The organism is Brevundimonas sp. GW456-12-10-14-LB3 (assembly GCF_059424365.1).
The window spans coordinates 1-171,762 of record NZ_JBWKZJ010000004.1 but is presented as its reverse complement, the minus strand read 5'-3'; the positions used below and the strand labels follow the sequence as shown (position 1 = coordinate 171,762).

Sequence of the window (171,762 nt, the reverse complement as noted above, 5' to 3'; positions counted from 1 at the left end):
GGTCAGGGGGTAGAGGCGGCCGGGGACGGGCGGGGCGGCGTCCGGCGTCGGGATCAGGATCGGATAATGGGTCAGGCCGGTCCCGGCCGTGACCTGGGGGTCGTCGGCTGGGATGTGCGACAGGCGAAAACCGCTCAGTCGGTCCGGGGCGCCGGGCGCCAGGTCGCGGCCGAAGACGGCCGTCTGGACCGCCGGGTCCTGCAGCGTGCCATAGGCGAACAGCAGGCTCCCGGCGGTCATGGAGGCGGCGGCGGCGGCGGCCAAGCCGTCTGGATCAGGCCGCCTGTTTCTTGCGGCTGGGGGCGACCATCAGCTTCTTGGTTTCGGCGATGGCCTTGGCCGGGTTCAGCCCCTTGGGGCAGACCTGGGCGCAGTTCATGATGGTGTGGCAGCGGTACAGTTTGAACGGGTCTTCCAGGTCGTCCAGACGTTTCTGGGTGGCGTCGTCGCGGCTGTCGGCGATCCAGCGATAGGACTGCAGCAGGGCCGCCGGGCCCAGATATTCCTCCTGGTTCCACCAGTAGCTGGGGCAGGAGGTGGAGCAGCAGGCGCACAGGATGCACTCGTACAGGCCGTCCAGTTTTTCGCGCTCGGCCGGGGTCTGGAGCCGTTCCTTCTCCGGGTCGGGCTCGTCCGACTGGAGATAGGGCTGGATGGAGTCGTACTGGGCGTAGAACAGGCTCAGGTCCGTCACCAGATCCTTGACCACCGGCTGGTGCGGCAGGGGGGAGATGGTGATGTTGTGCGACTGGCACTCGTCCCAGCCCTTGGTGCAGGCCAGGGCGTTGCGCCCGTCGATGTTCATCGAGCAGGAGCCGCAGATCCCCTCGCGGCACGAGCGCCGGAACGACAGGGTCGGGTCGATGGTGTTCTTGATGTGGATCAGGGCGTCCAGCAGCATCGGCCCGTGATCGTCGGACGAGACCTCATAGACGTCCCAGCGCGGGTCGGCGTCGACCTCGGGGTCATAGCGATAGACCTTGTAGGTCTTGACGTTCTTGGCGCCGGCCGGGGCCTTGTGGACCTTGCCCTTGGCAGGCTTGGAGCCGCGGGGGAGGGAGAGTTGAACCATCTGCGTTCGACCTCAGTAAACCCGAGCCTTGGGCTCGATGTACGCGATGTCGTCGGACATCGTGTAATTGTGCACGGGGCGGTAGTCGATCTGGACCTGTTCGCCCGGGCGCTTCCACGCCAGGGTGTGTTTCATCCAGTTCGCGTCGTCCCGGTCCGGATAGTCCTCGCGGGCGTGGGCGCCGCGCGATTCCGTGCGGTTCAGGGCGCTCTCGATGGTGACGACGGCCTGGGCGATCAGATTGTCGTACTCCAGCGTTTCCATCAGATCCGTGTTCCAGATCAGGCCGCGGTCCGTGGTCTTGATGTCGGAACCGGCGGCGTCGATGGCGCGCAGCTTGTCCGTGCCCTGTTGCAGGGTGTCGCCGGTGCGGAACACCGCCGCATCGGCCTGCATCGCCTTCTGCATCGCCAGCCGCAGCTCAGCCGTCGGGGTGGAGCCGTCAGCGTTGCGGAAGCGGTCCAGTCGGGCCAGGTGGGCGTCGGTCTGGGCCTTGGAGGCGCTGGGCACGGCCGATGCCTTGTCCACCACCTCGCCGCAGCGCAGGCCGACGGCGCGGCCGAACACCACCAGGTCGGTCAGGGAGTTGGAGCCCAGGCGGTTGGCGCCGTGCACCGAGACGCAGGCCGCCTCGCCAACGGCCATCAGGCCGGGCACGACGCTGTCGGGGTTTCCATCACGAAGGGTCAGCACCTCGCCGTGATAGTTCGTGGGAATGCCGCCCATATTGTAGTGGACCGTCGGCAGGACCGGGATCGGCGCCTTGGTCACGTCCACGCCGGCGAAGATCTTGGCGCTTTCGGAAATGCCCGGCAGGCGCTGATGCAGGATCTTCGGATCCAGGTGGTCCAGGTGCAGGAAGATGTGGTCCTTGTTCGGGCCCACGCCGCGGCCTTCGCGAATCTCGATGGTCATGGAGCGGCTGACCATGTCGCGCGGAGCCAGGTCCTTCACGGTCGGCGCATAGCGCTCCATGAAGCGCTCGCCTTCCGAGTTGGTCAGGTATCCGCCCTCGCCGCGCGCGCCCTCGGTGATCAGGCAGCCCGCGCCGTAGATGCCGGTCGGGTGGAACTGGACGAACTCCATGTCCTGCAGCGGCAGGCCGGCGCGCAGCACCATGGCGTTGCCGTCGCCGGTGCAGGTGTGGGCGGAGGTGGCCGAGAAATAGGCCCGGCCGTAGCCGCCGGTCGCCAGCACCACCATCTTGGCCCGGAACTGGTGAAGCTGCCCATTGTCCAGCTGAAGCGCCGTCACGCCGGTGCAGGCGCCGTCCTGCATGATCAGGTCCAGCGCGAAATATTCGATGAAGAACTTCACCTCGCGGCGCACCGACTGGCCGTACAGGGTGTGCAGGATGGCGTGGCCGGTCCGGTCGGCGGCGGCGCAGGTGCGCTGCACCGGGCCTTCGCCGAAGTTGCGGGTCATGCCGCCGAAGGCGCGCTGATAGATCTTGCCTTCCTCGGTGCGCGAGAAGGGCACGCCCCAGTGTTCCAGCTCATAGACGGCCTTGGGCGCGTTGCGGACCAGATATTCGATCGAGTCCTGGTCGCCCAGCCAGTCCGACCCCTTGACGGTGTCGTACATGTGCCACTGCCAGCTGTCCTCGCCCATATTGCCCAGCGAGGCGGAGATGCCGCCCTGGGCCGCCACGGTGTGGGAGCGGGTCGGGAAGACCTTGGTGACGCAGGCGACCTTCAGCCCCTGCTGGGCGGCGCCGAGCGCGGCGCGAAGGCCGGAGCCCCCGGCGCCGACGACGACGACGTCATATTCGTGATCGATCAGTTCGTAAGCGGCCATCTGGGGATCAGGCTCCGAAACCGGCGGGCAGGGGCGCAGAACCCAGCGCCAGCCGCACGATGAAGAAGACGCTGGCGGCCGCCAGCACGAGAAGGACCAGGTTCAGCAGGCCCGTCAGGGCCTTGCGGGTGCCGACCTGGGGCACATAGTCCTCGAGGATGACCTTCCAGGCCAGGCTGAGGTAGCCGAACAGCAGCACCGCCGTGACCGCCGTCAGGCCGGCGTTCAGCGGCCTGGCGAACCAGGTCATGACGGCGTCATAAGAGGCGCCCGCCAGGGTGAAGCCGGTCGAGGCGACCCAGACGCCCAGCGGCAGCAGCGCCGTCAGCAGCACCCGCTCGGTCAGCCATTCGCCGCCGCCGTGGCGCTCGGAAATCTTGACCTTGTTCTTGAACTTGGCGGCGCCGCTCACAGCGAGACCCTCCCGGCAGCGAACAGGACGACCCAGAACAGGATCGCCAGGGGAACGGGCGCCCAGACCGCGATGTTCGACAGTGCAGTCGCCGACTTGATGGTCAGGCCGTTGCCCGTGTCGTTGATCGTGTGGCGGGCGCCGTTCAGGATGAAGGAGAACAGGACCACCGTCAGGCCGAAGCCGACGAACAGGCCCAGCGGCGAGCCCGCCAAGGCCAAGGCCGTCTCATAGGCCTCGGGCCCGAAGGCCAAGGCGCCCAGCCAGGCGACGACGAAGACCAGGCCGACGGTGCCGGCGATCAGGGTCGCGCGGAACAGGATCGAGGCGGCCATGGTCACGTGCCAGCGCCAGATTCCCATATGGGGCGAGAGCGGGGTCAGATGGCCGTTGGGCTGGATGACGAAACGACCGGTTCGGTCGCCCGATGCAACCCCCGGGTTCGGCTTGGGCTGAGTCATGCGAATGCTTCTCAAAAGCGAATGAATTCAATCGCCGTGTGCGGTTGCGAAGGCTTTTGTGACCCTAGAGGGACGGTGTCAACGGACCGTTGATCACTTAGCGGATTCTAGCGTCGCTCAGGCCGATGCGTGTCGAAATCGCGATATTCAAGGCATGATCGATCCACGCTCCGCCTGAGATGCAGGTTTTACGCGGCGCCCTGGGTTTTGGATCGCTGCGCGCCGCCAAGCTCGCCAAAGCCGCGCCTGCCCCTATATGGACCCCATGACCGAGACCACGCCCCGCCCCGTCCTTCGGCTGCATCCGGCCCACCGGGATGACATCGGCGACCTGATCACGCGTCGGCCGGTGCCCGGTCCGGGCTTGGATCAGGTCGATCCCTTCCTGTTCCTGAACCATCACGGCCCCCAGACCTATCCGCCGAACAACGCCGGCCTGCCCTTCGGCCCCCACCCGCACCGGGGGTTCGAGACCGTCACCTTCATTCTGGACGGCGAGCTGGCCCACAACGACTCCGGCGGCGGCGAGAGCATCATCAAGGCGGGCGGGATCCAGTGGATGACCGCCGGCTCGGGCCTGATCCACGCCGAACTGTCGCCGGCCGACTTCAAGCGCGACGGCGGGCCGATGGAGATCCTGCAGCTGTGGGTGAACCTGCCGTCCCGGCTGAAGATGACCCGGCCCGCCTATGTGGGGCTTCAGGCCGCCGACATCCCCACCTTCACCACCGAGGGCGGCGTGGTGGTCGAGCCGGTCTCCGGCGAATGGCTGGGGGTCAAGGCGCCGATCCAGTCGCTGATCGACATCCATCTGGCCGTCGTCCGCATGCCCGCCGGCGCTCGGTTCGAAGTCCCGGTCGCGCCCGGCCGCACTGTCTTCTTCTATGCGATCAAGGGCCAGGTGTCGGTCGCCGGAACCCCCGTGCCCGAATGGAACCTGGCCGCCCTGGGCGACGGCGACGCGGTCGAGATCACGGCCCAAAGCACAGACAAGACCGGGGCCGTCGTCCTGCTCGGCCACGCCGAACCGATCAAGGAGCCGGTCTTCAGCCACGGCCCCTTCGTCATGACCACCCGCGAGGAAATCATCCAGGCCATTCAGGACTACCAGTCCGGCAAGTTCGGCCCGCCGCCGCGGGTGTGAGGCTGGCCTTTGGCTTTTAGGCCTCGTCGGCTGTGCAGAACGCAGACATTCCGAAGGGCTGTTCGGGGTGGTTGGAGGACCTTCCGATCAGTCCCAGTCGCCGTTGTTGATCTTGGAAACCCAATCCTCGTCAAGGTTCATGACCGCCTCCGCGAGCGCATGGTGACTTTTCGAGACAGCCATGGCGGCCATAGCGGCGACAGTCATGTCTCGACTCCAACTCTCGCCTCGATGAGCGAGCACACAGTCCGGCAGGCGAGAGATGGCTAAGTCGTAGGCGGGCAGGAGAAAGTCCGGCACCTCTGGCCCTCGACCATTTGTCCGAGCCACATCAACCGACGCCGGAAAGAGCAAAAAGCCGAAATCAATCGGGTTCGCTTGTGATAGCGCGATTTCCACGACATGCGGGATCGCTGCGTATGACGCGGTGTAGACGTCGCCTTGATGGCAAAGGCTCGACCAAAGCGTAAGCCACGGCTCGTCGTTTGGACCCTGCTGCTCTGGCCGTTTCGCCAATGCGTGGAGAAGATCGGGAATGTCCGATGCCGCCCCGTAAGCGTGAGTGAGTTCAGACCAGCGGTTATCGTCGAGTTCAAGCATGGCTACTAACCTTCCACGGGAAAGCACTCATGCCAATGTCCGCAACGGGTCGTGAGGCGTCTTATCTAATCGTAGCCACAGCAGACGCTGACTTTCGCTGATGCTATGTATGGCAGTGCGGTGGGGGGAGGACACCCCGCTAGGGGCACCAGAGGGTAATGCTGACCGCGCCCAGGGTCTTGGGCACCGTCTGCGTAATAGTCAGGCGCAGATCTAGCCCCACCGCACATTGATGCCGAAATGGGTCGAACCCAGGAAATCGCCCCGCCTCGCCCCCACCTCGCCCAGATGATGCGTTCCCCGACAAAACCCTATATGACGCCGGTTCCTTAGCGACCGCCGAGCCGAAGACACGCCCAAATGCCCAGCCTGAACGAGATCCGCGCCACCTATCTGAACTTCTTCGCGGCCGACGGTCACGAGAAGGTTCACTCGGCGCCGCTGGTGCCGCAGAACGATCCGTCCCTGCTGTTCGTCAATGCGGGCATGGTGCCGTTCAAGGACTATTTCACCGGCGCGTCCAAGCCGCCCTATCCGCGCGCCACCAGTTCGCAGAAATGCGTCCGCGCCGGGGGCAAGCACAATGACCTGGACAATGTCGGCTACACCGCCCGCCACCTGACCTTCTTCGAGATGCTGGGTAACTTCTCCTTCGGCGACTATTTCAAGGAACACGCCATTGACCGGGCGTGGAAACTGGTGACCCAGGACTTCGATCTGGATCCCAAGCGCCTGCTGGTCACCGTCTATATCGATGACGACGAGGCCGCCGCCATCTGGAAGAAGGTCACCGGCTTCTCCGACGACAAGATCATCCGCATCGCCGGCTCGGACAATTTCTGGGCCATGGGCGACTCAGGCCCCTGCGGCCCCTGCACCGAGATCTTCTGGGACCACGGCGATAAGATCGCCGGCGGCCCTCCCGGCTCGCCGGACGAGGACGGCGACCGCTTCGTGGAGATCTGGAACAACGTCTTCATGCAGTTCGAGAAGGAGAACGACCAGATCGTTCGCAACCTTCCCAAGCCCAGCGTCGACACCGGCATGGGTCTGGAGCGGATGACCACCGTGCTCCAGGGCGTGCATTCGGTGTTCGAGACCGACCTGTTCAAGACCCTGATCGCCGCCTCGGAAGACGCCACCTCGACCAAGGCCGCCGGCGACCAGGCCGCCAGCCATCGGGTCATCGCCGACCACCTGCGCTCCTCCTCCTTCCTGATCGCCGACGGCGTGACCCCGTCGAACGAAGGCCGGGGCTATGTGCTGCGCCGGATCATGCGCCGCGCCATGCGCCACGCCCATCTGCTGGGCGCGGCCGACCCGCTGATGCACCGTCTGGTCCCCACCTTGGTCGATCAGATGGGCGACGCCTATCCTGAACTGGCCCGCGCCCAGGCCTTCATCGAGGACACGCTGAAACAGGAAGAGGTGCGGTTCCGCACCACCCTCGGCCGGGGCATGGCCCTGTTCGACACGGCGGTTCAGGGCTTCAAGCCGGGCGACATGCTGGACGGCCAGACGGCCTTCACCCTGTCCGACACCTACGGCTTCCCGCTGGACCTGACCCAGGACGAGGCGCGTCGTCGCGGCTTTTCGGTCAATGTCGACGGGTTCGAGGCCGCCATGGCCGAACAGCGCCAGCGCTCGCGCGAGAACTGGAAGGGCTCGGGCCAGTCGGCCAACGCCGGCGAATGGCTGGCCGTGCGCGACCGCATGGGGCCGACCGTCTTCACCGGCTATGACTCCATCGACGGCTCGGGCGAAGTCCTGGCCCTCATGAACGGCGGCGCGCCGGTCGAGGCGGCCGAGGCGGGCGAGATCGTCGAGGTCTTGTTCGACACGACCCCCTTCTACGCCGAAAGCGGGGGTCAGACCGGCGACCAGGGCACGCTGGAATGGCCGGGCGGGGAGGCCGAGGTGCTGGACGTCAAGAAGCACGCCGGCGACCTGCACGTCCTGTCGGTCCAGATCACGGCCGGCCGGCTGGAGATGGGCGCTCGCGTCGCCCAACAGGTGGACGCCGACAAGCGTATGACCACCCGCGCCAACCACTCGGCCGCCCACCTGCTGCACACGGCCCTGAAGAATGTGCTGGGCGCGGCCGTGGCCCAGAAGGGCCAGCTGGTCGATTCCGAGCGCGCCCGCTTCGACTTCAGCCACGGCGCCCCCGTGACCGAGGACGAGCTGGCCGCCATCGAGGCCGAGGTCAACGCCGTCATCCGCCAGAACGTCCCGGCGGAGACGAAGCTGATGGCCCCCGCCGACGCCATCGCCGCCGGCGCCATCGCCCTGTTCGGCGAAAAATACGGCGACGAAGTCCGGGTGCTGACGCTGGGCCGGTCGCTGACCAGCGACAATGCTCCCTACTCAGTCGAACTGTGCGGCGGCACCCACGTCGCCCGCACCGGCGACATCGGCCTGTTCAAGATCGTTCAGGAGACCGGCGTCGCCGCCGGCGTCCGCCGTATCGAGGCCCTGACCGGCGAGGCGGCCCGCCTCTATCTGGAAGCCCAGGCCGGCGTGACCCGCAAGCTGGCCCGCGACTTCAAGATCCAGACCCCCGACGTGCTCCCTCGGGTCGAGGCCCTGCAAGGCTCGGTCAAGGCGCTGGAGAAACAGGTCGCCGAGCTGAAGAAGCAGCTGGCCCTGGGCGGCGGCTCGGGTGCGTCCTCCGCGCCGGAAGAGATCGGCGGGATCAAGCTGATGGCCCGCGTCCTGGACGGAGTGGACGGCAAGGGTCTGCGCGGCGTGGCCGAGGACTTCCGCAAACAGGTCGGAACCGGCGTCGTCGCCTTGATCGGCGTCACTGAGGGCAAGGCCGCCGTCACCGTCGCCGTCACCTCTGATTTGACCGACCGCGTCAACGCCGCCGACCTGGCCCGCGCCGCCGTGATCGCCATGGGCGGACAAGGCGCCGGCGGCAAGCCCGACTTCGCCCAAGGCGGCGCTCCCGACGGCTCCAAGGCCGAAGAGGGCCTGGCCGCCGTCCGCGAGGCGCTGAAGGGTTGAGCACACCCCGACCCTCTCCCGCCTGCGGGAGAGGTGTTGCGTCGATCGCGAAGCGATCCAGCGACGGAGAGGGAAGTTCTCAGGAAATGAGACTTCCCCCATCGTCAGCCGTCTTGCTCCGCGCGAGCGATCGCCGCGCCTAGCCCATCGGGTCCGGCGTCAGATCCACCCCCGCCAGTTTCCAGCTCAACGGCCCCCGCCGCTCCATGATCAGCACCAGGGGGTCGTCGGGTCGGTCGTCGCGGGTCAGGGTGACGGCGAACCGGTTGACGCCGCGATAGGCCCAGGATTGGTGAATCCGCTCCTTCGGCGTCGCCGGCGTGTCGGCCGACGGGACCGGCTTCTCGGGTCGGGGCTTGTCGCCCGACCGGACCATGGCGGCTACGCCCTCCGGCGTGACCAGGCCGTCCACGGCGCCCTCGACCAGGGACGGCGCCAGCATCATGCCCAGGGCGGCCAGAGCCCGGTTCTCGCCGGTCCGATCGCGGATCTCCATCGCCGCCCGGGCGTTCAGCTCGGCCTTCAGGCTGGCGCGGAAGGCGGGGAAGTCCACCGTCTGCTCCAGGCCGGCCACATCCCCCGTCCGCGCCGCTCGGATCAGCCTCTTGGCGGCCACGAAGGGCGAGATGAAACAGGCGACCAGGGCCAGTCCCAGAATGGCCGCGACCAGACCAATGGCGATCTTCTTCATGGGTGCTCCTTCAGTCGAAACGTCGAGACGGGCGGGATGTTGCGTCTAGGGTTTCGACGAGGGCTTGGCCGGTGCGGGCGCGGCGGGCGCCGCCCCATCGGGCAGGCCGATCTGGACCAACACCCATTCGAACGGCCCCCGCCGTTCAAAGGTGAAGACGGTGCGCGATCCGCCCTGGTCCTGAACCGCCATCCGCGCCCGGTTCACGCTCCAGAACACCGGCCGAGGCCAGGGCTTGGGTGTTTCCGCCCCCGCCTGGGGCGCAACCGCGCCGGACCAGTGGCTGGCGTAGCGCCCCTCGCCCCGCGTCAGGGCCGAGATGGCCGCCGGGGTCAGATAGGCGTCCACGTCTGGGGCGTTCAGCACCGGGGTCCGTTCCATCTGGCGCCTTACCGCCCCGATCGGGTCTTCGAGGAAGGAGGGCGCCGGCGCCTGAACCCCGCCGCTCAGCTGCGGCCGCAACGAGTGGCGAACGGCCTGGAAGTCGATCAGCCGGGTCAGGCCCTGGACGTCGCCCGCCTCCGCCGCCGACCGGATGGCGAAAAAGCCCACCGCCGGCGCCGCAAAAAAGGCCGCGACCGCCGTCACGAGCGCCAGAACCACCAGATTGCCGAACAACCGTTTCACGTCGCTTCCCCCACAGTGGGCCCGATCATGCACGGCCCATCGGAGGACGCAACGAAAAGCCCCGCCGGACGGATCCGGCGGGGCTGTCTCTCTCTCTCTCTCTCTCTTGGTGTCCTACCGCGCTTCGCTCTGCTTGAGGACGGCTGTTGTCCTGCCGCGCTTTGCGCGGCTTCAGGATGCTCGCTGTCCTGCCGCGCTGACGGCTTGAGGACGGGCTCAGCCGACGTCCGGCAGGGCGGCCTTCAGGTTTTCGGCGACCTTGTCGAGGAAGCCCTCGGTGGTCAGCCAGCCCTGTTGATCGCCGACCAGCAGGGCCAGGTCCTTGGTCATGTCGCCCGACTCCACGGTCTCGACGACCACCTTCTCCAGGGTGTCGGCGAAGACGCCCAGGGCCTCGTTGCCGTCCAGCTTGGCGCGGTGTTTGAAGCCGCGGGTCCAGGCGAAGATCGAAGCGATCGAGTTGGTCGAGGTGGCCTCGCCCTTCTGGTGCTGGCGATAGTGACGGGTCACGGTGCCGTGGGCGGCTTCCGTCTCCAGCACCTTGCCGTCCGGCGTCATCAGGACCGAGGTCATCAGGCCCAGCGAGCCGAAGCCCTGGGCCACGACGTCCGATTGGACGTCGCCGTCGTAGTTCTTGCACGCCCAGACGAAGCCGCCCGACCACTTGATCGCGGCCGCGACCATGTCGTCGATCAGGCGGTGCTCATAGGTCAGGCCGCGCTTCTTGAACTCCTCGGCGTATTCGGCGTCGAACACCTCCTGGAAGATGTCCTTGAAGCGGCCGTCATAGGCTTTCAGGATCGTGTTCTTGGTCGACAGATAGACCGGATAGTTGCGCGCCAGGCCGTAGGCGAAGGAGGCGTGGGCGAAGTCGCGGATCGAGGCGTCCAGGTTGTACATGCCCATGGCGACGCCGGCGCCCGGCGACTTGAACACCTCATGCTCGATCACCTGGCCGTCGTCGCCGACGAACTTGATCGACAGGGTGCCGGCGCCCGGCATCAGGAAGTCGGTGGCCTTGTACTGGTCGCCGAAGGCGTGACGGCCGACGACGATCGGCTGGGTCCAGCCCGGCACCAGGCGCGGCACGTTCGAGCAGATGATCGGCTCGCGGAAGACCACGCCGCCCAGGATGTTGCGGATGGTGCCGTTCGGCGACTTCCACATCTTCTTCAGGCCGAACTCCTTCACCCGGGCCTCGTCCGGGGTGATGGTGGCGCACTTCACGCCGACGCCGTGCTTCTGGATGGCGTGGGCCGCGTCGATCGTCACCTGATCGTCGGTGGCGTCGCGGTTCTCCATGCCCAGGTCGTAATAGTCCAGCTCGAGATCCAGGAACGGGAAGACCAGCTTGTCCTTGATCATCTGCCAGATGATGCGGGTCATTTCGTCGCCGTCGATGTCGACGATGGGGTTTTCGACCTTGATCTTGGCCATGCGTGCGGTCCGCCTGTGACTGTGGGGAAGGGAATGTCGTGGCGGCGGTATAGCGAGGCCAAGCGCCCGCGCAAACCCCGCCGCCCATCGTCGCCGCGCGGAATAACGCAGATCCCGCCTGAACCCTTTGGCGCGCCCGGACTTCTCTTTGGCTCAGCAACAGACACGGACGTCGGGATGACGGAGGAAGAGCGCCGACTGGTGGATCAGTGGATCGTCACCTTCTGCGAGGCGCCGCCGGTGGTCGATGCGGAACTGATGCGCAGGCTGATCGCTGAGCAGGAAACGACGCAGCAGGAAGCGAAACCATGTCGGACAAGACATTCAAGGCCGGCGACAAGGTGAAGTGGGACCACAGCCAGGGCGTGACGACCGGCAAGGTGGTCAAGAAGGTGACCTCCGAAACAAGGGTCAAGGGCCACAAGGTTGCGGCCTCCGAGGACAATCCGGAGTATATCGTCGAAAGCGCCAAGACCGGCGCACGCGCGGCGCACAGGCCGTCGGAGTTGAAGAAGGCATGAAGCTGAACGCACTGTCGCGCGGCGTCCCCCTGTCCTCTCTTGTTCTGGCTGCGTTCGCTGTCGCCGGATGCGGCGATAAGGATGCGGCCGAGACCCCTGCTGCGCCTAAGGCCGCCAGTACGGCGGCGCCCTCCGTCGCCGCGCCGGTGCTGCAAATTCGCCCCGAGACCAAGACCTTCCGCGACTGGCGCGCCACCTGCGGCAATGACGGAACCTGCTGGGCCTTCGGCTTCGCGCCCGACTTCGCCGCCGGCTGGGTCCGTATCGCCCTGGCGCCCGGACCGGACGCCCAGCCGCAAATCCTGTTTGGCTACTGGCCCGACGGCGACGCCAAGGGCGCCAACCCCCTCGGCTTGACCATCGACGGCCGCGCTTATCCGGCCGCGCTCAGCGAGGCGAGCAACGCCGACGCGCCCATCGGCGAAATCCGCACTGGGGTCCGCGGCGCCCTTGACGCCCTTGCCCAGGGAAAGGTCATGACCATTCGCGGGGCTTCCACCCAGGAAGTCTCGCTGCACGGCGCCGCCGCCGCCCTGTTGTGGATCGACGAGAAACAGGGCCGTCTGGACACGCCCACCGCCCTGATCCGACGCGGCTCCCGTCCGGCCGCCCTCGTCCCGGTCGCGCCGCCGCTGCCGACCGTCACCCCCGCTCCGGCCGTGGACCAGTCGGGGTTCGGTGATCAGAACCAGCGCGTGCCCGCCGCGCTGCGCGCCCGCACCGAGGTCGGAAACTGCCTGAAAGAGTCCGCCATGCCCGCCGTCAGCGACATGGTCATGTCCGCCCGACTTGACGCTCGGACCGAGCTGTGGGGCGTGCCCTGCGGCGCAGGCGCCTATAACGTCACTCACAACTGGTATCTGACGGGGCCGAGCGGCCGCGATCCTCGTCCTGCGATCCTCGCCGGAACGGAAGGCCCAGGCTCCGATCCGGTCATGCCCGACAATGCGACCGTCAACGGCGCCTATGATCCGAAGACCCGCACGCTGTCGGCCTTCGCCAAGGGGCGCGGCATCGGCGACTGCGGCGCGGCCCAGACCTGGGCCTGGACCGGGCAGGGCTTCACCCTGACGCAGGAAAGCGTCATGGGCGAATGCGCCGGCGTGCCGTCCGATCTGTGGCCCGTCGCCTGGCGCACGCGGTGAACGACCCGGAGGTTCTGATCATCGGCGCCGGTCCGGCCGGCCTGACGGCGGCGACCTATCTGGGCCGGTTTCGTCGGCGCACCCTGGTGGCGGACGGCGGCGCGCCTCGCGCCAGCTGGATTCCGCTCAGCCACAATATGCCGGGCTTTCCGGCGGGCGTCACTGGCGCGGGTATTCTGAAGCGGATGCGCGAACAGGCTGAAGAATACGGCGCCGTCATCACGCCGGGTCTTATCGATCGCCTGACCCTCGACGGCGAGCGTTTCATCGCAGAGAGGGATGGCCGATCTGTTCGCGCCCGCGCCGTTCTTCTGGCGACGGGAGTCGTCGATCATCATCCTGACTTGCCGGGCGTCGAAGCGGCGGTGCGCAGGGCGCTGGTCCGCATCTGTCCGATCTGCGACGGCTATGAGGCCGTCGGCAAGGCCGTCGCGATCATCGGCCAAAGCGACAAGGGCGCCCGTGAAGCCGCCTTCATGCGCACCTATTCCGATCGGGTGACACTGATCCACATCGGGCCGCCTCACGCGCTCAGCCGTCCTGACGAGCTGGAACGGCTCGGCGTCGAACTGATCCTGGCGCCGTTGGACTCGATCGACATCGAAAACGACCGGGTGACGGCCCTGAGCTATGGCGGCCAGAGCCGCGCCTTCGACCTCGTCTACTCCGCCTTGGGCGCGTCGCCCAACGCCGATCTGGCGAGGGGGCTCGGCGCCCGGCTGGCCGCCGACGGCCGGCTGGAAGTCGATCTGCATCAGGCCGCCAGCGTGCCCGGCCTCTACGCCGCCGGCGACGTGGTGCGCGGCCTCAACCAGATCGCCGTCGCCACCGCCGAGGCGGCCGTGGCCGCCACTGACATCCACAATCGCCTGCGCCGGATCGACGGGCTGACGGTCGCCGACTAGGGTCCCCTACTAAGCCTGGGTCGCGATCCAGCCGTCCACGATCCGCTCCAGCACCGACAGGGGCACGCCCCCGGCGGCCAGGGCCGTGTCGTGGAAACCCTTCAGGTCGAACTTGGCCCCCAGGCTGGTCTTGGCCTTCTCGCGCAGGCGGACCCATTCATTGTGGCCGACCTTGTAGGCGCAGGCCTGGCCGGGCCAGCCGCAGTAACGTTCGACCTCGGACACAGCGGCCCCTTCCTGATCGCCATAGGCCTCCATCATGTACTGGATGCCCTGTTCGCGGCTCCAGCCCTTCGAGTGGATGCCGGTGTCCACCACCAGGCGCGCCGCGCGGAACATCAGGGACTGGACATAGCCGATCTGGCCGATCGGATCGTTTTCATAGGCGCCCAGTTCGTCGGCCAGCTGTTCGGCGTACAGACCCCAGCCTTCCACATAGCTGGAGAAGCCCAGCAGGTTCATATATTTGGGCGCCGCCTCGCTCTCCTGCTGCAGACTGATCTGCAGATGGTGGCCCGGCGCGGCCTCGTGATAGGTCAGGGTCGGCAGGGTCCAGGACGGCCATTCCGCCGTGTCCTTCAGATTGATCCAGTAGATGCCCGGCCGCGACCCATCCAGACTCGGCGAGTTGTAGTAGCCCATGGGCGCGCCAGCCTCGACCGCAGGCGGGACGCGCTTGATCTGGACCGAAGCCTTGGGCAGGCGGCCGAAGGCGCCGGGCAGACGGACCTGCATGTCGGCCATCTGGGCGTTCAGCTTCTCGATCAGCTCGGCCTTGCCGGCGTCGGTGTTCGGATAGACGTATTTCGAATCCTGGCCGAGCGCGCGGATCCGTTCCGCCACAGTGCCCTGGGTCAGCCCCTGGGCCTTCAGCAGGGTGTCGGCGCGGGCGGTCAGCTCGGCCATCTGGGCGCGGCCGGTGCGGTGGATCTCGTCCGCCGTCAGCCGGGTGGTGGTGATGTAGCGCAGGCTGTTGGCGTAATATTGCTGGCCCTGCGGCAGGCGGCGAACCGAGGCCTCATGTCCGGCGCGCGGCAGGGCGGCCTTCAGCAGGGCGTTCTGGGCCGACAGGGCGGGATAGACCTTTTGGGTCAGCAGGGCCTCGACCTGGGCGCCCCAGTCGCCCGACAGGCCCTTGGCCTGCGTCCTGTCCACCACCGAGGCGACCATGGGCGAGGCGGCGGCGGCGGTGCTCAGAATCCCGTCCTGCTGGGCGATGGCCTTGGCCAGGATGAAGTCCGGCGGGATCACCCCCAGGGCGTAGTCCTCGCGCAGACGTTCGGTCTCGGCGGTCAGGACGTCGGCGAAGGCGGAGATGCGGGCCACATAGGCGTCGGCGTCCTCGGCCGTCTGGATCGTATGCTGGTTGGCCAGGAAGTCCGGCGTCGACTGATAGGCCCCGCCCTGCTGGCTGACGCGGTAGGGGTTGGGCCAGCCGCCCTGGCCGTAGGGGATGGCGAAGGTGGCGATCACCCCGTCCAGATTGTCGGCGATGGTGTCGTAATAGATGCCGTCCTGGGCGTCCATGGACGACCGATCCAAAGCGCCGAGCGCGGTCCGCTGGGCTCTGGTGAAGGCGCGGAACTTCTCCTCGTTCTCGGCAGTCGGAACGGTCAACTGCGACTTGGCGGCCGCGCGCGCGCCGGCGTCCAGGCCGAAGGCGGTCACGGTTTCGGGACTGAGGTCCAGGGTCTTTTCGAACGCCTGGTCCATGAAGGCGGCCAGGGCGGCCTTGGACTGGGCGGCGTCGCCGGCCGGGGCGTTCAGCGCAAACGCCTGGCCGTGGGCGGCGGCGAGACCCGCGCCCGCAGCGGCGGACAGAAGAAGGCGGCGACGGTCGATCATGGAAGGCCCCAGCGAGTATGTCTGACCCCAATGGAGCGCCGGTCGTCTCGACCCGCAAGTGAAATCGCGGACAGGCGCAGACCACCTTCCCCCGCTTGCGGGGGAAGTGTCAGCTCGTAGAGAGCAGCGAGACGGTTGACGATGGGGGAAGTTCCGCTTCTGCAAGAAAGAAGACTTCCCCCTCCGACCCTGGTTCGCTTCGCGAACGCCGGGGATGGTCTCCCCCGCAAGCGGGAGAGGGTCTTGAAAGTCACCCCGCCGCCTTCACCGCCGCCGAAACCTCCGACACCACCCGCTTCACCAGGGCCGCGTCGTCGCCTTCCGCCATGACCCGGATCAGCTTCTCCGTGCCCGAGGGCCGCACCAGCAGCCGCCCCGAGCCGTTCAGCGCCGCCTCGGCCTCAGCGATCGCCGCCTTGACCTTCTCGTTCTCCAGCGGCTTTGCGGCGGTGAAGCGCACATTCTCCAGCTTCTGCGGCACCGGGTCGAACTGGCGGGCCAGTTCGCTCATCGGCTTGCCGGACTCGACCAGAACCGCCAGCACCTGCAGCGCCGCCATCAGGCCGTCGCCGGTAGTGGCGTGGTCGTGCAGGATGATGTGGCCCGACTGTTCGCCGCCGATGTTGAACCCGCCCTCGCGCATCCGCTCCATCACATAGCGGTCGCCGACCTTGGTCCGCTCCAGCGTCAGGCCCTCGGCCTTCAGCCGCCGCTCCAGTCCCAGGTTGGACATGACGGTGGCCACCACCCCGCCGCCCGCCAGCCGGCCGCGCCGGGCCCAGTCCAGGCCGACCAGGGCCATGATCTGGTCGCCGTCCACCACCTGGCCCTTCTCGTCGCAGATGATGACCCGGTCGGCGTCCCCGTCCAGGGCGATGCCGATATCGGCTCGGTATCGCTTGACCGCCTCGACCAGGGTTTGCGGATGGGTGGAGCCGCATTCGGCATTGATATTGGTCCCGTTCGGAGCCACCCCCACGGGGAAGACCTCGGCCCCCAGTTCGAACAGTGTGGTGGGGGCGACCTTGTAGCCGGCGCCGTTGGCGCAATCGACGGCGATCCGCAGGCCCTGTAGCGACAGCCGTTTCGGGAAGGCCTGTTTGGCGATCTCGATATAGCGGGCCTGGGCGTCATCGATCCGCTTGACCCGACCCAGCTTGTTCGACGGCGCCAGCCCATGGTCCAGGCCGTCGTCCATCAGGGCCTCGATCTTCAGCTCGATCTCGTCCGACAGCTTGTAGCCGTCCGGGCCGAACAGCTTGATCCCGTTGTCGGCATAGTCGTTGTGCGAGGCCGAGATCATCACCCCCAGGTCCGCGCGCATCGACCGGGTCAGCATGGCCACCCCCGGCGTCGGCACCGGGCCGAAGGTGCGCACGTCCATGCCCACTGAGGCGAAACCGGCGACCAGGGCCGGCTCGATCGTATAGCCCGACAGGCGCGTGTCCTTGCCGATCACCACCAGATGGCGGCGGTCGTCGCCGGTGCGGAACAGTTTCCCTGCGGCCAGACCCACGCGCAGCGCGACCTCGGCCGTCATCGGATAGGTGTTGGCGCGCCCGCGAATGCCGTCGGTGCCGAAATATTTCCTGTCGCCCAAGGCGTCGTCCTTCGTTTCGGGTAACGTTCCGAAACCCCATTTTTGATGCAGTCCGCCTTAAGATTGCCTAGACGGCGGGTGGGGTCTGATGCGTGGCTTAGCCCCGGATCGCCGCCAGTGCAAAGCGGCGCCCTTCTGTTTCCTTCCTCTTCGGAGTTCCCAGCGCATGTGCGGCATCATCGGCGTCACCGGCAATGGACCCGTCGTTCCCCGGCTGATCGACAGCCTGAAACGGCTGGAATACCGAGGCTATGACTCCGCCGGAGTCGCCGCCGTTGTGGACGGCGCGGTCGAGCGCCGGCGCGCCCAGGGCAAGATCCGCAATCTGGAAGCCGTCCTGGCCGAAGCGCCGCTGAAGGCCACGGTCGGCATCGGCCACACCCGCTGGGCCACCCACGGCGCGCCCACCACCGCCAACGCCCACCCGCACAAGGCCGGCCGCGTCACCCTGGTCCACAACGGCATCATCGAGAACTTCGCCGAGCTGAAGGCGGAACTGGCCGCAGAGGGCCATGTCTTCGAAAGCCAGACCGACACCGAGGTCATCGCCCACCTGCTGGACGCCGAGCTCAACACTGGTCGTAGCCCCCTGGAGGCGTTCAAGATCACTCTGGACCGTCTGACCGGCGCCTACGCCCTCGCGGTGCTGATCGACGGCGAGGACGATCTGATCCTGGGCGCCCGCCGCGGCAGCCCCCTGGTCGTCGGCTGGGGCGAGGATGAAATGTATCTGGGCTCTGACGCCCTGGCCGTGGGGCCCTTCACCCAGAAGATCTCCTACCTGGAAGAGGGCGACTATGTCGCCGTCACCCGAACCGGCGCCCAGATGTTCGACGTCGCCGGCAAGCCGGTCGAACGCGCCGTCGTCCAGGTCTCGGCCTCCTCGGCCATGGTCGAGAAGGGCGAATACCGCCACTTCATGGAGAAGGAAATCCATGAACAGCCCGACAGCGTCCAGCACACCCTGTCGGAATACCTCGATCTGGTGACCGGAAAGGCCAAGACGAACGCCATCGACTTCGCCGCCGTCGAGCGGATTCAGATCGTGGCCTGCGGCACCGCCTTCTACGCCGGCCAGATCGGTCGCTATGCCTTTGAAAGGCTGGCGGGCCTGCCCTGCGACGTCGAGATCGCCTCCGAGTTCCGCTACCGCTCGCCGGCGGTGTCGCCCAAGACCTTGGCCGTCGCCGTCAGCCAGTCGGGGGAGACCGCCGACACCCTGGCCAGCCTGACCTGGTGCAAGGCCCAGGGGCTGAAGACGGCCGCGGTGGTCAACGTCCACTCCTCCTCCATGGCGCGTGAGGCCGAGGTGCTGTGGCCCACCCATGCCGGGCCGGAGATCGGCGTCGCCTCGACCAAGGCCTTCACCGCCCAGGTCGCGGCCCTGCTGGCCCTGGCCGTCGCGGCCGGCGTGGCGCGTGGTCGGATCGACGCGGCCCAGGAGGCGGAACTGGTCAAGGCCCTGTTCGAAAGCCCTCGCCTGATCGCCGAAGCCCTGCGCATGGACGCCAGCATCCGCGCCGTGGTCCAGGATTTGGCCAAGGCCGACGACATCCTGTTCCTGGGCCGGGGCGCCATGTTCCCCCTGGCCATGGAGGGCGCTCTGAAGCTGAAGGAGATCAGCTATATCCACGCTGAGGGTTACGCCGCCGGCGAGCTGAAGCACGGCCCGATCGCCCTGATCGACGAGGAAACCCCGACCATCGCCCTGGCCCCCCTGGACGATGTGTTCGAAAAGACCGCCTCAAACCTGCAGGAAGTCGCCGCGCGCGGCGGCCCCGTAATCATGATCGCCCCGGAAAACGCCCCCGACCCGCACGGCGCCGGCATTCGCCGTATCCACGCCCCGGACTGCCACCCCCTGATCGCGCCCTTGGTTTACGCCGTGCCGATGCAGCTTCTGGCCTACTACACGGCCGTTCAGAAAGGCACGGACGTCGATCAGCCCCGCAATCTGGCCAAGTCCGTCACGGTGGAGTGACGCGCGGGTGATCAAAAAGCATACTTAGAATTACACTATAGGTCGCGATTCAGCCTGAAATATCGTCAAGGGCTCGGCGGCAATCGGGATTGCATCCTTATTGATGAGTGCCCATCCGGCAAATTTATTGCATGGGCAGCTCGTTAAATTTCGCGGCTCAGGGCTAGTTTTCTATTTGATCGACAGCGGCGTTAGCTCGCCACGCAAAGTGTGACCGAGGTAAGCGCTGCCTCCTTTACCACGAAACAAGGCGCTCTGTGAAACGTCCTCAGCTCGCCAGTAATGAACGACCAAGCTATTACGGGTTCGGGCGAAGTCTTTGATCGGCGATCCGCCGTGGATTAGTTGACCGTGCCAGATTAGAACATCTCCCGGCTGCCCCTTGTAAAGCGTAACTTCGAGATTTCGCTTTTCGATTTCTCCTCGAATGTAATCGTGGCAGGCTGCCATCTCTGCTTCGATCGCGTTCAGTCGTCCATCCGAAAAACGGTATGGTGGAATTTGATGGCTTCCCGGGTAGAAGAAGATCGGGCCGTTTTGGTCGTCAACTGGATCTAAGGTGATGCTTGCCGCCACCATGCCTTCGTCTTTCGGAGGGGGCATGTACCAGCTGTCTATGTGTGCATCCTGTTGGCTGCCCCGTTCGAAATTGAGAGAGTTGCATATCATGGGTTCGCCATTGAGCAGCTCAGCTAGGACAGGCTTAAGTCTCCTTGACAGCGCAACATTGCGGATTTGTTCGCTGTAAAGGAATAGATTGTTCAGCTTGTAGGCTTCGGATCTCACTGACGGCGGGGCCTCATTCATCGAAAAGCAGCGACCCGCGTGCGGTCCAGTGATGACATCTACTTGGTGTGGGTTGCCCATGGGGTTCGCCCACTGCCAATCAACAGCCTTTCTTACGGCCGCCATCTCCGTCGGGCTTATGGCCTTCTTGAGATGCAGATAACCCTGATCTTTCCATATTTTCTGCTGTGCTGCAGAAAGCGATCGAAACGCGTTGAACATTGAGTGGCTCCCGAGAAGGCATATTAACGAGCGCGGGATTTCCGTTCAACCGTATCTGCAGCAGTTGTCTCATGCCGCAAGGCATCTAAAAGGGATGAGCAATGACAGGGACCCGTAGACAGGTGTTGAGTTACAAAATCGCTGGCGGGTGGGCCAAGGCACTGGAGAGGCTCAGGAAGTCCAACAATACCGTTCATCGTGACGAGGGGGTGGCTGCTTTGAGGGCGGGGCGTCCTCTGGAAGCTATAGATGCGCTTCGCAGGCATCTCGCTGTGCGCCCTCATGATGGTCACAGTTGGGTGCGCTTGGGAAATGCGCTGAAGGACGCCGGCCGCTACGACGAGGCGGAGGCAGCCTATGAAAGAGGCTGCAAGCTCAAGCCGCGCTCGTCCAATGCTTGGCTGAGGCGCGCTTATCTCGCAAAATTTTCCGGCCACAATGAACGAGCTGCGGCTTTCTTCCGTCGGAGCTTCGAGCTTGACGGCAATTCGGAAGCTGGGCGGGAGCTTCTTAGAATGGGTGAGCACGGCGCGTCAGTCCGAGATGCGCCGGATATCGTCGGGTGCATCGACGGTCTCGTCGCGAATTCGATTTTCGGCTGGTGTGTGGACCCCGATGGGCCCGAAGGTCCGGCCGAGTTGGAATTTCTCCAAAACGGCTTGGTTGTCGGGGAGGGCAGGACATCGTTGCCGCGGCCAGACGTGGTGGCCGCCGGCTTTAGCAACACTCATGCTGGGTTTAGGATCGCGCTCAGCTCTGACTACCGAGCGGAGGCCGGCGCGGTGGTGGCTAGGTTGGCGCGCAGCAAACGGACCTTGGTAAACTCGCCGTACCAGCCTTCTGCAGACGATCATGTAGCCATATGGCTCAAGCGGTGGGACGGCTTGGCCAGCCATGAGCTAGAAGAGCTTTGCGATTCAATGGATCGTGAAACAGCTGGAAGTTTATTGTCCATTGTAATGCCCGTCTACAATACGCCCGTTGATTGGCTCAGACGGGCAATAAACAGCGTAATTTCACAGTTCTGTAGCAGGTGGGAGCTGCTGTGTGTAGATGATGCCTCCACAGAACCTCTGGTGCAACAAGTGTTAACTGAGTTTTCTGCTGTTGATTCCAGGATTAAGGTGATAAGAAGAGAGAAGAATGGCGGTGTGTCTGCGGCTGTGAATGATGGCATTCGACATGCGCGAGGAAAATATGTCGCCTTTCTCGACCATGATGATGCCCTAGAGCCGGAGGCTGTGTATAGGGTTCTGAAAGAATCACTGTCAGGTCACGATATTATATATACTGACGAAGTCATATGTGGTGAGGACATAGATGTTATATCTCAAGTTGTAGCTCGCCCCAGTTTTTCCTACGATTACTACATATCGCATCCATATTTTGTTCACTTTGTTTCTGTAAAAAGATCATTAGCTAAGAAGGTGGGTGGGTATGATCTAAAAATGAACATCTCTATGGACGTTGATTTTGTCCTGCGCATCTTGGAAAATTCGAAATCCGTGTCGCACATTCCTGTTCCGCTTTATCGGTGGAGGACGCACGATGGCAGTGCTGGTCATGAGAAAATCGACGCCGTAATGGACGCAACGCGACGTTCTTTAGAGCGACATCATGCCCGAACAAATAGTAGGGCTGAAGTGTCGAATGGACTAACGTTCAATACATTCCGCCATGATTTTCCTTCTTGCGCCAAATCTCTGATCATAATTCCGACAAAGAATCGCGTTGACCTGCTGAAGCCCTGCGTAGATTCTTTGTTGCTAACGACAGAATCTGACGTATTGATCGTCGATCATGATTCGAACGATCAGGCGACTTTGGATTACATGTCTCAACTTCCGAATCGTGTAAAAGTAATAAGGTATTCCGGACCGTTCAATTTTTCTGCAATGAATAACAGGGCAGTCGAAGAGGCGGGGAGTGGTTATGATCTCTACTTGTTTGCCAATAATGACGTCGAAGCGATCGAAGCTGGTTGGATTGAGCACATGCAGGGGCTTTGCCTTCGTGAGGATGTTGGGGCTGTAGGAGCGCTTCTCCTCTATTCTGATGGATCCGTTCAGCACGGCGGCGTTGTGCTGAATGTGGGTGGGCCTGCAGAGCACGTGTACAAGAATGCGCCCTCGAACCTTGGTGAGGGAAGGAACCCAGGGTATATAAGCGGCTTGGTTTCCGTGCGTGATTTTTCGGCTGTTACCGGTGCCTGTATGATGGTGCGCGCCGACATATTTAAGACGGTGGGCGGTTTTGATCCTCTCCTCGCAGTTGGATTTAATGACATAGATTTATGTCTGAGGATAAGAGAGGCGGGGTATAAGGTTCTCTTTGATGGTCATGCCGTGCTATACCATCATGAGTCTGCAACACGTATGACATCCAAGCAGCTGAGTCATCCTAAAGACACCAGCTTAATGAGCGCGAGGTGGTCAGATCTAATGGGTAGGCATGATCCGTACTTTAGTCCGCTGTTTAGTGACGAGGCTCCAGCACTCCACGAAGTCAGGAAGACTATAGACCCGTTTCGCCCTGCGCATGTGAGCTACCTGCGTAGGAAGCCCTCGGTCAGGCGGGGCAGCAGCAAGATTCCGCCCTCTATAGTAGTGAATTGAGTGCTATGCGGGTCACACCGGTTCTCGCTGCAGACGCAGATAGGCGGGATCGAATTCCGCGATCGCGGCCAGCCGCGGCCAATCCAGGATTTCGACTTGGCCGCCGGTCCAGTTGACCAGGCCCTGGGCGCGCAACTCGGCGACCAGACGATTGATATGGACCGTCGACAGGCCCAGCATATCGCCTAGTACGGATTGCGTCAGTGGAAGCCTGAAGCTTCGGTCTTCCGCCTGTCCCACGACCTCAAGGCGCAAATAGAGTTCGCACAACAGATGGGCCAGGCCGCCGAGGCCGCTGCGGCGGCCGATGACGGCCAGCCACTGCCGGTGGATCGCCGCGTCGATCAAGGTGTCCAGCCACAGCAGTCGGGCCAGATGCGGGTGATTTTCCGTAAGGGCGATAAGTTCCGCGTGCGGCGCCTGGGCGATGACGCAGTCCGTCAGGGCCTGCACGCCGTGATCCATCTGCTTCATCAGCAGGCTGTGCAGATCGACGAAGTCGCCATCGACATTGATCTCGGTGATCTGCCGGCCGCCGTCGGCGAGGGACACATGGCGCGCTGCGAAGCCGCTGATCAGAAGGGTGCTGTGGGTCGGATGGCCGTGGCGCTGGACGAAGTCCGCCCCGCTGCGGACCTCCCTCGGCGGACCGAGCACCTTGTCCAGGGCGGCGATCTCCTCGGGCGACAGCCGGTCGCGAAGCGCCAGCTTATCGACCAGGGTTCTTATGGTCGGATCGGTTGGGACGGCGTTCATTCGTCGGCGTCCGCCAAGGCCCAACCCTGGGGGGCCTCTTGGGACGCCTTGGCCGTAACGCTGACCACCGTCACGCCCTCTGCATCGGTGACGATGACGCTGAAGACGCCCGTGTCCCAAAATCCGGCGCTGCGATAGCGCAGAATTTCCCCCAGGATCGTGACCGCCTCCTCTCGTGCGGCGTCGACGTTCGGCAGGTCCTCGCCCTGGTCGTCGCGAATGCGGTCCCCGTTCTGGGTATGAAAGAAATAGCGCGGCAACCCCACCTCCAGCAGCAGACCTGCAAGAAGCGACGATCGGCCGGATTGGTTCAGCCTTTTTAGATTTCCTGATTAAAGGCGCCGATCTCGGAATAGGCGGCCAGGCGCGGCTTGATCTCCTTGCGGAACAGGTCGCGCATGTCGTCTTCTGAGCGCATGCTCTCGACCACCACGACCAGCTCCGGCTTGTTGGACGAGGCGCGGACCAGGACCCAGGAGCCGTCCTCCAGGTGCACCCGCACCCCGTTGACGGTGATGGCCTCGACGATCTTGCGCCCCAGGATCTCGCCGCCCGCTGCAGCCAGATCGGCGTATTCCTTCACGATCCGCTCCAGCACCCCGTACTTCAGCTCGTCGTCGCAATGGGGCGACATGGTCAGGCTGGTCCAGGCGTCGGGCAGGGCGGCCTTCAGCTCGCTGAGCTTCTTGCCGGGATTGCGGTCCAGCATGGCCAGGACTGCGCCTGCCGCCACCAGGCCGTCGTCATAGCCGTAGCCCAGGTCGCCGGCCATGAAGAAGTGGCCTGACTTCTCGAACCCGGCCAGGGCGCCCAGTTCGGCCGTCTTGCGCTTGATGTAGGAATGGCCGGTCTTCCAATAGACCACCTCGGCGCCGTTGGCCTTGAGGATCTCGTCGGTCTTGTAGAGGCCGGTCGACTTCACATCGACGACGAAGGTGCTGTTCGGGTGGACCTTGGACAGGTCGCGCGCCAGCATCAGGCCGATCTTGTCGGCGAAGATCTCCTCGCCCGTGTCATCGACCACGCCGCAGCGATCCCCGTCGCCGTCGAAGCCCAGGGCCAGGTCGGCGCCGGTCTCCTTCACCCGCTCAGCCATCTGCACCAGCATGGCGTGGTCTTCCGGGTTCGGATTGTATTTGGGGAAGGTGTAGTCGAGGTCTGTGTCCATCTCGATCACCTCGACGCCCATCCGGCGCAGGGCGTCGGGCGCGAAGGCGCCGGCCGTGCCGTTGCCGCAGGCGCACACCACCTTCAGCGGCCGCTTGATCTGAACCTTGGAGGCCACGTCGGCGACATAGGTCTCCCGGAAGTCCTCGACCCGGACCAGTCTGCCGTGAGACCGGGCCACGCCCTCGCCGTTCAGCACGATCTCCTTCAGCCGGCCCATCTCCTCGGGGCCGAAGGTCAGAGGCTTGTTCGCCCCCATCTTGACCCCGGTCCAGCCGTTCTCGTTGTGGCTGGCGGTGACCATGGCCACGCAGGGCGCGTCCAGTTCGAACTGACCGAAATAGGCCATGGGCGACAGGGCCAGGCCGACGTCCAGCACCTCCATCCCGCCTTCCAGAAGGCCCAGGATCAGAGCCTGTTTGACGCTGAGGCTGTAGCCGCGAAAGTCGTGGCCGACGACGATCTTCGGCGCCACGCCGATCTCATGGACATAGGTCGCCAGCCCCAGCCCCAGGGCCTGAACGCCCAGGAGGTTGATTTCTTTTTCCAAGATCCAGCGCGCGTCATATTCGCGAAACCCCGTCGGCTTGACCAGGGGCTCTGTCTCATAGGCGGCCGTGTTCGGCTTCAGGTCCTGGCGGGGCTTGAGCATGGTGGGTCCTTGAAGGCGGTCGGCGGTGGGCGGGAGAGGAACCGGCAGCGGCGACGGCGCTAGGCGGCCGCGCGTTTGCGGATGCGGGCGATGCGACGCAGGCGCCGCCAGAAGCGGCCCCGTTCAGGCTCGGGATAGGGCTGCAGATTCTCCACGAACTGCTCGGCCGACGCCCGCCAGCTGAACTTTTCCGCATAGGCCCGGACCGTCCCCCGATCCAGATCGAGGCATTTCAGGCAGGCGGTCTTCAGATCGTCGTCTATCACCCCGGCGCCGGATCCCGGGATGATGTCGATCGGTCCGTGGGCGGGATAGGCGGCCACCGGCGTGCCCGCCGCCATGGCCTCCAGGATCACCAGGCCGAAGGTGTCGGTCCAGCTGGGGAAGACGAAGACGTCGGCGTCCCGGAAGCACCGAGCCAGTTCGCCGCCGAAGCGCGCGCCCAGGAATTTGGCCTCGGGGTATTTTTCCTGAAGTTCCGCGCGCGCGGGGCCGTCGCCGACGATGATCTTGGTGCCGGGCAGATCCAGCTCCAGGAAGGCCTCGATATTTTTCTCCACCGCGACCCGGCCGACGTTCAGAAAGAAGGGACGGGGCCAGTCCTTGGCGCCCATCTGGTCATAGATGGGCTCGAGATCGGGCCGGAACACCTCGGTGTCCACGCCGCGCGACCAGGGGGAGACGTTCTTGAAGCCGTGTTCGACCAGTTCGTCCCGCAGGGTCGGGGTCGCCACCATCAGCCGGCCGGACGGCTTGTGGAACCACTTCATATAGGCGTAGCCGACCTGGACCGGAATCGGGAAACGCGCCGACACATATTCCGGGAATTTGGTGTGATAGCTGGTGGTGAAGGGCAGTTTCCATTCCACGCATATGCGGCGGGTGGCGATGCCGATCGGCCCCTCGGTGGCGATGTGGACGGCCTCCGGCTCGAAGGCCCGCAGCATTTCGCGGATTTCTTCCTCGGCCCCGAGCGCCAGCCGAATCTCCGGATAGGTGGGGCAGGGGATGGTCTTGAACAGGCTGGGCTCGATGACCTCCACCTCATGGCCCATGTCGCGGCATTCCGCGACCGTGCGGGTCAGGGTGCGGACGACGCCATTGACCTGAGGTTCCCAGGCGTCGGTGGCCAGAACGATGCGCATGGAGGCGGGCGGACCCTGAGCCGTTGAGTAAGAGCGGAACTTCTAGACGCTTCGAATGACGATGGCGAGATGGATATGGAGGAACCTCATGCCAGCTCCAGAGCCCAGCTGATGTCGGGCCGAAGCGCGCCGAGGGTGGCCCTCGTCTGAACGAAAGCCGCCATGATATGGTAAAAGGAACTGGCGGGCGCCGGCTCGTCAATAAAGTCCCCGCTTTCCAGCATCTGGTCTCGCCAGAGACCGACAGGGATGAGGTATCGCCACAAGGCTCTTTGCGCTCTCGCGGCCTGCATCAGGCAAAGATCGCGCCGTCCGTCGTCGGTCAGAGACGCCAGAAGCAGCGCCGCCTTCAACCATTCCGTCTGGGGCCACAAACGCGCGCGGGCGCTGCGGATCGAGCCGTCCAAATTCATTGCGTCGATCGCCACGCCCCGCCCTCGATCGACCCCTTTTAACCCGGCTTCGAAAAGATTCCAGGCGACCTCCACCCCCTCGGCGTCGGCACGACGCTTCGCATGATGAGCGAGAAGCCATGCCCATTCGAACTGATGCCCAGGTTCCACAAGCGTCCCATCCGGCCCCTCGGCCGGGGACCAGTCGGGCGAAAAGAACTCTCTGAGCATTCCTGTCTTGGGGTCGATGAAGCGGCTGCGTGCCAGGGCGACGATCCGATCCGCTAATTCCGCCCAAGATGGGTCGCCCTCAGCCTCCTCCCAAGCCAGGGCGGCCTCAAGCAGATGCATATGCGCATTGGCCTGATATGGATGCGCCCCAGCCTCCACCAAACCGCCGCCCTTGTCCATCGCAGTCATCAACTGATCCCGCAGGTTGGCGGCCTGGAACTGATGTGCAGCTTCAGGATCCAAACGCGAGACGGAGGCAAGGGCGAACAGAAGGAAGGCTTGGTCGTAAAGGGTGGTCGTATCGTCTTCAGGCGCGCCGCCTGTGGTTATGCGTGTCCGCAGACGTCCGCCGCCCGTCATCAAGCGCTGATTCATCCAGTCCAAACCGGCCGCGACCGCTGGGCGCCAAGGGCCGGGCCATCCAAGGTGTCCGGCCTGGGCGTAAACTTGAATCTGGCGCGCTTGGACGACGGCGCGGCGAGACGCATGAAGTCTGCGACCGTCCTGGGTCAGTAATTCTTCAAAGCCGCCCTGGGCGTTCTGTCCCAGGGTGCACCAGGTCGGCAGGGCCGACTGGCGCATCCAGGCCGCAAACCGTACAGCGCCTTCATCCAGTGTTTCCTGCACGGGCTGCGGGAAATCCAGATGACGCGGCGACAGGCTCTGTAGCCGTTTGACGATTTTCCGCACGTCCTGGCTCTTCGCCAAATCTGCGACCAGAACGGCGTCCTGCTCCACCACGATGGCGAGATTGGATACCCCCACAGCGGCGACCATCACGCCGTCGCAGGCTCGCACCAGACAGTTTTCCGCATCTTCCAAGATGTGCAGACCGACGTCGCCCTCACCGGACTTCTGGACGGCGTCCCACGCGCCCAGATCGGACCAGTCGAAAGCGACAGGAAGCACTGAGGCCCGCTCCGTCTTCTCCAGCACAGCATAGTCGATTGATATGCGAGGCGCATCGCTGAAGCGGCGCCCCAACAGGATCACGCCGCCATCGACGACGGCGGCCTCCATGGAGTCCGTCACCGCCTCGACCAGACCTGCGGTGACTTGACCTAGCTCGGCCTTCAGTATGTCGGCGCGCACGACGAAGTTGCCGCTGTTCCACAGATAACCGTCGGCGATGTAGCGTTCGGCCGTGGCCAGGTCCGGCTTTTCGACGAACGCCCGAACCTCGGCTAAGCCTTCGCCGCGCGGCGCTATGTAGCCATAGGCCGACGACGGGCCGGAGGGTATGACGCCGAACGTCACGATTCGGCCTGCCAAGGCGGCGTCGCTGGCCGATGCCACGGCCTTGCGGAACGCCGCGCCATCCGGAATGTGGTGGTCGGACGCGACGAACAGATTCACGGCGTCCGGGTTCTGCCGTTCGGTCCAGATCGCCGCTGCGGCCATGGCGGCCGCCGAATCCCGCGCTGTTGGTTCAAGTAGGACGACGGCGTCCCGCTCCAACTCCTTCAGTTGGTCGCAGATCGCTTGCCGGTGCGCCACGCCGCCTATGATGATCAATCGACCGTGCTCCCCTGCAAGGTCGGCGACACGCTCAACCGTATCCTGAAACAGGGACCGATTGCCGGCTAGCGGAATGAACTGCTTAGGCCGAGAGGGGCGGGACGCAGGCCAAAGCCGCGTGCCCGAGCCGCCGCACATGATGACAGGAAAGATGACCGGCATCGGCGCGGCGTTGACCCTCATTGTTTGGGCTTCAGGCTTAGGCGAATTGGGAGCGCGCGTCATCCCATGCCGTAACCAAGGGGCGACGGCGGCGAGACCAGAAGCTGCACCGATCCGATCAAATCGGCAGTACGGTTGTCGACTTCACCTCTTCCAGCACCGCATAGGTCCGGGTTTCGCGGACCCCCGGCATGCGCACCAGCACGTCTCCCAGAAAGGCGCGATAGGCGTCCATGTCGCCGACGCGGGCCTTGATCAGATAGTCGAAGCCGCCGGCGACCATATGGCATTCCAGCACCTCGGGCTGTGTGCGCACCGCAGCGGCGAAGGCTTCGAAGACGTCGCCGGTGGTTCGGTCCAACAGGACCTCGACGAAGATCAAGAGGTCGCGGCCGACCTGGGCGGGATCGACCATGGCGGCGTAGCCGGTGATGACCTGCCGGTCGCGCAACCGCTTGACCCGCTCGAAACAGGCGGCGGGCGAGAGGTGGCATCGGCGCGCCAGTTCGGCGTTGGAGATGCGACCGTCGGCCTGCAGCACACGCAGGATGCGTCGGTCTACCGGATCCAAATCCGTCATCGGAAATCACGCCCTTTCACGAACGATCTTCGGCTTTGGCGTATATCATACGAAGCACCTTCAACGAACTCCGGCATATACGGCTAAAATCCACAGGATTTGTCGCCGATGACCCCGCCCGCCTTCTCACCCTCGTCCCTGGCCCTCTGGGACGAGCTGGACCATCACAAGTTCCGCGATGAAAAGGCAGTGGTCGCCGACAATCTGGCCCGCGTTCCGCTGGACGCCGCCGAACGCGCCGCGGTTGTCGCCGAAGCCGTGGCCTTGGTCGAACAGGCCCGCCGCAGCCAGAAGAAGCAGGGGGTGGTCGAAAGCTTCCTGCAGCAATTCAGCCTGGGCACCCGCGAAGGCCTGGCCCTGATGTGTCTGGCCGAGGCCTTGCTGCGCGTGCCGGACGAGGAGACGCGCGATCGGCTGATCGCCGAAAAGATCGGTTCGGCCGACTGGGCCTCGCACCTGGGCCAGTCGGACAGCCTCTTCGTCAACGCCTCCACCTGGGGGCTGATGCTGACGGGCAAGCTGGTGGATGTGGACGACGAGGCGCGCAGCGACCTGCCGGGCTTCCTGAAGCGGATCGCCGGTCGTCTGGGCGAGCCGGTGATCCGTCAGGCGGTGGCCACCGCCGTCAAGATCATGGGCGAGCAGTTCGTCGTCGGCCGCACCATCCAGGCGGCGCTGAAACGCTCGAACAGGGAAGGCTGGCTGTGCAGCTTCGACATGCTGGGCGAAGGCGCCCGGACCCTGGCCGACGCCGACCGCTATGAACGCATCTACGCCGACGCCATCGAGGCGGTGGGCAGGACGGCCAAGGGCCAGGGGCCGGAGCACGGCCATGGCGTGTCGGTCAAATTGTCGGCCCTCTCGCCCCGCTACGAGGCCACGCATGAGGACGAGGTCTGGACGAGCCTCTACCCCCGCATTCTCCACCTGGCACAGATCGCGGCGAAGTACGACATCAACTTCACCATGGACGCCGAGGAGGCGGACCGTCTGGCCCTGTCGCTGAAACTGCTCGATCGGCTGGCGCACGAGCCGTCGCTCGGCGGCTGGACGGGGCTGGGCCTGGCGGTTCAGGCCTATCAGAAGCGCGGGCTGGAGACGATTGAGCGGGTCGCCGACCTGGCCCGCCGCTCTGGTCGCCGGCTGATGGTGCGCCTCGTCAAGGGCGCCTATTGGGACACGGAGATCAAGCGGGCCCAGGTCTTCGGCCGCACCGACTATCCGGTCTTCACCACCAAGGCGGCGACCGATCTGAACTATCTGGTCTGCGCCCGGGCCATGATCGAGGCGGCGCCGGCCCTCTATTCCCAGTTCGCCAGCCACAACGCCCATACCCTAGCCGCCGTCCGCCGCATGGCGCGGGATCGCGGCGTCGCCGTCGAGCATCAACGGCTGCACGGCATGGGCGAGGCTCTTTACGACGCGGCGCAGGAGGCGTGGAAGGACGAGACCGTCATCGTTCGCGCCTATGCTCCGGTCGGCGGACATGAGGAGCTTCTACCCTATCTGGTGCGGCGCCTGCTGGAAAACGGCGCCAACTCCTCCTTCGTCCACGCCCTGCTCGACGAGCGGGTGCCCGCCTCGGCCGTCGCGGCCGATCCCATCTCCCTGGTCGAGCAGGCGCCCGACCGCCACCCCAAGATTCCGGTTCCCAAAGACATGTACGGCGATCGTCAGAACTCCCTCGGCCGCGACTTTTCCCAGGCCGCAGACCGCGAAGCCCATGCCAAGGCGTTGGAGACGGTCGATCGCGAGAAGCTGACCTCAGGCCCCATCATCGGCGGCAAGCTGCGGGCCGGGATCGACGCCCAGGCCGTGACCAATCCGTTCGACCGGTCGCAGGTTCTGGGTCATGTTTCTGAAGCGACGGCCGCCGACATCGACGCCGCAGTCGAGGCGGCCGCCCGCGCACAGATCGCTTGGGACCGCCAGGGCGGAGCCCAGCGTGCCTTGACGCTGCGCGCCATGGCCGACGCCTTGGAGGCCGATCTGGACCGATTGGTCGCCCTGCTCAGCCGCGAAGCCGGCAAGACCCTGAACGACGGCGTCGCCGAGGTGCGTGAGGCCGCCGACTTCTGCCGATACTACGCCCTGCTGGCCGAGCGCGACTTCGCCGCGCCCCAGACCCTGAAGGGACCGACCGGCGAGACCAACCAGCTGATCCTGCACGGGCGCGGCGTCTTCGCCTGTATCAGCCCGTGGAACTTCCCCCTGGCCATCTTCACCGGCCAGATCGCCGCCGCCCTGGCCGCCGGCAACGCCGTCCTAGCCAAGCCGGCCGAACAGACGCCCCTGATCGCGGCGGAGGCGGTGCGCCTGTATCACAAGGCCGGCCTGAACCCCGATCTTCTGGCCCTGGTTCCCGGACGCGGCGAGACGGTCGGCGCGGCCCTGGTCGCCCATCCGGGCGTCGACGGCGTCGCCTTCACCGGCGGCACCGACACGGCCGGCGCCATCAACCGGTCGATCGCCGCCCGCCCCGGCGCCATCATTCCCTTCATCGCCGAGACCGGCGGACTGAACGGCATGTTCATCGACACCACGGCCCTAAAGGAGCAGGTGATCGACGACGTGATCCAGTCCGCCTTCGGCTCGGCCGGCCAGCGTTGCTCGGCCCTGCGCATCCTCTATGCGCCCAAGGAGTCGGCCGACGCCCTGATCGAGGGGCTGAAGGGCGCCTTGGCGGTCCAGACCGTCGGCGACCCCGCCGATCCCAAGACCGACATCGGCCCCGTCATCGACTCCGAATCGCGCCGCGCCCTGGAGGCCCACGTCGAACGTCTGGCCCGCGAAGCCAAGGTGATCGCCCGCGCCGCCCTGCCGCTGGGTTCGGAAAAGGGCGATCTCTTCGCCCCCACCATCGCCGAAATCCCCACGCCTGACTTCCTGGAGCGCGAGGTGTTCGGGCCCATCCTGCACATCTACCGCTACGAGCCGTCCGAGCTGCAATCGGTCGCCTCGCGCCTAGCCGCGCGCGGCTATGGCCTGACCCTGGGCGTCCACAGCCGTATCGAAGCCTTCGCCGCCGAGGTGACGGCCCTGGTCCCCGCCGGCAACGTCTACGTCAACCGCTCCATCACCGGCGCCGTCGTCGGCGTCCAGCCCTTCGGCGGCGAGGGGCTGTCCGGAACGGGCCCCAAGGCCGGCGGACCGAACAGCCTGATCCGCTATGCGGCGGAAAAGGCGATCAGCGTGAACATCGCCGCCCAGGGGGGCGATCCGGCGCTGTTGAATTTGTAGGGGCGGGTTCCGGTGCTTTTCACCTTTAACCGTTCGGTTGAGCTTGTTATGGGCTGAAGCTGCTTACGCCAAAAGGATTTGGAATGTTCGGATTTTCCAAAAAGAAAGCCAGAGCCTCGGCCGGTTTGAAAAATAAAGAACATGCGGACTTAATAGCGGAAGTTAATCGGCTGAAGGCCGAGTTGGCTTTGCGTGAGCAGCAGCCTCACTTCGTTTCAGATTATACGGCCTATGTTCGCGACCTCATTCAGAAGCATCCGCTGGATGAGGCGATGTCCTATGCCGTTGGAGGCTCCTATGATGTGACCGGTTCGCTCCTGGTTGAGGTGATGGAACGGTGCGGCCTGAAGGATGGCATGTCCATCATCGACCTTGGCTGCGGTAGCGGGCGTCTCGCCAAGCACCTTGGAATAAGGTGCCCAAATATTCAGTATTTGGGCATTGATATCGTGCAAGAGCTGTTGGATTATGCGGAACGGCAGTCACCAGATCATTTTCGTTTTATTCTCAATCAAACCTTGAAGCTCCCGGTCGAGGATTCGTCGGTTGATATGGTGGCGATTTTTAGCGTCATAACTCACTTGCTTCACCAAGAGAGTTTCATTTATCTCAAAGAAGCGCGTCGATCCTTGAAGCCTGGTGGGCGGATTGTTTTTTCCTTTTTGGAAAGCGATTTTAACTGGCCTATCTTCCAAGGAATGGTGGATCGTGCTGAGGCGGGGGTTCGGGACGATCAACTCAATATGATTACCGAACGCTCCCAAATCGAATCCTGGGCGCGCCATCTCCAGATGGACGTGATCAGCTACGATCTCGGCCTGCCGCATCAGGGGGACGGCCAGACGGTTGCCGTGCTCGCTGACAGGCGAGATTTCTGACCCTCGTCGAGGCTCTTGCTCTCTCCAATCGCAAGCCTATGGTGCGCCCCGCGGCGTAGTCCACGTCGTCGCATCAGCGCAGGGTCATGAGCGTTTCCAGTTTCACACGCCGTCAAGGCCGGATCATTGGCGCATTGATGATGCGCGAAATCGTGACCCGCTTTGGGCGGGAGGGGTTCGGCTTCCTGTGGCTTATTGGCGAACCTTTGCTGTTCTGCATGGGCGTGATTGTGATGTGGTCGATCATCAAGCCAGAATACGAGCACGGCATTCGCATTGCCCCATTCGTGATGACTGGGTATATGTGCCTGCTCTTGCTGCGGCATCAGATTTCGTACTCTCAGGGTGCAGTTCAAGGAAACGTAGGACTTCTTTTTCACAAGCAAATAGCAGTAATACATCTTTTTATAGCGCGTAATTTTTTGGAGTTTCTTGGTTCTACCGCCGCCTTTATTGTCGTTTACTTTGTGCTGGTGTGCCTTGGCCAGGTTTCTCCCCCGCAGAACGTTCTCTTGCTATATGCCGGGTGGGTAGTGCTCACACTCAACAGTGTCGGCCTCGCCACCGTGATGGCGGCTTTGGCGATCAGGTGGGACGTGATGGAGAGGATTGTGCCCTTGGTCACATATCTCCTAATCCCGCTGTCCGGAGCATTCTTCATGGTGTCTTGGCTGCCGAAGCAGTTCCAAGAACTCTATCTGCTGGTGCCCATACCTCATGGCATCGAGATGGTCCGTGCCGGCATATTCGGACCTTTTGTCGAGACGCATTACCATGCGCCCTATGCTTTGATATGGGCTGGGGTGCTGAATTTTATCGGCCTAACTTTGCTTGCTGACGCCCGTGATCGGGTTGATGTGGAGTAGCGTCGCTTCCTGGCCTGGAACAAGATATGACTGAGCCGAAACTCAATTACGTGGGCCCGCCGCCCGAAGCTCTGACCTACGAGCGTAGAACACCCCTGTGGAAACGCATACCATTGGCGTTCTTGCTCGTGGTCGTTGCGCCGACGGCCTTGGCGGCGGTGTATTTTCTGTTGATTGCGTCGCCTCTGTATGTATCGGAGGCACGTTTTGTTGTTCGTTCGGCCGGTCAGACGCCCAGTTCTCTAGGGCTGGCGCTTCAAGGTGTCGGATTGGGGCAGACGCATAGCGACGCATTCGCAGTTCACGAGTACATGACTTCCGCCGATGGATTGAAGGACCTCCAGAAGCGAATAGATGTGTCGTCCGTGTTGAGTCGCCCAGGTGCCGACCTGTTTTCGCGCTACCCAAGAATAGGGGAGGTTCCAAGCGAAGAAGGGCTGCTCAAGGCTTTGAACCGCTTTGTCGTAGTCGGTTACGATTCTTCGACGGGGATCAGCACTCTCGAAGTCAAGGCGTTTCGTCCCAAAGACGCTCAAAACATCGCCACTATACTGCTGGATGGCGGTGAAGGGCTGGTCAATCGGCTGAACGAGCGATCAGTAAATGATGCTGTTCGCCAAGCGCGACTGACGCGGGAGAACGCTATAAATAACCTGGCGCGCGCTCAGGCCGAGTTGACCGGCTTTCGTAACCGCCAAGCGTTCGTTGATCCGCAAACTCTTGTCACCGAGAACGCCGAACTGGTGGGTCAACTGAACGCGCGTATTGCGGAGCTCCAGGCCGAACGCAGTCAGGTAGCGTCTCAAACCCCTGAAAGTCCGCAACTTCCGGCCATTGACGCACGCATCGCCGCTTATCGCAGACAGGCGGACGCAGAGCGTTCTAAGGTGACCGGGGGGGCTGCTTCCTTGGCTCCTCAGGTCGGTGTCTATGAGGAGTTGTCATTCAACAGGGAACTCGCTACGCGCGAGGTGGCTACCGCGACCACAGCGTTGCTGGCTGCTGAACAGGAGGCGCGGCGGCAACAGGCATACCTTGAACGCGTCGTGTCGCCGAACCTGCCGCAAACCGCCCAAGAGCCCCGTCGATGGCTTTCGCTGCTGGCGGTATTCTCCACCGCAATGCTCCTCTATGGATTGGGCTGGCTGATCTGGGCTGGTGTGCGTGAACATAGGCAGGGCTGATGAGGGACTTGACCTCTTCTGTCGGTTTGTCGGTCCAAAACCTGAGCTTGACGTACCGGACTGCGATCAGTCCCGTGTTCAGTGACTTGAACTTCACCCTAGGTCGCCAAGATAGGTTGGCCATCCTGGGGCGGAATGGTCAGGGCAAATCCACCTTGATCAAACTCCTCGGCGGCGTCATGTCCCCGACGGGTGGGCGGGTCGATTGGCATATGAGCCAGTCGTGGCCTATTGGCTTCCACGGTGGTTTCCAAGGAAGCTTGTCGGGCCTCGACAACATCCGCTTCCTCGCGCGCATCTATGGGCGCCCCTTTAGGGAAGTGCGGGATAGGGTAGATGATTTTGCGGAGTTGGGCCGCTCATTGCGTCAGCCCGTGAAGCACTACTCCTCCGGTATGAGGGCGCGCTTAGCCTTCGGTTTATCTCTAGCGATCGAATTTGAATGTTATCTTATCGATGAACTGGTCGCGGTTGGCGATGCCCGCTTCCAACGCAAATGTCAGCACGAGCTTTTTGAGCGACGTGCAGAAAGAGCCTTTCTGCTTGCCTCCCACAATACAGATCTGATCTCCGGCTATTGTGATCGAGCGCTTCTGGTCGAAAGCGGCAAAACTAAGATATTTGAAGATATCGGTGAAGCTGTCGAAATCTATAAGTGGCTGAGGACTGCGTGATGCCTGAAGAGGACACTGCAGGCTGGATGCGGCGTTGTATACTGATCGGCGCTGCACGGCAGTCGGACAGATGGATATCGACACTGCAAGCTGCTGCGCTGAAAAGTGGACAAGATGTTGTTTTGCTCGATGATATACCAACCCGATCTGATTTCGGAGATGATTCGCGCATCTATCTATCTCGAGAACATCGACATTTCGCTCCGACAGAGAATGCTGATCGTGTAGTTGTGTTGGACGGCATAGACCGTTTCTCCGGAATGGGGGATATTCCTGAAGATCACGCTCGTATTCACTTGATCGAAGTTTCGCGCCAAGCAGTTGAAGCTTTATTGTGGGCGAAAACTGACGCTATTATAACCACTGCAACGGCCGATGCCGCCCGCAACGGTGAGCCGCTTGTCTTGCTAGGGTTATCGGTTGTTCCTCCGAGGTTGGAGGAATTTGGCGACGACCCGCGAGATCGCCGAGCTATTGCGGCTATAGCCTACCTTACCGGCGAGGCCCGAGAGGCTTATTGGTGTCCTGTTCATTTCATCTATGATCGCCAGCCCTTGAAGGCTAGCGAAGTCGCCGTCACTCTAGACATGACTGGGCCGCCTCGCGCTCTGTTGCGCGGGCCGTATCTTTGGGCCCCTATTGGACGCTGGAAAATTGTCGCTCGGTTTTCCATCGATGTCGATGGAGCCCGCCAAGAACTGCAGTTTCGCTGGGGGCCGCCGTTGAAACCGACCACCTTGAAAACGAGCGCAGAAAAACCTGGCATATACGAGGTAGAACTCGAAGCCGAGTGGGATGAGATTGACGGCATGGAGTTTACGATTGCTCTCGTCCACGGTTGCGTTTCTGGCGAATTAGTTTTTCTGGGGGCAACAGTATCAAGCGTATAGGACTCGACGTCGCAAGGTTAGATGCGTCTCGCGCCTAGATTAATTTGGCTGTACGGCCTGTATTATTTTCACCTCCGCAGTCGTTGTGTGTCTTAGGGATTTTTGAGAACTCGCCGACTCGTCGCCTTGCAGCTGCTGTTTGGATTATCTTTCGCCATGTTCTCATCGCCGATCGTTCCTCTCCAGGCGCGCCGCTTCGGCGATGCGCGAGGATGGTTCATGGAGACATACTCGGAGGCTGCCGCGTTGGCGGCAGGGATCGAGGTACGTTTCGTTCAGGACAATCAATCGTTTTCAGCCGCCGTTGGCACAATCCGCGGCTTGCACTTCCAGCGACCGCCACGCGCTCAAGCTAAGTTGGTGCGCTGCGTGCGGGGGTCGATCATGGACTATGCGGTGGATATCCGCCGAGGATCGCCGACCTATGGCCGGCATGTAGCGGCCAAGCTGACCGCCGAGGGCGGGGAGCAGTTGTTCGTGCCGGTGGGCTTCGCACACGCCTTTGTCACCCTCGAGCCGGATGTGGAGGTCGCCTACAAGGTGAGTGACGTCTATGCGCCCGATTGCGATGGCGGTATCGTCTGGAACGATCCGACCATCGGCATCGACTGGCCCCTCCCAGAAACTGGTGCGGTCCTGTCCGACAAGGACAGGCTTTTGCCGAACCTGGTCGATTTCGACAGTCCCTTTGAGTATGACGGCAGGCCGCTCGAACCCCTGCCCACGCGCTAACCTGAACACTGACTGAGAGACAATCGATGCGTATCCTGGTCACCGGCGGCGCCGGTTTCATCGGCTCGGCCCTCGTGCGGCGGCTGATCGCGCATACGGACCATGAGGTCCTGGTCTATGACAAGCTGACCTATGCCGGCGTGCTCAGTTCTCTGGAGCCGGTGGCGTCCAGCAACCGCTATTCCTTCGTCCAAGCCGACATCTGCGACGCCGAGGCCGTGGCCAAGGCCATGCGGGACTTCAAGCCTGACGTCGTCGCCCACCTGGCGGCCGAGAGCCATGTGGATCGCTCGATCGACGGGCCGGGCGCCTTCATTCAGACCAATATGGTCGGAACCTTCGTCATGCTGAACCAGGCCCTGGGATATTGGCGCGGCCTGGACGAAGCCGCCAAGGCGCGCTTCCGCTTCCATCATATCTCGACCGACGAGGTGTTCGGCTCGCTGGGCGACGAGGGCTTCTTCACCGAGACCAACCCCTATGACCCCCGCTCGCCCTATTCGGCGTCCAAGGCCGGGTCGGACCATCTGGTGCGGGCCTGGGGCCACACCTACGGCCTGCCGGTGCTGGTGACCAACTGCTCCAACAACTACGGCCCCTATCACTTCCCCGAGAAGCTCATCCCGCTGATCATCATCCGGGCCCTGAACGGCGAGCCCCTGCCGGTCTATGGCGACGGCTCGAACGTGCGCGACTGGCTGTTCGTCGACGACCACGCCCGCGCGCTCCAGGCCGTGTTCGAGACCGGCACGCCCGGCGAGACCTATAATGTCGGCGGCAACGCCGAGCGGAAGAATATTGAGGTGGTCACCGCCATCTGTTCGATCCTGGACCGGCTGCGGCCCAAGGCCGAGGGGAAGTACGCCGACCAGATCACCTATGTGACCGACCGGCCCGGCCATGATCACCGCTACGCCATCGACGCCTCGAAGATCCGCGCCGACCTGGGCTGGACCCCGTCGGTGACCTTCGAGGAGGGGATCGAGCGGACCGTGGTCTGGTATCTGGAGAACCAGGCCTGGTGGCAGGCCATTCTGGACGCTCGCTATGCGACCCAGCGACTCGGGGTCGTCCATGGCTGATCCGGTCCATATCCTGATCACGGGCGGGGCCGGTCAGGTGGGACTGGAGCTCCAGGCCGCCGCCTGGCCGGAAGGCGTCGTGCTGCACGCCCCGACGCGGGCCGAGCTGGACCTGGGCGACGCCGCCTCGGTGCGGGCCGCCTTCGCCGCCACGCCTTTCGCCGCCGTAATCAACTCCGGCGCCCACACCGCCGTGGACAAGGCCGAGACCGAGGTCGCCGCCGCCTTCGCCGCCAACGCAATGGGACCGGCGGTTCTGGCCGACGCCACGCGCGAGGCGGGGATCCCGCTGATCCAGGTCTCGACCGACTATGTGTTCGACGGGTCCAAGGACGGCCTCTATGTCGAGACCGATCCGGTCGGGCCTCTGGGCGTCTATGGCGCCTCCAAGCTGGCGGGCGAACTGGCGGTGCGGGCGGGCAATCCGCGCTCGGTTGTGCTGCGCACGGCCTGGGTGCTCAGCGTCCACCGCGCCAACTTCCTCAAGACCATGCTGCGGCTCGCCGCCGATCGGCCGACCCTGCGGGTGGTGGGCGACCAGCACGGCTGCCCGACCTCGGCGCGCGACATCGCCGACACCCTGATGACCATCGCCCTGAAGATGATCGCCGACGTGGATGCCCCGACCGGCGTCTATCAGTTCGTCAACGCCGGCGAGACCACCTGGGCCGGATTGGCCAGCGAAATCTTCGCCCTCACCGCCGCGACCGGCGGTCCGTCCGCCACGGTCGAGGCCATTCCTTCGTACGAATACCCGACCCCGGCCCGGCGCCCGTCGAACTCCCGCCTGTCCACCGAGAAGCTGACCCGAGATTACGGCATTGCGCCCCGCCCCTGGCAGGTCGCCGTCGCCGAGATCGTCCACGAACTGCACGCCGAAAGGACCGCGCCATGAAGGGCATCATCCTGGCCGGAGGATCCGGCACCCGCCTGCATCCGATGACTCTGGTCACCTCCAAGCAGCTGATGCCGGTCTACGACAAGCCGATGATCTATTATCCGCTGTCGACCCTGATGCTGGCCGGCATTCGCGAGGTGCTGATCATCTCCACCCCGCGCGACACGCCCAGTTTCCAGGCCCTGCTGGGCGACGGCTCGCAGTGGGGCATGGAAATTCAGTATGCGGTCCAGCCCAGCCCCGACGGCCTGGCCCAAGCCTATGTCATCGGCGCGGACTTCGTCGGCGACAGCCCCTCGGCCCTGATCTTGGGCGACAACATCTACTACGGCCACGGCATCACCGATCTGTTCACCAGCGCCATGGCCCGGCCCGACGGGGCGACCGTCTTCGCCTATCATGTCAACGATCCGGAGCGGTACGGCGTGGTCGAGTTCGACGACCGCATGCGCGCCCTGTCGATTGAGGAAAAGCCAGCTGAACCCAAGTCGAACTGGGCGGTCACCGGCCTCTATTTCTACGACAAGGACGTGGTCGAGATCGCCCGCAGCCTGACGCCCTCAACGCGGGGCGAGCTGGAGATCACCGACGTCAACCGCATCTATCTGGAGCGCGGCAGGCTTTCGGTCGAGATCATGGGGCGGGGCTACGCCTGGCTGGATACGGGCACCCCGGACAGCTTGCTGGAGGCGGCCGAGTTCGTACGTGTCCTCGAAAAGCGCCAGGGTTTCAAGATCGCCTGTCCCGAAGAGGTGGCCTTCCAGAAGGGCTTCATCGATGCCGCCAAGCTCGAAGAAATCGCAGCGAAACTAGGAAAAAGCTCATATGGCGCGTATCTAAAAAGCCTCGCTCTTCGGGCTTGAATAGATTCATGCAGCGTGGGACTACCTCGGCGTCTTGGGAATCTTCGGACAAGATATCGCCCGGCAGCTGCGGGTTTTGTATTCATTCTGAACGTATATTTATCTGCGGGCGGTCAATTTCATGGCGTTGTATGTCGTAACGGGCGGATACGGATTTATAGGTCGCGCCTTGGTGTCTCGCCTCAAAAAAGACGGTCACAGTGTCGTTATAGCATCTCGAGCGCACCATCGCGGCGATTCAAATGATGACTGGGTGGAATTTAACTTCAACGACCGCTCTACGGCCAATAACGTAACCAATGTCCGCCCAGACGGCGTTTTCCATCTTGCTTGGTCGACGACGCCGGGCACGGCGGAATCGGATCCGGTCGCCGACATCACCATCAATCTTGCCGGAACAATCGCATTGCTAGAAAGCCTTAGTGGTTTTTCAAGCATACCCATCGTTCTGATCTCTTCCGGCGGAGCAGTCTACGGTCGAACTGATGTAGAACGAATCCCAGAAGTACACCCGCTGAATCCGATTAGCATCTACGGAACAACCAAGCTCGCCATGGAGCGCTACGCACTCTCGTGCCAGAGAATGCAAGCGCTCGACATTCGCATAGCACGTATTAGCAATCCTTTTGGCCCAGGGCAGGCCCACGCCCGGCAGCAGGGAGCTGCGACTATATTCGCGCGCAAGATCCTACGCGGAGAGAAAATCGAGATCTGGGGCGACGGGAGCGTAGTTCGAGATTACATCGACGTCGACGATGTCGCTTCTGGCCTATCGGCGATCATGGCGTTGAAGGCAGAAAATCTGGATCCATACCCGGTCTTCAATGTCGGGGCGGGGCAGGGTTTGTCCTTAATGGGCTTGATTGGGCGCCTCGAGCTCGCTGCAGGCGTCAAAGCGAACCTGGCGTTTTCTGATCGTAGAGATTTTGATATTCCGAACAACGTCTTGAACGTCGAAAAGCTTCAGCTTAACGCCAAATGGAGACCTCGTGACGTGCAAGAGCGACTCGTTGCGCTTGTTAACTCGTTGCGCGATACTGACCAGCCCGAGCGCCCCACGGGCCGCTAGTGACATGGTAATTCGCCCTTCGTTTTTATGACAGTTGAATGGGAAAGCAATGAGAACTCTATTCGGTCGCGTTGCAGCTGAAGATCAAGGCGTAGATTACACGTGGTTTCGAAATAACGATTACGATCCGCCTTTTCTTCACGTGATCGACCAGGCGGATCATGAGGTCTTGGTGGCTTGGCGCGAACAGACCGCTGCTGAATGGCCTAACTCGGGATCGTCCGGCGTCGAGATGATGTCGATGCTGTCTGGCTTAATCATGTCGGCTGGGCTTTCCCGCATAGTTCAATGTGGACATTACGTCGGGTTCTCGACGCTGGTGCTGGGCTTTATCTGCCGGAAAATGAATAGGAAAAAATTCCTTTACACGGTGGATTTGGATCCGAAACCTTCTGCCTACACACAGGAATGGGTAAATAGGGCGTCGTTAAACGACGACATCAAGATCGCAGTTCGCGATTCTGCGGACCCACAAAACGTCATCGAGGCGATCGAGCATTTGGGAGGACCACCCCAGCTGGTCTACATCGACTCGTCTCATCAATACGAACATACGATGCAGGAGTTGAATTTGTGGTGGGGCGCCCTGCCACCTGGAGGCCTGATCGTCATGGACGACATCTCTCAATGGGCGGCGGAGTATGACCGAACGGGATTGGGTGGATCTCATCGTGCGGCTCTGGAATTTTGCCAGACCACGGCCGCTAACAGCGTCCTCATCAACGGGAATTTTGGGAGGGCGACCACCAACCCTATGATTTATACGGACGTTTGTGGGTTTGGATTGCTGCAGAAGCCTTATTGACCCATCATCGTATATGAACGCATGGCGAACATGCGTTAGGCAAGAGATGGCAGAGGCCGTAGTTGCCGCGCATAGAATTAAACATCGAGCAAATTTATGAGAAAAGTTGCGTTCTATGCGCCCGGTCCGATGAGAGGTTCCGGAGGGGTTGGTCGAATATACAATTTCGCCAAAGCGCTGAGTAAATCAAATTATGAATGCCATGTGTTCGTAACGAACAGCAATGGCAGGGACGCTGCGCAACTCGCACGGGAAGCAAACGACTTTTACGGAGCAACCGGATTCATCTGCCACCCGAGCACGGACGTCCCTTCCGGGGTGTTCGATCTTGCGATCGCCACGCAATGGGAAACTGCCATTTTGGTCCAGCGTATGGTCAGCCATGCAAAGGCTTACCTGATCCAAGACTTCGAAGCCTATTTCAATCCAGTTGGCGACGGCAGCGTTTTTGCGGAAAACTCATATATTCACGGTTTGAGGCCACTTACCTACGGTCGCTGGCTTGCACACAAACTGGAGACCGAGTTTGGTAGCGAGCCGTTCTTCTTCGAGTTCGCCTCCAATAACCAGGTCTTTCGATGCCAACGTCCTATGAAAGAGCGTCTGGAAGGGCCTGCTAGGATCGCCTTCGTCTTTCAAGGTGACAAGGCGCGCCGTTGTCCGCGCCTTGGCATCGAGGCGCTGGGTATCGTGAAGCATTACCGGCCCGATGCGGAAATCCTTTTTGTCGGGTCGGCCGAGCCCCCTCACCTTTGGTACGATTTCCAAAACTTGGGCAATCTGACGATTCAGGAACTGAACAGAGTTTATAATGAATGCTGCGTCGGCCTGAGTCTAAGTTCTACCAATCCCTCATGCAATCCATTCGATATGATGGCTGCGGGGCTGCCGTCGGTCGATCTCTATCGCCAGAATAATCTGTTCGACACGCCCTCGAAAGGCGTTCTGTTGGCGCTCCAGACTCCGGAATCTGTCGCGGAAGCAATACTGCATCTCCTCAATAATCCAAAAGAACTTCTCAAAAGATCAGAGTTCGGCATCAAATTTATGAAATCCAGGCCGCAAGAGCGGGAGGTCAAAAGCTTCCTCGCGGCGGTTGACGCCATTATGCGTGGTCAAGGCCACGGCGGTTCAAGGGCGGTCATCACCTCCTTGTTCTACGACAACCCTCCCGTTGTCGCGAAAGTAGACCGCAATGCATATTCGGCTAGCTTCCTTCAGAGGCAAGCGAGCGCCGGTGGCGGGTCTCGCGTGAAATCGCTGGCGCATTTCCAGTATTATCCTACTGACGAGCTAAGGTTCGAGGCGCCCGCACCGCTTGAAACGGAACAACATCTTGCACGCCAAGCTGCAATAGAGGTGGCGCCTGGAGTGCGCAGACGTCATGTGCGGATCCTGAATGCGCTAGTCCGAAAATACAATCTCGACAAACGACTTACGCTCGACCTGTTTGACCGTGCCTACTATCTGGATGTGAACCATGATGTGATGGAGGCGGGTATGGACCCGTTCATCCATTTCGTGCGCTATGGTCATGCCGAGGGTCGTTCGCCATCGCCGTACTTCGATTCGAAGTGGTACGAAGACACTTACGCAGCGGCCTTGGCGCCCAAACTATCTGCCGTTGACCACTATCTGACAGAGGGCTCCGCGCTCAACCGTTCACCGAACGCGTTGTTCGACGCAACCTGGTATCTTGCCCGAAATCGTGACGTGGCCGAGGCTGGGCTGCATCCGCTGTTCCATTTCATACGGTATGGAGAAGCCGAGAATCGCGACCCGTCCGAGAAGTTCTCAACGGCGTGGTATCGTACGAACAATCTGGATGTCGTCGCTGCTAAACACCCGCTTTTGCTTCACTACATGCACCATGGAGAGCGGGAAGGCAGGCTACCCGTTCCTCGGACGGAGGTGCGGGGGGCGCTGCAGCGAAGCGCGCGTGAGGCGGCCCTAACGTTCGAAAACCTGTTCGATGCTGAAGTGTCGCCTAGAGATTTAGAGCCATCGACCGACCGCTCTTACGTTAATCTCTTTGAGAAAGGACCACCTTCCGGGCAGGTGTCCTTCGATATCTGGAGCACGATATTGCATCGTCGTTGCCATCCGGATGAGATCAAGCTCCGCTCCGCACGTTTTCTGCTGCTCCAGGCTTGGACCGACATCATTCCCGGGATGCGTGATGTCGTGACGCTGATGAATGCGAGGATGCGAGCCGAGAATGCGTCAGCGCCCAATGGGGATTACGAATACTCGTTCAACGTAGCTGTCCACTCTTGGCTTCAAAACGTTCTGAATACCTCATGCTCGCCGGAACGGCGCGCGCGATTAGCCAAATCCATAATCGCACACGAATTCGACGCCGAACGGGACGCTATTGAAGTCGATCCCAACACTGAGCGCACAATTCGCTCTTTGGAACAGCCAGCAATATTTATTTCCGACTTCTATATGTCGGCGCCCTTTTTAGAGAACCTTCTGCACAGCGTACAGTTGGGATCGGCTTTCTTCAGAGGCTACGTTTCCTGCGACGGCTATCAGAATAAGCGATCGGGCGCCCTTTTTGGCAAGGTGTTGAAGGACCTCAACCTTGCGCCGCATGAATTGACGCACGTAGGGGATAACCCGTTCTCGGACAAGGAACGCCCCGCATCGCTCGGCATCAACACCATCAGCTATGTGTCTTCCTCTGATGAGGAGCGCCTCAAGTGGTATGAGCAGGCCTTCCATGCCCTCTGTCTGGGCGATGTTTCCCAACACGAGCGACGCCTCCTGGCCTTGGCTAAAAGGCAATCCGCAGAGGCGTCTGGAGAGATGGAGGGGGAGGCTTTTGATCTCTACGCCGCCGGTTGTCACATCGGCCTCCTTGCATTCGGCTATTGCCTTAATGTCATGCAGGACGCGATAGTTCGACAGTCCAAGGAGGTGGTTTTCTTCACTCGAGAAGGCATTCTCTTTAAAAAGATCTATGATCTCATTGCAGAGCACAATCCATTCACGACCCCTCCGCCTCCCTCAAAGTTGCTGAGCGTAAGCCGCAGAGCCACTTTCGCGGCCTCGCTTCGATCCTTCGATACCGAAGAGCTCATGCGTCTTTGGACCATGTATTGGAAGCAGTCGCCGCTGACGTTTTCCGCCTCGCTCAACCTCGATCCAGCGATAACAGCGGCGGCGGCTAAGCGGGCGGGTCTGGATCCCCATCAGGTGGTGAAGGCGCCTTGGACAGACGCACGATTCAATAATTTGCTTTCGGACGAGAGCTTCCGCCGCCACGCCGAAGCTGAACTGGCCGCTCAGCGTGACCTGCTTCAACGCTATTTGGCGCAAGAGTTGGCTCCCGATCAGGATGAACTCCTGATCTGCGACATCGGCTGGCGCGGCACGATCCAAGACAATCTCGCGCACACGATCGGCAAGCCCGTCCGTGGCCACTACTTGGCCTTGCTCGGCTACCTCAACGAGCAGCCTGCATTTTCTAGCAAGGTCGGGTGGCTGAGCGACCTGAACAGAGGAACCGACTATCAAATCCCCGACCAGCTCGCTGTGATCGAGATGATCTTCAATGGGCTGGGCGGATCCACGGTCGGTTATGACGTGGACTCTGAAGGACAGGTCTTCCCGGTCAAGGAGATATTCGATGGTGAAGAGGCGGTGGTTCGAGCTCTAGAACCGTGCCGCGCCGGAATGACGGCGGTCGTGCGTGAACTTGCTCGCTACGTCAATCTTCACGGTCTTGTCGCCGAGAACCTCCAGAATCTCGGTCGCAAGATAGTCGATGACCTGATCGCCAGCCCTCCCTCGGCCATCGCCAACATGTTCGCGAAGCTGGAACACAACGAAACATTCGGCGCCGGCACTCTGGACGTCATGCAGAAATCGAGCTTCGAAGCGGCGATTGCGGAGCAACCAGGCGGCAGGATGCACGCTGCTTTGACGTCTTGGTTGGGGGGGCGTTGGCCAGAGGGTCTCAGTCGACAGGACATAGTGCAACAATGGTGGAAAGGCGCAACGCCTCAGGAGCGCGCGTCGGCGCCGCTTGCGATCACCAAGAGCGCGGCGCCGGCGATCATCCGATCGACCGGTTCCCGGCTTGCACTCTACCTTTCAGAAGACGGCCTTGCCCCTGAACGGCTGGACTCTGTTCTACGAACCACGCAGGGATTAGTTGATGCTGGTTTCCAAGCGGAAATCTATTGGCAAGGCGATGACGACATTACGGCCCGCCTAGACGCCAGTCTGGGGGACATGCCTGCCAGTGTAATCACCTCGTGGAGCAGCCATCGAAACGCCGGTTTGGCGTTAGCCACAGACGCTAGTTCTGCATCCTACGTCCATTCAAACGTGATTGCACAATCTCGCGGTTATCTTGTTCAAGATCACGACGGCTTGGCTGGCACGGTCGATGGATTGGTCCTTACCGAAAACAGCTACATCTACGGCCTCAGTCATTTCACCCTGGGAAATTGGCTGACCCACATGATCAGCAGCCGCTATTTCTCGCGCGCGTTTCCCGCAGGCCACGGCGTGGACACAGCAGTCTATAAATGTCGGTCGGACGTGAAGCGTGAATTGGCCGTCTGCATGCATTATCCGGCAGGACAGTCCGGCCCATTGGCCCGGTTGGCTTTGGACGCCTTGGCTTTGCTTAAGAAAAGTCGCCCGGACGTGAGAATCATTCTTTTCGGAGCCGAAACGGGACCTCGGTTGAGTTTTGAATATGAGAATTTGGGGATGCTGCGCGACCCGAAGTTAATCAGTGATTTGTTCAACCAATGCGCAGCGGGACTGGCATTGGGGATGTCCAATCCCTCACGTATGGCTTTCGAGATGGCGGCTGCCGGATGCACTCCAGTGAGTCTTTATCGCTATAATAACGTTATGGATCTCGGTGATCGTTTCAGTGTACTAGCTTTCCAGAGCTCCCGTTCTATTGCTCAGGCGTTGTCTGATGTTCTTGAAAAGTCTCACGATGATCAAAGCTATGCGTCTTCGGTCGCAAGTCAGCTTAATGACAGAACGCTGATTTGGGAGAGGGATGCGGCGGTGGCCAACATCATTGGTGTGCTTGACGGAAAGCTCTGCGCAAGCTGGAATCCGCCAATTCTATATAAAGCAGAGCCAGTTATCGCTCCGGCAGATGACAACGCGGCCGTTCGTGCGTTTTGCCGTCAACAGCTTCCTTCTGAGGATAGGAACCTCTGGTGACGCCGAAGGCGCTTCAGCTCATTTTCGTCAGATGCAGCGCGTTTGACAAATTGCTGAATAAACTTCCGATCGCATCGTGAACATCTGAAACGCAAAATATATCCAGGCCACTGCTCGGGTGGTCTGGATTAGACAGCACAAAAGAAACAAACCGTTCCTCGGAGTGTGAATCAAGGAAAAGTAACTTCATGCCGAGTTGATTGGCTATCCATCCAATATTAGATTCTGAATGGAGGAATCTGTGTTCGGGGAATATGTAATTTTTGTCCAGCAAAGGTCCCTGTGCAATGATTATACCATCAGGCTTCATCAGGGCCTTTAATGATTCTAGGAGTGCGATTGGATCTTCTAGATGTTCTATTACATGCCACAGGAATATAGCTCCAACTTGGTGCGCGAGGGATGGTCTGTAGCTTTCAACAAAGCTGGCAATATCTTGGTTGACATAGACGTGATCTGGAAGGTCAAGGTGGGATCGGCCGATCTGAACGAGCTCGGCGCTTGCATCACATCCCATGGCTTCGTATCCGCAATCCAAAAGTGCTTTGGTGAGCAGGCCTCTACCACCTCCCAGATCAAGAACTGGCGATTCAACCCCGAAATAATCCAAATAATTTTTATAGAAATTCACCGTATTATTCATCGCCAAAGATTCACGTATTACATCTGTCTTTGTCGAGTTAGACCAATAATTGGCGTGAAAATCAGCTTGATGGCTGATTATCCCACCCTGACCTGGGGCGTAGTCGGGAACGAGCGCGCAGCAATTGGAACAATGAAATATGGTTACAACCTTGTCCTGCTGATCCTGCGTTCGTAGGGCGACGACGAGCCCCGTAAGGCCGCAGCACGGGCAGTTGTTCACTTCGGGCATTCTGAAATCACGCGCTCGGGTTTATCTGCACCGTCTAGCATCAACCTGAAAACGTTCATCTTGTCCACTTGACGTCGAAGGCGGGTTTCGCAGTCTGCAGCAATCGCACGTCAGTGGCGATATCGGGAAGCATACCAGATGATGGTCGCTTCCTTAAACGTCCTCGTCCCAGCGGTGCTTGTAGAAGCTATATTTCGCTCGTGCATTTGAAGTGGAGTAATTCGTTTCGCTCGAATAGCGTCGTCGGCCGAATCCGCCGCTTGCCCTCGGTTATATTAGAGATGCCTCGTTATCGCAGATAGACGCCCACCTTGCTGTACAGCGCTCTGAGGCGAGCATCGTAAGCATCATCGTTGAACTGCGCCGCCTGGGCTCGTCCGCGTAACGAGGCTTCCGCGCGCCAGCCGGCGTCCGCGTCGATCATCCTTATCGCTGTCGATAGGGCCTGCACGTCATAGGGATCGACCTGAATGGCGGCGTCGCCGGCGACCTCGGGCAGGGCCCCCTCGGTGGAAGTCAGCACGGGGGTGCCAAGGCTCATCGCTTCGAGAACGGGCAGGCCGAAACCCTCGTAGAGCGAGGGAAACAGTACGGCCCTGGCTCCTCGGATCAGACTGATCAGGGTGGCGAAGGACATGTATTCGTAGACGTGGATCCGATCTGAGCTTGGGCCTCCAATCGCCTTAACGTGGCTAAGCAGAGCGGTTTCAGGTTCGCTCAGCCAGCCTCGGCCGCCGACAATCACGAGAGGTGTTTTCACGCCGGACGCCAGATAGGCCTCGACCACACGTCCGAGGTTCTTTTTCGGCTCCACAGCGCCGAAATGCAGGAAATAGTCTCCCCATCCCAGCCGGAAGGTGGCCTCCAGTTCGATGACGACGTCGCGCTCCGATCGTTCGATCAGTGCCTTGGGCAGGCTAACGGCCTGATAGGTGTTGCTAACGCGATCTTCTGGAACGCCGAGCATCCGGATGACGTCCCGGCGAGTCGCTTCCGATACGACCGCGATATGATCGGCGCGCCGGGCGACCTCGCGACATAGGGCCATGAAGACCGGCTTGTTGTGCAGCGTCGTATGAGGAAGGCGCAACGGGATCAGATCGTGGATGGTGTAGATGTTCGGAACGTTTAGGGCCCTGAGCGGCAGCAGGGTGGTCCAGTGCATCACGCTAGGCGCCGGGGCGTCGCGAGTGGAGAAAAAACGCACCGGGGTGCTGCGGCCGTGCTTCTTGAAGGCGCGGTTGGCGTAGAAATAGAGTCGGTCGCCCGCCCAGAAACGGCTTGCGTTCGGTCGAGCCGCTTCGCCGCCGGGCCAGATGACGTCGGTGGACGGGCGCACGGGGAAGGCGGTTCGACCCGTCGGGCCGAGAAGTGTCCGAACGTCACGCTCGATCTTCTGCATAAAGCGGAGCGGTTCAGCGGGACGCTCTGGATCCAGGATGGCGACGTCGCCGAACGGCTTGACCGAGCCTATCGGGAGCGTCGGCCCGAATAGAGCCTCGGTTCTGAAGCCCAAGCGGCTCGCAGCGTCGAGCAGGTTGCGGCTGTAGGTCGCGATTCCTGTGCCTTGGGCGGCCGCCAGGTTGAAGCCGTCAATACAGATCGAGGGGCGGTCCGATCGATCAGGCGGGATTTGGGGCATTCAGTCGGGTCTCGAGCGGCGTGAGCTTGACGATCATCCCGCCTATCATGGGGCAAGACTGACTGACCAGCGATGCCTCTCCGTCTGAACGCCCACGGCGGGACCGCTCCCTTTCCCAGTGACACCGCCGCCATCCCCCGCTATCTCGCGCCGGTGATGAACGAAACCGAGCGCCAATCCGAGGAACGCAGCTGGGAAACGGCGAAGACGCTCGCCGAGGCCCTGCCGTATATTCAGGTGTATGACCGCGAGACCGTGGTCATCAAATACGGCGGTCACGCCATGGGCGAGAGCGCCGTGGCGAAACAGTTCGCGGCCGATGTGGTGCTGCTGAAGCTGATGGGGGTGAACCCGGTCGTGGTGCACGGCGGCGGGCCGCAGATCAGCGCCATGCTGGACAAGGCGGGGGTCAAGTCGGCCTTTGTCGATGGTCTTCGCGTCACCGATCCGGCGACGATGGAGGTGGCCGAAATGGTCCTGTCCGGGGCGGTCAATAAGGAGATCGCCCACTGGATCACCATGGCGGGCAAGGAGGCGGACGTGCGCGGCGTCGGCCTGTCGGGCAAGGACGCCGGCCTGCTGACGGTCGAGAAGACCCGCCGGACCAAGCGCGATCCCGACAGTATGATCGAGCATGAGGTCGATCTGGGCTTCGTCGGCGAACCGACCAAGGTGGACCCCAAGCTGATCAAGGGGCTGATCGCCTCGGAGACCGAAGACTGGGTGCCGGTCATCGCCCCGATCGGGGTGGCCGAGGACGGCCAGACCTATAACGTCAACGCCGATACGGTGGCGGGCGCCGTGGCCGGTTCGCTGAACGCCAAGCGGATGCTGCTGCTGACCGACGTGCCGGGGGTCAAGGGGGCGGACGGCGAGATCATTCGCCAGATGACCCTGGAGGAGGCGCAAGGCCTGATCGACACCGGCGTGGCCTCGGGCGGCATGATCCCCAAGCTGGAGACGGCCATGGCGGCCGTGCGGGCCGGGGTGGAAGCCGTGGTGATTCTGGACGGCCGCCGGCCCCATGCGATGCTGGTGGAGCTGTTCACCGAATTCGGCGCCGGCACCCTGGTGAAGGCGTCTTGATCGACCTGTCGCACGTCAACGCCTGGGTGTTCGACATGGACGACACCCTGTATCCACGCGAACAGGGGCTGATGTCCCTGGTTCAGGCGCGGATCAACGCCTATGTGGTCGAGGCCGTCGGCCTGGCGCCCCAGGAGGCGCGGCTGTTGCAGCGCCAGTTCCTGGACGAGCACGGCACCACCCTGGCCGGGCTGATGGCCAACTACACCATCGATCCCGAGGACTTTCTGAGGGTGGTGCATGAGGTGCCCCTGGACGGGGTGGAGCGAAATCCCCGTCTGGCCGAGCGGCTGAAGATTCTGCCCGGGCGCCGGTTCGTCTTCACCAATGGGGCCAGGGACTACGCCCACCGCGTTCTGGACCGGATCGGGATCGCCGACTGTTTCGACGGGGTCTTCGCCATCGAGGACGGCGATCTGACGCCCAAGCCGGCCCCGTCGGCCTTTCGTCGCATGATCGAGCGGTTCGACTTCGAGCCGCGCTGCGCCGCCTTCTTCGAGGACACGCCTAGGAATTTGGAGCCGGCCAAGGCCCTGGGGATGGCGACCGTCCTGATCGGCGACGGCCATGGAAAGCCCCTGGGCGATCATATCGACCATATCGCCCCCGATCTTCTCGACTTTCTCAACGCCCTGACCTTCAAGGACGCCGCATGACCGACCTGTCGCATCTCGAATCCGTCGTCGAGGCCGCCTGGGACAACCGGGCCGAGGTGTCGCCCGCCACAGGAGGCGAGGTCCGGGACGCGGTCGAGACCGCGCTCAACCTGCTCGATTCCGGCCAGGCCCGTGTGGCGTCGCGGGGGGCGGACGGCGCCTGGACCACGCACCAGTGGCTGAAGAAGGCGGTGCTGCTGTCCTTCCGCCTGAACGACAACCAGATCATGCGGGCCGGCCACGCCTCCACCATCCCTCTGTCGGCCGATCATCCGGCCGCCCTCGGCCCGTTCTGGGACAAGGTTGCGAACAAGTTCGGCGACTGGAGCGCGGGCGACTATCAGGCGGCCGGCTTCCGCTCGGTTCCCGGCGCCGTCGTCCGGCGGGGCGCGCACATCGCCAGGAACGTCGTCCTGATGCCGTCCTTCGTGAACATCGGCGCCTTCGTTGACGAGGGGTCGATGGTCGACGCCTGGGCCACGGTCGGCTCCTGCGCCCAGATCGGCAAGAACGTGCACCTGTCGGGCGGCGCCGGCATCGGCGGGGTTCTTGAACCGCTCCAGGCCAATCCGACCATCATCGAGGACGGCTGTTTCATCGGCGCCCGAGCCGAGGTGGCCGAGGGCGTGATCGTGCGCGAAGGCGCGGTGCTGGCCATGGGGGTCTATCTGTCTGCCTCGACCAAGATCGTCGATCGGGCGACCGGTGAGGTCTTCCGGGGCGAGGTGCCCGCCTATTCGGTGGTGGTGCCCGGCGCCCTGCCGGACGCCGACGGCGGGCCTTCGCTCTATTGCGCCGTCATCGTCAAACGGGTGGACGCCCAGACCCGCGCCAAGACCGGCGTCAATGAGCTGCTGCGCGACTGATCGTCCGCCGCCCGCCCTGGCTTTGACGCCGCGGCGTCCGAGGGCGCACACTGCGTCGCGCCCGCCGTTCTGACCCCGCCTTCCGTTGAGACCTGCAATGACCGATCGGACTTCGCCGCTGGACCGTTTCACCAGTTTCGAGGGCGTGACGGTTGTGGTGATCGGCGACGTGATGCTCGACGCCTATCTCCAGGGCCACGTCAGCCGCATCTCGCCCGAGGCGCCGGTGCCGGTGGTGAAACATGCGCGGGACCGGTTCACGGCCGGCGGCGCGGCCAATGTGGCCTTGAACGCCGTGGCGCTCGGCGCTTCGGCGCGTTTGATCGGGGTGGTGGGCGATGACCAGGCCGCCGATCAGCTGCGCGCGATCGCCGAACAGGCGGGCGTCTCCTGCCGGCTGCTGGGACTGAAGGGCGGAGAGACCACGACCAAGACCCGGGTCCTGGCGGGCGCCCACCAGGTGGTCCGGATCGACCGCGAAGGCTCAAACGCCCTGTCGGCCGAGGATGAGGCCGCCCTGATCGCCCTGTTCGAACAGGCGCTGGATCAGGCGGATGCGGTGATCGTGTCGGATTACGCCAAGGGATGTCTGACCGATGCGGTTCTGGCGGCCGTGTTCGACCGGGCGCGCAAGGTCGGGGTTCCCGTCTTCGTCGATCCCAAACGTCCCGATTTTTCCGCCTATCGCGGCGCGGCCTATATCAAGCCGAACCGGTCGGAGCTGGCGGGCGCGACCGGTCGGCGCTGCGACGACGACGCGGCCGTGGGCGAGGCGGCCCGGCAGGTGGTGGACCAGACCGGCGCCAATCTGTTGGTGACCCGCTCCGAACAGGGCATGGCCTTCTATGGCGTGGACGGGGAGGCGATCCTGCTGGAGACGGAGGCGGCGGAGGTGTTCGACGTCTCGGGCGCCGGCGACACCGTCATGGCCGCCTTCGCCCTGGGCGTGGCTTCGGGCCTGCCGGTCGTGCGGGCGATGCGCCTGGCCAATACGGCGGCCAGCATCGTGGTGTCCAAGGCTGGGACGGCGGTGGTGTCCGCCGCGGAGCTGCGCACCGTGCTGAATCACCAGGATCAGCGCGACGACCATCGCGACGGACTGATCCTGTCGCGCGCAGACGCCCGGGCCGTCCGCGGCGCCTGGCGGGATCAGGGGCTTTCGGTCGGCTTCACCAACGGCTGTTTCGACCTGCTGCATCCTGGCCATGTGGCCCTGCTGCGTGAGGCCGCGAGCCATTGCGACCGGCTGATCGTCGGGCTGAACAGCGACGCCTCGGTGCGGCGGTTGAAGGGCGAGACTCGGCCGATCCAAAGCGAGGGGGCGCGCGCCGAGGTGATGGCCGCCATCCGACATGTGGACGCGGTGGTCCTGTTCGAAGAGGACACCCCCTATGAACTCATCGCCGCCCTGGAGCCCGACGTCCTGGTCAAGGGCGCGGACTATCAGGAGCATCAGATCGTCGGCGCCGATCTGGTCAGGGCCAAGGGCGGGATCATCGTCCGGGTCGAGCTGAGGGCCGGCCATTCCACCACCGGCCTGGTGGACCGCAGCCGTACGCCCTCGGCCTAGATATGAGCCCCGATCCCAGCACCGAGCTGAAGGCCGCGTCGCGCCAGGCGACAGCTTGGCTTTACGAGACGGCCCTGCCGCTGTGGCTGGAACACGGCGTCGATCGTCGGCGTGGCGGCTTCTATGAGGCCCTGTCTCACCACGACCTCAGCCCGGTCCACGACTATAAGCGGCTGCGGGTGTTGAGCCGCCAGATCTATGTCTTTTCCCAGGGGGCGCAGCGCGGCGTCTCGGACGCCGGCGCGGCGGTTGAGCATGGTCTGGATTTTTTGCTGAACCGCGCCCGCCATCCGGACGGCGGCTTCATCAGTCGACTGGACTTGGACGGGGAGGGCCTGGATCAGACGCGCGATCTGTACGACCTGGCCTTTGTCCTCTTCGCCCTGGCCCATGCCTATAGGCTGACGAGGGACGGTCGGTTGAAGGCGGAGGCCCTGGCGCTCTTAGACTTCATCCAAACGTCCATGCGCCATCCAGCAGGCGGCTATGTCGAGGCCCTGCCGCCGCGCGCCCCGCGTCGGCAGAATCCGCACATGCATCTGCTGGAGGCGGCCCTGGCCTGTGTCGAACATATGCCGGACCCTGCCTTCTCGGCCCTGGCGGCGGAACTGGTCGGCCTGTGTCGGCGACGGTTCATGGACGGGGCGCGGGGGCTTCTGTTTGAGTATTTTCAGGACGATCTGACGGCCCCGCTGCGGCCGAAAGGGCGGGCCGTGGTCGAGCCGGGTCATCAGATGGAATGGGCCTGGCTGTTGCGGGAGGCGCAGCGGCTGGGCATGGACACGAGCGCAGGCGCCGACGGCGAGGCCGAGCGGCTGGGGCGGTTCGCCCTTGCGCACGGCCTGGACCCGGCGTCGGGCCTGTTGCGGGGCGAGGTGTTCGAGGACGGCGCGGTCGCCGTCGCGGGCGTCCGGCTTTGGCCGCACGGTGAATGGCTGAAGGCGGCTCTGCGCGTCCCGGCCTTGGCGCCAAGCTGGCCTGACGCCTGGGGGGCGCTGAGCCGGTTCCTGAACACCCCGACGCCCGGTCTCTGGTTCGAACAATGGGATCCGGGGGCGGGCGGCTTTTTGGACACCCCGGTCCCGGCCAGTTCGCTCTATCACATCGCCACGGCCGTGGCCGAGCTGGAGCGGGCGGACCTTTAGGACGAAGGGCGGGAGGGGGCGCAGCCCCGCCTCCCGCCTCGCTTCAAGGGTCTCAGGCGGCGCTCTTCATCGCGTCCTTGTTGACGGCGGCGTCGGCGATGCCGGTCAGGTCTTCGTCGGTTTGGGATTCTTCCTGCAGGGTCTCGTCCAGCAGGGCGACGGCGTGCTTCAGACCCAGGACATTGGCCCAGCGCTTCAGCGTGCCGTAGCGGGTGATCTCATAGTGCTCCACCGCCTGGGCGGCGGCCAGGAGGCCGGCGTCGAGGGCCGGGTTGTCCTTGTATTCTTCCATGATCTCGTCGCCCTCGGCCAGAATGCCTTCGATGGCGTCGCAGGTCTTGCCGCGGGGGGCCTTGCCGATGATTTCGAACACCTGCTGCAGGCGTTCGATCTGACCTTCAGTCTGGTCCTTGTGCTTTTCAAAGGCCGCCTTCAGCTCGGGCGACTGGGCGGCGCGGGCCATCTTGGGCAGGGACTTCAGGATCTTGCGCTCAGCGTAATAGATGTCCTTGAGCGTGTCGTGGAACAGGGTGTCGAGGGTTTTCTCGGCCATGGATCGTCTCTCGCAATGGTGATGGGGCGCGGGGGCGCACCCCATCACAAGCGATCAGGCCGGCTTATGTTCCTGTGTCGGAATCCGGGCTTAGGCGGTCGTCGCCCGCTTCAGATCCGGCGGCGTGGCCTCGTCGGTCAGAAGGCGAATGGCCTCCTCGACCGTCACCACCGTCTGCTCCTGGGAGCCCAGGCGGCGGATGGCGACCTTGCCCTCTTCGGCCTCCTTGCGGCCGACGACGGCGATGACCGGGACCTTGCCGACCGAGTGTTCGCGGACCTTGTAGCCGACCTTCTCGTTACGCAGGTCGATCTCGGTGCGCAGGCCCGCCGCCTTGAACCGGTCCATGACCTCGCGGGCGTAGTCGTCGGCGTCCGAGGTGATGGTGGCGACCACCGCCTGGACCGGGGCCAGCCACAGGGGGAAGGCGCCGGCGTAGTTCTCGATCATGATGCCGATGAACCGCTCGAACGATCCCAGGATCGCCCGGTGCAGCATGACCGGCCGGTGCTTCTGGCCGTCCTCGGCGATATAGGTCGCATCCAGGCGTTCCGGCAGGACGTAGTCCAGCTGGATCGTGCCGCAGGTCCATTCGCGGCCGATGGCGTCCTTGACGATGAAGTCCAGCTTGGGCGCGTAGAAGGCGCCGTCGCCCGGGGTGACGACCGGCTCGGAGCCGGCGGCGCGGGCGGCCTCCAGCATCTGGGCCTCGGCCTTGTCCCAGAATTCGTCGGTGCCGGCGCGTTGCTCGGGCCGCGTGCCCAGGCTGATGTAGGCCGTCTCCATGCCCAGATCCGCATGGACGCTGCGGCACAGTTTGATGAACTCGGCCGTCTCCTCGACGATCTGGTCCTCGCGGCAGAAGATGTGGGCGTCGTCCTGGGTGAAGCCGCGCACCCGCATCAGGCCGTGCAGCGAGCCCGACGGCTCATAGCGGTGGCAGGCGCCGAACTCGGCCATGCGCAGCGGCAGTTCGCGATAGGAGCGCTGGCCCTGGTCGAAGATCTGGACGTGGCCGGGGCAGTTCATCGGCTTCAGGCTCAGGGTCTCGCCCTCGACCGTTTCGCAGACGAACATATTGGGCCGGTACTTGTCCCAGTGGCCTGAGGCCTCCCAGAATTTGCGGTCCAGAACCTGAGGGGTCTTGACCTCGACATAGCCGGCGGCGTCCAGGCGGCGGCGCATATAGGCCTCGAGCACCCGCCACAGCACCCAGCCCTTGGGATGCCAGAAGACCATGCCCCGGCCCTCTTCCTGCATGTGGAAGAGCTCCATGGCCTTGCCGACCTTGCGGTGGTCGCGCTTTTCGGCCTCTTCGAGCCGTTGCAGATAGGCGTCCAGGTCCTCCTTGGTCGCCCAGGCGGTGCCGTAGATGCGCTGCAGCTGTTCGCGCTTGGAGTCGCCGCGCCAATAGGCGCCGGCCAGCTTGGTCAATTTGAAGGCCTTGCCGACGTGGCGGGTCGAGGGGAAGTGCGGCCCGCGGCACAGGTCGATCCAGTCGCCCTGCTTGTACAGGGTGATGGTCTCGTTCTCGGGCAGGTCGCGGATCAGCTCGGCCTTGAACTTCTCGCCCCGCGCCTCGAAGAAGACGATGGCCTCGTCGCGGTCCCAGACCTCGCGCTCGAACTTGGCGTCGCGATCGACGATCCGGGCCATCTCCTTCTCGATGGCGGCGAAGTCGTCGGTCGAGAAGGGCTCTTCGCGGTAGAAGTCATAATAGAAGCCGTCCTCGATGGCCGGGCCGATGGTGACCTGGGCGCCGGGGAACAGGGTCTGGACCGCCTCGGCCAGGACGTGGGCCGTGTCGTGGCGGATGGTGTAGAGGGCCTCGGGATCGTCGCGCATGATCAGGCGGAAGTCGCCGCCCGTCTCCAGCACCCGGCCCATGTCGCGCTGCTCGCCGTTCAGCTCGGCCAGCACGGCCTTCTTTGCCAGGGACGGCGAGATCGAAGTCGCCACGTCCCGCGCCGTCGAACCGGCCGGATACTGACGCACCGCGCCGTCGGGGAATTTCAGATCGATCATGACTGTTCTTTTTCGTCGGTCTTCAGGGGCGGGACCGGGTCATAACCCGAACCGCCGAAGGGATGGCATTTACAGAGGCGACGCACGGTGAGCCATCCCCCCTTGAGCGGCCCGTGCCGGATCAGGGCGTCGCGCCCATAGTCCGAACAGGTCGGCAGGAACCGGCACTGCTGGCCGATCAGGGGAGACAGCGTCAACTTGTAGCCTCGATGGGCCGCGCGGACGCCGCGTTCATAGAGAGACATTTGTCCCTTCGCCGGGGGCTGGATGGGTTCGCCGCGCTTATCCCCTGTCACAGCAGGGGGATCAACCGGTCAGAGCCCGTCAGGCCGCGCCGGCGAGACGAGTTCGCCCCGCCAGGGCCTGATCGACCGCCTCAAGCGTCGCCTCGATCGCCACCAGGGTCGAGGCGTGACGGGCGGGATAGTCGGCGACCTGTTTCAGGACGCGGAGCCCTTCGAAACGGCCGTCGGGGCCTTCGCCGCCGGACTTCAGCATGGCGGTCATGGCGTCGCGGGCCTCCCTGATCTCATCCGCCGAGGCGCCGAGGACGGACTGGCCCAGCACGCCGGCGGCCGCCTGGCCCAGGGCGCAGGCCTTGACGTCCTGGGCGAAGTCCATGACCCGCCCCTGGTCGTCCAGGCTCACATCGACGATCGCGCGCGAGCCGCACAGTTTGGCGACCCGCTCGCCGGTCCCTTCCGGCGACGCCAGCCGACCCGCATGGGGCAGGTTCGCCGCCAGGGTCAGGATGCGCGCGCTGTAGAGGTCGTCGATCATGGCCGAAAGATAGGGGGCTCAAGGGGCGAGTGGAAGGCGTGAAACGTCCGCTAGACGCTCAGCGTCAGACCGCCGTCCGCCTCGACCACCAGGGTCGCGGTTCCATAGTCGGACAGCTGCGGATGGGGCGTCTCCAGCGGGTGGGACCAGGCCGCGGTCACCACCAGAACCTCCGCCCCGGCCGCCTCGCCGGCCGCAATACCGGCCGGGGCGTCCTCGAACACCAGACAGTCGGCGACGTCCACGCCCAGCCTCTGCGCCGCCAGCCGATAGCCGGCGGGATCGGGCTTGCCGCGTTCCACGTCCTCGGCCGTGATCAGGACGGCGGGCGGTTCGACCCCTGCGGCCTTGAGCCGGGCCTGGGCCAGGGGCGCCGTGGCCGAGGTGACCACGGCCCAGCGGTCGGGCGGCAGGCGTTTGACGAAGTCGATCGCGCCGGGAATGGGGGCGACGCCCTCGACATCCTCGATCTCGCCCCGTTCCACCCAGGCGACCTCGGCCGCCAGGTCGACGCCCGGCAGGTTCTGGCGGCGGATGGTGTCGGCGGTGCGCACCCCGTGGATCGTGGGGATGAAGGCGACCGGGTCGATCCCGTGCCGTTCGGCCCAGCGGGTCCAGACGCGCTCGGCCGCTGCGGTGGAGGTGATCAGGGTGCCGTCCATGTCGAACAGGAAGGCGCGATAGGCGCGGGGGGCGGACCCGGGGGAGACGGTCATGCCCCTATCCAGCACGGCGCCGGCCGGGCGGCAAGCCGACGTTCCTGCCGATCAGCCGCCTTTCAAGGAGGACCAGGTGCGGGCGGTTTCGCTGGTCGATGGGGCGGAGGCGACCTCCGGCTGGGGCGCGGCCGGCGTATTGCGCGCCGCCAGCCAAGCCAGGTTCTGATCGGCCAGCTCGGGGGGCAGTTCGCGGCGCAGGATCTGTTCGGCCTCGCCCATCTTGCCTTGCAGGCCCAGGGTCATGGCCAGGGTCTGGCGCACCTTGCTGGAGGCCGTCGGCTGGGCCGCAGCCCGTCGCAGCAGGGCCTCGGCGCCGGGGGCGTCGCCGTGGGTCAGGGCCGCCGTTGCGGCGTTGGTCAGGACGTCGGGATTGTCGGGCGACAGGACCAGGGCCTGGTTCCAGGCCGCGCGCGCGTCGTCGAACCGGCGCACCTGCTCATAGGCCACGCCCAGCAGCGAATAGGGCCGCCAGTCGCGGGGCGCCAGGTCGCGGGCCTTTTCCAGCGGGGCGATGCCGTAGAAGGCCTGGCCCCGGCCGATGTGGGCGCGGCCCAGCTCCAGCAGGGCGTCCAGATTGGCGGGCTGGAGGGCCAGCAGGGCCTCGGCCGTCTGGGCGGCCTGATCATAGCGGCCCAGTTCGCGCAGGGCCTGGGCCAGTTTGATCGCCGCCACGGGATCGGCCGGGTTCAGGTCGTGCTCGCCCGACCAGAAGACCGAACGCGCCAGGGCGTCCATCCGATCATAGGCGGCGCGGACCTCGGCCGAGGCGGGCGCGCGGGTCGCGCTCTGACCGCCGCTCTGGACGGCGTTCTGGGGCGCGCCCTGGCTCTGGACCGGGGCGGCCGCGACGGCGGGGGCCGCCGACAGGCTGAGAAGGGCGACGGTTGCGAGAAGGGCGGGCATGGGCGACATGGGGGGAGTCCTGACGGTTCCTCGGTCCGCCTCAGAATCGCCGGTTCGCGTCAACTCTTGGTTAAGAAGGTTCGCCATGCTCGCCTCCCATCCCCTGCTGGTCGCCGCGAACGCCGGAGAGCGGGCCGTTCCGATCCGCCTGTCGGCGCCGGGCGCGGTTCTGGACGGGGCGGCGAAGTCCTGGGGCGAACGGCACGGCTTCACCGGCAAGGCCGGGGAACTGCTGATCGTGCCGGAGGGCGAAGGGATCGGTCAGGTGCTCCTGGGCAGCGGCGCGGCCTTCGATCCGGCCCTGGCGCGCGGCCTGTCGGCGCGGCTGCCCGGCGGCTTGTACCGGCTGGAGGCCGAGCCCGAGACGGCGCGGGCGGCGGCCCTGGCCTTCCTCCTGGGGGCCTATGTCTTTGACCGCTACAAGGCCCGGCCGGAGCGGGCGCCGGTTCGGCTGGTCGCGCCCGAGGGGCTGGACCTGGATGAGACGACGCGGATCGTCGCCGCCTGCGCCCTGGCCCGCGAGATGGTCGACACCCCCGCCGCCGACATGGGGCCGCTGCAGATCGAGACCATCGCCCGCGAGATCGCCGAGAGCGCGGGGGCTGCCGTGACCGTGACCACCGGCGAGGCCCTGCTGGAGGCGAACTATCCGGCGGTCCACGCGGTCGGTCGTGCGGCCGCTCCGCACCGCGCTCCGCGGCTGATCGAGATCGGCTGGAAGCTGGACCGGACCGACCTGCCTCTGGTGGCCCTGGTCGGCAAGGGGGTGGTGTTCGACACCGGGGGGCTGGACCTGAAACCGGCCGCCGGAATGCGCAATATGAAGAAGGACATGGGCGGGGCCGCCCACGCCCTGGCCCTGGGGCGGCTGGTCATGCAGGCCGATCTGCCGGTGCGGCTGGCGGTCATCGTGGCGGCGGTGGAGAATGCGGTTTCGGGCGACGCCTTCCGGCCGGGCGACATACTGAACAGCCGAAAAGGGCTGACGATCGAGATCGGCAATACGGACGCGGAGGGGCGGCTGATCCTGGCCGACGCCCTGACGCGGGCGGGGGAGCATTCCCCCGACCTGACCCTGGACTTCGCCACCCTGACGGGGGCGGCGCGGATCGCCCTGGGGCCGGAGCTGCCGCCCCTCTATACGGATGACGAGGCCCTGGCCGCCGATCTGCTGGCCGCAGGGCGGGCGGTGGGCGACCCCCTGTGGCGCATGCCCCTGTGGCCCAGCTATCGCGCCGCCCTGGACACCGAGATCGCCGACATCAAGAACGACGCCTCGGCCTGGGCGCAAGCCGGGTCGGTCACGGCCGCCCTGTTCCTGCAAAGGTTCGCCCCCGCCAGCGGCGCCTGGGCCCATATGGACATCTTCGCCTGGAATCCCCGCGCCCGGCCCGGCTTCCCCGAAGGGGGAGAGGCCCAGGCCATAAGGGCCTGCTACGCCGTGCTGAAGGCGCGCTACGGCGGTTGAGGTCAGGCCGGGCTCAGCCCGAAGGTCCACGCCCCCTGAGGCGCATCGTCGGGCGAGCCGGGGCGTAGACTGGGGGAAACGACGGGGCGCAGACAAGAATTCCACAGGAAGGCGACGCCCATTAACGGCCGATTCGGCTTCCGGGGATAAGACTGCCGCTTCAGCCAATGCGAGCCCAGGTTTGACCGACCGCCTCGATCTTCTCCCGCCCGGCGATCGTCTCGCCCGCCCGGACCTGGCCGAACAGGCGCTGGAGGGCCTTGTGCGGGCGGCCGCCTATCGGGCGACCGAAGCCATGTCCTGTCGCGTAGCCGTCGCCGACGTCTGGTCGGACGGGGGCGAGCGGATCGACCAGCTTCTGCATGGCGAGATCTTCGACGTTCTGGATCGGGCGGACGGCCGGGCCTGGGGTCGGGCGCGCCGCGACGGCGTGGTCGGCTGGGTGGTTCTGGACAGTCTGTCAGCCGGCGCGGCCTTGCCGACGCGAAGGGTGGCCGCCGTCGATGCGGCCCTGCCGCTGAACGCCCTGGTGGTCGAGACGGCGGAGGGCGTTGCGGACGCCGACCTGGCGCCGATCGGAACCTTTGAGCGGGATCCTGTCTCCGTGGCCGAACGCCTGCTGGGCCGGCCGCATGAACTGGGCGCCCGGTCCTCGGTCTCGACCGACTGTTCGGGTCTGGTGCAGCAGGCCCTGCTGGCCTGCGGCCTGCCGGGGCCGCGCCGGTCCGACGCCCAGGCAGAGCTGGGCCGGGCCGTGTCGGCCGAGGCCCCGGCGCGCGGCGACCTGGTGATCTGGCTGGCGCCCGGCGGCGACCATGACTGGACCGGCCATTCGGCCCTGATGATCGACGCCGAACGGATCATCCACGCCACGGGCGGCAAGGGGGTTCTGATCGAACCCCTCGCCGAGGTCGAGGCCCGGCTGACCGCCGAAGGCTTTGCGACGGCGATCTTCCGCCGCCTCTGAGACCGGGCGGGACCGTCGGGGTTGTGACGCCCCTAAAAAGACTGTCCGATGTGTCCGATGTGTCCGATGTGTCCGATGTGTCCGATGTGTCCGATGTGTCCGATGTGTCCGATGTGTCCGATGTGTCCGATGTGTCCGATGTGTCCGGTTCAGGCTGCGGCGGGCGGTTTCATTTTTGAAATTCGGCATTGAATCTAGCGAGGGGAGGACGGTCGGCGTCCTCTCAGTCGGTTCGCCATGTCAAAGACCGGATCGCCAGCCTAGCCCCGGCCGCGCCCCGGTCGCGTCGAACCGCCGGCCTGTTTCGCAACCGATTGAATCGACGAGGGACTCCTTGCGAAACTAGGGGCGTTCGTCGCGGAAGGTCCGCAGGGCGCCCAGACGGGCGAAGGCCAGGGTCAGGGCCTTGCGTCGGGCCGGCGCCAGGGGGGTGGCCGGCGCCTCGCGCACCACCGCCCCGCCGAAGCCGTCGGCGACGATCAGCCCCGGCGCCTCGGGCAGAATGTCCTGGGGAAACTCGGGCGCCACGGCGAAATAGAAGGCGTCGCAGAAGGGGCCGTACGCCTGCCATTTGCGATCGACGCGATAGTCGTCGACGCCGGACTTCACCTCGCAGATGACGACGTCGCCGCGCGGCCCCAGGGCCATGACGTCGGCGCGTCGCCCATTGGGCAGGCCGACCTCCAGCAAGGGCGCATAGCCCAGGTCCAGCATCAGCCGCGCCGCCCCGCGCGTGACCGAAAGCGTGGTTTCCGGCCGGCTGAAGACCAGTTCGAGATGAAGGGCGGCGGCGGCCATGCCGACTTTATGTTCCGGCTATGTTCCGAACGCAAGCGGCAGATCATTCATGCCGCGCGCAGGGCGTCGCGGGCCTGGGACGGCAGTCGGGCGATGACCGACAGATAGGCGCTGGCGGTCGCATCCGGCTGACGGCGGCCCTGTTCCCAGCCCTTCAACGTCGCCAAGGGAATGCGATAGGCGGTCGCGAACGCCTGTTGCGACAGGCCCAGCCCCTCGCGGATCGCGCGCACGTTGGGAACGTCGATCGTGTGGAGGCCGGCCGGCTCGCCGGCGCCGCGCGCATGGTCGGCGGCCTCCTGCATCGCTGCGATCAGATCCTGTCCAAAGGTGCTCATTGCCTGTCTCCTTCTCTGTCCGCAGCGGCCTTGATGGCGCCGGCCAATGCGGACACCGTCCTTTTCTCATCCGACGTCAGATCGGTCGCCTGCGCCTTGGCGTAGGCCAGCAACAGGTACAGCGGGCAGTCGGGGCGATAATAGAAATAGATCACCCTGGCGCCGCCGCGCTTGCCGCTGCCCGATCGTCCCCAGCGCAGCTTGCGCACGCCGCCCGTGCCGGGGATCAGGTCGCCTGTTTCCGGATTGCGCGCCACGTAATCAATGAGCGCAGCCCGTTCCTCATCGCTCCATATCGTTCCGGCCGAGCGCACGAAGGCCTGCGTCTCGGCGACGGTGATCGGGCGCGTCTGCATCGACCGAGATATACGTCAATGACGCCCACACTTCAATCCGGCGGCGACACTGAATTGGGCCGAGAAGGACGGGGTGCGAGATTGCGCCCCGTCTTAGGCGATCTCCGCCTTACGCGATCTCTTCGACATGGCCGTCCAGGCCCATCAGGGCCAGTTCGACCTCCAGATGGGGGTGGCGCTGTTTGATGGCGTCGCGCAGGGCGTGAAGCTCCTGCGTATGGACCGCCAGTTCCTTTTCGGGAGTGTCCACCGTCTCGGCGCCCAGGATGACCTTGTAGGCGCCGCAGTCGCGGTGGTCGATCACCACGACCTTGTGGATGTGATGCAGGTCGATGGCGACGTCCAGATGGCTCCAGAAGGTCTGGCCCCAGCTGGGGAATTTGTCGGTCAGGGCGCCCAGGGAGGCGCCGGCCAGAACGACGTGGTCGTATTTGTCGTGCAGACCGTGGCCTTCCATATAGGCGACGGTGTCGTCGGTGAGGCGGTAGTCCATGCAGGTCAGCAGCAGGATTTCCGTATGGCCCCGCGCCCGGGCTACGCCCGGCGCCAGGGTGGACAGAAGGCTGACCCCGCCGGCCATGGCCAAGAGGCCGAAGGCGCCGCGGCGGGACAGGGACGGGGTGTGGGCGCAGCAGTCGGGCATGGCGATCGCTCCGGATTGATCAGGCGATCACGGGTATCGGCGTTCGTTCAGTGCGCATAGTTCGTACCCTTCCGGAGCCGGTTGACAACCTGTCGTTAACGATCGCGCATCGGGTCCGCCTCAACCGATCAGGCTTAACGGCCGGTGCTGACGACCCGGCTCATGTCCAGCCCCAGGGCCCTGGCGCGGGCCAGCAGGCGGGCGCGATCCGCCGCCGAGGCGTTCTGGTCACGATGCCAGATCCACCAGTCCGACTTGTTCGGGAGGGCCAGGATGGCCCAGTCGTAGTTCGGGTCGTGATCCCACACCCAGTAGTTCTGGCCCGCCAGGCCGCCGAAGCTGAGCAGGCCGGGCAGGGTGAAGCGGAACTTGGCGTTGGTCGTCGTATCGGTGATCCGGGCGTTGGCGCGCAGCACCTCATTGCGGCCGTCGGCGCGGCGGGTGCAGGTGACGACAATGCCGTAGCGGTCGGCCCGATTCTGGGGGGTGAAGTCGATCTGGGCCCGGCTGCAGTCCTTCTGGACGTCGTTGTGGCTGCGCTCGATCTCGAACCATCGGCCGTCGAACCGGTCCAGATCGACGGCGCGCGACTGGGCCAGGGCTGCGGACGGCGCAATGATGAGCGAGGCGGCGATTAGGGTGGCGCGAAGCATTGGGCGTTGTTCTCGTTGATCTCGCCTTGATACGCCCGACGGCGCGGCGCGGTTGCCCTCCACCCACAGCGACGCCTCAGCCGGGCGAAATCCGCAGCGAGGCGCCGGCCCGGGCCTGAAATCGAAAAATCCCGACACCTGTCGCAGTTCTGAGACAGGGGCGCTCCGCCATCTCGAACCTTGGTCTGCGGGGCAGGATGAAGTTCACGCCTCGTTAAGAGCGCCGATTGCCTCAGTAAATCGAAATAGAGATGCCAATATCGCATATGCTTAGGCCCAAAAGTATTTAGAAAGGCGAGACGAAATGTCTGACATCAGCGAGAAAATCGTCACCTGGAACGCGCAGCAGCGTGAAGTGGGTGAAGTGGTCTATAAGCGCGCAGGCAAACATCTCGAACAGGCCCTGCTGGACGCCTATCGCGTAATCGACCCGACGCTGGACGCCCTGCCTCGTGACGTGTGGGAGAACGAGAAGCGGAAGTTCGCCTTCATTTCGCGCGGCGACTTTCCGCCCGAATATTTCGAACAGCAGGCGGTGATTACCGAGAACATCTCGAGCAGCCTCGATTACGCGACCTATTTGAGCAAGACCTATGCGGCCTACGCCGCCGGTCTGGCCTCGGGGCTGATGAAGGAAAAGCCCTGGAACGAGAAGGCCGACCATGCCCTGATGCTCAGCCTGATGCGGTCGGTCTTTTCTGACGCCAGCGTCGTCATGTTCAACTATTTCCAGATCCTGAACGCCAAGGCCGACGAGGAGCGCGCCCTGGTCGAGGCGGAGCGGCGGCGCGTCGCCGAGGAGCAGGATGCGGTGGTCGCCGCCCTGGCCGACAGTCTGAACCGGCTGGCGCGCGGCGATCTGACGGCGGTGATCACCGCGCCGTTCAACGGGCGCTATCAGCAGATCAAGGACGATTTCAACGCGGCGATCGACAGTCTGCGCGAGGCCATGAGCGCGATTTCGACCTCCACCAGCGGGCTGCGGGCCGGCTCGGATGAGATCGCCTCGGCCTCGGACGACCTGTCGCGCCGCACCGAACAGCAGGCGGCCAGTCTGGAACAGACCGCCGCCGCCCTGGACCAGATCACCGCCACCGTGAAACGCAGCGCCGAGGGCGCCAGACAGGCCTCCGCCGCCGCCTCCGAAGCCACCGTCGGCGCCGCCCGCTCAGGCGAGGAGATGCAGGAGGCGGTCGCCGCCATGGGCGAGATCGAGGAAAGCTCCAAACAGATCACCAACATCATCGGGGTGATCGACGAAATCGCCTTCCAGACTAATCTTCTGGCCCTGAATGCAGGGGTGGAGGCGGCGCGCGCCGGGGACGCCGGGCGCGGCTTTGCGGTCGTCGCCCAGGAGGTCCGTGCCCTGGCCCAGCGCTCGGCCGAGGCGGCGCGCGAGATCAAGGCCCTGATCGCCAACAGCACGGCCCAGGTCGAGCGCGGCGTCAAACTGGTCGGAGAGACAGGCAAGGCCCTGGGGGGGATCGTCAAGCGGATCGCCGACATCGACGGGCTGGTGTCCGAAATCGCCCAGTCGTCGCAGGAACAGTCCACGGGGCTGAACGAGGTCAACACCGCCGTCAATCAGATGGACCAGGTCACCCAGCAGAACGCGGCCATGGTGGAGGAGACCACCGCCGCCGCCGCCAATCTGCGCAACGAGGCGGGCGAGCTGGAGCGGCTGGTGGCGCGGTTCCAGACCGGAGAGGCCGCCAACCGGCCTCAGCCGGCCCAGGCCGGCCGCCACGCCCCGGCCGACAATCCGGTCGGCAAGGCCCAAAGACGGCTCGCCGTCGCGGTCGGAGCCACCCAGGGCAATACTGCGCTCAAGGACTGGGAAGAGTTCTGACGGCGCCCCCGGCGCCTGATCGGCTCTAGGTTCAATCGACATTCTGCTGACTGCGGTCAGGCCGCTCTTTCCGCGTCAGAGGGCCTTGATGCGGCGACCGGGTTCATCACAGCGATCACGGCGGATTCACAACGGTCACGACGCCGTCTGAACGCGCCGTGTTCGCCGTGACCTCGTCGTGCCCCGTTGTGATGAACCCACCCTCAATCGGCGTTCCGCCGCCAGACGTTTTCCCTTCCGCTGACGCGGGAAGATTGGCCCTAGCCCGCCAGGGCGAGGCGGTTCCTGGCCCAGTCGGCGCGCGTCTGGCCCCACAGATGGACAGGCAGGTCGGCGAAGGGTTCGGGCAGGCGGGTGGGGCCGCGCGCCGTGGAGCCCAGCCGTTCGGCCAGCCGGATCGAGGCCGTATTGTCGAGGTCGATCGTGTGCACCACCTCGTCCCAGCCCAGGACGTCGAAGGCGTAGTCGATGGCTGCGGCGGCGGCTTCGAGCGCATAGCCCCGTCCCGTGGCGTCAGGGTGCAGGGACCAACCGACCTCCGGCCCCGGCCAGCCGTGGGGTCGCCACGGCCCGATCCGTCCGAGCCACCGGTCGGTGGTTTTCTCAAGCACCGAGAAGAAGCTTTCGCCGGTCAGGCTCCAGGCGCCGGCGACGGTCGCCATGATCCGCCAGGTTTCGGCCGGCGTCTTGGGGCCGCCGATGAAGCGCGTCGCATCGGGATCGGCCTGGAACTCGGCCCAACGCGGAAAATCCTCCATCCTCGGGGGACGCAGGGTCAACCGTTCGGTCTCGATGCGGATCTCGGTCACAGCAGATACTCCCGCTCCAGCTCATAGTGACTGCCGTCGTCGGTCAGGACGCTGGAATAGAGGCCGAAACGGTCGATGCGGATCGGCGGCGAATGCAGCAGATTGTGGCCCGCCATCCAGGCGCCGATCCGGTCCGGATTGGTCTGGGGCTTAAGATAGGCCAGGGTGACGTGGGGGCGATAGTCGCGCTTCTCCAGGACGATGTTCGCCCGCTCGCCCGCCTTCCTGCAGCGACCGGCCAGGACCGAGAGGGGTTCGTTGGGCGTCTCGACGCCGGCCCAAATCGTGTGGCTGCGATGGTTGTCGCCGAAGGCTCCGACCCCCTTCAGCACGATCTCGAAGGGGGCGCCGGCCACGCGGGCCAGTTCGGACGCCAGGTCGTCGGCCCGCCGCTCGTCGGTCTCGCCGTAGAAGGCCAGGGTGACGTGAAGCGCCTCCAGCGGCCGCCAGCGGGCGCCGGGCAGGCCGGACTGACGCCGCTGAAGCGTCTCGCCGACGTCCGGCGGCAGGGTCAGGGCGGTGAACAGGCGCAACATGCGACTGTTGGTAGCGGTCGGAACCGCCGCTTCCAAGTCCGGTTTTCCTTGCACTGGGAGCCTCGGCTTCCGATATTCAAGGCCTGTGACCGGGGAAGTCTCCCCGGCCTATCGGAGAAGGTTCGTCGCCATGAGCGATTTCAACAACGGCTACGCCCGTCCGCTTCCGCAGACGGCCGACATGTCGGTCGACGCCGGCCTGCGCAGCTTCATGCTGGGCGTCTACAACAAGCTGGCCCTGGGCCTCGTTGTCGCGGCGGCCCTGGCCTATGTCACCGGCAATGTGCCGGCGGTGCAGCAGCTGCTGTTCGGCGTGACGCCCGACGGCCGCGTCGGCCTGACGGTGCTGGGCATGGCGGTCCAGTTCTCGCCCCTGGTTCTGCTGTTCGGTTCGATGTTCTTCATGAAGAACCCGACGGCCAAGGGGGTGAACCTGCTGTACTGGGCCGTGGTGGCCTCGATCGGCGCGGGCCTGGGCATCCTGTTCCTGCGCTATACGGGCGCCTCGCTGGCCTCGACCTTCCTGGTCACGGCGGCGGCCTTCGGCGGTCTGAGCTTGGTGGGCTACACCACCAAGAAGGACCTGTCCGGCATGGGCACCTTCCTGATCATGGGCGTGATCGGGCTGATCATCGCCATGATCGTCAACATGTTCCTGCAATCCGGGACCTTCTATCTGATCATCTCGGGCCTGGGCGTGCTGATCTTCGCGGGCCTGATCGCCTATGACACCCAGCGTCTGAAGATGACCTACTACGCCCTGGGCGGCGACCAGAACGCCATGGGCGTGGCCACGGGCTTCGGCGCGCTCAGCCTGTTCATCAACTTCGTGAACCTGTTCCAGTTCCTGCTGGCCTTCATGGGCGGCAACCGGAACTGAGATCGGTCGCAAGACGGATGCGGAAAGGGCCCCTCGCGGGGCCCTTTCTTTTTGGTCAGTCCACCACCTGGAACTTCCGGCCGTCGAACACCCGCAGGGCCTGGGCCAGGTCGCGGCCGCGTTTCAGGATCTGGCCGCCCTCGCCGATGATCGCCCACTGGCCCTGGCGGGTCTGCAGGGCCGGGCGTTTTTCGATGCGGTAGAGGGGGGCGTCGCCCGAGCGGCGGAAGACGGCGAATTCGGCGAAATCCTTGTGGCCGACCATGGCGTAGTCGCGCCAGTCGCCCTGGGCCACCATCCGGCCGTAGACCCGCAGGATCAGGTCCAGCTCGCGCCGTTCGAAAAAGACCGGGCCGGCCTGTGGAGAGGGGGGCGGCGCCTCGTGCGGGGTCAGGCTCATGATCTGAACTTAGGCGCATCGGCGCGGGGCGCCAGAGGGGGTGGAAAAAGCGCGTCAGACACCAAATGGCCCCGTTTCGGTCCTTCGCCCGCCCGTTTGGGCGGTGAAATATCGATCATCGGCTCGTCGGAGTTCGGAAGCGTCCGGATCCTGAACAGCCCCCCCAGCCCCCCTGGATGTTTCCAATACGGGCTCCGGCGGCCGATGCTTCCTCCAAGCGAGCGCCCGCCCTGCCGATCCCCTCCCCCTCCCAGGCAAGGCGGGCGTTTCGCTGTCCGGAGCCCGGCCGGCGCCGCTCAGGCGGGCGTCTTCTGCCCGGCCGTCTTGTCCTCAGCCGTCTTCTCCCGGGGCGTCTTCTCCAATGTGATCGTTTGGGTGTCGCCGCCGCGCCGCACCTCCAGGGCGACGGAGCCGGCTGCGGCCTCAAGCGCCCGAGCCGCCGCGCGGATGTCCGCCGTCGCAACGCCGTCGATGGCGAGGACCAGGTCGCCGGCCAGCAGGCCGCCCTGGGCGGCGGGCGTGCCGGCCTCGACGGCCGAAACCTGAACCTCGCCCTCCATATCCCGCAGGGTGGCGCCATAGGCCAGGACGCGATCCGCGCCGACCTGGACCGGGGCCTCGACCGGCGGCTCGACGGCGAGGGCGGTCGTGGCCTCGCGCCCTCCGCGCAGATAGACGACGCTCAGGCTGGAGCCCGGCGCGGCGACGCCGACGGTGGCGTTGATGGAGCCGGCGTTGGCGACCGGTCGCCCCTGGAGGCGCAGGATGACGTCATCCTCGCGCAGGCCCGCGCGTTCGGCGGGCGAGCCGGGGGCCACATCGGCCACCACGGCGCCGCGCACGATGCCCAGCCGCATCCGGCGCGCCTGCTCGGGCGTCAGGGAGGCGAAGATGGCGCCGGTCTCGCCGCGCTTGACCTCGCCCTGGGTGCGCAGCTGGTCGGCGACATAGAGCATGATGCGGGTGGGCACGGCGAAGGCGATGCCGTCATTGCCCCCGCCCATGCCGCCCGACAGGATGGCGGTGTTGATGCCGATCAGCCGGCCCCGGCTGTCCAGCAGCGGCCCGCCCGAATTGCCCGAGTTCACGGCCGCATCGGTCTGGATATAGTCCTCCACCGCATCGCCCAGGCCCGATCGGTTCAGACCCGAGATCACCCCCATGGTCAGGGTCTGGTCCAGGCCCAGAGGGTAGCCCACGGCGAAGGCCAGGTCGCCGGTCCGCAGGGTGTCGGAATCCACCGTCTGCACCTGTTTCAGGTTCAGCGGCCGTCCGTCCGGCGTGATCCGCAGGACGGCGATGTCGGTGGCCTTGTCCGCCCCGACCAGGACGGCGTCGAACAGCCGGCCGTCGATCAGATCGACGGTGAATTTCCGCCCGTTCTCGACCACATGGTTGTTGGTGATCACCAGGCCCTGGGCCGCGTCGATGACGACGCCGGAGCCGGAGGCGTAGGGTTTGGGATCGTCCGCATCGGAACTGGGGCCGCGCGACTGGCCCAGGGTCGTCACCTTGACCACGGCCGGCAGCGAGCTTTCCAGACCTGCGGCGAAGCTGAAGACGCCGCGGCGCGCGTCATAGGGCAGGACGGTGGGCGCCGACTGGGCCAGGACGGGGCCGGCGGAGGCCAAAAGGGCGGTCGCGACAGTCAGGGAGGCGGCGGCCGAAAAGCGAAGCGTCATAGAATGTCCCTTGATCGAGCGGCGACCTTAGCCCGACTTGATCAACCTGACGATGGGCGCCGTCCCGATCGAAGGCCGCCGTGTCGGATCCGTGAAACAGGGCTTGCGCGGCGACCGTTCCCGCGTGACCATCGTCGGGCGAACACCGGGAGCCGCCGCATGAGCCAGACGACGATCGATCGCGCCCGTGGGGGTTCGACGCCGTTCGACCGTCTGTTCCGCGATCATCCGCGCGAGGTGGGCGAGACCTATTTCCAGCACATGGCGGCCTCGGCCGGTTTCGGATTCCGCCTGTTGCGGCTGGCGGGCGCCGCCTTCGCCCACGCCCTGGTTCCGGGCGTGCACAGGGCCACGGTCTCGACCGCCGTGCGCGGCCTGGCTCAGGAGATGGGCGGCCGGGCGGAGGAGGCGAAACAGAGCCGGATGCGCGACGCCGGGGTCTGGGACGTGGGGCTTTAGCGCGCCCCGACCCGCCCGGTCATGCAATTGCCGGGGTTTGTGCTATAGAGGCGGGCTAAACCGCATCCAGGATCGCCGCCTTGAGCATTACGCTCGATCTTTCCCGTGTCTCGAACGCGCCGGCCGTGAAGGCCCCCGTCAACCTGTCCGGTCTGACGCGCGCCGGCCTGCGCCAGGCGTTGATCGACGCGGGCGTCTGCCCGCCTGAAAAGGCCAAGATGCGCGCCAGCCAGGTATGGAGCTGGATCCACCACTACGGCGTCACCGACTTCGCGGCCATGAGCAATGTGGCCAAGGACATGCAGGCCAGACTGGCCGAGCATTTCACCTTGGCCCGTCCCGAGATCGTGGAACGCCAGGTGTCGAAGGACGGCACCCGCAAATGGCTGATCCGCACCGCCCCGGGCATAGAGATCGAGACCGTCTACATCCCCGACGTCGGCCGGGCCGGGGCGCTTTGCGTCTCGTCCCAGGTCGGCTGCACCCTGAACTGCACCTTCTGCCACACCGGCACCCAGAAGCTGGTCCGCAACCTGACCGCCGCCGAGATCGTGGCCCAGGTCCAGGTGGCCCGCGACGACCTGGAGGAATGGCCGTCGCCCAAGGAAGACCGCCGCCTGTCCAACATCGTCTTCATGGGCATGGGCGAGCCGCTCTACAATTTGGACAATGTCTCGGACGCGATCGACATCATCTCGGACAATGAGGGGATCGCCATTTCGCGGCGGCGGATCACCGTCTCGACCTCGGGCGTGGTGCCGATGATCCCCGAGCTGGGCGAGCGGACCGGGACCATGCTGGCCATCAGCCTGCACGCCACCAACGACCCGCTGCGCGACGTCCTGGTGCCGCTGAACAAGAAATATCCGCTGGACCAGCTGATGGCCGCCATCCGCGCCTATCCGGGCCTGGGCAACGCCAAGCGGGTGACGTTCGAATATGTCATGCTGAAGGGCGTCAACGACAGCCCGGATGAGGCGCGCGCCCTGGTCAAGCTGATCCAGGGCATACCGGCCAAGGTGAACCTGATCCCGTTCAACCCCTGGCCCGGCACGGACTACCAGTGCTCGGACTGGAAGACGATCGAGGCCTTCGCCGCCATCCTGAACCGCGCCGGCTACGCCAGCCCCATCCGCACCCCCCGCGGCCGCGACATCCTGGCCGCCTGCGGCCAGCTGAAGTCCGAAAGCGAGAAGCTGCGGGCGAGCGCAATCAGGAAGGCGGAGCAGGCGGCGGCGTGAGCGGCCTGTAACTACGCCTCCAAATGATCCATCCGGCCAGCCCGCCTGGGATCGCCAACAGTGGGGCGGCTAATTCCGTGCCCGGGGCAAGAAGCCGAAAGACGATTGCGCCCGCGATAACGCTTTCGATTGCGGCCGTAATCGAGAAGGCGCCTACGCTGGTTCGGCCTGAATTATGCAGAATCCACCAAGTTGGAATTCCGACGACGATCAGGCCAACAAGATAGACCGGGAAAGAGATTATGAAGCCGTAGAGGGCTGCGAGCAGCCCGAACAGAAGTCCCCCGCCCAGGGCGTTGCCCAAGCCAGTTTCGCCGGGCGAAACGATTATGCTGATCCACATTCCTATGGCCGACATTCCAGCTGTGGTGCTTGCGGCAAGGACGTTTGCAATGATGAGCGTCCCAAGCCGATCCGACATCGACTTGATCATATCTTAGCCACAACTCTGTTTAGAGGTCTCGGACCCATGCTTTCCGGCGTCCGCACATCCCAGGCCATACCCAGCCGTTCCAGCAATTGAATGAACCGGAACCCCCAGTCGCTCTGGCCCGGGTAGAGGCCGATCTTCGCCGAGCCGGGATAGGCGTGGTGGTTGTTGTGCCAGGCCTCGCCCATGGTGGGGATGGCGGCCCAGGGGACGTCATGGGCCTGGACGCCCGCCTCGCGCACCAGCCAGGTTTGCGGACCGCGACGGTGGGCCAGATGGCCGACGAACCAGTGGCCGATGACGCTGGCCGAGACCCGGGCGCAGACGCCCCAGACCACGAAACCCCAGCCGCCCATCAGCCACAGCGCCGCCGCGACAGGAAGCTGTTGCAGCATCCAGGTCCGTTCCAGGAACCGATAGAAGGGATCGCGGCCGATCCGGCCCAGCTCGAACTGGGGCGGCCGTTCCAGCACCAGCCGGCAGTGCATCTGCCACCAGGCGTCGACCGCCATCGGCCGCCGGTGCGCCAGATAGTCGTGACAGTCGGTCTGGCGCTGGGCCCAGTCGCGGATGTCGTGGGTGCGGATCATCCAGAAGGGGCCGCTCATGCCGACCAGGGTCCCGAACCAGGCCAAGACGCGCTCCAGCCACAGCGGGCAATCGAAGCTGCCGTGGATCAGCCGACGGTGAAATCCGACCGAATGGCCCAGCAGAAGCGTCGTCCCTGTCACGACGACGAAGACTGCGACAGCGGCGAGGCTGAAGGTCTTGGCGCCGAAGATCAGGGCGGCGGCCAACATGGCGCCGTTCCACAGCGAGTGACGCGGGTCCCAGACGACACGGCCTTCGATCGGGCTGCAGCCGGGCGTCTCGACGAGACTGTTCACGGCGCAGGGATCAGCGTGGTCCATGTCGGCCTCCCTTCGTAGGTAATTAGGCAATCACTTAAACATTGAAATGACCCGCTGGCAAGCGCTTAGCAAATCGCTTAAATACCGCCCATGCAACGCGTGTTCGAAGCCCTTTCCAGTCCCGTCCGCCGCAAGATCTTGGCCTATCTGGCCCACGCGGACCTGACCGCCGGGGAGATTGCGGCCAAGTTCGAGATCTCCAAGCCGGCGGTGTCCCAACACCTGTCGGTGCTCGAGGTCGCGGGTCTGGTGACCAGCGAGAAGAAGGGCCAGTACGTCCATTACAGCTTGGCGCCGGACCAGTTGACCAACACCCTGAACGGCTATGTCCAGGAGGTCTGCCCGGTCGCCAAGCCGTTGAAACGCGAGAGCGCGGCCCTGGCCAAGGCGCGCGCGAACAAGCCGGATGACGCAGGCCTGTAATCTTTCGTCACAAGGTGTTGCTTCGCCGCGCTTGCGGATTGGGGCGGCAATCGGGCAAGGCGTAGAGACATGGACCCCTCACTGACGAACGTCCTGTCGAGCGCCGAGGTGCAGGCTTTCGCCTCGGGCTTTCCGGTCATGGTCACGCACCTGATCGTGACCCTGCTGCTGCTGGCGGCGGGGGCGACGGTCTACGCCCTGCTGACGCCGTGGAAGGAGATCGCCCTGATCCGCGAGGGCAATCCGGCGGCGGCGGTGGCCTTCGCTGGAATTCTGGTGGGTCTGGCCATTCCGCTGGCGGTCTCCCTGTCGGTCTCGACCTCGGTGCGGGACGTGGCCATCTGGGGCGTGGCGACCCTGGTGCTGCAGTTGCTGGCCTTCCGGGTTGTGGACCTGATGCTGCACGGCCTGCCGCAGCGGATCAAGGACGGCGAGGTTGCGGCCTCGGTGGTCCTGGTCGGGGCCAAGCTGGCGACCGCCCTGATCCTGTCGGCCGCCCTGACCGGCTGAGCGGCGAACGGATCGCGTCATGCAATTCCCCCGCCTGCCGGACTGGGCCATCTACGGAGCGGTGGCGGGCGTGCTGCTGGCGGTGTCGCTGGGCCGGCGCGAAAACGCCGACGCCCCGCCCGCCCCGCCGCCGCCCGACGAGATCGAGGGCGCCCTGCTGGGCCCCATCACCCCCTTCGACACGGCCGTCACCCTGGACGCGCCCGACACGCCCTTTACGCCCCAGTCCGGCACCGCCTTCTCCATCGCCGGACGCGGCCGCTGGGTCACCGCCCGCCATGTGGTCGAGGGCTGTCGTCGGCCGGCCCTGGTGGTGGGGGGCGACCGCGCCGTGGCCGCCGACGTTCGGCTGGCGCCCCGGGCCGATGTGGCCCTGCTGATCACCGAAGGCGGGCCGCCCGCCCTGCCGGTCGCGGCCGAGGCCCCGCTGCGCAAGGGCCAGCGGGCCTTCCATCCCGGCTTTCCCCAGGGGCGGGCCGGAGAGGTGACGTCGCGCCTGCTCGGCCGCGAGACCCTGAAGGTGTTCGGTCGCGGCGCCCATGACGAGCCGGTCCTGGCCTGGGCCGAGGTCGGGCGGACCGACGGGTTGAACGGCACCCTGTCGGGCCTGTCGGGCGCGCCGGTGATGGACGGGCGGGGGCGGGTGCTGGGCGTCACCATCGCCGAGGCGCCGCGTCGGGGCCGGATCTATACGACGGCGCCTGAATCCTTCGCCCCCGCCGTTCGCGGCGAACAGAGGGCGGACGAGGCGGCCCTGGGCGAGCCGGTGACGATCGACAATTACGGCCGCGTCGCGGATGCGCTGCGGCGGGACCTGCGGGTGGCGCAGGTGGTGTGTCTGTCGATTTGAGGCCTTCGTCTCCTCCCCATGAAATGGGGAGGGGGACCGCGCGAAGCGTGATGGAGGGGTTGTCAACGCCGCACCGACCGTAGTGATGCGGAAAGAACCCCTCCGTCACGACGCGAAGAGCGTCGCGCCACCTCCCCGCAGAGCGGGGAGGAGACATGATGGCTGCGCCTATTTCAGCGAACCGCTGTTGAGGTTCAGTTCGCTCGCCTCGATGACCTCCAGGTTCGGGTGTTTGGCCCGCAGGGCGTCGAGGAACAGCGAACCGTCGCCGACGATCACCAGGCTGGCGCGATTGACCGGCAGGTGTTCGGCGAAGGCGGCCTGGACCTGTTCCGGCGTTACGGCGCGAACCCGGCCGGCGTAGTCGGCGAGGTCGCTCATGGGCAGATCATAGAGCGCCAGGTTGGCGACCAGGGCGCCCAGGCCGTCGACCGTCTCCAGCGACCGACCAAAGCCGCCGATCAGGGTGGCGCGGCGGGGCGCCAGGTCGGCCTGGGTCGGGGTCTCGGCGCCCAGTTTGGCGATCTCGGCCAGGATCAGATCGGCCACCTCGTCGGCGGTCTCGTTCTTGGTCTGGGTCGAGGCGGTGAACAGGCCCGCATCGGCGCGCGCGCCCAGGGAGGAGCCGGCGCCGTAGGACAGGCCGCGCTTGATGCGGATCTCCTGGTTCAGCCGCGACGAGAAGCCGCCGCCCAGCAGGGTGTTGCCTAGAGTGAGCGGGAAATAGTCGGCGTCGGTGCGCGACACGCCGCGAATGGCGGCGACCACGGCGGCCTGACCCGCGCCGGGCTGGTTCACCACGACGATGCGCGGGGCCAGGGCCTGACCGGCCGGGGCGGCGACGGGCGCGGCCGCCTGACCCGCCGGGCGCCAGTCGCCGAACGCCTGTTGCGCCAGGGCGCGGGCGGCGGCGGGCGTGATGTCGCCGGAGAAGACCAGGGTGGCGTCCGAGGGGCGATAGCGGGCGGCGTGGAAGGCCGCGACGTCCGCCGGGGTGATGGCGGGCACCGACTGGACCGTGCCCGAGCCCGGCGCCCCATAGGGGGCGTCGCCATAGACGACCCGGCCCACGGCCTGGCCGGCGATGGAGCCCGGCTGGCTGAGGGCGACGCGAAGATTGTCCAGGGTCTGAGCCTGCTGCCGCTCAAGCTCCTCGGCGGCGAAGGTCGGGTTCTTCACCAGATCGGCCATCAGGGCGACCGTCTGGGGGAAGGCGTTGGCCGGGGCGTTGGCGTAGACATTGGTGAAGTCCACCCCGGCGCCCGCGCCGATCGAGGCGCCCAGCTGTTCGATTTCGGTGGCGATCTCGGGCGCGGTCTTGGTCTTGGTCCCTTGGGTCAGAAGGGCGGCGGTCAGGGTGGCCACCCCGGCCTTGCCCGTCGGATCGTCGGACGACCCCGCGTCGAAGCTGAGGCGGGCCGAGACCAGGGGCACGCCGTCGGTCGGGGCCACCAGAACCCGCAGGCCGTTGTCCAGGCGGAAGTCAGCCACGGCGGGGGTCACGGGCGCCACCTCTGCGCCCGGCTGGGGCAGGGGCGTGCGTTCGGCCTCCGGCAGCAGGACGGCGGGGGTTCCGGCCGGCGCCAGATCTGCCACCTTCACGGGCGCGTCCACGTTCATCTTCTGAACCGAAGGCGGGTTCTGCTCGTCGGCCGGCAGATAGCGGATCGTCGACTGCCGCTGGGGCGTGAGATATTTGCGGGCCACCCGCTGGACGTCGGCGACCGTGACGGCCTGAATCTCGGCGATCTCGCGGTCGGCGGCGGCGGCGTCGCCGGTGTTGATCAGGGCGAAGCCCAGCGCCGAGGCGCGATCGTCCACTGTCTCGCGATTGCGCAGCGCGTCGGCGACGATCTCGTTCTTGGCCTCGGTCAGTTCGGCGGCGGTGACGGGGGCGTCGCGCAGCTTGGCGATCTCGGCGTTCAAGGCGGCGATCCCTTCGTCCGCCGTATGACCCTGGGCCATGATGGCCAGGGCGGTCAGATTGCCGGCCTGCTGGGCGAAGTCGGGGGTCGAGCCGATCTGGGCGGCGATCTGCTGGTCATAGACCAGCGAACGGTACAGGCGGCTGCTTTCGCCGGTGGACAATATGCCGTCCAGCACGGTCAGGGCGGCGCGGTCGGCGTCGGCGTATTTGACCGTCGGCCAGCCGATCACCACGGCCGGCAGGGGGACGTTGGGGGCGTAGTAGGTGACGTCGCGCGGACCGGTCGGCTCGGGCTCGGCCACATTGTTGGCCGGCAGCGGCGTGGTCGGGTTCTTCAGCGGAACGAAATACTGATCGATCCAGCGGTCCAGCTGGGCCTGGTCGAAGTTGCCGGCGACGATCAGATAGGCGTTGTCGGGCCGGTAGTAGGTGGCGTGGAAGCGCAGGACGTCGTCCAGGGACGAGGCGTTCAACTCCTCGATCGAACCGATGCCGGGACGGCGATAGGGGCTTTCCTGATACAGGGTCTCGGGCACAAACAGGCCGAACAGACGGCCATAGGGGTTGGCCAGGATGCGCTGGCGATATTCTTCCTTCACCACGTCGCGCTCGGCGACGAAGGTCGGTTCGTCCACGACCAGGGAGCCCATCCGCTCGGCCTCGGCGAACAGCATGCGCTGGAGGTGGTTGGCGGGGACAGTCTCGAAATAGGCGGTGGTGTCGTCGGCGGTGAAGGCGTTGTTGGAGCCGCCCACATCCTCGGTCAGCCGGTCGAAGGTCTCGGGCGGCAGGTTCTTGGTCGCCTTGAACATCAGATGTTCGAACAGGTGGGCGAAGCCGGAGCGGCCGGCCGGATCGTCCTTGGACCCGACCTTGTACCAGACCTGAACCGTCACGTTCGAGGTGTCGGCGTCGCGGGCGGTGTAGACCTCCAGCCCGTTCGGCAGGACGCGCTTGGTGAAGCCCAGGGGCGGGACGACCACGCCCTGCTGGGCCTGGGCCGTGACAGGCGCAGGCGCGAGTGCGGCGGCCGGCGCTGCGAAGGCGGGCGCGGCGAGGCCCAGCAGCAGGGCCGAGGCGGCGACGGTGGCGGTGAGGCGAAATTTCATGCGGGTCTCCAGGCCCGGAGCGCCGGGCGATGAGACCGTATCAGCCCTCGGCTGACATGCACCTTACCGAGCTGTAATTATCGTCGTTCAAACACCTCGACGCCGATCTCGCCGTCCGGCGTCAGCCAGGCGTGTTTCATTCCCTGGCTGTTGAAAGGGGCGGCGATGTTTCCGGCGGCGTCAAGGGCGATCAGGCCGCCGTCGCCGCCCATTTCGCCGATCTCGTCGATGACGGCCTGGGTCGCATCGGCCAGCGACTGACCGGCGGCGACACGCCAGGCGACCTGGGCGGCGGCGGCGACGCGGATGAAATATTCGCCCTGGCCGGTGCAGGAGGTCGCGGCGTGGCCGTCGGCCCAGGTTCCGGCGGCGGGGATGGGGGTGTCGCCGGCGCGGCCCGGCATCTTGCCGAAGACCCCGGCGGTCGAGGTGGCGGCGGCGAGACGGCCCTGGCTGTCCAGCACGCAAGCGCCGACCGTGCCGTGGCTCAGGGTTCCGGGCGGATGATTGTCCTCGCCCTGACCGGCGCCCGTATACCAGGCGGCCTCGTCGGCGATCGGCTCCAGCCCCTGATCCTGGGCGAACAGGGCCGCGCCCTCGCCCACCAGCATGACGTGGGGGGTGCGCTCCATCACCGCGCGGGCCGCGACGACAGGGTTGCGAAAGCCCTGGAGGGCGGCGACGGACCCGGCCCGTTTCGTCGATCCGTCCATCAGGCTGGCGTCCAGCTCATAGGCGCCGGCCAGATTGGGCGAGGCGCCCCTGCCGGCGACATAGAGGCCGGAATCCTCCAGCATGACGACGGCGGCTGTGGCGACGTCCAGGGCGCTTTCACCCGCGTCCAGACGCGGCCTCATGGCCTCGACCACCTGGCGCATGTGGGCGACCTCGGCGTCATAGTTGCGTTCGCGCCGGGCGCCGGCGCCGCCGTGGAGGATGAGGGCGGTCATGTCGTCTTCCTGAGCCTGTCTCTGTCGCCTCTTTCAATCGGGCGTGGCGCTCTTTAGCGTCGGGATGAAGGCCGCGCCATGTCGGTCGAACACAAGCGGGCCTCAAGTCGCGCTAAGCGCGGTAGGCCCAAGGGAGGAATGATGCGCGCTGTCCTGTCCAAGACCCCCGGCGGTCCCGAAACTCTCGTGGTCGAAGACGTGCTCGATCCGACGCCCAAGCCGGGCGAGCTGGTCATCGAGGTCAAGGCCGTGGGGATCAACTATCCCGATACGCTGATCATCGAGGACAAATACCAGTTCCGCCCCGAACGGCCCTTTTCGCCCGGCGCGGAGGTGGCGGGCGTGGTCGAGGCTGTGGGCGAGGGCGTCAAGGGCGTGGCCAAGGGCGACCGGGTCATCGCCGTGCCCGGCTGGGGCGGGCTGGTCGAACGCTTGGCGGTCCGGGCCGAGACGGTCATTCCCATGCCTGAGGCCATGAGCTTCGAGGAGGCGGCGGCCCTGATCATGACCTACGGCACCAGCTATTACGCCCTGAAGGACCGGGCGCAGCTGAAGCCGGGCGAGACCCTGCTGGTGCTGGGCGCCGCTGGCGGCGTCGGCGCCGCCGCCGTGGAGCTGGGCAAGGCCATGGGCGCCCGCGTGGTCGCCGCCGCCTCGACCAACGACAAGGTCGAGTTCGCCCTGGCGCTGGGGGCCGACAACGGCCTGATCTATCCGACGGGGCCAATGGACAAGGCGGCGCAGAAGGAGCTGTCGGGCGAGTTCAAGCTGGCGACCGGGCGGGACGGGGCCGACGTGGTCTATGACGCGGTCGGCGGCGACTACGCCGAGCCGGCGCTCAGGGCCATGGACTGGAACGGACGCTATCTGGTGGTCGGCTTCCCGGCGGGAATCCCGGCCCTGCCGCTGAACCTGACCCTGTTGAAGTCGGTGTCGGTGATCGGGGTCTTCTGGGGCGCGGCCGTGGCGCGCGATCCCAAGGGCCACGCCGCCAACATGGCCGAGCTGATGCAGATGTACGCCGAGGGCAAGATCAAGCCGCGCGTGTCGCAGACCTTCCCGCTGGAGAAGGCGGCGGCGGCGATCAAGGCCCTGGGCGACCGGCAGGCGCTGGGCAAGATCGTGGTGACGGTGGGGGATTAGATCAGACCCTCTCCCGCTTGCGGGAGAGGTGTCGCGGCGTCCGCGTAGCGGACCAGCGACGGAGAGGGGGGTTTCGCCGAAAGGAAGACTTCCCCCATCGTCAGGCGTGTCGCTTCGCGCCACGGCCTGACACTTCCCCCGCGAGCGGGGGAAGGTCGGTCATCCGCCCCTCAGCCGCTCCACCGCCTCTTCGGCCTGGTCGCGGTGGCGGCGTTTGATGTTGGCGCCCAGGGTGGCGATCAGGGCGGCGATGACCGCCGCGTCGTCGGTGTAGCCTATGCCGGCGAACAGGTCGGGAATGGCGTCCACCGGCATGACGAAATAGGCCAGGGCGGCGAAGATCATCCCCTTGGCCGGAAGCGGAGTCTGGGGATCGCGGGCGGCGTACCAGGCGGCCAGGGCCTGATCCGCAAAGGGGATGCGGGCCGCCGTGCGCTGGATCTTGGGCCAGAAGCCGCGCGTCACCCGCGCCTCATTGACCTTCACCACGGTGGGGACCAGGGCCTTTTTCGGGTCCAGGGCGTCTTCGGGCGAGACGGGTTTGGCTTTGGCGGTCATGGCCGCTAAATCCTCAAACGAAACTCAGGTTCATTACAACATAGGAAAGACCGAGATGAAACTCGACAGCAGCATCGCCGCCGTGGTCACGGGCGGGGCGTCCGGCCTCGGCGAAGGCACGGCCCGCGCCATCGCCGCCACGGGCGCCAAGGTGGCCCTGTTCGATCTGAACGCCGAAAGGGGCGAGGCCATTGCCGCCGAGATCGGCGGCGTCTTCTGCCAGGTGGACGTGACCGACGACGCCTCGGTGGCCGCCGCCTTCGAAAAGGCGCGCGCCGCCCACGGCCAGGAGCGGCTGACCGTCAACTGCGCGGGCATCGCCACCGGCATGAAGACCGTCTCGCGCAAGAAGGACACCGGCGAGATCAAGGCCCACGACATGGCCCAGTTCGAACGCACCGTGCGGGTCAATCTGTTCGGCACCTTCCGCGTCCTGTCGCAGTCGGCGGCGGGCATGGTGACCCTGGAGCCCATGGCGGACGGCGAGCGCGGCCTGATCGTCAACACCGCCTCGGTGGCGGCCCAGGACGGCCAGATCGGCCAGGCGGCCTATTCGGCCTCCAAGGGCGGGGTCTACGCCATGACCCTGCCGATCGCGCGCGACCTGGCCCAGGAAGGGGTGCGCTGCAACACCATCCTGCCCGGCATCATGTGGACGCCGATGATGGCCGGCATGGACCAGAAGATTCAGGACAGCCTGGCCGCCGCCATCCCCTTCCCCAGCCGCCTCGGCACTCCCGCCGACTACGCCTCCCTGGTGCTGGAGCTGGCGCGCAACGTCTATATCAACGGCGAGTGCATCCGTCTGGACGGGGCCATACGTTTGGCGCCGCGCTGACATTTTTAGCGCGCTATCGCTCGCCGCGCGGCGGCTCGCTGCTTGAGCGCGAAGCCCTCATGCGGCGAGCGTGGGGGCGTCCCGGCTTCGGCCGTTTAGGCGTGAATCCGGCTCAAGCAGCGCGAAGCGCGATAGCCGCAAAAAAGAGCTTGCGGTCCGCCGCAACCCTCCGCTATACGCCCCCTCCTCGACGGGGCGCACACTTAGCGCCTTACGGATTGCGGGCGTAGCTCAGTGGTAGAGCACAACCTTGCCAAGGTTGGGGTCGGGCGTTCGAATCGCCTCGCCCGCTCCATGTCGGGATGCAAAATCAGGGGCCTGTCGTTCTCGGCAGGCCCCGATTTTTTGCCTGAAACCCAACGATGTCTCAGAGCAGGGCGGCCGCCAGCGTCAGGGCGCCGAGGCCCAGAGACAAGGGTAGCCGCAGCCCCAGCCAGCCCTCGGGCGTCAGGCCCAAGGCCTTCAGCCGGAGATCGACCAGGACGCTGAGGGCGATGAAGCCGCCCAGCAGGCCCAGCGACAGTCGGAGATCGCTCTCGCCCGCCGCGAGGGGCCAGGCCGCAGCCAGGGCCAGCAGCGACGGAAGCACCGCCACGCCCCAGACCCAGGCGGGGGCCTTGCCGCGCGCGGCCGCCGCCAGTCCCCACCAGACCCCGCCCAGGAAGCTGAAGATCAGGGCGGCGTAACCAAAGGCCAGACCCAGGGCCAGGGGGCGCAATTCGGCCCCGCCGCCGACCAGCAGGGCGACCGCCGCCGCCTGGGGCAGCAGGCCCGAGAAGCCCAGCTGGCGGGCGAGGGAGGGAAGGCGGGCGGGGGCGTTCGTGTCCATCTCGATCCGGCGTCTGTGCGGGGAGGCAAATCCGATCCCCGGCGCCGGTTCGTATATCACGATCACCGCGCGCCGCGCCCTCCGGAAGCTCTCCTCCCCGATGATCCGACGTTCAGCCCGCCCCGCGCCCTGTTCTGAACCAAGCCGATGAGCCGGCTGGTCGTCTGGCACGACGGGGCCTGTCCCCTGTGCCGCCGCGAGATCGTCCTGATGCGACGGCTGGATCGCCGCGGCGTCATCGAATTCGTCGATGTGGCGGGCGACGGGGATGTCGCCTGCCCGCTGGATCGCGAAACCTTGCTGGCCCGGTTTCATGCACGCGAGGAGGGCTGGAGGCGGCCTATCGCCTGTTTCTGAAGGTGCGGCCCCGGCTTCAGGCCCTGGCGCGAAGGGCAGGTTGAGGCGTGGCGGTTCTGAGACTGGTGCTGGGCGATCAACTGTCGGACAGGCTAACCGCCCTGGAGGGGCTGGATCCGGCCGCCGACACGGTGCTGATGGCCGAGGTGCGCGACGAGGCGACCTATGTCCGCCATCACAAGCAGAAGATCGCCCTGGTCTTCGCCGCCATGCGGAACCACGCCGAACGGCTGAGGGCTCGGGGCGTGCGGGTGCGCTATGTGGCGATCGACGATCCGGACAACAGCGGCTCGATCACCGGCGAACTGGCGCGGGCCCTGGATGCGGGCGTCTATGACCGCGCCGTCCTGACCGAATGCGGGGAATGGCGCCTGGCCGAACATCTGGCGGCCTTCGCCGAAGGGGCGGGCCTGCCCGTGGAGATCCGCGAGGACCGGCGGTTCCTGTGCTCACACGACCGGTTCCGGCGCTGGGCCTCGGGCAAGTCGCAGCTGCGGATGGAGTTCTTCTATCGCGAGATGCGGCGCGCGACCGGTCTGCTGATGGACGGCGATCAGCCGGAGGGCGGGCGCTGGAACTATGACGCCGAGAACCGCAAGAAGGCGCCGCGCGGGGTTAGGCCACCCAAACGCCTGCGCATCACGCCCAACGCCATAGCCCAGGGGGCCATGGCGGACGTCGCCTGCCTGTTTCCCGATCATTTCGGCGCCCTGCACGACTTCGGCTGGCCGACGACGGCCGAGGAGGCCGAGACGGTGCTGGAGGATTTCCTGGCGAACATCCTGCCCGGCTTCGGCGACTGGCAGGACGCCATGGCGGAGGATCAGCCGTGGATGTGGCACGGGCTGATCTCGACGTCGTTGAACCTGGGCCTGCTTGATCCGGTGGACGTCTGCCGCCGGGCCGAGGCGGTCTATCGCGCCGGACGGGCGCCGTTGAACGCGGTCGAGGGCTTCATCCGCCAGATCCTGGGCTGGCGGGAGTTCGTGCGCGGAATCTACTGGCTGAAGGCGCCCGAATATCGGGCAAGGAACTTCCTGGACGCGGACCGGAATCTGCCCTGGTTCTACTGGTCGGGCGAAACCGACATGGCCTGCGTGGCCGATGTGGTGAAGACGACGCGGGAGAACGCCTACGCCCATCATATCCAGCGGCTGATGGTGACGGGCAATCTGGCCCTGCTGCTGGGCGTGCATCCGGATGTGGTCGATGACTGGTATATGGCCGTCTACGCCGACGCCTATGAGTGGGTGGAGATGCCCAATACACGGGGCATGGCTCTGTTCGCCGACGGCGGGATCGTGGGGTCGAAGCCCTATGCGGCGTCCGGCGCCTATATCGACCGGATGAGCGACTACTGCGGCGGCTGTCGCTATGATGTGAAGAGCAAGAGCGGCGACGCCGCCTGCCCGTTCAACCGGCTGTACTGGGGCTTTCTGGAGCGGAATCGGGGCCGGCTCAGGGACAATCCGCGCCTGGCCATGCCCTATCGGACCCTGGACGGTTTTGGGGAGGCGAGGCGGGCGGCCCTGGCGGCGGAAGCCGAGGCGTGTCGCACCCCGCTGGGCGCGACGCCCAGGGACTGAGGGGCAGCTTGGCGGGAACCTCGACGGGAGCTGCGGGATTTGCTTGGCTGTTTCCCCGTTCGAGCCAGAGAGGTCGCCTCCATGATCGCCCTTCGCCGCCCCGCCTCCCGTCTTCCTGTCCGTCTGCTGGCCGCCGCCGTCGCGGCCTCGGCCCTGTCGGCCTGCGCCTATAATGAGGCGCTCGGTCGCAACCAGCTGCTTCTGGTCGACAACGCCGCTCTGGCTCAGCAATCGAACGCCGCCTGGCGCGAGGCGATCAGCAAGCCGGGCGTCCAGACCTCGGGCGCCCAGGTCGATCGCATCCGTCGCGTCGGCAACCGTCTGGTCCAGGCGGCGGGCCTCGGCGACCGGACCTGGGACTATGCGGTCTTCAGCGAGAAGAGCCCGAACGCCTTCGTCCTGCCGTCCGGCCAGATCGGCGTGACCGACAGCCTGCTGGCCCTGGTCCAGAACGACGACCAGTTGGCGACCGTGATCGGCCATGAGATCGGCCATGTCGTCGCCAACCACGCCGCCGAGCGGGCGTCGAGCCAGGCGGCGACTTCCATCGGCCTGGCGGCCGTCGGCGGGGCGGCGGGGCGTTACGGCGACGCGGTCAACGCCTATGGCGGTCTGGCGGCCCAGTACGGTCTGTTGCTTCCCTATTCACGGCGCGACGAGCTGGAGGCCGACCGGCTGGGCGTGGACTATATGCAGGCCGCCGGTTTCCGCCCGTCCCAGGCCGTGGCCCTGTGGCGGCTGATGGCGGCCCAGCGTCAGGCCAGCATTCCGCAGTTCGCCTCGACCCACCCGTCGGACGCGACCCGGATCGACCTGCTGCAGCAATATATCGCCGGCAAGGGCTGGAGCTGATCAGACCTTGATGTCGAGATAGGTCCCCGGACGCATGATCCGGGGCGGCTGTCCGTCGGTCGATGGCGAGGGCGGCGTCGGCCGCGTCGGGCTTGCGGCGGGCGTCTGAGGCTGGATCGGAGCAGCCTGGATCGGATTGGTCTGGACCTGGTTCAGGGCCGCACGGAAGAAGGCGGCCTGGGCGTTGCGCGCCGACGAGGTCTCGCCGCCGGACGGCGGAAGGGTCTGGGGCAAACCTGGACGAATCGCGCTCATAGCCAACCGTTAACGCATCGCGGGGCGACAATCGTTAACAAGATCTCAGGAAAGAAGGTTAATCCCGGCTTAACGGCTGCTTTTTGAAGGCGGAGCGCGGGCCGGCGCCTGCATGGAGGCGACCAGCCGCTCGATGTCGGCGTCGTTCAGCAGGGGGCCGGACTGTTTGGCGGTGATCCGGCCCATGGCGTCCACGGCGAAGGTCTCCGGCACGCCGGATATGCCCAGGTCCAGCCCGGCCCGACCTTCGCGATCGACCAGGACCATGGAATAGGGATCGCCCAGCTCGTCCAGGAAGGCGCGGGTGGCGACCGGCTCGTCCTTATAGGCCACGCCGACGACGGCGATCCCGCGCGCCTTGAGGGCCAGAAGCTTGGGGTGTTCGATCCGGCAGGGGGCGCACCAGGAGGCGAAGACATTGACCAGCATGGGCCGTCCCACCCCGGCGGTCTTCAGGTCCAGATTGCCCGGCCCGGCCGTGTCGCCCTCCAGCATGGGCAGGACGGTCTCGGGGATGGGCTGGCCGACCATGGCGTCGGGCTTGAAGGCCGGGTCGCGCTTCAGCGACCAGCCGGCGAACAGGGCGAACAGGGCGACCGCCACGACGAGCGGCAGCAGGGCCAGCCAGCGGTTCATTTTAAGGGCCCTATCGCGCTTTGCGCTGCTTGAGGACGCAGGGAGACAGCCGCGTCTGATGTCGCGCTCTGGTCTTTTTCCAGACGCTCGAGTTCCCGCTTCCATTTGCGCGAGGCGATCACGGCGCGGACCGTCAGGGCGGCCAGGACCAGGGCGCTGACGCCCCAGGCAGGCCAGACGAAGGCGGCGTAGGGCGCCATGTCGAGGTCGAGCATCTTAGGCCTCCAGCGCCTTTCGCGCGCGCAGGGACAGGACGCGGCGGCGGCGGATTTCGGTGCGGATCGCCGTCAGCCACAGGGCCGCGAACGACACCCCATAGGCCGCCAGCATGGTCAGGAAGGCGGGCAGATAGACCGGGTCTAGGCCCGAGGCGCCCGGCGTCAGGAAGCTGGCCGGCTGATGCAGGGTGTTCCACCAGTCGACCGAGAATTTGACGATCGGCAAGTTGATCAGCCCGACCAGGCCCAGGACGGCGGCGGCGCGGGCGCCCTTCTGCTCGTCGTCGATCGAGGCCCGAAGCGCCATATAGCCGAGGTAGAAGAGAAACAGCACCAGGACGCTGGTCAGGCGCGCGTCCCAGACCCACCAGGTTCCCCACATGGGCTGGCCCCACAGCGAGCCGGTGAACAGGGCCAGGGCCGTGAAGGCGGCGCCGGGCAGGGCGGCGGCCCGGGCGGCGGCGTCGGCCAAGGCGTGGCGGAAGACCAGGGCGAAGAAGCTGGAGACCCCGAGCGCCGCATAGGCCCCCAGGCCCAGGCTGGCGGCGGGCACATGGACGAACATGATCCGCACCGTGTCGCCCTGCTGATAGTCGGCGGGGACGGTGAAGCTGAGCCAGGTTCCGACCGCCAGCAGGACGGCGGCGGCCGTCCACAGCACCGGCGTCAGCGGGCCGGTGAAGCGCATGAACCGCTGCGGATTGGACAGGCCGAACATGGTGTCAGCGATTACGCGGCGGGACGGCGGCGGGCAAGCGGCGTGTCACGGCGTCCCCTAGCCTTGGGCGTTCCTGACCGCCGCCGCCCCGGCGAAGGCGGCGACGACCCCGGCGAACAGGACGTAGGCGGTAAGGAAGGCCAGGGCCGGGGCCGGCGACTGGCCGGACGCCGCCCGCTCCAGCGCCCCGGCCCCGAAGACGACGGGCGGGATGAACAGGGGCAGGACCACGACGGCGATCAGCAGGCCGCCCCGCCTGGCGCCCAGGGCCAGGGCGGCGCCCAGGGCGCCGGTCAAGGCGAAGCCCGCCCCGCCGATCAGGGCCGACAGGGCGGCCAGGGGCGCCAGCGAAACCGGCAGGCCCAGGGCCAGGGCGGCGACCGGCGCGGTCAGAGCCAGGGGCAGGCCGACGGCGACCCACTGGGCCAGGGCCTTGATCAGGACCACCGATTCCAGCGGCAGATGGCCGATGGCCAAAAGGTCCAGCGCCCCGTCCTCCAGATCCCGCTCGAACAGCCGCTCCAAAGACAGAAGCGAGGCGAGCGCCAGGGCCAGCCAGGCGATCCCGCCGGCCACCGGCGAAAGCGTGCGCGGATCGCCCCCCGCCGCCAACGGCAGGACGGCGGTCAGACAGACGAAGAAGCCGCAGGCCAGAAGCGGGCCGCCCCCGCCGCTCCAGGCCAGGTCCAGCTCCCGCTCCAGCAAGACGCGCGTCGCGCCCCGCAGGCCGGGCGGGCGGGGTTCGGAGTCAGGCCTCATTCGCCTGCTCCGACGTTGACACGGCGGGACGAGATCCCGATATTCCGCCTCGGAGGCTTTGTGACCGGAAACGGGAGCATTGCCTTTTTCAATTTCGCGGCCCGCCGGCGGGTCGCAGGTCTTTGATGACCTTAAACCCGGATTGCCATTCCCCGCTCGTGAGACGCCGGGCGAACCTGAGGTTCAACACCTCTTCGGAAAGGGGCGCCAGTTCAGCGCGGGCGGGCGCGTTCATGCCTCCCAGCCTTACGCCCCAACTGACCACATACGCCACAATGTCCGCCAACTGGACCAGGGTGGTCATATCGCTGTGGACGAAGAAGGGTTCGGGGATGATCAGGCGCGCGCGGGTCCGCCCATTCGCGGTGCGCACGAAATAGTTCGAGACCTGTCCCAGCAGGATGTGACAGGCGCTCCGGTCGATCTCGTCAAACACCAGATAGCCCATCGGCTCATCTTCCAGACCGTTCAGGAAGTAGAAGACGCGCTCAAACAAATAGGCGTAATCCTTCCGCAAGGCGCCTGCATCCTCCGGCCGGGGCGCGGCGCGGGGAACGATGGTGGCGAAGACCTGGGCGTTCTGGCGGCGCGCGAGCTGCAAAGCGAACCGGCAATAGGCGATCTTGGCCTGGCCCAATGCGGTTAGTCGTTCGCGCGTCGGATTTGCGCCGTCTTTCAGGGCTTCGTGCGCCAGCCGCGTGCGGGCTGCCGGGTCGAAAGGGGGCATCTGGCCCGCCAGACGATAGGTTTTGGCGTTGAGCAGCTTCTGAGCCTTGGCCTCTCGACCGTAGGCCTCAAACAGTCTCATGCCGAAGAAGTGGGCCTGGGCGTCGGACAGCTGGCGGATCAAGGGCCATATGCGCCGGTCTTCGACGCCGAAGGCGGCGAGAACCTCATAAGGCGAGGCTCTCTGATCCTGACCGGATTCGTCGATGAAGAAGGACCAGCTCACGCCAGACCTCCCAGGTCCAGGGTGCGGGCCGGGATCGGCAGGGGGTCGTGGACGGCGGCGAGGATCAGGCCGTCGGCGTCGAGATGACGGCGCATCTGGTCGGCGAAGACGGCGCGCCAGCGGGCGTCCAGCGGGGCCATGGGCTCGTCCAGCAGCCACAGGGCGCGCGGCGATCCGACCAGCCGGCCCATGGCCAGACGACGGCGCTGGCCGGCGGACAGGCGCCGAACCTCAAGGTCCAGCAGGGGCTCAAGGCCGAACGCCTCGACGGCGTGATCGAAGCCGGTCTGGGTGTGGCCCAGCCAGTCGCATTGGAAGCCCAGTTCCCGGCGCGCCGTGCGCCCGGTCTTCAGTCCGTCCTGGTGGCCGAGGAAATGCACTTCGCGCCCGCGCGCCAGATGGTCGTCCAGCCGATTGCCGTCGCCGTCGTGAAAGGCGATCTCGCCCGCGTCGGGGCGCAGCAGGCCGGCGACGGTCCGCAGCAGACTGGTCTTGCCCGCCCCGTTGGCGCCGGTCAGCGCCACGGCCTCTCCGGCGCGCAGATCAAGGCTCAGGCCCGAGAACAGGCGACGCTCGCCGCGTGAGACGGTCAGGCCGGAGAGGGTGAGGGCGTGGATCATGGCGCCGAACTTCTCCCTCCCCCGGCGGGGGACGGTGGTCGTGGAGCGACCGGCTGGGGGCGGCCCGCCAAGGATGCCAAGCGTTTGCAGGGCGATGTGTCGCCTGGCCCTCCCCACCCGGCCTCGCGTCGCTCGTCCACCCTCCCCCGGCGGGGGAGGGAGAGCCAGGTCGCTGTTTTGAGAACCTTTCTCAATGTCCACGTCGGGGGTGTGGACACATGGACGGTGCGATCCAGCGGGTCTATAGGCACGCTTGCCGCAGCAGGCTTTCGCCGCGCGCGCAGGGGCCCTGTGAGCCGCTGCGTCTGCCGCGCGAAGGCGCAACCGGATTGTCGGGCGGCGCTGACCAGAGGAAAACTCTCCATGCCGTCGATCGACAGCTTCAACACCCGCCAGGACCTTTCCGTCGGGCGCAAGAAATACGCCTATTACAGCCTTCCGGCCGCCGAGGAAGCGGGTCTGGCCGGGATTTCCCGCCTGCCGCGCTCGATGAAGGTGCTGCTGGAGAACCTGCTGCGCAACGAGGACGGCGTCTCGGTGACGCAGGACGACCTGAAGGCCGTCGCCGCCTGGGTCGAGAACAAGGGCTCGGTCGAGCACGAGATCGCCTTCCGCCCCGCCCGCGTCCTGATGCAGGACTTCACGGGCGTGCCCGCCGTGGTCGATCTGGCCGCCATGCGCGACGCCATGAGCGCCCTGGGCGCCGACGCCGCCAAGATCAACCCGCTGGTGCCGGTCGATCTGGTCATCGACCACTCGGTCATGGTCGACCACTTCGGCACGCCCAAGGCCTTCGGCCAGAACGTCGAGCGCGAATATGAGCGCAACATCGAGCGCTACAACTTCCTGCGCTGGGGTTCGTCGGCCTTCAACAACTTCCGCGTCGTGCCCCCCGGCACCGGCATCTGCCACCAGGTGAACCTGGAGAACCTGGCCCAGACCGTCTGGACCCTGGAAGAGGGCAAGAAGACCGTCGCCTATCCCGACACCGTCGTCGGCACCGACAGCCACACCACCATGATCAACGGCCTGGCCGTTCTGGGCTGGGGCGTCGGCGGCATCGAGGCCGAGGCGGCCATGCTGGGCCAGCCGATCCCGATGCTGATCCCGGAAGTCATCGGCTTCAAACTGACCGGCCGTCTGCCGGAAGGCACGACCGCCACCGACCTGGTGCTGACCGTCACCCAGATGCTGCGCAAGAAGGGCGTGGTCGGCAAGTTCGTCGAATTCTTCGGCGACGCCCTGCCGAACATGACGATCGAAGACCAGGCGACCATCGCCAACATGGCCCCGGAATACGGCGCCACCTGCGGCTTCTTCCCCGTCTCGGCCGCCACCATCGGCTATCTGACCGCCACGGGCCGCGACAAGACGCGCGTCGCCCTGGTCGAAGCCTACGCCAAGGCCCAGGGCCTGTGGATCGACGAGACCTCGGAAGACCCGGTCTTCACCGACGTGCTGGAGCTGGACCTGGCCACGGTCGTGCCGTCGCTGGCCGGCCCCAAGCGTCCCCAGGACCGCGTCGAACTGACCGCGGCCGCCCCGGCCTTCGAGACCGCCCTGACCGAGGTCTTCAACCGTCCCGCCGACGCCCCGCGCGCGGCCGTCGAGGGTGAAGGCTTCACCGTCGGCGACGGCGATGTGGTCATCGCCGCCATCACCTCCTGCACCAACACCTCCAACCCCTCGGTCCTGATCGCCGCCGGCCTGGTGGCGCGCAAGGCCAACGCCCTGGGTCTGAAGGCCAAGCCCTGGGTCAAGACTTCGCTGGCCCCCGGCTCGCAGGTCGTCACCGACTATCTGACCGACGCCGGCCTGCAAAAGGATCTGGACGCCCTGGGCTTCAACCTGGTCGGCTACGGCTGCACCACCTGCATCGGCAACTCGGGCCCGCTGGACCCGGCGATCTCCAAGGCGATCAACGACAACGCCCTGGTCGCCACCTCGGTCCTGTCGGGCAACCGCAACTTCGAAGGCCGGGTGAACCCCGACGTCCAGGCCAACTATCTGGCCTCGCCGCCTCTGGTCGTGGCCTACGCCATCGCCGGCTCGATGCGGATCGACATCACCAAGGATCCGATCGGTCAGGACAAGAACGGCAATGACGTCTTCCTGAAGGACATCTGGCCCACCACCCAGGAAATCGCCGACATTCAGCGCAAGTCGGTCACCCCGGCCATGTTCGCCAAACGCTACAAGGACGTGTTCAAGGGCGACAAGCACTGGCAGGCGATCAAGGTCGCCGGCGGCCAGACCTATGAGTGGGACGACGCCTCCACCTATGTGGCCAACCCGCCCTATTTCGACGGCCTGTCGATGGAGCTGACCCCGGTGCAGGACGTGGTCGAAGCCCGCGTCCTGGCCATCTTCGGCGACTCGATCACCACCGACCACATCTCCCCGGCCGGTTCGATCAAGAAGACCTCGCCAGCCGGCGTCTATCTGACGAACCACGGCGTCGAGGCGGCCGAGTTCAACAGCTACGGCGCCCGCCGCGGCAACCACGAAGTCATGATGCGCGGCACCTTCGCCAATATCCGCATCAAGAACCGGATCACGCCCGAGATCGAGGGCGGCGTGACGAAGCACTTCCCGTCGGGCGACACCATGTCGATCTATGACGCCGCCATGCGGTATCAGTCGGAAGGCCGGCCCTTGGTCGTCTTCGCCGGCAAGGAGTACGGCACCGGCTCGTCGCGCGACTGGGCGGCCAAGGGCACCCGCCTCTTGGGCGTTCGCGCCGTCATCGCCGAAAGCTTCGAACGCATCCACCGCTCCAACCTGGTCGGCATGGGCGTGGTGCCGCTGCAGTTCAAACAGGACGGCTGGCAGAAGCTGGGCCTGACCGGCGAGGAGATCGTCACCATCCGCGGCCTGTCCGACGCCAATGTCGGCAAGCTGCGCCCGCGTCAGGACCTGTGGGTCGAGCTGTTCCGCCCGTCGGACGGCAAGATGGCCCGCTTCCCGGTCCGCTGCCGCATCGATAACCAGACCGAGATGGACTATCTGCTGGCCGGCGGCGTCATGCCCTACGTCCTGCGCAACCTCGCGCGCGGCCCGGAAACCGAGGCGCCGATCGCGGCCGAATAGGCAGCGGTTCGCCGAGATACAAAGAGGGCCGGCGGAGCGATCCGCCGGCCCTTTTCGTTTGGAGCATCACTGGCCTGTTCGTCATTTGACGACTATATAGAAGTCATACGACGAACGGACCTCTATCATGACCGCACTCGACCTCTACGCCCGACCCGACGCCCTGCCGGCCAGCGACGCCGCGCGGATCGGCCGGCTTCTGGGTCTCGGCGACGCCGAGCCGCTGGACGATGTCGGGCTCGCCGATCAGGTGTCGCGTGGACTGAAGCCGACCTCCGCCGCCGCCCTGGGCCAGGTGATCGGCATGCCGCACGTCGTCGGCAGGCTGATCCCGGAGGCGACGTTGCGCCGGGCGCGGACGAACCGGAAGCCGCTGTCGCGCGAGATGAGCGAGCGACTTTACGAGGTCGGGCGGGTCGTCGACGCCGTCAGCCGCGCCTACCATGGAGACACCTCGGCCATCGTCCGCTTTCTGAACAGCCCGCATCAGCTGCTGGGCGGACGCACCCCCCTGGCGATGGCCCAGTCCAGCTCGGCCGGCGCAGACGCCGTCATCAATCTGATTCGTCGCGCCGACGCCGGTTTCGCCGTCTAGTCATGGTTCGCGTTCTGAGCGACGCGCTGAAGGCTTATCGCATCGGAGATCCGCGCGGAGAGCATCCCATCTGGAGCGACGGCGGCGCGCGTCTGGCGTCGGGGCGATGGCATGAGGCGGGCCAGCGGGTGATCTACGCCGCTGAACACTATTCTACAGCCATGCTGGAGAAACTGGTCCACTTCGGCGGAGAACTGCCCAACGGTCAGCACTATGTTGAAATCAGCGTGCCTGCGGGCCTGTCCTATGAGGTGGTCAATCCCGATCTCGTTCCCGGCTGGGCCGAGCCGGGCGGGGCGGCGGCGCGCGCCTTCGGCCGCGACTGGTTCATGCAGGGTCGTTCGGCCGTTTTGATCGTTCCGTCTGTCGTCGCCCGCATGGAGCGCAACTTCGTCTTCAACGCCGCCCACCCTGATTTCGGACGGATCGCGGTCGGACTCGAAGTCCCCGTCTGGTGGGACCGCCGGCTGTTCAGCTGACGCCCTCAATCCAGCTTCAGCGCCTCGGCCAGCAGCCGGGCCTCGGCCGCGCGGCTGGAGCCGGAGCGCCAGGCGACGACGATTTCGCGGTGGGGCGGGACGCCGTCGGCCTGGTTCTCGAAGGGGCGGATGACGACGGACGGGGTGTCGGCCAGGCCGGCTTGGACCGCCATCCTGGGCAGGAAGGAGACGCCGAGCCCTGAGCCGACCATCTGGATCAGGGTGTGCAGGCTGGTGGCGGCGAAGACGTCGTCGCCGCGCGGCGCCTCTATGTCCAGGGCCGCCAGGGCGTGGTCGCGCAGGCAATGGCCGTCCTCCAGCAGGATCAGGTCCTGGGATTTCAGCGAACCGGGACGGATCGGGCCGGGGGCCGCCAGGGCGTGGTCGGCCGGGGCGGCGGCCAGGATCTCGTCGTCGCCGATCCGGGCGTGTTCGATCCCCGGCGCCTCATAGGGCAGGGCGATGACGGCGGCGTCGATCTGACCCGCCTTGAGCGCGGCGATCAGACGCGGCGTCAGATCCTCGCGGATGAAGAGCTTCAGGTTCGGATAGGCCGTCTTCAGCGACGGTAATTTGGCGGGCAGCAGGAAGGGGGCGACGGTCGGGATGACGCCCAGCCGGAACCGCCCCGACAGCGGACGGCCGGCGTTCTGGGCCGCCTCGACCAGATCTTCGGTCCGGGCCAGGACGTCCTCGGCCCGGCGCACGGCCTCGGCGCCGACGGCGGTCATGATGACGGCGCCGCGCGCCCGCTCGACGACGGGGGCGCCCAAAATCCGCTCCAGTTCCTGCACCCCGGCGCTGAGGGCGGGCTGGCTGACGTGGGCGGCCTCGGCGGCGCGGGAGAAGCTGCCGTGTTCGGCCAGAAGCTTCAGATACTGGAGTTGACGCAGGGTAGGGAGCATGGCGCGATACATAGGCTCGGCCTATGCAAAATACAAAGACAATCGATTGGAGTTATTCTCGGCCGCGTGTCCAATATCCCTCACATCACAGGGGCCATTGAGGCGCGCCGCTTGGCGCCGTCTCGAAGCAGAAGGACACGCCGCATGACCACCGAAGCCAAATGCCCCTTTTCGGGCCGCACGACGGAGTCCGTCGCGGGCGGCGGCGTCCAAAACCGCGACTGGTGGCCGGGACAGCTGCGCGTGGACCTGCTGAACCAGCATTCTTCGCGCTCCAATCCCCTAGGCGAGACGTTCAACTATCGCGAGGCCTTCGCCAAGCTGGACTATGAGGCGCTGAAGGCCGACCTGCGCGCCCTGATGACGGATTCTCAGGACTGGTGGCCGGCGGATTTCGGCCATTACGGGCCGCAGTTCATCCGCATGGCCTGGCACAGCGCCGGCACCTATCGCGTCGGCGACGGCCGGGGCGGCGGCGGGCGCGGCCAGCAGAGGTTCGCCCCGCTGAACTCCTGGCCGGACAACGTCAATATCGACAAGTCGCGCCGTCTGCTGTGGCCGATCAAGCAGAAGTACGGCCAGGCGATTTCCTGGGCCGACCTGTTCATCCTGACCGGCAATGTGGCCCTTGAGACCATGGGCTTTCGCACCTTCGGCTTCTCCGGCGGGCGCGAGGACACCTGGGAGCCGGACCAGGACGTCTACTGGGGTCGCGAGACCACCTGGCTGGGCGGCGACGAACGCTATGTCCGCGGCTCGCACGGGGTGGACAAGCCGGCCGACGAAGCGGTTCTGGTCGCCGACGACACGGCCGACGGGGTCCAGCATACGCGCGATCTGGAGAACCCGCTGGCGGCGGTCCAGATGGGGCTGATCTACGTCAATCCGGAAGGACCGGACGGCAATCCAGATCCGGTGGCCGCCGCGCGCGACATCCGCGACACCTTCGCCCGAATGGCGATGAACGACGAGGAGACGGTGGCCCTGATCGCCGGGGGCCACACCTTCGGCAAGACCCACGGCGCCGGCCCGGCCGACCATGTCGGCCCCGAGCCCGAGGCGGACGAACTGGAGGCGCAAGGCCTGGGCTGGACCTCCAGCTTCGGCAGCGGCAAGGCCGGGGACGCCATCACCAGCGGCCTGGAAGTGACCTGGACCCAGACCCCGGCCCAGTGGAGCAACTTCTTCTTCGAAAACCTGTTCGGCTTCGAATGGGAGCTGGAGAAGTCGCCGGCCGGCGCCCACCAGTGGGTGGCCAAGGATGCGGGCTTCATCATCCCCGACGCCCATGATCCGACCAAGATGCGTCGCCCCACCATGCTGACCACGGACCTGTCGCTGCGGTTCGACCCGGACTATGAGAAGATCTCGCGGCGCTTCCTGAACAATCCTCAGGCCTTCGCCGACGCCTTCGCCCGGGCCTGGTTCAAACTGACCCACCGGGATCTGGGCCCGCGCTCGCGCTATATCGGGCCGGAAGTCCCCAAGGAGGAGCTGGTCTGGCAGGACCCGGTTCCGGCCGTCGACCATCCGCTGATCGACGCCGCCGACGCGGCCGTCCTGAAGGCCCAGATCCTCGCCACGGGTCTGAGCGTGTCCGAACTGGTCGGCGTCGCCTGGGCCTCGGCCTCGACCTTCCGCGGCGGGGACAAGCGCGGCGGCGCCAACGGCGCCCGCATCCGCCTGGCCCCGCAGAAGGACTGGGACGTCAACCAGCCTGAACAGCTCGACCGCGTCCTGAAGACCCTGGAGGGCGTCCAGTCCGCCTTCAACCAGGCCCAGGTCGGCGGCAAGAAGGTCTCGTTGGCCGATCTGATCGTCCTGGCCGGAAACGCCGGGATCGAGGCGGCGGCCAGGGCGGCCGGCCATGAGACGACCGTGCCCTTCAATCCCGGTCGGACCGACGCCGGCCAGGACCAGACGGACGTCGAATCCTTCGCCTATCTGGAGCCGGTCGCCGACGGCTTCCGCAACTATCAGAAGGCCCGCTACAGCGTCCCGGCCGAGGCCCTGCTGATCGACCAGGCCCAGCGGCTGACCCTGACGGCGCCGGAGATGACGGTGCTGATCGGGGGCCTGCGCGCCATCAACATCAATGTGCGCGGCTCGACCCACGGGGTGCTGACCGAACGGCCCGGCGTCCTGACCAACGACGTCTTCGTCAATCTGCTGGACATGGGGGTGAAGTGGACCCCGACCAGCCCGGCGCGCGACGTCTTCGAAGGCCGCGACCGCCAAACCGGCGCCCTGCGCTGGACCGGGACGCGCGTGGACCTGGTGTTCGGCTCGAACGCCGTGCTGCGCGCCTTGGCCGAGGTCTACGCCGTCGCCGACGCCCAGAAGAAGTTCGTCGAAGATTTCGTGGCGGCCTGGACCAAGGTCATGGAGTTGGACCGGTTCGACCTGCGCGGCTGATGGGGCGCAGAAGCAGAGGCGAAAGGGGGCGGACGTCGCAAGGCGTCCGCCCTTATCCTTGTCTGATGAACTGTCACGCATAGCCGTTAAACCGGGGCGACAGCAGGGGACGCCGCCATGACCACCATCGTAACGCTTCTGACGCCGGACTATGCGGATTGGGAGACCGCCCTGATCATGGCGGGCGCGCGCAGCCATTATGGGTTCGAAACCCTGTTCGCCTCTCCCGATGGGGAGGAGGTGGTGTCGGCCGGCGGCCTGTTGGTCGTTCCCCATCTTTCGATCGAAGACATCGACGTCGAGGCGGTGGACGCCATCCTGGTCAACGGCGGCTCCATCTGGCGTCAGCCCGGCGCGCCGGACGTCTCGGACCTGCTGCGTTGGGCGCATGGGGCGGGCAAGACGGTGGGCGGCATCTGCGACGGAACCCTGGCCCTGGCGCGCGCTGGGCTTCTGGACCAGAGGCCCCATACCGCCAACGGGCCCGACAGCCTCTCCATCACCGGATACGGCGGGGCGGCCCATTACCGCGACCAGCCTCGCGCCGTTCTGGCCGATCGGGTCGTCACGGCGGCGGGCACGGCGCCGGTCAGCTTCATGGGGGCGGTGCTGGACTCGCTGGGTCTGAAGAGCGCCGAGCTGGACGCCTATCTCAGCCTGTTCGGCGCGGAACACCTCGCCCCGGTCAGCGCAGCCTGATCTCGTACAGCTGGGGCCAGCGCTTGCCGGTGACGAACAGCCGCTTGCCCGCCGCGTCCCAGGCTATGCCGTTCAGGACGTCGTCGTTCGGGTCCAGGCCCGCGTCCTTGGGGACCAGGTCCGTCAGGTCGATGAAGGCCTTCACCACACCGGTCTCCGGGTCGATGCGGGCGATGCGGTTGTCCTGCCACAGATTGGCGAAGACCTCGCCGTCGATCCATTCCAGCTCATTGATCTGGTCCAGCGGCCGACCGTCGGCGGTGACGGAGATCCGGCCGGTCTCGGCCAGGGTGTCGGGATCGAGGAAGCGGATCTGATCGGTGCCGTCGCTCATGATCAGTCGGCGTCCGTCGGTGGTCAGCCCCCAACCCTCGCCCGGATAGGAGAAGCCGCCCAGGGGCGAGAAGTCCTCCAGCTTGAAGATGAAGCCGATGTGGTTGCGCCAGGTCAGATTGTAGAGCTTGCCGTTCAACGCGGCCAAACCCTCGCCGAAATAGACGGTGGGCAGGTCGCGCCGACGCAGGATTTCACCGTCCTGCAAACGCACCTGGCGCACCGACGACGGATAGAGGCCCGTGCTCTCGTAAAGGGCGCCCTCGTGGAAGAAGAGGCCCTCGGTGAAGGCCGTCCGGTCATGCGGATAGGCGCGCACCACCTGATAGGCCTGGGTCGGAACCTCGGCCTGAGCGGGCAGGGTCGCGCCCGCCGCCAGCAGCAGGCCGACGATCAGGCCGGCGAAGCGCAGGGGCGGGCGCGGCATGGTCAGGCGCCTTCGGCGGCGGCTTCCGCCTCGGCCTTGCGGGCGCGGGCCTCGGCGCGTTCGGCTTCGGCGCGGGCGGCCTCGGCCTTTTCCTTCTTGGAGGCGGAGCGACGGCCCAGCATGTTCAGGGCCTCGACCCCGGCCGAGAAGGCCATGGCGGCGTAGATATAGCCCTTGGGCACATGATAGCCGAAGCCGTCGGCGATCAGCACCATGCCGATCATCAGCAGGAAGCCCAGGGCCAGCATGACGACGCTGGGGTTGTCGTTGATGAAGTTCGCCAGCGGGTCGGCGGCCAGCAGCATCACCGTCACGGCGACCAGGACGGCGACGACCATGATGGGCAGGTGCTCGGTCATGCCCACGGCGGTCAGGATGGAGTCGATCGAGAAGACCAGGTCCAGCAGGATGATCTGGAAGATGGCCGCCCCGGCGTTGGTGATCATCACGTCCTTCTTGTCCATGACGTCATGGGTGGGCGTGGGATCGACCGTGTGGTGGATCTCCTTGGTGGCTTTCCAGACCAGGAACAGGCCGCCCGCGATCAGGATCAGATCCTTCCACGAGAATTCGTTGCCCGCGACGGTGAAGACCGGCTGAACCAGGCCCACCAGCCAGGCGATGATCGACAGCAGGGCCAGGCGCATGACCAGGGCCAGGCCGATGCCGATGCGCCGCACCTTCTGGCGCTGATGCTCGGGCAGTTTGTTCGACAGGATCGAGATGAAGATCAGATTGTCGATGCCGAGCACGACCTCCATCACCACCAGGGTCACCAGGGCCGCCCAGGCGGCCGGGTCGGAGAGAAGGGGCAGGATGCTGTCGAGCATGGAATGTCCAGGAGGGGAAAGGCGTCGGCGGGAACAGCTAGGCCCGGCTCAGGTTCCGATCAAGCGCGGGGGTGCGGCGCAATGGTCGCACCCTGGCTCACCGCGCGGCGAAGGTCACATCGACCACCAAGGGGAAGTGGTCCGAGATCACCTGGCCCGAAAAGGAGTCCGTCAGGACGCCGAACCTTTCCACCGCCAGGCGGCGATCGACGAAGACATGGTCGATGGGCGCCCCGTCCGCGGCCTTGGCGAGGTCGAAGCCGTTATAGGTGGTCGAAGGGCCGAAGACGACGGGGCTGACGGTGCGGGCGTCACGCAGGCCGGCCGACACGATCCGGCGATAGGGGGCGCTGTCGGGCCCGGTGTTGAAGTCGCCCAGCAAGACCACGGCCGCCGTTTCGCCCTCGGCGGTCGCAGGCGGCAGGTCCGCAGCCAGGGCGGCGCACTGTTCACGGGCGACCACGCCGACATGGTCGAAATGGGCGTTGCGGACGTCCAGCAGACGACCGTCGGAACGGTCGCGCAGCACCACCCGCGTCAGGGTGCGGGGCAGGGCCGCGTCCCAGCCCTTCGAAGGGCGATCCGGGGTCGGCGAACACCAGAGAGTCTGTTTGCGGACGACCTCGAATCGGTCGCGTCGCCAGAACAGGGTGGTGGTCTCGCCCCCCTCGGCCCCGTCGTCGCGACCCAGGCCGTAGTGGTCGTAGTCCGGCGCTTGTTCGGCCAGATAGGCGACCATGGGAATCAGGGCCTCCTGAACGCCCAGCACGTCCGGGGCGAAGAAGGCGATCTGACGCGCCATGTGCGGGCGCCGTTCGGGCCAGTTCGGCCGATCGTCAGGGGCGTCGTAGCGGATGTTGTAGCTCATCAGCCGGATCGGCTGTGGCTCGGGCGCTGCGAAAGGCTCGGCGCGGGCGGCGGCCGTTCCCGTCAGGACGGTGACGAGAGCGATCATCAGGACGCGGAACTTCATGGCGAATCTCTAAGACGACGAGAAGAAAGACGAATGTCGCACGGGGCTATGACCGAGGTGCGACGCCGGGTGCGGCTTCTTCACCCTTCACGCAATGTTGCGAGCGGCAAAACCCCGTGCTATCAGGCGCCCGGCTTGAAGGGGGCGTATTCACCAATACGGCCTCTGTCGTGCTTTCCGCAAGCATTTCAAGCTTTTGACCGTTGCGACCCTCGCAGTCGGTCGCGACCCTGACACAACGACCTCGGACCCTAATCAGTGGCTGATGATTTCAGAACGACGGAAGTCGGCGATCGCTACGCACAGGCGCTGTTTGATCTGGCGCTGGAAACCGGCCGCCTGGACGCCGTTCGCGCCGACGTCGTCTCGCTGAAGACCGCCTGGACCGAGAGCGCCGATCTGCGCCGCCTGGCGACCTCGCCGGTCATTTCGGCCGACGACCAAGCCAAGGGCCTGACCGCCGTCGCCGCCAAGGCCCGGTTCGAACAGAACACCGTCAACTTCCTGGGCCTGCTGGCCCAGAACGGCCGCGCCCGTGATCTGGCCGCCGTGATCGCCGGTTTCGAGCGCCTTTACGCCAAACACGCCGGGATCGTGGCCGCCGAAGTGGTCTCGGCCCAGCCTCTGGACGCCAAACAGCTGGCCGCGATCAAGACCGCGCTGAACAAGAGCCTGGGCAAGGCGCCGGAACTGACCACGCGGGTCGATCCGGCCATCCTAGGCGGCCTGAAGGTCAAGGTCGGCTCGAAACTGTTCGACGCCTCGCTGAAGACCAAGCTCGACCAGATGAAGTTCGCCCTAAAGCGCGCGTAAGCGCCGCCCCCGTCCACCCGATTGTCGGCGCCTGAACGGCGCAACCGCAAAAAGACTGAAGAACAGAGAGCCCGTCATGGACATCCGCGCCGCTGAAATCTCGGCCATCCTCAAGTCGCAGATCGCCAACTTCGGCGTCGAAGCCGACGTTTCCGACGTCGGCAGCGTGCTGTCGGTCGGCGACGGCATCGCCCGCATCCACGGTCTGGACAATGTCCAGGCCGGCGAAATGGTCGAGTTCACCAAGGCCGGCGTCAAGGGCATGGCCCTGAACCTGGAGCGCGACAATGTGGGCGCCGTGATCTTCGGCGCCGACGCCGCCATCGCCGAGGGCGACGACGTGCGCCGCCTGGGCGAGATCGTGGACGTGCCGGTCGGCAAGGGCCTCCTGGGCCGCGTCGTCAACCCGCTGGGCGAGCCGATCGACGGCAAGGGTCCGATCCAGTTCACCGAGCGCCGCCGCGTCGACGTCAAGGCGCCGGGCATCATCCCCCGCAAGTCGGTCCACGAGCCGATGCAGACCGGCCTGAAGGCCATCGACACCCTGATCCCCGTCGGCCGCGGCCAGCGCGAGCTGATCATCGGCGACCGTCAGGTCGGCAAGACCGCCGTCGCCGTCGACACCATCCTGAACCAGAAGAACGTCAACAAGACCGACGACGAGAGCGCCAAGCTCTACTGCATCTACGTCGCCATCGGCCAGAAGCGTTCGACCGTCGCCCAGATCGTCAAGACCCTCGAAGAGTCGGGCGCTCTGGAATACACCATCGTCGTCGCCGCCACGGCCTCGGAACCGGCCCCGCTTCAGTTCCTGGCGCCCTTCGCCGGCACCGCCATGGGCGAGTTCTTCCGCGACAACGGCATGCACGCCCTGATCGTCTATGACGACCTGTCCAAACAGGCTGTGGCCTATCGTCAGATGTCGCTGCTGCTGCGCCGTCCGCCGGGCCGCGAAGCCTATCCGGGCGACGTCTTCTACCTGCACAGCCGCCTCTTGGAGCGTTCGGCCAAGCTGAACGAGGACTATGGTTCGGGCTCCATGACCGCCCTGCCGATCATCGAGACCCAGGCCAACGACGTTTCGGCCTATATTCCGACCAATGTGATCTCGATCACCGACGGCCAGATCTTCCTGGAATCGGACCTCTTCTATCAGGGCATCCGTCCGGCCGTGAACGTCGGCATCTCGGTGTCGCGCGTGGGCTCCTCGGCCCAGACCAAGGCGATGAAGAAGGTCGCCGGCACCATCAAGGGCGAGCTGGCCCAGTATCGCGAGATGGCCGCCTTCGCCAAGTTCGGCTCGGACCTGGACGCCTCGACCCAGAAGCTGCTGGCCCGCGGCGCCCGCCTGACCGAGCTGCTGAAGCAGCCCCAGTATTCGCCCCTGTCGATGGAAGAACAGGTCGTCTCGGTCTACGCCGGCACGCGCGGCTATATCGACGGCATCGCGGTCGGCGACGTCGGCCGGTTCGAGAAGGAGCTGCTGGCGCGCATCCACGCCAACCACGCCTCGCTGCTGGAAGGCATTCGCACCAAGAAGGACCTGACCGCCGACCTTGAGGCCGAGCTGAAGGACATCCTGGCCGCCTTCGTCAAGACCTTCGCCTGAGTTCAACCGGATAAGCTGAGAGAGTAGCGCCGGATGGCCAGCCTCAAGGAAATGCGCAATCGGATCGGAAGCGTGAAAGCCACGCAGAAGATCACGAAAGCCATGCAGATGGTCGCCGCGGCCAAGCTGAAACGCGCCCAGGACCAGGCCGAAAGCGCCCGGCCCTATGCGAAGAAGATGGCCTCGGTCATCGCCAACCTGGCCGCCGGCGTCTCGGGCGCCGATGCGCCGCGCTTGCTGGCCGGCACGGGTCAGGACCAGCGTCACCTGATCGTGGTGGCGACGGCGGACAAGGGTCTGGCGGGCGGTTTCTCCACCAATGTCATCCGCGCCGCGCGCGAACGGATCAACAGCCTGATCGCGAACGGCAAGGACGTCCGGATCATCGCGGTCGGCCGCAAGTCGCGCGATCAGCTGTCGCGCCTGTACGGCGACAAGCTGGTCCGCACCTTCGAACTGAGCGAGCACAAGACGGTGGGCCTGCCCTCGGCCCAGCCCATCGCCGAAATGATCGCCACGGCCTTCGAGGACGGTCAGGCCGATGTGGTCACCCTGTTCTACAGCCAGTTCAGGTCGGTCATCTCCCAGGTCCCGACCGCCAAACAGCTGATCCCGGCGGTGGTCGAGGGCGACGCGGCCCCGATCGACCTGAACGGCGCGGTCTATGAATACGAGCCCTCGGAAGAGGAAATCCTCGAGACCCTGCTGCCGCGCAACCTGACGACCCAGATCCTGGCCGCCCTCTATGAGAACCAGGCGGGCTTCTTCGGGTCGCAGATGGCGGCGATGGACAATGCGACGCGCAACGCCGGCGACCTCATCAACGCCCTGACGCTGCAGTACAACCGCAAGCGCCAAGCCCAGATCACCACCGAGCTGATCGAGATCATCGCCGGCGCCGAAGCCCTCTGATCCCGACCGAACAGACATTCCGATACGGACCCCAGCCATGACCGACACCGTCGCCCCCAAGAAGCCCGCCGCCCGCAAGCCGGCCGCCAAGAAGGTCGCTCCCGCAGCGGCCCCCGTCTCCGCCGCCGCCACGGGCCGCATCGCCCAGGTCATCGGCGCCGTCGTGGACGTCGAGTTCGACGGCCATCTGCCGGCCATCCTCAGCGCCCTGCACACCCAGAACGTCGACCAGAAGACGGGCGAGCCCTTCACCCTGGTGCTGGAAGTCGCCCAACACCTGGGTGAGAACATGGTCCGCGCCATCGCCATGGACACGACCGAGGGCCTGACCCGCGGCCAGCCCGTCACCGACACCGGCTCCTCGATCCAGGCGCCGGTCGGCCCCGGCACCCTCGGCCGCATCATGAACGTCGTCGGCCAGCCGATCGACGAAGCCGGCCCGATCAAGACCGAGCTTTACCGTCCGATCCACAAGGAGGCCCCGAGCTTCGACGAGCAGTCGACCTCGGCCGAGATCCTGGTCACCGGCATCAAGGTCATCGACCTGATGTGCCCCTACACCAAGGGCGGCAAGATCGGCCTGTTCGGCGGCGCCGGCGTGGGCAAGACCGTGACCATGCAGGAACTGATCAACAACATCGCCAAGGCGTACGGCGGTTATTCGGTTCTGGCCGGCGTGGGCGAGCGCACCCGCGAAGGCAACGACCTGTATCACGAGATGATCGAGTCCAACGTAAACGTGGACCCGGCCAAGAACGGCGGTTCGACCGAGGGCTCCAAGTGCGCCCTGGTCTACGGCCAGATGAACGAGCCTCCCGGCGCCCGCGCCCGCGTCGCCCTGACCGGCCTGTCGATCGCGGAATACTTCCGTGACGAGGAAGGCAAGGACGTCCTGCTGTTCGTCGACAACATCTTCCGCTTCACCCAGGCCGGTTCCGAAGTGTCGGCTCTGCTGGGCCGCATCCCCTCGGCCGTGGGCTATCAACCGACCCTGGCGACCGAGATGGGCAATCTGCAGGAGCGGATCACCTCGACCAAGAAGGGTTCGATCACCTCGGTCCAGGCCATCTACGTCCCCGCCGACGACCTGACCGACCCGGCGCCCGCCGCCTCCTTCGCCCACCTGGACGCGACGACCGTTCTGAGCCGTGACATCGCCGCCCAGGCCATCTTCCCGGCCGTGGACCCGCTGGACTCCACCTCGCGGATCATGGACCCGCTGGTGATCGGCGAGGAGCACTATCAGGTCGCCCGTTCGGTTCAGGAAGTCCTGCAGCAGTACAAGGGCCTGAAGGACATCATCGCCATCCTGGGCATGGACGAGCTGTCGGAAGAGGACAAGCTGATCGTGGCCCGCGCCCGCAAGATCCAGCGCTTCCTGTCCCAGCCCTTCCACGTGGCTGAACAGTTCACCAACACCCCCGGCGCCTTCGTCGACCTGAAGGACACGATCCGCTCGTTCAAGGGCATCGTGGCCGGCGAGTACGACCACCTGCCGGAAGCGGCCTTCTACATGGTCGGCCCGATCGAAGAGGCCGTCGCCAAGGCCGAGAAGATGGCGGCGGAAGCCTGATCATGCGCAAGGCTCTCGCCAGCCTCATTCTCTTTTGTCTGGCCTCGCCCGTTTCGGCGCGGGCACAGGCTGATGGAGATTTTGAAGCTATGGCGGGAGCTTGTGCTGCCTTTCTGGCTGATGGTCGATTCCCGGCCTTGATCGATGAAGGCGCGTTCTTTGAACAGAGAGGTTTCAAAGGCGCGGCTTCTACCGTCAAGGCCGATGAAGTCTCCCGCACCTACACCCGTTCCGGCACGCCGATCGATCCCGTTCGGATCATGGTCGGGCGTCCGGCCGAAACGGGTAGGGAGACCTGCTCTATTTTGGACCTGAATGGGCCGGAAGCGGGGGACGAATTCATCGCCAAGACGCGCGCTCAGGCAGACTGGGCGTTCAACAGCGAGTCAAACGACGGCAACGGAAAGGGCGTCCTGTTTGAGAGGAACGCTGGCGGGGCCGTGATCTATCTGGCGATTTGGGGTACGGGTGCGGCTTACCCGGTTTCCATCGCCTCCTATCAAATCGGAACATCGGACTGATGGCTGGCAAACTCAACTTCTCCCTCGTCTCGCCGGAACGCGAGGTCTTCTCCGGCCTCGTGGACCAGGTGGACGCGCCGGGCGTCGAGGGCGACTTCGGCGTCCTGCCGGCCCACGCCCCCTTCATGACCGCCCTGCGCGAGGGCCTGGTGACCGTCTATGTCGGCGGGACCAGGACCCAGTACGACGTCAAGGGCGGCTTCGCCGACGTCAACGGCGAAGGCCTGACCATCCTGGCCGAACAGGCGACTGAGGTCGTCGCGGCCTGATCCTTTCTCAGGCTCGTAAAGAGTGAGGCCTCCCGTTTCGGCGGGGGGCCTTTTTCTTTGCCCTCTCCCGCTTGCGGGGGAGGTGTCGCGTCGATCGCGAAGCGATCCAGCGACGGAGGGGGAGGTTTCACTCCGGAAGAAGACTTCCCCCATCGTCAGCCGTCTCGCTCCGCTCGACGAGCTGACACTTCCCCCGCAAGCGGGGGAAGGGCTAGAACGCCTCCATGACCGAAGCTCTCGATATCCACGGCGTCTGCGATCCGCGTTTCGCGGCGGTGAAGGACGTTTTCGCCGCCAACTTCACTGACGCGCCCGAGGGGCTGAACGAGGCGGGGGCGCGGTTCTGCGTGATGATCGAGGGGGCGCCGGTCGTCGATCTGTGGGCGGGGCACGCCGATACGGCCAAGACGGCGCCCTTCGCCGAGGACACCCTGACCCCCGTCTTCTCGACCGGCAAGGCGGTGATGGCCCTGTTGATGGCCACGGCGGTCGAAGCGGGCAAGGTGGCCTATGACGAGAAGGTCTCCCAGATCTGGCCCGCCTTCGGCCAGGCCGGCAAGGACAAGGTCACGGTCGCCCAGCTGATGAGCCACCAGTCGGGCCTGCCCGGCTTCTCGGAGCCGGTGGAGCCGTCGCTGTGGTTCGATCCGGCGGCGGTCAACGCCCGGCTGGCGGCCCAGGCGCCCATGTGGGGACCGGGAACGGCCTCGGGCTATCATCCGGTCACGGTCGGCTATCTGGCCAATGAGGTGTTCCGCCTGACGACGGGCCGGACCATGGGCCAGGCCCTGCGCGCAGACTTCGCCGATCTGGACCTGTGGATCGGCCTGCCGGAGGACCAGCACGGGCGGGTGGCCCAGATGCGCAAACCCTCGGCGGCGCCCAGCCTGGGGACCATCGACCCCATCAAACAGGCGGCCTTCCTGGACCGGGGCTCGGCGCCGGGCGGGCGCGGTTCGGCCGAATGGCGCAAGATGGAGATCCCCTCGGCCAATATGCACGCCACGGCGGCCGGCCTGGCGCGGATGCTGGGCGTCGTGGCCAATGAGGGGATGCTGGACGGGCGAAGGGTGCTGTCCAAGGGCGTGCTGCGCGACCTGACGCGCGAGCGGATCCACGGTCAGGACAAGGTGCTGCCCTATGTGATCAGCTGGGCGGCGGGCCTGATGCGCAACGACGGGCTGAACGTCTTCGGACCGGGCGAGTCCTTCGGTCACTACGGCTGGGGCGGGTCCATGGCCATGGCCGATCCGTCGCGTCGCCTGTCGGCCGCCTATGTGATGACGCGCCAGTCGCCGCACCTGATCGGCGACCCGCGCCCCCGGCGCCTGCTGGACGCCCTCTACGCCGCGGTCTAGACGGTTTCCGACAGGACGACCGCGCGTCGGGCGGCGCGCGACCGCTGCGCCGCGCCCAGGGCGAAGACGCCCGCTCCGGCCCAGATGAAGCCGAAGGAGACGATCCGCAGCGGGGTCAGGGGCTCGCCCGCCCAGACGCCGCAGGCGAACTGCAGCGTCGGCGCCAGAAACTGGATGAAGCCGACGGTGGACAGGGGCAGACGCCGCGCCGACCAGGCGAACAGCACCAGAGGAATGACCGTCGCCGGTCCGTTGACCAGGGCCCAGGCCAGTCCGGCGGGCGAGGAAAAGCCGGTCGCCTGCCCATGGGCCGCCAGCCAGGCCAGGAACAGGGCGCCGAACGGCATCAGCACCAGACATTCGACGAACAGGCCGGTCTGGGCCGAGGCGGGCACGCGCTTTCTGATCACCGCATAGGCGCAGAAGGTGACGGCGAGCGTCAGTCCGATGATCGGCACATGGCCCAGGGCGACGGTCTGGACGGCCACCCCCACGGCGGCCAGGGCGATGGCGACGCCGCTCCAGCGGTCGATCTTCTCGCGGAACAGCAGGGCCCCTGCGGCCATGTTCAAGAGCGGGTTGATGTAATAGCCGAGGCTGGCCTCCAGCGTCGCATGATGGGTGGTGGCGAAGACATAGAGGCTCCAGTTGACCGCGATCATCGCCGCCGACAGGGCCAGCCAGCCGAAGACGCGCGGCGTCGCCAGCGCCTGTTTCGCCTCGTTCCACTGTCCCGCCAGCAGCAGGACCAGACCCGCCACGAAGACCGACCAGACCGCCCGGTGAGCCAGGATCTCGGGCGCGCTGAAGCCGTGGGCCGCCAGGGCCATGAACAGCAGGGGCAGAAGACCCCACAGGGTGTAGCAGGCGATGGCCGTGCCGACCGCGCGGGGATCGTTGGGGGAGGGGGAGGCGGTCATGGGATCCTTCATCCCCGCCGTCATCCTCGGGCTTGACCCGAGGATCGGGCGCGGCGGGCGCCTGTGCGTCGCTCGTTCGCACCGGCGGCGGAACATCCGGTCCTCGGGTCAAGCCCGAGGATGACGGGGTGGAGCGTCAGACGGTGATCGAACGATACCCCGACGACGGCTTGATCGTGCCCGTCTCGTCCAGCAGCTGGGCGATCTGGACGGCGTTCAGGGCCGCGCCCTTGCGCAGATTGTCGGACACCACCCAGAAGCTCAGGCCGTTCTCGACCGTCGGGTCCTTGCGGATGCGGCTGACGTAGACGGCGAACTCGCCGGCGGCGTCGACCGGGGTGATGTAGCCGTCATGCTCCTGCTTATCGACGACCAGCACGCCCGGCGCCTCGCGTAGGATGGCGCGGGCCTCGTCCGGTTCGATGGGGCGATCGAACTCGACCGTCACCGCTTCCGAATGGCCGACGAAGACCGGCACCCGCACGCAGGTGACCGTCAGCTTGATGTTCGGATCCAGCATCTTGTGGGTCTCGTCCCACATCTTCTGCTCTTCGTCGGTATAGCCGTCCTCGTTGAAGGCGCCGATGAAGGGGATGACGTTGAAGGCGATCTGTTTGGGGAACTTCTTGGGCGTGGCGTCGCCCAGGCCGTAGATGGCCTTGGTCTGGTTCCACAGCTCGTCCATGCCTTCCTTGCCGGCGCCGGACACCGACTGATAGGTCGAGACCACCACCCGCTTGATTTTGGCCGCGTCATGCAGGGGCTTCAGCGCCACGACCAGCTGGGCGGTCGAGCAGTTGGGGTTGGCGATGATGTTCTTCTTCTTGGCGTCCTTGACCGCGTCGGGGTTCACCTCGGGCACGATCAGCGGCACGTCCGGGTCCTTGCGGAAGGCCGAGGAGTTGTCGATCACGATGGGGCCGGCCTTGCCGATCCTTTCGGACCACTCCCGCGACACCGCGCCGCCGGCCGACATCAGGACGATGTCGACGGATGCGAAGTCGAACTGTTCGATGTCCTGGCATTTGACGGTCCGGTCGCCGAACGAGACCTCGACCCCCTTGGACTTGCGCGAGGCGATGGCGTGGATTTCATCGACGGGGAAGTTCAGCTCCTCGAGGATGTTCAGCATTTCGCGGCCCACATTGCCCGTGGCCCCGACGATCGCGACGCGATAACCCATGATGTTTGGTCCTTCGGACGCGCTGACGCTCGGCCTGCGGGGCCCTGCTGCTTCAGCGCGAAATAGAGGGGAGAAGCGTCCTGCATTTAGGCGTTCGCAGCCGCGAAGCAATCGCTTTTCGGCGGATGGGGCTTTAAGAACGCCGCCATGACCTCCCGCATCCGAAACGCCTACGACATCCGCGTGGACGAGGGCGTTCTGTCGCCCGATCCGGCTCAGGCCGAAGTCCTGCTCGCCCTGGAGCGGCTGGAGCGGGATCTGGCCCGGCGCGGCCTGTTCGGCCGCCCGCCCGAGGTGAAGGGGATCTACCTCTACGGCCCGCCGGGGCGGGGCAAGTCCATGCTGATGGACCTCTTCTATTCGGCCACGCCCGAGCCGCGGAAAAAGCGCGCCCATTTCCACGCCTTCATGGCCCGGATCCACGACCTGGTGCGCCAGTGGCGCGAGGGGGACTCCAAAAGCCGCAAGACCGTGTTCGGAACGCACAAGGGCGACGATCCCATTCCGCCGATCGCCAAGCTGATCGCCTCCGAAGCCCGGCTGCTGTGTTTCGACGAGCTTCAGGTGACCGACATCGCCGACGCCATGATCCTGGGTCGGCTGTTCGAGGCCCTGTTCGAGGATCGGGTGGTGCTGGCCGTCACCTCGAACCGGGCGCCCGAGGACCTCTATAAGAACGGCATCAACCGCCAGCTCTTCACCCCCTTCATCGACATCATCCGCGACCGCTGCGAAGTGGTCCAGACGGCGGGCGCGCGCGACTGGCGGCTGGACCGGCTCAGCTCAGCCCAGGTCTGGCACACGCCGGACGACCGCGCCGGGTTCGAGGCCCTGTGGCGCGAGTTGAAGGGCGGGGAGCCGGAGGAGCCGACGCACCTGACCGTCCTGGGTCGCGACGTCGTGGTGGAGCGGACCGTGGGGGCCATGGCGCGGGCGAGCTTCGCGGACCTGTGCGGCCGGCCGCTGGGGCCGCAGGACTATCTGGCGATCGCCGAACGGTTCCATACCCTTTTCCTGGAGGATGTGCCGATCCTGGGGCCCGCCAACCACCATGAGGCGCGCCGTCTGGTGACCCTGGTGGACGCCCTCTATGAGGCCAAGACCAAGCTGATCGTGCTGGCCGCCGCCCGGCCCGAGGCCCTCTATACCGAAGGCGTTGGGGCGTTCGAGTTCGAACGCACCGTGTCACGCTTCAACGAGATGCAGAGCAGGGACTGGCTGGCGCATGTGAGGGAGTAAGCGCAGACCCTCTCCCGCTTGCGGGAGAGGTGGGCCGGCGTCCGCGCAGCGGACCAGGCTCGGAGAGGGAAGTCTTGCTTGGCCGAAAGACGACTTCCCCCATCGTCAGGCGTGTCGCTGCGCGCCACGACCTGACACTTCCCCCGCAAGCGGGGGAAGGTCTGAGCATCCCAAAGAAAAGGGCCGCAGATCGCTCTGCGGCCCTTCGTCATCGAAATCAAGATGTGGCTTACGCCAGCGAGGAATCGATGTCCTTGCACGCCTGGATCAGGCCCTGGACCGAGGCGACCGACTTGGCCAGCATCGCCTTTTCGTCGTCATTGGTGGTGAACTCGACCACCTTCTCGACGCCGTTCGCGCCGATCAGGGCCGGGACGCCGACGTAGAGGTCGGACAGGCCGTATTCGCCCGACAGCCAGACGGCGCAGGGCAGGACGCGCTTTTCGTCCTTCAGATAGGACTTGGCCATGGCGATGGCCGATTCAGCCGGGGCGTAGAAGGCCGAACCGGTCTTCAACAGGGCGACGATCTCGCCGCCGCCCTTGCGGGTGCGCTCGACGATGGCGTCCAGTTCGTCCTGGCTCAGGAAGCCGGCCGAGACGGCGTCCGGCAGGGGCAGGCCGCCGACGGTCGAGTGGCGCACCATCGGCACCATGTCGTCGCCGTGGCCGCCCAGGGTCCAGGCGTGGATGTCCTGAACGGACACGCCGGTCTTTTCAGCCAGGAAGTAGGCGAAGCGCGCCGAGTCCAGCACGCCGGCCATGCCGACGACCTTCTCCTTGGGCAGGCCTGAGAACTTCTGCAGGGCCCAGACCATGGCGTCGAGCGGGTTGGTGATGCAGATGACGAAGGCGTTGGGGGCGTGTGCCTTGATGCCCTCGCCGACAGCCTTCATGACCTTCAGATTGATGCCGATCAGGTCGTCGCGGCTCATGCCCGGCTTGCGCGGCACGCCGGCGGTGACGATGCAGACGTCGGCGCCCGCGATGTCGGCGTAGTCGTTGGCGCCCTTCAGGGCCACGTCCGAGCCGAAGACGGCGGTGGCTTCGGCGATGTCCAGCGCCTTGCCCTGGGGGGTGCCTTCGGCGATGTCGAACAGGATCACGTCGCCCAGGGCTTCACGGGCGGCCACGTGGGCCAGGGTGCCGCCGATCATGCCGGCGCCGATAAGGGCGATCTTCGCGCGAGCCATGGATGTCTCCGGTTATTGCGTGTGCGAAAGGGGATTAATCGTGCGGGCGGTCTAGACCCGCAAGGGCGACGCTGCAAGGCTGGCCGACGTTCGATCAGGAGCCCCAATGACCGACTTTCGTCCAGACCCCGCCTTCGCCGCCGGCTCCATCGCCGCCGCTGAATGGCCGCTGTGTCATGTGCGGCTTCAGGACGACGCCCGCTTCCCCTGGCTGATCCTGATCCCGCGCGTCGAGGGGGCGGTGGAGCTGGAGGACCTCAGCCTCGAACAGCGGGCCGTGCTGATGGAAGAGACCGTGCGGGCAGGCGCGCTGGTGCGGCGACTGGGAACGGTGGAGAAGCTGAACGTCGGAGCCATCGGCAATGTGACGGCCCAGCTGCACGTCCATGTGGTGGGCCGCCGCCGCGACGACGGCCTGTGGCCCGATCCGGTCTGGGGGCGAGGACCGGCGGTTCCCTATGCGGATGATGGGCGGGCGCGGCTATTGGATTTGATCGCGAGCGGGTGAGCCGCAGCGCGCCCTCAGATGATGTCCAGCGGCGTCTCCCGCGTCGGCGGGGGAAAGGCTTCGTCCAGGCGGTGCAGGTCCTCGGCGTCGAACTGGATCTCCAGGGCGTCGGCGTTGGCCTCCACGTGCTCGACCGAGCTCGCCTTGGGGATGGCGATCACCCCGTCCTGGCGCAGGACGGCGGCCAGGGCCACCTGGGCCGGGTCGGCGTCGTGGCGGTCGGCGATGTCGCGGATCAGCGGGTGGTCCAGCAGGCCGCCGCGCCCCAGGGGCGAATAGGCCATCATCGGCATGTCGCGCGCCTGCATCCAGGGCAACAGGTCGAACTCCACCCCGCGCGACCCCAGATGATAGAGCAGCTGATTGGCCGCGCAGTCCTCGCCGCCTTCGATCTCCATCAGCCGCTTCATGGCGCGCAGGTCCAGGTTGGACACGCCCCAGCGGACGATCATCCCTTCATCGACCAGTTCCTGGAAGGCGGCGACCGTCTCCTCCAGGGGGACGCGGCCCTCCCAGTGCAGCAGATAGAGGTCCAGCCGGTCCGTCCCCAGCCGTTCCAGCGACTTTTCGCAGGCCAGCATCATCTTCAGTTCGGAGGCGTTCTCGGGTCGGACCTTGGACACCAGAAAGACCTCGTCGCGACGGCCGGCGATCACCTCGCCCACCAGCCGTTCGGAGCGGCCGTCGCCGTACAGTTCGGCCGTGTCGATCAGGGTCAGGCCCAGGTCGATGCCGCGGGCCAGGGCCTGCTGTTCGGCGTCGCGCCGGGCGGGATGGTCGCCGATCTCCCACGTCCCTTGGCCCAGGGCGGGAACGGTCGTACCGTCGGAAAAGCTGACGAGGCGGGTCATGTCGGTCCTGTTCCATTCGCGGCGAAAGGCCGCCTTGGCTTGGGTATGGAGAGGTTGAGATGCGTACCCGGCTTATCAAGACCGACGGCCTTGTCCAACAGGTGCTGGAGGCGGGGTATGAACAGCCTAACGCGCCCCTGGTCCTGCTGATCCACGGCTTTCCCGAACTGGGGATCAGCTGGCGGGCCCAGGTCGAGGCCCTGTCCCTGGCGGGATACCATGTCGCGGCGCCGGACATGCGCGGTTACGGCGGTACGGACAAGCCCAAGGGCGCCGCCGCCTGTTCGATCCTGCATCTGGTCGGGGACATGGTCGATCTGGTGCGGGCCCTGGGAAAGTCGAGCGCCGTCGTCGTGGGCCACGACTGGGGCGCGCCGGTCGCCTGGCACTGCGCCCTGCTGCGGCCCGATCTTTTCACGGCTGTGGCCGGCCTGTCCGTGCCCTTCCAGCCGCGCCGACCCCAGGGACCGCCGACGACCGTCATGGCGGTTCTGTCCGAACGGGCCGGTATGGGCGACCTCTATATCAACCGGTTCCAGGCGGCCGACGCCCATCGGGCGCTGGAGGCCGATCCGGCGACGACGCTGAGGAAGCTGTTCTGGGTCTATGACGGGGCCACTCCGGCGTCGAAACGGGCTACCGGCTTCATGGCGCGGGGCGTCGGCCTGCTGGACAGTATCGATGACGCCGCCGACCTGCCGCCGTGGATGAGCCCGGCCCATTTCGCCGAATATGTGGAGGCCTTTTCGGCCGGCGGCTTTGACGCCCCGCTGAACTGGTACCGCGCCATCGACCTGAACTGGTCGCTGACGGCCTTTGCGCAGGAGCAGCGAATCCTCCAGCCGGCCCTGTTCATCGTCGGCGAGAACGACCCGGTGCGTCACTACGCCGGATCGGCCGAGGCGGGGCTGAAGGACTGGGTTCCGAACCTGAGCCGGTCGGTGGTCGTGCCCGGCGCCGGTCACTGGATTCAGCAGGAGAAGGCCGAGGCGGTGAACGCCCTGCTGCTGGCCTTTCTGAAGGATCTGCCGGACGCGGACGGGGGCCAGACGTAAGCCTGCGTTAACCTTGAAGCCGCAAGTCTGCCGTAAAGGTCGGGGACGGTGCCGCGAACCTCGGCGGACCCGCCGACCCGTCTTCTCGCCGTTCTCGGAGCCCCCCATGCATCGCCGCCAAATGATCCTGTCCGGCCTGGCCACCGCCGCTGGGGCCTCGTCTCTGGGCGCCTGCGCCTCGGCGCCGGCCAATCCCAACTATCCGATCAGCTCCGACAATTCGGCGCCCGCCTACACCTTCGACGAACTGGTCGCGGCCGGGTCCAAGGAGCTGGGCATCGCCGCCGAGGTGGTGGGCGGGGCGATCGAGCGGGTCTTCGCCGACCAGGGCGATCGCCCCACCGCCTATATCGCGGGTGAGGAAGGCTCCGGCGCCGTGGTCGTCGGCGCCCGCTACGGCCGCGGCGCCCTGCATATGAAGGACCTGTCGGCCTCTCAGGAAGTGTTCTGGCAAGGCGCCTCGGTGGGTTGGGACTGGGGCGGCAACGCCAGCCGCGTCTTCACCCTGGTCTATGGCCTGTACCATCCGGACATGATCTATCGCCGCTTTCCGGGCGTCGAAGGCTCGGCCTATCTGATCGCGGGCCTGGGCGTGAACTATCAGCGGGCCGACGGCATCACCCTGGCCCCGATCCGCACCGGCGTGGGCCTGCGCCTGGGCGCCAATGTCGGCACCATGAGCTACAGCCGCCAGCGCAATCTTCTGCCCTTCTGAACCGGCCTTGAGCCCCGACCCTATTCCTGCGGAATGGGGTTGGTGCGGGGGTCAGGGCCGTTGGTGACGACGCGGTCGCGGTCGCCCAGATCCTTGACGATCTTGACGTCCGCAAAGCCCTCCGCCTCGAACAGGGCCTTGACCTGCGGGCCCTGGTCCCAGCCGATCTCGACCGCGAAGACGCCGCCGGGCTTCAGGATGCGCCGGATCTCGGGGGCCAGGTCGCGATAGGCCTGCAAGCCATCGGGGCCGCCGTCCAGGGCCAGGTGCGGGTCGTGGTCGCGCACCTCCGGGTCCAGGCCGGAGATGTGGTCGGTCGGGATATAGGGCGGGTTGGACAGCACCAGGTCAAAGCTCGCGTCGCCGAAACCGGCCGCCCATTCCGTGCGCAGGAAGGTGGCGCGCTCGTTCAGATCCAGATTGGCGGCGTTCTCCTTGGCGACCGCCAGGGCCTCGGTTGAGATGTCGGTGCCCACCCCCTTGGCCGCCGTCCGCTCGGCCAGCAGGGCCAGCAAAATGGCGCCCGAACCCGTGCCCAGGTCGACGGCGGTGAAGGCCTCGTGCCGGGCGAAGGCCAGGAGGGCGACGTCCAACAGGGTCTCGGTGTCGGGCCGGGGGCTGAGGACGTCGGGGGTGACGTTCAGCATGATCTTCCAGAAGCCCTTCTTGCCGACGATGCGCGAGACCGGCTCGCGGCGCAGGCGGCGGTCGATCATGGCCGTATAGGCGGCCTGCTGCTCGGGGGTGACGATCCGATAGGGGTCGGTCAGTATGTCGGTGCGGCTGGCGCCGGCGGCGGCCTCCAGCAGCAGGCGGGCGTCGATGGCCGGGCTGTCGATGCGGCCGTCCTTCAGTCGGGCCTGGGCGGCCTTCCACACGGTCAACAGGGTCGCGGCGCCGTCGGCGGGCTTAGGGGAGAGGGGCTCGAGGGTCATGACGGCTGATTGGCCCTTCGCACAGGGGATTTCAAGCGCGACCGGGCGCCGTGGCCTGGGAACGCGGGGGGCGGCTTCGCCGTTCGCCTGCTGATGTTCAGGTTCAGATCTTCGCCGCAGCCCCGTCGCCGTCCCTGGTGGAGGTTCGTCGCCGCCGCCCTGGGCGGCCTGACCGCCGGGGCGGGCGCGGCCCATCTGCTCTACACCCAGGGGCATAAGGTGGGGGTGGAACTGCGCCCCAAACGCCCCGAACCCCTGCCGCCCAAGCCGCCAACGCCCGAAGACTATGAGGCCAGGGAGCCGGGCCGGGGCCGGCTGGCCAGACGGCCGGAACAGATTCCGCACAAGGGCTGGATCGACATACTGTGGCGGACGGGCGGCTCCTATTTCGGCGACCGGGTCGGTTTCGTCGCGGGGGGCGTGACCTTCTTCACCCTCTTGTCCCTGTTTCCGCTGCTGGGGAGTTTCGTCACCCTTTACGGCCTGTTCGCCGATCCGGCCGACGCCTGGAGCCGGCTGCAGTTCCTCTATGCCGTCATGCCCGACAGCATCGCCCAGTTCCTGGGCGGAGAGATGGAGCGGCTGGCCCGGAACTCCAGCGGCCAGCTGACCTTCACCCTGATCTGGACCCTGGCCCTCTCGCTGTGGACCGCCAACGGGGCGGTCAAGGTGCTGTTCTACGGGCTGAACGTCGCCTATCACGAGGTCGAGCGGCGCAACATCGTCCGCTATAATCTGCTGTGCATGGGCTTCACCATCGGGGCCATTCTGGCCCTGTTGCTGACCTCGGCCCTGGTCGTCGGGGCGCCGGTGGTGATCCGGCTGTTCGGCCTTCAGGAGGAATGGGGCCTGTTCGCCCTTTTGCGCTGGCCCCTGCTGCTGGTCGGCTATGTCGCGGCCCTGACCCTGATCTATCGGTTCGGCCCCTGTCGGCAGAAGGCGCGCTGGCGCTGGCTGACGCCGGGCGCCCTCTTCGCCGCCTTGCTCAGCCTGACCGTCTCCTTCCTCTTCAGCTGGTATCTGACCAACTTCGTCCGCACCGACTCCTACGGCCCCCTGGCGGCCATTATGGGCTTTCTGCTGTGGACCTGGCTGTCGGTGCAGGTGATCCTGATGGGGGCCGAGCTGAACGCCGAGATCGAGCACCAGACGGCCATGGACACCACGACCGGCAAGCCTCAGCCGATCGGGGATCGGGGCGCCAAGGTCGCCGATACGGTGGGCGCGCGCCGGGGCAATCCGGCCGCCCTGGCCTTCACCCAGCGCCACGCCGAGGCCATGGCCGACCGGCTGACGCGCCGCCGCAGCCGCCGCGAGCGGGACGCGGCCGCTACAGAATGAAGCGGCTCAGGTCGACGTCCTTGGTCAGCAGACTCAACTTGTCGCGCACCGCCGCCCCGTCGAAGGTGACGGTCTGGCCCGCCAGGTCCGAGGCCTTGAAACTGGTCTCCTCCAGCACCCGCTCCAGCACGGTCTGAAGCCGCCGGGCGCCGATGTTCTCCACCGCCGAATTGGCCGCCACCGCCGCATCGGCCAGGGCCTCGATCGCGTCCTCGGTGAAGGTCAGGGTCACGTCCTCGGTGGCCAGCAGGGCCTGGTTCTGACGGATCAGATTGGCCTCGGGCTCGGTCAGGATCCGCTTGAAGTCGTCGCGCGTCAGGGCCTTCAGCTCGACCCGGATCGGCAGCCGCCCCTGAAGTTCGGGCAGCAGGTCCGACGGCTTGGCCACATGGAAGGCGCCCGAGGCGATGAACAGCACATGGTCGGTCTTCACCGGCCCGTATTTGGTCGAGACCGTGGTCCCCTCGATCAGGGGCAGGAGGTCGCGCTGCACCCCCTCGCGCGACACATCGGCGCCCGAGGCCCCCTGGCGCGCCGCCACCTTGTCGATCTCGTCCAGGAAGACGATGCCCTCGTTCTCGGCCAGGATCAGGGCCTCCTTGGTCAGGCTGTCCTGATCCAGCAGCTTGTCGCCTTCCTCGGCGATCAGGGGGGCGACGGCGTCGCGGACCGCCAGCTTGACCGTCTTGGTGCGGCCCCCGCCCATCTTGCCCAGCATCTCCGACAGGTTCAGCAGCCCCACGGCCCCGCCGCCGGGGATGTCCAGCCCCTGGATCGGGGAGGCGGTGTCGGCCAGGGCGATCTCGATCTCCTTGTCGTCCAGCTCGCCGGCCCGCAGCTTCTTCCTGAAGCTGTCGCGGGTCGCCGGTCCCGCGCCGGGCCCGACCAGGGCCTCCAGGATCCGATCCTCGGCCGCGCCTTCCGCCCGCGCCCGCACCTCGCCGCGCCGCCGCTCGCGCACCATGACCAGGGCGCTCTCGACCAGGTCGCGCATGATCTGATCGACGTCGCGGCCGACATAGCCGACCTCGGTGAACTTGGTCGCCTCGACCTTCAGAAAGGGCGAACCCGCCAGCCGCGCCAGCCGCCGGGCGATCTCGGTCTTGCCCACGCCGGTGGGGCCGATCATCAGAATATTCTTCGGCGTCACCTCGTCGCGCAGATCCTCGGGCACGCGCTTTCTGCGCCAGCGATTACGCAGGGCCACGGCCACGGCGCGCTTGGCGTCGTCCTGGCCGACGATGTAGCGATCCAGTTCGGAGACGATTTCGCGGGGGGAAAGGTCAGTCATGGCGCTCACATAGGAGGCCGAGAACCGTTGCGGGAGAGGGCAGGGCGTCGCGGCGCTGTTTCGCTAGACCGCCAGCCTCAACGCCAGGGCGGTCAGGGTGACGGCGAGGACGGGGAGGGTCAGGATCAGGCCGATCTTGATGTAATAGACCCAGCCGATGCGGACGCCCTTTCGGGCCAGGACGTGCAGCCACAGCAGTGTGGCCAGGGAGCCGATGGGGGTCATCTTGGGGCCCAGGTCGCTGCCGATGACATTGGCGTAGATCATGGCCTCGCGCACCGGGCCGGTCGCCGAGGAGGCGTCGATGGACAGGGCGGCGATCAGGACCGTGGGCAGGTTGTTGGCGACGGCCGACAGGGCGGCGGTCAGGACGCCGGTTCCGAAGGTCGCGCCCCAGACGCCGCCTTCGGCGAACCCGTCCATCAACTGGGCCAGATGGCGCGTCAGCCCGGCGTTGCCCAGTCCATAGACCACCAGATACATGCCCAGCGAGAAGATCACGACCTGCCACGGCGCCTCGCGCAGGACCTTGGTCGTGCTGATCTTCGAGCCGCGCCCGGCGACGATCAGCAGCACGACGGCGCCGACCGCGGCGATGGCCGAGACGGGAAGGCCCCGGGGCTCCAGAACGAAGAAGCCCAGCAGCAGCAGGCCCAGCACCAGCCAGCCGGCGATGAAGGTCGCCCGGTCCTTGATCGCGGTCTCCGGCCGGGGCAGGCGGTCCACCTCATAGGCCCTGGGGATGTCGCGCCCGAAGACGGCGAACAGGACCGCCAGGGTGGCGGCGACCGAGGCCAGGTTCACCGGAACCATGACCGCCGCATAGCGATCAAAGCCGATGTCGAAGAAGTCGGCCGAGACGATATTGACCAGGTTGGACACCACCAGCGGCAGGCTGGCCGTGTCGGCGATGAAGCCCGCCGCCATGACGAAGGCCAGGGTCGCCTTGGGTCCGTAGCCGAGCGCCAGCAGCATGGCGATGACGATGGGCGTCAGGATCAGGGCCGCCCCGTCATTGGCGAACAGGGCCGAGACCGCCGCGCCCAGCAGGACCACCAGGCCGAACAGCCGCCGCCCATGGCCCCCGCCCCAGCGACCGACATGAAGGGCCGCCCATTCGAAGAAGCCGGCCTCGTCCAGCAGCAGGCTGATGATGATGATGGCGACGAAGGCGGCCGTCGCATTCCAGACGATGCCCCAGACCACGGGGATGTCGTTCAGGGCCACCACCCCCAGCAGCAGGGCCGCCGCCGCCCCGCCCAGGGCGCTCCAGCCGATCTGCAGCCCCTTGGGCTGCCACAGCACCAGGACGATGGTGACGGCGAAGATCAGAAGGGCGACGATCATGGGGCGGATCCTGTCGCGGACCGGCGTCCGCAGCGAACCTGTAGCTTGCGCCGCGTCATATTTCCAGTATCTTGGAATAATGGAATCCGAACCCGCCATGCTCGCGCTTGCGGCCCTGGCCCAGCCCACCCGGCTGGAGGCCTTTCGCCTGCTGGTTCGCAGCGCGCCGGAGGGCCTGGCGGCCGGCGCGGTGGCGGATCGGCTGGCGGTGCCGGCCAATACGATGTCGGCCCATCTGGGCGTGCTGTCGCGGGCGGGGCTCATCCGCGCCCAGAGACGCAGCCGCTCGATCGTCTATCGCGCCGATCTTGATCGGCTGGGCGACCTGGTGCTGTTCCTGCTGAAGGACTGCTGTCAGGGCCGCGCCGAACTTTGCCAACCCCTGCTGGCCGAACTGGCCCCCTGCTGCGACTGAGGCCCCCATGGACGTCGTCATCTATCACAATCCCGCCTGCGGGACGTCTCGCAACACCCTGGCCCTGATCCGCCACGTCGGGATCGAGCCCCATGTGATCGAATATCTGAAGACCCCGCCCAGCCGGGCCCTGGTGGCGCAGATGGTCGAACGGATGGGCGGATCGGTGCGCGATATCCTGCGCGAAAAGGGCACGCCCTATGCGGAGCTGGGCCTGGGCGACCCCGGCCTGTCGGACGATCAGCTGCTGGATGCGATCGAGGCCCATCCGATCCTGATGAACCGGCCCATCGTGGTCTCGCCCCGCGGCGTGAAACTGTGCCGCCCGTCCGAGGCGGTGCTGGACCTGCTGCCGGCGGAGGGACTGAAACCCTTCACCAAGGCGGACGGCGAGGTGGTGATCGACGCCGACGGCCGCCGGGTCGGGGGATAGCAAAAAGGCGTCCTCCCGGATCGGAGGACGCCTTCAGGGTTTTTAGCGTGGGTCGCCCGTTCAGGCGGCCTTCCCGGCCTTCTTGGCGGCCAGCTTGTCCTGGTGGGCCTTCATGCCGGCTGAGATCAGTTCGGCGGCCTCGCCGGCGTCGCCCCAGCCCTTGACCGTGACCGACTTGCCCTTCTCCAGGTCCTTGTAGCGGGTGAAGAAGTGTTCGATCTGTTCGATCAGGATGGCCGGCAGCTGACGATAGCTGGCGATCTCGGTGTAATAGGGGTTCAGCTTGTCGACCGGCACGGCCAGGATCTTCTCGTCGCCGCCGGCCTCGTCCACCATCTTCAGCACGCCGATCGGGCGCGAGCGGATGACGCAGCCCGGCACCACCGGCGTCGGGTTCAGCACGATCACGTCGCAGGGGTCGCCGTCGTCCGACAGGGTATGGGGAACGAAGCCGTAGTTGCCGGGATAGTACATGGCCGTGTGCAGGAAGCGGTCGACGAACAGGGCGCCGGACTCCTTGTCCATCTCATACTTCACCGGCAGACCGCCTTGCGGGATCTCGATGATGACATTGATGTCCCAGGGAGCGTTCGGGCCGACCGGAATGGCGTCGAGGTTCATGGCGGGTCTTTGCTGCGACTGCGAAAATCTTGAAAGCGAGGGGTGATAGGACGGGCGGGCCGCCTGGGCAAGGGCGACGTGCGTTCAGACCCTTGCGCCCGGCGTCGGAGCGGGTTCACTAGGCGCCATGACCTGGATCGACTGGACCGCCCTGACCCTCTTTTTCGTCTGCTGGCTGGGCTATGGGCCGATCCTGAGATTCATCGCCCGGCACGGCGGCGCCCTGAACGAGGACATGGTCCATGTCCGCAATCGGTGGATGGCGGCCATGACCCACCGCGAGATCCGGCTGGTGGACAGCCAGCTGATGGGCCATTCGATCAATTCGGCCTCGTTTTTCGCCTCGACCAATCTGCTGCTGATCGCGGCGGTGGGGGGGATTCTGTTCGGCGGGGAGAGCAAGCTGGAAGGCTTCGCCGCCGTGGGGGCCGAAAACGTGCCGATCCGCATTCTGGAGGCCAAGCTGGCCCTGGTGCTGATGTGCCTGGCGCGCGGCTTTTTGGACTTCATCTGGGCCCTGCGTCAGATGAACTACGCCCTGGCCCTGATCGGGGCGGCGCCCGAGATCCAGTCCGAAACGGACCGCAAGGCCTATGGCCAGGCGGCGGGGGAGTTGCTGAACCCCGCGCTCAGCGCCTTCAGCCAGGGGGTTAGGGGCTATTATTTCGCCCTGGCGGCGGCGGCCTGGCTGTTCGGCCCGATGTGGCTGGCCCTGGGCGTGGCTTCGGCCTTCGGCCTTCTGATCTATCGCCAGGAGGCGTCGCCGGCCGCGCGCGCCATTCGCAACGCCCGCCGTCTGCTGGGAGAAGGCTGATCATTGTGCAGGCGCACAACGGGCTTCCCGCGCGGTGTGGCGCCTATGAGGCGAATTAGGACCGTAACCGCCGTAATTGCGTAACATCCTGTGACCGTCAGGACGCGCAGAGCCCTTGACCGTTTGTGCGTTGCAACCTAAGTTCTCCTCTGACGCCTCCGGGCGTCTTGCCCTTCCTGGGCGTTTCCTCCCTATAGACTTTCATGCCGCGCCTCCGGGCGCGGCTTTTTTTTTTGGCTGATCGCCGATAAGTCGCGCCGGCCTAAACGCCCCAGGGCTCAGAGCACAGGGCGGCGATGACGCGGGTCAGGGCCTTGTGCGTCTTCTGATAGGCGGCGTTGGGCGCCTGGCGGCCCTCGTCCAGATACAGACGGCGGTTCAGTTCGATCTGGACGGCGTGAAACCCCTCCTTCGGCCGGCCCCAGACCTGGGTGGACCAGCCCCCGGCGTAGGGGTGGTTCAGGCCCACCCGCCAGCCCAGCCCCTGGAACAGGTCGCGCAGCCGCCGCGTCAGCCGCGGATCGCAGGCGGCGCCGTGTCGGTCGCCCAGCACCACCTCCACCCCGGCGGCCCGCGCCGGCATCGAATGCCAGTCGATCAGCAGTGCGCGCCCCTGGCGGGCCAGGGTCTGACGCATCAGGCCCTCCAGCGCCTGATGATAGGGCCGGTGGACCGCCGCGATCCGGGCCTCCGCCTCGGCCCGCGACAGGCGCCGGTCATAAAGCGGCAGGCCGTCGCCGCTGCGGCGGGGGATGACGCCGTATCCGGCTCGGGTCTTGGCCCCGACCGCACCGTCAGCCCCTTCGATCAGTTCGGGGTCCAGTTCGGCGGGGTCACGGTTCAGATCCACATAGGCGCGGCCGATCCGGCCCTCGATCAGGGGCGCGCCGCACGCCGGCCCGGCCTGCACCAGGGCGTTGACCCGGGCGTCCTCCGCGCTCTTCAGACTGGCGTCCGCCAGGCCGGGGGCGGGCGCCATGTCCGCCGGATAGAGGTCGCCGGAATGGGGTGAGGCGAAGACCAGGGCCGTCTGGGGCGCGTCCGCAGGCGGCGTCGTGATCGCGAAATTGGCGCCGGCCGGGGTCATGTCCACCGCATAGCGCGTTTCGCTGTGGAAGGAAGTCGTGCGACCGGCGAATTTCATCGCCGGTTTACCGTTGTGAGCCTAGCGTCGCTCCTCTGAATTCAAGGGGCCTTTTCGAATGGCGCGCATCCTCCTGGCCGAAGACGACAGTTCGCTGCGCGGGTTCCTGACCCGCGCCCTGGAGCGGGCGGGCCATCAGGTCATCGACTGCGAAAACGGCGACGACGCCATCGACGCCCTGGAGCACGGCCCCTACGACCTGCTGCTGACCGACATCGTCATGCCCGGCGCCGACGGGATCGAGGTGGCCCGCGTCGCCGCCGCCCGCCAGCCCGGCCTGCGCATCATGTTCATCACCGGCTTCGCCGCCGTCGCCCTGACCGCCGCCCAGGCCTCGCCCCAGGCCAAGGTCCTGTCCAAACCCGTCCATCTGCGCGACCTGGTCAATGAGGTCGAACGGATGGTGGCGGCCTGAGCGTTGAAATCGCTACGGTTTTCCAGAAATCTCGTTGCGGCGGTCAAAGCCGCTTGATGCGGGCCGGTCGTGCCGCTATACGACCGCCCTTCCCGCTCTCGAACCGATCGAGAGCCGCCACGGCGGACGCGTAGCTCAGCGGGAGAGCACTACGTTGACATCGTAGGGGTCACAGGTTCAATCCCTGTCGCGTCCACCACTCTTTTCAATGAGTTAGCTCGATCGGCCGCACGATCGCTTACCACTTACTTACCAAGTAAGCCGGACTCTGCACGGCGGCTCGCCTTCTAAGTAAGGGGCGCTGCAATCGCGACAGAGGACGAGCGCTGATGGATACGATTCTCGCGAACGCTGTCGGCTCGATCCAGATTGGCATCGAAGATTATCTGAAGAGCGACGAACGCCGGATCCTTTCGGCCGTTCGGAATATCCAGGCCGGCATTCTCCTGCTGGCTAAGGAGCAGCTACGGCGGCTGTCGCCGACCGGTTCGAACGAAGTGCTTCTGCGAAAGAAGATCGTCGCGAAGGCCACCGGTGCGGGCGTGCAGTTTATCGGAGATGGCAAAAAGACGCTCGACGAACATGAGCTCCTTGTCCGGTTCTCTGACTTGGGGATCGTCGTGAACTGGCAGCCCCTGAGAGAGCTGACCCGCCGACGCAACGAGCTGGAGCATTACCGGACGGACGCGTCGGTCGAGACCCATCGAGAGCTCGTTGCAGGCTCTGCCGTGATCATTCGCGACCTGGTGCAAAACGTTTTGGGTGAAAATCCTCAAGATCTTCTCGGGGTCGATTGCTGGTCCGTGATGCTGGAGACGGAAGCAGTCTACGAAGCCGAGCTGCTGCGGTGCCGCGAAACTCTGAACGCAATCGCATGGCGCTCGCCCACAATGGCGTCCGCTGTCGATCAGATCGAGTGCAACGCCTGTCATTCCAAGCTGATCGAGCAGAGGGTGTTCGAGAACACCGACCAAATGGCTGCTGAGTTTCGCTGCGTCACGTGTTCCAATACGCCAGACGTCTCGCAGGTTATCGAGGGAGCCTTGCAGCAGGCGTTGTTCGCGGATCTCTATCTGGCCGCCACGGAGGGTGGTGAACCCCCGCTTTGGCAGTGCTTGGACTGCGATGCCGACGCCACGGTGATCGACGAGGGTTTCTGCGCGGTGTGCGGGTCTGGGCTCCCTGTGGAAACTTGCGCGGTATGCCACAAGGACCTGACTCGCGACGAAATCGCGGTGAACTCGGCGCTCTGCAGCTACCATCTTTATCAACTGGAGAAGGACGACTGACCGCGGTCAGCGACTCTCCTCCGCCCGAAGTCATGTGAGGACCTGTGGCAAAGAAACCCGCGAAGCCGCGCAGGGCCTCGAAGCGCCGGCTGTGGTCCGACTACGAAGATGTTTCCCGATACGTCCTGGAGCAGCTTCGAGGTCGCTTAGGGTTGGCGGCGGTCGAGCCCAAGCAGACGCTCACTGGTTTGAACAGCGGGACGGACTGGGAAGTGGACGCCAAGTGCATTCGAGATGGAGATGCCGCCGTCCTGATCGTGGAGTGCCGACGGTATAAGAGCCGGCTGACTCAGGAAGCTCTGGCGGCTATCGCCTACCGGATACGGGACACACGATCGGCCGGCGGCTTCACCATCAGTCCTATGAAGCTGCAGAAGGGTGCGAAAAAAGTCGCAGACGCAAACAGCGTCCGACACATTCAGCTCCATCCAGACAGCACGCCGGCTGCCTGGTTCGCGTTGATCGATGACGTGTTTCACGTCGGGTTCGTAGATGAGGTGAAGGTTGGCACCTTCGACACCATGGAGCTGACGGTCCGTGGGCCGGATGGACAGGTTATCGAGCGGCAGACCTACCCTTAATGCTGACAGAACCGTGTCAGGGGGGCCACGGCAGATCGCTCTCCCATGGGAGACTTTTGGCGCGACCGAGATCGAAATCCGGATCGTTGGGCAGGTCATCCGAGAGCTGGACGCGTTGAAGGTCAAGTCCGGCCGACCCGGTCGGCTGGCACGCGACATCAGCGGCCAGATCCGGACCCTACTCGGACAGCCTGATCGTTCCGACGTCATCAAGACCACCACGCCTTATGTGGTGCGTCGACTCCGGCTGGGCACCAACGAAGTGCCGGGCAAAATGCGCGACGGCATAAATCTCGATCACGGCGACAAGGTCATATTGAATCAGCATTTATGGCTCGTCGGTTGCTGCGTCCATAGACTGGCGATCCGCCTCGAGAACCCGAGCCGCCGCAGACCGCTGACCAGCCCGCCCCTCATGTTTAGATCACCGCGCCGCAGGGCTTGGGGAGCCAGAGGCGGCAGGCCCTTCCGCCTATGTGCGAGTGGGCTCAGGTCGAAGCAGCAGACGGCCTTTCTCTGCGTCTTGCGTTCCTGGAGCCATCACGCAACCTTTTGCGCATGCGCTTTGTGACCCGTCCGCCTCCTAGCGTCTTGCACACGGTCATCCGGGAGCTGTGGCTGCTGGAAGATGACGGCGCCATGAGCGCAGGACTTCCCAAGCCGTATGTTGAATTGGTCGTAAGCCTGAGCGGCGTTCACTGGTGGCGGGCCGCTCCGGACGCCGTTGAGCATCGCTATGCCGAAAGCTGGCTGACACCGGTCCAGGACGGCCCTCGATACGCCAGGGCGGACGGACCGAGACGGCTTATGGGGGCCCGTCTGGAGCCCTGGTTGGCTTCGGCCCTCTTTGGCCCCCTACCGCCGGGCGACGGCCGCCCCCCACCATGTTTGGATCTCTTGATCGGCGACGATGCAGCGGCTTTGCGCAGCACATTGATGGCCGCCCCGGATGAGCCGGCGGCCTTCGAACACTTCGCCTCATGGCTGGAAACGCATGTGTCGACAAAGGCCGCGGCCATTTCGTTTTGTGTAGACACGCTGTCGGCACGGACAACGCGGCGCAGGTATGCGCGCGAGATGGGGATATCTCCAAAGCGCTGGCAGCTTTTGCATCGGTTGGACGGCCTCCTGCGGGATCCGGATCTATGGGCCAAGACCAAGCCGTTGGCCCTCCTCGCCCAAGAGCATGGATTTGCCGATCAGGCCCACATGAGCCGCGAAATGAAGCGGCTGACCGGTGCGTCACCCGGCGGCCTGCGCCGTCGGGATCATCGGGGCCCCCCTCATCTTGTTCGGCAGGACTGACCGAATTGTTCAAGACCCTCTGCCGGCCGCTCGTTAGCCAAAAAGCAGGAGGACCTCATGGCCATCTTGCGCAAGGTTTTGTCTGTCGGCGGCGGCGTGATTGTCGCGGGCGCTGTGATCGCGGGCGTGGAGGCTGTAGGCCACGCTCAGTTTGAGGGGGAAGGCGCTTTCGGCGCGGCGGTTGTTGGCTACGGCCTGGGCGCGGCGACCGGGGCTTTCACGGCCGCGCGGATCGCCGACCGCCTATGTTCGATCATCGTCACCGGCCTTTTGGCGATTCTGGCGACGATCAACCTCTTCGCCTTCCCCCACCCGTTGTGGTTTGCGCCGGCCGCCGCGATCGCTCTTCTGATCGGCTGGGTCGTCGGCTCGCGGGCGGCTGACATGGGTCGCGGCGTCGGCGACAGGGCGTCATGACCGCGTTCGCGCCGGTCTATGAAGCCTTGAGGGCGATGATGATCGCGGCCGCTCCCAAGGCGGTCATCGCCTCGGATTTGCCGGGCGATCTTGTCCTCCACACGACCGACATTGATCCCAAGACCGGCAAGCCGGTGTGGTTTGGAGCGGTGTCGATCAAGCGGACCTACGTGGCCTATCACCTGTTTCCGCTCTACTCGACGCCCCAACTCGGCCACGACCTGTCGACGGAACTCTCGCGGCGACGCCAAGGCAAATCCTGCTTCAACTTCACGAAGGAAGAGCCTGTGCTGTTCGCGGAACTCGACCGCCTGACACGCAAGGCTGCTGATCCTCTCGGGTAGGGAAAATCAGGGTTGGGGCATCTAGGCTCTGCGTATGACCACCACCGACGGCCGAGGCCGCCCCGCTCACGCTGACATTCTGACACTCGCTGAGTGGCGGGTAGCAGAAGACGTGCGGCACGGAATGACCAACCGCGTCATCGCCGAACGCCAGGGTGTCAGCGTGAATGCCGTGAAGTTCCACGTTGCGAACGTCCTCTCCAAGCTCGGCATGTCCAGTCGCGCCGAGCTGCGCCGCTGGGACGGCGTTCGCAGGGATAGCCCCCTTGGCCAGACCGCCTCTTCAAATTCGACGCCGACGAGCCTTTCCGACATTGGCCAGATCGCCCGCAGCGTCGGCTCCATCGATGTCGCAACCGCGTGGTATCGGGACGTTCTGGGCCTGTCTCATCTTTACAGCTTCGGCAAGCTGGCGTTCTTCGCCTGCGGGCCCCTTCGTCTGATGCTGAGTGAAGGCGACGGGGTAGCGGAATCGATCATTTACTTCCGCGTCACCGACATTCGCTCTGTGCACCGGGCTCTCTGCGCGCGCGGGATCGTCTTTCGTTCTGCGCCCCACCGCGTGCATCGACACGAAGATGGATCGGAGGAGTGGATGGCCTTCTTCGACGATCCCGACGGCCGACCGCTTGGCCTGATGTCCCTTGTTCCCTTTCCCGAAGCCCATGCAGAGGATGACCTGACATGACCTATCGGTCGCTGCTGACCGCCCTTTCGACCTGCATCGTGGTCGCCATAACGCCCTGCGCATCGGCGACCGCTCAACAGGCTGCTTCCTCTGTTGAGCTGGCAGGCCACAAGGTTCACCAGCTGGCTCTCACCACAACCGACCTCGAAAGAGCAGTCCGGTTTTACCGTGACACACTGGGGCTTCCGTTTCTGTTTGAGAGCAACGGAATGGCGTTCTTTGATGTCGCCGGTGTGCGCCTGATGCTGGCGCTTGATCCGGCGCGAACCGACGCTCCGCCGACCTCGATCGTTTACTTCGATGCACCGAACTTCAACACGACCCACGCGCGGTTGGTAGGGACTGGCGTGGAACTGGAAGGGCCGATCGAGACCGTGCAGAGCACACGTGAGGGCGATCTGCGCATCCAGCAATTCCGCGATCCCGACGGCAATGTCTTGGCGATCATGGGGCTCGTAAGACGCGGCTGAAGTCTGCGCGTATCCGGCCCTAACGCTCAATGCTGCCCTTCGCTCAGCCCGGGCCGCGGCCCACACGATGGATTCGGACGGGCGGGTTGGTAACGTGCGGCATGACCCGTGTGATCGCCGCCATTTTCCCGCGTGCCTATCCTCCTGTCCTTGTCGGTTGGGCGGGCGCTGTTCTCATAGTGACCAGCCTGTATTTCCTCGTCTTCGTGGTGACCGAGCACCACATTCTCAAGGGCGACGCACTGGTCTGGGCGGCCTGTAACGGCTTTCCTCATGTTCTCCTCGCTGTCCCTCTGGTAGACAGGGTCGGCCCCAAACTCGGCAGGTTGCGACTCTGGGGAGCGGTCGCCTTGGGCGTATCGGCCGCGCTGGTCTACGCCGCCCTGGCCTACAGCGCGACGATCTTCCTTTTGGCGCTCACCAGCAGGATCGAGGCCGACGGCTTATGGGTGGAGTTCTTCCAAGGGCAGGCTGTCGTCTGGCAGAGCTTCCAGGCGCTGGCCTATGCCGCGCTGGCTCTGACGGTTGGCCTGCTATTGGAGGCTCGCCGGGATGTCGCCATGTTGCGATCAGTCAAACCGTCCGAACCCGTGGCTCGCAACTGGCTCGTTCGGACGTCGGACGGCATCGTCCCGATCGACCCCAGAGAGCTGATCCGGATCGAGGCTGACGGCGACTACGTCAGGATCATCCTTCCTCAGCGCACCCTGATGTCCCGCATCGAGCTTGGCGAATGCGCCCGCCGACTCGCCGGCCTGCCGTTTATGCGGATCCATCGCTCCCATATGGTGAATAGCGACGCGATCGTGCGCGCGGAGCCCGCCGGCAACGGCAGGTTGCTCATCCAGCTTCGAAATGGCGATCAGGTCACGACTAGCCGAGAGGGCGCCCGTCTGGTCCGCGAGGCGAGCCTTTAGCGGGCCCGACGTCTGTCGGTTCATCCCCCACGGTGTCCGCTCGTCGCATTTTTCCGCTGTCCAAAGCAAAACGCGTCAAGTCGCCGGAGTCTCTCGCCTCGGAGCCTATCATGAAAGCGCTACTTCCCCTGTCTCTCTCGCTGACCCTTGTCTGGGCAAGCGTTTCGCCTGCCCATTCGCAATCCGATCCGGCGGTCGTGTCCTCTACTCGGATCACGATGCGCGATGCCTATGCGATCGGCGAGGTTCCTGAGCTGCGGGTCGAAGGGTTGACGCCGGGAGAGACAGTTGGGTTCCACCTGCTGCGGCAGATGACGCGTTGGGTGTCCGACGGATCCGGTGGATGGCGTCCCGAGCCGACGCTGATGCATGGCTGGGCCACTTATGTGGTCGATGAAACCGGCATAGTGACGACAGCGTCCGCAGCGCCTCAACAGGGAACCAGCCTGGTCGTAGGACCCAGAACCCTCTTCTGGTCGGCGCGCCGGAGCGATGATCCGGCGGTCGCGGAACAGGCCTTCGCCAGACAGGACGTGTCGCTCCAAACAGATACGATCCTCGCGTTGCGTGTGACACGGGGCCGGGAAGTCATCGCCGAGCATCGGTTCGGGATCGACCGCTTCCGCGCCTCGATGACCCGCGTCGACGTTGTTTCCCCCGATCTGGTTGGAGTCTTCGCCGCTCCGGCGGGCGCTGAGGCCCGACCCACGGTGATCCTGCTTCACGGAAGCGAGGGAGGTAACCTCACCAAGGCCCGTGCCGAGGCGCAGCGATATGCCGAGGCGGGGTTTGCGGCTTTCGCCCTGGCCTATTTTGCCTGGCCTTACGAGGCCGAGGGTTTGCCGCTGCCCCCTGGCCACCACAACATTCCGATCGAGTTGCTGGATCGAGCGCGCCAGTGGCTGTCTGCGCGGCCTGAGGCGGATGTCCAGCGGATCGCGCTCGTCGGCAATAGCAAGGGCGGTGAATTCGCGATGATCGGCGCTGCTACGTATCCGTGGGTGCGGGCTGCGGTCGGTTGCGTTCCCAGTGACGTGGTCTGGGAAGGGTATGGCGATGCCTTCTCATCTGGCGACGATCGATCCGTTCCCGCTCCCGGAACATTTTCGAGCTGGTCCCTCAATGGGCGCCCGCTGGCCTACATTCCAACCTATGCGGACAGGCGGGACGGATTCATCGACAATACAGATCGCTATGATCGAGCGCGCGCGGAGTTCGCTCGCGAGGCCCGCGCCGCCCGGATCCCGATTGAACGCACCGGTGCATCGCTCTTCCTGATTGGAGGGGACCGCGATCGGACCTGGAGCAGCGGATCGATGGTCCGTAGTCTAGCCAACGCCATGGACGCCGCCGGGCGCGGCGCACAGGTCGAGACCTACATAAGCCCTGCAGGCGGCCATTTCCTTTGCGGCGACGGCCTTTATCCCCACCGCCTTTGGCAGGTCGATGATCCCTCCGCCTTTGCCCCGATCCTTGACGAGCAAGGTCGGGCGGAAGCTGAAGCTTGGGTGGCGAAGGTCGATTTTCTCAGGCGATCCCTCGGCGAAGATAGCCGTTGACCGGCGCCTGTTCGGCAGCTGTCCGGACATCACCGAGGGAACTTGATCAGACCTCAACCCATCATCGGGCCTGCAATAGCGTGCGTGATTTGCTCGGGTCTCCATGAGAACGAGAAACGCAGTGGGGCCGCTGTGCGCCAGAAGCATTCCGTCTGTGGCTCTAATGCGGACAGGCCTGTGCCGATGGGCGTGGTTGGATGCATCTGCACGTTCTAGGGCTCATCCCGGGGCCCCCGTGCACGGTCCTCGGCAGTCCCACCCGTCCTGACCGTTCGAAGGTCCGCCCCACGTGGCGACATCACAGCCGCCTGCCCCGAGGTAAGGGCCGGTGCAATCGTCCTTAACGGGTCGGCATCCGCTGTGAAGCTGACCAGAAACTAGCCAGAAATGGATGTGATTAGATGAAATCAATCGGTATCAGATGGCACGCTGCGCCGAAAAACATGAGTGTTTTCAGCGATATTGGGCGGGGAGTCCTTTCGTGACTGTGTGGCGTCCCTCAGCCGATGGGCGCCTCAAGGTCATCATGGGTTTGTCAGACGCCGACGCGCCCCAATAGTCCATCGGTTGCGGTCGCGCACATTTCACATCCGACGGGCCCGACAGAAACCCGACACTCGGGTGCGCGGTCTTGTCAGATGGAAACATCAATGTTGGCTCGCTTGGAGCGAAAGCAAACGCGCTGTTAGGGCGCCGGAGGTACAACGATGAAATTACTCGCCCAGGGGTCCAAGCTTTGGGGACCGGCGGTTGGCCGCTCTGTGGTTAGGAGCGATGGCCTCCGCGGCCGTGGCGCAGGTGCGCGACGTGCCCAACGCGGCCATCATGGAGGTGATCGGCGACTACGAGCGTGGGATGCGAGACGCCGATGCTGCCGCGCTGGAGCGGGCGTTTGCACCGCGCGGCCAGTATGTGTTCCGCCGCCGTGTGGACGGAACTCCCACGATCGGCGTTCAGGCGTTCGAAGAACTGACGAGCGCCTGGGCGTCAGAACCGGACGCCGCGGCTTGGATCGAGGTGCACGAGATCAGCTTGAACGGTCCTGACTCCGCTTTCGCCCGGGTCACCCTCCACTTCGACGGAACGGCCTACCGCGACCAGCTGAATCTCTACCGTTTGGGAACAGAGTGGCGGATCGTCGCCAAGGTATCCGAGGTGATACCTTGAAAGCCGCTTGTAGTTAGCCGCCCGGAGAATCGGCCTTTCAATCGTCCTGCCGGACCAGAGCGGTCTATTCACCGCATGTTCTGCGGCGAATAGACCGACCATTCACCGCAAACGAGGCCTCGGGATTGCGATGCAGGACCGAGCCAGATGCTAGAAGCCAACACACCTCTCTCGCCCGCGGGCGTTAGTGATGCGCGCTTCCGAGGGAAGGGCCCGCCATGCGAAGGAAACTCTCCACCAAGCCGGGGATTTCGGTCGCCAGTATGGGCCCCTCCACCCAAACGATCGCGTTCTCGCGGCCATTCACCGGCCACAGATCGGCGGACTTCTGCAGCGGCTGATCATCGAGCTTTAGGTCGAAAATCAGGCCGCTGATCACGAAGCGCCAAAACCGCAATCCTTCGATCCGCCAGGGCGTAGGCAGGATGCCGATATTCAAAGGTCTGAAGGCGCCGTCTAGGATTTGATGCTGGGTCACTATCAGCTCAGGTTCCCAGCCGAAATCCGCCTCAAAAAGCCGACGTTCGAGTCGGGTCCGCACCGGACCCAGGAAATCCTCTCCGGTATCCCGCATCATAACAGCCGCTTTGCGCCACACGCATGCACACGCAAACGTCACCAGCAAATCTGGGCGGCTCAGCGAAATCTCTCGAAAGGCCGCATTGGTGGCTGACGCCGCCGCGGCCACATGTTCCCGGCAGAAGCGGATGGCATAGCGGTCTGCTTCGCCCAGAGCCGCTTCATGCTGACTGCACAAGATGCGGTCATCCCAATCTCCGGATTGCACCGTTCGTCGGCCCGGACCATCCTTACGCTGACCAAGGATGGGGTCTCCACGCTTCATGTCGTGGAAAAGGGCCCGGGGGAGAATGTGGGCCTTCACTGTCCGGCTTTCGCCGCAGACCATGCACCCCACGCAATCCCCCCGTTCAACGGTCGGGCCGCTCCCCGCCGCCCTCCTGCGCGTCGCCCGCACTGCTGAAAGTCTCGAGATCTTTCAAAAAGCGGGTGAGGTGACGCAACTTCAGCAGGTCACCTTCGTCGGGACCATCCGGGTCGAAATGCATGACCTCGTTGCGGATCTTCGCCGCGTCCCGCAGATACTGACAAAACGTCGCCCGGTCGACTGTCAGGCGGGACTTGGTCCAGCGGCCAGGCTCTTCGAGAAGCCTTACATATTCGCCAAACGTCAGATCATCGACCCTTGTGATCGCCCTGCCCTGGTCGGCCGGCGCGCGCGCCGCAGCCAGTTCCGAAACGTCGAAGCGCCGCGCGATCATGCCTCTCAACAGGTTTTCGATTTCGCTCAAAAGGATAAAGGGCTCGGAAATCGTACGGAACTGAACGCTTAGATCGTTGGCGGTGATAAGCCCGGAGATTTGACGGTCATCACCCCGCACAAGCACATACTCGTGCGCCAGCACGAGGGGGATCGCTTCGAACAACGAGCGATTGGAGCGAATCTCGTGCGACGGCTCGATGACCTCTCTCGCCGCCAGTGTCTGAGGCCGCGGCCCATCCTGAGATAGCGCGAGGTGCGCGCCGATAGACCGCCAGCTGACGACGCCGACCACGTCACGCGAGTTCGGCATGACGGGAACCTGCGAGAAGTCGTTCGCCATCATGATGGTGATGGCCTCGATGAGAGGCGCATCTGGCTTCACCGACACAATCCCTTGAGTGGCGGACGCCAGCTTGCTGATCCGGTAGGTCGGATCACCCCGCACCAAATCAGCCGCCTCGCTGCTTTCGTCGAAGGCGGCGCTATCCTCCGAGGCCGTGGAGTCGGCGCTTTCGGGCTGTTCCGCAGACGAAGCCTCCCGATCCGGCTCACCCACGATGTAGATGCTTTCGTCGAGCCATACCGTTTCGAAATCGGGCTGGGTAATCAGGCCGGCCTCTTCCAGATCGTCCCGGATTTCCTCAACCACGTAGCGTCCGCGACGCTTAGCCCCGTAGGCGTCCAGGAGCTCACGAGGCGTCAATATGACGTAGCGGCCCTGGGAGACTTGCTCAGCCGCATCCGCCAGCAATTTGTTCATACGCTTTCACCCCGTCTGAGGCCCTTTCCGGTGGAAGCGCTGCTAGATCGCGAGCGGCCGGACATGGTGGTCTCTCACCCACTGACGCCAGGCCTCGACGTCATAATCGGCTGCGGCCAGCAAGCTGACGGTCCCGTCTACAGCCAGCTCCAGAAGTTCGGCGTCTTCCTGGATCGCCTGGTCGATGTTCCAGAGCCGGCGGGTTCGCTCCGCGACGCGAACCGCGTGGGCAACCTCGAGCGGTTGCCTCTGATGAGCCTGTCCGGGTTCCAGCAGCCTGCGTGGGCCAGGGGTGATCTTGTAGGCGATCGCCAGCATGTCAGGGCTGTCGGCGAAGACCCTGTAGGCATAGGCGCTCTTCAGCTCGACGTTGGCGGGATGGTTGGGCTGCTCGTGCAGTAGCTGCAGGAGATACTTCGACAAACCAATCGTGAAGAGCTTGAGAAAGCGCTCGTCGCGAGCCGACCAGAGTTCGGTCATCTCCGCTACATAGGTGTTACGGGTGAGCCCCAGAGTTTCGACGATGGCGCCGATGAACTCCTCCGACTGCTGGGTGTTGGACCGGATCGCCGCCTGAAAATCTCCCATGGGATCGCCGAGGTCCGCCGGGGTTGCTCTGGTGGTTATCCAGAGCAACCAGGGTTCGTCGCGCTTCGCCTGGTGTGCGAGCAGCACTTTGAGCGCGTGGTAGGTCGTTACCTGGCGCCCTTTGGGGGTGAACGCCAGGTGGTCGCAGCCATCGATGTTGACGATGTCGAACGCGGCTTGGGACTTCAGCTTTTCCGCTGTGTGAGACCCAGGAACCGCGATGTCCTCGAGCCGGTCGGGATGGACCATTATGTTGTCGGTGATCACATCGGCCTGACGCAGGGCGGCCTCGGTCTTGAAGCGCTTGGCGCTCTGCGGGCTGTCGGCGTCTGAGCCGCTGCTGTCGAAGCCGAAGTACTCGATTTTATGCCCGGCGGGAGCGCAGACGGTCGCCAGCGCCCGAACATCCAGCATATCCGGACCGGGGAGGGTGAAGTAGCGCAGCGTCCGGGGTTGCTCCACGTGGTCTCTCAAGTAGACCTCGACCTGACTCACCCACTGCTTCTGACGCACCACCTGCTTGACCGGGTGATGCCAGGGCGCAAATCCAGCCGCGTCGGCGGGCATGGGTTCAGGAACAGTCGCCAGGTCCTCGCCGAACACGGCGATGAGATCTTCGTCCTCTGGCGCGGCTGCCGCAGCTTCGGCCGGATGCGCGTTGTTTACAGGAGCGTCGGTCATCAGCGGCGCTCCAGGAAGATCTGGAGAATTTCGTCGATCAGGCTCTGCTGCTCGTCGTAGTTCAGCGCCTCCAGCAGGCCGTAGGCCGTGAGGACCTGAACAAGGGCGCTGGCGCGAACCTCCCGCGCTGCCCGTTCTGCTCCGGGGGCGTTGTGAATGGAGGTCAGCTTGCGGCGGTCGAACGCTGAACCGCCTGCGCGGCGGTGTACTTCGATTTCTTGTGCGCTGTCTGTGAATGCGATGTCGGGCGGCGGCTCGCTGCCTTGCCGGAACTGCCAGACATCTTGGGCGAACTGGAGGATGGCGTCCTGAGTGGCGGCTTGATCGGTCGCTTGCCGCTCTTCCCGCAGCCGCGCTGTCAACTCCTTTTGCCGGTTCGTCACCTGGCGAAGCGCCCGGTGCAGCCACGTCGAAACCAGCTGGAAATGTGGGTGAGCGAAGTTGAACGACTCGCGATCGATATTGAGCGCTGCATCGAGCCCGTGTTTGACGAACAACTCCGATGTAATCTGTCTCAGGCGCTGGGTCTCAAGGACGGGGTAGCTGAAGAAGGAGCGGTCGAAGAGCGCTCCCGAAGCCCCGCGAATGCGGACCAAAACGCCGTTGTTTTCCTTAGGGATAATCCGGCCGTTCCAGAACAGGTAGCCCTCGAGCTCCAGCGCGCCTCCGCTTTGGCCCGGCGCCACGCGGGACAGGTCGGGCGCATAGCGGCCGACCATCAGGATCGAGCTCTGAAGCCCGCGCTCCGTGCTCTGATGGAACTTGAAGCTGACGGGCCGCCGCAGTTCGATGCCATCAATAAGCACCCGGAATTCGCCCGCCGGATGATCAAGACCGTCGGTGAGCTTGGGCTGGCCCGTGACGTTGCGCGCCACGGCTTGCCGGACGGTCTGACCGGGCGCCAGGGGGACCTCGATCGCGCTGTCCCTCGCCGCATTGCTGAGCCAATAGAGCCGGATGCGGTCCTTCGCGGTCAGGTCAAATGGATGTCCATCCACGTATGGGACCGGCGCCGCGAGGCCGAGCGACCAGACCATCTGCAAGTAGTAGTCGAAGGTGTTTTCAAGATCGGGCCGGTAGAGATGGCTGAACTGGTCCTCGATGCCCTTCAACATCGCGCGCATTCGGTCGGACGCTGGCGCAGCTTCACTCCAGGGAAACTGGGGCTTGCGGGTCAGCTGCACCGTGTTTTCCGCGGAGTTCAATCCGCCGCTGATCCATCCCGAATGGAAGCGCGGCGCGGTGATGTTGAGCTGGCGGGCCTCTTCCCAGTCCCCTCGCTGCTCTGCCTCCTCGCGATTTTCGACTGCCCGCCAGCGCTCTGCATCACGCAGGATGTCGCGGACCGCAGGTTTGAGGTCATCCAGGAGGATGTCGGTCCCGTGGGCAGCAAGATCACTTGTTCCCTCGCGCGTTATCGTGACCGTTCCGCTCAAGGTGACATCGTCGCTGTCGTCCTGGTCAGGCTCTTCCAGCTGGCGGAGCTGAATCTCTGCGATAAGACGGTAAGGCCGGTCGGCCATCTTGGTGACGATGCGGAAGCGCCGCGCGAGCTGGCTGACCGAGAACAGCCCGATGCCTATTTTTCCGATTATTGGGCGCCCGCCCTTGGTCTTGCTCGGATCGGCAGCGTCGGTGATACCAAGCTCGGCGCCCTCAGACTGCCGTTTGGCACTGCCGCCGATAGACTTGACCAGACGCGACAGCGTCTGGTGGGACATCCCCTGCCCATCGTCACGCACATAGATCCGGCTGAAGCGCGGGGCGTCAGTCAGGATGGTGACTGTGTTGGCGTCAGCATCCCAAGCATTCGAAATCAGTTCTCGCAGCGCGGAGGCTGGCTCGCGGTAAATCCCGTCCGTGACACGCGCTATGACGCGATCGCTCGCCTGCAGCTTCGTCTGGACGGGCTGCCCCTCATTGTCGGCGGAGGCCAGAAAGCTCTCGAGCTCTGACCGGCTGTCGGCATATGCTGTGTCTGACAATCCCGCCCCCGTGTATCTTGCGACGACCCCATAGTCTCTCAGGTCCCCTCACCTTCGGTCCCGGCATCGTCTATTCTTCGATGGCGGCGCGAGAGGTTTTCGTCAACTCCCCCTCCGGTTGTCCGCGCAGCGGCTTGAGAAAGTCTTGGATGATGCGTGAAAGCTTGGACGGGTCGGTCGTCTCGCATTCCCAGATGACGAGTGATCTCCATCCCGCCTGTGCGAGAGCGGCCTGAGCCGACGCATCCCTCGCGATGTTCCGGTCGAGCTTTTCGGACCAGTAACCGGTGTTGGACTTCGGGCGGCGGCCGTCGGCGCATTGCTGGGCGTCGTGCTGATGCCAGAAGCACCCGTGGACGAAGATCACCGCCTTGCGGGCCGGGAAGACCAGATCGGGTTTGCCCGGGAGGTTTTTCCGGTGAAGTCTGAAGCGGAAGCCGAGCGCGTGCGCCGCCCGGCGCACAATCATCTCAGGCTTTGTGTCTTTGCTGCGGATGCGCGCCATGTTTGCGCTGCGCCTGGCGGGGGTGAGTTTGTCAGCCATAGGATTGGCTAAACGCATGACAGGCGTGAGAGCGCCGTGTTAAGCGGCCGCCGCTGAGGTCCCTTCGTCTATCGGTTAGGACGTCAGGTTTTCAACCTGAAAAGAGGGGTTCGATTCCCCTAGGGACTGCCAGCCTCACTGGAGTTTCAGCCGGCCGGCGAAGGAACATCGAAGCCGGAGCGCCGTGCCAGGCTGGCTTCGCCATCGTCGCGTATTCTTCGGGAAATAAACTCACTGGGGCCAGTCGCCGGCAGGCCCAAAGCGCGGATCAGTTCCTGATTATAGTTGCCCGACAGCACTAGAATGCCCTCCTTCGCCAAGTCGCCCCGGGTGCCGGACTTTCCGTTTCCGTCCTTCCGGATGCGCCGCATGAAGTCCTTTTGCGGGGCGGCCGCCTCCTCAATCACGCGGCGGATGATCGGCCGTTCCTGGACTTCTCTGAAAAGCGCCTTCACCCGGTCGTTGCCGGTACGTCCAGATGAGATCGCCTCGATCGAAGCCGCTGATACGGATCGCCAGAAGTTCGCCGGATAAGGGAATCCGTTGAGCAGCCATTTGACGTGCCGGAAGCCTTCCGGGGTCAAAGTGCGCTTGCGGTCTTGGTTGGTCCCGAGCGACAGATACTCGGGCCGGGCCACAAACAGGCCCATGTAGCAAAGTGCCTTCCTCTCGTCCGCGGCCATGAGAATGCAAACATGTCCGAGGGCTTCACCGGGGATCATCCAGTTGCCGCCCATGGTGTGTTTGACGTCAACATCTTCCCCGAGCAGCAGGAGGTCCAGCTTACGGCGCGGAACTCCCAGCAGCGCCCGCAGGCCGATCTCGATCCGGGTGCCGATGTAAGTCTTCTCGGTCTTCTCCAGCTCGGCGTACGAACGCCGCCCAGTCTTGGCGGTCTGCATCACATCGTCGATGCAGTCGCGGAACAGCATGGGGATGTCTCGTTGGACACCCTTCAGGCCCCCGAGACGCCGGACGATCTCCGTTTCCAGCTTCAACAGCCGGTCATGGTCGTCATGGCCGTGGGCTACGGCGCTGTCCGGTATGCTTACGCGCATGAGGTCCTCCGATTCGCGACACTAACCGGTAAGCAGAGGCCGTCGTACCCGTCTTGCACACCATCGCGAGTAGCAGAGAACAGTATGCCGACGCTTACAAGGGAAGCTCTCTACGACCGGGTCTGGGCTGAACCCGTCCGGACTGTCGCAGCCAGCTTCGGGGTTTCAGACGTCTGGATTAAGAAGTGCTGCGTGCGGGCACATGTGCCGGTGCCTGAGCGGGGATACTGGGCGAAACTGAAGGCCGGAAAACCGGTGGTGAAGGCAGCGCTTCCGCTTCGCGGGCCGGGCATGCCGGACGCCGTGGACATCGGAAGCACCCCCGGAAGGGCGTGGCGGTACGACCCTGCCGCTGAGCTCGCCGAAGCTGATCCCCCGGCTCCGGTCTTTATAGAACCCTTGGATGACGTCCGTGCGCGAACAGCAAAGCGGCTGGGCAGGGTGGCGAGGTGCAGGGATCTGTCAGCTCCCGTGCCGCCCATACGGAAGCTGCTTCAGGCGGACGATAAGCTCAGGGCGAAACAGCGCGAAGTCTCTTGGATGGCGTCCTGGTATGAGCCCCGCTTCGTGTCAGGGTTCGAGCAGCGGCGGCTTCGCCTCCTCAACGCGATCGGCGGCGGGCTGGCCAAAATCGGCGGCCGTTTAGAAGTTTGCGACAAGGCGGGGCGTGATCTGCGCGCCGTGATTGGTGAGCAGAACTTGACGTTTACGCTCGACCACCCCGGTGCGAGGCCGAACCGGCACGGTGAGCACGAACCACGTAAGGATGCGTCCGGGCCACTGCGGCTGGAGCTGAAACCGCGATGGCCCGCCGAAGGTGCAAACGGTGCCTGGAATGACGGCGACGCAAGAAAGCTCGAGGATCAACTCACGGAGATCGTGCTCGCGATGGTCGTGGCGGGCGAGGCCGAATTCCGCTCCAGCTGCGTCTCATGGCATGAGTATCTGCTCAAGCGCCGACGGGAGAACGAGATTGAGGTGGCGCGGCGGCGAGTGGAAGCAGAGCAGCGAGAGCGGGAACGGCTGGCGGAGGAGGCGAAGGCCCGCCGCGAGCGCCTGTTTGCTCAAGGCGCTGCCTGGAGAAGCGCGCAGGACATACGAAGCATGGTCGCTGCGCTTCCAGAGGATGGGCATGGCCCCGAGCTGAGAGAGTGGAAAAGGTGGGCTCTCGCAGAAGCGGATGCCTTGGATCCTGTCTGCAATGGGGAGCTTCTGGCGCCCTGGTCTTGGGGCGACGGTTCGGCGGCAGGATCCGGCTCGCTCGAGGCCAAATCCGATCAAGCCATCGCAGCTGAATGATGAGCTCCGTTCTCCGGATCGCGGTGGCGGCAATGGTGATGGGCGCCTGTTCCTCGCCCAGCCACTCCGGCCTTTCAGGCCGTGCGTCGGTCATCGACGGCGATACGCTCGAGATACACGGCCAGCGCGTCCGGCTGTGGGGGATAGATGCTCCGGAGGCGTCCCAGAGCTGCGAAGCCGGAGGGGCCTCATACCGGTGTGGCGTTGATGCAGCCCGCGCCCTTGACCGGTGGCTCAAAGGGCGCCCGGTAAACTGCAACCCGCTGGATCGAGATCGCTATCAGCGCATCGTGGCTCGTTGCTCTGTGGATCGCACCGACATTGGCGCGTGGCTGGTGACGGAAGGACTTGCCGTCCGCTACGTCAGATACGCCGGTACAGCCTATCGCAAGGAGGAGGACGCGGCACGGGCGGCGCGCCGCGGCGTGTGGCAGGGCGAGTTCGAAGCGCCTTGGGATTGGCGCCGCGAGCGGGGGCGCTAAGCCGTCATCTTGTAGACGGCGGGTTGCTCGATCGCGATCCGGATCTGGTTCGCGACCGCTTCGGCCACCGGCGGGGGGAAGGCGTTGCCGACCTGTCGGTAGGCGGCGGTCTTGCGCCCATGGAAGAGCCACTCGTCCCCGAAGCCTTGGATGCGGGCAGCCATGCGCACCGTGAGGCGCGGGTTGCCAGTGAAGTCGGGGTCCGGCGCCTCATCCGCCAAGCTCAGGCCGTTGACCCCTAACTCCGCCCACGCGCGCTTTGCCCGGGTTGGTCCCAAGTCCGGACCACCGTGCTTCTTGGACCCGCCCACCAGGGTTGGAGCGATCGTGTTCGCGCGGTCAGCCCAGTCACGCGCCAGGCGCCAGCCCCGTGCCGCCATCAAGTCCACCAGCGTCTCGCCCACCGTCTTGGTCGGAATTGAAGCAGGCACCGGCCAGGAGAAGTTATCCTTCAAGTCATTGCGGAGAGCGACAATCGCCACCCGGGGCCGAAGTTGCGGCACACCGTAATCCGAGGCGTGCAGAAGCTTCCAGTCAGCCTCATAACCGAGCTTCTTCAGCTTCGCCTTGATGAGGTTGCGGTAGTCGGCGAACACCGGGTCCAGAAAGCCCCGGACGTTCTCGATCATAATCGCCTTCGGCCGGGTCTCGTCGACCAGACGCAGCGCCGCGGGGAAGAGATTGCGCTCATCCTTGTCGCCCAGCTGTTTGCCAGCGACCGAAAAGGGAGGGCATGGAAGTCCGCCAGCGAGCAGATCGATTCCGCGATAAGCGCGGCCGTCAAAAGTATTCAAGTCTTGCTCGTGCACCTTCCAGGCGGGGCGGTTGAGGCGCAGGGTCTGGCAGCAGTCGGCGTCGATTTCGACGACACCCTCATGGCCGAACCCGGCAAGCTCCAGTCCACGCGCTTGTCCGCCCGCGCCGGCGCAGAGTTCCAGAGAGGTGAACGAGGAAGCCGTCAAGGCGCTGTCCCTAAGCAATGCAGGCAAGGACTGATTCGTCCGGTGCGCCTGCTTAAAATGTAACGTGGGCCACAGGCCGTGTCGCCGGGTTGTTGCTGTGGCGGCCCCGACACTGTGGATGCAGGCCACATCGGTCCGGAGTCCGAGCCTGTGTTAGAGCTGCGGAGCGTTGGAATTAAGGAATGCTGAGCGCGCCTGGCGGACGCTTCAGGAGAATTCCAAAGGCGGGGAACTCGAAACGGCGCTCCGGTTCGGCCTGAACCTTATTCGAGCGCAAGGCGCCGTAGAACAACAGCGCGCCCGACCCGGGATCGGGGTGGTCGAACAGGGCCAGACTGGCCACGTCTTGCGGCGGCACTTCGAACAGGACGGGGTGGTCGACCGCCAGGTGAGTGGCGGACCGTCCGACAATCCTCACAGGATGCCGCGGCCAGCCGCCCTCGACCTCCACAAAATTGTAACCGTCCGCATCCGGCGCTTGGGAGAGAAGGGCGGCGTACATCAGCGGCGGGACGGGCGCTCCTTCCCGGAGCGGCATCGCGCACGCCATTTCGCAGGTGAAGGGTCCGCGAAAATGGGGCAGCGCCCCGGGCGGAGTCTTCTGCTTGGGCGGAGCGCGCCAGGATTGAGGGTGGGGAACGGTCATGACGGTATCTGGGAGCTTGGGGTGAAGCGGGTCAGTGGGTGGTGAAGTTCTCTGCCGAGATCCAATCCGCGACGCGCAACAGCGCCGCCGCGGTGACCTCGACGTCAGCCTCGTTGGCCGTGGACATGGCGAGCTCGCGCAGAGCCAGCTGGCGGGCTTGAAGATCCGGCGACTTCATGAGCGCCAGCAGGGCGGCCGCACGGATGTCTTCCCCGTAGACCGCGTCGTAGTCGACGTGGGTCACGGCGCCGTCCGGCTGAGTCACCAGGTCGAACTCGTCGTCGAGATGGTCGCGGTAGGCACCGCTGATCAGGCACGAGCTGACCACGTCGATCGCCACATCCTCGGCGTCGGCCGAGGGGCCTCCCACATCCAGGTTGATCAGGATCGTCATTCCGGCCCAGAGGCGGAAATCAAGATCGGGATGTTCGGCGATCGCCTTGATCAGGCGGACCATCTTCGGGCTGCAGCGATAGGGGGACGGCAGGAAGCCATTGCCGGCGCCCTTGGCCGGATTGGAGGGAGAAGAGAGCTTAGCCATCAGCGCCCCACCTTCATGTCGCCTTCGACCGCCTTCGCGCGGGGCTGAGCTGCAAGTGGGATGCCCAGCTGATCGATGCCTAGCCCGCCGCAACGGGCGCGGGCGACTTGGGCCAAAAGGTCGTCAAGGGGGTCTTCACCATCTCCAATCAGCCGGACCGCCGCAGCTTCCAACACCACAACGCGGGCTTCGGGATCTTCCAGGAGCGCGATCTCGCGGGCGAGCTCCACATACCCGTGGCCGAGCCAATCCGTTTCAGCGACCAAAAGGTCGATGACTTCGCCGACCTCGTTGCGGACGCGCGGGACTCCCAGGCCGCGTGCGAAGTCTTGCTCGTCGGTCGGATGATCGTAGTCCAGCACGCCGCGCTCGACGGCGATCCACAGGCCGTCGAGATCGCTCTGAAGGGAGATGTCGCAGATGAGGCCGACGGCCATTCCAAAGCGGGCAGACGCGTCAGGGTGTTCGGCGATGGTGCGCACCGAGTGCGCGAGATTCTGGATAATGCCGGAAGACATTCATGGTCCTTTCGTGGGGCGTCGATCAGACGAGCAGGCGTTGTAGAAGTCGCGGACTCGAGTGAGGCGGCGCGAGGCTGAGTGAGACGGCTTGAGACAGGCGGGCGTTTTCGTTGTTGGTAACTCCTTGTTTTTACTCAACTCGTGCGGACAGCAAATGAACCCGGAATTAGAGTCCAGCGCGCACGGGCGGGCGGCCTAAGCGGCGGAGCCGTCTGAGGATTTCGCAAGCCGGGGAGGAGAGCGCCGGACTCGGCGCCGGACTCAGGGGAGGAGCCGCTGTCCGGCGGCTTGCGCCGGCGTCAGACGCCGCGCGCGGCGGCTCCAGCGCCGGGCGGCGCCGCGATCAGCTGCGGATGCGCAGGCCGGGTCCGTAGCCGTCGGCGTCCAGGAAGACGACGCCCAGCTCTTCGAAGGTCTGCACCAGCCGCGCGGCGTTGACGCCGGTCAGGACCGAAGCCCCCGACGCCTCGGCCCGCCGGATGGTGTTGACCCCCAGGCCGGAGCGCTCCGCCAGGGCCGCGACCGACAGACCGGTGGCGGCGCGGGCCGCCGCCACCTGAGCGGCCGTGGGCGTATTTTGCCCATCTGGGCGCATATTGACTCTTCCGGAAAAGCGGTGTAGCTCGCGGCCCTGTGGGCGCAAATCGCCCATATGGGCAAAAGGAGCTCACATCGCCATGCTTTCGTCTTACCTGATTCAGCCCTCCGGGGCGATCCGTCAGTTCATCCACCAGATCCCCGAGGCGGGTGGCGTCTACGCCATGCTCCTGGATCATCCCGAAGCGCTGCAGCCGGCCCTCGACCGCGCCCGCCTGCGTCTGGACCCTCTGCGCCTAGGCAAGCGCGCCATCCTCTACCTGGGCGCGACCGACGACAGCCTGCGCCGCCGTCTGAAGTGCCACCTGTCGAACGACACGGCGCGCTCGACCTTCCGCCAGAGCCTGGGCGCGGTGCTCGCCGAGGAGCTGAAGCTTGAGGCCCGCCCGAGCGGGCGCCGCGGCTTTTCGTTCGAGCCCCGCAGCGAGCTGATCCTGTCCGATTGGATCAACGACCACATTTCCATTGCGGTGCGCAGCGCGCCGCATGCGCTGGTGGAGGAGAAGACGCTGATCGCGCTCCAGGACCCGCTTCTGAACATCGCCGGGCGCCACACCAAGGCTTCGGCCGAAACCGTGCTGATCCTGCGCCGCCGGATGCGCGGCCTGCCCTTCGAGCAGAAGGCGCTGAACTGATGCGCCCGTCCTCAAGCATCCATCAGGGCCCCGCCGCCCCGTCCGCCGCCGCACCCCAAGCCGCCCCCGGCGTCGAGCGGATGACCACCGGTGAAGTTTTGGCGCTGGCCCGCATCTCGCGGGCCACCCTTTGGCGCCGCATCCAGTGCGGACGCCTGCCGCCTCCGGTCGACCAGGCGCGCCAAGCGCTCTTCCTGAGGGCCGACGTCGTCCAGGCCCTTGCCGCCGCCCGCCAGCCCGACTCGATCAGTGTTGCAATCGAGCAACGGCTGGAGGCGCTGCGCCAGCGCCGTCAAAAACAGGCTTGATTATGGGCAACACACAGAATACACCACGACCATCATTCTGGGCAACACACAGAATGAAAGGAGATGAGCACGAACAAGGAGGATTGAAAATGAAGAACTACGGACCCTGCGTGACTTTGCGCCCGCGCAAAGGCGGCATCGTGAAGTTTCGCTTCGAGGTGCGCCGTAACCGCCCGGAGGACTGGCCCCCCACCCGCACGATCCTGGTCAACGGCCGCGACGGGGTGAAGCTGGCCGACATGACCCCGCAGATGGAGGCGGAAGTCGAACGTCAGGCCGAGGCCCTCTTCCGCCAGCTCGGGCAGCTGCGTGCGCTCGAAGCTGCCGAACTGCCGCGGCCGCCGAAGATCGAACGCTCTTGGGAAGAGCTGATCGCGCTGCGCCGTGAACACTCCAACTGGCAGGGCCTGAAGCCGGCGTCGCGCGCTACCTATGCGTCCACCCAGAAGCGGATCGTCGAGCTTCTGGGCTGGGATCCGGCGCTGGCGCCGTCCATCATCCTGGAATCGCAGATCGACCGCATCTTCCTGAAGCGGGTCGTCAGTCCATACCGGCGCAAGGCGCTCTACCTGGAAACGCGCCGCCTGCTGGAGAAGGCGGTCCGTGAAAACTGGCGCGATCCCGCCTTGACGCTGAACTACAGCTGCGCCCTGCCCGAGTCTGAACTGCGGGTGTGGACGGCGGATAATCTGCGCTGCGCCGTCACCCAGGCGATCACCGACGGGGAGCGGGGTCTGGCGCGCCTGATCCTGACCCAGTGGGAGATCGGACAGCGTCTGCAGAGCGTGCGCTTCTTCCGGTACGGCTATCAGTACGAAAACGGCTGCTTCTTCTACAAATGCGTCAAGACGGGGCGCGAGATCCGCATCGAGGTGAAGAACCCGCGGGCCCGCGCCGTGCTGGACGCGACCTACGAGCATGGCGCCTACATGTTCCCCAGCGCCGAGGACGGGAAACCCTTCACGGGGGTCCAGCTGACCAAGGCGTTCACGCGGCTGCGCCGCCAGCTGAAGGGCTTCGACCCGAAGCTGCAGCTGCGTCAGCTGCGTCACACGGTGGTGCTGGAACTGGCCTTGTCGGGCTGCAACATCCCGGAGATCGCCTCCATCACCTCGCACAATCTTGCGACGGTGCACCACACGCTGAAGCACTATCTGGCCAAGGATTCCGAACTGGCCGACCGGGCGATGGAGAAGCGCGAACGCCGCCGCCTGGAGCAGGTGTCGGGTCTGACGGGCGAGATCATCGTCGACGGCGCCCGCCGCATCTACATCGGCGATCTGCCCAAGGCCGAAACGCCGGAAGGTCCGCCGGTCACGAAGGGCCGTCCGGGAAAAGCGTCCGATGAAGAGCGCTGAACACACGCGTGTGCAGCCTGATCGTCGTCTGCACGGGAGCGACGTCCTCGAAGCCGCGCTCGGCCTCATCGCGCAGGACGAAGGTCCTGGACGCCACCCTGGTCCCTCGTCCGGTTCCCCGGGCGAGGGTGAGGGTGGAGATCCCGTGCGGCCGCTCGAGCGTAGCGAGGGCAGCGTAGCCGGATCCGTCTCCTCCCACGACGGCAAAGCCGCTGGGCCGGTCACTCTCCCGGACGTTAGCGGCCGGATCCATAAGGCCGCCCAGCTCAATCATGCACGCCAAAGCCTCACCGAGGGTGGCCGCGCGCTTGAACCCCGCCAGCTCCGGCGCGGTCAGGGCGCCGGTGTCGAGCCAGAAGACCGCATCCGCGAGCTCCTGAGCGGCCTGGGCCGCTTGAGCGGGCTGGACTGCGCCGTAGAAGCCCAGGATCAGAGCCGCTGCATCCCGAGCCGTCATCTCGGAGGCTCCACGGCCCCGCTTGGTCGTCTGGATCATGCCGGCTTCGCGAACCGCTCTTGCGACGTGATCAACCGCGCCTCGCGGACGGTCGTCGATCGCCGCCACGGCGTCGACCAGGGCAGGCAGCCGGGCCATGCGATTCTCACTCCAGCGCCAGCCGGCGCGTCATCAGGGAGACTGTTCAATCTGTGTCATACCCAGAAAAAGTCCCCGGCGTCCAGCGCGCTGGTCCTTCACCGCGCATTCAACGCCGCCCCTCCCCCGCCGACTGGGGTGACGAGGAACCGCTCACGCTCCGTGAAGCGCTCGATCTGTTTTACCCCGACGGGCCGCTCACGCTCACGTCGTTCCGGACCGCCATACGACAAGGCCACCTGCGCGCGGTCAAACGGCTGGGCCAATGGTGGGTCACGCCCGCGGCTGTGCGCGGCTTGTTCGAGGTCCAAGAATGGGTAGGCCGCGAAAAGGCGCGCGCCTCTACCTCCGCACAGGGCGGGTCGACCGGCGCACCGGACGTCCGCTCGCCCCCGTCTACTTCATCCGCGACGGCGATAAGAACATCAGCACGGGCTGCGGCCCGGAGCGCCTTGAAGAAGCTGAAATCGCCCTAGCGGAGTATGTCACGGCCCGGCAGGCGGCCCTGCGCCCCAAGGGACGGGCCCAGGATCCTGAAGACGTCCTGATCGACGAGGTGGTCGCCCTCTACGCTCTGGAGAAGGCGCCCAAGGCCGCCGATCCCAAGGCGGTGGCGGCTCGGCTCGGCGCGATCCTCGACTGGTGGTCGGGGCGGACATTGGGCGACGTGCGCCGCAGCACCTGTCTGGCCTATGTCGCTCATCGCGTTCAACAGCCAGTCAAGTCGTTTAAAGACCCGTCGCGCGCGCGGCTGGTGTCGGCGGCGGGGGCGCGCCGTGAGCTCGAAGATTTGTCGGCGGCGACGAGCTGGTGGGCCGCCGAGCATCCTCTGACCCGCAAGGTGACGTTCACCTATCCGGAAACGGGGGGCGAAAGCACCCGCGACGCGCTCAGCCGCGCCCAGGTCGCGGCCCTGTTGCGCGCGGCGCGTGGCGCGCGGTTCCGCGATGGACGCTGGGAGCCGGCCGCCGCCTCCACGCGGTCGAACCGCGCGCACCTGACGCGCTTTGTGCTGCTGGGCGTCTACACCGGCAGCCGCCCCGGCGTGCTTCCCAAGCTGCGGTGGTCGCCGTCAGACGACAGCGCCTGGGTGGATTTGGACCGGGGCTGGATCTTCCGCCGCGGGCGGCGCGAACCGGACAAGCCGAACAAGCGCCGTCCGATGCACCGCATCCCCAAACGGCTCCTCGCCCACCTGCGCCGGTGGCGCCGCCAGGACGACGCGCTGAACGCCGGGCGCGCCGAGCACGGGCTGACCCCCGTCGAAACGGTCCTGCACCACGGCGGGCGGTCTCTGAAAGGCCGGGTCCGCACCGGTTACGAAGGGATCGTCGCCGATGCAGGGCTTCCCCAGGAGGTCACGCCGCACTGGCAGCGCCACACCTGCGCGACGTGGCTCATGGAGGCCAACGTGCCGTTGTCGCGGGCGGCGCAGTACCTGGGGATGACGGTTCGGACACTCGAAAAGCACTACGGCCACCACCGGCCGGATCACCAGTCTGACGTTGGCCGCGCGCTCGCCCGCGGGGGCCGCGCGGAGGCTTAGCGATTGGAGGATATTCTTAATGAAGGATCAGAACGTAGGAGCGAAGCGGCGTGAAGTGGGCCCGGTGGCGGGACATCCGCGAACCTTGAATTTTGTGGTCCCGGGCGAGGCGCGCGCCAAAGCGCGGCCGCAAGTGAGGTCGTTCGCCGGCCGGTCCCAGATGTATAAGGACTCGGTCACGGCGACGTTCGAGAACTGGGTCCGCCTGCATGCCGAAGCGGCGCTCGGCGACCAAGCGCGTTTCGAAGGACCGGTGTCGATTCGCATCGAAGTCATCACCGAGCCGGCCAAATCGCACAGCGCCAGGAAGCGGAAGGAGATGATCGCCGGGCGCATCAAGCCAACGAAATACCCCGACCTGGACAACGTGGTGAAGTCGGTGATTGACGGCTGCAGCCGCGTGGTAATCCGGGATGATGTTCTGGTCGTCGAGATCACCGCCTCAAAGGCTTATGGCGAACTGGCGGAAACGTTGGTGTGCATTCACGAGGTATAGCCTTCCGACCTCATGGCCATCGTGCAGATTTTTCGCGGGTTACGCTCACCCGGGTTTCTGCCGAACCTGCGTCCTCGCGCTTGTGTTCATGTCACGGCCGGAACAGCGACAAGACAGATTTGTTGACCGCCAGACTGGCCTCAAGGTCTCGGACGACCGAGGCGTCTGAAGCATGCCACCGAGCGACGGCGCCGAGCCGGTCACACCAGGGCTCGAAACTCCGGAGCGCAGCATGGCGATCAATCAGGCTGGCCTCTCTCCCTGTGATGATTTGCTGAAGTGCGTCCAGATCGATGTCGGGTGCGGCCTCCCGAGACCGCGCCATCATATCCCGCAGCGAATCCGCCTCGAGCCTGCGGTATTCGTCCAGCACCGCAGCGAGACGCCCGTCGTCCATCTGGACGCCCGTTGCCTCGTCGAGCGTGTGGACCGCGGCCTCAAACGCCTCTCGTCGTGTCTCGCCAACGTCGGGAACCGCCTGCAGGGCGTCGATAAGGAACTGGATCACGCCGAAAAAGGTTTCCGGGCGCGTGAGCCCGGCCTCGGGAAACTTCGCAACGATTTGATCGGCGATCGGCAGCAGTGCTTGGGCATAGGCCTGGGCCACCGCCGTTTGCTCATCGGACGGCGACCATACCCGGTCGCCGTCGAGGGCGTTGAGCAGCTCTGCATTGCCGGGGGCCAGGCCCTCACGGAAAATTTGCGCGGTGACGTCGACTAGGCCGGGGATCTTCAACAACCCGGCCGGCGTCACCCTGTCAGGTCGGACCGACGTGAACGGCTCGGCCCCCGCCGCGCGGAAGACGAGGGCGACGAGGGAGGAACAAAAGACCCCACGGTCGGTGATCGTATCCGCCAAGATGTCCGGGAAGGCTGAGGCGATGGCACGGCCCTTTGAATAGACCCGCCCGACCTCCACCTGGGCCAGCGATGCCGCGCGTTTGGCGACGGCTGCGTCCGGCCACCGCAGGATGCGAACATGGGCTAGGTCGAACGCGAAACACCGATGAAGTGACAGGGTGCTAACCCCGGCCATGCCTGCCTCGGCAAAGGTCGGCGGAGACGTGCAGATAGCCGCGTGATCGAAATCACCACCAGTGAAGGTCCGGATTGCTGTCGCGATCCGGTCGCCCTTGCGGTCGGATCCATAGACATGTCGAGTCAAGAGAATGTCGCCGGGGCGCAGGGCACCGACTTGGGGCAGCCAGACCTGAAGGCCGTCAAAATCCGGTGCAGGGGTCACAGGGAACTCCAGATGGGGACCTCAGGATGGGGCGGCTCCGAGCGAACGGCTGCCGACGTGTTCACAGGCGACCGTCTGACCTCGAGCCGACCGGCCTAAGGCGATCGGTGCCTAAGCCCTGTCATCTGGGGGTGCGCCGCCGTGGTTTCCAGCGGCGTTCAGCGCCAGTTGGGGGATATTCGCAGCGCAGCAAGAACTGGACGTTCGGTCGAAGGCGACGCAGGGGTCCGCTAACGACCGGAATGGACCTTCACTCGACCCGGCAGTGATGGCGCAGCGGAGCACCTCTCTCAGCATAGGGACGTGGTTTCGACCGACGGCGGCGTAGACCCGCTCGCCCGACCGTGTCGCGGTCGCCAACGCGCGGTACATGAAGACGTTTCTCCGCTCGCTGGAAGCGGCATTGAGCGTCGCCATAAAGCGGCCGCCTGTCTGTTCGTCGTCCGCCGTCGGATCGAACCAGGAACCAGGAGCCGACCGCCAATCAGTACCGTCTGCCCAGTACGTAGCGTAGGCGGCGTCGAGTTCCTCGATGGTGGCGAAAGGAAGCGCCATGGCGCCGACCGCAGATTGCAGCCGGCTGAGCAGCGAGGACACCGCATCGTCGAGAGCAGGCCCTTGCAGCCCTTCCCGGTCCCGCAGGCGAGCCGCCTCTCGCAAGACGAAGAAGAGTTCGACCTGATCGGGCGGATAGTTTTCCGTCAGCCCGATGAACAGATCGATGGGCGGCGGCTCAAGGCTACGTGTCGGCAAGTCTGCGTCGGAAGCGAGCCAGCGTACGAAGCCGCTCTCCCCTCGTGTCCGGATGGTGCCTGGCCCATCGGTCCCGATGCCACGGTCAGGCCCCACATAGAACACCAGGGTCGGCCGGGCTCGGGCAAACGTTTCCTTGATCATCACGAACTGACTGTCGTCGGGATCGCGAGAGTGCTTGACGCCCACAAACGTCAGATGGCCTGCGGCACCAGTGATTTCTGTCGTCCATTGGGTGTCCGGCGTTCCAACCCAGTCCGCATAAGACAGCAGGTTTTGCTCACAGGTCTCGATCAAGCCGGCTGACTGATAGGTCAGCAGTACGACCGCCAGAGCAGCAAGCATCGATCGCTCCACGGTCGAAGGCTGAGGTTTACCCTTTGCGAAGGAGGCCTGATCTTAAGCCATCACGCAAGGGCACGGCCTCAGGCGCGGTCGTTCGCCGGGCGGGCCGCACTCCTGTTAGCGGGCGGCCTGACGGGCGATCGCCGCCTCCTTACGGAACCCGGCCTTGTCCAGCCGACGGGCGAAATCCGTCAGCGCTTCTGGCGGGCCGTGCCGCCGGAGCGCTTCGATCGCGATGGCCAGAAGCGTTTGATTGTCTTCGGTGAGCTCCCCGCCGGGGCCTCGCTTCAAGTCGCGGATGAAGGGATCCATCCAGGCGGCGTCGCCGCCAGACGGCGCTGGCACCTGCCGGTTAGGCCGCCCGGCCGCACCCCCTGCTCCAACTGCGCCAGCCTTATAAGATCGCCGGGGATGCTCGACCGCACGTCTCGCGTCGGACGCCGTGAACTCAGCGCGCAGGGTTTCTCCATTGGGACCGGAATACTCGAAGCGCACATCGCTGTCTGACTGAGCGGCGAGCTGAAAGATCTCCACGGCCGACCGGTTGCCAGCGGCGCGGCTGGCCTGATCGACTCCGTGCTCACGGGTCAGGGTCACATGCTTGCTGACGATCTCAGCGAAATCGTGAAGGGTGACGGCCACGGCGGCGATGGTGAAGCCGGCCTTCAGAACCTTGAGAATGATCTTTAGTGAGCCGCTTTCCGCCCGCGCGACGAGGAGTTCGCCGCCTCTGGTCTGACGTTTGTACTCCGACGCCAGAGCCTTCAGAACCTCGCTTAGCTGCGCGGCGCTGACCGGCTCGCGGTTGTTCAGGTAGAGGGTTAGGGATCCAGGAGCAAAGGCATCATCCTCAATCGGCGTCATCGTCAAAGCGGCCTCAGATGTAGAATTTGAATGGTTGTTTCTCGGCGCCTGCAGCACTGCCCATGACCAGGATGTCCCCGACCTTGTCCGCAAACCGGATTGTCACAGGCATGGCGTCGCTGAAGTTGCAGGCGTTGTAGTTGATCTTGGTCAAACCCAGAATGTCGGTAAGCACCGCGCCGATCTGGGGCAGTCCGTTTGAGGACCTCAACACCGTCACGTAGAGAGGGTTGGGCGTCTCGGGGCCGAGATAGGTGTCGATCCGCGGCGCATACCCCGATGCCCACAGATAGGCGTCGCGATCACCCAGGATCAGCGCTGTGCCCCGCAGGCAGGGATAGTCGCCGTCGCGGAAAAGCTTGGTTTCCCCGTAGGTCGACTTGATGCGGACGCCGACGACATTGGTCTCCTGCGGCGCGGCTTCCACAAAGGCTTCCCACTCCTCATCGTTGAAGCTCGTGCGGCCATGAATGAAGAGCTCCGCGGGGTAGGCGCCGAACTTCGACTTGTACGTCTCCACCACCATGGTGAGGAGGTTTTTCGCAACGGCTGCGGGGAGATGAAACTCCTTCTCCTGCGTCTGCCAGGGTCCGTTCGCTCCGCGGAAAACCACGCCGTCGCCCTCGCTCAGGAACATCTGGGCGGCGCAGCACACGTAGTCCTGGGGGTGGTTGGGCAGCAGCTTGAAGACGAGCCCCACGTAGCAGACGCCCGGTCTCATATCCGCGATGCGCCAAGGCGGGCTGCCTTGGGTCTTGTAGAAGAGGCCGGTCGCCAGGTTCCAGGCCACCGTCGCCTCGTCCTGGGTGCCGCGGCGCGGATAGCCGGCGGCGTTCAAGAACTCCTGCGGCGCCAGCGTCGTCTCCCGCACGAGCTGAGAGGGCGCAGCCAGTTTGAGCAGCCGCGCCTTGATCTGCCGATGGAAGTCGGGAACGTCATCGAACACTTGTTCGAGCGACTGGTCGATGACGCCCGCCAGAAGGGGCAGATCAGACCGGCTGGCCTGCTTCTTCCCATGCTCGCCGGGCGTGAGATCGCCTTTGCGCCGCTTTCCCATGTTCGGGCGGCAGGTCTCGAAAACGATCTCCGGGACGACGAACACCCAGACATCGATGGCGACCTCTTCGTGCGCCGCGTGCCGTTCGACCGGCGCGAGAAAGAGATCAGCGGTCGCCGCGACCGCCTCATGGTGGTTGACGACATTCACCGTCTCGGCGATCCGGCTGCCGTCTATGGCGTAGGTCACGAGCTTTGCAGGGTCGAGGCGCAGGCCGAACGCTTCTTCCAGTCCGGGAAAGTCGGACAGATGCAGCCGGTGCAGCTTGTCCCGCCGTCCCCGCGCCGGGATTTTTACTTCACCGCGCAAGACCTCAGCCCATTTCCGGAACAGGGTGAGGCCGTGCTGGGTGCCCACGACGCCAACGCGTATGTCGGGCCTGTCGGGGCCGTTTGCCGGGCCGTAGAGATAGAGCCCGTCCTTGGGATGGTCCGACACCTGCCCATGCCCGAAACCCAGGCGGGGCTCTGCGATGTAGGTGGCTGGCAGCGAGGTTTCGGCGAAAACCGTCATGCGTCCGCTTCCTCTTCCTGGAAGCCTGTCAGAGTCGAGCGGTCGGTTTCTTCGGCATCCTCACCCAGCTGATGGGTCTGGCGCGCAGTGACCGGTGCGGTGAACTGAACCGGCATGGCGTCCAGCGTGATGCGGTCGCCGGAACCCACGGCGAGATCCACATAGGGGCTTTCTCCCGCCAGCAGCTCCATGAACGCCATCAGCCGCCCGTGCCAGGCCTTGTTGCGCCAGCCTGAACAGATGGACCGGCGCAAGCGGAACTGCGCGCGCTTGTCCGCGATAACGACAGTCTTCTCTGGCCCAGTCAGGTCCGAAAACAGGACGCGCCCCTTCAGCTTCAAATGGGGGTAGGGGAAAAGGCTCGGGGTCGCGCTGACCCCGTATTCCCACACCCGGTTCTTGGCCTTGTTGCGCAGCATGGAGTTGCGCCGCTCGCCCTGGCGGCCCCAGCTCACGCGCTTGCCCAAGCCGAGCTTCCTGGCGTCGACGTGAAAAGCGGTGGCTCCGGAGAACTCGCGGGCAAAGAAGCCTTCGCGGATGCAGTGTTTCTCCCACGCCTGACGCAGAAGGTTGTTCAGCAAACTGTGGGCCTCACGGCTCTTGATACCCAGATCCGCGGCACCGTCTGACATGAAGTCTTCGAGGCCGATCCGGGCTTCGATCCGGAACCGGCCCACGGGGAGGAAATGCTCCTCCATCTCGAGCGGGGAGACGAAGCCGAGAAACCCTTGGCCGAAGCGCGCCAGAGGAAAACTGAAGCTGCGGCCGAGACGGCCGAGCAGGGCGTCGTCAGCCGGGCTTGTGGGCGTCAGATAAGAGATCTCATCGGGCATACTCATGATGCGCAGCCAGTTCGACGTCAGCGTCTCGGGCGAACGCTCCACGGCGATCGCCAGCCGCCGCTGATAGTCCGACCAGGCCGGCTGGATTACGCCGCCGCCCGCTTTGACGACCCCTTGGCGGTCCAGTGATTTCAGCAGGGAGGTCAGACCTGGCGCCCAACCAGAACAGAAGTCCACATACTGCAGACCGCCGATGCCGAAGACCTTTTTGAAAGGCTTCAGGCGCAGGGGAATGATGAAGTTCGGGTCCTGGAGCTGTTTGACGAGATCCTCAGCGATGCTGATCTCCTCGCGGACCCCGCGGCGCTGGAGCGTCTCATCGCTGCAGCACAGCAGCATGCGTGCCGCCCGCTCTTGCAGTGACGACGTCAGCTTCCCGCGCCACTCGTCCCCGGCGTCGAGGCCCAGGATGTCGGCGAAGACCCGATAGCCTGCCGCTTCCAGCCGCGGGGCCAGCCACAACACGAACGCGTCGTCGCCCGGCGTCGCCTTAGAGATGAATATCGAATCACGAGGGGCTGAACCGTTCTCCATATGTACTGGATAAGGGTTCCGCCTCCGGTTGTCCCAGCAAAACGATTTCTATCCAGCCCCCGCTTGAATACCTCGCTGCCCAACCGGGGCGGTGATAGCCAGATACTGACCAGCAACAGATGAAATCGATCGCAATGGATGCGCACCAGACGGCAAGGGCCAGCACCGAAAACGCCGCCAGGACGGGCTTGCACGAGGATTGTGGTTACGTTGACATCGTAGGGGTCACAGGTTCAATCCCTGTCGCGTCCACCATTCCTTTCCAAGACATTCATAGCGTTGAAGAAACCGCTCTCGGGCGGTCGAATACGCGCGTTTGCTACAGCGGCTTGCTACCTAACCCTCCCAACGGCCCTCTTCACCGTATCCACGGTCATCTTTCAGCGGTGCTCCTGGCTGATCGTCAGGAGAACCCTGGTGTGTTCGTTTCCGAAACATTACGGCAACATCATGTATTGACAATGACGGACTGGGGCTTCATTTGCCATTTCTGTCGCGCTGAGTGAGGCGGCGTAGCATGAACTGGCAAGACATGGCTGTGACGATAAGACGAGCCAAAACCGAAACGCTGTCGCTTCGTTTGGACCCCAAAACCAAGTTTATGCTCGATTTCATGTCGAGGGTTCAGGGACAGAGCATCACCACAGTCGTTGAACGCGCTGTCCAGAAGGTTGCGGCGGGCGTCAGTGTCGCGGACTACAACTCAGCCGACAGGACGTGGGCGACGTTCTGGGACGCCAGCGAAGGCGTTAGAACCCTGAATCTCATAGGGGATGCGGACTATCCTACGAATTTCGAAGAAGACGAACTTCTGTCCTTCGCCAAGACTCATTGGCCCTTCTTTTACACGTCGGAACGAGCGACGTCGCCGCGCCGCGCCTTTGTGGATGTGTTGTGGCCGAAGGTGGACGTTTATCTGAACCTTTGGCGAGAGAAGCGCCAGACCAACTATTGGGCCGCTGGCGAAGCGATGCGCGTGGACCTCGAGGCAGCGCGCATCGCTGCCCCCGAGTGGCCCGCCAAGGCCACGACTGAGCCGACCACCATCGAGCTCAACGATGAGATTCCGTTCTGATGGCCCTCGCGTTCCAGCCTCGTCCGGGCACCGTCGTTATGTGCGATTTTGCAGGCTACGTTCTGCCCGAGATGGTCAAGGTGCGGCCTGTCGTAGTGATTGCCCGCAACCGCAAAAATCGACAGTTGGTCACGGTCGTCCCTCTATCGACAACCGCACCCAACAATATGGAGGATCACCATCACCAACTCAGCGCAAACCCCTTGCCGGGCAAGGCGGCAGTGGTGTGCTGGGCCAAATGCGACATGATCGCCACGGTCTCGCTCTCGCGACTTGATCGCTATCAGGTGGCCCGCCGCCAATTCGTCGCACCGGCCATATCCCAAGCGGACTTCAAAGCGATTCAGGCAGCAGTTATAAACGCTTTGGGCCTTCGTCAGCCTCCTGCCGAGTGACGCTCAGTCGTAACGAGGTTGAATTTTCCGGCCGTAGAGCGTATATAGAGACCGTTCCCTTATGGGACTTGCGAGACTACCTCTCGGGGTAGCCGGTGCGGCAAAGGCGATGACAAGCCCGCCGCTTCCGTGAAATGGGGCCGCGAAAGCGGCCCTTTGTCGTTTTTGTGTGCAGAACGAATGAGATAAGCCCAATCAGCCGGGAGGCGCTCCACGCCCCCGGCCCCGCCGCCCCTTACCGCGGCGCGCGCTTGGCCAGGATGCGTTGCAGGGTGCGGCGGTGCATGCCAAGGCGGCGGGCGGTTTCCGAGACATTGTGGTCGCACAGCTCATAGACCCGCTGGATATGCTCCCAGCGCACCCGGTCGGCGCTCATCGGGTTTTCGGGCGGCTCGGGGGCCGCGTCGCCGCTCGCCAGCAGGGCCTTGACCACGTCGTCGGCGTCGGCGGGCTTGGACAGATAATCGACGGCGCCGGCCTTGACCGCCGCAACCGCCGTGGCGATGGCGCCGTAGCCGGTCAGCATCACGATCCGGGCGTCCTCGCGCCGCTCGCGCACCGCCTCGACGATCTTCAGCCCGTTGCCGTCCTCCAGCCGCATGTCCAGGACGGCGAAGGCCGGGGCCTTTTCGTTCAGCCGCAGCTGAGCCTCGGCGACCGAGGCGGCGGTGGTCACCTCGAAGCCGCGCGCCTCCAGCGCCCGTCCCATCCGGGTGCGCAGGGCCTGGTCGTCGTCCAGCAGCAGCAGGGACTTGTCGGGCAGGGCGGCGATGCGGGTCTCAAGCTCGGGCATTCTGTTCTCCTGCTGAATCAAGTCGGGGCCGGAAGTCGTTCGGTCAAGGGCGAGCGGCCGCCTGCGACGCTTCGACCCAATACGGGCGGGGACGGGGTTTGGACGCGCTCAGGCCGCCACCTCCAGCGCCGGACGGGCCCATCGCACCGCCACGCGCGCGCCGCGCAGGGGAGCGCGGCCTTCGGGGGCGGCGCCCGGCCGCGGCAGGCCCTGGCCCACGCTGACCACCCCGCCGGTCCGCTCCAGCAGGGTGCGGGCGATGAAGAAGCCCAGGCCCATGCCGCCCTGGCTGGGGGCGACCGTGGTCTCCGGCCCGCCGCGCCCGGCGCCGGAGGCCGCAGCGGCGATCTGGGCCGCCAGGGCCAGGCGCGCCTTGCCGTGCGGGCGGCTGGTCACATAGGGCTCGCCCAGCCGGGGCAGGATGTCGCTGGGAAAGCCCGGCCCGTCGTCCAGAATGGCGATCTCGATCCAGCCGGCGTCGACCTGGGCCTGGACCCGCACGGTGGAGGCGGCGAAGTCGGCGGCGTTCTCGACCAGGGTCGACAGGCCGTGCACCACTTCGGACAGGCGGCGCACGCGCGGGGCCGGCTGACCGGGCGGGGTCTTGACCAGGACCTCAAAGGCCAGGTCGAAGCCCCGGTGCGGCTCGACCACCTCCTCCAGCAGGGCCTTCAGGGCCACGTCGGCGTACAGGGCGTCGTCCCCCTCCGGTCGGCGCGACAGCTGGGCCAATATGCCCCGGCACCGTTCGGCCTGTTGCAGGATCAGGGCCGCGTCCTCGGCGGCGTCGCTGTCGGGCGCCGAGGCGCGCTGAAGTTCCTTGGCTACGACCTGGATGGTGGCCAGCGGCGTGCCCAACTCATGGGCCGCGGCCGCCGCCAGACCGCCCAGGGCCGCCAGTCTCTGTTCGCGCTGCAGCACGTCCTGGGTCGTGGCCAGGGCCAGCTCCAGCTTCTCGGCGTCGGCCGCCACCCGCCAGGCGTAGCCGGCGGTGAAGACCACACCGGTCACCAGGGCCATGGCCATGCCCAGCCGATAGAGCAGGGGCAGGTGAAAATTCTCTCCCGGACGCCAGGGCAGGGGCTCAGACCAGAAGAACAGCACCCCCACGGCGATCAGGGCCAGAAGGCCCAGCGCCACGGCCTGGCGCGCGGGCAGGGCGGCGGCGGCGATCGTCACCGGCGCCACCAGCAGCAGACAGAAGGGGTTCTCCAGCCCGCCGGTCAGGCCCAGCAGAAGGCTGAGCTGAAAAATGTCGAACCCCAGGTGCAGGGCCGTGGTGCGTCCGTCCGGCAGGCTGGCCTCCAGCCGCCGCACCCGCGCCATGGCGCCCACGTTCACCGCAGCGCTGACGGCGATGACGATCAGACAGGGCCACAGCGGCAGAGGGAAATGCAGCCCCTGAGACGCCGTCAGGATCGCTGCGCTCTGCCCCAGTATGGTCAGCCAGCGCAGGACGATCAAAGTCCGCAGGGAAAAGCCGCGTCCCCTACGGGCGCCGTCGGCGGGGCCGGGCTGCGACAGGGCGCTGTCCACGGTCGCCCCCTCTGAAAGGGACGGCCGCCCGTGCGGCGCGATGTGGTCTTCTGTCGAGGTCACCGGCCTTCTATAGACCGGGGCCGAGGTTTTCGTCAGAGGTCGTCATGCCGCGTCGTTCCATCCTGCTGTTCGCCGGCGCCTGTCTCGCCATCGCCGCCGCCCTGGCCATCGTCACCGTGGTGGTGGTCGGCAATCGGCCCAGCGCGACCCGGGGCGAGATCGGCGCGACCGGCCAGCCCCTGGTCGGCGGCGACTTCCAACTGGTGAACCAGGACGGGCGTCCGGTCGATCAGACCCTGCTGAACGGCAAATGGAGCCTTGTCTTCTTCGGCTTCACCTACTGCCCCGAATTCTGCCCCACCACCCTGGCCGAACTGGCCGCGGTGCAGCAGCGGCTGGGCGACAAGGCCGACGATTTCCAGATCGTCTTCGTCAGCGTCGATCCCGAGCGCGACACGCCTCAGCAGCTTAAGGACTATCTGTCCTCAGACGGCTTCCCCAAGGGGACCATCGGCCTGACGGGCACGCCGGAACAGGTGGCCCAGGCGGCCAAGGCCTACCGGGCCTATTATGAAAAGGTCGGCGAGGGGGAGGGCTATACGATGAACCATTCGCTGACCGTCTATCTGATGGGGCCCGACGGCCGATTCCGCTCCGCCGTCGCCTATGGCCTGGGGCCTGACAAGGCGACAAAGATCATCGAAGACGCCATGGCGCGGGGCTAACCCCGCTCCTTGGTCTTGGTGAAGGCCACCTTGGGGAAGCGTTCGCCGACATAGCCGGTCTCCCAGCTGGACTTGGCCAGGAAGACCGGGGCCTGGTCGATGTCGCGGGCCATCTGGGGGCGGTATTTGCCCATGAAGTCCTCCAGATCGGCGTCGGACGCGTCGGAGGTCGGGGCGATCCAGCGGGCCTCGGCATAGGGGCTGGGTTCGAAGACGACGTCCAGGCCGTATTCCTCGCCCAGCCGGTCGGCCATGACCTCGAACTGCAGCTGGCCCACGGCGCCGACGATGAAGTCGGCCCCGATCTCCGGGCGGAACAGCTGGGTCACGCCTTCCTCGGCCAGACCCTCCAGCGCCTTCTTCAGGTGTTTGGCCTTCAGCGGATCCTTGACCCGGACCCGTTGCAGGATTTCAGGCGCGAAGTTCGGCAGGCCGGCGAACCGCACCACCCCGCTCTCCGACAGGCTGTCGCCGACCCGCAGCACCCCGTGGTTCGGAATGCCGATCACGTCGCCGGCGAAGGCGTCCTCGGCCAGTTCCCGGTCCGAGGCGAAGAACATGATCGGCGCATTGACCGACAGGGACTTGCCGGTGTTCTGGACCTTCAGCTTCATGCCGCGCTTGAAGGCGCCCGAAGCCATGCGGAACATGGCGATCCGGTCGCGGTGGTTGGGGTCCATATTGGCCTGGACCTTGAAGACGAAGCCGGTGACTTCTTCAGCGCCGGGATCGACCACCGTTTCGACAGCGGGCGGGGCGTTGCGGGTCTCGGGCGGCGATTCCTTTCTGGCCTTCATCACCTTGGGCGCCGGGGCCCACTCGCCGATGGCCTTCAGCAGTTCGTCTATGCCGAAGTGGCGCAGGGCCGAGCCCCACAGGACCGGCGTCAGATGGCCCTCCAGGAAGGCCTGGCGGTCAAAGGCCGGATAGCCGCCCTCGACCAGTTCGACCGCCTCGCTCAGCGCGTCCTGCTCGCCCGCCTCGAAATAGTGGGCCGCCTGGTCCAGGGGCAGGGCGGGGGGATGGTCGGGGTCCTCGGCGGCGCCGGCGGCCTTGCGGGCATAGGGCTGGAACCGGCCGGTCCCGACCTCGACCATGCCGCGCAGACGATTGCCGCTCTCGGCCGGCCACCAGATGGGCGCCGGGTCCAGCTGCAGCCGCGAGGCGATGTCGTCCAGCAGGGCCATCGGGTCCTGGGCCTCGCGGTCCAGCTTGTTGATGAAGGTGATGATCGGAATGTCCCGAAGACGACAGACCTCGAACAGTTTCAGCGTCTGCGGCTCGATCCCCTTGGCGGCGTCCAGCACCATGATGGCGCAGTCGGCGGCGGTCAGGGTGCGATAGGTGTCTTCCGAGAAGTCCTCGTGCCCGGGCGTATCGAGCAGGTTGAACATCTTGCCGTCGTGCTCGAACGTCATGACCGAGGCGCTGACGGAAATGCCCCGCTCCTTCTCGATCTTCATCCAGTCAGAGCGGGTGCGGCGGTTCTCGCCCCGCGCCCGCACGGCGCCGGCCGCGCGAATGGCGCCCCCGGCCAGCAGGATATGCTCGGTCAAGGTCGTCTTGCCGGCGTCCGGGTGGGCGATGATGGCGAAGGTGCGCCGGCGCGCGGCTTCTTCAGGCAGGGTCAGTGAGGACATGGCGCGCGACTAGCGCGCCCGGCGCAGAAAGTCACTCGCCGGAGCGCTGCGCCTTTGCGCCACATCAAATAACCCCTCGCCATAAGGGGCTATTGGAGTCATGCTCGGCTTTGAGGAAGCGATCAGGCCGTCAGAGCCGGGCGTTCCTCTCCCGGAGCGATCCGGGTTCATAGGGAAAGGAAATGACGATGGCTGTGATCCATCCAGAAGACCGCGTTTCGGGCCTCGATCGCTCGTCCTACGAGCGCCCGCGCAAGATGCACCCGGCCATAGGGCTGGCGATGGGCTTCGGCTTCATCTTCGCCGTCGCCGCCGTCGTGCACATCCTGTTCACGGCGCTCTGACGCGGGTTTGAAGGCCGCCGCGTCAAGCGGCCAGACGGTTCCAGACGGCGCGATCGGCGGCGATCGCGTCGAGGCGACGGCCCTTGTCGTGCAGCTGTCCCATGACGGCGTCGGGCAGGGTGCAGAAGCGCGGCTCGACCAGATCGGGATTGCACCCGGCCTCGGGCGCGGCGAACAGGGCGGCGTTGACGTCCGGGCTGCGCTCGGCGATCAGCCAGGCCAGGCGGCGCGCCCGTGAGGGATCGTTGCGGTGCAGCAGCGGATCCTCGGCGAACAGCTCGCAACCCAGCTCCAGCACATAGTCGAAGCCCAGCTTCTCGAACCGGCGCGCGTCGGCGGGCGTGACCGGGCAGGCCTCGTCCAGGTCGAACACGACGTCGTTCAGAAGAAACAGCATGGGCGCGACGCCTTCGGCGATCCGGACGCGATGTCGTCCGTGATCCCCGTTTTAGCCGCCTTGGCTTGCAGTCCCGTTCACGGACGCGGTTAAGCCTTTGTGACCGGCGGGCTCACCCCGCGCCCATCACCCAGCGCCCATCACCCCGCACCCAGGGCGCCCACCGCCAGATTGACCGCCAGGGCTACGATCACGGTGTTGAAGACGAAGGCGGTCAGGCTGTGGACGCTGGACAGCCGACGGACGCCCCGGTCGCTGATCTGCACATCAGCCGTCTGGCAGGCCACGCCGATGATCAGGGCGAAATGCAGAAAATCCCAATAGTCGGGCTGGGTCTCGCCAGGAAACATCAGGCCGCCGCGGTCCCCGCCCTCGTGGTCCCGCTGATAGAAGGCGTGGGCATAGTGCAGGGCGAACATCAGATGGATGAAGGTCCAGGACAGGGCGACCGTCCCAAGGGCCAGCAGGCCGCCCGTCAGGGGAGAGCCGTGGCTGCGCGCCTCGCCGACCACCACGACGACGCTGGCCGCCGCCGCCAGAAGGCTGAGCGGCAGGACGGCCGCGCCGGTCTGATCCAGGGCGGCGGCGCGCCGGCGGATCGCATCGGCGTCCTGGGCCCGGGCCATCCGCGCCAGGGTGGCGGCGATGAAGACCGCGACCCCGGCGATCCAGCCATAGGCCGTCCGGGTCAAGGCGTCGTCGGCCACGGGGGTGAAGAGGGCGACGGCGATCACCACCCCCAGGCTGGCGAGGAGAACGCCGTAGAGGCGAAGGGGGCGAAACAGGCTCATGACCGCCGATCATGACGCCGGGCGCGCCCTGGGCAAGGGGGCAACCGAGCCCCCCGCATCCCCCTAGACGAAAAGCGAAGGGGCTGACGCGACGTGACCCTTGCGAAGCCCGGCGTGGTCGGCTTACGTGATCACGCATTGTTACAGCCTGGCCGCCGCCGGAAAGGGTTCCCCATGACCGTTTATGAAGATCGCGCTGGATTGCAGGTCGCGGCCGAACTCGCGGCCCTGATCGAACAGGAGGTCCTGCCGGGCCTGGGCCTGGACCCGGCGGGCTTCTGGTCGGGAACGGCGGCCGTCTTCGCCCGGTTCGCCCCGGAAAACCGCGCCCTTCTGGCCCATCGCGACGCCCTTCAGGCCCGGATCGACGACTGGCACGACGGGCGTCGAGGCCGGCCCTATGACGTCGCCGCCTCCCAGACCTTCCTGCGCGAGATCGGCTATCTGGTTGAAGAGCCTCAGCCCTTCACCATCGGCACGACCGGGGTGGACGCCGAGATCGCCCGGATGGCGGGGCCGCAGCTGGTGGTCCCGATTCTAAACGCCCGTTTCCTGCTGAACGCGGCCAACGCCCGCTGGGGCAGTCTGTATGACGCCCTTTACGGGACGGACGCCCTGGGCGACCTGCCGAAAGGCGGCGGCTATGATCCCGAACGCGGCGCCCGGGTCGTGGCCCGCGCCAAGGCGTTTCTGGACGAGGCCGTCCCTCTGACCGACGGTTCCTGGTCCGATCTGACCGACGCGGACGCCGTCGTGCTGAAGGATGCAGCCCAGTTCGTGGGACGGACGGAAGGCTCGCGCCTGTTCCGCCACAACGGGCTGCATATCGAGGTGATCTTCGACCGCACCCATCCGGTCGGGCGCAGCGACCCGGCGGGGATCGCCGATGTGGTGCTGGAATCGGCCCTGACCACCATCTGCGACCTGGAGGATTCGGTCGCCGCCGTCGATGCGGCGGACAAGGTCTGCGCCTATCGCAACTGGCTGGGTCTGATGAAGGGCGACCTGGTCGAGACCTTCGACAAGGGCGGCAAGACCCTGACCCGCCGCCTGAACCCGGACCGGGCCTTCACCGCGCCGGACGGATCGACCCTGACGCTGAAGGGCCGTTCGCTGCTGTTCGTGCGCAACGTCGGCCATCTGATGACCACTCCGGCCGTCCGGCTGTCGGACGGGTCCGAAGCCCCGGAGGGGATTCTGGACGCCGTCGTGACCAGCCTGATCGCCCTTTACGACATCAAGGGGCTGGGCGGGCTCGGCAACAGCGCCACGGGCTCGGTCTATATCGTCAAGCCCAAGATGCACGGCCCGGACGAGTGCGGCTTCACCAACCGTCTGTTCGACGCGGTCGAGGATCTGTTGGCCCTGCCGCGCCACACGATCAAGGTCGGGGTGATGGATGAGGAGCGTCGCACCTCGGCCAATCTGGCCGCCTGCATCCATGCGGTGAGGGACCGGATCGTCTTCATCAACACCGGCTTCCTCGACCGCACCGGAGACGAGATCCACACCGCCATGCGGGCTGGCCCGGTGGTGCGAAAGGGCGACGTCAAGTCCAGCGCCTGGATCGCCGCCTATGAGGCGCGCAACGTCGCCATCGGCCTGAAATGCGGCCTGTCGGGCAAGGCCCAGATCGGCAAGGGCATGTGGGCCGCGCCCGACCGGATGGCCGACATGCTGGAGCAGAAGATCGCCCATCCGCGGACCGGCGCCAACACCGCCTGGACCCCGTCGCCGACCGCCGCCACCCTGCATGCGCTCCACTATCACGCGGTCGACGTCTTCGCCGTCCAGGCCGAGGTGGCGACGCGGCCGACGCCGGGGCTGGACGATCTGCTGACCCCGCCCCTGGCGAACGGCGTCAACTGGTCCGAGGACGAGGTGAAGGCCGAGCTGGACAATAACGCCCAGGGCATTCTCGGCTATGTCGTCCGCTGGATCGACCAGGGGGTCGGCTGCTCCAAGGTGCCCGACATCCACGACATCGGCCTGATGGAGGACCGCGCCACCCTGCGGATCAGCTCCCAGCATATCGCCAACTGGCTGTTGCACGGCGTCTGCACGGCCGAACAGGTGGACGCGGCCCTTCTGAGAATGGCCGCCAAGGTGGACGCCCAGAACGCCGGCGACCCGCTGTATCGTCCCATGGCGCCCGATCCGGACGCCAGCCTGGCCTATCAGGCGGCCCGCGCCCTGGTGTTCCAAGGGGTGGAGCAGCCGAACGGCTATACTGAGCCCCTGCTTCACGCCTATCGGCTGAGGGCCAAGGGGCAGCGTTAAAACCCTCCGTCACCCTCGGGACAAGCCCGAGGGTGACGGGTTTCATGGTCTAATCCCCCGTCCTTCCCGGCGGCTTATCCGGCGCGGGCTCCAGCGGGCCTTCTTCATCCTCGGCCTTCATCAAGTCCTCGGCGGCGTCGTTGCTGGCGGCTGTCTGCCTCTGGGGCGCGGCGGGCGTCGGCTTGGTTCCGCGACCATAACCCAGCCGGCCCAGCGCCTCGTCGCCCTCCAGGCCGAAGGCGCTGCGAATCCGCAGGTCGGTCTGGGGGAAGGGGACTTCGATCCCGGCCCCGTCCAGGGCGTCGGCGATCAGCCAGGTATAGGCCGCGTGCATGGCCGCCGGTCGCTTGACCGCCTCGCGCGTCGGCCAGACCAGCAGTTCGAACTCCAGGCCCTTGTCGCCGAACCCCACCAGCCAGACCTGGCTCTTGCGCGCCTCGGTCTCGGGCAGGGTGAAGGGGCTGGACCGGGCGCAGGCCAGCACCGCCTCGCGCACCCTGCCCCGATCCGACCCATAGGCGACGGCGAAGGGGATGTGGATGCGGCGGGTGTCGCCCTTCAGGGTCCAGTTGGTCACCGGCTGTTCGATCAGCCGCGAATTGGGCACCAGGACATTGACGTTGTCATTGGTCCTGACCCGCGTCGCGCGCGGCCCGATCTCCATGATGGCGCCGCGAATGCCGATGTCCTCGATCTCGATATAGTCGCCGACAGAGACCATCCGGTCGAAGATCAGGAACAGGCCCGAGACGAACTCCTTGACCACCCCTTGCAGCCCCAGACCCACCCCTATGCCCAGGGCGCCGGCGAAGACGGCCAGGGACGACAGGTTCAGCCCCGCCGTCGACAGGGCCGCCATGACGCCCAGTATGATGACCGCATAGCCCGACAGCCGCTCCAGCAGATACAGGGCCTGACGGCTGCGTTCCGCCCGTTCACGCACCCGGCGCAGGGCGCGGGTGATCAGCCAGCTGACGCAGAAGGCGGCGATCAGGATCACGCCTGCCCCGACCAGACCGCCGAGGGTCAGGCTGGCGCCGGCGATCCGCAGGACCGGCGACTGTTCGATCGCCTCCAGGTTCAGCTTCTCGATCGTAGAGACCATCCGCCTCAAGCGCGCGGCGAAAGGCCAAGGTTCCGCCCGCGATGACGCGCGTTTCCGTCAGTGACCCATGACGGCCTGGATTTCGCCGAACAGCCCGGCGGAGGTGAAGGGCTTGCCCAGGTGACGGTTCGCCCCGGCCTCCCGACAGGCGGCCACATGCTCCGCCTGGGTATTGGCCGTCAGCATGATGATGGGCGCCGGCGGCCGACCCGCAGCCTGTTCCCGGTCGCGAATGCGAGCGACCGCCGTGATTCCGTCCATCCGAGGCATCTGGATGTCCATCAGGATCAGGTCGAACCGTTCGCGCTCCACGGCCTCCACCGCCTCCACCCCGTCCTCCGCCATGACCACGTCGGCGACGCCGTCCAGCATCATCTCGACGATCCGCCGGTTGGTGGGGTGATCGTCGACGACCAGGACGTTCATTCGCCCTTGCGCCGCCGCAGCCCCCGGGTCGTCGCAGACGGCGGCGAGGGGGATGTCCAGCCAGAAGACCGAGCCCCCGCCCTCGCGCGGTTCGCCGTCCACCTCGCCGCCCATAGCCCTTGCCTGCTCGCGCGCCAGAGCCAGGCCCAGCCCCATGCCGCCGAAGCGCCGCGTCAGGGCGTCGTCGCTCTGATGGAAGGGGGTGAACAGGGCGTCCTTCTTTTCAGGCGCGAAGCCGACGCCCGTATCCAGACAGGCGAAACGGATCACGCCGTTCTCGCGGCCTTCGATCCTCAGGCGGATCTCGCCCCGGTCGGTGAACTTCAGTCCATTCTGCAACAGGGGCGTCAGGATGCGCCCCAGGGCCTCCGCGTCGCCCAACAGCCGGGCCGGGAGGTCGGGCGAAATCTCGAGATGCAGGGCCAGACCCTTGGCCTCCGCCGCCGCGCGGTGGGGCGCGACAAGCTGTTCGGCGAAGGCGGTCGGCTCGAACGGCCCGGCCTTGGGCGCGCTGGGCGCAGCGCCCATGCGCGACACGGCCATCAGATCCTCGAAACGGTGCTGAAGCGACGTCGCCGAGGCCCGAATCATTGCGGCGATCTCGCGGATGTCGACGGTGTCGGCGCGACTGTCCAGAAGGTCGGCGCCGGCGATCACCCCGTTCAGCGGCGTGCGGATCTCGTGGGTGATGTTCGATATGAAGGCGCTGCGGGCGTGATTGGCGCGTTCGGCCTGCTCCAGGGCGGATCGCAGGGCGTCTGCGTCTCGCTGTCTCTGGGTCACGTCTTCCGCCAGGCCGATCAGATGGCGCAGACCGTCGTCGTCATAGGTGGCGACCTTGGTCGCCTCCAGATAGCGGACGCCGCCGCGGCCGTGATCCTCATGCACGGCGGTCTCTCGGCCTCTGGTCATGGCGGCGGCCGTCCATTCGGCCAGGCTCGAAGGCAGGACCTCGGCGGGCTTCAGCCCCGCCAGGCCCCCCACCCGGTCGAACAGGGTCTCTGCGGCCCTGTTGGCCAGGATGAAGCGTCCGGTCCGGGCGTCCTTGACCGTCAGGGCCAGGGGCAGGACATCGATGACCGTATTCAGAAAGGCGCTCGATTCCGTCTCGGCCGTCACGTCCTCCGACTTGGCCAACAGCCGCACGATCCGGCCTTGATCGTCGCGGACCGCGCTGACCAGGGTGTTCAGATAGAGGCCCGCGCCGTCCTCAGCGCCTTCGGACCTGGAAAGCCGGGCGCGGAAGGAGAAGGCGCGACCGGCCCGCGCCTCCCTGACCGCAAGATCCACCGAGGCGCGGCAGGCGGACGGCCATATGTCGCGCCAATCCTGGGCGGGGTCGTTCGGAGCGGAAGTTCGAAGTCGCCGCGCCGCGCTGTTGACGTAGACTATTCGCCCCGAGGGGTTAAGCAGCCATACATTCGCTGGACAAGCTTCTGCGAGTTGGGCGTGAAAAGCATCGCCTTCGTAAGCCGTCTCGGCTTGAGGAGCGAACCTGTTCAACATTGAACTCCTAAACACTCAACACGATTCAGCTCCTCAGTATGCCGCACGGAGATGAAGTCGGAGTAAATCGGGCCGGTGAAATATTGCCCGCGCAAGTCTAGGTACATCTGCGTATGGCAAGCTTGAGCGGCATTTAACCATCCACGTCAATGATGCTTCCAGTTGTAGCGCCATAGCCGTGCGGGGGATGGATGAGACGAGTGTTGGTGGATGCGGCCCTGGTGGTTCGCAATGTCGCGGGTCTGCGCCAGTCCATTCTGGACGCCTTCGAAGAGGACGACGCCGTCACCCTGGACCTGGTCGAGGATCAGGCCGTCGATCTGTGCGGCGTCCAGCTGATCGAGGCGGCGCGCCGTCAGGCCCAGGCCGTCGGCAAGACCTTGAGCCTGGCGCATCCGGGCGAGGCGTTTCGCCCGGTGCTGGAAGCGGCGGGTTTTCTGACCGAGGCGTCCGAGGACGACCTGCGGTTCTGGTTTCATGAAGGATCGGTTCAATGACGGCTTCCATCCTGACCGTTGACGACTCGCCCAGCATCCGCATGGCCTTGAAGATCGCCCTGACCGGCGCCGGCTATTCGGTCGCCGAGGCCGGCGACGGCGCCGAGGGCATCGCCAAGGCCAAGGCCAGCGCCTTCGACCTGATCATCACCGATCTGAACATGCCGGTCATGGACGGCCTGACCATGATCGAAGAGATGCGCCGCATGCCCGAACAGATGGGCGTGCCGATCGTCTTCCTGACCACCGAGTCCGACGAGGGCATGAAGGCGCGGGCCAAGGCCGCGGGCGCCACGGGCTGGCTGACCAAACCGTTCGATCCCGACCAGCTGGTGCGGATCGCTAAGAAGGTGCTGGGCCGATGAACGAAGCCATCGCCATCTTCCAGGTTGAGGCGCGCGAGAACCTGGAACTGATCGAACAGGGCCTGCTGGACCTGCTGGATCGTCCCGAAGACCGGGATCTGGTCGACGCCGTCTTCCGCGGCCTGCACACGCTGAAGGGGTCGGGGGCCATGTTCGGCTTCGACGCCCTGGCCGGCTTCACCCACCATTGCGAAACCGCCTTCGACCGGGTCCGCAAGGGCGAGGTGGCGGCGACCACGGATCTGGTCTCTGCGGTTCTGGCCGCCCGCGACCACATGCGACAGCTGCTGGAGGATCCGTCGGGCGATCACGGCGCCGCAGGCGACGCCCTGCTGGCCGATCTGGAGCGCGCAGTGCGCGAGGCTGACGGCGCCGCCGCGCCGGAGACCCCGAAGGCCGGCGCGACGACCTGGCGCGTGAAGTTCGAACTGCCCGCCGACGCCTTCCGCAACGGCGCCAACCCCCTGGCCCTGCTGAACGAGCTGCGCGACCTGGGCGAGGCCCATGTGGTGGTCGATACCTCGCGGGTGCCGCCGCTCAGCCGGATGGAGCCGACCGACCTCCATCTGGGCTGGACCGTCACCCTGACGACCGAGCACGGCCGCTCGGCGATCGAGGACGTCTTCATCTTCGTCATGGACGAGATGACCCTGAGCATCGAAGCGGTGGACGCCGAAGCCGCCGCCCCGCAAGAGGCTCCCCAAGCC

171 protein-coding genes and 4 tRNA genes are annotated in these 171,762 nt (G+C 65.6%); 89 read left to right on the top strand and 86 right to left on the bottom strand.

The features are described from left to right. The 5 genes from AC07XS_RS03600 to sdhC form a co-directional block, all read right to left on the bottom strand. Positions 1–264: gamma-glutamylcyclotransferase family protein (locus AC07XS_RS03600; RefSeq protein WP_182713340.1), on the bottom strand; the 264-nt coding region annotated here is incomplete at its 3' end. A gap of 10 nt (positions 265–274) precedes the next feature. Further along, complete coding sequence (locus AC07XS_RS03595) at positions 275–1,072, bottom strand: succinate dehydrogenase iron-sulfur subunit (protein WP_182713341.1); 798 nt, start codon at positions 1,070–1,072, stop codon at positions 275–277. Between the two features lie 12 nt (positions 1,073–1,084). Continuing rightward, positions 1,085–2,869, bottom strand: a complete 1,785-nt coding sequence (gene sdhA, locus AC07XS_RS03590; RefSeq protein WP_054764564.1) for a succinate dehydrogenase flavoprotein subunit — start codon at positions 2,867–2,869, stop codon at positions 1,085–1,087. A 7-nt stretch (positions 2,870–2,876) separates the two neighbouring features. After that, positions 2,877–3,281 carry a succinate dehydrogenase, hydrophobic membrane anchor protein gene (gene sdhD, locus AC07XS_RS03585; RefSeq protein WP_182713342.1) on the bottom strand — a complete coding sequence of 135 codons (405 nt, stop codon included), beginning with the start codon at positions 3,279–3,281 and terminating at the stop codon, positions 2,877–2,879. Beyond that, positions 3,278–3,742: a succinate dehydrogenase, cytochrome b556 subunit gene (gene sdhC, locus AC07XS_RS03580; protein WP_082382585.1), complete on the bottom strand. Its 465-nt coding sequence runs from the start codon at positions 3,740–3,742 to the stop codon at positions 3,278–3,280. Before sdhC ends, sdhD begins: the two co-directional genes overlap by 4 nt. Before the next feature lie 265 nt (positions 3,743–4,007). Here sdhC and AC07XS_RS03575 point away from each other — a divergent pair, with 265 nt between their 5' ends. After that, entirely contained in the window at positions 4,008–4,886 is an 879-nt protein-coding gene (locus AC07XS_RS03575) for a pirin family protein (protein WP_182713343.1), read from the top strand. Between the two features lie 87 nt (positions 4,887–4,973). Here AC07XS_RS03575 and AC07XS_RS03570 read toward each other — a convergent pair whose 3' ends face one another. Beyond that, positions 4,974–5,486, bottom strand: coding sequence for a hypothetical protein (locus AC07XS_RS03570; protein WP_054764567.1), 513 nt, complete (start codon positions 5,484–5,486; stop codon positions 4,974–4,976). Positions 5,487–5,846: 360 nt separating this feature from the next. Between AC07XS_RS03570 and alaS the strand changes: the two genes are divergently transcribed. Then, entirely contained in the window at positions 5,847–8,495 is a 2,649-nt protein-coding gene (gene alaS / locus AC07XS_RS03565) for an alanine--tRNA ligase (protein WP_182713344.1), read from the top strand. A 139-nt stretch (positions 8,496–8,634) separates the two neighbouring features. On the opposite strand, the gene AC07XS_RS03560 is transcribed toward alaS, so the two are convergent. The 3 genes from AC07XS_RS03560 to AC07XS_RS03550 form a co-directional block, all read right to left on the bottom strand. Then, complete coding sequence (locus tag AC07XS_RS03560; RefSeq protein WP_182713345.1) at positions 8,635–9,186, bottom strand: DUF2939 domain-containing protein; 552 nt, start codon at positions 9,184–9,186, stop codon at positions 8,635–8,637. Between the two features lie 45 nt (positions 9,187–9,231). Beyond that, a complete protein-coding gene (locus AC07XS_RS03555) occupies positions 9,232–9,813 on the bottom strand; it encodes a DUF2939 domain-containing protein (protein ID WP_182713346.1) in 582 nt (193 codons plus the stop codon). Between the two features lie 216 nt (positions 9,814–10,029). Further along, entirely contained in the window at positions 10,030–11,250 is a 1,221-nt protein-coding gene (locus AC07XS_RS03550; protein ID WP_152949378.1) for an NADP-dependent isocitrate dehydrogenase, read from the bottom strand. A gap of 308 nt (positions 11,251–11,558) precedes the next feature. Here AC07XS_RS03550 and AC07XS_RS03545 point away from each other — a divergent pair, with 308 nt between their 5' ends. The 3 genes from AC07XS_RS03545 to AC07XS_RS03535 are packed head-to-tail and all read left to right on the top strand — an operon-like array spanning position 11,559 to position 13,821. After that, complete coding sequence (locus AC07XS_RS03545; RefSeq protein ID WP_152949379.1) at positions 11,559–11,771, top strand: hypervirulence associated TUDOR domain-containing protein; 213 nt, start codon at positions 11,559–11,561, stop codon at positions 11,769–11,771. Further along, positions 11,768–12,916 (top strand): DUF1176 domain-containing protein, encoded by a 1,149-nt coding sequence (locus tag AC07XS_RS03540; protein ID WP_182713347.1) that lies wholly within the window; start codon positions 11,768–11,770, stop codon positions 12,914–12,916. Before AC07XS_RS03545 ends, AC07XS_RS03540 begins: the two co-directional genes overlap by 4 nt. After that, positions 12,913–13,821 carry an NAD(P)/FAD-dependent oxidoreductase gene (locus AC07XS_RS03535; protein WP_321207941.1) on the top strand — a complete coding sequence of 303 codons (909 nt, stop codon included), beginning with the start codon at positions 12,913–12,915 and terminating at the stop codon, positions 13,819–13,821. The genes AC07XS_RS03540 and AC07XS_RS03535 overlap by 4 nt, the downstream gene beginning before the upstream one ends. Positions 13,822–13,830: 9 nt before the next feature. Here the strand turns inward: AC07XS_RS03535 and AC07XS_RS03530 are convergent, their stop codons facing one another. Both AC07XS_RS03530 and glmM read right to left on the bottom strand, forming a co-directional pair. Then, positions 13,831–15,666 carry a DUF885 family protein gene (locus AC07XS_RS03530; protein WP_182713349.1) on the bottom strand — a complete coding sequence of 612 codons (1,836 nt, stop codon included), beginning with the start codon at positions 15,664–15,666 and terminating at the stop codon, positions 13,831–13,833. Positions 15,667–15,916: 250 nt separating this feature from the next. Continuing rightward, entirely contained in the window at positions 15,917–17,266 is a 1,350-nt protein-coding gene (gene glmM / locus AC07XS_RS03525) for a phosphoglucosamine mutase (protein ID WP_182713350.1), read from the bottom strand. 166 nt (positions 17,267–17,432) lie between these two features. Here glmM and glmS point away from each other — a divergent pair, with 166 nt between their 5' ends. Continuing rightward, positions 17,433–19,247, top strand: coding sequence for a glutamine--fructose-6-phosphate transaminase (isomerizing) (gene glmS, locus AC07XS_RS03520; protein WP_152949383.1), 1,815 nt, complete (start codon positions 17,433–17,435; stop codon positions 19,245–19,247). Between the two features lie 171 nt (positions 19,248–19,418). Here the strand turns inward: glmS and AC07XS_RS03515 are convergent, their stop codons facing one another. Continuing rightward, entirely contained in the window at positions 19,419–20,255 is an 837-nt protein-coding gene (locus tag AC07XS_RS03515) for a phytanoyl-CoA dioxygenase family protein (RefSeq protein ID WP_182713351.1), read from the bottom strand. Between the two features lie 125 nt (positions 20,256–20,380). Between AC07XS_RS03515 and AC07XS_RS03510 the strand changes: the two genes are divergently transcribed. Further along, positions 20,381–22,870, top strand: coding sequence for a glycosyltransferase (locus AC07XS_RS03510; protein ID WP_182713352.1), 2,490 nt, complete (start codon positions 20,381–20,383; stop codon positions 22,868–22,870). A 12-nt stretch (positions 22,871–22,882) separates the two neighbouring features. Here the strand turns inward: AC07XS_RS03510 and AC07XS_RS03505 are convergent, their stop codons facing one another. The 6 genes from AC07XS_RS03505 to AC07XS_RS03480 all read right to left on the bottom strand — a co-directional run bounded on the left by AC07XS_RS03505 (position 22,883) and on the right by AC07XS_RS03480 (position 29,473). Beyond that, complete coding sequence (locus tag AC07XS_RS03505) at positions 22,883–23,626, bottom strand: Crp/Fnr family transcriptional regulator (RefSeq protein ID WP_182713353.1); 744 nt, start codon at positions 23,624–23,626, stop codon at positions 22,883–22,885. Next, entirely contained in the window at positions 23,623–23,892 is a 270-nt protein-coding gene (locus AC07XS_RS03500) for a DUF6894 family protein (RefSeq protein WP_224761162.1), read from the bottom strand. The genes AC07XS_RS03505 and AC07XS_RS03500 overlap by 4 nt, the downstream gene beginning before the upstream one ends. A 53-nt stretch (positions 23,893–23,945) precedes the next feature. Then, positions 23,946–25,445, bottom strand: coding sequence for a phosphomannomutase/phosphoglucomutase (locus tag AC07XS_RS03495; protein ID WP_182713354.1), 1,500 nt, complete (start codon positions 25,443–25,445; stop codon positions 23,946–23,948). Between the two features lie 59 nt (positions 25,446–25,504). Further along, complete coding sequence (locus tag AC07XS_RS03490; protein WP_182713355.1) at positions 25,505–26,590, bottom strand: glycosyltransferase family 4 protein; 1,086 nt, start codon at positions 26,588–26,590, stop codon at positions 25,505–25,507. 86 nt (positions 26,591–26,676) lie between these two features. Next, positions 26,677–28,914 carry an AGE family epimerase/isomerase gene (locus tag AC07XS_RS03485; RefSeq protein WP_287397814.1) on the bottom strand — a complete coding sequence of 746 codons (2,238 nt, stop codon included), beginning with the start codon at positions 28,912–28,914 and terminating at the stop codon, positions 26,677–26,679. A gap of 97 nt (positions 28,915–29,011) precedes the next feature. Then, on the bottom strand, positions 29,012–29,473 hold the full coding sequence (locus AC07XS_RS03480) for an Lrp/AsnC ligand binding domain-containing protein (RefSeq protein ID WP_182713356.1): 462 nt from the start codon (positions 29,471–29,473) through the stop codon (positions 29,012–29,014). Between the two features lie 108 nt (positions 29,474–29,581). Between AC07XS_RS03480 and putA the strand changes: the two genes are divergently transcribed. The 13 genes from putA (at position 29,582) to AC07XS_RS03415 (ending at position 47,856) form a co-directional block, all read left to right on the top strand. After that, the gene (putA, locus tag AC07XS_RS03475; protein WP_182713357.1) at positions 29,582–32,713 is read left to right on the top strand and encodes a bifunctional proline dehydrogenase/L-glutamate gamma-semialdehyde dehydrogenase PutA; all 3,132 of its coding nucleotides are present in this window, start codon (positions 29,582–29,584) and stop codon (positions 32,711–32,713) included. An 83-nt stretch (positions 32,714–32,796) separates the two neighbouring features. Then, entirely contained in the window at positions 32,797–33,591 is a 795-nt protein-coding gene (locus AC07XS_RS03470) for a class I SAM-dependent methyltransferase (protein WP_182713358.1), read from the top strand. 86 nt (positions 33,592–33,677) lie between these two features. Further along, entirely contained in the window at positions 33,678–34,457 is a 780-nt protein-coding gene (locus AC07XS_RS03465) for an ABC transporter permease (protein ID WP_182713359.1), read from the top strand. A 26-nt stretch (positions 34,458–34,483) separates the two neighbouring features. Beyond that, positions 34,484–35,641 carry a KpsE/RkpR family capsule polysaccharide export protein gene (locus AC07XS_RS03460; RefSeq protein ID WP_182713360.1) on the top strand — a complete coding sequence of 386 codons (1,158 nt, stop codon included), beginning with the start codon at positions 34,484–34,486 and terminating at the stop codon, positions 35,639–35,641. Between the two features lie 8 nt (positions 35,642–35,649). Continuing rightward, complete coding sequence (locus AC07XS_RS03455) at positions 35,650–36,315, top strand: ABC transporter ATP-binding protein (RefSeq protein ID WP_224764349.1); 666 nt, start codon at positions 35,650–35,652, stop codon at positions 36,313–36,315. After that, entirely contained in the window at positions 36,315–37,205 is an 891-nt protein-coding gene (locus tag AC07XS_RS03450) for a hypothetical protein (protein ID WP_182713362.1), read from the top strand. The genes AC07XS_RS03455 and AC07XS_RS03450 overlap by 1 nt, the downstream gene beginning before the upstream one ends. 126 nt (positions 37,206–37,331) lie before the next feature. Further along, entirely contained in the window at positions 37,332–37,937 is a 606-nt protein-coding gene (gene rfbC / locus AC07XS_RS03445; protein WP_224764348.1) for a dTDP-4-dehydrorhamnose 3,5-epimerase, read from the top strand. 26 nt (positions 37,938–37,963) lie between these two features. Next, a complete protein-coding gene (gene rfbB, locus AC07XS_RS03440) occupies positions 37,964–39,019 on the top strand; it encodes a dTDP-glucose 4,6-dehydratase (RefSeq protein ID WP_182713363.1) in 1,056 nt (351 codons plus the stop codon). Then, on the top strand, positions 39,012–39,914 hold the full coding sequence (rfbD, locus tag AC07XS_RS03435) for a dTDP-4-dehydrorhamnose reductase (protein ID WP_182713364.1): 903 nt from the start codon (positions 39,012–39,014) through the stop codon (positions 39,912–39,914). The genes rfbB and rfbD overlap by 8 nt, the downstream gene beginning before the upstream one ends. Then, positions 39,911–40,780: a glucose-1-phosphate thymidylyltransferase RfbA gene (gene rfbA, locus AC07XS_RS03430; RefSeq protein WP_182713365.1), complete on the top strand. Its 870-nt coding sequence runs from the start codon at positions 39,911–39,913 to the stop codon at positions 40,778–40,780. The genes rfbD and rfbA overlap by 4 nt, the downstream gene beginning before the upstream one ends. A 121-nt stretch (positions 40,781–40,901) precedes the next feature. Beyond that, positions 40,902–41,849 carry an NAD-dependent epimerase/dehydratase family protein gene (locus AC07XS_RS03425; protein WP_182713366.1) on the top strand — a complete coding sequence of 316 codons (948 nt, stop codon included), beginning with the start codon at positions 40,902–40,904 and terminating at the stop codon, positions 41,847–41,849. 49 nt (positions 41,850–41,898) lie between these two features. Continuing rightward, positions 41,899–42,654, top strand: coding sequence for a class I SAM-dependent methyltransferase (locus AC07XS_RS03420; protein WP_182713367.1), 756 nt, complete (start codon positions 41,899–41,901; stop codon positions 42,652–42,654). Positions 42,655–42,750: 96 nt separating this feature from the next. Then, entirely contained in the window at positions 42,751–47,856 is a 5,106-nt protein-coding gene (locus AC07XS_RS03415; protein ID WP_321207942.1) for a rhamnosyltransferase WsaF family glycosyltransferase, read from the top strand. 13 nt (positions 47,857–47,869) lie between these two features. Here the strand turns inward: AC07XS_RS03415 and AC07XS_RS03410 are convergent, their stop codons facing one another. Both AC07XS_RS03410 and AC07XS_RS03405 read right to left on the bottom strand, forming a co-directional pair. Then, on the bottom strand, positions 47,870–48,730 hold the full coding sequence (locus AC07XS_RS03410; RefSeq protein ID WP_182713369.1) for a class I SAM-dependent methyltransferase: 861 nt from the start codon (positions 48,728–48,730) through the stop codon (positions 47,870–47,872). Positions 48,731–49,019: 289 nt separating this feature from the next. Next, entirely contained in the window at positions 49,020–50,372 is a 1,353-nt protein-coding gene (locus tag AC07XS_RS03405) for a glycosyltransferase family 4 protein (protein ID WP_182713370.1), read from the bottom strand. A 156-nt stretch (positions 50,373–50,528) separates the two neighbouring features. Here AC07XS_RS03405 and argB point away from each other — a divergent pair, with 156 nt between their 5' ends. The 5 genes from argB (at position 50,529) to AC07XS_RS03380 (ending at position 55,695) form a co-directional block, all read left to right on the top strand. Beyond that, positions 50,529–51,458, top strand: a complete 930-nt coding sequence (gene argB / locus AC07XS_RS03400; RefSeq protein ID WP_054764589.1) for an acetylglutamate kinase — start codon at positions 50,529–50,531, stop codon at positions 51,456–51,458. Continuing rightward, the gene (locus AC07XS_RS03395; RefSeq protein WP_152949390.1) at positions 51,455–52,114 is read left to right on the top strand and encodes a pyrimidine 5'-nucleotidase; all 660 of its coding nucleotides are present in this window, start codon (positions 51,455–51,457) and stop codon (positions 52,112–52,114) included. The genes argB and AC07XS_RS03395 overlap by 4 nt, the downstream gene beginning before the upstream one ends. After that, on the top strand, positions 52,111–52,980 hold the full coding sequence (gene dapD / locus AC07XS_RS03390; RefSeq protein ID WP_182713371.1) for a 2,3,4,5-tetrahydropyridine-2,6-dicarboxylate N-succinyltransferase: 870 nt from the start codon (positions 52,111–52,113) through the stop codon (positions 52,978–52,980). The genes AC07XS_RS03395 and dapD overlap by 4 nt, the downstream gene beginning before the upstream one ends. A gap of 97 nt (positions 52,981–53,077) precedes the next feature. After that, entirely contained in the window at positions 53,078–54,550 is a 1,473-nt protein-coding gene (gene rfaE1, locus AC07XS_RS03385) for a D-glycero-beta-D-manno-heptose-7-phosphate kinase (protein ID WP_182713372.1), read from the top strand. Positions 54,551–54,552: 2 nt separating this feature from the next. Then, entirely contained in the window at positions 54,553–55,695 is a 1,143-nt protein-coding gene (locus AC07XS_RS03380; RefSeq protein ID WP_182713373.1) for an AGE family epimerase/isomerase, read from the top strand. Between the two features lie 52 nt (positions 55,696–55,747). Here the strand turns inward: AC07XS_RS03380 and AC07XS_RS03375 are convergent, their stop codons facing one another. From AC07XS_RS03375 to AC07XS_RS03350, 6 genes are all read right to left on the bottom strand, one after another. Continuing rightward, entirely contained in the window at positions 55,748–56,248 is a 501-nt protein-coding gene (locus tag AC07XS_RS03375) for a YciE/YciF ferroxidase family protein (RefSeq protein ID WP_182713374.1), read from the bottom strand. A gap of 90 nt (positions 56,249–56,338) precedes the next feature. Further along, entirely contained in the window at positions 56,339–58,273 is a 1,935-nt protein-coding gene (gene thrS, locus AC07XS_RS03370) for a threonine--tRNA ligase (RefSeq protein WP_182713375.1), read from the bottom strand. Further along, positions 58,270–58,518 (bottom strand): membrane protein insertion efficiency factor YidD, encoded by a 249-nt coding sequence (yidD, locus tag AC07XS_RS03365; RefSeq protein WP_054764596.1) that lies wholly within the window; start codon positions 58,516–58,518, stop codon positions 58,270–58,272. Before yidD ends, thrS begins: the two co-directional genes overlap by 4 nt. Positions 58,519–58,597: 79 nt before the next feature. Next, positions 58,598–59,053: an iron-sulfur cluster assembly scaffold protein gene (locus AC07XS_RS03360; protein WP_182713376.1), complete on the bottom strand. Its 456-nt coding sequence runs from the start codon at positions 59,051–59,053 to the stop codon at positions 58,598–58,600. Positions 59,054–59,103: 50 nt separating this feature from the next. Continuing rightward, entirely contained in the window at positions 59,104–59,769 is a 666-nt protein-coding gene (locus tag AC07XS_RS03355) for an HAD-IA family hydrolase (RefSeq protein ID WP_182713377.1), read from the bottom strand. A gap of 51 nt (positions 59,770–59,820) precedes the next feature. Beyond that, on the bottom strand, positions 59,821–60,684 hold the full coding sequence (locus AC07XS_RS03350; protein ID WP_182713378.1) for a tetratricopeptide repeat protein: 864 nt from the start codon (positions 60,682–60,684) through the stop codon (positions 59,821–59,823). 76 nt (positions 60,685–60,760) lie between these two features. Here AC07XS_RS03350 and AC07XS_RS03345 point away from each other — a divergent pair, with 76 nt between their 5' ends. Continuing rightward, the gene (locus AC07XS_RS03345; RefSeq protein ID WP_182713379.1) at positions 60,761–62,143 is read left to right on the top strand and encodes a M17 family metallopeptidase; all 1,383 of its coding nucleotides are present in this window, start codon (positions 60,761–60,763) and stop codon (positions 62,141–62,143) included. Positions 62,144–62,324: 181 nt separating this feature from the next. Next, positions 62,325–63,110, top strand: a complete 786-nt coding sequence (locus AC07XS_RS03340; protein WP_182713380.1) for a C40 family peptidase — start codon at positions 62,325–62,327, stop codon at positions 63,108–63,110. Between the two features lie 342 nt (positions 63,111–63,452). Here the strand turns inward: AC07XS_RS03340 and mmcB are convergent, their stop codons facing one another. The 5 genes from mmcB to AC07XS_RS03315 form a co-directional block, all read right to left on the bottom strand. Then, positions 63,453–63,908 carry a DNA repair putative endonuclease MmcB gene (gene mmcB, locus AC07XS_RS03335; RefSeq protein ID WP_054764603.1) on the bottom strand — a complete coding sequence of 152 codons (456 nt, stop codon included), beginning with the start codon at positions 63,906–63,908 and terminating at the stop codon, positions 63,453–63,455. A gap of 47 nt (positions 63,909–63,955) precedes the next feature. Beyond that, complete coding sequence (locus tag AC07XS_RS03330; protein ID WP_182713381.1) at positions 63,956–64,246, bottom strand: helix-turn-helix domain-containing protein; 291 nt, start codon at positions 64,244–64,246, stop codon at positions 63,956–63,958. Further along, a complete protein-coding gene (locus tag AC07XS_RS03325; protein WP_182713382.1) occupies positions 64,243–64,602 on the bottom strand; it encodes a type II toxin-antitoxin system RelE/ParE family toxin in 360 nt (119 codons plus the stop codon). The genes AC07XS_RS03330 and AC07XS_RS03325 overlap by 4 nt, the downstream gene beginning before the upstream one ends. A 109-nt stretch (positions 64,603–64,711) precedes the next feature. After that, complete coding sequence (locus AC07XS_RS03320; protein WP_182713383.1) at positions 64,712–65,245, bottom strand: carbonic anhydrase; 534 nt, start codon at positions 65,243–65,245, stop codon at positions 64,712–64,714. Positions 65,246–65,379: 134 nt separating this feature from the next. After that, entirely contained in the window at positions 65,380–65,898 is a 519-nt protein-coding gene (locus tag AC07XS_RS03315) for a lipocalin family protein (RefSeq protein ID WP_054764605.1), read from the bottom strand. 304 nt (positions 65,899–66,202) lie between these two features. Here AC07XS_RS03315 and AC07XS_RS03310 point away from each other — a divergent pair, with 304 nt between their 5' ends. After that, positions 66,203–67,747, top strand: coding sequence for a methyl-accepting chemotaxis protein (locus AC07XS_RS03310; protein WP_182713384.1), 1,545 nt, complete (start codon positions 66,203–66,205; stop codon positions 67,745–67,747). 260 nt (positions 67,748–68,007) lie between these two features. Here the strand turns inward: AC07XS_RS03310 and AC07XS_RS03305 are convergent, their stop codons facing one another. Further along, a complete protein-coding gene (locus AC07XS_RS03305; RefSeq protein ID WP_182713385.1) occupies positions 68,008–68,556 on the bottom strand; it encodes a GNAT family N-acetyltransferase in 549 nt (182 codons plus the stop codon). After that, positions 68,553–69,092 (bottom strand): RNA 2',3'-cyclic phosphodiesterase, encoded by a 540-nt coding sequence (thpR, locus tag AC07XS_RS03300; RefSeq protein ID WP_152949407.1) that lies wholly within the window; start codon positions 69,090–69,092, stop codon positions 68,553–68,555. The genes AC07XS_RS03305 and thpR overlap by 4 nt, the downstream gene beginning before the upstream one ends. A gap of 130 nt (positions 69,093–69,222) precedes the next feature. On the opposite strand from thpR, the gene AC07XS_RS03295 reads away from it, so the two are divergent. Beyond that, positions 69,223–69,972, top strand: a complete 750-nt coding sequence (locus tag AC07XS_RS03295; protein ID WP_152949408.1) for a Bax inhibitor-1/YccA family protein — start codon at positions 69,223–69,225, stop codon at positions 69,970–69,972. Positions 69,973–70,027: 55 nt separating this feature from the next. Here AC07XS_RS03295 and AC07XS_RS03290 read toward each other — a convergent pair whose 3' ends face one another. Further along, positions 70,028–70,372 (bottom strand): DUF2794 domain-containing protein, encoded by a 345-nt coding sequence (locus AC07XS_RS03290; RefSeq protein ID WP_182713386.1) that lies wholly within the window; start codon positions 70,370–70,372, stop codon positions 70,028–70,030. A gap of 296 nt (positions 70,373–70,668) precedes the next feature. Then, on the bottom strand, positions 70,669–72,054 hold the full coding sequence (locus AC07XS_RS03285; RefSeq protein WP_182713387.1) for a trypsin-like peptidase domain-containing protein: 1,386 nt from the start codon (positions 72,052–72,054) through the stop codon (positions 70,669–70,671). A gap of 159 nt (positions 72,055–72,213) precedes the next feature. Here AC07XS_RS03285 and AC07XS_RS03280 point away from each other — a divergent pair, with 159 nt between their 5' ends. Together AC07XS_RS03280 and rlmN are read left to right on the top strand one after the other, a co-directional pair. After that, entirely contained in the window at positions 72,214–72,513 is a 300-nt protein-coding gene (locus AC07XS_RS03280; RefSeq protein ID WP_182713388.1) for a DUF6356 family protein, read from the top strand. 80 nt (positions 72,514–72,593) lie between these two features. Further along, a complete protein-coding gene (gene rlmN, locus AC07XS_RS03275) occupies positions 72,594–73,754 on the top strand; it encodes a dual-specificity RNA methyltransferase RlmN (protein ID WP_182713389.1) in 1,161 nt (386 codons plus the stop codon). Here the strand turns inward: rlmN and AC07XS_RS03270 are convergent. Next, positions 73,726–74,187 carry a hypothetical protein gene (locus tag AC07XS_RS03270; RefSeq protein ID WP_054764612.1) on the bottom strand — a complete coding sequence of 154 codons (462 nt, stop codon included), beginning with the start codon at positions 74,185–74,187 and terminating at the stop codon, positions 73,726–73,728. The two genes, rlmN and AC07XS_RS03270, sit on opposite strands and share 29 nt — an antisense overlap. Beyond that, positions 74,184–75,095, bottom strand: coding sequence for an acyl-CoA desaturase (locus tag AC07XS_RS03265; protein WP_182713390.1), 912 nt, complete (start codon positions 75,093–75,095; stop codon positions 74,184–74,186). The genes AC07XS_RS03270 and AC07XS_RS03265 overlap by 4 nt, the downstream gene beginning before the upstream one ends. A gap of 90 nt (positions 75,096–75,185) precedes the next feature. On the opposite strand from AC07XS_RS03265, the gene AC07XS_RS03260 reads away from it, so the two are divergent. The 3 genes from AC07XS_RS03260 to AC07XS_RS03250 all read left to right on the top strand — a co-directional run bounded on the left by AC07XS_RS03260 (position 75,186) and on the right by AC07XS_RS03250 (position 76,878). After that, entirely contained in the window at positions 75,186–75,518 is a 333-nt protein-coding gene (locus AC07XS_RS03260) for a metalloregulator ArsR/SmtB family transcription factor (protein ID WP_054764614.1), read from the top strand. Between the two features lie 69 nt (positions 75,519–75,587). Next, positions 75,588–76,028, top strand: coding sequence for a DUF350 domain-containing protein (locus AC07XS_RS03255; protein ID WP_054764615.1), 441 nt, complete (start codon positions 75,588–75,590; stop codon positions 76,026–76,028). Positions 76,029–76,047: 19 nt separating this feature from the next. Beyond that, positions 76,048–76,878: a S1 family peptidase gene (locus AC07XS_RS03250; protein ID WP_182713391.1), complete on the top strand. Its 831-nt coding sequence runs from the start codon at positions 76,048–76,050 to the stop codon at positions 76,876–76,878. A 168-nt stretch (positions 76,879–77,046) separates the two neighbouring features. On the opposite strand, the gene AC07XS_RS03245 is transcribed toward AC07XS_RS03250, so the two are convergent. Together AC07XS_RS03245 and AC07XS_RS03240 are read right to left on the bottom strand one after the other, a co-directional pair. Continuing rightward, positions 77,047–79,914 carry a M16 family metallopeptidase gene (locus AC07XS_RS03245; RefSeq protein WP_182713392.1) on the bottom strand — a complete coding sequence of 956 codons (2,868 nt, stop codon included), beginning with the start codon at positions 79,912–79,914 and terminating at the stop codon, positions 77,047–77,049. A gap of 77 nt (positions 79,915–79,991) precedes the next feature. Beyond that, positions 79,992–80,864 carry an isoaspartyl peptidase/L-asparaginase gene (locus AC07XS_RS03240; RefSeq protein ID WP_182713393.1) on the bottom strand — a complete coding sequence of 291 codons (873 nt, stop codon included), beginning with the start codon at positions 80,862–80,864 and terminating at the stop codon, positions 79,992–79,994. A 141-nt stretch (positions 80,865–81,005) separates the two neighbouring features. On the opposite strand from AC07XS_RS03240, the gene AC07XS_RS03235 reads away from it, so the two are divergent. Then, positions 81,006–82,007 carry an NADPH:quinone oxidoreductase family protein gene (locus AC07XS_RS03235; RefSeq protein ID WP_182713466.1) on the top strand — a complete coding sequence of 334 codons (1,002 nt, stop codon included), beginning with the start codon at positions 81,006–81,008 and terminating at the stop codon, positions 82,005–82,007. A gap of 159 nt (positions 82,008–82,166) precedes the next feature. Here the strand turns inward: AC07XS_RS03235 and AC07XS_RS03230 are convergent, their stop codons facing one another. Further along, positions 82,167–82,565, bottom strand: coding sequence for a YkvA family protein (locus AC07XS_RS03230; protein ID WP_054764619.1), 399 nt, complete (start codon positions 82,563–82,565; stop codon positions 82,167–82,169). A 55-nt stretch (positions 82,566–82,620) separates the two neighbouring features. On the opposite strand from AC07XS_RS03230, the gene AC07XS_RS03225 reads away from it, so the two are divergent. Both AC07XS_RS03225 and AC07XS_RS03220 read left to right on the top strand, forming a co-directional pair. After that, entirely contained in the window at positions 82,621–83,403 is a 783-nt protein-coding gene (locus tag AC07XS_RS03225; RefSeq protein WP_182713394.1) for an SDR family NAD(P)-dependent oxidoreductase, read from the top strand. Positions 83,404–83,623: 220 nt separating this feature from the next. Then, positions 83,624–83,698 (top strand) — tRNA-Gly (locus AC07XS_RS03220). 72 nt (positions 83,699–83,770) lie between these two features. Here AC07XS_RS03220 and AC07XS_RS03215 read toward each other — a convergent pair. Then, a complete protein-coding gene (locus AC07XS_RS03215; protein WP_054764621.1) occupies positions 83,771–84,232 on the bottom strand; it encodes a DUF3429 family protein in 462 nt (153 codons plus the stop codon). 147 nt (positions 84,233–84,379) lie between these two features. Between AC07XS_RS03215 and AC07XS_RS03210 the strand changes: the two genes are divergently transcribed. The 3 genes from AC07XS_RS03210 to AC07XS_RS03200 all read left to right on the top strand — a co-directional run bounded on the left by AC07XS_RS03210 (position 84,380) and on the right by AC07XS_RS03200 (position 87,027). Further along, positions 84,380–84,589, top strand: a complete 210-nt coding sequence (locus AC07XS_RS03210) for a DCC1-like thiol-disulfide oxidoreductase family protein (RefSeq protein WP_182713395.1) — start codon at positions 84,380–84,382, stop codon at positions 84,587–84,589. A 47-nt stretch (positions 84,590–84,636) separates the two neighbouring features. Beyond that, positions 84,637–86,175, top strand: a complete 1,539-nt coding sequence (locus tag AC07XS_RS03205; RefSeq protein ID WP_182713396.1) for a cryptochrome/photolyase family protein — start codon at positions 84,637–84,639, stop codon at positions 86,173–86,175. An 81-nt stretch (positions 86,176–86,256) separates the two neighbouring features. Beyond that, on the top strand, positions 86,257–87,027 hold the full coding sequence (locus tag AC07XS_RS03200; RefSeq protein WP_054764624.1) for a M48 family metallopeptidase: 771 nt from the start codon (positions 86,257–86,259) through the stop codon (positions 87,025–87,027). Here AC07XS_RS03200 and AC07XS_RS03195 read toward each other — a convergent pair whose 3' ends face one another. The 7 genes from AC07XS_RS03195 to ccmA form a co-directional block, all read right to left on the bottom strand. Further along, positions 87,028–87,261, bottom strand: coding sequence for a hypothetical protein (locus AC07XS_RS03195; RefSeq protein WP_152949420.1), 234 nt, complete (start codon positions 87,259–87,261; stop codon positions 87,028–87,030). Positions 87,262–87,351: 90 nt separating this feature from the next. Continuing rightward, positions 87,352–87,918: a DsbE family thiol:disulfide interchange protein gene (locus tag AC07XS_RS03190; protein ID WP_054764626.1), complete on the bottom strand. Its 567-nt coding sequence runs from the start codon at positions 87,916–87,918 to the stop codon at positions 87,352–87,354. Continuing rightward, on the bottom strand, positions 87,915–88,133 hold the full coding sequence (ccmD, locus tag AC07XS_RS03185) for a heme exporter protein CcmD (protein WP_182713397.1): 219 nt from the start codon (positions 88,131–88,133) through the stop codon (positions 87,915–87,917). Before ccmD ends, AC07XS_RS03190 begins: the two co-directional genes overlap by 4 nt. Position 88,134: 1 nt before the next feature. Continuing rightward, positions 88,135–88,854, bottom strand: a complete 720-nt coding sequence (locus AC07XS_RS03180) for a heme ABC transporter permease (protein WP_182713398.1) — start codon at positions 88,852–88,854, stop codon at positions 88,135–88,137. A 57-nt stretch (positions 88,855–88,911) separates the two neighbouring features. Next, a complete protein-coding gene (ccmB, locus tag AC07XS_RS03175) occupies positions 88,912–89,613 on the bottom strand; it encodes a heme exporter protein CcmB (protein WP_182713399.1) in 702 nt (233 codons plus the stop codon). A gap of 88 nt (positions 89,614–89,701) precedes the next feature. Continuing rightward, positions 89,702–90,565 (bottom strand): DUF3800 domain-containing protein, encoded by an 864-nt coding sequence (locus AC07XS_RS03170; protein ID WP_182713400.1) that lies wholly within the window; start codon positions 90,563–90,565, stop codon positions 89,702–89,704. After that, positions 90,562–91,185 (bottom strand): heme ABC exporter ATP-binding protein CcmA, encoded by a 624-nt coding sequence (gene ccmA, locus AC07XS_RS03165; RefSeq protein WP_182713401.1) that lies wholly within the window; start codon positions 91,183–91,185, stop codon positions 90,562–90,564. The genes AC07XS_RS03170 and ccmA overlap by 4 nt, the downstream gene beginning before the upstream one ends. A gap of 363 nt (positions 91,186–91,548) precedes the next feature. Between ccmA and acnA the strand changes: the two genes are divergently transcribed. The 3 genes from acnA to AC07XS_RS03150 all read left to right on the top strand — a co-directional run bounded on the left by acnA (position 91,549) and on the right by AC07XS_RS03150 (position 95,349). Further along, positions 91,549–94,275, top strand: coding sequence for an aconitate hydratase AcnA (gene acnA, locus AC07XS_RS03160; RefSeq protein ID WP_182713402.1), 2,727 nt, complete (start codon positions 91,549–91,551; stop codon positions 94,273–94,275). 127 nt (positions 94,276–94,402) lie between these two features. Further along, positions 94,403–94,870, top strand: a complete 468-nt coding sequence (locus AC07XS_RS03155; RefSeq protein WP_182713403.1) for an antitoxin Xre/MbcA/ParS toxin-binding domain-containing protein — start codon at positions 94,403–94,405, stop codon at positions 94,868–94,870. A 2-nt stretch (positions 94,871–94,872) separates the two neighbouring features. Then, positions 94,873–95,349 (top strand): RES family NAD+ phosphorylase, encoded by a 477-nt coding sequence (locus AC07XS_RS03150; protein WP_182713404.1) that lies wholly within the window; start codon positions 94,873–94,875, stop codon positions 95,347–95,349. Between the two features lie 5 nt (positions 95,350–95,354). On the opposite strand, the gene AC07XS_RS03145 is transcribed toward AC07XS_RS03150, so the two are convergent. Beyond that, positions 95,355–96,254 (bottom strand): hydrogen peroxide-inducible genes activator, encoded by a 900-nt coding sequence (locus tag AC07XS_RS03145; protein WP_054766817.1) that lies wholly within the window; start codon positions 96,252–96,254, stop codon positions 95,355–95,357. Between the two features lie 144 nt (positions 96,255–96,398). Between AC07XS_RS03145 and katG the strand changes: the two genes are divergently transcribed. Continuing rightward, positions 96,399–98,669 carry a catalase/peroxidase HPI gene (gene katG / locus AC07XS_RS03140; RefSeq protein ID WP_182713405.1) on the top strand — a complete coding sequence of 757 codons (2,271 nt, stop codon included), beginning with the start codon at positions 96,399–96,401 and terminating at the stop codon, positions 98,667–98,669. A 117-nt stretch (positions 98,670–98,786) separates the two neighbouring features. After that, positions 98,787–99,368 carry a DJ-1/PfpI family protein gene (locus AC07XS_RS03135; RefSeq protein WP_054764634.1) on the top strand — a complete coding sequence of 194 codons (582 nt, stop codon included), beginning with the start codon at positions 98,787–98,789 and terminating at the stop codon, positions 99,366–99,368. Here the strand turns inward: AC07XS_RS03135 and AC07XS_RS03130 are convergent. The 3 genes from AC07XS_RS03130 to AC07XS_RS03120 form a co-directional block, all read right to left on the bottom strand. Further along, entirely contained in the window at positions 99,355–100,128 is a 774-nt protein-coding gene (locus tag AC07XS_RS03130) for a glutaminyl-peptide cyclotransferase (protein ID WP_182713406.1), read from the bottom strand. The genes AC07XS_RS03135 and AC07XS_RS03130 overlap by 14 nt on opposite strands. 2 nt (positions 100,129–100,130) lie before the next feature. Next, positions 100,131–100,958, bottom strand: a complete 828-nt coding sequence (locus tag AC07XS_RS03125) for a TerC family protein (RefSeq protein WP_082382597.1) — start codon at positions 100,956–100,958, stop codon at positions 100,131–100,133. 97 nt (positions 100,959–101,055) lie between these two features. Beyond that, complete coding sequence (locus AC07XS_RS03120; protein ID WP_233455873.1) at positions 101,056–101,931, bottom strand: endonuclease/exonuclease/phosphatase family protein; 876 nt, start codon at positions 101,929–101,931, stop codon at positions 101,056–101,058. Positions 101,932–102,189: 258 nt separating this feature from the next. On the opposite strand from AC07XS_RS03120, the gene AC07XS_RS03115 reads away from it, so the two are divergent. From AC07XS_RS03115 to AC07XS_RS03085, 7 genes are all read left to right on the top strand, one after another. Further along, positions 102,190–102,744 carry a F0F1 ATP synthase subunit delta gene (locus tag AC07XS_RS03115; RefSeq protein WP_054764637.1) on the top strand — a complete coding sequence of 185 codons (555 nt, stop codon included), beginning with the start codon at positions 102,190–102,192 and terminating at the stop codon, positions 102,742–102,744. A 76-nt stretch (positions 102,745–102,820) separates the two neighbouring features. Further along, complete coding sequence (gene atpA / locus AC07XS_RS03110) at positions 102,821–104,353, top strand: F0F1 ATP synthase subunit alpha (protein ID WP_182713407.1); 1,533 nt, start codon at positions 102,821–102,823, stop codon at positions 104,351–104,353. A 33-nt stretch (positions 104,354–104,386) separates the two neighbouring features. Beyond that, on the top strand, positions 104,387–105,265 hold the full coding sequence (locus AC07XS_RS03105) for a F0F1 ATP synthase subunit gamma (protein WP_182713408.1): 879 nt from the start codon (positions 104,387–104,389) through the stop codon (positions 105,263–105,265). A 37-nt stretch (positions 105,266–105,302) separates the two neighbouring features. Next, complete coding sequence (gene atpD, locus AC07XS_RS03100; RefSeq protein WP_182713409.1) at positions 105,303–106,838, top strand: F0F1 ATP synthase subunit beta; 1,536 nt, start codon at positions 105,303–105,305, stop codon at positions 106,836–106,838. A 2-nt stretch (positions 106,839–106,840) separates the two neighbouring features. Next, positions 106,841–107,359, top strand: coding sequence for a hypothetical protein (locus tag AC07XS_RS03095; protein WP_182713410.1), 519 nt, complete (start codon positions 106,841–106,843; stop codon positions 107,357–107,359). After that, the gene (locus AC07XS_RS03090) at positions 107,359–107,628 is read left to right on the top strand and encodes an ATP synthase F1 subunit epsilon (RefSeq protein WP_054764641.1); all 270 of its coding nucleotides are present in this window, start codon (positions 107,359–107,361) and stop codon (positions 107,626–107,628) included. The genes AC07XS_RS03095 and AC07XS_RS03090 overlap by 1 nt, the downstream gene beginning before the upstream one ends. 224 nt (positions 107,629–107,852) lie before the next feature. After that, entirely contained in the window at positions 107,853–108,986 is a 1,134-nt protein-coding gene (locus AC07XS_RS03085; protein ID WP_182713411.1) for a serine hydrolase domain-containing protein, read from the top strand. Here AC07XS_RS03085 and rarD read toward each other — a convergent pair. Further along, the gene (gene rarD / locus AC07XS_RS03080; protein ID WP_182713412.1) at positions 108,983–109,906 is read right to left on the bottom strand and encodes an EamA family transporter RarD; all 924 of its coding nucleotides are present in this window, start codon (positions 109,904–109,906) and stop codon (positions 108,983–108,985) included. The two genes, AC07XS_RS03085 and rarD, sit on opposite strands and share 4 nt — an antisense overlap. Positions 109,907–110,042: 136 nt before the next feature. Beyond that, complete coding sequence (locus tag AC07XS_RS03075) at positions 110,043–111,089, bottom strand: aspartate-semialdehyde dehydrogenase (protein WP_054764643.1); 1,047 nt, start codon at positions 111,087–111,089, stop codon at positions 110,043–110,045. A 147-nt stretch (positions 111,090–111,236) separates the two neighbouring features. Here AC07XS_RS03075 and zapE point away from each other — a divergent pair, with 147 nt between their 5' ends. Beyond that, a complete protein-coding gene (gene zapE / locus AC07XS_RS03070; protein ID WP_182713413.1) occupies positions 111,237–112,328 on the top strand; it encodes a cell division protein ZapE in 1,092 nt (363 codons plus the stop codon). A gap of 229 nt (positions 112,329–112,557) precedes the next feature. On the opposite strand, the gene mdh is transcribed toward zapE, so the two are convergent. Further along, positions 112,558–113,520: a malate dehydrogenase gene (mdh, locus tag AC07XS_RS03065; protein WP_182713414.1), complete on the bottom strand. Its 963-nt coding sequence runs from the start codon at positions 113,518–113,520 to the stop codon at positions 112,558–112,560. A gap of 106 nt (positions 113,521–113,626) precedes the next feature. Between mdh and AC07XS_RS03060 the strand changes: the two genes are divergently transcribed. Next, positions 113,627–114,028 (top strand): HIT domain-containing protein, encoded by a 402-nt coding sequence (locus tag AC07XS_RS03060; RefSeq protein ID WP_182713415.1) that lies wholly within the window; start codon positions 113,627–113,629, stop codon positions 114,026–114,028. Positions 114,029–114,042: 14 nt separating this feature from the next. Here AC07XS_RS03060 and AC07XS_RS03055 read toward each other — a convergent pair whose 3' ends face one another. After that, positions 114,043–114,879, bottom strand: coding sequence for an aldo/keto reductase (locus AC07XS_RS03055; protein ID WP_182713416.1), 837 nt, complete (start codon positions 114,877–114,879; stop codon positions 114,043–114,045). 59 nt (positions 114,880–114,938) lie between these two features. Between AC07XS_RS03055 and AC07XS_RS03050 the strand changes: the two genes are divergently transcribed. Continuing rightward, positions 114,939–115,934 (top strand): alpha/beta fold hydrolase, encoded by a 996-nt coding sequence (locus AC07XS_RS03050; protein WP_182713417.1) that lies wholly within the window; start codon positions 114,939–114,941, stop codon positions 115,932–115,934. Between the two features lie 106 nt (positions 115,935–116,040). Next, entirely contained in the window at positions 116,041–116,649 is a 609-nt protein-coding gene (locus tag AC07XS_RS03045) for a DUF1134 domain-containing protein (RefSeq protein WP_152949436.1), read from the top strand. Positions 116,650–116,669: 20 nt separating this feature from the next. Here the strand turns inward: AC07XS_RS03045 and prmC are convergent, their stop codons facing one another. Then, complete coding sequence (prmC, locus tag AC07XS_RS03040) at positions 116,670–117,584, bottom strand: peptide chain release factor N(5)-glutamine methyltransferase (RefSeq protein ID WP_182713418.1); 915 nt, start codon at positions 117,582–117,584, stop codon at positions 116,670–116,672. A 9-nt stretch (positions 117,585–117,593) separates the two neighbouring features. On the opposite strand from prmC, the gene AC07XS_RS03035 reads away from it, so the two are divergent. Further along, positions 117,594–118,925 carry a YihY/virulence factor BrkB family protein gene (locus AC07XS_RS03035; RefSeq protein ID WP_224761167.1) on the top strand — a complete coding sequence of 444 codons (1,332 nt, stop codon included), beginning with the start codon at positions 117,594–117,596 and terminating at the stop codon, positions 118,923–118,925. Here AC07XS_RS03035 and hslU read toward each other — a convergent pair. Together hslU and AC07XS_RS03025 are read right to left on the bottom strand one after the other, a co-directional pair. Further along, positions 118,915–120,216 carry an ATP-dependent protease ATPase subunit HslU gene (gene hslU / locus AC07XS_RS03030; RefSeq protein ID WP_182713419.1) on the bottom strand — a complete coding sequence of 434 codons (1,302 nt, stop codon included), beginning with the start codon at positions 120,214–120,216 and terminating at the stop codon, positions 118,915–118,917. The genes AC07XS_RS03035 and hslU overlap by 11 nt on opposite strands. 63 nt (positions 120,217–120,279) lie before the next feature. Next, positions 120,280–121,563 carry an arsenic transporter gene (locus tag AC07XS_RS03025; RefSeq protein WP_182713420.1) on the bottom strand — a complete coding sequence of 428 codons (1,284 nt, stop codon included), beginning with the start codon at positions 121,561–121,563 and terminating at the stop codon, positions 120,280–120,282. A 79-nt stretch (positions 121,564–121,642) separates the two neighbouring features. Here AC07XS_RS03025 and AC07XS_RS03020 point away from each other — a divergent pair, with 79 nt between their 5' ends. Both AC07XS_RS03020 and arsC read left to right on the top strand, forming a co-directional pair. Then, a complete protein-coding gene (locus AC07XS_RS03020; RefSeq protein WP_054764653.1) occupies positions 121,643–121,978 on the top strand; it encodes an ArsR/SmtB family transcription factor in 336 nt (111 codons plus the stop codon). 7 nt (positions 121,979–121,985) lie between these two features. Continuing rightward, on the top strand, positions 121,986–122,411 hold the full coding sequence (arsC, locus tag AC07XS_RS03015; protein WP_182713421.1) for an arsenate reductase (glutaredoxin): 426 nt from the start codon (positions 121,986–121,988) through the stop codon (positions 122,409–122,411). 60 nt (positions 122,412–122,471) lie between these two features. Here arsC and ppa read toward each other — a convergent pair whose 3' ends face one another. After that, entirely contained in the window at positions 122,472–123,032 is a 561-nt protein-coding gene (ppa, locus tag AC07XS_RS03010) for an inorganic diphosphatase (protein ID WP_054764655.1), read from the bottom strand. Positions 123,033–123,159: 127 nt separating this feature from the next. On the opposite strand from ppa, the gene AC07XS_RS03005 reads away from it, so the two are divergent. Continuing rightward, a complete protein-coding gene (locus AC07XS_RS03005) occupies positions 123,160–123,846 on the top strand; it encodes a DUF599 domain-containing protein (RefSeq protein WP_054764656.1) in 687 nt (228 codons plus the stop codon). Between the two features lie 262 nt (positions 123,847–124,108). On the opposite strand, the gene AC07XS_RS03000 is transcribed toward AC07XS_RS03005, so the two are convergent. Further along, on the bottom strand, positions 124,109–124,990 hold the full coding sequence (locus AC07XS_RS03000) for an N-formylglutamate amidohydrolase (protein WP_152949442.1): 882 nt from the start codon (positions 124,988–124,990) through the stop codon (positions 124,109–124,111). 58 nt (positions 124,991–125,048) lie between these two features. Between AC07XS_RS03000 and cpdR the strand changes: the two genes are divergently transcribed. From cpdR to AC07XS_RS02980, 4 genes are all read left to right on the top strand, one after another. Beyond that, the gene (gene cpdR / locus AC07XS_RS02995; RefSeq protein WP_054764657.1) at positions 125,049–125,405 is read left to right on the top strand and encodes a cell cycle two-component system response regulator CpdR; all 357 of its coding nucleotides are present in this window, start codon (positions 125,049–125,051) and stop codon (positions 125,403–125,405) included. A gap of 124 nt (positions 125,406–125,529) precedes the next feature. Beyond that, positions 125,530–125,604: transfer RNA gene (locus tag AC07XS_RS02990), tRNA-Val, on the top strand. Between the two features lie 130 nt (positions 125,605–125,734). Further along, positions 125,735–126,694 carry a hypothetical protein gene (locus AC07XS_RS02985; RefSeq protein ID WP_182713422.1) on the top strand — a complete coding sequence of 320 codons (960 nt, stop codon included), beginning with the start codon at positions 125,735–125,737 and terminating at the stop codon, positions 126,692–126,694. A gap of 44 nt (positions 126,695–126,738) precedes the next feature. Then, a complete protein-coding gene (locus tag AC07XS_RS02980; protein WP_182713423.1) occupies positions 126,739–127,275 on the top strand; it encodes a restriction endonuclease in 537 nt (178 codons plus the stop codon). Positions 127,276–127,453: 178 nt separating this feature from the next. Here AC07XS_RS02980 and AC07XS_RS02975 read toward each other — a convergent pair whose 3' ends face one another. Then, positions 127,454–127,603, bottom strand: coding sequence for a hypothetical protein (locus tag AC07XS_RS02975; protein ID WP_182713424.1), 150 nt, complete (start codon positions 127,601–127,603; stop codon positions 127,454–127,456). 146 nt (positions 127,604–127,749) lie between these two features. Here AC07XS_RS02975 and AC07XS_RS02970 point away from each other — a divergent pair, with 146 nt between their 5' ends. The 8 genes from AC07XS_RS02970 to AC07XS_RS02935 all read left to right on the top strand — a co-directional run bounded on the left by AC07XS_RS02970 (position 127,750) and on the right by AC07XS_RS02935 (position 134,142). Continuing rightward, positions 127,750–128,580, top strand: a complete 831-nt coding sequence (locus tag AC07XS_RS02970; RefSeq protein ID WP_182713425.1) for a helix-turn-helix domain-containing protein — start codon at positions 127,750–127,752, stop codon at positions 128,578–128,580. 57 nt (positions 128,581–128,637) lie between these two features. After that, a complete protein-coding gene (locus AC07XS_RS02965; protein WP_182713426.1) occupies positions 128,638–128,997 on the top strand; it encodes a hypothetical protein in 360 nt (119 codons plus the stop codon). Next, on the top strand, positions 128,994–129,341 hold the full coding sequence (locus tag AC07XS_RS02960; protein ID WP_182713427.1) for a hypothetical protein: 348 nt from the start codon (positions 128,994–128,996) through the stop codon (positions 129,339–129,341). Before AC07XS_RS02965 ends, AC07XS_RS02960 begins: the two co-directional genes overlap by 4 nt. Before the next feature lie 34 nt (positions 129,342–129,375). Next, on the top strand, positions 129,376–130,029 hold the full coding sequence (locus AC07XS_RS02955) for a LuxR C-terminal-related transcriptional regulator (RefSeq protein WP_182713428.1): 654 nt from the start codon (positions 129,376–129,378) through the stop codon (positions 130,027–130,029). Beyond that, entirely contained in the window at positions 130,026–130,499 is a 474-nt protein-coding gene (locus AC07XS_RS02950; protein WP_182713429.1) for a VOC family protein, read from the top strand. Before AC07XS_RS02955 ends, AC07XS_RS02950 begins: the two co-directional genes overlap by 4 nt. Positions 130,500–130,600: 101 nt before the next feature. Then, entirely contained in the window at positions 130,601–131,416 is an 816-nt protein-coding gene (locus AC07XS_RS02945) for a LytTR family DNA-binding domain-containing protein (protein ID WP_182713430.1), read from the top strand. 110 nt (positions 131,417–131,526) lie between these two features. After that, positions 131,527–132,975 carry an acyl-CoA thioester hydrolase/BAAT C-terminal domain-containing protein gene (locus AC07XS_RS02940; RefSeq protein ID WP_182713431.1) on the top strand — a complete coding sequence of 483 codons (1,449 nt, stop codon included), beginning with the start codon at positions 131,527–131,529 and terminating at the stop codon, positions 132,973–132,975. A gap of 774 nt (positions 132,976–133,749) precedes the next feature. Further along, a complete protein-coding gene (locus AC07XS_RS02935; protein ID WP_182713432.1) occupies positions 133,750–134,142 on the top strand; it encodes a nuclear transport factor 2 family protein in 393 nt (130 codons plus the stop codon). Between the two features lie 184 nt (positions 134,143–134,326). Here AC07XS_RS02935 and AC07XS_RS02930 read toward each other — a convergent pair whose 3' ends face one another. The 5 genes from AC07XS_RS02930 to AC07XS_RS02910 form a co-directional block, all read right to left on the bottom strand. Beyond that, on the bottom strand, positions 134,327–135,025 hold the full coding sequence (locus AC07XS_RS02930; protein WP_182713433.1) for a hypothetical protein: 699 nt from the start codon (positions 135,023–135,025) through the stop codon (positions 134,327–134,329). A 46-nt stretch (positions 135,026–135,071) separates the two neighbouring features. Beyond that, positions 135,072–136,184, bottom strand: coding sequence for a CBS domain-containing anti-phage protein (locus AC07XS_RS02925; RefSeq protein ID WP_182713434.1), 1,113 nt, complete (start codon positions 136,182–136,184; stop codon positions 135,072–135,074). A 42-nt stretch (positions 136,185–136,226) separates the two neighbouring features. Next, the gene (locus AC07XS_RS02920; RefSeq protein ID WP_182713435.1) at positions 136,227–137,453 is read right to left on the bottom strand and encodes a PP_RS20740 family protein; all 1,227 of its coding nucleotides are present in this window, start codon (positions 137,451–137,453) and stop codon (positions 136,227–136,229) included. Beyond that, positions 137,453–139,438 (bottom strand): ATP-binding protein, encoded by a 1,986-nt coding sequence (locus AC07XS_RS02915; protein WP_182713436.1) that lies wholly within the window; start codon positions 139,436–139,438, stop codon positions 137,453–137,455. The genes AC07XS_RS02920 and AC07XS_RS02915 overlap by 1 nt, the downstream gene beginning before the upstream one ends. Before the next feature lie 70 nt (positions 139,439–139,508). Next, positions 139,509–139,982, bottom strand: a complete 474-nt coding sequence (locus tag AC07XS_RS02910) for a DNA mismatch endonuclease Vsr (protein ID WP_182713437.1) — start codon at positions 139,980–139,982, stop codon at positions 139,509–139,511. A 57-nt stretch (positions 139,983–140,039) separates the two neighbouring features. On the opposite strand from AC07XS_RS02910, the gene AC07XS_RS02905 reads away from it, so the two are divergent. After that, positions 140,040–140,114, top strand: a tRNA-Glu gene (locus AC07XS_RS02905). A 14-nt stretch (positions 140,115–140,128) separates the two neighbouring features. On the opposite strand, the gene AC07XS_RS02900 is transcribed toward AC07XS_RS02905, so the two are convergent. Next, positions 140,129–141,040 (bottom strand): NaeI family type II restriction endonuclease, encoded by a 912-nt coding sequence (locus AC07XS_RS02900; RefSeq protein ID WP_182713438.1) that lies wholly within the window; start codon positions 141,038–141,040, stop codon positions 140,129–140,131. Positions 141,041–141,580: 540 nt separating this feature from the next. Between AC07XS_RS02900 and AC07XS_RS02895 the strand changes: the two genes are divergently transcribed. Next, a complete protein-coding gene (locus AC07XS_RS02895) occupies positions 141,581–142,339 on the top strand; it encodes a hypothetical protein (RefSeq protein WP_182713439.1) in 759 nt (252 codons plus the stop codon). Continuing rightward, positions 142,336–142,821: a thermonuclease family protein gene (locus tag AC07XS_RS02890; protein ID WP_494732649.1), complete on the top strand. Its 486-nt coding sequence runs from the start codon at positions 142,336–142,338 to the stop codon at positions 142,819–142,821. Before AC07XS_RS02895 ends, AC07XS_RS02890 begins: the two co-directional genes overlap by 4 nt. Here the strand turns inward: AC07XS_RS02890 and AC07XS_RS02885 are convergent. The 5 genes from AC07XS_RS02885 to AC07XS_RS02865 all read right to left on the bottom strand — a co-directional run bounded on the left by AC07XS_RS02885 (position 142,818) and on the right by AC07XS_RS02865 (position 146,086). Further along, the gene (locus AC07XS_RS02885; protein WP_182713440.1) at positions 142,818–143,783 is read right to left on the bottom strand and encodes a DNA cytosine methyltransferase; all 966 of its coding nucleotides are present in this window, start codon (positions 143,781–143,783) and stop codon (positions 142,818–142,820) included. The genes AC07XS_RS02890 and AC07XS_RS02885 overlap by 4 nt on opposite strands. A gap of 175 nt (positions 143,784–143,958) precedes the next feature. Next, positions 143,959–144,321 carry a hypothetical protein gene (locus tag AC07XS_RS02880; protein WP_182713441.1) on the bottom strand — a complete coding sequence of 121 codons (363 nt, stop codon included), beginning with the start codon at positions 144,319–144,321 and terminating at the stop codon, positions 143,959–143,961. A gap of 139 nt (positions 144,322–144,460) precedes the next feature. Beyond that, the gene (locus tag AC07XS_RS02875) at positions 144,461–144,886 is read right to left on the bottom strand and encodes a hypothetical protein (RefSeq protein WP_182713442.1); all 426 of its coding nucleotides are present in this window, start codon (positions 144,884–144,886) and stop codon (positions 144,461–144,463) included. An 83-nt stretch (positions 144,887–144,969) separates the two neighbouring features. Beyond that, positions 144,970–145,488, bottom strand: coding sequence for a hypothetical protein (locus tag AC07XS_RS02870; protein ID WP_182713443.1), 519 nt, complete (start codon positions 145,486–145,488; stop codon positions 144,970–144,972). Positions 145,489–145,834: 346 nt separating this feature from the next. Continuing rightward, on the bottom strand, positions 145,835–146,086 hold the full coding sequence (locus tag AC07XS_RS02865; RefSeq protein WP_182713444.1) for a transcriptional regulator: 252 nt from the start codon (positions 146,084–146,086) through the stop codon (positions 145,835–145,837). A gap of 82 nt (positions 146,087–146,168) precedes the next feature. Between AC07XS_RS02865 and AC07XS_RS02860 the strand changes: the two genes are divergently transcribed. From AC07XS_RS02860 to AC07XS_RS02850, 3 genes are all read left to right on the top strand, one after another. Next, positions 146,169–146,723, top strand: coding sequence for a GIY-YIG nuclease family protein (locus AC07XS_RS02860; protein WP_182713445.1), 555 nt, complete (start codon positions 146,169–146,171; stop codon positions 146,721–146,723). Further along, on the top strand, positions 146,723–147,031 hold the full coding sequence (locus AC07XS_RS02855) for a hypothetical protein (RefSeq protein WP_182713446.1): 309 nt from the start codon (positions 146,723–146,725) through the stop codon (positions 147,029–147,031). Before AC07XS_RS02860 ends, AC07XS_RS02855 begins: the two co-directional genes overlap by 1 nt. Positions 147,032–147,171: 140 nt before the next feature. Beyond that, on the top strand, positions 147,172–148,389 hold the full coding sequence (locus AC07XS_RS02850; protein WP_182713447.1) for a hypothetical protein: 1,218 nt from the start codon (positions 147,172–147,174) through the stop codon (positions 148,387–148,389). On the opposite strand, the gene AC07XS_RS02845 is transcribed toward AC07XS_RS02850, so the two are convergent. Continuing rightward, the gene (locus tag AC07XS_RS02845) at positions 148,346–148,984 is read right to left on the bottom strand and encodes a hypothetical protein (protein WP_182713448.1); all 639 of its coding nucleotides are present in this window, start codon (positions 148,982–148,984) and stop codon (positions 148,346–148,348) included. The genes AC07XS_RS02850 and AC07XS_RS02845 overlap by 44 nt on opposite strands. Before the next feature lie 313 nt (positions 148,985–149,297). Here AC07XS_RS02845 and AC07XS_RS02840 point away from each other — a divergent pair, with 313 nt between their 5' ends. Further along, positions 149,298–150,530 carry a tyrosine-type recombinase/integrase gene (locus AC07XS_RS02840; RefSeq protein ID WP_182713449.1) on the top strand — a complete coding sequence of 411 codons (1,233 nt, stop codon included), beginning with the start codon at positions 149,298–149,300 and terminating at the stop codon, positions 150,528–150,530. A gap of 19 nt (positions 150,531–150,549) precedes the next feature. Continuing rightward, positions 150,550–151,026, top strand: coding sequence for a RusA family crossover junction endodeoxyribonuclease (locus AC07XS_RS02835; RefSeq protein WP_182713450.1), 477 nt, complete (start codon positions 150,550–150,552; stop codon positions 151,024–151,026). 91 nt (positions 151,027–151,117) lie between these two features. On the opposite strand, the gene AC07XS_RS02830 is transcribed toward AC07XS_RS02835, so the two are convergent. The 5 genes from AC07XS_RS02830 to AC07XS_RS02810 all read right to left on the bottom strand — a co-directional run bounded on the left by AC07XS_RS02830 (position 151,118) and on the right by AC07XS_RS02810 (position 157,177). After that, on the bottom strand, positions 151,118–152,269 hold the full coding sequence (locus tag AC07XS_RS02830; RefSeq protein ID WP_182713451.1) for a hypothetical protein: 1,152 nt from the start codon (positions 152,267–152,269) through the stop codon (positions 151,118–151,120). Between the two features lie 111 nt (positions 152,270–152,380). Next, positions 152,381–153,367 (bottom strand): hypothetical protein, encoded by a 987-nt coding sequence (locus AC07XS_RS02825; protein ID WP_182713452.1) that lies wholly within the window; start codon positions 153,365–153,367, stop codon positions 152,381–152,383. A gap of 117 nt (positions 153,368–153,484) precedes the next feature. After that, complete coding sequence (locus tag AC07XS_RS02820; protein ID WP_182713453.1) at positions 153,485–154,237, bottom strand: hypothetical protein; 753 nt, start codon at positions 154,235–154,237, stop codon at positions 153,485–153,487. Between the two features lie 7 nt (positions 154,238–154,244). Continuing rightward, the gene (locus AC07XS_RS02815; protein ID WP_182713454.1) at positions 154,245–155,801 is read right to left on the bottom strand and encodes an argonaute/piwi family protein; all 1,557 of its coding nucleotides are present in this window, start codon (positions 155,799–155,801) and stop codon (positions 154,245–154,247) included. Then, complete coding sequence (locus tag AC07XS_RS02810; RefSeq protein WP_182713455.1) at positions 155,798–157,177, bottom strand: toll/interleukin-1 receptor domain-containing protein; 1,380 nt, start codon at positions 157,175–157,177, stop codon at positions 155,798–155,800. The genes AC07XS_RS02815 and AC07XS_RS02810 overlap by 4 nt, the downstream gene beginning before the upstream one ends. Positions 157,178–157,313: 136 nt before the next feature. Between AC07XS_RS02810 and AC07XS_RS02805 the strand changes: the two genes are divergently transcribed. The 3 genes from AC07XS_RS02805 (at position 157,314) to AC07XS_RS02795 (ending at position 158,647) form a co-directional block, all read left to right on the top strand. Beyond that, positions 157,314–157,432 (top strand) — tRNA-Val (locus AC07XS_RS02805). A 262-nt stretch (positions 157,433–157,694) separates the two neighbouring features. Continuing rightward, on the top strand, positions 157,695–158,252 hold the full coding sequence (locus tag AC07XS_RS02800) for a hypothetical protein (protein ID WP_182713456.1): 558 nt from the start codon (positions 157,695–157,697) through the stop codon (positions 158,250–158,252). After that, a complete protein-coding gene (locus AC07XS_RS02795; protein WP_182713457.1) occupies positions 158,252–158,647 on the top strand; it encodes a type II toxin-antitoxin system PemK/MazF family toxin in 396 nt (131 codons plus the stop codon). The genes AC07XS_RS02800 and AC07XS_RS02795 overlap by 1 nt, the downstream gene beginning before the upstream one ends. A gap of 235 nt (positions 158,648–158,882) precedes the next feature. Here AC07XS_RS02795 and AC07XS_RS02790 read toward each other — a convergent pair whose 3' ends face one another. Continuing rightward, positions 158,883–159,440: an ActR/PrrA/RegA family redox response regulator transcription factor gene (locus AC07XS_RS02790; RefSeq protein WP_054764658.1), complete on the bottom strand. Its 558-nt coding sequence runs from the start codon at positions 159,438–159,440 to the stop codon at positions 158,883–158,885. 108 nt (positions 159,441–159,548) lie between these two features. Next, positions 159,549–161,039 carry an ActS/PrrB/RegB family redox-sensitive histidine kinase gene (locus AC07XS_RS02785; protein ID WP_321207944.1) on the bottom strand — a complete coding sequence of 497 codons (1,491 nt, stop codon included), beginning with the start codon at positions 161,037–161,039 and terminating at the stop codon, positions 159,549–159,551. Between the two features lie 44 nt (positions 161,040–161,083). On the opposite strand from AC07XS_RS02785, the gene AC07XS_RS02780 reads away from it, so the two are divergent. After that, the gene (locus tag AC07XS_RS02780) at positions 161,084–161,704 is read left to right on the top strand and encodes an SCO family protein (RefSeq protein ID WP_182713458.1); all 621 of its coding nucleotides are present in this window, start codon (positions 161,084–161,086) and stop codon (positions 161,702–161,704) included. On the opposite strand, the gene AC07XS_RS02775 is transcribed toward AC07XS_RS02780, so the two are convergent. Further along, a complete protein-coding gene (locus AC07XS_RS02775) occupies positions 161,701–163,344 on the bottom strand; it encodes a peptide chain release factor 3 (protein WP_182713459.1) in 1,644 nt (547 codons plus the stop codon). The two genes, AC07XS_RS02780 and AC07XS_RS02775, sit on opposite strands and share 4 nt — an antisense overlap. Positions 163,345–163,532: 188 nt before the next feature. Here AC07XS_RS02775 and AC07XS_RS02770 point away from each other — a divergent pair, with 188 nt between their 5' ends. Further along, complete coding sequence (locus AC07XS_RS02770; RefSeq protein WP_182713469.1) at positions 163,533–163,688, top strand: hypothetical protein; 156 nt, start codon at positions 163,533–163,535, stop codon at positions 163,686–163,688. Positions 163,689–163,710: 22 nt separating this feature from the next. Here the strand turns inward: AC07XS_RS02770 and AC07XS_RS02765 are convergent, their stop codons facing one another. Both AC07XS_RS02765 and AC07XS_RS02760 read right to left on the bottom strand, forming a co-directional pair. Then, positions 163,711–164,085 (bottom strand): hypothetical protein, encoded by a 375-nt coding sequence (locus AC07XS_RS02765; protein ID WP_182713460.1) that lies wholly within the window; start codon positions 164,083–164,085, stop codon positions 163,711–163,713. A gap of 140 nt (positions 164,086–164,225) precedes the next feature. After that, on the bottom strand, positions 164,226–164,876 hold the full coding sequence (locus tag AC07XS_RS02760; RefSeq protein WP_152949446.1) for a DUF1345 domain-containing protein: 651 nt from the start codon (positions 164,874–164,876) through the stop codon (positions 164,226–164,228). A 174-nt stretch (positions 164,877–165,050) separates the two neighbouring features. Between AC07XS_RS02760 and AC07XS_RS02755 the strand changes: the two genes are divergently transcribed. Further along, positions 165,051–167,156 carry a malate synthase G gene (locus AC07XS_RS02755; protein ID WP_182713461.1) on the top strand — a complete coding sequence of 702 codons (2,106 nt, stop codon included), beginning with the start codon at positions 165,051–165,053 and terminating at the stop codon, positions 167,154–167,156. 49 nt (positions 167,157–167,205) lie between these two features. On the opposite strand, the gene AC07XS_RS02750 is transcribed toward AC07XS_RS02755, so the two are convergent. Further along, a complete protein-coding gene (locus AC07XS_RS02750; protein ID WP_182713462.1) occupies positions 167,206–168,261 on the bottom strand; it encodes a mechanosensitive ion channel domain-containing protein in 1,056 nt (351 codons plus the stop codon). 57 nt (positions 168,262–168,318) lie between these two features. Beyond that, positions 168,319–170,193 carry a PAS domain-containing hybrid sensor histidine kinase/response regulator gene (locus AC07XS_RS02745; protein ID WP_082382599.1) on the bottom strand — a complete coding sequence of 625 codons (1,875 nt, stop codon included), beginning with the start codon at positions 170,191–170,193 and terminating at the stop codon, positions 168,319–168,321. A 191-nt stretch (positions 170,194–170,384) separates the two neighbouring features. On the opposite strand from AC07XS_RS02745, the gene AC07XS_RS02740 reads away from it, so the two are divergent. The 3 genes from AC07XS_RS02740 to AC07XS_RS02730 form a co-directional block, all read left to right on the top strand. Continuing rightward, positions 170,385–170,690, top strand: a complete 306-nt coding sequence (locus AC07XS_RS02740; protein ID WP_082382600.1) for an STAS domain-containing protein — start codon at positions 170,385–170,387, stop codon at positions 170,688–170,690. Further along, positions 170,687–171,055 carry a response regulator gene (locus AC07XS_RS02735; protein WP_054764668.1) on the top strand — a complete coding sequence of 123 codons (369 nt, stop codon included), beginning with the start codon at positions 170,687–170,689 and terminating at the stop codon, positions 171,053–171,055. Before AC07XS_RS02740 ends, AC07XS_RS02735 begins: the two co-directional genes overlap by 4 nt. Next, the coding region (locus tag AC07XS_RS02730) for an Hpt domain-containing protein (RefSeq protein WP_182713463.1) at positions 171,052–171,762 on the top strand (711 nt) is incomplete at its 3' end. The genes AC07XS_RS02735 and AC07XS_RS02730, both read left to right, overlap by 4 nt.

Coding starts and splice junctions, on each gene's coding strand:
- AC07XS_RS03595 (WP_182713341.1), bottom strand. CDS start 1,072: ATGGTTCAACTCTCCCTCCCCCGCGGCTCCAAGCCTGCCAAGGGCAAG.
- sdhA (WP_054764564.1), bottom strand. CDS start 2,869: ATGGCCGCTTACGAACTGATCGATCACGAATATGACGTCGTCGTCGTC.
- sdhC (WP_082382585.1), bottom strand. CDS start 3,742: ATGACTCAGCCCAAGCCGAACCCGGGGGTTGCATCGGGCGACCGAACC.
- AC07XS_RS03575 (WP_182713343.1), top strand. CDS start 4,008: ATGACCGAGACCACGCCCCGCCCCGTCCTTCGGCTGCATCCGGCCCAC.
- AC07XS_RS03570 (WP_054764567.1), bottom strand. CDS start 5,486: ATGCTTGAACTCGACGATAACCGCTGGTCTGAACTCACTCACGCTTAC.
- alaS (WP_182713344.1), top strand. CDS start 5,847: ATGCCCAGCCTGAACGAGATCCGCGCCACCTATCTGAACTTCTTCGCG.
- AC07XS_RS03560 (WP_182713345.1), bottom strand. CDS start 9,186: ATGAAGAAGATCGCCATTGGTCTGGTCGCGGCCATTCTGGGACTGGCC.
- AC07XS_RS03550 (WP_152949378.1), bottom strand. CDS start 11,250: ATGGCCAAGATCAAGGTCGAAAACCCCATCGTCGACATCGACGGCGAC.
- AC07XS_RS03545 (WP_152949379.1), top strand. CDS start 11,559: ATGTCGGACAAGACATTCAAGGCCGGCGACAAGGTGAAGTGGGACCAC.
- AC07XS_RS03540 (WP_182713347.1), top strand. CDS start 11,768: ATGAAGCTGAACGCACTGTCGCGCGGCGTCCCCCTGTCCTCTCTTGTT.
- AC07XS_RS03530 (WP_182713349.1), bottom strand. CDS start 15,666: ATGATCGACCGTCGCCGCCTTCTTCTGTCCGCCGCTGCGGGCGCGGGT.
- glmS (WP_152949383.1), top strand. CDS start 17,433: ATGTGCGGCATCATCGGCGTCACCGGCAATGGACCCGTCGTTCCCCGG.
- AC07XS_RS03515 (WP_182713351.1), bottom strand. CDS start 20,255: ATGTTCAACGCGTTTCGATCGCTTTCTGCAGCACAGCAGAAAATATGG.
- AC07XS_RS03505 (WP_182713353.1), bottom strand. CDS start 23,626: ATGAACGCCGTCCCAACCGATCCGACCATAAGAACCCTGGTCGATAAG.
- AC07XS_RS03495 (WP_182713354.1), bottom strand. CDS start 25,445: ATGCTCAAGCCCCGCCAGGACCTGAAGCCGAACACGGCCGCCTATGAG.
- AC07XS_RS03490 (WP_182713355.1), bottom strand. CDS start 26,590: ATGCGCATCGTTCTGGCCACCGACGCCTGGGAACCTCAGGTCAATGGC.
- AC07XS_RS03485 (WP_287397814.1), bottom strand. CDS start 28,914: ATGAGGGTCAACGCCGCGCCGATGCCGGTCATCTTTCCTGTCATCATG.
- AC07XS_RS03480 (WP_182713356.1), bottom strand. CDS start 29,473: ATGACGGATTTGGATCCGGTAGACCGACGCATCCTGCGTGTGCTGCAG.
- putA (WP_182713357.1), top strand. CDS start 29,582: ATGACCCCGCCCGCCTTCTCACCCTCGTCCCTGGCCCTCTGGGACGAG.
- AC07XS_RS03470 (WP_182713358.1), top strand. CDS start 32,797: ATGTTCGGATTTTCCAAAAAGAAAGCCAGAGCCTCGGCCGGTTTGAAA.
- AC07XS_RS03465 (WP_182713359.1), top strand. CDS start 33,678: ATGAGCGTTTCCAGTTTCACACGCCGTCAAGGCCGGATCATTGGCGCA.
- AC07XS_RS03460 (WP_182713360.1), top strand. CDS start 34,484: ATGACTGAGCCGAAACTCAATTACGTGGGCCCGCCGCCCGAAGCTCTG.
- AC07XS_RS03450 (WP_182713362.1), top strand. CDS start 36,315: ATGCCTGAAGAGGACACTGCAGGCTGGATGCGGCGTTGTATACTGATC.
- rfbB (WP_182713363.1), top strand. CDS start 37,964: ATGCGTATCCTGGTCACCGGCGGCGCCGGTTTCATCGGCTCGGCCCTC.
- rfbD (WP_182713364.1), top strand. CDS start 39,012: ATGGCTGATCCGGTCCATATCCTGATCACGGGCGGGGCCGGTCAGGTG.
- rfbA (WP_182713365.1), top strand. CDS start 39,911: ATGAAGGGCATCATCCTGGCCGGAGGATCCGGCACCCGCCTGCATCCG.
- AC07XS_RS03425 (WP_182713366.1), top strand. CDS start 40,902: ATGGCGTTGTATGTCGTAACGGGCGGATACGGATTTATAGGTCGCGCC.
- AC07XS_RS03420 (WP_182713367.1), top strand. CDS start 41,899: ATGAGAACTCTATTCGGTCGCGTTGCAGCTGAAGATCAAGGCGTAGAT.
- AC07XS_RS03415 (WP_321207942.1), top strand. CDS start 42,751: ATGAGAAAAGTTGCGTTCTATGCGCCCGGTCCGATGAGAGGTTCCGGA.
- AC07XS_RS03410 (WP_182713369.1), bottom strand. CDS start 48,730: ATGCCCGAAGTGAACAACTGCCCGTGCTGCGGCCTTACGGGGCTCGTC.
- AC07XS_RS03405 (WP_182713370.1), bottom strand. CDS start 50,372: ATGCCCCAAATCCCGCCTGATCGATCGGACCGCCCCTCGATCTGTATT.
- argB (WP_054764589.1), top strand. CDS start 50,529: ATGAACGAAACCGAGCGCCAATCCGAGGAACGCAGCTGGGAAACGGCG.
- dapD (WP_182713371.1), top strand. CDS start 52,111: ATGACCGACCTGTCGCATCTCGAATCCGTCGTCGAGGCCGCCTGGGAC.
- rfaE1 (WP_182713372.1), top strand. CDS start 53,078: ATGACCGATCGGACTTCGCCGCTGGACCGTTTCACCAGTTTCGAGGGC.
- AC07XS_RS03380 (WP_182713373.1), top strand. CDS start 54,553: ATGAGCCCCGATCCCAGCACCGAGCTGAAGGCCGCGTCGCGCCAGGCG.
- AC07XS_RS03375 (WP_182713374.1), bottom strand. CDS start 56,248: ATGGCCGAGAAAACCCTCGACACCCTGTTCCACGACACGCTCAAGGAC.
- thrS (WP_182713375.1), bottom strand. CDS start 58,273: ATGATCGATCTGAAATTCCCCGACGGCGCGGTGCGTCAGTATCCGGCC.
- yidD (WP_054764596.1), bottom strand. CDS start 58,518: ATGTCTCTCTATGAACGCGGCGTCCGCGCGGCCCATCGAGGCTACAAG.
- AC07XS_RS03360 (WP_182713376.1), bottom strand. CDS start 59,053: ATGATCGACGACCTCTACAGCGCGCGCATCCTGACCCTGGCGGCGAAC.
- AC07XS_RS03355 (WP_182713377.1), bottom strand. CDS start 59,769: ATGACCGTCTCCCCCGGGTCCGCCCCCCGCGCCTATCGCGCCTTCCTG.
- AC07XS_RS03350 (WP_182713378.1), bottom strand. CDS start 60,684: ATGTCGCCCATGCCCGCCCTTCTCGCAACCGTCGCCCTTCTCAGCCTG.
- AC07XS_RS03345 (WP_182713379.1), top strand. CDS start 60,761: ATGCTCGCCTCCCATCCCCTGCTGGTCGCCGCGAACGCCGGAGAGCGG.
- mmcB (WP_054764603.1), bottom strand. CDS start 63,908: ATGGCCGCCGCCGCCCTTCATCTCGAACTGGTCTTCAGCCGGCCGGAA.
- AC07XS_RS03330 (WP_182713381.1), bottom strand. CDS start 64,246: ATGAGCACCTTTGGACAGGATCTGATCGCAGCGATGCAGGAGGCCGCC.
- AC07XS_RS03325 (WP_182713382.1), bottom strand. CDS start 64,602: ATGCAGACGCGCCCGATCACCGTCGCCGAGACGCAGGCCTTCGTGCGC.
- AC07XS_RS03320 (WP_182713383.1), bottom strand. CDS start 65,245: ATGCCCGACTGCTGCGCCCACACCCCGTCCCTGTCCCGCCGCGGCGCC.
- AC07XS_RS03315 (WP_054764605.1), bottom strand. CDS start 65,898: ATGCTTCGCGCCACCCTAATCGCCGCCTCGCTCATCATTGCGCCGTCC.
- AC07XS_RS03310 (WP_182713384.1), top strand. CDS start 66,203: ATGTCTGACATCAGCGAGAAAATCGTCACCTGGAACGCGCAGCAGCGT.
- thpR (WP_152949407.1), bottom strand. CDS start 69,092: ATGTTGCGCCTGTTCACCGCCCTGACCCTGCCGCCGGACGTCGGCGAG.
- AC07XS_RS03295 (WP_152949408.1), top strand. CDS start 69,223: ATGAGCGATTTCAACAACGGCTACGCCCGTCCGCTTCCGCAGACGGCC.
- AC07XS_RS03290 (WP_182713386.1), bottom strand. CDS start 70,372: ATGAGCCTGACCCCGCACGAGGCGCCGCCCCCCTCTCCACAGGCCGGC.
- AC07XS_RS03285 (WP_182713387.1), bottom strand. CDS start 72,054: ATGACGCTTCGCTTTTCGGCCGCCGCCTCCCTGACTGTCGCGACCGCC.
- AC07XS_RS03280 (WP_182713388.1), top strand. CDS start 72,214: ATGAGCCAGACGACGATCGATCGCGCCCGTGGGGGTTCGACGCCGTTC.
- AC07XS_RS03270 (WP_054764612.1), bottom strand. CDS start 74,187: ATGATCAAGTCGATGTCGGATCGGCTTGGGACGCTCATCATTGCAAAC.
- AC07XS_RS03265 (WP_182713390.1), bottom strand. CDS start 75,095: ATGGACCACGCTGATCCCTGCGCCGTGAACAGTCTCGTCGAGACGCCC.
- AC07XS_RS03260 (WP_054764614.1), top strand. CDS start 75,186: ATGCAACGCGTGTTCGAAGCCCTTTCCAGTCCCGTCCGCCGCAAGATC.
- AC07XS_RS03255 (WP_054764615.1), top strand. CDS start 75,588: ATGGACCCCTCACTGACGAACGTCCTGTCGAGCGCCGAGGTGCAGGCT.
- AC07XS_RS03250 (WP_182713391.1), top strand. CDS start 76,048: ATGCAATTCCCCCGCCTGCCGGACTGGGCCATCTACGGAGCGGTGGCG.
- AC07XS_RS03245 (WP_182713392.1), bottom strand. CDS start 79,914: ATGAAATTTCGCCTCACCGCCACCGTCGCCGCCTCGGCCCTGCTGCTG.
- AC07XS_RS03240 (WP_182713393.1), bottom strand. CDS start 80,864: ATGACCGCCCTCATCCTCCACGGCGGCGCCGGCGCCCGGCGCGAACGC.
- AC07XS_RS03235 (WP_182713466.1), top strand. CDS start 81,006: ATGCGCGCTGTCCTGTCCAAGACCCCCGGCGGTCCCGAAACTCTCGTG.
- AC07XS_RS03230 (WP_054764619.1), bottom strand. CDS start 82,565: ATGACCGCCAAAGCCAAACCCGTCTCGCCCGAAGACGCCCTGGACCCG.
- AC07XS_RS03225 (WP_182713394.1), top strand. CDS start 82,621: ATGAAACTCGACAGCAGCATCGCCGCCGTGGTCACGGGCGGGGCGTCC.
- AC07XS_RS03215 (WP_054764621.1), bottom strand. CDS start 84,232: ATGGACACGAACGCCCCCGCCCGCCTTCCCTCCCTCGCCCGCCAGCTG.
- AC07XS_RS03210 (WP_182713395.1), top strand. CDS start 84,380: ATGAGCCGGCTGGTCGTCTGGCACGACGGGGCCTGTCCCCTGTGCCGC.
- AC07XS_RS03200 (WP_054764624.1), top strand. CDS start 86,257: ATGATCGCCCTTCGCCGCCCCGCCTCCCGTCTTCCTGTCCGTCTGCTG.
- AC07XS_RS03190 (WP_054764626.1), bottom strand. CDS start 87,918: ATGAACCGCTGGCTGGCCCTGCTGCCGCTCGTCGTGGCGGTCGCCCTG.
- ccmD (WP_182713397.1), bottom strand. CDS start 88,133: ATGCTCGACCTCGACATGGCGCCCTACGCCGCCTTCGTCTGGCCTGCC.
- AC07XS_RS03180 (WP_182713398.1), bottom strand. CDS start 88,854: ATGTTCGGCCTGTCCAATCCGCAGCGGTTCATGCGCTTCACCGGCCCG.
- ccmB (WP_182713399.1), bottom strand. CDS start 89,613: ATGAGGCCTGACTCCGAACCCCGCCCGCCCGGCCTGCGGGGCGCGACG.
- ccmA (WP_182713401.1), bottom strand. CDS start 91,185: ATGATCCACGCCCTCACCCTCTCCGGCCTGACCGTCTCACGCGGCGAG.
- acnA (WP_182713402.1), top strand. CDS start 91,549: ATGCCGTCGATCGACAGCTTCAACACCCGCCAGGACCTTTCCGTCGGG.
- AC07XS_RS03155 (WP_182713403.1), top strand. CDS start 94,403: ATGACCGCACTCGACCTCTACGCCCGACCCGACGCCCTGCCGGCCAGC.
- AC07XS_RS03150 (WP_182713404.1), top strand. CDS start 94,873: ATGGTTCGCGTTCTGAGCGACGCGCTGAAGGCTTATCGCATCGGAGAT.
- AC07XS_RS03145 (WP_054766817.1), bottom strand. CDS start 96,254: ATGCTCCCTACCCTGCGTCAACTCCAGTATCTGAAGCTTCTGGCCGAA.
- katG (WP_182713405.1), top strand. CDS start 96,399: ATGACCACCGAAGCCAAATGCCCCTTTTCGGGCCGCACGACGGAGTCC.
- AC07XS_RS03135 (WP_054764634.1), top strand. CDS start 98,787: ATGACCACCATCGTAACGCTTCTGACGCCGGACTATGCGGATTGGGAG.
- AC07XS_RS03130 (WP_182713406.1), bottom strand. CDS start 100,128: ATGCCGCGCCCGCCCCTGCGCTTCGCCGGCCTGATCGTCGGCCTGCTG.
- AC07XS_RS03125 (WP_082382597.1), bottom strand. CDS start 100,958: ATGCTCGACAGCATCCTGCCCCTTCTCTCCGACCCGGCCGCCTGGGCG.
- AC07XS_RS03120 (WP_233455873.1), bottom strand. CDS start 101,931: ATGAAGTTCCGCGTCCTGATGATCGCTCTCGTCACCGTCCTGACGGGA.
- atpA (WP_182713407.1), top strand. CDS start 102,821: ATGGACATCCGCGCCGCTGAAATCTCGGCCATCCTCAAGTCGCAGATC.
- AC07XS_RS03105 (WP_182713408.1), top strand. CDS start 104,387: ATGGCCAGCCTCAAGGAAATGCGCAATCGGATCGGAAGCGTGAAAGCC.
- atpD (WP_182713409.1), top strand. CDS start 105,303: ATGACCGACACCGTCGCCCCCAAGAAGCCCGCCGCCCGCAAGCCGGCC.
- AC07XS_RS03095 (WP_182713410.1), top strand. CDS start 106,841: ATGCGCAAGGCTCTCGCCAGCCTCATTCTCTTTTGTCTGGCCTCGCCC.
- AC07XS_RS03090 (WP_054764641.1), top strand. CDS start 107,359: ATGGCTGGCAAACTCAACTTCTCCCTCGTCTCGCCGGAACGCGAGGTC.
- AC07XS_RS03085 (WP_182713411.1), top strand. CDS start 107,853: ATGACCGAAGCTCTCGATATCCACGGCGTCTGCGATCCGCGTTTCGCG.
- rarD (WP_182713412.1), bottom strand. CDS start 109,906: ATGACCGCCTCCCCCTCCCCCAACGATCCCCGCGCGGTCGGCACGGCC.
- AC07XS_RS03075 (WP_054764643.1), bottom strand. CDS start 111,089: ATGGGTTATCGCGTCGCGATCGTCGGGGCCACGGGCAATGTGGGCCGC.
- zapE (WP_182713413.1), top strand. CDS start 111,237: ATGACCTCCCGCATCCGAAACGCCTACGACATCCGCGTGGACGAGGGC.
- mdh (WP_182713414.1), bottom strand. CDS start 113,520: ATGGCTCGCGCGAAGATCGCCCTTATCGGCGCCGGCATGATCGGCGGC.
- AC07XS_RS03060 (WP_182713415.1), top strand. CDS start 113,627: ATGACCGACTTTCGTCCAGACCCCGCCTTCGCCGCCGGCTCCATCGCC.
- AC07XS_RS03055 (WP_182713416.1), bottom strand. CDS start 114,879: ATGACCCGCCTCGTCAGCTTTTCCGACGGTACGACCGTTCCCGCCCTG.
- AC07XS_RS03050 (WP_182713417.1), top strand. CDS start 114,939: ATGCGTACCCGGCTTATCAAGACCGACGGCCTTGTCCAACAGGTGCTG.
- AC07XS_RS03045 (WP_152949436.1), top strand. CDS start 116,041: ATGCATCGCCGCCAAATGATCCTGTCCGGCCTGGCCACCGCCGCTGGG.
- prmC (WP_182713418.1), bottom strand. CDS start 117,584: ATGACCCTCGAGCCCCTCTCCCCTAAGCCCGCCGACGGCGCCGCGACC.
- hslU (WP_182713419.1), bottom strand. CDS start 120,216: ATGACTGACCTTTCCCCCCGCGAAATCGTCTCCGAACTGGATCGCTAC.
- AC07XS_RS03025 (WP_182713420.1), bottom strand. CDS start 121,563: ATGATCGTCGCCCTTCTGATCTTCGCCGTCACCATCGTCCTGGTGCTG.
- AC07XS_RS03020 (WP_054764653.1), top strand. CDS start 121,643: ATGGAATCCGAACCCGCCATGCTCGCGCTTGCGGCCCTGGCCCAGCCC.
- arsC (WP_182713421.1), top strand. CDS start 121,986: ATGGACGTCGTCATCTATCACAATCCCGCCTGCGGGACGTCTCGCAAC.
- ppa (WP_054764655.1), bottom strand. CDS start 123,032: ATGAACCTCGACGCCATTCCGGTCGGCCCGAACGCTCCCTGGGACATC.
- AC07XS_RS03005 (WP_054764656.1), top strand. CDS start 123,160: ATGACCTGGATCGACTGGACCGCCCTGACCCTCTTTTTCGTCTGCTGG.
- AC07XS_RS03000 (WP_152949442.1), bottom strand. CDS start 124,990: ATGAAATTCGCCGGTCGCACGACTTCCTTCCACAGCGAAACGCGCTAT.
- cpdR (WP_054764657.1), top strand. CDS start 125,049: ATGGCGCGCATCCTCCTGGCCGAAGACGACAGTTCGCTGCGCGGGTTC.
- AC07XS_RS02985 (WP_182713422.1), top strand. CDS start 125,735: ATGGATACGATTCTCGCGAACGCTGTCGGCTCGATCCAGATTGGCATC.
- AC07XS_RS02975 (WP_182713424.1), bottom strand. CDS start 127,603: ATGCTGATTCAATATGACCTTGTCGCCGTGATCGAGATTTATGCCGTC.
- AC07XS_RS02970 (WP_182713425.1), top strand. CDS start 127,750: ATGTGCGAGTGGGCTCAGGTCGAAGCAGCAGACGGCCTTTCTCTGCGT.
- AC07XS_RS02965 (WP_182713426.1), top strand. CDS start 128,638: ATGGCCATCTTGCGCAAGGTTTTGTCTGTCGGCGGCGGCGTGATTGTC.
- AC07XS_RS02960 (WP_182713427.1), top strand. CDS start 128,994: ATGACCGCGTTCGCGCCGGTCTATGAAGCCTTGAGGGCGATGATGATC.
- AC07XS_RS02955 (WP_182713428.1), top strand. CDS start 129,376: ATGACCACCACCGACGGCCGAGGCCGCCCCGCTCACGCTGACATTCTG.
- AC07XS_RS02950 (WP_182713429.1), top strand. CDS start 130,026: ATGACCTATCGGTCGCTGCTGACCGCCCTTTCGACCTGCATCGTGGTC.
- AC07XS_RS02945 (WP_182713430.1), top strand. CDS start 130,601: ATGACCCGTGTGATCGCCGCCATTTTCCCGCGTGCCTATCCTCCTGTC.
- AC07XS_RS02940 (WP_182713431.1), top strand. CDS start 131,527: ATGAAAGCGCTACTTCCCCTGTCTCTCTCGCTGACCCTTGTCTGGGCA.
- AC07XS_RS02935 (WP_182713432.1), top strand. CDS start 133,750: ATGGCCTCCGCGGCCGTGGCGCAGGTGCGCGACGTGCCCAACGCGGCC.
- AC07XS_RS02925 (WP_182713434.1), bottom strand. CDS start 136,184: ATGAACAAATTGCTGGCGGATGCGGCTGAGCAAGTCTCCCAGGGCCGC.
- AC07XS_RS02920 (WP_182713435.1), bottom strand. CDS start 137,453: ATGACCGACGCTCCTGTAAACAACGCGCATCCGGCCGAAGCTGCGGCA.
- AC07XS_RS02910 (WP_182713437.1), bottom strand. CDS start 139,982: ATGGCTGACAAACTCACCCCCGCCAGGCGCAGCGCAAACATGGCGCGC.
- AC07XS_RS02900 (WP_182713438.1), bottom strand. CDS start 141,040: ATGCGCGTAAGCATACCGGACAGCGCCGTAGCCCACGGCCATGACGAC.
- AC07XS_RS02895 (WP_182713439.1), top strand. CDS start 141,581: ATGGCGTCCTGGTATGAGCCCCGCTTCGTGTCAGGGTTCGAGCAGCGG.
- AC07XS_RS02890 (WP_494732649.1), top strand. CDS start 142,336: ATGATGAGCTCCGTTCTCCGGATCGCGGTGGCGGCAATGGTGATGGGC.
- AC07XS_RS02880 (WP_182713441.1), bottom strand. CDS start 144,321: ATGCCGCTCCGGGAAGGAGCGCCCGTCCCGCCGCTGATGTACGCCGCC.
- AC07XS_RS02875 (WP_182713442.1), bottom strand. CDS start 144,886: ATGGTCCGCCTGATCAAGGCGATCGCCGAACATCCCGATCTTGATTTC.
- AC07XS_RS02870 (WP_182713443.1), bottom strand. CDS start 145,488: ATGTCTTCCGGCATTATCCAGAATCTCGCGCACTCGGTGCGCACCATC.
- AC07XS_RS02865 (WP_182713444.1), bottom strand. CDS start 146,086: ATGCGCCCAGATGGGCAAAATACGCCCACGGCCGCTCAGGTGGCGGCG.
- AC07XS_RS02860 (WP_182713445.1), top strand. CDS start 146,169: ATGCTTTCGTCTTACCTGATTCAGCCCTCCGGGGCGATCCGTCAGTTC.
- AC07XS_RS02855 (WP_182713446.1), top strand. CDS start 146,723: ATGCGCCCGTCCTCAAGCATCCATCAGGGCCCCGCCGCCCCGTCCGCC.
- AC07XS_RS02845 (WP_182713448.1), bottom strand. CDS start 148,984: ATGGCCCGGCTGCCTGCCCTGGTCGACGCCGTGGCGGCGATCGACGAC.
- AC07XS_RS02840 (WP_182713449.1), top strand. CDS start 149,298: ATGGGTAGGCCGCGAAAAGGCGCGCGCCTCTACCTCCGCACAGGGCGG.
- AC07XS_RS02835 (WP_182713450.1), top strand. CDS start 150,550: ATGAAGGATCAGAACGTAGGAGCGAAGCGGCGTGAAGTGGGCCCGGTG.
- AC07XS_RS02825 (WP_182713452.1), bottom strand. CDS start 153,367: ATGCTTGCTGCTCTGGCGGTCGTACTGCTGACCTATCAGTCAGCCGGC.
- AC07XS_RS02815 (WP_182713454.1), bottom strand. CDS start 155,801: ATGACGGTTTTCGCCGAAACCTCGCTGCCAGCCACCTACATCGCAGAG.
- AC07XS_RS02810 (WP_182713455.1), bottom strand. CDS start 157,177: ATGGAGAACGGTTCAGCCCCTCGTGATTCGATATTCATCTCTAAGGCG.
- AC07XS_RS02800 (WP_182713456.1), top strand. CDS start 157,695: ATGAACTGGCAAGACATGGCTGTGACGATAAGACGAGCCAAAACCGAA.
- AC07XS_RS02795 (WP_182713457.1), top strand. CDS start 158,252: ATGGCCCTCGCGTTCCAGCCTCGTCCGGGCACCGTCGTTATGTGCGAT.
- AC07XS_RS02790 (WP_054764658.1), bottom strand. CDS start 159,440: ATGCCCGAGCTTGAGACCCGCATCGCCGCCCTGCCCGACAAGTCCCTG.
- AC07XS_RS02780 (WP_182713458.1), top strand. CDS start 161,084: ATGCCGCGTCGTTCCATCCTGCTGTTCGCCGGCGCCTGTCTCGCCATC.
- AC07XS_RS02775 (WP_182713459.1), bottom strand. CDS start 163,344: ATGTCCTCACTGACCCTGCCTGAAGAAGCCGCGCGCCGGCGCACCTTC.
- AC07XS_RS02770 (WP_182713469.1), top strand. CDS start 163,533: ATGGCTGTGATCCATCCAGAAGACCGCGTTTCGGGCCTCGATCGCTCG.
- AC07XS_RS02765 (WP_182713460.1), bottom strand. CDS start 164,085: ATGCTGTTTCTTCTGAACGACGTCGTGTTCGACCTGGACGAGGCCTGC.
- AC07XS_RS02760 (WP_152949446.1), bottom strand. CDS start 164,876: ATGAGCCTGTTTCGCCCCCTTCGCCTCTACGGCGTTCTCCTCGCCAGC.
- AC07XS_RS02755 (WP_182713461.1), top strand. CDS start 165,051: ATGACCGTTTATGAAGATCGCGCTGGATTGCAGGTCGCGGCCGAACTC.
- AC07XS_RS02750 (WP_182713462.1), bottom strand. CDS start 168,261: ATGGTCTCTACGATCGAGAAGCTGAACCTGGAGGCGATCGAACAGTCG.
- AC07XS_RS02745 (WP_082382599.1), bottom strand. CDS start 170,193: ATGTTGAACAGGTTCGCTCCTCAAGCCGAGACGGCTTACGAAGGCGAT.
- AC07XS_RS02740 (WP_082382600.1), top strand. CDS start 170,385: ATGAGACGAGTGTTGGTGGATGCGGCCCTGGTGGTTCGCAATGTCGCG.
- AC07XS_RS02735 (WP_054764668.1), top strand. CDS start 170,687: ATGACGGCTTCCATCCTGACCGTTGACGACTCGCCCAGCATCCGCATG.